We start from the raw sequence: 230,686 nt of genomic DNA on the forward strand, positions 1-230,686 counted from the left end.
TTTACGATTGATTCCGTGTTCTTCTTCTTTGTCATTTTAAGTGTTTTAAATGGTTAATGAATCCATCTTCAAGGCTAGCCTTGAAGATAACAAAACCATCACTTATCTTTAGACCAAGTTCAGTCCACTTTTAGTTGAAGATTTACACCATTGACCGACTTTAGATCTGACCAAATCAGTTTTACCTATCCAGACAGTATGGTTTCATTTCAATTTTATGACCAGCCAAAATTGGCAACGTATAGAAAGAATTGTAATGGACAGGTTTTTTTGTTAAGTGAGATCAGTGATCTGATCAATGCGTATGGACTTCCGACAGAAGAGAAATCCCAAACACACGAAAGTTTAAGATTCGATAAATACATAGAAGCTCAAGTGTGGGATGATGAAATAATAAATGAATATAAAAAACAAAGTAAACCAAACCGATAACTGAAGGTTATACGAGAGCGTTGTAAAACATTTAAACTAAACATTATGAAAAGACTTTTAATCATATTTTTTATTGTTCCTCTAATGTCCATGACAATTGAAAATGATAGAGCAAAATTTGTTGGTAAATGGATTGGAGAAGACAAAAAAGAAATTGGATATCTGAATTTTGATTCTGAAGGGTATGCTTTTTTTGAAATTCAAGGACAAGTTTTTGGAGGTAAGGAATTTATTTTTGATGGAAAAAAAGGAAAAATGACGTATGAAATTAATAGTGATACAAACCCAATTGAAGTGGATTTAATAGTAACTAAACTGGAGAGCGGAGAGCAAAAAAAGTTACTTTGTATTGCACAATTTATTGATAATGACACTATGAAATTTGCAATCAGTTTTGAGGAAAAAAGGGCGACTGAATTTGACACTGAAAACTCAATTATATTTAAACGTGAAAAATAGAAACGTTTTACAACAATGGCCGTAAGTAATTGCAAGTACACAAAAATTCATAGTCGAGAGCGTTGGTAAAGTTCAAATAAAAGATTCTCTTTAGGGTTCAGGGTATTTTAAATGACATGCAAAGAAAGAAATGAGTAGGGTAAAAAACTTTCTAGAGGGGTTGGATGATCATGAATTGGCCTATTTCGCAAAATTCAAGCTTCCTACATATATGAAAGTTACTCAATCGGAGATCAAGGAGTATTTGGTAGAAAGAAACCTGAACGAATCAAAGATTGACCGATTGATTTTGGAAAATCCAAAATCCAAATTAGGTGATGACCGAGAAAGGTGCCCAAGATGCTATTCGGACAAAATTAGAAAGGATAAGGTGGAGTGGACCAATACTGGCGGTGGAATAGGTATTGAAGATGAAGTTGCAACGTGGGACGGATTTGGAGGTAGGGCAACCTATAAAAATGAAGTAATATGCAATGTCTGTGGGTTTTGGTTGGAAGACCCCAATCAGGAAAGGCCATTGCCCACATCAAAGAAAGCATTATATGTAATCTGGGATTTTGTACTGGGAGTGTTACGGCATTAAAAGGCAGTACATTTTTAAAATCAATTTTAAATAAACGATAAAGACAAGTTAGGCGCAATTTTAAATTTAAATGAACAAATTAGACTACAGCATATCATTGAGGGCAAAAGGTCTTGGCGCGGAGGAGATAAAAAAGAAAATGGAAGAGAAGGGGTTTGATGATTCTGAAATACAGTACTATTTGAAAAAATCAGATGAAATATTTCTAGATCAGTCCATTCACTATAAAGGATTGAAGTCAAGAGGGACAAACAAAAACACTCTTAGAATGATATCTCTGGTCCTTACTCTTTTGCTCTTGTTCAGTGTGTTTTTTGGTTATGTAAGGATAGGTTTGCTGGGGCTGGTTATTTTATGGAGTATAGTTGGAATTGTTACACGCAGATCATAATGGAATTGTTCAATTAAACGATGAAGAGTATCATTAAAGTTCTATTAAGCATACCTTCCATTATCGGACTAGCTTATTTGTGGACCTTCATTGATCCTAAATCGATTGCTTGGTTTTCAAATAACTTGGTATCCTACGAGTATCAAAGTCCAATAGTAAATAGTTTGATATTGATTCAGCTAGTGTTTTTATTATATCGGTTATGGAGCTATAAAAACATTGAAAAGGAGAAAAAATCAACATGGACTTTCTTATTGATTGCATTCAATGTTGTTACCAGTCTTATTTATATCTGGCAAAAGGATGACCAATTTGAATCAATGAATCAAAAAACGATCCAAGGGTAATAAGTTCAACCAACGATAGATTTACAGGAGCTCCAACACCCGTTCCAAGGCCATGCCCCGTGATCCCTTGATCAGTAAGGTGCCCTTGGGTAGGGGGTTTTTGGCCAGATGCTGCTTTAGATTATCAAACGATCGGTAGGTGTTCAAAGTGGTCGTGGTGCCAAAGAAGTTTTCACCCACCAGATACACCGAGTTAAAATCCAACCCAGCGGCCAGATCGGCAATGGCTTGGTGTTCTTCCGTAGCCGTTTGGCCCAGTTCAAACATATCGCCAATGATCAGTACCTTGTTCGAGGCCTCCATCAGGTTAAAATTCTCCAAAGCGGCCCGCATGCTGGTGGGGTTGGCGTTGTAGGCATCCAAAATAATATGGTGGCCGTTCTTTTCCATGATCTGCGAGCGGTTGTTCTGCGGGGCGTAGGCTTCCAAGGCCGCCTTGATATCCTCCAATGGCACATTAAAATATTTGCCCATCACAATGGCGGCACAGCAATTGGGGAAGTTGTATTTTCCAATGAGTTGGGTCTCCATTCGGGTGCCTTCGGCCTCCAAGACCACATAGGGGTTGGCCCCCATATATTGGATGTTGTAGTACTGGTGGTCTTCCGTGCTAAAGCCCATCTTTTTTACGTAGCTGCCCAGTTTTTCCGCTTGTATGGGGTCATCGGCATTCATAAAAATGTACTTGTCGTGGGTCATCAGATGGTCGTACAGCTCACTTTTTCCCTCGATCACGCCTTCCACGCTGCCAAAACCCTCGAGGTGGGCCTTTCCAAAATTGGTGATGTAGCCAAAATCCGGCTGGGCAATATTGCTCAGAAAAGCGATCTCTTTTTTGTGGTTGGCCCCCATTTCCACAATGGCAATCTCTGTATCCTTCGTAATGGACAAAAGGGTGAGGGGCACGCCAATATGGTTGTTCAGGTTGCCCTGGGTGGCAATGGTTCTATACGTTTTGGAAAGCACGGCATTGATGAGCTCCTTGGTCGTGGTCTTGCCATTGCTCCCGGTAAGCCCAATGATGCGGGCCTTGCTTTGCTTTCGGTGGTACAGGGCCAGTTCTTGGAGGGTATCCAGTACGTTTTGGCAGAGGATATATTGGCCGGAGGCATTGTATTCCTCTTCATCGATCACGGCGTAGGCGGCTCCTTTTTCCAAGGCATCCTTGGCAAAGGCATTGCCGTTGAAGTTGGGTCCCTTGAGCGCGAAGAACAGGCAGTTTTTGGTGATCTTTCGCGTGTCCGTACAGATAACGGGATGCTCCAAAAAGAGCTCGTGAAGCTGTTTCATTGTCATAAATCGAAGATAAAAAAAAGCCCCAACTAAATGTCAGGGCCTTTTAAAAATACTCTAGCTATTATTATTTTGCTTTCTTGTGCCTCACACTCTTGTTCTTGGTCTTGGATTTAGACCCGACCCTGGACATGGCACATCTGAATCCGATGTCGTCCGTGGCCATATATTGAGGCAAATATCTTCGTTGTGCGGGATCCAACCAGAAGGCGCGGTCTCTCCACGAACCTCCTTTGTATACCCGTACCTCATCATTGATCAATGAAGTCCTGTAGTTGGAAGTGTCGTACTGACGGACAAGGTTTCCTGTGGAATCACGCTCTACCTTATGCTTTGGTGAATCGTACATTTTTCTGTTTTCGGATTCATCGCTGAACCTTTGGAAGAATCGTGAAGAACCTGGGTCGCCATCACGATAACCACGGTTGTCACTATGGTCAAAGTTGGTCCTTAGATAAGTTTCTTCATCGCCAACCGGTACTTCCTTGATCTCTCCGGGAAGGTTTACGGCTACGATTTTACCATTAGGTAAGGTGTCATATACGATTTGGTCCTCAAGGATCTCCACTTTTCCATCCTCGCCAATGGCCTTTTTCATGAACACGTTTCCACGGTAGTAGTTAAAGTCGCTGATCTCGTCATCCACAATGGGACGGTATACATCGGCAACCCACTCGCTCACGTTACCGGCCATGTCGTATAGACCAAAATCGTTGGGTTTGTATGATTTTACTTGGGCGGTGATATCGGCACCGTCATCGGACCATCCGGCAATACCGCCGTAATCCCCTTTACCTTGCTTAAAGTTGGCCAACTGGTCTCCACGACCTACACGCTGCCCGTTTCGGGTGTAGTCCCCTTCCCAAGGATATTTTTTTCTACCTCTGTAGTTATTGTACTCTCTGGTTCCAACAAGGGCCTGTGCCGCATATTCCCATTCTGTTTCGGTGGGAAGTCTGTATTCTGGCATGATCACCCCGCTACTTCTTTTGGCAAAAGCGTTGATGGAATCCTTCTTTTGTTTTCCTTGCAAGGAGTCTATTTGACCACCATACACGGATTCAGGATTGTTTAAGTAAGCCTCTGTGCTGAACGTACCACCTATTTCGCCATTCAATACCTTGTATTTGGCATCATCTGCCAAAAAGCCTTCTCTTTCCAACATTACCTCGTTGACCCTGTCGGTTCTCCACTCGGCATATTGGGAAGCTTGTACCCAGTTCACACCAACTACGGGATATTCCGCATAAGCCGGGTGTCTTAGGTAGTTGTTGGTCATGGTCTCATTAAAGCCCAATCGGTTTCTCCAGACCAAGGTATCGGGCAATGCCCCTTTATAGATATTGGCGTAGTTGGGATTGTCGGGCGGGTATACCGCTTTAAGGTAATCCAAGTACTCCAAGTACATTACGTTGGTCACCTCGGTTTCATCCATGTAGAACGATTGTACGTGCTGTTGTGTGGGCGTGTTGTTCCAATCGTGCATGATGTCGTCCTGTACCTTTCCTTTTGTAAAGGTTCCACCTTCCACAAAAACGGTTCCCGGAGGAGTTTCCTGCTCTTTGAAATCCGAATTGTATTGAAAACCTCCTTCCTTGGCATTTATTTTCCATCCCGTGGCTCTGGAGACGTTCTTAGAAGAGGATGAAGAGTTTTTACAACTTGAAAAACTTGCCATCACAATAACGGAAGAAAGTACAACTTTGATAAAGTGTTTTTTCATAATTTGGGCTTGAGTACTTTAAGACTTTGGGCATTTTGCCCTAAGCTACTTCAACTTGTTTTGATTTATTTTAATCCTTACAATGGCTTAAAACGGTGTTTTGTCCAGAATATTTTGCATTCATAAAATAATTGTGGCAAAATGGTTGCACATCTTTGCTACACTTTTGTAACGCAGATAGCACAAAAATAGTATGGGTTACCCGAGTTTTAACGGTTTTGAACGATCTGTTGAAGACAAATAATCATTTAATGTATACTTTTGTTCGAAACATTTAGGCAAAAAAAGCATGTATGATTACACGAATTTGCACAAAAAACCGTTTACATGTAATATGTTTAATTGTTAGAAATCTCGAATCTCTTCTAAACACTAAAAAATAAGAATGAAAAAGTTACTATTGGTGGTAGTGTTACTTGCTATGGCCCCACGATTGAGAGCACAACAAGAAAGGGTTATCACAACAGCAGTTCCATTTTTAACCATTGCCGCGGATGCAAGGGCATCGGGTATGGGAGATATGGGAGTGGCCACATCCGTTGACGCTTATTCACAACAATGGAACCCTGCCAAGTATGCATTTGCCACACAAAAGATTGGTGTTGGAGTCAGTTATACCCCTTATCTGGAGAGCATCGTCAATGATGTTTCGTTATTGAATGCCAATTTCTACAATAAAATCAATGATAGAAGTGCGTTTGCTGTTGGGTTGAGGTATTTTGGACTGGGTGAGATTGAGCTCAGACAAACCATTGATGAAGACCCAACCTTGGTAAAACCCAATGAGTTTGCCATAGATGGATCATATTCCCTTAAACTGAGCCAGACTTTTTCCATGGCAGTGGGAGGGCGTTTTATTAGCTCAAACCTTAGGTTTCAAGATGGTACACAAGACTCTAAGGCAGCCAATGCTTTTGCCGTTGACATAGCTGGTTTTTATCGTTCAAGAGAGGTTTTTTACAACAGCTTTGATGGACGCTGGAGGGCTGGTTTCAACATTTCCAATATTGGTGGTTCCTTGCAATATGATGAAGGGGGACAAGAAAACTTTTTACCTACCAACCTGAAGTTTGGTGGAGGATTCGATTTCATATTCGATCAAGATAATGTATTGGCGGTCAGCACCGAATTTAACAAGCTATTGGTGCCCACTCCTAGGGATTTTAATGGAGATGGTGTAATTACTTCGGAAGATAATGACGAATACCACAACATCAGTTTCTTTAGCGGTATTTTTGAGTCCTTTGGAGACGCACCGGATGGTTTTAGTGAAGAGCTTAAGGAGATTACATGGTCTTTAGGAGCAGAATATAAGTTTAGGGAAACCTTTATGCTGCGAGGAGGGTATTTTAATGAGAGCGAGGAAAAGGGTTCAAGGAAGTTCTTTACCTTGGGTGCAGGATTTAAGTTTAAGACCGCACAAATAGACTTGTCCTATCTGTTTTCAAATTCGCAGGTCAAGAACCCTCTCGAAAACACCTTGCGTTTTTCACTTACCTTTAATTTTGGGGAAGAGTTTTATAACGATTGATGATCAAATCGCATATCAGTATATAAGAAAAACCTGTCCATCGACAGGTTTTCTTATTTTTGGAAAACACGGATTACATCGCAATGGAAAGAAAACAGATTGGTTTTGAACTCTTGATTTTTGAGGATGCAAATGAATTGTCACAAAACGAGCAAAAATTGTTGCACACAGCTGAGCAGGCGCGCGAGAATGCATATGCTCCATATTCAAGATTTAAGGTAGGTGCCGCAGTTTTGCTGGAAAATGGGGAGGTGGTCATAGGAAACAATCAGGAGAATGCATCTTACCCTTCAGGCCTATGCGCAGAGCGGGTGGCCGTGTTTCAAGCGGGTGCCAAATATCCCGGAGTGGCTATTAAGGCAGTGGCCATCAGTGCTGCATCGCAAGACCATGTGCTCCAAATGCCGGCTGCTCCTTGTGGAAATTGCAGGCAATCCATCATGGAATATGAACAAAAGCAGAATGCACCTATCGTTCTTTTGTTAAAAGCGGAAAAGGGTCCAGTTTATAAATGTGCATCCATGGCCGATATATTGCCGTTGGCCTTCAACAGTGCATTTTTGAGCGATTCTTAAACCAATACTTTTTCCAAAGCAGATATATATGTATTTTTGCTCCTCCCCAGCACAGGGGAATTTCACATAATTGTATCGTTGATGAAAAAAATCACCAAAGAAGTTTACTTGAAATGGTATGAGGACATGTTGTTCTGGAGAAAATTCGAGGACAAATTGGCCGCAGTTTATATACAACAAAAGGTTAGAGGTTTTCTCCACCTGTACAATGGTCAAGAAGCTGTTTTGGCGGGATCTTTGCACGCCATGGACCTTACCAAAGACAGAATGATCACAGCGTATCGTAACCACGTTCAGCCTATAGGTATGGGAGTTGACCCAAGACGTGTTATGGCAGAATTGTATGGAAAAGTTACCGGAACCTCCAAAGGTATGGGTGGATCTATGCACATATTCTCCAAAGAGCACCGATTCTATGGTGGGCACGGAATTGTAGGAGGTCAGATTCCATTGGGAGCTGGACTTGCCTTTGGCGATAAATATTTCAAAAGAGATTCGGTTACCTTGTGTTATATGGGCGATGGAGCCGTACGCCAAGGTTCCTTGCACGAAGCGTTCAACTTGGCCATGCTATGGCAATTGCCTGTAGTTTTCATCTGTGAAAACAATGGCTATGCCATGGGAACTTCTGTAGCTAGAACCTCGTACTCAACTGAAATCTGGAAACTGGGATTGGGGTATGAGATGCCTTGTGGTCCCGTGGACGGTATGGATCCAGCTATTGTGGCCAAGGAAGTGGACAAAGCGGTGGAACGTGCCAGAACAGGAGGAGGTCCTACATTCTTGGAAATGAAAACGTATCGCTATCGTGGACATTCCATGTCGGATGCGCAGCACTATAGAACCAAGGAAGAGGTGGAAGAATACAAAAAGATTGATCCGATCACACAAGTAAAGGATATTATTCTTGAAAAAGGATATGCCACTGCAGATGAGATCAAGGCAATCGATAAAAGAGTGAAAGACTTGGTTTCGGAATGTGAGAAATTTGCGGAAGAATCAGATTTTCCACCAAAAGAACAATTGTACGATACAGTTTACGAACAAGAAGACTATCCATTTTTACAACATAAATTATAAGTAGATGGCAGAAGTAATCAACATGCCCAGATTGAGCGACACCATGGAGGAAGGTACTGTGGCAAAGTGGCTCAAGAAAGTAGGGGACAAAGTGGAAGAAGGCGATATTTTGGCCGAAATAGAAACTGATAAGGCCACCATGGAGTTTGAATCCTTTCATGAAGGGACCCTGCTCCACATTGGTATTGAAGAAGGAGACGGCGCACCGGTTGATTCACTTTTGGCCATTATTGGAGAAGAAGGAGAAGATATTTCTGCCTTGCTCAATGGCGGAGGTACTCCGCAAGAGGAAAAAGCAGCAACGCCAGAAGCAAAAACTGAGGCTCCTGCACCAGTTGAAACTCCAGCTGCACCAGCGGCCATACCAGAAGGTGTTGAAATCATTACTATGCCTAGGTTGAGCGACACAATGGAGGAAGGTACTGTGGCGAGTTGGTTGAAAAAGGTAGGAGATGCCATTGAAGAAGGCGATATCTTGGCAGAGATTGAAACCGACAAGGCTACCATGGAGTTTGAGTCTTTTTACTCAGGAACCTTGTTGCACATTGGTATCCAAGAAGGGGAAGGAGCTCCAGTAGATTCACTTTTGGCCATCATTGGCCCAGAAGGAACCGATATAGACGCGGTATTGAAAGCGCAATCCGGTGGAGGTGCCATTGCCAGTGCTCCAAAAGTAGAAGCTCCACAAGAAGCAAAAGCTGAGGAAGCTGTAAAAGAAGAAGTGGTTGCCACACCAAACGGACAACGCATTTTTGCATCTCCCTTGGCCAAGAAAATAGCAGGGGATAAAGGGATTGACCTAGCCAACGTAAAAGGCTCTGGTGATCATGGAAGAATTGTCAAGAAAGATGTAGAGAACTATCAGCCTTCAAAAACAGCCGCACCTGCTGCCGTTGAAAAAGTAGCGGAGGCATCTGCGCCAGTAGTGCCTGTAAGCTTGCCTGTTGGAGAGGAAAGTATGGAGGAAGTGAAGAATTCAACCATGCGTAAGGTTATTGCCAAGCGTTTGGGAGAATCTAAATTCTCTGCACCACACTATTATCTTACCATTGAAGTGGATATGGATAATGCCAAGGCTTCACGTGCTCAAATCAATGAGTTGCCAGATACCAAGGTGTCGTTCAACGATATGGTATTGAAAGCTTGTGCCATGGCGTTAAAAAAACATCCTCAGGTGAATACCTCATGGAATGGTGATACTACAATCTACAAACAGCATGTGCATATGGGAGTGGCCGTAGCTGTTGATGATGGTCTTGTAGTGCCTGTTATCAAGTTTGCCGACCAACTTTCATTGACCCAACTTGGGACTGCAGTAAAGGATTTGGCTGGTAGGGCTCGAAACAAAAAAATCAAACCCGATGAAATGGAAGGAAGCACGTTCACCGTCTCCAACTTGGGAATGTTCGGGATATTGGAATTTACCTCCATTATCAATCAGCCCAATTCGGCCATTCTATCCGTAGGGGCTATTGTGGATAAGCCAGTGGTAAAGAATGGAGCCATTGTGGCAGGTAGTACTATGAAAATTACTTTGGCTTGCGATCACAGAACCGTGGACGGAGCCACAGGGGCACAGTTCTTACAGACGCTTAGGGCTTATCTGGAAAACCCTGTGACCATGTTGGCATAGTGTATTAAAATCACACCTATATAAGAAGCATCCTTTTAAGGATGCTTTTTTTATCTTTAGAAAATTCAAAAAACGAAAACAATGAAATCCATTTTATACACTCTTTTATCTCTATTCGTATTGAGTTGTGGTTCAACCCGAGTACAGGAAACCACCACTTTGGTTTCTTCTGCTTCAAGAACAAGTGCGGCGGCATCTACGGAACAGATGACTGCTTCGTCCAAAAAAGGTTCGGATACCTTTTCCAATGCCGATAGGATTGGGTCGATCATGAACTACCTGGCCTCGGACGAGTTGAAAGGACGTGATTCTGGAAGCGAAGGCATTGAAATGGCTGCAAAATATATTGAAGATTACTTCAAATCCAATGGAGTGGCACCTTATTTTGAATCGTACCGAGATACCCTTACCAATTTTAAGGATCCTTCGTATAATATTGTGGGGATTGTGGAAGGTAACGACCCAAATTTGAAAGGAGAGTATATTCTGATTGGTGCCCATTACGATCATATCGGGACCATAGCCCCAGAGAATGGAGATTATATTGCCAATGGAGCTAATGATAATGCTTCGGGAACAACTTCCGTAATGGAATTGGCGCGATATTTCGGGACTAAGAAAAGTAACAAACGAAGCCTGATTTTCGCACTCTTCAGTGCAGAGGAAAAAGGATTATTGGGGTCTGAGCATCTGGCCAAGAAATTGAAGGAGCAGAATCTGAACCTGTATGCCATGCTCAATTTTGAAATGACCGGGGTGCCTTTGGTGGGGAAGGATTATTTCATGTATATCACGGGTTATGACAACTCTAATCTTGCCGAGGTGTGCAATACCTACGCTAAGGAAAATCTAGTGGGATTTTTGCCGACGGCCAAGGAATACAATCTCTTTCAGCGATCAGATAATTATCCATTCCACAAAGAGTTTGGAGTGCCTTCCCATACATTTTGCACGTTTGATTTTACCAACTTTGGCCATTATCATAAAGTAGGGGATGAAGTGGATATCATGGATTTTGAACACATGGCCACCTTGGTGAACAAGTCCATTCCCTTTCTGGAGGGAATTGCCAACGCACCAACACAAGAAATACAAGCAACCAAGTAATTTAAACGGTCACCTCGAGCGCAGTCGAGAGGTCTTGCTTATGGCAAACATTATCATTACAGGAACAAGTAGGGGAATTGGTTTTGAATTGGTCAAATTGTTTACCCAAGAAGGGCATCAGGTATTGGCACTGTCCAGAAATGCCCAACCTATTACCAATTTAAAACTACCCAATGTCCATGCCTTTTCCTTTGATTTGGGAAACCCATCGGATTTTGATAAAGTGGATGAGTTCCTAAAACAGTGGGAATCCGTGGACGTTCTTATCAACAATGCCGGACGTCTGTTGAACAAACCTTTTTTGGAAATCTCTTCAGACGAGTTTGAAGCCGTTTACAAAGTAAATGTGTTCGGTGTAGCCGAGATGACCAAAAGAGTGCTCCCCAAGATGGGTAAAACGGGTCATGTGGTCACGGTAAGTTCTATGGGTGGGGTGCAGGGCAGTGTGAAATTTCCCGGATTGTCTGCCTATAGCTCCAGTAAGGGGGCGGTCATTACCCTGACCGAACTTTGGGCCGAAGAGTTTAAAGAAACCGGGCCAAGCTTTAATGTGCTGGCCTTGGGTGCCGTGCAGACCGAGATGCTGGAAGAGGCATTTCCAGGTTACCAAGCTCCCGTGACCGCATTGGAAATGGCTATGTACATCAAGGATTTTTCCCTCAACGGACAAAAAATGTACAACGGAAAGTTGTTGCAGATAAGCAATAGCACACCTTAATGGGAAGGATTCTTTTAGATTTGTCTTTTGAGATATCTGAGGTCTCTGGCAAACCTGTAAATTTGTCTCAGTGGAAACCACCCTTCAAAAATACCTCCCAGAACGAGCTGTGACTCCTTGTTTTGAGTTGATCAAAACCCACGGGGTACATCTTAAAATTGTTAGCCATAGGGTTACCCGTCATGGAGATTATCGAAGAATGCCCAACGGACTCCACCAGATTACGGTCAATGCCTCGCTCAATAAATACCGGTTTCTGATTACGCTCGTCCACGAGATAGCGCATTTGGTCGCCTTTGAAACGTACGGTCGCCGAATAAAACCCCATGGCATGGAGTGGAAACGTACCTTTCAGCATTTAATGATTCCATTTATTAGACCAGAGGTGTTCCCATCGCAGTTGTTGCCCATTATTGCCCATCACTTTAAAAACCCAAAGGCCAGCAGTAGTACGGATGCCCGTTTGTCCGTTGCCCTCAAGACGTTTGATATAGAGGATCGGAAGCATAGTTATGTATATGAGTTGCCCTTGGGCAGTGTTTTTAGACTGTACAACGGCAAATTGTATAAAAAGGGAAAGAAAAAAGTAAAGCGGTACGAGTGCGTGGAAATAGCTACGGGCCGATTATATTTGTTTCAACCAAACGCAGAGGTCGAATTGGTAGAATAATTGTCACCTTGAGCGGAGTTGAGAGGTAAACAATAACTCCAAATTGAGTTTTTTATATAAAAGAAAGTAACGTCATTTCGAAATGAGCAAAGCGATTGAGAAATCTCGATCTGATTGTTTCTTAGATTTCTCACATACGTTCGAAATGACAACGCGAAATAAATTAAAATGAACAAGAACTATTATGCAGTTTTAATGGCCGGAGGTGTAGGGTCACGGTTTTGGCCTGTAAGCACAACAGCAAACCCCAAACAGTTTCATGATATGTTAGGTTCTGGAAAGACCTTGATTCAGAAAACATTTGATCGTTTGAATCGGTTTATACCTACCGAAAATATTCTAATCTTGACCAACGAGCGATACAATGACTTGGTTTTGGAGCAGTTGCCACAGGTAAAACCCGAACAGGTGGTATTGGAACCCGCCATGCGTAATACGGCTCCCTGTATACTGTATGCCTCCTTGAAAATCCAAAAAATGAACCCTAATGCGGTGATGATTGTGGCGCCAAGTGACCATTGGATTGAGGACGAGGAAGCTTTTGAGCAAGATGTCACTGCCTGTTTTGAAAAATGTGAAAAGGAGCAAGTGCTCTGCACTTTGGGAATTCAACCTACATTTCCAAACACAGGTTTTGGATATATCGAATTTGAAAAGGGTAGTGACCAAAAACTGAAAAAGGTGTCACAATTCAGGGAAAAACCTGATTATGAAACGGCCAAGGAGTTTTTGGCCCAGGGCAATTTTCTTTGGAATGCAGGCATTTTTATGTGGAGTGCCCAAACCATTGTGGATGCCTTTATGGAATATCAGCCTAGCCAATACAAGTTGTTTGCAGATGGGGTTTCTGTTTACAATACCAATTTAGAGCGGGATTTTATACAAGAAAATTATGCCAAGGCGGAAAACATATCCATAGATTATGCTATCTTGGAGCAATCCAAGTCCATATATACATTACCGGCCACTTTTGATTGGAACGACCTGGGTACCTGGGGGGCTCTCTATGATAAATTGGACAAAGACGAAGCTAATAATGCCGTGGTTAACGGGAAAGTACTTTTGGAAAATGCCAAGGGAAATATGATTCGTTCCCCAAAAGGGAAAATTGTTGTGGTTGATGGGTTGGAAGATTATATCATAGTGGATAAAGAAGAAGTGCTGCTGATTTATCCCAAAGAAAAACAACAGGATATCAAAAAAGTATTGGAGCAAGTCAAGGAAAAGTTTGGAGATCAGTTTACGTAATTTATGGAGGAAAATCAATTTGCCGGGGCTACACCCCCACAACATGATAGTGGAGAGGATGTAAAAAAGGATTTTAAAGGATTATTGGGAAGTGTCCGGAAGTTCCTGTCTGAACTTTTGGAGATTCGGACGAATACGGATGCTGTGGCCACCAAGGAGTCCATTATTGCAGATATTCCTTTTAAGGGGCACACCTCATGGATTTTAATCTGTTCCATTTTTATAGCTTCCATTGGGTTGAATGCCAACTCTACAGCTGTGGTAATCGGAGCCATGTTAATTTCTCCCTTGATGGGTCCCATTTTAGGGATGGGCATGTCCTTGGCCATCAATGATATTGATACCCTGCGAAGATCGTTGAAAAACTTTACCGTAATGGTGGTCTTGAGTGTGATCACGGCCTTCCTGTTTTTCTATCTTTTTCCGCTACGGGACGAGTCCTCTGAATTGTTGGCCCGTACCAAACCGGATATTCGAGATGTACTGATTGCCTTCTTTGGTGGATTGGCCTTGGTCATCGCGCGGGCCAAAAAAGGCACCATAGCTAGTGTAATATTTGGGGTGGCCATTGCAACAGCTCTTATGCCACCCTTATGTACCGTAGGTTTTGGTTTGGCCATAGGTAAGCCTTGGTATGCAGCAGGGGCCATGTACCTTTTTATCATCAATACCATATTTATAGGGCTGGCCACTTTTTTGGTAATCAAATTTTTACGCTTCCCTATGGTGCGCTATGCCAATTCCCAAAGACGGAGGTTTATTGCTAGAGTGGCTTCCATAACAGGTATTTTGGTGATGATTCCAGCAGGATTTACCTTTTATCAAGTATTTCAGGAGTCCCTTTTTACCAAACAGGCCCAAGAGTTTTTGCGGGAGACCATTGAGGTGTATCAATTTAATGGTGCAGGAAGGTATGTGGACAATTTAACCAAATTGGAATACAATGACGGGGAGGCGCCGTTGATAGAGTTGGTCTGTATGGGTGATGAGCTTATTCCAGAAAATGTGGTGAATACATGGAGAACCCAAAAAAGCCAATATTCCAGACTTAAGGATGCCGAGTTGCACATTATTCAGGGAGGAAAGGACGATTCCCAAGAAAAGTTCAACTATGTAAGTGAACTCTATGAAAAAAACAAGGCTGAGTTGTTGAACAAGGACGAGCAAATTAGATTGTTGGAGGAAGAAGTGGCCAGTTTGACCCGAAATGTAGGAAAGCAAATTCCCTTTAGGGAAATCAGCGCCGAGGCCAAAGCCAACTACGAAAACATAACAGGGCTTGGGTTCTCATATCAGATACGGACAGATTTCAACAAATTGGATACCATTCCCGTGTTTGAGGTACAATGGAAAAATGCAGTGGCAAATTCCCAAAAGGAGGCGGATACCAAAAAGATATTGACCTGGTTGAAACTTAGGCTTCAAGATTCGACTCTTGTAATCAAAGAGGTAGAGTGATTTTGTTACTTAGATGCTGCATGTCTGATGTCCGAACCTAGTTGCGTTCCTCCAAATACATTTGTCGCACTTTTTTAAAGAGTTCTGAAGAGTAGACAAAGTCGGTGACCGCCTTGTTGTCTGTCTTGAAGATTTCCTTGTTGGTGCCTTCCCACTCTTTGTAACCGTCCTTTAAAAAAAGGATTTTTTCCCCGATTTCCATCACGGAATTCATATCGTGGGTGTTTATGATGGTGGTAATATTGTATTCTTGAGTGATTTCCTGGATCAGATTGTCTATTAGGATGGCCGTTTTAGGGTCCAGTCCTGAGTTGGGTTCGTCGCAGAACAGGTACTTGGGGTTCATGACGATGGCCCTGGCAATGGCCACCCTTTTTTGCATCCCCCCAGAAATTTCGGAAGGGTACCTTTCGTGGGCATCAATGAGGTTTACCCGTTTTAATACAAAATCCACGCGCTCCTGCATCTCGGCCTTGGATTGTTTGGTGAACATTTCCAAAGGAAACATGACATTGCCTTCCACGGTCATGGAATCGAACAGGGCACTTCCTTGGAATACCATGCCCATTTCCTGTCGAAGGTCTCGTTTCTCATTCATGGTGAGGTCAGAGTATATGCGACCGTTGTAGCAAATTCTCCCTTCTTCAGGTTCAAAAAGGCCTAAAAGGCATTTTAGGAAAACTGTTTTTCCTGAACCACTCTGCCCGATGATCAAGTTGGTTTTGCCTTGTTCAAAACGGGTAGTTATCCCTTTTAAAACATGGTTGTCGCCAAACGATTTGTGGATATTGTCTACTTCGATCATCAGCCTAGGAGCAATTGTGTTAGAACATAATTCAAGATAATAATGACCACACTGGTCCAAACAAATGAGGTTGTACTGGCTTTGCCCACTTCCAAAGCACCGCCCTTCATGTAAAACCCATGGTACGAGGGCAAGGTGGCAATTACAAAGGAAAACACAACGGTCTTTATAAAGGCATACGTAACGTGGAACGAATCAAAATCCAGCTGCAACCCTTTTATAAACTCACCACTGGGGGCATATCCGCCGAAAACTGCGGCGACCCATCCACCCAAGATGCCAACAAACATAGAAATGGCAACCGCAAAGGGGTACATGAGCATGGCAATGATCTTGGGAAACACCAAATAGTTCAAAGAATTGACCCCCATGACATCCAGAGCATCTATCTGCTCCGTTACTCGCATGGTACCAATACTGGAGGTGATATATGAACCCACTTTACCGGCCATAATGATGGAGGTGAAGGTTGGGGCAAACTCCAAAAGCACAGATTGTCGTGTTGCAAATCCAATAAGACTTTTGGGTAAAAACGGACTGTTCAGATTCAAAGCAGTCTGGATGGTAACCACCCCACCAATAAAGAAGGAAATAAAAATGATGATGCCCATGGAGCCATAGATGAGTTCATCGATTTCCTTTAGGATCAGGGTCCTCATGATGGACCACTTGGTAGGCTTTTTAAACACTTCACGTATCATGATGAAGTATTTCCCGATCGCTTCAAGGTAGTTCATGTGCTAAAAAATAGACTTGCGGCCATAAAAATAAGAATATTGTTAAGCTTTTAACCTTGAATTAAAATTTTAAAGAATATAAATGAATAGTTTTGTATCCGTTTGAAACAAAATCCATGAAAAAAACCAACCTTGTTCTCGTACTGCTGATGCTATGCATTAGTGGGATATCCTTCGGTCAACGCAAAAAGAAAAACAATGATGAAATTATGGCTGCCGTGCAGCCAACGGCCATTGCGCAATCGCCAAAACTGGTAGTGGGAATCGTCGTGGACCAAATGCGGTACGACTATCTTACCCGATTTTGGGACCAATATGGTGAAGGGGGTTTTAAACGGTTGGTCAACCAAGGATTCAATTGCAAGAACCATCATTTTAACTATGCGCCTACCAGTACGGGCCCAGGACATGCTTCGGTATATACTGGGACCACTCCGGCTACCCATGGTATTATTGGTAATGCTTGGTACGATAAAACAACAGGCGAAGAGGTATATTGTGCAGGGGATAACAACTATCAATCGGTAGGTACTTCATCGGATGCCGGTCAAATGTCACCACACAGAATGCTTACCACTACGGTGACCGACCAATTGCGATTACATACGCAACAACGAGGCAAGGTCATTGCCGTAGCCTTAAAAGATAGGGGAGCGGTGCTTCCAGGAGGACACATGGCCAATGCTGCATATTGGTATGAAGGGGGAGAGCAAGGAAACTGGATTACAAGTTCATACTATATGGACGCTCTGCCCCAGTGGGTAAATGATTTTAATGCCTCGGATATAGTTGAATCCTACAAAAAACCATGGGAAACTTTGAAGCCCATTGACACCTATGTGCAAAGTGGAACCGATGATAACGTTTACGAAGGAAAGATTGATGGAGAGACCAATACAAAATTTCCCCACGATCTTCCGAAGCTTTGGGAAGACAATGGAAAGTTTGGGTTGCTCAGGGTAACGCCCTTTGGCAATAGCATTACAGCAGATTTTGCCCTGGCGGCTTTAGAAGGTGAAAACTTGGGTGCGGATGCCATTACGGATTTCTTGGCCATCAGTTTTTCCAGTACGGATTATGTAGGACATTTTTTTGGGGTGAATTCCAAGGAAATCCAAGACACCTACCTGAGATTGGACAGAGATTTGGCCCGTTTGTTTTCTACTTTGGATGAAAAGGTGGGAGCAGGCGAATACACCGTTTTCTTGACTGCGGACCATGCGGCCATCCATGTGCCAGCCTATTTGGAAGATCAAAAGATTCCTGCAGGTTATTTGGATATGGGCGGCATGCGCGAACAGCTCATGGAATTTTTAAAATATAGGTTTGGAACCACGGATGTGGTAAAGAACATCTCCAATTATCAATTGTTTTTGGACCATAAGGTGTTGAACAATCTGGATATTGATTTGGATGATGCGGAAGAGATCATTGCCCAAGAAGTATTGGGCTATGATGGTATTTTTAGGGTGTATACAGGCCACCAGATGTGGCAGGGCAATTACACCCAAGGTATTCCCTATATTTTACAGAACGGATATAACCAAAAACGTTCTGGAGATGTCCTTATGGTAACTAGACCTGGTTTTGCTTCCTATGGAAGAACAGGTTCTACCCATGGTTCACCACATATTTATGATACCCATGCACCTTTGTTGCTCTATGGAAAGGGTATTAAACAAGGCAGTACCGTAAACCGTACCGAAATACCGGATATTGCCCCTACCATTGCATCTCTTTTGGGCATTGCGTTCCCTAACGGGACCACGGGCAAGCCGATTGGGGAGGTTTTAAAGTAATTTTAGGGTTACCTTGACATAGATGCCATCACAGTCATAGTTTATTGAGGCAACTCAAAGGCATTTTCCAAAAGGTCGGGGGTAAGCACGTACTCATAAGTGCGTGTTTTGGTTTCTGTGAAAATGGTGCCTTCGGATATCGTGAAAAGTTTAAAATCATCTACAAAGCATAATTCTTCTACATCAGAAGCCAACCCAAAACATCGGTAACCTTTATTAGTCTCTGGAATACGAATTTCAAGCTCAAGTGAACAGAGACCACCGCTGTAATCATCTTCAACATCTATTTGGCACTGATAAGAATCGTTTGTAGAGACAAGTTCTGTGCGTCCAAAATCACTGGTTATAATTAATTCTATTCCGGTTTGATTGGTTAGAATATAAGTATAGGTGCGTGAGTTGGGGCCGTCATATTCTAAACCACTGCCGCACGAGTTAAGCAAGGTTGCTAAAGCTGTTAGTAATAGGTATTTCATTGCTCCAAGTTTTATTTGCAATTATTATACATATAGGAATTAAAAAGTTCTTCTACATACTTTTCAGATGGATTATAGTGTTGGCTTATTAGACGATTCTTCCATGTATGTGGTCCGCGTGATCGATTTAATGAGGCTTGTATTTGTTGTAACGTATAGTCTTGAACCCTATCAACTGGATACTTTGGATTGTTAAATTCTTTTCTTTGATTAAAATTGTCAATTAAGTCAATTACTATAGGGGTGTATTCGTATTTGCTTCCTTGTCTAATCTCCCGGTTCTGTTTCCCAGAGTTGTGCAGACTTAAAGGTTTTTTCGTTCCGATACTCCTTGTTGCTATGTAGTTTGCATAGAATTCTAAATATCTATCATTGGTAACTTCTGTTTCCACACCAGTGGCCCAACTCTCTGCCATGGTCTGTAGTGTGCATCCGGCTCCTCTAATATTGATAAAAAAGGTTCTGTCCATTCTATAATGGCTTGCATGGGTCATTTCATGGGTTACCAATGCATAAATTTCGTCACTTGCCATTGGTTTGCCATTGTCCATTCTTCCCACCCTTATTTCTGAATGTGGGACGAGACTATACCTGCCTCCCGGGTTTAGATCTAAATGGTCTCCAGACTCTTTGGTGTATTGGGCACTAATACGCAACCAACTTTGGTTGGGGTGGTGCAATCCAAACTTGCCTACGGCCCTATTATAAAAATCGTAGGCGGCGTTATGGACCAATGCATAAAACTTTGCCCTACCATAAGAGAAATGTTGGTGCCAGCCCTGTTTTTTATAGGTACGGGTGCCACGGTGCCGCGCATTCCAAAAAATGGTTCCTGCCTTAACAACAAATTTACGATGATTACTATTAAAATATACTGCATATTTTACCCGTTTGGTCTTGGTGCTACTGGTCCTAAACTCCCCTTTGGCATTGGTGCGTGCTCGTTTGATCACCACCAATCCCCATTTGCGTACCCGTACTTCGGCACCCACCACGCCCACATTTCGGCCAATGGCATCTTCATGAACGGTTAAACGGCCATAGGGGTTCCATTTTTTGCGCTTCCACCAACGGGCGGCAGTATCCATGTCTCCTTTTTGCTGTTGGGCCATAAGATGGGCATAGTCTATACGGAGCTGGGGCAGGGAATGCCCTAAAGCAAGGGCCTCGGTATGGGTGTAATGCTTGCCACTTGGGTCGTTGGGCAAAAAGAACCGCAGGGTTTCCAGTTCATCTTCTTCCAAGTTATTGGTGAGTTTTAGGGCCTCCAGTTCCAAAAACTCAAAAAGTTCCCCGTTCTCGTCCAGTTTGGCCAGTGCCTTGCTGGTTTTGGATTGGGGGTGTTGTACGGGTATTTCCCCTTTTTCCATGGTGCCGGTTTCTTCTTCCGGTGCAAAATACAGATTGTTCAGCTTTTGGTGGGCAATGTCCTGTGGAAATCCATAATCCGAGGGGAAAACAGTGTATTGGAAGCCAAAGCTATTGTCTTCCTCCGTGCCTTCATCATCAAAATAATCTCCATCAATGGTAATTTCGTAATCCAGTGGAGCATTGGAGGTGAGTAGTACAGTGTCTGTGGCCAAACGTTCGTACTCTGTGCTGTCCTTGGGCAAAAAACGATAGTAGTAATGTGAGGGTTGTATCTCAACCGTTTTTCCCGACTTGGCCAGTTTGGATTGGGGCAGTTGGTGCTTAAAGGAAGCCATGACCTCATTTAGTGCTTTTTGCATATTGCCCACGGTGTAGGGAATATCCAGCTTTTTTCCTAGCATCCCTTGGGCATTATCCGCCGCCTTGGTGGTTCGGGAAGATATTTTTGTAGGGATGGACTCTTCTTTTTGGCAGGATTGGAATACTATGGCTATAAGTAACCATAGGGATGTATTCCATGGAATTAATTTTTTCATGGTATAGTGTTTTAGGTTTTGGGGCCTGCTGCTTTTTTATGAGGTACAACCCTTAAGAGTTGTTGTAATTGTTTATGCTATAGGAAAGAAAATACGCTCAAAATTGATAAAAGAGTAGGATGAATTGACGGATACCCGTTTTGAATTGACGGATGCCGTTAATACTGCATTTTGGAAGAAAAGTATTGGGGATGAGACTTAGAGCTTAGACCAGATGCCTTGCCAACGATACTTTCGGATAAAGGAGCCTTCTTCTTTGGAAACATAGCGCTTTTGCCGTTGGAAGAATGCTTTTAAGTAGCCCAACAGCGTTTGAAGATACAGTTTAGGGCTTTTGGCCTGCCAAGCCATTTTAAGTGCAGCTAATTTGGCAAGTACAATACTATAACGCATTCTGTACAGGGCTTCACCCTTGGCCTGATAATTTTTAGTGCTGTACCCATGTCCGGTGGGGCGTAGGTGTTTTACTTGGAGTTCAGGAATAGTTTGGGTTTCAAAACCGTGGTATTGGGCCAAAAGCACATCAACAGTATCCCATCCCACACCAGGTCGGAGGCCGTCAATTTTATCAAAACAGGCCTTGTGGTATAGTTTTATGGGGCCACGGATGTGGGATTTGTCCGCAATGTTCTCATAGACCCACTTGCTCTCTTTTTTAATATAGAGTAAGCCAGAGCACATGCCCAATTTCCAGTTGGACTGGAATTGGTTTAAAATAGATTCAAAATAGGTGGGGGGCAAGATGATGTCGGCATCAAACTTGCCAATCAAGTTGTAATCTGAAGCATGTCGTAGTCCAAAGTTGAACGTGTCCACCACTTTTTTTCCAGGTATGTGCTCATTTGTTGATTTTCGCCGATGCACTTTTATCCATGGATGTTTTTTAGCATAATCGGAAGCAATGGCATGGGTATTGTCCGACGAATTATCATCAACAATGATAACCTCATCAGGAATATGGGTCTGTGCCACAAAAGAATCTAAACAACCTTCAAGATAAGCTGCTTCGTTATGGGCAGGAATGATAATGCTGATTCGCATTTGCTAAAATTCCAAAAAACAATCCATAAATCCCAGAAGAACTTGTTGAGATTCCAACTAGTCAATACCTATATGCAATAGCGTTGATGTTCATTCCAGCGCCTACGCTTGCAAATAGCACCACATCTCCTTTTTTTAGTTGATGATCGGATAGTTTTCCTTTCAAGACCAAGTCATAAAGTGTAGGGACCGTGGCTACAGAACTATTCCCTAATTTGTGAATGCTCATGGGCATAATGTCTATGGGGACCTCTTGACCATAGAGTCTGTAAAACCGTTTTATTATGGCTTCGTCCATTTTTTCATTGGCTTGATGGATGAAGATTTTTTTGACCTGATCTATATTAACCCCACTTTTGTCCAGACAATCCTTCATGGCTTGGGGAACATGGGAACAGGCAAATTCATATATTTTTCGGCCGTACATTTTTATGAATCGTGTATCCTTACAGCCTTTTGCTGAATTGGTTTTGTCAAAATAAAGATAGTAGGCTTCCTCATTGGCGTACGTGACAGAAGCATGGGACAGAATTTCCCCAGAAGTATCGGAAGCTTCAATAATAGTGGCACCTGCACCATCTGAAAAAATCATACTATCCCTATCGTGGGGGTCAATGACCCGGGAAAGGGTTTCTCCTCCAATCACCAAACACTTTTTGGCCATTCCGCTTTTGATGAAAGCTGTCGCCTGAATTACACCTTCAATCCAACCGGGGCAACCAAAAATTAGGTCATAGGCCACACATCTTGGATTGTTGATTTTAAGGAGATGTTTTACCCTGGTTGCCAAGCTTGGGAGTGTGTCACCTTGTATTTTTCCATAGGTCATATCACCGAAATTGTGGGCAAAAATGATATAATCCAGTGTTTCTTTGTCAATATTCGCATCCGTCAAGGCTTTCTCGGCGGCCAGAAAACCTAAATCGGAAGTTTTTAGATTAGGTTCGGCATACCTGCGTTCGCCAATTCCTGTAATGGCTTGAAACTTTTCAATGATGGTGCCATTGTCCTGATGGAACGATGAGCCATCCAACTCCAAAAATTCATGTTCCAAAAAATCTTCATTTTTGGTGATTAGGGATGGGATATAACTTCCTGTGCCGGTGATACCAATCTTCATGATGAGGTTTTAGTAGCATACAAATTAGGTATGATGTAACCGCAATGCTATGCACGCATAACAAAGAGTACGATGTCCAAGGCGTTCTTTTTAAGGGGAGTAGGTAAAAAAAAGCCCCGACTTACTTTGAGTGTCAGGGCTTTTTGTCAATGGATACAGTACTTTTTATACTTCGGCATAGGCCTCTATTGGTGCACAGGTACACATTAAATTACGATCCCCAAAAGCTTCATCGGTCCTTCGTATGCTTGGCCAAAACTTATTTTCAGCCACATAGGGCAATGGAAAAGCAGCTTGTTGCCTAGAGTAGGGGAACTCCCAAACATCATTGGTGATCATGCCCAAGGTGTGAGGGGCATTTTTCAAAACATTGTTAGGGTTATCCGCACTGGCTTCGTCAATTTCTTGGCGAATGGATAGCAAGGCATCACAAAACCTGTCCAATTCAGCGAGACTTTCACTCTCGGTAGGTTCAATCATCAGGGTTCCAGCCACCGGAAATGAAACTGTAGGGGCATGGAATCCATAATCAATCAATCTTTTGGCAATATCGGTTACTTCAATGCCATTGGCCTTGAAGGGTCTACAATCAATGATCATTTCGTGCGCAGCTCTTCCCCTCTCTCCGGTATACAAGACATCGAACTTGCCTTTTAGGCGGTCTTTGATGTAATTGGCATTGAGTATAGCAGCTTTGGTGGCATTGGTTAAACCTTCGGCTCCCAGCATTTTAATATATCCATAGGAAATTAAACAAGCCAAAGCACTGCCCCAAGGGGCAGCTGAAATGGCAGTTATGGGATTATTGCCACCAGTTTCAACCACAGGATTTGAAGGCAAAAAAGGTTTTAACTGCTCCGCAACACATATAGGGCCAACACCAGGACCTCCACCACCATGTGGAATGGCAAAAGTTTTATGCAGGTTAAGGTGGCAAACATCTGCACCAATGGTAGCTGGATTGGTAAGACCAACTTGAGCGTTCATGTTTGCACCGTCCATGTATACTTGCCCTCCATTTTCATGAATCAAATGGGTGATATGCTTTATGGACGATTCAAAAACACCATGGGTGGATGGGTAGGTAACCATCAAGGCAGCCAAGTTTTCGGAATGTTGTTGCACTTTTTCTTCAAGATCGGCAACATCTATATTTCCTTTTTCATCGGTTTTGGTAACCACTACCTTCATGCCGGCCATTACAGCCGAAGCGGGGTTGGTTCCGTGTGCAGATGCAGGGATAAGGCAAATATTTCGATGTCCTTCCCCTCGCGACTCGTGATAAGCACGAATCACCATAAGGCCCGCATATTCCCCTTGGGCTCCTGAGTTGGGTTGAAGTGACGTAGCGGCAAAGCCGGTAATCGTATTCAATTGGGATTCCAATGCCTTGAGCATTTCTTGATATCCTTGTGCTTGCTTTAAGGGTACAAATGGGTGAATATTGCCCCAATGAGCCCAACTTAGGGGAAGCATTTCGGAAGCGGCATTCAGCTTCATGGTACAACTTCCCAAGGAAATCATGGAATGGTTCAAAGCCAAATCCTTGCGTTCCAATTTTTTGATGTAGCGCATCAATTCGGTTTCTGAATGATAGCTATTGAATACCTCGTGCTCCAAAAAAGGCTTCTTACGTTTAAGAGTTTCCGGAATGATACCTTCTGTGGGAACCGGTTCGGCATTATGGGTTTTTATTCCGTGGGCATCCGCAAAACAAAGAGCCAAAGTTTTCAGGTCATCTTCGGAAACAGCTTCATTCAATGAAATGGAAACGGTATCGGTATCAATATAATTTAGGTTGATACCATGACCTTCTGTGATTTCCCTTAATGCAATGCTATTGCCCACTTTAACCTTTATGGTATCAAAATAACAGGAATTGAGTTGTTCAAATCCATACGATTCCAAAATCTTGGCCAGTTGCGCTGCTTGGGCATGAACCTTGGAAGCTATATATTTCAATCCGTTTGGTCCATGGTAAACGGCATACATTCCAGCCATAACGGCCAATAATACTTGAGCCGTGCAGATGTTGGATGTGGCCTTGTCTCTTTTAATATGCTGTTCCCTTGTTTGAAGGGCCATTCTGAGCGCAGGGTTGCCATCTGTATCCTTAGTGATTCCAATGATTCTACCAGGAATGTTTCTTTTGTATTCTTCCTTGGTGGCAAAAAAGGCTGCATGGGGGCCACCGTATCCTAGTGGAATACCAAAACGTTGGGTGGTGCCTACAACCACATCAACACCCCATTCACCGGGAGGAGTAAGGAGTACCAAACTCAAGATATCGGCAGCAACGGCAACTTTTATATCGTTATCCTTGGCATTTTGAACAAATCCCGCATAATCGTTCACTTGTCCGGACTTGCCCGGATATTGAAGAATGGCTCCATAAAAATCTTCGGAGAAACCAAAGGTTTCATGATTGCCAACCACTAATTCTATACCCAACGGAATAGCTCGCGTCTTGAGCAAGCTCAGGGTTTGCGGTAGAATCTCTTCAGAAACAAAAAACTTTACGGCCCCATCCTTTTTTTGTTGTCTGGAACGGAGTTCAAACAACATGGTCATGGCTTCCGCTGCCGCTGTACTTTCATCCAAAAGAGAGGCGTTGGCCAACTCCATTCCAGTAAGATCACTGACCATGGTCTGAAAGTTCAACAGAGCTTCCAATCGCCCTTGGGCTATCTCGGCCTGGTATGGGGTGTAAGCGGTGTACCATCCCGGGTTTTCCAAGATGTTCCTTTTGATTGCCGAAGGGGTAAGGGATTCATGATATCCCAACCCAATATAAGTTTTAAAAATTTGGTTCTTTTCAGACAGTCTTTGGATATGCCCCAAAAACTCATGTTCGCTGATTCCTTTGGGAAGATTTAGGGTTTCCTTCAGCTTAATGTCATCTGGAATGGTTTCATAAATTAACTGTTCCATATTATCGACCCCAATGGTTCCAAACATTTTGGAGAGGTCTTTTTCTGCTATGCCAATATGTCTGGCGGCAAATACTTCTGTATTCATGTTCAATCCAATAAAGTGCACAAAATTAGGGATTAATTCAATGAAAATAGGCAATTTTGAAAGTGGCCCTGCCAAAGTTGTTAACCATTGGTTAACGTTTGTTCCTGGGGCTATTATTTTATACAATGAGAGGCTTAAAACCAATCTTTGATTTTTATCTGGACGCCAGTATCCATGTAGCTCTTTCGGTGATTTCACTTATGGGAATCACATTTTATCTTTTAGGGATGTCCTGGGACGGTACGCTCATGGGGTTTACTTTTTTTAGCGTTATTGTTTGTTACAACTTTATAAAATACGGGGTAGAGGCCTACAAATACCTGATTGTTTCCAATGCTTATCACAGGGGTATTCAGGCCTTCAGCTTTGTGTCCTTTGGTTTTGCGATGTACTTTTTACTTCAATTGGATTCTAAAATATGGGAAACTACCTTGATTTTAGGGGTGATTTCTGCATTATATGCCGTGCCCTTACTTCCCAACATGAAAAATTTAAGGAGTTTGGGAGGGTTCAAGATTTTTATTGTGGCCTTGGTATGGGTAGGTTTTACAGTACTATTACCTGTTATGGATGCTAAAGTATCTTTGGATTGGGATATCTGGGTTTTGTTTCTGCAGCGTTTTATTTTAGTGGTGGTGTTGATTTTACCCTTTGAAATCAGGGATCTAAAATGGGACCATAAAGATTTAAGGACTTTACCACAGGTTTTAGGGGTGGAGAAAACCCAAAGACTGGGAGTGATCCTTGCCATTACTTTCTTTTTGCTGACCTTTTTAAGGGATGAAGTCAACCTTAAAGAGATAGGGTTAAGATTGGCAATGACCTTTGTTTTAATTTTTATCCTTGCCTCGCAAAGGAGAATCATGAAACGGTACTTTGCATCATTTTGGATAGAAGGTATTCCAGTGATGTGGTTGGCTCTTTTTTGGATAGTGGATATATTCCTTTAGAGTCGCTTTTCCAAATCCTTCTTCATGCACTCTTTATCCTCTTCAGAAAGAACATTTAGTTCGGCTTTATCGCATAAGGAAGTAAGCGTGCCGTTCTGTTTTGAATATTTTGCACAGGCCTTGCAATACAGAATATGTATGCGAAGCTTCAGGATTTCCCAAAAGCTAGCTTCCTTGTACTGCGATTTTGTACAGATATGTGACGCCTCTTCACATGAAATCTTCATAACTAAAACCAATTATCATTTAAACAACCCATAAGTGCCGTTCTTGCTCTGTGGATCATCACCCACAAGTTGGACGGATTAATGTCCAGTTCATTACAAATATCTTCTGTACTCATCCCTTGGATGGTTTTCATCTGAAAAACCTGGGCCTGTTTGCGAGGTAGTTTGGAAATACACTCTTGGATGGCAAATCCCAGTTCTTCGTTTTCCAGAACGTTATCGCCATCTTGGCTAAATGGGTCGGCCACTTGTTCTTCCAACCAGTCTCCCTCGGAATCAGAATCAGAACTATAGCTCACCCGTACCTCTGCCTTTCCTTTTTTTGAATTGATCTTGCGGTAATGGTCAATGACTTTGCGTTTCAAAATGGCAATCAACCAGGTGCGTTCTGCAGCATCACCTTTATAATTTTTAGCTGAGTTTAGTCCGGCAAAAAAAGTTTCCTGAACCAGATCCTTGGCAATTTCTGCATCGCTTACCCGCGCAACGGCGTAATTGAACAGATAATCTGCATAGTGGTCTACCCAATTCTCAGGATGAAGTCTGTGTTCGGCCATAGTTTGTTTGAAGTATCAAAAGTAATGGATTTTGTCCAATGATCTTACAGATAATCTATTGCAAAACATCCCAAAGAAAATTGTTGATGGTAATTGAGCCATCCCTTTAATCCAAGATGGACTAAAAACGATACTATGGGAAATTAACCAACCTTTTTTATCAAACCAGCTCTTTCCAGTAAAGCATCAATTTTTGGTTCGGATCCCCTAAAACGTTTGTACAGTTCCATGGGATTCTCTGTGCCTCCTTTAGAAAGCACATGTTCCTTGAAGCTATTGGCAATTTCTTTGTTGAAAATGCCTTTTTCCTTGAAATAAGCAAAGGCATCTGCATCCAAAACTTCAGCCCACTTGTAGCTGTAATACCCTGAAGAATATCCTCCTTGAAAAATATGGGAAAAAGAAGTGCTCATGCAGGTTTCAGGGGTATCGGGGAACAGGGCTGTACTTTCAAAAGCCTTTGTTTCGTAATCTTTTACGTCTTTGATGCTATATGGGTCCGAACCGTGCCATGCCATGTCCAAAAATCCAAAACTCAATTGGCGAATAGTGGCCATGCCCTCTTGAAAAGTGGCAGATTCCTTTATTTTTTCCACCAAATCCATGGGAATGAGCTCTCCTGTCTCATAATGAAAGGCAAAAAGCTCCAAGGCCTCTTTTTCATAGCACCAATTCTCCATTACCTGACTGGGGAGTTCCACAAAATCCCAATACACGGAAGTTCCCGAAAGGCCAGGATAGATCGTGTTGGCCAACATCCCATGAAGGGCATGTCCAAACTCATGGAACAAAGTGGTCACCTCATTGAAGGTAAGCAACGAAGGTTTTGAAGAAGTTGGCTTCGTAAAATTACATACGTTGGAGACATGGGGGCGGCTATTTTTGCCGTTGCGAGTGTACTGTGGCTTGTACGAGGTCATCCAAGCCCCACCTCTTTTCCCGGGACGGGGATGGAAATCGGCATAGAAAAGTGAAACAAAATTGCCTGAATCATCATAAACCTCATAGGTCTTTACCTCATCATGGTATTTGTCCACATTAAAAACCTCCTTGAAGGTTAGTCCGAAAAGTTTTTCAGCAACTTGAAAAACCCCACTGATTACATTCTCCAGCTTAAAATAGGGTTTCAATTTTTCATCATCCAAATTGAACAGTTTCTGCTTTAACTTTTCAGAGTAGTACGCGCTGTCCCATTTTTCCAAATGGTCAATACCATCCAATTCTTTGGCAAAGGCCTCCAATTCTTCAAATTCCCTTTCTGCCGCAGGCTTAGCCTTCTCCAAAAGTTCATTCAAGAACTCCAACACCTTTTCAGGAGTTTCGGCCATGCGTTCTTCCAGGACAAAATGGGCATGTGTGGTATAGCCCAACAGGTTGGCACGTTCATGACGGAGCGCTACAATTTGTAGCACATTTTCCTGATTGTCCAATGCATCATTATGGAAACCCTTGCTGCCAAAGGCTAAGGACAATTCTTTGCGCAACGTCCTATTTTCGGCATATTTCATAAAAGGAATATAACTGGGATAGTCCAAGGTGATCAGCCAACCTTCCTTGTCTTTGGATTGTGCCAATTGTGCGGCGGCTTCCTTTGCACCTTCAGGAAGACCTTTTAAATCTTCCTCATTGGATAGCAACATTTCATATTTGTTGGTTTCAGCAAGGACATTTTCACCGAATTTCAGTTTTAACTTGGAAAGTTCGGCATCAATTTCCCTAAGTCTCTTTTTATCCGCCTCATTGAGATTTGCTCCATTTCTGCTAAAACTTTTATAGCGTTTTTCCAGCAAGGTCTGTTGCTCAGGGGTAAGGGAGAGGTTCTCTCGTTGTCCATAAACCGTTTTGATGCGTTCAAAAAGTGCTTGGTTCAAAGTAATGTCATTGCTGAAATCTGACAATAAAGGAGACACCTCCTGCGCAATTTTTTGGATTTCATCATTGGTTTCTGCGGAGTTCAGATTGAAAAAAACACTGGAGACCCTGTCCAACTGCTGTCCTGAAAAATCCAAAGCCTCCAAAGTGTTTTCAAAGGTGGGCGCTTCAGGGTTTTCCACAATGGCGTCAATTTCTTTTTTGGCACTTTCAATGGCCTCCAAGAAGGCAGGCTTAAAATGTTCGTTCTTGATTTTTGAAAATGGAGCTTGATCAAAGGGCTCCAAGAGAGGATTATTATTGGGCATTTCTGCGTAGGTTTATTTTATGTTACGAACTTCTTCTGCTCCTTTGATTACTTTTTCTTTGAGGCCTTGTTTGTAGTCCACCATTTTCGATAAAATTTCTTGGTCTGAACTCCCAATGATCTGAGCGGCCAAAATCCCAGCATTTTTTGCGCCATTTAAGGCCACAGTGGCTACAGGAACGCCTCCGGGCATCTGTAAAATGGAGAGAACAGAGTCCCACCCGTCTATGGAGTTACTGCTTTTCACAGGGACTCCGATTACTGGCAAAGGGGACAAGGATGCCACCATTCCCGGAAGGTGCGCAGCTCCGCCAGCCCCGGCTATGATGACCGAATATCCATTTTTATGGGCGTTTTTGCCAAAATCAAAAAGTTTTTCGGGAGTTCTGTGTGCGGAGACAATGTCCACATCCACTTCAATATTGAACTCTTTCAAAATATCGATGGCGTCCTGCATAATGGGGAGGTCGCTTGTGCTTCCCATAATCACGGCTACTTTGCTCATACTTTTATTTGCTTATAACGTTGATGGTTTCTTTAACTTTTTGGGCTACTTCACGGGCTCTGGCCATATCTTCGTCTACGATGGTTACATGGCCCATCTTTCGAAACGGGCGGGTCTGTTTTTTTCCATAGATGTGAGGTGTTACCCCATCCATTTCCAAAATGGTGTCCATATTCTCATAGACCACATCCCCGGTATGGCCTTCGGCACCTACCAAGTTAACCATGATTCCTGCCACTTTACTATCCGTTTTTCCCAAAGGTAGGCCTAAAATGGCCCGGATGTGCTGTTCAAATTGATTGGTATAGCTGGCTTCAATACTATAATGTCCACTGTTATGAGGTCTTGGTGCTACTTCGTTGACTAAAATTTGGTCATCCTGCGTTTGAAACAGTTCCACGGCCAATAATCCTACAGGTTGTAAATGTTCGGCCACTTTGAGGGCAACCTCGGTGGCCTTTTGCGCCACGGAATCCTCAATTCTTGCCGGACAGATAACATATTCAACCTGATTGGCCTCTGGGTGAAACTCCATCTCTACCACGGGATATGTTTTTACTTCACCTTTGGTGTTTCGCGATACGATTACAGCCAATTCATTTTTAAAATTGACCATTTTTTCGGCAATGCACTCTACATTGGGAAGTCCGTTTAAATCTTCTATTTTCCGGACCACCTTCACACCTTGGCCATCGTATCCAAACTGGGCACTTTTCCAAACAAAAGGAAGTTGGAGGCCACCGTTGGAAATGCTGTCTTCTATCTCAGAAGTATAGGCGAAACGCGTGAACGGCGCAGTTGGGATATTGTGGTCCGTATAGAATAGTTTTTGTGTGGCTTTATTCTGGATGGTACGCAAGGCTTTGGTCGGAGGATAGACCTTTTTGCCTTCATGTTCCAATTTTTCAAGGGCGTCCACATTCACATTTTCAATTTCAATGGTGAGGACATCTACGTCCTTCCCGAAATTATAAACAGCATCAAAATCCATAAGGCTACCTTCCACAAACTCGTTGCAAGCAATTTTACAGGGCGCTTCGGGTGAAGCATCCATGACCTTGGTAAAGATGTCCCATTTTCGGGTTTCGTAGAGCATCATTTTGCCTAATTGCCCACCCCCTAAAATACCGAGTTTAAAATTGGAAGAGAAAAAATCCATGGATCATTAAATTGGAATGACTGCAAAAATACATGAATTCCTTGAAGGGATGAAAGATGCTGGGCATACCACCCCCAAAAAATGCTATCTTTGCCAACCTGACCAAAATACTGATACGTTGATCAAGCTAAACAACAAGTTGTTTAAACCTTACTTAAAGGAAGAACAAATCCTTGCGGCCATAGAAAAAATGGCGGCGGAAATCGCCAAGGACTACAAGGATGAGACACCCCTTTTTGTAGGTGTGCTCAACGGAGCCTTTATGTTTGTGGCCGATTTTTTAAAGGCGTATCAGCACCCTTGCCAAGTTTCTTTTGTACGGTTGAGCTCCTATCAAGGATTGACTTCCACCGGGATTGTGGAAACCTTGTTGGATGTTCAAGAAGACATGGAAGGAAAGAGTGTCATTATTTTGGAAGATGTGGTCGACACGGGAAGAACATTGAAGCAATTGGTGCACCTGTTTTCCCAGACCAATGTGAAGGAATTTAAAATTGCTGCCCTTTTTTACAAGTCCGAAATCTACAACGGTGAATATGCCATTGATTATGTAGGGTTGGAAATCCCGGATAATTTTATTGTGGGTTACGGTTTGGACTACAATGAAATGGGCAGAAATTTAAGGGAAGTATACCAATTAAACCAAGCAGATATGATCAACCTAGTGCTTTTTGGAAAGCCAGGAGCAGGAAAAGGAACCCAGGCTGGGTTCTTGAAAGAGAAGTACAATTTGAAACACATTTCCACAGGGGATGTGTTCCGATACAACATTAAAAATGGAACGGAATTGGGCAAGTTGGCCAAATCCTATATCGATAAGGGCGATTTGGTCCCTGATGAGGTAACCATTGACATGCTAAAAGACGAAGTGGAGAAAAATCCAGAGGCGTCAGGCTTTATTTTTGATGGTTTTCCACGAACCGCTGCACAGGCGGAAGCTTTGGACAACTTTTTGGAATCCAAGGATATGATGGTAAATGCCACTATTGCCCTAGAGGCCGATGATGAGGTGTTGATCGCCCGTTTATTGGAGCGCGGAAAGAGCAGTGGGCGTTCCGATGATCAAGATGAGAGCAAAATCCGCAATCGTTTTGAGGAATACAACGAAAAAACGGCCCCTTTGAAAGCGTATTATGAAAAACAGGGGAAATTCCATTCCGTAAACGGAATTGGGGACATTGTAGAAATCACCGAGCGTTTGGGCAAGGTAATAGATACTTTGGACTGAGACGGAGGTAACATTTTACCCTTCACCTTTCTGCTAAAAAAACCATTGACATGACCGAAGGCAATTTTGTGGATTATGTGAAAGTGCATGTATCTTCCGGGAACGGAGGCAAGGGTTCTGCGCATTTACATCGGGAAAAGTATGTTGCCAAGGGAGGCCCGGACGGTGGTGATGGTGGCCGTGGAGGCCACGTAATCGTGAAGGGGAACAAAAACCTATGGACGTTGGTCCATTATAAGTTCAAAAAACATTTTAAGGCAGGTCATGGGGAGCATGGCAGTAAAAATAGGAGTACCGGCGCCGATGGGGCCGATACTTATTTGGAAGTTCCCCTCGGGACGGTGATACGAGATACCGAGACCAATGCCGTTCTTTTTGAGATTACCGAGGACCAAGAAGAGAAGATTGTCTTGGAAGGTGGTATTGGAGGTCGTGGCAATTGGCATTTTAAAAGCCCGACGAACCAAACTCCAAGATATGCCCAACCTGGAATTCCAGGACAGGAGGCGCATTTGACCTTGGAACTTAAAGTTTTGGCCGATGTGGGCCTTGTGGGATTCCCCAATGCCGGGAAATCCACATTATTGTCCGTGATGACTTCGGCAAAGCCCAAGATTGCCAATTACGAGTTTACCACCTTAAAACCCAATTTGGGCATTGTGGAGCATCGGGATTTCCAGAGTTATGTCATGGCCGATATTCCCGGAATTATTGAAGGTGCGGCCGAAGGCAAAGGTCTAGGCCACTATTTTCTGCGTCATATTGAACGCAACGCCACCTTACTTTTTTTGATCCCGGCAGACAGCAAGGACATCAGTCAGGAATATGCCATTCTTTTGGATGAGCTGAGACGGTACAATCCAGAGTTGTTGGACAAACAGCGCATCGTGGCCATTTCCAAATGCGATATGTTGGATGAGGAGCTCATTGAGGAAATGCGAGAGGAAATGGAACCCGACTTTAAGGATGTTGATTATCTATTTATCTCATCAGTAAGCCAATTGGGCATTCAGAAGCTTAAGGATAAGCTCTGGGCGCTATTGAACGAATAAAGGCACCTGTTCTCCCACCTAAGCCAAATAATCCTTATTTTTAAGTAATCCAGATTTATCTGCCATGCGAAACCTATGGATTATTGTGCTGTGTTGCCTATTGGCCTCTTGTGTCTCCATTCGGGTCAATTACGATTACGATAGGGGAGCGGACTTTACGAGCTATACCACCTACAATTATTTTTCCGATTTGAATTCGGGCTTGACCCAATTGGACGAAAAGCGTCTCATTCGGATTTTGGATTCCACCTTGCAAATAAAAGGATATCGTTTGGCCGAGGAACCCGATTTTTTCATCAACATTCAAAGCAGTGAATTTCGTAGTCCTTCCAACAACGCCGTAGGTGTTGGTATTGGTGGCACGGGAAGAAATGTGGGTGGCGGAGTTTCCGTTGGATTGCCCATTGGAAATTCTGGAATACAGCGTCATATTCTGTTTGATTTTGTGGATGCACAACGTGATGCGCTGTTCTGGCAAGCCTCCACTGAAAGTGGCTATCGAGACAACGCTTCCCCCAGCGTTCGCGAAGAAAGATTGAGGGCCCTGGTCAAAAAAACATTGTCAAAGTTTCCCCCAGAAACAAAGTAAGGACAAGATTGCAGTCAACCTTGTAATTGGATGTTTCCGGTTGATTATCAGTTTTTTGTTGGTTTTTGTAACAAAGAAAGATACGGACAGTCTAATTTGTTATAACATCATTTTTTCAAAACAAACACTTAATTCAACACGTATGAAAACAACACAAAGGATCAAATGGGCCTGTGGGGTTTCCCTATTTATGTTTTTGGGAGTTGCCCTTCATGCCCAAGAAAAACCTGGCGATACCACTTTGGCCAGTTCCCATGACGAATTGGTTTCCTTGGCCGCATTGGACCAAGGAGATTATCGGTACACGGTAGAAGATTATTTTGGCAATCCCAAGGGGTTTACGTTTCGATTTTCCCCGGATGGAAAATACTTGTCCTACCGGGAAAGCGATGAGAATGGTAAACGCCACATTTACGTCAAAAATTTAGAAACCAATGAGGTAAAAAAAGCCATTGAGGAAAAGGAAGAACTTGTAAGGATTTATGGATGGTTAAACAATACTAGGCTATACTTTTCCATGGATAAGGGAGGCAATGAAAACTACCATATTTATGCAGTGGATTTGGATGGGGGCAACTTGAAGGACTTGACTCCCTTTGATGGTGTAAGGGCAGATTTCACGGAGTTGTTACGGGATGATAAAGAGCATATCATTGTTTCCATGAACAAGAACAATGCCCAGGTCTTTGAGCCCTTCAAGCTGAATGTGGTCACAGGGGAATTGACCCAACTATATACCAATGATGACCCGGCCAATCCTATTTTGGGATATGATTTTGATAGAAACGGAAAGCTCAAAGGGTTTACGCGCCTTCGGGATGGAGTGGAACAGGATACCTATTATGAGGATGGCAATGGCGGTTTCCAAGTCTTGAAACAGCTGAATTGGAAGGATAACTTTTTCATCACCAGCTTTAACTATGCAACAGAATATCCTCATGATGCTTACGTGGTTTCCAATCTAGACAATGATAAAGCGGAAGTACAGCTGTTTGATCTTAAGGAGAACAAAGCCATAAAGAAGGTCTTTTTTAATGATCATTACGATGTGCAGAATATGGGGCTGTCCAGAACCAGAAACTATGAAGTGGATTATTTTACGTACGAAGGAGAAAAAAGTGTGGTAGTCCCAGTAAGCGAGGTCTTTAAAAAACTGGATGCTCGCGTAAAGCAAGAACTTCCCGGAATGCAGTACAGTATATTGGACAGTACTGAGGACGAAAACCTGTATATGCTTTATGTGGACAGCGACCGGGTGTATGGCATGTACTATGCGTACAATGTGGCCAAGGATGAGCTTACCGAGTTGTACAATACCATGCCGCAGTTAAAAAAAGAGGATATGGCCGAAATGCGTCCCATAACCTTCACCAGCAGGGATGGTATTACCCTGCATGGATATATCACCTTGCCCAAAGCAGCTTTGGCAGGTCAAAAGGTACCTGTTATTGTCAACCCACATGGTGGACCGCAAGGCATCCGGGATTCTTGGGGCTTTAATCCGGAAGCACAATTGTTTGCCAGTAGGGGCTATGCCACATTACAGGTGAATTTTAGGATTTCTGGGGGGTACGGTAGGGAGTTCTTGGAATCTGGCTTTAAACAGATTGGAAGAAAAGCCATGGATGACGTGGAGGATGGATTGCAATATGTAGTGGACCAAGGTTGGGTAGACCCTAACAAGGCCGCAATTTATGGAGGTAGTCATGGAGGGTATGCCGTGTTAAGGGGTTTGACCAAGACACCGGATCTCTACGCTTGTGGTGTGGATTATGTAGGAGTATCCAATTTGTTCACTTTCATGAAGACTATTCCTCCGTATTGGAAACCGTACTTAAAAATCATTAAGGAAATATGGTATGATGAGGACGTTCCAGAAGAAAAGAAAATTATGGAAGAGGTTTCTCCAGTATATCAGATAGATAAAATGAAAAAACCTTTGTTCGTGGTGCAGGGGGCAAACGACCCTAGGGTCAATATAGATGAATCAGACCAAATTGTGAGTGCACTAAGAGGTAAGGGCTATGACGTACCCTATATGGTAAAATATGATGAAGGCCACGGATTTGGTAAGGAGGAGAACCGTATCGAACTCTATAAGGCCATGATGGGCTTTTATGCCAAACATTTGGGACAACAGGAGATACCTCAACCGTTGAAGGATTGATTTATAGGACTGATTCTCAATTAAAAAGGAGCTTTTTAAGCTCCTTTTTTGTTTGTTGGAACTTTATGGGAGTTAAGGTTGCCGTTCACTGTGTCTTTTTTACCACTGCCCATAATTCAGGTGTGCACTACTGGAAAGCCCTGTATTTTAGCCTTGTATAAAATCTCAAAAGCAGAAAGCAATGATAGCACTTGTACGATTGATGATGGACTTATTGGTAGACATCTTCCTGTAAAAAATAATCGTGAACCTTTTGAAAAATCAAACAATGAGAAAATTGAGTACAACGCAGAAAGCTATTTTGGTCATGGGAATCATTGGGACTTCAATAGGGCTTTATGGAAAATTCAATGGGTGGGAATATGATTCGTACTTTGTATTCTTTTATACAGGGATGACGTTAATGTGGGTGGCATTTTTAAATAGCGGCAAATCATGTTGTAGATCTTTCTGGAAAAAACAACCGCAAAATCAATAAATTGGACTCCATTGGGTTAAATTCCTTAAAGTATATTTATAATACCGTTGATAGCATTCATGGAATTGAGCAGTAAAAAACGCGAGTACGCTTTTTGGACCTTACAGATTTTGGGATGGGGTTTCATCAATCTGGTTTCTGTTTTTGTGGTGAAACAAATCAGCATATCCCTACTTGTATACTCGGTGGTCATGGGTACGATACTGGGTGTTTTTGCGACTGCTATGCTGCGTTTGTACCTAAAAAGAGCGGTACAGTTTGACGCATTTGGAGTTAAGGAGTTTGTGAAGATTTTGGTTTCCTATATGATAGCGGCCACATTGTTTGGTGGTTTAAACTTCGTTTTTGGGTATGTGTATGTTGAGTTTGGCCCAGCGTTGACCCCTTCAGAACTCCAAATGTTCAAGTATCATGACAATGTTGGGGTGCAAGTGCTCAATTCACTATTTCTTATTGGGGCATGGACGGTGACCTATTTGGTGATCAAGTTGCTCCTTAAACTTAATCGGGACCGAATAGAGCGTTTAGAACTGAACACGCATCTAAAACAAGCACAACTGAACACCCTGAAGGGCCAGATAAATCCTCACTTTATGTTCAATAGCCTCAACAATATAAGGGGATTGATGTTGGAAGATGTGGAAAAATCCCGGGAGATGCTCACCAAGCTTTCCGAAATTTTACGATTCTCACTTACGCAGAACAGTAGCAATGCCATTTCTGTACGGGAAGAATTGGAAATGGTGGATAATTATATCGACCTATCCAAAATCCAATTTGAAAACCGCTTGGAATTCTTTAAAAATTTGGGGGATGACACGTTGGATTTGCAGATTCCGCCCATGGTCATACAACTATTGGTGGAGAATGCCATCAAGCACGGTATTTCCAACCTTAAAAAAGGAGGGGTCATAATGTTGAATATCAAAAAAGAAAAAGAACATCTGGTGATAGAGGTCCGGAATACGGGCAAACTAAAAATTGCTGAAGATTCTACCCAACTGGGTTTAAAAAATATTCAACAGCGTTTAAATCTACTGTACGCCGATAGAGCTTCCTTTAATTTGAATGAAATTTCAAACGAGGTGGTGGCCACCATAAAAATACCATTGGCATGAAAATAAGGGCGGTTATTGTTGAAGATTCAAGATTGGCCCGAAATGAGTTGAAGGAGCTCATCAAAAAATACCATGACATAGAACTCCTTGGTGAAGCTGAAAATGTTGATGCAGGGTTTGATCTTATCCAAAGTACCTTACCCGACCTTTTGTTCTTGGACATCAACATGCCCGAAAAGGACGGTTTTGAACTTTTGGAGATGCTGGATGAAGTCCCCATTACCATTTTCACCACGGCTTTTGATGAATATGCCATAAAATCGTTTGAGTACAACGCCTTGGATTATTTACTGAAACCCGTGAGTGAAAAGCGCTTTGGTATGGCCATGGAGAAAGTAAGGGGAAAATTGGAGTCGGTTCAAGAAGGAATGGGAAATTCAAAAAAACTGACCAGAAACAGTCAGATTTTCATCAAGGATGGCGACTCATGTTGGTTGGTGAAGATTGGGGATATTTCCCATTTTGAGATTGTGGGGAATTATACCCGCGTTTTTTTTGAGGATAAAAAACCATTGCTATACAAATCGTTGAATCAAGTAGAGGAAAAGCTTCCCGAAGAGTCTTTTTTTAGAGCTAATCGGCAACAAATAGTAAATACCAATTTCATTAAAAATGTAGTGCCTTGGTTTAATGGTAAACTTAAACTTACCATGCAGAATGGAGACGAAGTGGAAGTTTCCCGAAGGCAATCCTATATTTTTAAAGACCGTATGAGTTTATAATCAGAAAGCGAGCAGGAATTCCATTTTTATGGAAGTGGTAGGGAATGTCATTTCAAGCGGAGCTGAGAGTCCTAGGAATCAGGGTTTGGGCAATGTGCCTCAACTCCGCTCGATATGACAAATTACGTATTAAGGCCGTAGAAGGTCTTTATACCTATCCTTATAGCCGATCAACACCAAAATATTCAAGATCAAAAGACCCAATGCAGGTCCTATGCCAGCAGGGGCCAAAGTAGCATGGAAGAGTACGGCATTGACAGATACGCTCATCAATATCACAGCCATAAGTGCTCCATATTTGTTAAGAATAAAGGCAAGGCCTGCCAAAATCTCAACGATGGCTACCAATTTAATGGTATGGGTTGATGAAACCGCACCAAAATAGTTCATTACAGCTTCGGGCATTTCACCTTGAGGCGGCATAAAATTGAGGAACTTGTTAAGTCCGAATACTAAGACGAAAAGCCCTAAAAGTATTCGAACTACCAAAAAAACTTTTGAATTCATAGGTTTGCTTTTTATTGGTTGAACAATAAAAGTAGCTAAAAATTACGCATATGATAATTTAACACGAAAAATATTTTGTTATAAATAAAAATTTTCTCATAGGGATTTTAAAAGACCACCATCAATAGGAATGTTGATCCCATTGATATAGGCAGCTTTGTCCGATGCCAAAAAGGTCACTAAAAAACCATACTCTTCTGGATTGCCAATTCGCCCTGCAGGAACCCTTGCTTCCATTTCTCCTCGAACGTCTTCCTGGGAAACTCCCATTTTTTCGGCTTTTTTGGCGTTCAATGAGGCAATCCTATCGGTGTCAAAATATCCGGTGAGCACATTGTTCACGGTTATATTGTCTTTCCCCACATCCACGGACAAGCTTTTGGCCCATGTTACCACAGCGGCCCTAATGGAATTGGAAAGGGCAAGGTAATTAAGAGGTTCCTTTACTGAAATGGAAGCCACATTGATGATTCTGCCCCATTGGTTTTCCTGCATATGTTGTAAAGCCAGTTCTGTGGTAAGAACCACAGATTTAAAGAGTAGGTCAAAGGCCTGTTGGTAATCGGTCACCTTTTTTTCCAAAGCTCCACCTCCTTCTGGCCCTTGGGTGTTATTGACCAAAACATCTATCGTATTTTCTTTGAAAAATTGGGTCAATACCTTATTCAAAGAGGTGAAATTTGAAAAATCCACCAGCAAATAACTGTGTTTTTGCCCTTGTGTTGTATCCATTTGGGAAACAACGGTTTTAAGATCATTTTCATTCCGGGCCATTACGGTTACACTTGCCCCACTGGCAGCCAACTGAAGTGCAATGGCCTTGCCAATTCCTTTACTGCTACCACCAACAAGGGCGGTTTTTCCTTTTAGTGTTATGTTCATTTTATTTGTATTCTTCCCGAACCGGGCTAAAGACATCCATTAATTTGCAAGAGGTGAGTGCTCTGCCACTGTGGGGTATATTGGACGGAATTACGACCACATCCCCAGGGTAATAGACCTTTGTATCCCCGTTAAGAGTGAATTCAAATTCTCCTTCCACTACATGCATGATCTGTTCATGTATATGTCGGTGTTCCGGAACAATGGCATCTTTTTCAACATTCCAAAAGGCCCATGATATGGCATTGCCATGCACTAATTTTCCATGGTATCCTGGCATAATCTCCTTGGATTGGATTTTGGATAGGTTCATCTTTTCAATTTTTCCTCAAGATAGAAATTAATAAGGTGACTTGATTGTTTGTATTGACTTTATCAATGGCTATTTTTGAATGTTAAATTGATTTGATGGAAATACACTTTATAGCTATTGGAGGTAGTGCCATGCACAATTTGGCCTTGGCGTTGAAGGAAACCGGGGATGTCATCACGGGAAGTGACGACATCATTTATGAACCCTCCAAAAGTAGGTTGAAGGCTCAGGATTTATTACCGGAAGAGTTTGGATGGTTTCCGGATAAAATCCATGGTCAATTGGATGCTGTTATTCTGGGAATGCATGCCAAAAAAGACAACCCCGAGCTGCTTAAAGCCCAAGAACTGGGATTGAAAATTTATTCCTATCCTGAGTATTTATACGAAAGGTCAAAATACAAGACTCGGGTTGTGATAGGGGGGAGTCATGGCAAGACCACGATTACTTCCATGATTTTGCATGTGCTCCAGTACCACGATATCGAAGTGGATTATATGGTTGGAGCTCAATTAGATGGTTTTGATCGTATGGTTCACCTAACCGAAACCAATGAGTTTATTGTTTTGGAAGGGGACGAATACCTTTCATCTGCTATAGATCGAAGACCAAAGTTTCATTTGTACAAACCAAATATTGCCCTTTTGAGTGGGATTGCATGGGATCATATCAACGTGTTTACCACTTTTGATACTTATGTGGAGCAATTCCAAATATTTGTGGATAGCATCGTGAACGGCGGAAGTATAACCTATAATATTGAAGATGAAACGCTTAAAGGAATAGTAGAAGCTTCAGAGAATACTATCCGTAAATTTCCGTACACTACTCCCGATCATACTATTTTAGAAGGTGTAACCATGCTCGAAACACCAGAGGGGGATATGCCTTTGGAAATATTTGGAGCACATAATTTGAACAATTTGGCAGGTGCCAAATGGATTTGCCAACAAATGGGCGTGGATGAGGCCGACTTTTATGAGGCCATAGCCTCTTTTAAGGGTGCTGCAAAGCGGTTACAAAAAATTGCGGAAGGAACCAATAGTCTTATTTTTAAGGATTTTGCCCATGCGCCCAGCAAGGTGAAGGCAACAACAATGGCGGTTAGGGAGCAGTACCCAAGACAAAGATTGATTGCTTGTTTGGAGTTGCATACCTATAGTAGTTTAAATGCCGAATTCCTTAAGGAGTATGATGGGGCTTTGGATGCAGCGGATGAAGCAGTGGTATTTTACGACCCAGAGACGGTTAAGATCAAAGGGCTGGAAGAAGTGACTGCTGAGCAAATAGGTAAGGCCCTAAATAGGAGTGATATCAACATTTTTACAGATTCCAATTCTTTTCAAGAGTACCTTTATGGTCAGAATTTTTCTGATTCAGTATTGCTTCTGATGAGTTCGGGGGATTACGGAGGATTGGATTTTGAAAAAATAAAACGAGCTGTTCAAAAAGATTAAACCCCAAATTGCCGTAAATGGTGGTCCAAATGTTTGTACTGCATTTGTCCCCATTGTTCATTCGTAAGGTCTCCAAAGGCAGGGTGTCTGCCCCATACTTCTTTTTCTCTTTCACCATAAAAATCATTGACTAGGCTTACCAGCTTTTCCTTTTCTTGAACAAATTCTTTTGGCTCAGTAACCACAAATCCAGGGGCGGTTGGTAAATTATGTTTCCAAAGTTTATCGCTGTACATGCTTTTTTTAAAACCGCTGTAAATTAATTTCATAAAAGGATTAGGTTTTTTTATTGTAAGTTTACCCAAAGCCACTTTTAGGGGAAACTGACAATGGTGCAACATTTGTCCAACCTCCATTTTGCCCCATTGCCTCTGGGTGGACTCGGAAAGTTGATTTATTCGAGATAAGATTTCAGCATGGACCTCAGTGTTGAACAAAGATTTCATAGTGTACTATTTACCTTGAAAATTACATAAATTTAATCTCCTATCTTTAGAGGATGCAAGAAAAAATGGTTTCCTTATCAATCAAAAATTGGGCGGATGATGACAAGCCCAGGGAAAAATTGAGGCACAAGGGCAGTTTTGTTTTGTCAGATGCAGAGTTGGTCGCCATTCTCATAGGTTCTGGAAACAGAAATGAGAGTGCGGTGGAATTATCTAAACGGATATTGGCCTCCGTTGACCATAATTTGAGTGAAATGGGAAAGCTTTCGGTAAACCAATTGATGAAGTTCAAAGGCATAGGCGAAGCCAAAGCTGTTACCATTGCAGCCGCTTTGGAAGTGGGTAGGCGAAGAAGAATGCAGGATACAACGAAGATTACCAAAATTTCGGGAAGTAGGGATGCTTTTGAACTACTTTACCCACTAATGGGAGAGTTGCAGCATGAGGAGTTCTGGATTGTGTACCTCAACAATTCAAACAAGGTCATTCAAAAGTCCCAATTGAGCAAAGGGGGTATAACCGGAACCTTGGTAGATGTACGGCTGGTACTAAAGCAAGCCTTGGAACTTGGGGCTGTAGGGATTATTTTGGCCCATAACCATCCGTCTGGAACATTAAAACCCAGTGCAGCGGACAAAGAGATTACACAAAAGTTAAGAAAGGCTTCAGAGGCCTTGGATATTAAGGTGTTGGATCATCTGGTTTTGGCACAACATCACTATTTTAGTTTTGCCGATCAAGGAATTTTGTAATCATTGCAATACATGTTATTGATATTCACCCATAAAGTTACCAACAGACTTACCTATACGGCAAGGCAGGTATTTGAAAAGATATTGGGGATAGATATCTCATTCACGACCAAAGTGGAAGATTTTATTAAACACTCTGGTCCCAAGATTACCTATTCCAAACAACCCTTACAGAACGAGTTTTTCATAAGAAGCAATGACCTTCTTTTTGAACAAGGAATCAATGACTTGGAAATCAAGGTTTCAGAATGGGATGGAGTGCCCTGTTTTTTTTCATCAGGGGAGAAAAGTTCAATCCCCTTCGATATTTTCTCGGCCAGTTTCTTTCTTTTGAGCAGGTATGAGGAATACTTACCCCATGTAAAGGATAGTGTGGGAAGGTTTCCGGTAAAGGAAAGCTTGGCCTATCAGAACAATTTTTTGGAACTCCCCGTGGTAGATTTATGGGCCTATAAGTTGCTTGATGCCCTAAAAGAAAGATTTCCAGATATTGGTGCAAGTGAGCGGTCATATAGTTTCACATCGATTATAAATGTGACCACTTCGCACTGTTATGCCATGCGTGGTTTTGTGAGGAGTCTTGGAGGTGTGTTTATAGATTTGGGCAGTTTTAGACTGAAAAACATTGTTAAACGCTTTTCGGTATTGCTTGGCTTTAGCAAAGATCCCTATGATAATTTTTATGAATTGGTGGAAATCCACAAGAAACTGCCCATCAAGACTATGTTCTTTTTTCAATTTGCCAAGCATTCTGCCCATGATAAAAACATATCTCCCAATAACAATAAGTTTAGATATCTGATAAAGTCGGTGGCAGATTATAGTGTGGTTTCATTGAGCACATCGTTTCTGTCCTCAACCAATAAATCTGTGTTAAAAGAGGAAAAGAAACAATTGGGAAATCTAATCAACAAACCCATCAACTATTCTAGGCTCCGCTATAATAGGGTAAGTGTGCCCACAACCTACAGAAATCTTGTTGAAACTGAGTTTACAGATGATTTTTCCATGGGATACACCCATGAGATTGGTTTTAGGGCGGGAACCTGTACTCCCTTTCACTTTTATGATATCAACATGGAAGTGCGTCAACCCTTAAAAGTACACCCGTTTACGGTACACGATTATGCCTTGATGAATTATGGCAACAAAGAGGAGGTTTTTGAAAAAATGGACAAGGTGTATCAATGGGTAAAGCAAGTGAATGGAAATTTGGTCATAGTTTTTTCCAATGAACTGTTAGGGTCCGATCATAAAATCGATTGGATGGAAATGTATCAATCCTTTTTGAGACGATATTATGTTTGAACACCCAATTACTGATGTTTTTTTTGATTTGGACCATACCTTATGGGACTTTGAAAAGAATTCGGCCCTTACTTTCGAAAAGATTTTCCAAGAAAACAATGTATCGGTGAAACTGGAAGATTTTTTAGAGGTTTATGTTCCCATCAACCTAGAGTATTGGAAGCTATATCGTGAAAATAGAATTGAAAAATCTGAGTTGCGTTTTCAAAGATTAAGACGAACATTTGATGCCGTTGGGACAACCGTTTCAGATGATCTCATCCATGACTTGTCGCTCGAATACATAGCCCACCTTCCTTCGTTTACTCATCTTATGCCCCATACAGTTACGATTTTGGAGTATTTATTGCCCAAGTATAGATTGCACATCATTACAAATGGTTTTCAGGAAGTTCAAGAGAAAAAACTTAAGGGAAGCAATATTCATCACTTTTTTGATCAAATTATTAATTCAGAAATGGCTGGGGTAAAGAAACCGCATCCCTATATTTTTGAGTTGGCACTGAACAAGGCCAATGTTGACCCCGTGCACACCCTAATGATTGGGGATAGTTTTGAGGCTGATATCCTTGGGGCGAAAACAGCAAGGATGCAGGTATTGCACTTTAATTCCAACAAAGAATCTGACCACGGCGAATGCCATACAATTAACAATCTCATTGAAATAAAAAACATTTTATAGAGTTATGGTAGGGTGCGGCAAGCCCCCATTGTTCTATATGAAAATGTTTTTGATCTATGAAAGGATTCCTTGGCCGTTTACTTTTGGCATTTATTTTAGTTCCACTGATATTTTGTTCTTGTACGGAGGAGCAGGATTTCAATCAGTTCAATGACCTTCAGATAACCCCTCTAGTAGCTTCAAGTCTTATTTATTTAGAGTCGGATGAAGCCACTATTAATGCAGTTGGTGGGCTAGGGAATTTTTACGTTCAAACTATCAATTTTGATGCTTTCAATGAGCAATTTGTATCTGAAAACCTTTTGGAGGGCACGCTTTTCTATGAAATTGACAACACCACTAGCAAGCAATTGGCCATTACCATTGAGTTTTTGGATGCAGCAAATAATGTGTTGGATGTGGAATCATTCGATGTTCAACCAAATCAACCAACAACTTTTATGCGGGAGGTAGATTATGGACCTACCGGAAAAAATCTAAATATCTTAAGGGAAACATCGAGCATTCGGGTTGCGGCAAGTAACTTAAGTGACTCCACAAGCATATCTTCCGACCCAGAACCTAAAGTAATCTTGCGGACCGCAGCAGAATTCTTATTCCAATTGAAATGAGGTTAAAGCGGTTGTTCTGTACTTTTATTTTGATGGGAGTTGGCTACCTGTATGGCCAAAACAAGCAAATACTTTACGATTTTTATGAGATTCCACAATCTTTGATGCTAAATCCCGGAGTGAAGACCAGTGAAAAATGGCATGCTGGGATTCCAGTGCTTTCCGGATTGTCTCTTCAGGCGGGAACAAGCGGTGTTACCGTTAACGATCTATTTGCAAACGATGGGATAGATTTTACCACTAAGGTAAGGGAGCGTGTGTTGGATGCCATGACGAGGAGGGATGATTTTAGCTCAACCGTCCAGATTGAATTGCTGAATATTGGTTTTAGGGGACGTAACAGACCGGATGATTACTACAGTTTTGGAATGTATTTGGAGAATGACGTTGTTGTGTATTGGCCCAAGGATTTGGCTTTGTTGGCCTTTGAGGGCAATGGTGGGAACAATATTGGAAGAAGTTTTGATTTGGGAGATTTGAGCTTGAGAGGGGAAATGGCCAGTGTCTTCCATTTTGGCATCAATAGGAAATTAAGCAATGTATTGACCGTGGGTGCTCGGGCCAAGTTGTACTCGGGCGTGTATCAGTTCCAATCCATACAAAATACCGGGTCTTTTATTACCACCCAAGGGCAAAACAATATTTATGTGAGTTCCATTGTGGCTGATATGCAATTGCAGACGGCAGGAATAGAACCTGTCTTCGATATTCTGGATGAGAATGAGTCTGGTGAAGGGAAAGAGTTGACCAGGCTTTTTTCAAAGAGAGCATTTTTGGGAGGTAATCTAGGTTTAGGAATGGATCTGGGCTTTAGCTATAATCCAGACCCACAACTGACCATTACCGGAAGTATGCTGGATATTGGCTTTATGAACAACTCAAAAGATGTTAAAAATTATACCCTTAGAGGGAACGCAAGTACTGAAGGTGTGACAGTTTTCTTGCCGGAAGACATCAATAATGTGGATAATGACCTTTGGCAAGAACTGGTGGACGATATAGAAGAATCCCTGCCTTATGAAGAAAATGAATCAACCTACATTTCCTTAAGGCCAGTGAAAGTTTACGGTTCAATTCGGTATGATTTCGGGGAGGGGGGAGAGTCTAGCTTTGAAAATTGTGGTTGTGCGGTCAACAAGCAAGGAAGAAGAACTGAAGGTTTTTATAGAAATAGTGTTGGAGGGCAACTTTTTATGATAAAAAGACCACGGGAAATTCAATATGCATTAACCGGATTTTACCAAAGGAGGTTCGGAAGGGTTTTGTCGCTTAAAGGTACCTACACAATTGACAAGTATTCATGGACAAATGTTGGCTTAGGCCTTAATCTTCAAGCAGGGTCTGTAAATTTTTACATCATGGGAGACAACCTGATGAGTTACCGGAACATTGCCGATAGTCACTATGCTTCTTTACAGTTTGGAATTAATATTATATCTTGGAACGATAATTGAGCATATACACTATATGAAACTAAAAGTCTTGTACATATTGGTGTTTGCCTTTGGGGCAAGCAATTTAATGAACGCACAACTGAACAACTATAAATACATTATTGTTCCCAAGAGCTTTAGCGCATTAAAGTCTGAAAACCAGTATCAGACCAGTACAGTCATGAAATACCTTTTAACCCAGAAAGGATTTACAGTGGTGTATAATGACGCATTGCCCGAGGACTTGGCAAATAACAGGTGCTTAGGGCTTAATGCAGACCTTCTTGACGAGTCTAGCTTGTTTTCAACAAAATTAGCGGTCGTATTTACAGATTGTCAATCCAAAGAAATATTCAGGACTGTAGAAGGGAGGAGTAAAATAAAAGAGTACGTTCCGGCCTACAGGGATGCCATGGAGAAGGCTCTTGTGTCATTTGATGGGATGGATTATCACTATGTTCCCAAAAAGGAAGCGAAAAAAGAAGTACGGGAAGAACCCATTACCGTAAGTTTTAAAAACGATATCCAGTCGGTAGACGAAGTTGAAGAGCCAGAGGTGTCAGAGTCGTCCAAGCTGGTTCAGCAAGAGGCCACGCCTGAAAACCAAAGCTATAAAAGTTTGGAGCCCAAGCCTTCCAATATGGTAAAGGCGCAGGAGCAGCAAAATGCACAGCTATTGCCTTCCGAAGTTTTGTATGCGCAACCCATTGAGAATGGCTACCAGTTGGTGGACAGTACCCCAAAAGTGGTGCTTAAATTGGAAGAAACTTCAATCCCAGATGTTTTTTTGGTGAACTACCAAGGAAGTAATGGAGTGGTCTTCAAAAAAGAAGGAAAATGGTTCTTGGAACATTCAGAGAATGGGGCCAAAAAACTTCAGGAACTCCAAATTAAATTTTAAAACCCATATTTATCTTTCCAGCGCTTCTTTAAAAATTCGCGCATGGCATTCTCTCTGGCATTATTGCCAGGTTGATAAAAAGAAGTTCCAGAAATTTCATCTGGAAGGAACTCAAGGTCAACAAAACTGTCTTTGTGGTCATGTGCATAACCGTATCCTTTTCCATACCCTAAATCCTTCATTAACTTGGTGGGCGCATTTCGTATGGCCATGGGAACAGATAGATCACCCGTCTCCCTTACCTTCTGTTGTGCAAGGTTGATGGCCATATAACTTGAATTACTTTTTGGAGAACTTGCCAAATAGGTAGCACATTGACTTAAAATGATTCGGGCTTCGGGATGGCCAATGGTATTCACTGCCTGAAATGTAGTATTGGCCATGACAAGAGCGGTCGGGTTGGCGTTTCCAATATCTTCTGATGCCAAAATAACCATACGCCGGGCAATAAACTTTACGTCTTCACCTCCTTCAATCATGCGGGCCAGCCAGTACACGGCAGCGTTGGGGTCACTTCCACGAATGGACTTGATAAATGCCGAAATGATATCATAGTGCTGTTCTCCTGTCTTGTCGTAGAGAACGGTATTTTTTTGAACCTTATTGAGTACCAATTCGTTGGTGATCACAACTTTTTCCTGCGCCTCCGAATTAACGATGAGTTCAAAAATGTTCAACAATTTTCTACCGTCTCCACCGGATAGGCGTAGTAAAGCCTCAGTTTCCTTGAGTTCTATCTTTTTCTTCTTTAGATTGGAGTCAGTAGTCATGGCCCTGTCCAAGAGTGCTTCCAAATCTTCTTTTCCAAAAGAATTCAGGACATAAACCTGGCAGCGTGATAAAAGAGCGGGAATTATCTCAAAACTCGGGTTTTCGGTAGTGGCACCAATAAGGGTGACCCAACCTTTTTCAACAGCTCCAAGCAAAGAATCTTGTTGCGATTTACTGAAACGATGTATTTCATCAATGAAAAGAATAGGGTTTTTGGATGTAAACAGCCCTCCGCTTTGCTTGGCTTTTTCAATAACCTCGCGTACATCCTTGACCCCGCTGCTAATTGCACTCAATGTGTAGAAAGGGCGTTGGCTTTCATGGGCAATAATATTGGCCAAAGTGGTTTTTCCTGTTCCTGGAGGTCCCCAAAAAATCAAGGAAGGGATTACCCCGTTTTTGATTTGATTGGTCAGGGAGCCGTTGGGGCCAATCAAGTGTTGCTGACTGATGTAGTCTTCCAAACTTTTTGGGCGTATCCGTTCTGCCAAGGGTTCGTTCATAACCGTAAAAATAAAACAAATTTATACGGAGATATAGGACTCTTTGGCATTGGGTTTATTTTAATAGCATGACAATTTGTGTAAATTGAGGGTATGGTTAGAAAATTGTGTTTTCTTTTTTATGAAAGGTGACGATCATTTTAGGTTTTCAGACGGAGTCCTTTTGGCTCCCTTAATGGCTGTGCTATCCATTTGGGCCGTATTTTGGGTTGAGGTTCAATTTGGGGTCAACTTTAATGAATTTGGTATTTACCCCAGAAGGCTTTCTGGTTTAAGAGGCGTTTTGTTCAGTCCATTTATACATGGTTCCGTGGAGCATTTGTACAATAACACCTTTCCCTTGGCTATTTTAACGGCCTTCCTTTTTTATTTTTATAGGGAGTCTGCCCTTAGAATTTTGATTTTTGGCACCCTCATGTCTGGGTTGATCACCTGGTTGATTGCAAGACCATCTTATCATATTGGTGCCAGTGGGCTTATTTATGTATTGGCAAGTTTCATTTTTTTTAAGGGTATTTTAGCCAAGCATTTTAGGTTGGTGGCCCTTTCGTTGGTGGTGGTATTCATCTACGGGAGTATGATTTGGTATATTTTTCCAGTAAAAGAGAATATTTCTTGGGAAGGACATTTGGCCGGATTTCTTACTGGATTTATCTTGGCATTGGCTATAAGGGTTCGGCTTCCCATTGAAAAAAAATACGATTGGGAAAAGGAAGATTATAAGGAAGCGGATGACCCTTTCCTAAGACACTTTGACGAGGACGGTAACTTTATTGAAATGGAACCGGAATCAGAGGAGCAAATCAATATTAAATATCACTACAAAAAGGACAGCGATGCTTAGATTTGGTTTATCCTTTGCCTGACCGCTTCGTAAAGGAACACGCCACATGCCACAGAGACATTTAAAGAGCCAATGTTGCCCATGAGGGGAAGCTTGGCCCTGTAGTCTACCATGTTGAGTATGGAAGGAGAAATACCCTTGTCTTCGGACCCCATGATAACGGCAGAGGGTTGGTTAAAATCCACGGCATAGATGTCATCTTCGGCTTTTTCTGTGGCTGCCACTACTTGAATACCTGAAGATTGTAAATAGAACAGAGCATCTTTTAGATGATCTACTTTAGCCATGGGTACAGTAAATGCTGCCCCAGCTGATGTTTTTACGGTGTCATCCGTTACTGGTGCCGCTCCATTTTTTGGGATAATGATACCGTGTACCCCACAACACTCCGCTGTTCTGATAATGGCACCAAAGTTTCGAACATCCGATACTTGGTCCAGAAGCAAAAAAAGAGGGTTTTTCTCGCTGGCCAGAACACTTTCTATCAACGTTTCAAAAACATGGAATTTTACCGGGGAAATCTGGGCCACAGCGCCTTGGTGATTATTTCGGGTAAGGCGATTTAGTTTTTCTATGGGTACGTAAGATACACTGATGCCATTTTTTCGAATGGCGCTTTCCAGCTCCATGAAAAGTTCTCCCTTAAGTCCTTTTTGAAGAAATATCTTGTTTATGGGCTGCTCAGCAATTATGGCTTCCAGTATGCTTCGTATTCCGTATATATGTGAAGAATTGTGTTTGTTCAAAATAGTATCAGTTTTGTCAGAAAAAATATAATCTTAAAGCCCAGTGATTTTTTTGCAATTGGGTTAAAATTAGTAAATTACTTACCTTAAATCAGTTAAAATATAGAAGCATGATAAAAAAAGAAATGGTAAAAATAATGGTTTTTATTTGCCCTTTTGTGTTTACAAGTTTTGTTTTTGCACAAAGGCCAGGAATGGGTTCGGCAGCGGTAAGTGGTCAACAGGGGCGCATTCGTGGATTGGATGAGTTTTATAGGAAGTTGGAGGATCATACCAAGAGAAATACCAACCATGATTCCTACAAAACCATTGAAGGGTCTGCTTATTTTGATGAGAGCTTTAAGCAAGGGGATATATACTATGATAATGGTTATATGGGGACTTCCTTTTTGAGGTACGACGGATTTGCAGATGAAATACAGATTAAAAAGACCTTGCTGGATGAGGAAGAATATGGAGCTTTATTAAAGAGTGAAAAGCTCTTTTGTATTGTAGATAGTAAGAAGGTTCTTTACCATAGATTAAAGAACGCAAATGGAGAGGTTAAGCAAGGGTATGTTACTAATTTGGTAAATAGTGGTAAATATTGGTTGTTTGTTAGAAAATCAAAACTCTTTTTGGAAGGAAAGATTGCGCCAACTTCACTGACATTGCCAACCAACTCTAAATTTATTACCCAGGTTGATTATTATTTTGGCAAGGAAGATGGAGATGTAGTAGTGGAAATTGATGGAAATGCCAAGGATGTGTTGGGCATGTTTGATGATGAAGATAGACCCAAAATAAAATCTTTTGTAAGGAAGAATAAAATTAATTTGGATGATAAGAGTGATTTGCAAACATTGTTCTATTACGCCAATACACTTTAAAAAATAAATAAAAAAGGGGCCTTTTAAGGCCCCTTTTTTATTTTTAATTAAGTTCTAAAAGTAAAACGCCAGGATGGTCTTTTGGATAAGAATATCCACGCCAGAAAAGTTTATTTCCCTCGAAAAGCCATACGACCTCACCAGATTCTGTAACTTCCCAATACCCGTACCTTCCCTCGGCAATCAATGTGTTTCCATTGGGAAGCCGAACTGCTCCAGAAACAATTGGAGAATATAGCTCCGCATCTGTAAATTCCCATTCAATTGTGGGTTCATTATCATTCTCGGGCAATAGTGTAAAACTGTCCGGAAGATTTAGCTCGTACACATGCGACTGTTGTTGTGAACCATTGTTTCCATTCATATAGATAAGCAGGTTGCCTGCTCCAATTTCATCACTATCAAGGTAATTGGGGAAGTGATTGTTATAGAAAAGGCGAGTGCCTGTTTCATTTTTATAGGCTAAAGGATTACCAAAACGATAAACCAAATCACCTCCTTTGTTGTAATTACCTCCTGAATTAGTGGCTGCTTCTTCTGTTGTTGTACTGTGGTCTATCACCCAGACTTCGCTATAAAAATTGACGCTTAGGTAAATCAAGTCATTTACAGGGTCATAATCCAGGCCATTGGCGTGCATAATATCCCCTCTGTCATCATCGTGAAAGTTAAGGTCTATGAGTTGGGGATTTTCGGCAATATCACCAAAACTATCTTTAGTGTCATCAAAGTCTTGGATTATATGATCCCAAGAATGCCATTCCCACACAATGTCATTATTTTCCGGATTAACTTCTATCAGACTTTCCAGAAGCAGGAGTTCATTGTCTGGAATTCCGTCATAACCAGCTTGCAGGGCATCTTCTTTGCTTCTTTTTTGCCATGCTAGAATAAGTACATTTCCATTGGGTAGCATTTCAATATCGTGATGGGAGATATAGTCTTCCGTGGAGTATAAGAAATCCCACTCAACGGATCTGTCAGGATTTATAATTTGAATGCGGCCACCAAATCCGCCAACATCGTAAAATGCATTTTCATCAGTTAGGGCTACCAAAAGTTTTCCATTTTCAAGAAGTTCAGCATCATTGCCGATGTTACTGGGTAGTTCCCATTCATAGCGTATTTTGCCTTCTTTGGTCATTAAATAAACCCTATTGTCGCTAGCATCATTAACCAATACATATCCATCAAATATCTTTTCTTCATCGTATACCAATACATTGCCAGTATCACCTTCAAAAATAGGTTTGTCGGTATCCGGGTCTGGATCCGGGTCTGGGTCTGGATTTGGGTCTGGATCCGGCTCTTCGTTTATAATATCATCGACCACTGTGTCATCTTGGTTACAAGAGGGGGCACATAGGAATAACATGCAAAGTAGTAGCAGTCTTAAAATGTATGTGTTCATAATGAAATTGTTAAAAAAAACCGCCAGCTTTGTTTAAAGCTGGCGGTCATATTATCTCATATGTGGAATATCTTATAGCTTCTGAGCTGCAAATCCAAAAGATCCAAAGCTTCCTAAATCCACAGTATACTGGAATACCGCAGAAATGGTTCCAGAACAAGAGAAGAAGAAACTTGGAGTAGCTGTTGTATTGATATTACCTCCAGAATAACCGAAGAAATCATCCGCCATTGGGGTACGGCCTATGGCGCCAATACCCGTATTTGGATTTACTTCCATTATCATGGAAAGACCAGGCTGAATTAGGTCATTGATTACAACTGAGTTTTCATCTGGTCCTGCAGTAACTTCAAAAGTCGCAGCTGCCAAACCAAATGCATCTACCGTAGTTTCATAGGTTCCAATAGCATCAGCTTGGTTAAAAGGACACGATAGGAATGTGTTGAAACGGAAAGCGTTAAACTGACCTGGTCCTACAGCATCACCATTTAGATTTGTGATATCGGCAACATCACCGCTTGTGCTTGTGGCCGTACCTACAAAGTTAAAACGGTCCCCGGCACTAAGATCGGCAACATCCAAACCTAGGGCAGAAGCCAAATCAGAGGCTGTGATGTCAAAATCAGCAGGGAAAGATGTTGCAGAGGTCAGAGGCAATGTGTCTGACGCAGCACCTCCACTTACTCTAGATACAGCCAGTTCGTAGCTTGCAATGTTGCTGGAAGGCGCATCGATTGAAAATGAAAATGATGATCCTGAATCTGTAAAATCTATTACAATGGTCTCCTTTGCAATGGTGACGAACGTTGCTAGATTCGCAGATTCTTCATGGATTGTCCATGGGTCTTTAGCGTCATCTTCACACGACATAAAGAACGCCGAGGAAAGAAGAGTTATAGTTAAGAAAACAATATTTTTCATTGTTATATTTTTTTTGAATTAGTCAATAAAGCTTGCAGGATTGTTATCCCAGAAAACTTGTGTGGAAATTGGATGTTGAGACACACTAGAGTTTTGGTTTACCAAATTGTCAGGGTAAGGGAATGTTCTCATGAACACACCTGGGTTAGGCTGCAACGTTGGTTGCATATTTGGGTAACCTGTTCTTCTGTAGGTGTTATAAGCTTCTACACCATTTCCAAATAAAGCTGTAAAATATTGCTCTATAATGATTTCCAGTTTTCCATCGTTGTCGGCAGCATCATAATCCGCAAGTACTTCATTTACAAAATCATCAACGTTAGCTGGTGTAGGAACGAATACTGAGGTTCCAGCCAAGCTTGCACCAAAATCCATTACGTACTCAATGGATTGACGCATACCACTTTCCAAATAAGTTCTTGCACTTCCGGTAGTACCTAAAGTCAAGGCAGATTCAGCCAACATGAAGTGTGTGAAATACGACATCATGATTGGGGAGATACCGGCTCCTTCAAGACCTACATCCCTGCTTAACTGTGGAGATGCAGAATTGTCATCAAAAGGTCCACCTACAGGATATGGTCCATGCAATGTAACTAAATCATCATCTGGTGGGATACCATCGTTATCTCCGTGATCCCTACCCCAGTAACCATCACCAACGGTACAGAAGACCTCACCAGCATCATAGTGTGCAGGAATAACTTCGTTCACACATTCCTTGGTTTGGTTATCAGCTTCAGAAAAGTCCAATTGCTGACGGTAGAAGTAGTATCTAATTCTAGGATCTGGAAGTGATCTATCCAAAGCCATAAAGCTCATAAACCAGTTACTTTGATAATCTGTTTTACCTTGATCAAAGTTGTCTGAGAATATTGGATGTCTACTATCTGGGTTGGCATCAACTGAAGAATATTGAAAGAAGAAACTGTCCTCTAAATCTGTCATTAGATTGCCACTAGCAATAAGAGAGTTTATTTTACCAGCAACGCTACCATCTACAAGACGGGTCTGAAGATAAAGCTTTAGCTTCAGTGTGTTGGCCAATTTTAACCAGCTAGATTCGTCCCCTCCAAAGAAAACATCATTGGCAGGCCCAGCAAGTGCATCACGATTTAGATTTGCTATTGCTTCTGTCAAAAGGGCATCCACAGCAGCATAAATTTCTTGACCGGAGTCAGCTGCAGGGTTTAGGTCCTCGGCTCCTTTAAGAGCTGTAAAGTAAGGAACATCCCCAAAATAATCTACCAAGGTCATGGCAATATAGGATTCCAAAATCTGGCCAATGGCAGCGTGGGTGTACAATCCTTGTTCTTCTGCCAAAGGAACCATAGTTCTGACATCAATAAGAACATCAGAATAGGCATCTTCCCATACTTCATTCATGTCCTGACCAACATAAACGTTTTCATATTGGTTACCAGCGGTCATCGCCAAAAGTCTTGAGACTTTTGCTCCAAGCTCACTTACACCGTTAAAGTTATCGGTATTGTCCGATTCGAAGAAAAATACAGTTCCCAATTGAATGTTGTTCAGGAACAAATCGATATCAGCCTGAGAGGGTTGTAATGCATTTGGGCTGTCCAAAATTTCCAACTGTGTTGATTCACAGGCAGCAAAGACAAGCACCGCGCCAAGTACAACCGAGGCTCTGCTGAAATGCTTTTTTAAAGATTTATATGCTTTTTTCATTTTTAATTTTTTTTGATTTAGAATGTTGCCTTTACGCTGAATCCATAACGTCTAACACTGGGCCCTGTGATGAAGTCGATACCTAAACCGTTACCAACCCCTGTACCCAACGAGTTGGTGTCAAAGCGAATGTCATCAGGGAAGTTAACCGCTTTGTACCATACGTTGAATCCTGATGCAGTGAAGGTTAAAGTTCCAAAGGGAGTTTTTTCCAATAACTTGGAAGGAACATCATATCCGATGGATACTTCATTTAACCTGATAGTTGAACCATCAAAAATCCAAAACTCATTTGCTCCAGAGATACCATAGACATCAAATCCTAGGTTAGTTCCTGTAATTTGAATGTCATTCGGAGAACCATCAGTATTTTTCACACCAGGTAGAACATAAGTTGATTCACGGTCTACAGGGTTGTCAAGATCAACAACACCCCTACCGGTCAAGGAAGCCACAGTGGTAGAGAATATGTCGCCACCATGTCGGTATTGCCAATCCATAAAGAATGACCATCCTTTATATTTGAACGTACTGTTCAAAGCTGTAGTCCAATCTGGGTTGGGATCACCTATTTCTACCAATGTCTCATCAGTTAGATATACACCATCTGTTCCAACAACACGTTCACCGGCATCGTTTCTTAGGACCGTACTTCCAAGGAAAGTTCCATAAGGTCTGCCTTCTACTGCATAGTTGGCAGCATATCCGTTAACTGCATCTGTAAGCAAGATTTGCTCAACACCTTCAGGAAGGTTGGTCACAGTAGATTCATCTGCGTAGAAGTTACCTCCAATGTTCCAAGAGAAAGCACCACTTACAGGTTTAAGGATGTCTATGTCGTAGTCGACCTCGATACCTTTAACTTCCAATTCACCGGCATTTATACGTGTAACGGTAAAACCTGTAGCGTCATCAAGACCTTGGTCAGTAATCAAATCTGTAGTTTGCTTTTTGAAGACACTCACATTCAAGTTAAGTCTGTTAAAAAACCTAGTGTCCATACCAACTTCAAATTCTTCCACTCGCTCAGGTACCAAGTTTGGATTACCCAATCTACCGGAAACTGAATTTCCAGACAATACACCTCTAGAACCTAGGTCAAATGCTCTAGATGAAAGAGCCAATGTGTTTCTTGTACTATATGTTGGAGGGAATCCAGCAGAAGAACCATATCCAAATCGCATTTTAAGATAGTTTAGGCCTTCTCCGGACAAACCATCAAATGCTGATGTTGGAATGAAAGAAACACTCGCACCAGGGTAGAATAGTGAGAAATTATCTGATTCCAAAGTGGAAGTCCAGTCATTCCTAGCTGCAACGTTCAAGTATAAGAAATCTTGATATCCCAATACAGCTTCACCATATAAACCTAGGGTGTTTTGCTCACTTTGGAATCCAATGTTGGCGTTGTTGAAACTGTTCACTGTAGAGTGATTCACAAAATTGAAGTGTTCCAAAACTCCAAAGGCCAACTGTTGGGTACTTTCAACACCTTCTCGTCTGAAAGTTTGTCTTCTTGATGTAGCACCAAGGTTAACCCCTAAGTTGAAATTGTCATTAAGATCTTTATTGGCAGTCAACAATACGGTATGGTCCCAAATGGTGCTGGTAACATCCTGGGTTCTGTAGATACCAGTTTGATTACCATCCACACCACCACGGTTTTGACCGTAAGCACTTGCTTCTGTATATTGATCCAGACCTAAACGATATGTTGCACTCAACCAATCGTTCAACTGATAAACTCCATTGATGTTACCAAAAACCCTTCTTACGTCTTGGGTAACCTTAGAGTTTTTAACTGTCCATCTTGGGTTTTGAATGTCGTTACCGGAACGATAGTAAATACTTCTACCATCGGCAGCTTCAAAAGGAAGACCATATAAGTTTACACTACGAGGTGTATACATCAAGTCACCAAAAGCAGAACCACCACCAAAACCAGTACCTGAACCAAAACTTGGTGCGATAGGAGGAGAGGAGTATCTGGTTACTGCATAGTTAAGGGCACTTGAGAAAGTGAACTTATTGCTTAACTGAGCCTTACCACCAACAGAAAAGTTGTTTCTTATCAATTTGTTTCCAGGAGTAACACCATTATCTTCCAAGTGAGTGTAACCAATGTTGTAGTTTACTTTCTCTGCACTACCAGTTACGTTAACAGAAGTGGTTGATGTTGTTCCTGTTCTAAAAAAGTCATCAACGCTATCATAAGCTTGATAACGATAAGGAATATTAGCTATGTCCTCAAATCCTGCAACCAATGTCTGATCGGCAATTCCCAAAAGAGGTCCATTTACCAATGTGGTACCATCGGCATCAAATCCTCTAAAGTTTGGGTTTTCCCTTAAATCAGCATCGAATCCTGGTCCCCAGTTACTGAAGAAGAATCCGTAATCTTGGTGGAAACCACCTCCATAATTGTCTTGATATTTAGGTAGGATGGCACTTGAGAAAAATGAAGATTGGGTTACGCTTACTTCAAACTTCTTGTTTGTTGATCCAGCGGCACCGCCTTTGGTAGTTATTAAGATTACACCGTTTCTACCAGCCTCACCATAAAGTACCGTAGCACTAAGTCCTTTAAGTACGTTCACGCTTTCAATGGAGTTTGGATCTAAATCCAAAAACCTACTGGACTCTGTCATGTTGTCCAAGAAGTTTCTTCCCCCAGCAGGGTCATCTCCGTTGGTTCCTCCATCAAAAGGCACGCCGTTTACAATAAATAAGGGCTGGTTGCTACCACTAATGGAAGTATAACCACGAATAATGATGTTGGTTCCAGAACCAGTAACACCATTTGTTGCCGTAATGTTAACACCTGCAGCCTTACCCGATAGGATACGACCTAAATCAGGTTGTGCATTTTGCTCGATGTCCTCGCCGTCAACCTCACTGACTGAGTAACCAAGGGATCGGGCCTCACGCTCAAGACCTTGTGCAGTCACAACAACCTCTTCAAGTGCTTGGGTGTCCTCTTCCATTTGGACATTGATCACGTTCCCGGCACCTACGGCCCTACTGGTTGGCCTTTGCCCTATATAGGTAAAGACCAATGTTTGACCCTGGCTTGCATTGATGGCATAATTCCCATCAAAATCTGTTTGGGTGCCATTCGTGGTCCCATCGACGACAATATTGACTCCAGGTAACGGAAGGCCGTCAGCATCCGTAACAGTACCTGTAATCGTCTTGTCTTGTGCAAAGGATATATGCACAACAAACGCCAATAATAGCGTTAACAATCCATTAAGTTTTGTTCTCATTTTAAAATTATTTGAATTAGCTAGGCGCTAAAATCATAATTTCATGTTAATAATCCAAACTAATTTTACTAAAATTTTAAGAAGCTGTTAGTAAATGAAAAACAGTTAAAGTGTATGCCCATATTTAATTGAGCTGTTAATTTTAACACTTCAAAATTGATTTATACGCAAAATAATGAGCAAGTATGGCGGAATAAGTTGTATTTATAACTTGTTGATTCTATAATCCATGTCAGGTTTACTTGTAATTTTTTGCCTTAGCTATACCTATTTATATATTAGCGCTTTTTTTGTTAAGATTTGTTAATGATTTAAGGGGATGAAGATTAATTTCGATGTTAATTCTTAATGATTTGGAATTGAATTCTGTAGCTCTTTGTTTTAAATTCACCTCTTTTATACTTTCTCAAGGGGTTGGCTTTGGCGTGTTGGATTCTGTTTGGTGTAAAACGTTGGGAGGTATTAGTGTAAGGGAGGTATTGGATTTTATTATCGCAAGTTGGAATGATTTTGGTGGAATTTCATCGGTCTTAAACCATCTTTTTTCGGTTGCATGGTAAAATAAGTTATTCTTCATTTGAATTATTCCGAAATATCACTACATTTGCAGCCCTCAAAATGGGGGTTATTTAGTTTTTAATAGGAATTTTAATGCCAACAATTTCACAATTAGTACGAAAAGGAAGGGCCACGATTACCAAGAAGAGTAAATCGGCTGCTTTGGATTCGTGTCCTCAAAGAAGAGGGGTTTGTACGCGGGTTTATACCACTACGCCAAAGAAACCAAACTCTGCAATGCGTAAAGTTGCAAGGGTAAGGTTGACGAACGGTAAAGAGGTGAACGCATACATCCCTGGAGAAGGTCACAACCTCCAAGAGCACTCGATAGTATTGGTTAGGGGCGGAAGAGTAAAGGATTTGCCTGGTGTGCGATACCACATCGTTCGAGGCGCTTTGGATACTGCCGGTGTGGCAGGAAGAACGCAGCGAAGATCAAAGTATGGTGCTAAGCGTCCCAAAAAGTAATCAACTTTAAGAAGAAGCAATGAGAAAAAAGCAGGCAAAGAAAAGACCACTTTTACCAGATCCAAGATTTAACGATCAGCTAGTTACACGTTTTGTGAACATGATGATGTGGGACGGTAAAAAGTCAATTGCATTCAAGATTTTCTACGATGCAATTGATATCGTTGATGAAAAGAACACAGACGAAGAAAAAACCGCTTTGGAGTTATGGAAAGATGCTCTTTCCAATGTTATGCCGCACGTTGAAGTAAGAAGTAGACGGGTAGGTGGTGCAACATTCCAGATTCCAATGCAGATTCGTCCAGATAGAAAAATATCCACTGCCATGAAATGGTTGATTCTATACGCAAGGAAGCGTAACGAAAAATCCATGGCCCAAAAATTGGCTTCTGAGATTTTGGCTGCCGCCAAAGAAGAAGGTGCCGCAGTGAAGAAAAGAGTAGATACACACAAAATGGCCGAGGCCAATAAAGCATTCTCGCACTTTAGATTCTAATCATTACAATGGGAAGAGATTTAAAATATACAAGGAATATAGGTATTGCAGCTCATATTGATGCTGGTAAAACAACTACTACAGAGCGTATTCTTTTTTATACAGGTGTGAGTCACAAGATTGGTGAGGTGCATGACGGTGCAGCTACCATGGACTGGATGGAGCAAGAGCAGGAGCGTGGTATTACCATTACTTCCGCCGCTACAACATGTACTTGGAAGTTCCCTATGGAGAACGCCCAGCCATTGCCTGAAACAAAAGATTACCACTTTAATATTATAGATACTCCCGGACACGTGGATTTTACCGTTGAGGTAAACAGGTCCCTTCGTGTTTTGGATGGTTTGGTATTCTTGTTCAGTGCTGTGGATGGTGTTGAGCCTCAATCCGAGACCAACTGGAGATTAGCTGACAACTACAAGGTGCCACGTATCGGATTCGTAAACAAAATGGATCGTCAAGGTTCCAATTTTTTGAACGTGTGTAAGCAGGTTCGTGAAATGTTGGGTTCCAATGCGGTGCCAATTGTATTGCCGATTGGTGATGAAGCTGATTTTAAAGGTATTGTTGACCTGGCCAAGAATAGGGCGATCGTATGGCACGATGATAACTTCGGTTCCACTTTTGATGTTGTGGATATTCCTGCGGATATGTTGGATGAGGTGAAGGAGTACAGAGCTGCCTTGATCGAAGCTGTTGCAGAATATGACGAAAATTTGATGGAGAAATTCTTCGAAGATGAAGATTCCATCACAGAAGAAGAAGTGCATGCTGCATTGCGTGCTGCGGTAATGGATAGGGCCATCATTCCTATGGTGTGTGGTTCTTCCTTTAAGAACAAAGGGGTTCAGTTCCTTTTGGATGCCGTTTGCCGTTACTTGCCTTCTCCTTTGGATAAAGATGATATTGTAGGAACTAATCCTGATACTGGTGCAGAAGTTACCAGAAAACCAGATCCTAAAGAGCCATTTGCTGCTCTTGCCTTTAAAATTGCCACTGATCCCTTCGTAGGTCGTTTGGCTTTCTTTAGAGCATATTCTGGTCGTTTGGATGCTGGTTCTTATATTTTGAATAACCGTTCCGGTAAAAAAGAGCGTATCTCCAGAATCTATCAGATGCACTCCAATAAACAAAATGCCATCGATTATATTGAGGCTGGTGATATTGGTGCTGCTGTAGGATTTAAAGATATCAAGACTGGTGACACCATGTCTGCTGAGAACGCTCCTATCGTTCTTGAGAGTATGAACTTCCCTGATCCCGTTATCGGTATCGCGGTTGAGCCAAAAACCAAGGCTGATGTGGATAAATTGGGTATGGCTTTGGCTAAATTGGCCGAGGAAGATCCTACTTTCCAAGTAAAAACTGATGAAGCTTCAGGGCAGACAATCATCTCAGGTATGGGTGAGCTTCACTTGGACATTATCGTGGATCGTTTGAGACGTGAGTTCAAAGTGGAAGTAAATCAAGGTCAGCCTCAGGTGGAGTACAAAGAAGCACTTACTGCTACTGCCGACCACAGAGAAACATACAAGAAACAAACTGGTGGTCGTGGTAAATTCGCTGATATCGTATTTACTATGGAACCTGCAAGTGAGGAGACAAAAGCTGGATTGGAGTTTGTTAACGAAATTAAAGGTGGTAACATTCCTAAAGAATATGTTCCATCTGTTGAGAAAGGTTTCAGGGAGGCCATGAAAAACGGTCCTTTGGCTGGTTTTGAAATGGACAGCATGAAGATTACCCTTAAGGATGGATCGTTCCACCCTGTGGATTCTGATTCCTTGTCCTTTGAATTGGCTGCTAAACTTGGTTACAAAGTAGCTGCCAAGAAAGCCCGTGCTGTATTGATGGAGCCTATCATGAAGTTGGAGGTATTGACTCCAGAAGAAAACATGGGTGATATTGTTGGTGACTTGAACCGAAGAAGGGGTCAGGTGAACAACATGGATGATAGGGCAGGTGCAAAAGTTGTAAAAGCTGTTGTGCCGTTATCGGAAATGTTTGGATATGTAACTTCCTTGAGGACACTGTCTTCAGGTAGGGCTACATCCACCATGGAATTTTCACACTATGCAGAAACTCCTTCCAATATTGCGGAAGAGGTGATTAAAGCAGCTAAAGGAGTAACCGCTTAATTTCAGCAAGATGAGTCAAAAAATTAGAATAAAATTGAAATCTTACGATCACAATTTGGTGGACAAATCTGCTGAAAAGATCGTGAAAACAGTAAAAACGACCGGTGCTGTGGTAACTGGACCCATTCCATTGCCTACGCACAAGAAGATATTCACGGTTTTGCGTTCACCCCACGTGAACAAAAAATCAAGAGAGCAGTTCCAATTAAGTTCTTACAAAAGACTATTGGATATTTACAGTTCTTCATCAAAAACCATCGATGCCCTTATGAAGCTTGAGCTTCCCAGTGGTGTTGAGGTTGAGATTAAGGTCTGATAAAAGTTATAAGTGTTGAGTTTTAAGTTTTGAATTTCGTTATCGATCATTTATAACTTTCAACTTAACACTTAGAACTAAAAAAGTACATGTCCTGAACGATGGTTTAGGAAAAACGGTGAAAGAAAAAAATCTGGGTCAGAGCAGAATGTTTTTCTTGACCCAATTTTTTTGCCAAGAAATTGGCGTAAATAAAAAAAGTAAACAATTAATAATTAGTTAAATATGTCTGGGTTAATAGGAAGAAAAATCGGTATGACCAGCATCTTCGACGAGAATGGAAAGAACGTTCCATGTACCGTTATCGAAGCTGGACCATGCGTGGTTACCCAAGTCAGAACCGAAGAGGTTGACGGGTACAGTGCCCTTCAGCTTGGTTTCGATGACAAGGCAGAAAAACGTGCTAACAAGGCCGAAACAGGTCACTTTAAGAAAGCAGGTACTTCTCCAAAGAAACAAGTCGTTGAATTCCAAGATTTTGAAGGTGAATACAAATTAGGGGACATCGTTGGTGCCGACCTATTTGTAGAAGGTGAATTTGTTGATGTGATTGGCACATCAAAAGGAAAAGGATTCCAAGGAGTTGTTAAGCGTCACGGCTTTGGTGGAGTTGGTCAAGCAACACATGGTCAGCACAACAGATTGAGGGCTCCTGGTTCCATTGGAGCTGCATCATACCCTGCCCGAGTTTTCAAAGGAATGAAAATGGCCGGTAGAATGGGTGGCGAAAGAGTAACAGTCCAAAACTTGAGAGTATTGAAAGTGGTTCCTGAGAAAAACCTTATCGTAGTGAAAGGTTGTGTTCCAGGTCACAAAAATGCTTACGTAACAATTGAGAAGTAATGAAGGTTGCAGTTTTAGATATTAAAGGAAAAGAAACCGGAAGAAAGGTAGACCTTTCTGACGATGTTTTCGCCATAGAGCCCAATGAGCATGCCATCTATTTGGATGTGAAGCAGTATTTGGCGCATCAAAGACAAGGAACCCACAAAGCTAAAGAAAGAGCTGAGATTGCCGGGAGTACCCGTAAGATCAAAAAACAAAAAGGAACTGGTACCGCAAGGGCCGGTAGCATTAAGTCTCCTGTGTTTAGGGGTGGAGGTAGAATTTTTGGTCCAAGACCAAAGGACTACACTCAAAAGTTGAACAAGAATCTAAAGCGATTGGCCCGTAAATCTGCCTTGAGTCTTAAGACCAAGGAGAAATCTGTGGTGGTTGTAGAGGATTTCAATTTTGAAACTCCCAAGACCAAAGATTTTGTGGCTTTCCTTACCTCTTTGGGTCTGGAAAATAAAAAGTCTCTTATTGTGTTGGGCGATACAAATAATAACGTATATTTGTCGTCGCGTAATTTGGAGCGCTCCGAAGTTGTAACTAACTCAGAATTAAACACTTACAAAATAGTTAACGCTAATAGTTTGGTTCTTATGGAAAGTGCTTTGGAAGGAATTGAATCGAACCTAAAGAAATAGAAGTATCATGAGTGTGTTGATAAGACCGATAATTACGGAAAAAATGACCGCTGATAGCGAGCTTTTCAATCGTTATGGTTTCTATGTTGACCCTAAGGCCAACAAATTGGAAATCAAAGAGGCAATTGAAGCTACTTATGGTGTTTCTGTGGAGAAGGTGAGAACCATGAACTACGGTCCAAATCGTAAGAGTCGCTATACAAAAACTGGAATCCAACATGGAAAAACAAATGCTTTGAAAAAAGCAATTGTTGATGTGGCCGAAGGTGATATTATTGATTTTTACAGTAATCTATAAAGACGAGAAATGTCAGTTAGAAAATTAAAACCGATAACCCCTGGGCAGCGTTTTAGAGTAGTGAACGGATTTGACGCGATCACTACTGATAAGCCGGAGAAAAGCTTGCTTGCTCCGTTAAAAAAGTCAGGTGGTAGGAACAGTCAAGGAAAAATGACCATGCGCCATAGAGGTGGAGGTCATAAAAGAAGATATCGAATTATCGATTTCAAAAGGGATAAGCAAGGTGTTGAGGCTACAGTGGTCTCTATCCAGTATGATCCCAATAGAACTGCATTTATCGCCTTGGTAGAATACAAGGATGGAGAAAAAAGATATGTGGTTGCCCAAAATGGTCTGCAGGTAGGACAGGCTATCCAATCTGGAACAGGTTCTGCTCCTGAAATTGGAAATGCCCTTCCGTTGAGTGAGATTCCATTGGGTACTATTATCTCTTGCATAGAATTGAGACCTGGTCAGGGAGCTATCATGGCTCGAAGCGCCGGTACGTTTGCCCAGTTGATGGCCAAGGATGGTAAGTTCGTTACCGTTAAATTGCCTTCTGGGGAAACCCGTATGATTTTAGCAACTTGTTTGGCTACAATCGGTGCGGTATCCAACTCCGATCATCAATTGTTGGTATCTGGTAAAGCAGGTAGAAGCAGATGGTTGGGTAGAAGACCAAGAACTAGGCCAGTGGCCATGAACCCTGTGGATCACCCAATGGGTGGTGGTGAAGGAAGGGCTTCCGGAGGTCACCCAAGATCTAAGAACGGTATTCCTGCAAAAGGATTCAGAACCCGTTCCAAGACCAAGGACACCAATAGATACATCATAGAACGTAGAAAGAAATAAAAGAAAAAGTAAATGGCACGTTCGTTAAAAAAAGGACCATTCGTTCATCATAGCCTGGAGAGAAAAGTCCAAGCTAATATAGAATCAGGAAAGAAAACGGTTATCAAGACTTGGTCTAGAGCCTCTATGATAACCCCCGATTTCGTGGGACAGACCATCGCGGTACACAATGGGAAGCAATTTGTTCCAGTGTATGTTACCGAGAATATGGTAGGCCACAAACTTGGAGAATTTTCGCCAACAAGATCTTTTAGAGGTCATGCTGGAGCTAAAAACAAAGGAAAAAAGTAAGTAAGCTATGGGAGTTCGTAAAAGACAAATGGCCGAAAGGTTAAAGGAAGAGAAAAAGCAACTTGCTATTGCAAAGCTTAACAACTGTCCAACATCTCCAAGAAAGATGCGTTTGGTGGCAGACTTGGTAAGAGGAAAGCAAATTGAAATGGCTTTGGCCATTCTACGGTTTAACTCAAAAGAGGCTTCCAGGAAGATGGAAAAGCTTTTGCTTTCCGCAATTGCCAACTGGGAAGCTAAAAATGAGGATTCCAGTATCGAGGAGGCTGATTTGTATATCAAGGAAATCCGTGTAGATGGTGGAACTATGTTGAAGCGTTTGCGACCTGCTCCTCAAGGAAGGGCACACAGAATTAGAAAGCGTTCCAACCACGTGACCATGATTTTGGAATCCAATAACAACGTTCAAAGCTAGAAAATAGAATATGGGACAGAAGACCAATCCAATAGGAAATCGCTTAGGAATTATCAGAGGATGGGAATCCAACTGGTACGGAGGAAACGATTACGGCGATAAGCTGGCTGAGGACGATAAAATCAGAAAATACGTCCATGCGCGTTTGGCAAAAGCTAGCGTGTCTAGGGTGATTATAGAAAGAACCTTGAAATTGATCACCATTACCATTACCACCGCAAGGCCAGGTATCATTATTGGTAAAGGAGGGCAAGAGGTAGATAAACTTAAGGAAGAGCTTAAGAAGATTACCAACAAAGAGGTTCAAATCAATATTCATGAAATCAAAAGACCTGAGCTTGATGCAAATTTGGTTGCTGCCAGCGTAGCAAGGCAGATTGAGAGCAGGATTTCATATCGTAGAGCCATTAAAATGGCCATTGCGGCTGCAATGCGTATGAACGCTGAAGGGATAAAGATTCAGATTTCTGGACGTTTGAACGGAGCTGAGATGGCGCGTTCAGAGTCTTATAAGGAAGGAAGGATTCCATTGTCCACTTTCCGTGCCGATGTTGACTATGCCTTGCATGAAGCGCACACTACCTACGGTAGGCTTGGGATCAAGGTTTGGATCATGAAGGGAGAAGTTTATGGTAAAAGAGAGCTTTCCCCATTGGTAGGATTGAGCAAGAGTCAAGGAGGAAAAGGCGGTAAACAAGATGGTGGTAAAAAGCCACGCCGTAGAAAGTAATAAGATAAAGTAAGGTAAGATGTTACAGCCAAAAAGAACAAAATTTCGTAAGGCCCAGAAGGGGCGTATGAAGGGTAACTCACAGAGAGGGCACCAACTTTCCAATGGAATGTTCGGTATCAAGTCCATGGATTCCCACTTCATTACTTCCCGTCAGATAGAGGCTGCGCGTATTGCTGCGACAAGGTACATGAAAAGACAAGGTCAGTTGTGGATCAAAATATTCCCGGACAAACCCATTACCAAAAAGCCTCTTGAGGTACGTATGGGTAAAGGTAAGGGTGCTCCAGAATATTGGGTAGCTGTTGTGAAACCTGGAAGAATCATGTTCGAAGTTGCCGGGGTACCAATGGATGTGGCCAAAGAAGCCCTTAGGCTAGCGGCCCAGAAATTGCCGGTCAAAACCAAGTTTATCGTAGCTAGGGATTATTCCGCTTAATTTTTAATTGAGAAGAAAGATGAGACAATCAGAAGTAAAAGAACTTTCAATTGAAGAGCTAAAGGAGAAGTTGGCCGAGTTCAAAAAACAGCATGCCGACCTTAAAATGGCCCATGCCGTTACTCCTTTGGAAAATCCTTTACAGATCAGAAAAGCAAGAAGGACGGTAGCACGACTTGCAACAGAATTAACTAAAAGGGAATTACAATAATTGGTTCTGCCTTATGGAAAACAGAAATTTAAGAAAAGAAAGAATAGGCGTTGTTACCAGCAACAAAATGGAGAAATCAATTGTGGTTTCTGAGGTGAAGCGAGTAAAGCACCCTATGTACGGTAAATTCGTTTTGAAGACCAAGAAATATGTTGCCCATGATGAAAAGAATGATTGCAACGAAGGCGATACCGTTAAAATAATGGAAACCAGGCCATTGAGCAAAACCAAATGCTGGAGGTTGGTAGAAATCCTTGAAAGAGCTAAATAATTATGGTACAGCAAGAATCACGATTAAAGGTTGCGGACAATACTGGAGCGAAAGAAGTTCTGACTATCCGCGTACTCGGAGGAACAAAAAGAAGGTATGCTTCGTTGGGTGACAAAATTGTTGTTACCGTAAAGGAAGCTACTCCAAACGGTACTGTAAAGAAAGGTTCTGTTTCCACTGCTGTGGTTGTTCGAACCAAAAAAGAGGTCAGAAGACCTGACGGTTCTTACATCCGTTTTGATGACAATGCTTGCGTATTGTTAAACCCTACTGGTGAGATGAGAGGAACCCGTGTCTTTGGACCGGTTGCAAGGGAGCTTAGGGACAAGCAGTTTATGAAGATTGTTTCATTGGCACCCGAAGTGCTGTAAAAGAAATACCAGAGAGATGAAGTTGAAAATAAAAACAGGGGATACGGTAAGAGTCATTGCGGGCGACCACAAAGGCAGCGAAGGAAAAGTGCTTCGTGTAGACCGTGAAAAGAACAAAGCTGTAGTGGAAGGCATCAATATGGTGTCCAAACACGAAAAGCCAAGTGCAAACAACCCTCAAGGAGGCATAACAAAAAAGGAAGCCCCCATGCATATTTCAAACCTTTCTTTGATCGATCCAAAATCTGGAGACACTGCCAGAGTTGGCTACGAAGTAAGGGATGGAAAGAAAGTAAGGTTTTCCAAAAAATCCAATGAAGTAATTTAGTCATGAGTTATATACCAAGATTAAAGCAGGAATATAAAGAGCGTGTAGTAAAGGCGCTTACCGAAGAATTCGGTTACAATAACGTAATGCAGGTTCCCAAGTTGGAAAAAATTGTTGTAAGCCGTGGGGTTGGAGCAGCTGTTTCCGATAAAAAGCTTATTGACCATGCTGTTGACGAGCTTACCAATATTACTGGCCAAAAGGCAGTCTCTACTCTATCAAAGAAAGACGTTGCCACGTTTAAATTGAGAAAGGGAATGCCAATCGGTGCCAAAGTGACATTGAGAGGGGAGCGCATGTACGAATTTTTGGATAGACTGATTACATCTGCCCTTCCTAGGGTAAGAGATTTCCAAGGTGTTAAAGCTACTGGTTTTGACGGTAGGGGAAATTACAATCTAGGAATCACAGAGCAGATTATTTTCCCAGAGATCAACATTGATAGAATCAATAGAATCAACGGGATGGATATTACATTTGTTACTTCGGCCCAAACCGATAAAGAAGCAAAATCATTGTTAACCGAACTGGGAGTACCCTTTAAAAAGAATTAATATGGCCAAGGAATCAATGAAAGCCCGCGAAAGAAAAAGGGCAAAGATGGTTGCAAAATATGCCGAGAAAAGAAAGGCGCTAAAGGAGGCTGGAGATTACGAAGCTCTTCAGAAGTTGCCTAAGAATGCATCTCCGGTACGTATGCGTAACCGTTGTAAATTGACAGGAAGACCAAGAGGTTATATGAGAACTTTTGGAATATCAAGGGTTACTTTCAGGGAGATGGCCAATCAAGGTTTGATACCAGGAGTTAAAAAGGCAAGTTGGTAATTTAGATAAAGAAAAGAAATGCTTACAGATCCAATTTCAGATTATTTGACCAGAATCAGAAATGCCAACATGGCAGGTCATAGGGTAGTGGACGTTCCCGCTTCCAATCTAAAGAAACAAATTACCAAAATATTGTTCGATCAAGGCTATATTTTGAGTTACAAGTTCGAGGATGACGGTGCACAAGGGAACATCAAGATAGCCCTTAAGTACGATAAGTTTACCAAGGAGCCAATTATTAAAAAACTGCAGAGGGTGAGTAAGCCGGGTCTGCGTAAATATGCAGGTTCAGGTGAATTGCCAAGGGTCTTGAACGGCTTGGGTATTGCCATTGTATCTACATCACACGGTGTAATGACCAGCAAGCAGGCCAAACAAGAGAATGTTGGTGGTGAGGTATTGTGCTACGTATATTAATAGAGAAAAGAGAAGAAAATGTCAAGAATAGGTAACAGTCCAGTTGCAATTCCAGAAGGGGTCACCGTAGAGGTGAAAGAAGCCTTGGTTACCGTTAAAGGTAAAATGGGAGAGCTTTCCCAAGATTTCGCTGGGGTTGACGTAAAGGTTGAGGATGGCAATGTTTTGGTAGAAAGACCCTCCGATTCCAAAGAACACAAAGCAAAGCATGGGTTATATCGTGCCCTTATTGCCAATATGGTAAAAGGAGTCTCTGAAGGATGGATCAAGGAATTGGAACTTGTAGGTGTTGGATACAGAGCCAGCAACCAAGGTCAAAAATTGGACTTGGCACTAGGATTCTCCCACAATATCATTTTGGACATTGCTCCAGAAGTGAAGGTAGAGACCATTTCTGAAAAAGGGAAAAACCCTATCGTAAAACTAACTTCCCATGATAAACAATTGGTAGGTCAGGTTGCCGCCAAGATACGATCCTTCCGTAAGCCAGAGCCTTACAAAGGAAAAGGTGTCAAGTTTGTGGGTGAACAATTGAGAAGAAAAGCAGGTAAATCAGCTTAATAATTAAGACTATGGGATTATCTAAGACTGAAAGAAAGTTACGCATCCGAAGAAGAATACGAAAAGTATCGTTCGGAACTGAGGCAAGACCAAGGTTGTCTGTCTTTAGAAGCAATAAAGAAATATATGCCCAGTTGATCGATGACAACAAAGGGGTTACCTTGGCAGCAGCCTCATCGAGAGATAAGGATGTTGATGCCAAAGGAACAAAAACCGAAGTTGCCAGCACAGTGGGTAAGGCCATAGCGGAAAAAGCCCTAAAATTGGGGATTGAGACCGTAGCTTTTGATAGAGGTGGAAACCTATATCACGGAAGAGTTAAATCATTGGCTGAAGGAGCTAGGGAAGCAGGACTAAAATTCTAATAAGACTATGTACCAGAATTACAAGAACGTAGAGATAGTAAAGCCAGGAGGACTTGAGTTGAAAGACCGTTTGGTTGGTGTACAACGGGTTACCAAAGTAACCAAGGGTGGTAGAGCTTTTGGTTTTTCAGCGATAGTTGTTGTTGGTGATGAAAACGGTGTTGTTGGACATGGTTTAGGGAAATCCAAAGAAGTTGCCACTGCAATTGCGAAGGCCATTGAGGATGCCAAAAAGAACTTGGTTCGTATTCCTTTGACCAAAGCTACGCTTCCCCACGAACAAAAAGGAAAATATGGCGGTGCAAGGGTTTTCATTAAGCCTGCATCACACGGTACCGGGGTAATCGCTGGTGGAGCCGTAAGGGCCGTATTGGAAGCTGTTGGGGTACATGACGTATTGTCCAAATCCCAAGGTTCATCCAACCCACACAATGTGGTAAAAGCTACCTTTGATGCCTTGTTGCAGTTGAGGAGTGCCGATACCGTGGCCAAGCAAAGAGGAGTTTCTTTGGAAAAAGTCTTTAAAGGATAAACACGAGGATATTATGTCAAAGATTAAGGTTACACAAGTAAAGAGCGCTATCAAAAGGACACAGGACCAAAAAAGGACTTTGGAGGCCCTAGGACTGCGCAAGATTGGGCATGTTGTTGAACACGAAGCAACACCCAGTATCCTTGGAATGGTAAATAAGGTAAAACACTTGGTTTCCACAGAGGAAGCTTAAAATATAACGGAACATGGATTTACACAATCTTAAACCAGCGGATGGCGCTGTTCACAAAGAGGGAAAACGCTTAGGTAGAGGAGAAGGCTCCGGTAAAGGAGGTACTGCTGCCCGTGGACACAAAGGTGCCAAGTCCAGATCAGGATATTCCAAAAAGATTGGTTTTGAAGGAGGTCAAATGCCTTTGCAAAGACGTGTCCCCAAGTTTGGGTTCAAAAACATCAACAGAAAGGAATATAGAGGAATCAATCTTGGAAAACTACAAGAATTGGTGGACAATGGTACTGTGAAAAAAGAAGTTACTTTGGACACTCTTGTAGAAAACGGATTGGCCCACAAAAATGACTTGGTTAAGATTTTGGGTGACGGTGAATTGAAAGCCGGCCTAAAAGTATCTGTACATAAATTTACGGCTTCCGCCAAAGCTGCCATAGAAGCTGCCGGAGGAGAAGCAATAAATTTATAAGCAATAGTATAGCATGAAGAAATTTATTGAGACCATATCGAATATCTGGAAAATCGATGAGCTGAGACAACGTATCATCCTTACCCTTGGGTTGTTGTTGGTATACCGTTTCGGTACCCGAATTGTACTTCCTGGTATTGATACAGCCCAATTGACCCAGTTGGCCTCGAGTACCGATTCAGGTATTTTGGGAATTCTTAATGCTTTTACTGGAGGTGCTTTTGCCAATGCATCCGTTTTTGCATTGGGGATTATGCCCTACATCTCCGCATCCATTGTGGTGCAGTTGATGGGGATTGCCATTCCTTACCTGCAAAAATTGCAGAAAGAAGGAGAAAGTGGTAGAAAGACCATCAACCAAATTACACGGTGGTTGACCATAGGTATATGTATCGTTCAAGCTCCGGCATACTTGTACGGACTTGGTGCTCTTGGGGTTCCAGATAGTGCCTTTGTATTGGGTAAAGGTTTGGACTTTATTGTTCCAGCTGTGATTATTTTGGTAACTGGATGTGTTTTTGCCATGTGGTTGGGTGAAAAAATCACTGATAAAGGTATCGGAAACGGTATCTCCCTATTGATTATGATTGGTATTATCGCTACCATGCCACAGTCCTTTGTTCAAGAATTTATTTCAAGGACTACCAATAACACAGGAGGTATCATGTTTATGTTGATCGAGGTAATTGTATGGTTCTTGGTCATCTTGGCGAGCGTCCTTTTGGTGATGGCGGTAAGACAGATTCCAGTACAATATGCAAGAAGAACAGCTTCAGGTGGATACGAGAAAAACGTAATGGGAGCACGCCAGTACATTCCTTTAAAATTGAATGCCTCTGGAGTAATGCCTATCATTTTTGCCCAAGCGATTATGTTTGCACCCAGTTTGTTGGGTAGAACATTTAACAATACAGCCGTGGGACAATGGATGGAGGTTCAGTTTGCTGATATTTTCGGTTTGGCCTACAACATCCTATTTGGAGTATTGATCATCATTTTCACATACTTCTATACAGCTATCACCGTGCCTACCAATAAAATGGCCGATGATTTGAAAAGAAGTGGTGGTTTCATTCCCGGTATAAGACCTGGAAAGGAAACAGGGGATTATTTAGACAAGATCATGTCTTTGATTACCCTTCCAGGATCTGTATTTTTGGCACTTTTGGCAGTGTTGCCAGCGGTTGTGGTAAAGTTGATGGATGTTCAGGCTGGATGGGCACTGTTCTACGGAGGAACATCGTTGTTGATCATGGTAGGTGTGGCAATAGATACCGTACAGCAAGTGAACTCGTATTTGTTGAATAGACATTACGACGGTTTGATGAAAACCGGAAAGAATAGAAAAGTAGCATAATTTATGGCAAAGCAGCCAGCAATAGAACAAGACGGATCTATCATTGAAGCATTGTCAAACGCAATGTTCAGGGTAGAATTGGAAAACGGGCACGTGGTAACGGCACACATCTCCGGAAAAATGAGAATGCACTACATCAAGTTGCTTCCCGGGGACAAGGTAAAGTTGGAAATGAGTCCATACGATTTAACGAAAGCAAGAATTACTTATAGATACTAATTACGATGAAAGTAAGAGCATCAATAAAGAAGAGGAGTGCCGAATGCAAGATAGTTCGCAGAAAAGGCAGATTGTACGTAATCAACAAAAAGAATCCTAGATTTAAACAAAGACAAGGGTAATTATGGCAAGAATTGCAGGTGTAGATATACCTAAACAAAAGCGTGGCGTTATTGCACTTACCTACATCTTCGGAGTAGGTAAAAGTAGGGCGCAAGAGATTTTGAAGACCGCCCAAGTAAGTGAGGATACAAAAGTTTCGGAATGGAACGATGATGAAATCGGTCGTATCAGGGAAGCTGTTTCCGCTTATACCATTGAAGGTGAACTTCGCTCAGAGACCCAATTGAACATCAAACGATTGATGGACATCGGTTGTTACCGTGGAATTCGCCACAGAGCCGGATTGCCGCTTAGGGGTCAACGTACCAAGAACAACTCTAGGACCAGAAAAGGAAAAAGAAAAACAGTTGCCAACAAGAAGAAAGCAACTAAATAATAAGCAGATATAGTCATTAGTTAGTATTTAGACGTTAGAAGAATCTGTTTGAAATGTAAAAGTCTAGGATTCCAATAACTAAGAGCTAACACTAGAAACTAAAAAATATGGCAAAGGCAAGTACCAAAACAACAAAAAAGCGTAAGGTTATCGTCGAATCTACCGGCGAAGCACACGTTGTTGCATCTTTCAATAACATCATCATATCGCTTACCAATAAAAAAGGTGATGTGATTTCATGGTCTTCCGCAGGAAAAATGGGATTCCGTGGTTCCAAAAAGAATACTCCATATGCTGCTCAGGTGGCTGCAGAGGATTGTTCCAAGATTGCCCATGAAGCAGGGTTGCGCAAAGTTAAGGTGTATGTAAAGGGACCAGGAAATGGTAGAGAGTCTGCCATCCGTTCCATCCACAATTCAGGTATTGAAGTTACCGAGATTGTAGATGTTACCCCACTTCCACACAACGGTTGTAGACCTCCTAAAAGAAGAAGAGTTTAATTTTAAGTATATTCAACGGCCCAATAGGGTCTTCACTGAAGGTGCAGTTAGATTATCGAAGGATAAGCCTTAATTCATAATCGCACTTTCCAATTTAAAGAAGATGGCAAGATACACAGGACCAAAAACAAAGATCGCTAGAAAATTTGGAGAAGCGATTTTCGGGGACGACAAGTCTTTTGAAAAGAAAAATTATCCTCCAGGACAACACGGTAACAACAGACGCCGTGGTAAAAAATCAGAATACGCCATTCAGTTGGCAGAAAAGCAAAAAGCCAAGTATACCTACGGCATTTTGGAACGTCAGTTCCGTAATCTGTTTACAGAGGCCAAAAGAAAAGAAGGGGTAACGGGTGAAATACTTTTACAACTATGTGAATCCCGTCTGGATAACGTTGTGTACAGATTGGGTATTGCCCCATCAAGAAGGGGAGCTCGCCAGTTGGTATCTCACCGTCATATTACCGTTAACGGTAATGTGGTAAATATTCCTTCCTACTCCCTTAAAGCAGGCGATGTAGTGGGAGTTAGGGAAAAATCAAAATCCGTTCAGGCTATCGAAGATTCTTTGGCCAACAACAGCAGTGTATACGAGTGGATGACTTGGAATTCCGAAAAGAAAGAAGGAACCTATGTTTCCATTCCGGAAAGAATCCAAATCCCTGAAAATATCAAGGAGCAATTGATCGTCGAATTGTACTCTAAATAAGAATTCAACATTAATCCAATTATGGCATTACTTAATTTTCAGAAGCCCGATAAAGTTATAATGATCGATTCAACAGATTTCGAAGGGAAATTTGAATTCCGCCCTTTGGAACCTGGCTATGGATTAACAGTTGGGAATGCGCTGAGAAGGGTATTGCTTTCCTCTTTGGAAGGTTTTGCCATCACTTCTGTGCGCATAGATGGAGTTGAACATGAGTTTTCTGTTATCCCAGGCGTTGTTGAAGACGTAACTGAAATCATTTTGAACCTTAAGCAGGTTCGTTTTAAAAGACAGATTGATGATGTTGAGAGCGAGACTGTTTCCATTTCCGTTAGCGGAAAGGAACAATTGACCGCCGGTGATTTCCAAAAATTCATCTCAGGATACCAAGTGCTCAACCCAGAGTTGGTGATCTGTAACATGGATCCCAAAGTGAGCATCAACCTTGAGATCGTTATAGAAAAAGGACGTGGTTACGTTCCTGCCGAGGAAAACAAAAAATCCAATGCACCTTTGGGAAGCATTGCCGTGGATTCCGTTTACACTCCGGTGAAAAACGTAAAATACAGCATTGAGAACTTCAGGGTAGAGCAAAAGACCGATTACGAAAAATTGGTTTTCGAGATTCTTACCGATGGTTCCATCCACCCAAAAGATGCTTTGACCGAAGCTGCCAAAGTTTTGATCCATCACTTTATGTTGTTCTCCGATGAGCGCATCACCCTTGAGGCTGATGAAATTGCACAAACAGAGACCTACGATGAGGAATCTTTGCACATGCGTCAGTTGTTGAAGACCAAATTGGTAGACATGGACCTTTCCGTAAGGGCCTTGAACTGCCTTAAAGCTGCCGAAGTGGATACTTTGGGAGACTTGGTTTCCTTCAACAAGAACGATTTGATGAAGTTCAGGAACTTTGGTAAAAAATCCTTGACCGAATTGGAGGAGTTGGTCATCAACAAAGGCCTACAATTTGGCATGGACCTTTCCAAATACAAATTAGATAAAGATTAATAATCATATTTTGCTCTCCCAATAACGTAGGGATTTGGTAGCAAGATGATAAATTGAAACAATGAGACACGGAAAGAAGTTTAATCACTTAGGAAGAAAATCGGCCCACAGAAAGGCCATGTTGGCCAATATGGCTTGCTCACTAATAGAGCACAAGAGAATCAACACCACAGTTGCCAAGGCCAAGGCTTTGAAACAGTTTGTTGAGCCCTTGATCACCAAGGCCAAGACAGAGAACAACCAAACTGCCGAAAAAGGCATGCACAACAGAAGGATTGTTTTCAGCAGCCTAAGAAACAAGGAGGCCATTACAGAACTTTTTGGAAGCGTAGCTGAAAAAGTTGCTGATAGACCAGGAGGATATACCCGAATCATCAAATTGGGTAACCGTCTAGGGGATAACGCCGATATGGCCATGATAGAGTTGGTAGATTTCAATGAGCTATACAACGCAGGTCAGCCTAAGAAGAAAACCACAAGAAGAAGTAGAAGGGGAGGAACTAAGAAAGCTGAGCCTGTTGCGCCAGTGGCCGAAACCAAAACCGACGATTCTGAAGAATAAGAAGAATGTTATTAACTATTGTATTAGTGGAAAAAGGATAAGTGAGAACTTATCCTTTTTTTATGTTTTTTTGTCAAAACTGAAATTAGAGCACACAAATGAAGTATCACGCGAAAAAAAGAGCATTACTATTGTTGGCCGATGGAACCATTTTTTATGGTAAGGCCGTGGGAGGAAAAGAAGGCACCGCTGTAGGAGAGGTATGTTTTAATACCGGGATGACCGGTTATCAGGAAATTTTCACAGACCCCTCTTATTTTGGGCAACTTATGGTGACCACCAATGCCCACATTGGAAACTATGGCACACATGCCGATGAGATCGAGTCTGACTCCGTAAAGATTGCCGGCCTTATCTGTAAAAATTTCAGTTATGAATACTCCAGGCCCAGCGCCAATATGAGTCTATTGGAGTTCTTGGACAAGAACAACCTTTTGGCCATTTCGGATGTGGATACCCGTGCTTTGGTAAGTTACATCAGGGACCATGGAGCCATGAACGCTTTGATATCTACCCGTGTGGATGAAATAGATGCCCTAAAGGAAGAGTTGAAGAGCGTTCCAAGTATGGAGGGTTTGGAACTTTCCTCCAAAGTCTCCACCAAAGAGCCGTATTACTATGGCGATGAGAATTCAACATACAAAATATCCGCTTTGGATATCGGGATCAAAAAGAACATATTGCGAAACTTGGCGAAAAGAGGAGCTTACATCAAAGTTTTTCCATACAACACCTCTTTTGAGGAAATGAAGGAATGGAACCCAGATGGGTATTTCATCTCCAACGGACCTGGTGATCCAGAACCGTTGACGGATGCCATTGCCGCAGCCAAGAAAATGATTAATTCAGATAAACCACTCTTTGGGATTTGTTTGGGGCACCAAGTATTGGCCTTGGCCAATGGGGTTTCCACCTATAAAATGTACAACGGGCACAGGGGTATCAACCATCCTATCCTTAATTTGGTGACTGGGAAAGGGGAAATCACTTCGCAAAACCACGGTTTTGCCATCAACAGGGAGGAGACCGAGGCCCATCCGGATTTGGAGATTACCCACACCCATTTGAACGACCAAACGGTGGCAGGGATTCGGATGAAGGACAAAGAGGTTTTCTCGGTACAATATCACCCAGAAGCCAGCCCAGGACCACATGATGCCGATTATCTTTTCGACCAGTTTTTTGATGCAATCAAGACTGGGAAAAACTAAAACGTTATAGTTTATTTTTAGGTTATTTAGTACGTTTTATGGGCCTTGAGATAGGGTTAAAGGGACTCCTTTTTGTATCTTAGCCCAATTAATAGAAACCACAAACATTTAGTTAAAAATGAGCATTATTATCAACATTCATGCAAGACAGATATTGGATTCACGAGGAAATCCAACGGTAGAGGTAGATGTAGTTACCGAAAATGGAATTTTGGGAAGGGCTGCGGTACCTTCAGGAGCCTCAACAGGAGAGCATGAAGCTGTTGAGCTTAGGGATGGAGGAAACTCATATATGGGTAAAGGTGTTGCCAAGGCCGTGGAGAATGTCAATTCAATCATTGCCGAAGAATTGGTGGGTGCCTCTGTGTTTGAGCAGAACCTTATAGACCAGACCATGATAGCGTTGGATGGAACAGCCAACAAATCCAAACTCGGCGCCAATGCCATTCTAGGGGTTTCCTTGGCCGTGGCCAAAGCTGCTGCCAATGAATTGGGGATGCCATTGTATCGTTACATAGGTGGCGTAAGTGCCAACACACTTCCTGTACCCATGATGAACATTATCAATGGTGGTTCGCATTCAGATGCTCCTATCGCATTTCAAGAATTTATGGTAATGCCGGTCAAGGCCAAAGATTTTAGCCATGCCATGCAAATGGGGACCGAGATTTTCCACAACCTGAAAAAAGTATTGCACGATCGTGGTTTGAGTACTGCTGTTGGTGATGAAGGTGGTTTTGCACCTACTTTGGAGGGAGGTACCGAAGATGCTTTGGATACCATTGCCAAAGCCGTTGAAAAAGCAGGATACAAATTGGGCGATAATGTCATGATCGCTTTGGACTGTGCTTCTGCGGAGTTTTATGTGGATGGTAAATACGATTATACCAAGTTTGAAGGAGATAAGGGTGTTGTAAGAACATCGGAAGAACAGGCGCAGTACCTTGCAGACCTTTGTGAAAAATATCCAATCATCTCCATTGAGGACGGAATGGATGAAAATGACTGGGATGGATGGAAAATGCTTACCGATAAAGTTGGAGACAAGGTACAGTTGGTTGGGGACGATTTGTTCGTGACCAATGTGGAGCGTTTGTCTAGAGGTATAGAGAACGGTATTGCCAATTCCATCTTGATCAAAGTGAACCAAATAGGTACGCTTACAGAGACCATCGCTGCCGTGAACATGGCTAAAAATGCCGGATATACTTCAGTAATGTCGCACCGTTCCGGGGAGACCGAGGACAATACCATTGCCGATTTGGCCGTGGCATTGAACACAGGACAGATCAAGACCGGTTCTGCCTCAAGAAGTGACCGTATGGCAAAATACAACCAATTGTTGCGTATTGAGGAAGAATTGGGAAGTGTTGCTTACTATCCTCAAGAAAAAGCCTTCAAGGTAAAGTAAATCATAATGTTTTTTTAGCATAAAAAAGCCTTTCTCGACAGAGAAAGGCTTTTTATTTGTAACAGTAGCAAACTTTCTATAAATTAATGTTTGAAACTAATCAAACTAAAATGGACCTATGAACAACTTCCTTTTTGTTGCAGCGGAAAATGATGGACTGGCCAATTGCAAGGCTGGCGGAATGGGCGATGTGGTACGGGATGTGCCACGGATGATTTCTGAACGTGGAGATAAGGTGCATGTTATCGTTCCTTCCTACGGGAGGCTACATCAAGGGGGATTGCTCAAGACAAACCTGAATTTCAGCTTACGGGGCTTGGGGTATATGGCAGAGCTGTATGAGGTGAAGCCAAAAAAGGAATATCCAAATATTGTGCACTATGTGTTGCACCACCCAGAGATTGAGGCTGGGGATATCGCCCATATTTACCACAACGATCCAGAAGAACCTTTTTACACCGATGCCATAAAGTACTTCATTTTCTGTACCGCAGTGGCCGAAGCCATTAAAAAAGGAGCTTTTGGGGATTTGGATGTGGTGCACTTGCACGATTGGCATTCCAGCCTTCTGTTGTTTTTAAGACAATATCACCCTGAGTACAAGAATCTAAAGGATATTCGGTTTGTGTATAGCATCCATAATCTGGCCATTCAGGGAATACGCCCCTTTGATGATAATTATTCTTCAGTTAAAAACTGGTTTCCCAATGTACCCATAGATTATAAAGGGCTCATGGATTATCGGTACAAGGACTGTATCAATCTTATGGCTGTAGGAATCCGTTTTGCCGATGCGGTGCATACGGTTTCTCCCTCGTACAAGGAAGATATTTTATTGCCAAGTTCGCCCCCAGAATTTATAGGAGGTGAAGGATTGGAAAGAGATTTGCAAAAGGCCGATGAGGAAGGAAGGCTGTTTGGAATCCTCAATGGATGCAATTACAAGAACATCAACCAAGAGTCAAAAGGGTTCATATACAGGAACACGGTAAAAGCCTTGTTTAAATGGCTACAAGAAGAGTCCAAAAAATACAAGGCAGATTTTCTGGCCCATACGGGGGAGAAAATCATGGAATATGTAGATAATAGACCCAAGTTCATTGCATCAAGTGTGGCCCGGTTAACGGAGCAAAAGTTCTATTTCTTTATGAGGTCTCCTGAAGCCTTTGTGGAAGTCCTTAAGAAACTGGAAAAAGTGGATGGCATTTTTATGTTGCTGGGGACTGGTGCACCGGAATATGAAGAACTCTTCAGAAAATTGAGCTACGAGCACAAAAACTTCATTTTTACCAATGGGCAATCTGAAAATTTGATTGACTCCATTTATTTGGAATCTGACCTTTATTTTATGCCCAGTCTTTTTGAGCCCTGTGGTATAAGCCAGATGTTGGCCATGCGCAACGGAAACCCCTGTTTGGTACACAATACAGGAGGGTTGAAGGATACGGTAAAACATATGAAGACAGGTTTCAGCTTTGATGGTGAAAACTATGATGAAAAAATAAAGAACATGTTGGATGTGCTAGATGAGGCACTGGATGTTTATGTAAACGATAAACCAACCTGGAAGAAAATCCAGGCTTCAGCCAAACGTATGCGATTTACTTGGAAGAAGTCGGTGGATGAGTATTATAAGGTCTTGTATCGATTAGATTCATAACAATTTTTTGGCAATTGATATTTTACTGTTAATACCAACACAAATGGTCATTGTAAATTGTTAATGATTCCGCTTTTTCGTATTTTTCCACTTCTATTTTTACTAATCTATTAAAACATAAAATGTCGGATACAGCTATACTCGAATATGGAGGGAAACGGTATGAATTTCCCGTGGTGAAAGGTACTGAAGATGAATTGGCAATTGATATAAAAAGCTTGAGGGCAGAAAGTGGGATAGTGACTCTGGACCCAGGGTACAAGAATACAGGATCCTGCGAAAGTGCCATCACCTTTTTGGACGGAGAAAAAGGGATTCTAAGGTATCGTGGGTACTCCATTGAAGAGCTGGCAGAAAAGGCCGACTTTTTGGAAGTGGCATATCTGTTAATTTTTGGCGAATTGCCCAATAAAGAACAGTTAGAAAAATTCCATAGTGATATCAAAGAGGAATCACAAGTGGATGAAGAGATGAAGAAAATCTTGGACGGCTTTCCAAAATCCGCCCATCCAATGGGGGTGCTATCATCACTTACCAGTGCCTTGGTAGCTTTTAATCCTAGCTCGGTGGATGTCTCTTCCGAAAGCGCCATGTACAACTCCATTGTACGTATTTTGGCAAAGTTTCCAGTGCTAGTGGCATGGACCCAGCGTAAGAAAAAGGGATTGCCATTGGACTATGGTGATGACACTTTGGGATATGTAGAGAATATTCACAAGATGATGTTCAAAAGACCCAATCAAGAGTATAAAAAAGACCTTATCGCCATTAATGCATTAGATAAGTTGTTGATTTTGCATGCAGACCATGAACAGAACTGTTCTACATCAACTGTTCGTATAGTTGGATCATCTCATGCAGGTCTCTTTGCGTCACTTTCAGCAGGGATTTCTGCCCTTTGGGGACCACTGCACGGTGGGGCCAATCAAGCTGTTTTGGAAATGTTGGAAGCCATTCAGGAAGATGGAGGTGATACTAAAAAATACATGGCCAAGGCCAAGGATAAGAACGACCCTTTCAGATTGATGGGTTTTGGGCACCGAGTGTACAAAAATTTTGATCCAAGAGCAAGGATCATCAAAAAAGCTGCGGACGAGGTGTTGGGCAACTTAGGGATAGATGATCCCATTTTGGACATTGCCAAAGGATTGGAAAAAGAAGCGTTGGAGGATAAATACTTTGTGGACCGCAAGTTATACCCCAATGTGGACTTTTACTCAGGAATCATTTATCGCGCTTTGGGAATCCCTACCGAAATGTTCACCGTTATGTTTGCCTTGGGTAGATTACCTGGTTGGATTGCACAATGGAGAGAAATGCGATTACGCAAGGAACCTATAGGAAGACCCCGACAGGTGTATATAGGCGAAAACTTGAGGTCTTTTGTGCCATTGGAGAAAAGATAAAAACAGAAGGATATCGAAAATAAAAAAGGCGATTGAATTATTTCAATCGCCTTTTTTCTTGGGACTTTTTTCAGGGGGCACCAATGTCGGAATCAAGGTTTAACAATCTATCATTCTCATAGCATAATCGCATAATTTCACGATGGTAGTGTTCTTGTATTTCAGATATTTCATGGTTCAAAATCAAATCCTTGGAGTGTTGAAATTGTTTGTGCAAAAAATCATGAGCATCTATATAGCTTAAATTTTTAAGTGTGGAATCCAAAGAGGAACCATACTTTTTAATGGATGCTTCAACCTTTTCCATATCCCGGCCGCTTTCCTTAAAAGCGTTGACAAACTTTGTAACTGCCTTTACGGGAAAATCCTCCTCGGCAATACATTCCTTAAATTTGGCGGAATATACCATAGGCTGTTGTTGTCCGGAGTTTGGACGACTTGTAAAAAGGTCTCCATAATGCGCTGCGTTGATCTGGCCAAGGACCGCGATCAAACCAGCAATCAAAACGGAAGAAAATACAATTCTTTTCATTTGTAAGAAAAATCTTAATACAAATGTAATAATAAAAAAGGTAATATCCACATTTATTCATTAAAAAAGAACATTAAGAGGTAGGTTTTAATGACATGATAATCAAAGTATTGTGATTTTTTAAGATTGTTGATCCCTATTGGGAAAAACATATAGAGTGGTTAGGCTTTTTTTCTTTTCCTACAAATGGGAAATAGGTAGTAAAACACTAGATTTGCCTTAAATTTTTTATGGAAAAACCCCATTTGCCTTGATGTATATGGAGGTAGAATAGTGAAAATCGGTATGATGCAATTGAACATTGTTGATGAAACCAGCCCATTAAAGGCAGTGATTTTAGGAACAGCTAAGAGCTGCGGACCTGTGCCCAGCCCAGATGAGGCATATGACCCAAAATCCTTGGAGCATATTTTAGCAGGAACATATCCTAAAGAAGCAGATATGGAAAAGGAGATGGATGCCTTTGCCAAGGTATTCCAAAAGTATGGTGTGGAGGTATATCGCCCAGAGATATTGCAGAACTGCAATCAGATTTTTGCCCGTGACATTGCTTTTGTGATTGAGGATAAGCTTTTTCACGCCAATATCCTTCCCGATCGCGAACGGGAGTTTGTGGCCATTCATGAGGTGTTGGACAAGATAGACCCCAACAAGGTCATTCGCCCTCCGGAAGAAGTCCATATTGAAGGAGGGGATGTAATGCCCTGGAACGATTATATCTTTATCGGAACTTATACCGGACCGGATTACCCGGATTATATCACTGCACGTACCAACAGGGAAGCCGTGGAGTACATCCGAAGGATGTTTCCCTACAAAACCGTAAAGTCTTTTGAACTACGAAAATCCAACACCGACCCAAAGGAAAATGCCCTGCATTTGGACTGCTGTTTTCAGCCTGTGGGAAAGGATAAGGCCATTTTGCACCGAAATGGATTTCTGTTGGAAGAGGAATACCAATGGTTGGTAGACCATTTTGGAAAGGACAATGTTTTTGAGATTAACAAAGACGAGATGTACCAAATGTTCAGCAACGTATTTTCCATTTCCCCCGAAGTGGTGGTATCCGAAAAAGGATTTACCCGACTCAACAACTGGTTACGGGAACAAGGTTTTACGGTAGAGGAAATCCCCTATGCCGAAATCGCCAAACAAGAGGGACTACTTCGGTGCAGTACCATGCCTTTGATTCGGGAATAATACCCACCTTTGTCTAGAAAACTTAACAAAACAAGCATTGAGAACACAGATTACCAATACCATTCTCATGATTCGTCCGGTGGCTTTCCGGATGAACGAACAAACGGCCGTCAACAATTATTTTCAGGAAGACCTTGACCTAAAGAACACAGAAATAAACCAGAAAGCTCAACAGGAGTTTGATGCTTTTGTGCAAGAACTTCGGAATCACGGGGTCCATGTCGTCGTGGTGGACGATATCAAGGAACAGGACACCCCGGATTCCATTTTTCCGAACAACTGGGTTTCCTTTCATGAAGACGGAACGGTTTGCGTATATCCCATGTTTGCTGAAAACCGAAGAAAGGAACGCCGGGAAGACATTTTGGACATTCTGGAGCAGCAAGGCTTTGCCATCAACAATGTCATGGACTATACCGAAGCGGAGGAAGAGGGCGTGTTTTTGGAGGGAACAGGGAGTATCCTTTTGGACCGTGTTAATCAAAAGGCGTATTGTGCGCTGTCCGAACGGGCCCATGAGGAACTTTTTATTGAGTTCTGTGAGGATTTTGACTGTTTCCCTGTCATTTTTACGGCTAATCAGACCGTGGACGGGCAGCGTTTGCCCATTTACCACACCAATGTGATGATGGCCATGGCCGAGACCTTTGCGGTGATTTGTTTGGCTACTATCGATGACAAAAAGGAACGCAAGAATGTAGTAGACCATCTTAAGATGGACGGTAAGGAAATCATCGACATTACCGAGGAACAGATGTACCACTTTGCTGGGAACATGCTCCAAGTAATAGGGGCCAATGACCAACGTTTTATGGTGATGAGTTCAGCCGCCTACAACAGTCTTCGTGATAATCAAATCAAGACCATTGAAAAGCATTGCGCCATCATTCACAGTCCGTTGGATACTATCGAGACCTGCGGTGGTGGCAGTGCCCGTTGCATGATGGCGGAGGTTTTTTTGCCAAAGAAGTAGCCGTCACCCTGAACTCGTTTCAGGGTCGCATCTCTTATGATGTTAGTTTTTATTTGTCATTCTGAGCAAAGCGAAGAATCTCTTCTGAGGTTTTGACACGAATGGCACCAATTTTCTCGAATGCTCTGGGTCATTTCGAACCAATGTGAGAAATCTCCTTTTGGGGTTTGACACGAATTACACGAATTTTCTCAAAAACCTTATGTCATTTCGAGCGCAGTCGAGAAATCTATTTTGGTTTGACAAGAATTGCACCAATTTCCTCGAATGCTCTTTGTCATTTCGAACCTTGTCCTGAGGGTGGCCGAAGGAGCTGTGGGAAATTATTTTGGTTTGACACGAATGACACGAATTATCTCTAATGCCCTATGTCATTCTGAGCCCTGTCCTGAGACTATGGCGAAGGAGCTGCGAAGAATCTCATCTTGGATGGGATTTCTCAATCAATGCTTTGCATCTCATATCGAAATGACGTTTTGCATGGTTTTGTCATTTCGAGTGCATGCGAGAAATCTATTTTGGGTTGACACGAATGGAACGAATTTTCACGAATCCCCAATGTCATTCTGAACCCTGCCCTGAACATAAGGCGAAGGAGCTGTGAGAAATCTGTTGGATGGGATTTCTCAATCGATGCGCTGCATCTCATTTCGAAATGACCAATGACTGGATTGGAGTTTATTTTCTTGAAGTTTTCAGCAGCTTCTTCAATTGAGGCCGCCAGCTCAAAAAGAACTCAGTAATCATCAAAGGGTATACCCAACAAATCCATTCGTAAATGGTATACCGCATGGTTTCGTCCTCAATAAAACTAAAGATTCCGGTAAAGTAATCAACCTCTGGCAGCAATCGGATAAAAACAAAGGCAAGCCCGCAAACATAACTACGGATCATAAATTCTTTATGCACCTTCACATTGCGTTTTCGGATGCTGATATAGGCCATGATTGTGGTAAAGATCCAGATAGTGGCCAATAAGGCCAAGGATGGAATGGCACCGGGTAAAGAATAGGTGGTCACCAAAAGCACATATACTGTTAGTGCGGAAACCAGCGACCCGATAATATAGATTTTGCCAGAAATCCTATGAAACTTTAAAAATCGGTTTCGGATGTAAGGTATAAATTGCAGGGGGCCGAGAAAAAGGGTAGTTGCAGCTGGAGCAAAATGTGCAACCAGCCACCATTTGTATTTTAATTTTACTTCGCTTACTTCAGACGGGTTATAGAAAATATAACTTTCAACATTGGTAAGGTAATAATAGGTCGATACAAGGAGTACAATGCCCCAGAAAAATAAGTTCCCCAACAGTATTTTACGCTTTCTCGTTAACATATTTAAAAGTATTAGGTTAACCTAGCGGGGAACTTCTTTAAATATACAATAATTAGTATGCCAGTTTATCCTTTCTTTCGAAACGAGCTCAAAAAAACTGTAGCCATAAACACCATAAAAAAAGCGAAGGGCAGGGAAGTGATGATGAGCAGTTTCTGAACGGCAGTAAGTACATCAATGTCTGGTTTGGCATTGCCTAGGAGAATGAGCGCCAAGGTCGCCAACAAAATAAAGATGGACCAGATAAGTCGATGTTTTTTCTGAGGATTGGGATTGCCCTTGTCCGTGAACATGCTCAATACAAATACGGCAGAATCCACGGAAGTGACCAAAAAGCTCACCAAAAGCAAAATGGTGATTCCGTTTAGCAGTCCCGAAAACGGATATTCCCCAAAAAAGATGAAGATGGACGAGAACACACTGCCAAACTCATTGTTGTAACTGCCCCAACTTTCAATAATTTCAAAGGCCGAAGTGCCAAAGACTGAAAACCAAAAGAAAGTTCCGAGCGAAGGGATGATCAACACCCCCAACAACATTTGCCGCAAGGTGCGCCCTCGTGAAATCCGGGCGATGAAAATACCGGTAAAGGGAGCCCAGGCCAACCAGAAGGCCCAATAGTAAAATGTCCAATCGGTGAGGAATTCAATGCCGGGGTTGTAGCGCCCCACCGCGATGCTCATCGGAACAAAATCCATGAGGTAGTACCAAGAGGCCTTTCCGAAGGAAAGCAGGATATCCCCCATATTGCTATTGACGAACACAAAGGCCAATAACAGCAGCGTTACCAAAATATTGAATTTGGAAATCCGTTTGATGCCCTTGTCCACCCCCAACCACACCGAGACAAACGCAATGGCGGAAATCAAAATGGCCAGCAGTAAAGTAATCGTTACCCCAAATTCAGGCTGAAACACATGGTTGAGACCTCCGGTAATTTGGGCGGTGCCCAGACCTATGGCGGCGATCAATCCAAAAACGGTGGTGATGATGGCCAGAATATCCACCGCATTGGCGCGTTTGGTACCCTTGAATTTTTGAGGGATGGAACTGCTCACCAGTACTTTTTGCTTTTTGGCAAAGAGCGCATGGCCAATGATCAGGGCAAACAATCCATAAAAGGCCCAAGCGGTAAAGCCCCACTGGTAAAAGGTGAACTCCAACGCCAAGATTTCTGGGGTGGTTTTGGAGGCAAAAGGTGGGTTTTGCTGCATAAAAATGGGTTCCTGCACCGCCCTGAGCAAAATTCCGGCCCCCATGCCCGTGCTGTAGAGCATACTGGCCCACGCCCAAGTGGAATGTTCTGGTTTTTCGTTGGGCTTACCCAATTTGAGCTTCCCCCATGGCGATACAGCAATGCCCAAGAGCAACAACACGCAACCGAGGCCCAGATACAGGTAAAAATACCCGAAGTGGCTCCGCACCCAGAGCGAGAGCATCTCAATGGATTGGTAGCTCCACTCCGTAAACAGGAACACCACTGCCGAGAACAGCAACAGCAGCCCGGTGGAGACGGCCAATAGTGGGTTGTTTTTTAGGAAGTTGTAAATGACTTTTGTTTTTCCCGAAGATAATAGGAAATCTGCACTTGTAATTTCTAGCCTTGTCCTGAGCATAAAGTGAAGGAGCTGCGAGAAATCTATTTTGGTTTGACACGAATGGCACAAATTTTCACGAATGCTCTAGGTCATTTAGAACGAATCTGAGAAATCTATGGGTGGGTTGAGATTTCTCAATCGTCCCAGGGGCTATTGGGACTCATGTCGAAATGACGTTTTGCATGGTTTTGTCATTTCGAGCGCCCGCCTGACCGGACGGGCAGGCATGTGAGAAATCTTTTATGGTTTGACACAAACTCCACGAATTATTTCGAATGCCTTATGTCATTTCGAACCTTGTCCTGAGAGTAGTCGAAGGAGCTGTGAGAAATCTGTTGGTGGATGGGATTTCTCAATCGATGCTTTGCATTTCATATCGAAATGACGTTTTGCCTGGTTCTGTCATTTCGAACGCCCGCCTGACCGGACGGGCAGGCATGTGAGAAATCTACTTTGGTTTGACACGAATAACACAAATTTTCTCGAATACTCTAGGTCATTTCGAACCTTGTCCTGAGAGTAGTCGAAGGAGCTGTGAGAAATCTATGGGCGGGTCGGGATTTCTCAATCGTCCCGCGGGCTATCGGGACTCATATCGAAATGACTACTGGCTGGCCTTGTCATCTTGAGCGGAGTCGAAAGGTAGACAGGGCATCTCGACTGTCCGTCCGAACGGACAGGCATGCGAGAAATCTCTTTTCGGAGTTTGACACGAATGGCACGGATTTTCTCGAAAGCACCGTCACCCTGAACCCGCCTAATCGGACGGGCAGGCTTGTTTCAGGGTCTTATGCTTTGGGATGGGATGCCGAAACGAGCCCGCCTGTACTATTCGGGCAGGTTCGGCATGACGCAGGATAGACATTGTTCATTGTAAATTGCTAATTGTACATTGTAATAAGCTTTCTCGCTATGCCTTGTAAGATATTTTGGTAAAAAATATTATATTGGGTTGATTTTTAGAAGTTTCCCTCCCCTTAATTTTACTTCAATAGGACTCTTTAATTATTAAATAAATCATCGGATGAGGTTAGAGAAAATACTAGATAAACTCGGCTCAATTGAAAAAAACTCTTTCATTAAAATCATAGATAGTATCATATCTAAGAATCCAAAAAACAAAAAGGAAATTAATGAGATTCTGATTACATCAGATAAGGGATTGAAATCTGTTGATAGTCAGAACATTGCTAATATTTTTACTCTGATTTCTAGTGAATTCAAAGAGCATATTAAATCTGAATTTCAAGAGATTACATCACAGTTGGACATCTTAATTGATATAATAATTAAAGATGGAAACTGCATAATGAAACAAGATTGGTTCTCGCGGCTATATGAAGCGGAAATCAAAAACTTAAATTCAAAAATTAAATCACTAAATGCTGACTTTGAGAACGAAAAATCTGATTTAAGTGAGATAAGAAAACGAGATTATCAAATATACAAGTCTTGTCTTTATACAGCATATAAGAATGATGTGGAAAGTAATAGAGACCCAAGAATAACATCAGATGAGCTATCAATATTACTAACCCTATCCAAGCAACTAGGGCTTTCTCAGGAGGAGATTAAATTGATTAATTACTCAATACTCCCAATTAAGAAAAAGGATATTCAAGACGTCATTAAAGAGTTAAAGAACATTGGAGTTATATTTTATTCTAACAAAGAGAATACGATTTATGTGGCGGATGAAATGGTTAGGATATTGAGAGAAGTTCGAGAAAAAGAAGTTGCAGAAAAGTTCTATCGTAGAACGCTCAAATTATTGAGAGAGCCCATAATAAATCAAATAGCAAGGGAGCATAACATTGATAGAAACCATACATTTTCTCAAAAAATTGAAGGAATAATAAAAGAGGGAGTTCCATTCACAAATTTATTGCTCTCAAAAATTTACAAATCAGATAGCACTCTAACCCAAAGGAAAAAGATACTTAATGAATTATGCGAAAAAGGATTAAATATTAAGAATCTAAAAGGAGCTACGTTAGATGAAAAAATTGAAAGCCTGATCAAGTACTTTGATAATGTTGAGCGTGATGAGAAAGTGGGAATTTCTTTGGATGGCTTTGACAAGCTCTTGTCTGAACTCAACGTAACTCTTCCAAAACTGAATATGCAGATAAGGGAACAATTCCAATTTCAAGAAGAACATGTTCTGAAAGCTGATTTTCTGCTTGACTATAACATAAAGCCTAGAGATATTCTTGATTTGATTTCCAAGGAGGACCTCAAAATGTTTATCAGGGAAAATGGAATTAAACAACGAGGGGATGACATACTTAATATTCTTGAATTTTATAAAGATGTAGAAAACCTTTACTTGGAGAATTATGAAAACGTGGCTTATCGTGATTTAAATCAACTGAAGGAAAATGGGATTGCAATTAAGGAAAGCGAACTTGGATTAAAATTTGAAGAACTGACTAAAGTTATTTTCAAAGGACTAGGTTTTAATGTGGATGATAAGTTTAGAAATCAACTAAATACAAAAAAGGATATGATGGATATTCTTTTGAACCTAGGTAACGATGAAATAATTATAGTTGAATGTAAATCGGTTAAAGAAAGAGGTTATAACAAATTTAGTACAGTATCTAGGCAGTTAAAGTCTTATCAAAATCTCGCTATCAAAAATAACCTGAGAATTGCTAAGATATTACTTGTATCACCTGAATTTAGCGATGACTTTATAGCGGACTGTGAACTGGATACTGAAATGAACCTATCACTTGTTCCAGCAGCATCACTTCGTAATATTTTTGAAGCATTTAAAGATTCCACATATCAAGAGTTTCCATATGTTTTGTTCAGAGATATTGTAATCAATGAGGAAAGGATTCTTAAAGCTCTTCGGAAGTAAGTGGTAAAAAAGCATTGGACTAAACCCTCAATTCAATCACAATCCCCTTCATTGCCTCCACTACATCTTGCACTTCCCTTCGGGAGAAGGTGTCTTCTTCCAAAAAGAACAACATAAAAATTCCCATCTCTAAAATTTGGGCCAATTTTTCTGGAGAGCCGTAGCCATCTTCAATCCATTCTTTAAAAGTCTCGTCTTTTTCCATAATAGGAGCAAGAAAAGCGTTTTTCGGCAACGGGTACATGTCATATATGACAAGAGGGGTAAAAGATGTTGGGTGAAAGGTGAACCTGAAAACTAAAAACTCAACCCTTACAACTATTCTTCCACAGTAAACTCCCGTATGGCTTGGTTGGGCTCCATAATGGTATGGCCCTGCCAAAATCCGGGGTCGTAGGTGGGCATATAGGTGGCGCGTGCGGTCTTGTCCTCTTTAAAGTTGGTAAACCGGGCTTCGGGCACCACTTCTTGGTCAAACACCACCAGTTCCCATTTTTGGGTGGGGCTCATCCTAAAATCTATGTTCAGGGAGAGTTCGTTCTGCTTGCGGCGGCCCTTTACGTGCTTGTTCTTTTCAATCACTTTTAGGGGGCGGTCCACGGCAAAATAGCGGCCAAAGGTAAAGTCCATAAAGCGGAGGTCGTACTTGCCATTGGGCAGTTGGGCAAAGCGCATGGTGCCCTTGTAGAGCACTTCGCGGTAGGTAATGCCCAGCAGCCTAAAATTGCGCAGGCGCTCGGTGTTCTGCACATCCAGCCGCATAATGGCAAAGTCGGAGATGTTTATATAGAGGCGGCCCTTGAACTCGGCACTGCCCCGCTTGGGCTCGTAGTCGATCACGTAGACCCCGGCATCGTCCATTTCGGCATAGCCGGCCAGGGTAAAGGCGTACTTTCGGGTCTTTCGGGTAAGGTCCAGCTTGCTGTCCTCTTGGTAGTAGAGTTCGTTCAGCAGTTCCTTGAACGCGCTTCGTTGGGCATCCACCAGACCGGAGATGGTGTCTTTTTCCACTTCGTCCTGTAGGTTTTGGGCCTCTTCCTCCGCCATTTCGCTGAGGATGGAATCTACCTGCACCTTTTGGCTAAAAATGCCCGATTTGATTTTCAGGTAGGAGTCCGGTTTTATGTTCTGCGTAAAAATGGTCTGCATGCGCTCGCCCAGTTCCTCAAAGGAGCCTACTTGGTTCTTGTCGTACAGGTCGGCCGCCTTGATGATGTCCAGTTTGTATGTGCCATTGTGTTTGTAGAGGTCGCCCAGACTTTCGGTATAGGTTTTGGCATTTTTGGGGATGCTTGCCGCAATGCTGTCCATGAGCCCCTTGTTGAGCTCCGGAATGCTGGATTCCTCAAACCCGAAGTCCACCTTGGTAATGGTGGCCAACTCGGACTGCCTCAAAAAGAAGCGCTGTTTCACGGGTTCCTTGTTGATGTTCTGCGGAAGGCGCTCCACCATTTTTTCGATGATCTCGTCCACGGTAAGCTCCTTATCGAACACGTACACGCCGCTAAGTTCTATGGCCTTGGGTTGAAGGAGCACCACACTGTCCTGCAATTGGGCAAGGGCAAAGCCCTGTTTGGCGTACCCCATGGAGGAGATGTAAATGGAATCGGGTGCGGAGGTGGCTTCCAAGGTAAAGCTGAAACGGCCTTCATCGTTGGTGATCGTACCTTGGTGTTCGCCGTACTGCACCGTGGCATACGGAATGCCTTTTTGGGTCTTGGCATCCACCAGTCGAGAGCTGATGGTCTGGGCGGTCATGGGCAGGGCCATGAGGAAAAGTAACACTGGGAAGATCTTGGTGTTGGACAAGGTCATCTGTTCGTTTTTGATGTGTTTTCTATAAAGACAGGGCAACTGCTAAAAGGTTGCACACGGGTTAGACGATTTAAGAGGGGATTTGTAACAAACATACCTAAGTCTTGTCACATCGAGCGCAGTCGAGATGTTTTGTCCACCTTTCGACTGCGCTCAAGATGACAAAACACGTAATGGTTTGACACGAATGCCACGAATTTACTTGAATCCTCTATGTCATTTCGAACGAATGTGAGAAATCTATGGGTGGTTTGGATTTCTCAATCGATGCTTTGCATCTTATGTCGAAATGATGTTTTTTTTTGTTGGACACGAATGATACGAATTTACTCGAATGTTCTATGTCATTTCGAACGAATGTGAGAAATCTATGGTTGGTTTGGATTTCTCAATCGATGCTTTGCATCTTATGTCGAAATGACTTTTTTTGGTTTGACACGAATGTCACGAATTTTCTCCAATGTCTTATGTCATTTCGAACGAATGTGAGAAATCTATGGGTGGTTGGGATTTCTCAATCGATGCTTTGCATCTCATATCGAAATGACGCTTTGCCTGTTGTTGTCATTTCGAGCGCCCGCCTGACCGGACGGGCAGGCATGTGAGAAATCTCTTTTGGTTTGACACGAATGCCACGGATTTTCTCCAATGTCTTATGTCATTTCGAACGAATGTGAGAAATCTATGGGTTGGTTGGGATTTCTCAATCGTCCCGACAGTTTTCGGGACTCATGTCGAAATGACGTTTTGCCTGTTGCTGTCATTTCAAGCGCAGTCGAGAAATCTCTTTTTGTTTGACACGAATGTCACGGATTTACTCGAATGCCCTATGCCCAAACTTTGAATTTAGACCTGCTCTCTTGCCACCACTACCATTTTGTAGACGTAGTATAGGGGTATAAGGCCATTGAGTACCCATAATCCAATAAGTAACTGAACATCTGCAGTATTGATCCAGCCTTTTATTTTTAAAAGAATGATTCCGGTGGTAATCAAAAAGGCCATTACAAAACAGAAGTTCATTACTGAAAGCATTCGCAATGCCAATGGGTATAGTTTGGGGGCATTTTCCTCGGTGACTTTTACGGGATAGTTCATGAGCCACGGTTTTAATTTGGTGGCAATTAGGCCCATGGCAAGGTACAGTCCAGCACTGAGCATGGGAATGGCCCACAAGGTAGATTTAGGTCCATAACCATCTACCCGCCCCTGAAAGTTGAAGTGCGTGGGGATGGTTTCGGGGAGATCAAAATAGACTCCCAGTACCAAAAAGACATTGAAGGCCACGACCATCCACCCCGCGCGATACAGTTTTTGATCTGTTGGGGAAGGTTTTACCTCAATTTTTGGTTGTTTTTTAAACAGGCTCATAGGTCTTCAATGGAGGTTGGTGTATTGTTCGCTTTCTGGTCCAATAATTTCTTGAAGAATTTCTGAACGGCCTTGGTGTCCGATATAACTTTGATATAGTGATGGTCCATATGGATGGAGTGCACGGCCATGTCTCCTTTGTACAGCGTTAATTTGTAATAGGGGATAACGAGTCCGTAGGTTTCCAATAGCGACCTAAACCGTACAATGATGCCCTTGGGCCTGAGTTCTATGTTGCAACTGTTCAGGTTGTTGTCCAAAATAAGCAGGTTCTGGATTTCCACACTGGTCTCGGTGATAAAGAGTTTTGGGGAGCCAATCCCGTCCATGGCGAATCTTTCCCTTAAGGGAAAAGGTTTTCCTACCGAAGCATCAATTTTTCGGGTAATGTCTTTATCGGAATAAGAGACGTTCAGAAGCATGCCTAAAAATACTCAAAATTGTGTGGATGTGTAATGCTGCGTGGCAGAAATAGTAAAACAAAAGCGCAAAAAAATGTGTAGTTTTGCGGGCTGAAATGCTTTTGAGATGAGTTTGCAGAACGATTTGAGCCTTAAGGTCATTGCGGCCGTAAAAGAACTGTACCAAGTAGAACTGCCTACGGTGGAATTTCAACCTACCCGTAAGGATTTTGAGGGAGATATTACCGTGGTGGTATTTCCTATGTTACGCTACGTGAAGGGGAATCCGGTACAGATCGGTAGCCAAATCGGTGATTATTTGCAGGAGCATGTAGATGAAGTGGCCAAATGCAATGTGGTACAAGGTTTTCTAAACATCGTTATTGAAGATAGTTACTATCTCAATTTTTTCAATGGCATTAAAAAGGAGACAAACTACGGGTATGTAAAAACACTTTTGGATGGTGCGGTAATGGTGGAATATTCTTCTCCCAATACCAACAAACCCTTGCACTTGGGACATATCCGAAACAACTTGTTGGGGTATTCCGTAGCTGAGATTTTAAAGGCATCGGGACGAAAAGTGTACAAAACCCAGATTATCAACGATCGTGGCATCCATATCTGCAAAAGCATGTTGGCTTGGCAGAAATTTGGGGAAGGTGAGACTCCAGAATCCACCGGATTAAAAGGCGATCATTTGGTGGGGAAATACTATGTGGCCTTTGACAAGGCTTACAAGGAGCAAATTGCAGCATTGGTTGCCAGTGGAATTGACAAGGACCAAGCTGAAAAGGAAGCACCCATTTTATTGGAAGCCCAAGAAATGCTCCGCAAATGGGAAGCGGGAGATGCTGAGGTAGTGTCCCTTTGGAAGAAAATGAACGCTTGGGTATATGCTGGTTTTGATACCACCTATAAAAACCTTGGAGTAGATTTTGATAAACTTTACTATGAGAGCGACACTTATCTGTTGGGTCGGGATGTAGTCAAGGAAGGTCTGGAGAAGGGGGTCTTCTTTAAAAAAGAAGATGGCAGCGTGTGGATCGATCTTACCGAAGAGGGACTGGATGAGAAAATTGTGTTGCGTTCCGATGGTACCGCCGTCTATATGACCCAAGATATTGGAACGGCCATTCAGAGGGTAACGGATTTCCCGGATATCAATGGGATGGTCTATACCGTTGGAAATGAGCAGGACTACCACTTTAAAGTGTTGTTCCTCATCCTAAAGAAATTGGGGTATACTTGGGCGGAACAATTGTACCATTTGAGTTACGGTATGGTGGACCTCCCCAGCGGAAAGATGAAGAGTAGGGAAGGTACCGTTGTAGATGCGGATGACCTCATCACCAACATGGAGGAGACTGCAGAGGCCATTTCGGTAGAATTGGGCAAACTGGAAGGCTATACCGAAGAAGAAAAGCAGCAACTGTACCGAACCATTGGGTTGGGGGCTCTAAAATATTACATCCTAAAAGTGGACCCCAAAAAACGGATTTTGTTCAATCCGGAGGAGTCCGTGGATTTTCAAGGGAACACGGGGCCTTTTATTCAATATACCTATGCTAGGATTCAATCCATTCTAAGAAAAGCCAATTTTGATGTCTCGACCGCGCTCGACATGACATTTTCCCTTCATGAAAAGGAGAAGGAGCTGTTAAAGGGTATTCAGCAGTTTCCAGAAACCATTCAATTGGCTGCTGAAAACTATAGTCCGGCCTTGATTGCCAATTACACCTATGATTTGGTGAAGGAATTCAATTCCTTTTATCAGCAGGTGTCCATTTTGGGCGAACCTGATGAAACCAAAAAGCAGTTCAGGGTACAACTATCCCAAAAAGTGGCGGAAGTGATTCAATCCGCTTTTAGATTATTGGGTATAGATGTTCCCGAGCGGATGTAGTTTTGGGAGTCACTGGGGTTGACATATTTGCCATAGCCTGTATTCTCTTTATACTTTCCTATTTGGTTTATATCGTCAACTATGCCATTGACCTCTATGAGCTAAATCCTTTTAATAGACCAAAAGCACTTACCTCAAAGGAGATTTTTATCATCAAGTCCAAAATTCCTTCCATCAATAGGTTGGATGTGGAGCAGCGTGAAATTTTATTCAAAAGGGTTTCTTGGTTCAGGACAAGAAAGCATTTTACTTTTAGAGGTCCTGTTGGTCATAAACAGGAATTAAAACTTTTGATCAGTACGGCAAGTTGTTTATTGACTCTGGGGATGAGAAACTATAAATTTCGAAGATCCGTGCACCGTATAGTGATTTATCCCTCGGAATATTATTCCTTGATCAATAGAAAGCATCATCTTGGGGAGTATAACGTTGGTCTTAAAACTATTGTTTTCGCTGCTGATAACCTAGAAAAAGGATTTGAGCAATCAGATGACAATGTTAACCTTGCAATTCATGAATTCTCACATGCACTGTACCATGAAACAAAAGGTAGGAATTCATGGGAGTCCTTGAAATTTCAGGCTGGATTCCGAAGGATGGAAAGAATGTTCTCAGATAAACATTTTACTTCAAGGATGGAGTCCACGGGTTACTTTAGGGACTATGCCAAGGCGAACATTCTGGAATTTTTTGCGGTGGCCTGTGAAAATTTTATGGAAACCCCGGAACTTTTTAAAAGGGATTTTCCAACACTTTTTGAAACACTCAAGAAGATGTTCAATCTCGATTTGGACAATCTGGCCTAGAAACTCACCCTAAAACTCACATTTGGGGTAATGCCCAAGGAAACACTTTCCACAGCTTCAATTTGGTCTTCATCATTAACACGGTAATACCGGTTTAAACTATTTTTACGGTTGGTCATATTGAGCAATGAAACTCCAGTGGTTGCCCGTATACTTCTACCCATATCAAAACTATAGACTGCAGAGGCATCTGCCCTAAAATACTCAGGTAAACGGCTGCTGTTGGGCGATTGATAGTTGATTCGGGCCGGGAAAAAAGAATTGTCCAAAGCCTCGTCCCCATCCAAGGGTTCGGTGTAGGGCTTTCCAGTACGGTAGTTTATGCCCAAACTCAGTTTTAGATCTTTATAGTTGTAGGTTCCCGCAAAGGTTATGGTGTGGTGTATGTCCAAATTGTTGGGAAATTTGCTGGGCACCACCGAGTTGAATGTATAATCGTTTTTGTTGTAGGCATAGCTCAACCAAGTGCTATAATTGTCCCCTCTTTTATTGATGAGGAATTCAACGCCTTTTACATCATAACTGCCTATTTCCCCGCTAAATTGGTTTTGGTTCTGAAACCCTTGGGTTCGGGTGCTGATGCCATCCACATTTTTGTAGAAACCTTCAAGGCCTAGATAAAAATTATTTCGTTCATAATTAATGCCTAAGGAGCCTTGTTTGCTCTGGGTGATGGGTAAGGTGTCGTCATCCGATAAGGTCCATCGGCGTTTTTCTATACCTAAAAAATTTTGTTCCAAATCTATGATCTGGTGGGTGGTCTGGCTTTTGAACTCCCCCAACAACTCTGCCCGAAGATAATTGGCCAGTTTGAAGTTGAGATTGATACGGGGTTCCACCAAATATTTGTTGAATGTACCCAGGTTTTCAATAAAATTGACCCGGGCCCCAACTCTCCCTATGAACTTGTTTTCAGAGGAGTGATATCCAATTTCGGTGTAGGGGGAATGAATACGGATAACACCCTTGATATTCGTGTCATAACTGGGTTGGGTAACAAAGGCCCTGTTGATAATGCCGGTTTCTATATATTGAAAACCATTGGTCCATTGTAGATGATCTGTTAATTTGTATTCGGTGTTCACTTTTACTGCTCTTTCATCCACAATGTTCTTTTGCTCCAGTTGCTGTATCTGATTGTCAAAAATGCTTTGTGCGTCTAAGTTGTATCTGGAATAATACACGTTGAGTTGGGAAGAAAAGTTGCCGGACCAATCACTCAACAGTTGACCCCCAATGGAGATATTGGTCTGCTCCAAGATGCTTTGGGTGGTCTCATCATTGGTTTGGTCGGTTTCAATATAATTTAAATTGTTGTTGATGTGGATCGCACTGAATCGCAGTTTATGAAAATCATTGATGTCGTACAGCAATTTTCCCGAAAAATCATAGAAATAGAAATCTTCATCCCTTGAAATGTTCTCATCAACGGTAACATTGTTCTCATCGGTCACCTTGCTATCTTGAAAGGCCCGGTCGAAAAACTTATTGTAGGTGGGCGTGTTCAGAAAATCGGTTGTGGAGCGCCTTGCCGAAAACTGAAATCCCAATTTGTTGCTCAAGGGAAACTGGCCAAAGATATCCCCACTGATGAAATTGAAACCTGCCCCACCTTGAAAGGTGTCGGCAATTTGGTTGCTTGTCTCCATTTGTATAACGCTGCTCACCCCATCACCAAAGGCAGCAGGGGTACCATTTTTAATAACAGAAACTTTATCTGTCAAATAAGGATTGAAAGCTGATATCAGCCCAAAAAAATGTCCAAACTGATACATTTTTATGCCGTTCCACAACACAAGGTTTTGATCGTTGGTGCCCCCTCTTACATTGATGTCAGATACGGTCTCGTCTATACTTTTTATCCCGGGTAATGCCTGAACGGTCTGTAGAATGTCGGGTTCTATAAGCCCTGGCAAAATTCCAAATTCTGCAGTGTTCAGTGTAATGCTGGCGTCCTTCTCTTTGATAAGCCCAGTGGTTAGGTATTTGTATACAATGACCTCGTCCAATTGTTCGTAATGTTGGGCCAATAAAATTTTGGGACATCCTCCTTGTTGGACAAGGCTTTCAATGGGAATGTACTTGGTAAGGTAGCCTAAATATCGAATTTTGAGCGATGCGCCTCTTGAGACGTTATGCAGCATGAAACCACCGTTGGAATCTGTGGTCTGCGCAATTTCGGTTCCCAAGACTTCCACTGTGGCCCCGGGAATGGTGTTCTCGGCAAAATTGTCCAACACAGTTCCGCAGAGGGTTATGCTCGTGCTTTTGGTCAGCGTATAATAGCGGTCATTGAGTTTTTCGGTTTGTAGTTGCAATCGTGACTCAATATAATCGAGTATATCATTTAGGGCCACCAAATTTTCTGGAATGCTTATGGTGAAATCATCCAAGTCCTCGTTGAGGTATGAAAACTTGATGTTAAAACGCTCTTCCAAGGTTTTTAGGTAGGGAATAAGACCTATGGAATTTTGCTGTTCTTGGGCATGAAAGGTATGGAAGAACAGCAAGAAGCCCAGAATAAGGCAGAAATGACTATGGCGTAGTGTTCCCAGCATAGAAAAGTACATTATCACCCTCAACTTTGTATTGGATTTGGGATGGGGTACTTATACTTTTTAACGCCATATTTAGGTCTGTGTTGTTGAAGCTGCCCGTAAAAAGCAACTCGGTGTTTATATTTTTTGTTGTCACACGGAGGTTAAACTGCCTTTCCAATTCAGCGAAGACAAATTGGAGGGGTATACTTTCAAAGCTACTTTCGTTGTTCATCCATGTGGGTTGATTGTCTTTGGGTTCCGCCGTTTTTACAAGTTTTCCATCAATGACCAAAAACGATGAACCCGCTGGCAATTTGGTTTCTTGGTCATTAAAAGTAACGCTTACCAAACCTTCGTAACAAGTTACTTCAAAAAAACCTTTTCTATTTTCTACATTGAATTGGGTTCCGAGCACTGCAACAGTTCCGTGGTCTGTTTGCACGGTGAATTTTTTTCCTTTGGCCACTTTAAAGAAAGCTTCTCCTTTCAGGGTTATATTTCGTTCTTGATCCCACTTTTTCTTGCTAAAGGAGACATGTGAATCTGCATTTAGGAATACTTCGGAATTGTCGGGAAGAATCACTTCGGAACGTTCTGCTAGCGAAGTGCCAACAGATTCATCCAGTGTGTTCAGGTAGAAATAAGAACCAGCCAGCATAATGGCTATGACGGCGGCAACACGAAGGAATTTCTTGAACGGATTCAGGGTGATCACCTTTGGTGCTTGGCCAAAATGTTGCTGTTTGATCAGTTCAAAAGCACTGTCCATATCAAATTCTGGAGACTTCAAAGTGCTTGAGATCTCTTTGAGCTTTTGATAGGAAGCATACTCTTCGGACTTTTTAAATTCCGCAAGCTCCTTTTCGGAAAGCTCTCCACTGAGCCATTTTGCCAAGTAATTTTCCTGCATGGTTTCTATGCTTTACCTTATTGTAACAACTATATTCTAAAAAACCCTACTTTATCAATTAACAATGTTCAATTAGCAATATTCAATAAATGGTTAACGGCAATTGATTATTGCTAATTATAAATTGTCCATTATACATTGTATCATAAGCCATCTATTTGTTCCCTCAGACTTTTTAGGGCCAAATGCATCCGTTTTTCAATGGCTTTTACACTAACACCTTCCATTTCGGCGATCTCGGCATATTTTTTTCCATCGATTCTGTTCAATAAAAAAGTGGTCCGTTGATTTTCGGGAAGCGCGTTAAGGGCATTTTCCAACTTTTCTTTGTACTGCTTTTCTTCCATCAAAAATTCTGGCGAAAGATTGGAAGATTGTTCATTTACGGAATTAGCGTACTTCAACCGTACCTTTTCAGCCTTTATTACATTTAAATAGAGGTTATTGGCAATGGTGTACACATAGGACTTTGCTTTCTCCGGGCTCACCTTTGCGCAGTTCTCCCAAAGCTTTACAAAAGCTTCCTGTACTGCATCATTTGCTTTTTCCGCGTTTCCAAATTTATAATAGATATAATTGAAAACCGTTTTGGAATTGGACTTGAATATGGAACTGAAGACTTGTTCTTCACAAACGTTGCTCATGGAAAAAGGTTTGTTTCCGTTTCAAAGATATTTTAAAAAAAATTAAGATTTGGTAGGGTTTTTTTTAACGCAGTTGTTTTAGGATTGAATTCTAACCCCAAAATTCAAATTGTTATGAAAAAGTTGATGCACAACTTCTTATACGTAGGCCTTTTACTTGCGGGCCTTAATTTTACTGCTTGCCAAGATGAGTTTGAGGAAATTGGCGGCGTTGAAGATCAGGAAACCATTATTGCCAACTCCAATACGGCACAACTGATCGAGAAAACATCTTCCCAAGATGGTTCTTATGACAATATTGTGGACAAAGCAAGCTGTTTTGCCGTTAAGTTTCCCTATACCGTTGAGGTGAATGGAATCCAAATCACAATAGATTCCAAAGAAGACTTGCACACCATAGAGGAAATCTTTGATGAAATAGATGACGATGACGACATTCTTGATATCATCTTCCCCATTACGATTACCCTTTCGGATTTTAGTGAAATCGTTATTGAAAACTTTGACCAATTGGAAGAAATGGCAAGAGATTGCCTAGAAGGAGGAGACGATGATGATATTGAATGTATCGATTTTGTATACCCCATTACCTTGTTCAATTTTGATGTGAACAACCAAGTATCAGGAGAGGTTAAGATTGAAAGCGATGAGCAAATGAGAAAGTTCTTTGCAGAACTTGAGGATGATGCCTTGGTGAGTATTGACTTTCCCATCACCCTAAAAAAATACGATGGTACCGAAATCGTAGTTGAAAACAATGCCTCACTTGCTGCTGCGTTGAGCAATGCCAAGGACGATTGTGACGAAGATGACGATGATGATTATAATGATGATGATTTTAGCAAAGAACGATTGGACGCTTATTTGGTGGAATGCCCATGGGAAGTAAGAGAAGTAATCCGCAATGAAGTGGACCAGACCGGTCAATATTTTGAATACTTGATGACTTTTTCCGAAGATGGTGCCGTAGTAGTAAAAGTTGCCAGCGGAAATACACTTAACGGTACTTGGAGTACAACTCAGTCTGACCATGGACCAGTTCTGGCCTTGGAGTTCGACACCTTGGTTGACTTTAATTTGGAATGGGTGGTATACGAAGTCGGAGAAGGTAAAATCAAGCTATATGCCGAAAGTGCCAACAGGATCATACTTAAGCAACGATGTGATATCAATCCTGGAGAAGAACCAGACCCTGATACGTTGAGAGCTATCCTTGGTGAATGCGAATGGATCATTAAAAAAGTGAAAAACCAAGGCGAAGAGATTGAAAGATTGTTGGGCTATGAATTCAAGTTTATGGCAGAGGGTGTGGTTACCTTGAGCAATGGTGTGTCAACTTCCGAAGGTACTTGGGAAATAGGCCTTAACAGCCAGTTGGTCATGTCACTTATGATTACCATGGGAGATGAACCCGGGGTTAACTTCGAATGGCCTTTAAGAGATCTTGCCAATGACAGACTTAAATTTGAAGTGGAAGATATTGGCTACGAACTAATCTTACAGCGTGTTTGTGATGATAATGCTGATGATGAAGATGTAGCGGAAATTAGGAATATTATGATGGGTGGACCATGGATGGTTGCGCAGTATACGGAAAACAATGAAGACCTTACCAGTGAATATGCTACTATGGAATTCAATTTCGATACCATGCACCAAGTAGGAGTATCTATAAATGATGATTCAATTGCAGAAGGACTGTGGAGGGTGTTGAGAAACCATGATGGAGTGCTGAAATTCTATTTGAATTTAGGTGCAGAAGGCTCTTTGGGAGAGCTTACCGAAGATTGGTATATCAACATGGTTGAGGCCAACAGAATTGAATTGGTACATGAACAAGAGAACTCAACGGAGATATTGGTCTTTGAAAAACCATAAAATTTCCCCAATCTGTTAGTTTGAAAAGGACGGCTCTCCCCAAAGCCGTCCTTTTCTTTTTAATTATTCTTAAATTTGTCCCTCTTTTAAACTGAAGTAAGAACATGTTCGACAATTTAAGCGATAAACTGGATAAGGCGCTCCACGTCCTCAAAGGACATGGACAGATTACGGAGATCAATGTGGCGGAAACCCTTAAGGAAGTTCGTAGGGCCCTATTGGATGCCGATGTCAACTTTAAGATAGCCAAGGAATTTACCAATACCGTAAAGGAAAAGGCATTGGGTCAGAACGTACTGACCACCCTTCAGCCCGGCCAACTTATGGTCAAGATTGTCAAGGACGAGCTTACGCAACTTATGGGAGGCGATGCCGAGGATATCGACCTGTCAGGAAACCCATCCGTGATTTTGATGTCCGGTCTACAAGGTTCCGGTAAGACCACCTTCTCCGGAAAATTGGCCAATTACCTTAAAAACAAGAAAACCAAAAAACCATTATTGGTGGCCTGTGATGTGTATCGTCCCGCGGCGATTGACCAGTTGCATGTGGTTGGCGAACAAATTGGGGTTGAGGTGTATTCCGATCGGGAGAACAATGATCCCGTGGCCATTGCCAAAGCTGGTATAAAACACGCCAAAAGTTTAGGTTGCAATGTGGTGATCGTGGATACCGCTGGTCGTTTGGCCGTGGATGAACAAATGATGACCGAGATTGCCAACATCCATAAAGCCATTGAGCCCCAGGAGACTCTTTTTGTGGTGGATTCCATGACGGGTCAGGATGCGGTGAATACGGCCAAGGCCTTCAACGATGTACTCAACTTTGATGGGGTTATCCTGACCAAATTGGATGGAGATACCCGTGGGGGTGCAGCCATTTCCATTAAATCTGTGGTGGACAAACCCATTAAGTTCATCGGTACCGGTGAAAAAATGGAAGCCATCGATGTTTTCCACCCTTCAAGGATGGCCGATCGTATTTTGGGGATGGGAGATGTGGTTTCCTTGGTAGAACGTGCCCAAGAGCAGTTCGACGAGGAGCAGGCCCGTAAAATCCAAAAGAAAATTGCCAAGAACAAGTTTGGTTTTGACGACTTCCTAAGCCAGATTCAACAAATCAAACGGATGGGGAACATGAAAGACCTTATGGGAATGATTCCCGGTGCGGGAAAGGCCCTTAAAGGCTTGGATATTGATGACGATGCCTTTAAGCATATTGAGGCCATTATCCACTCCATGACCCCTGATGAACGTTCTACACCATCCAAACTCAATGCCAGTAGAAAAAAGCGTATCGCAGCTGGTAGTGGCACTTCCATCCAAGAAGTGAATCAATTGCTAAAACAGTTTGACCAAATGAGCAAAATGATGAAGATGATGCAAGGTGGAGGTGGCAAAAAGATGATGCAGATGATGCAGAACATGCGATAATTTTGTCAGACAACAGACATCGGACACTAGACTTCAGAAATCAGATATCTGAAATCAGACAATAGATAACAGAACCACTATTTAATTACCAGAAAACCAAAGCCAGACCATGGAAATCCTTGACGGAAAAAAAATATCAAACCAAATCAAAGAAGAAATCGCCGTTGAGGTGGCGCAAATGAAAGAAAGAGGGGAAAAAGTACCCCATTTGGCCGCTGTTTTGGTGGGGAACGATGGTGCTAGCCTAACCTATGTGGGCAGTAAAGTACGTTCCTGTAAAAAAATAGGTTTCGAATCCACCTTGATCCATCTTCCTGAAGACACCACAGAGGATGCCCTGTTGAAGCAGGTAGCGGAGCTTAATGCCAATCCAGATATTGACGGATATATTGTTCAGTTGCCCCTGCCCAAGCATATTGATGAGGAAAAAGTGCTACTGGCTGTTGACCCAGATAAGGATGTTGATGGTTTTCATCCCACCAATTTTGGAAAAATGGCCCTTGACATGGAGTCGTTCATTCCTGCTACTCCCTTTGGTATTATGGAATTGCTGCGTAGATACAATGTTGAAACTTCAGGCAAGCACACTGTAGTGATCGGTAGAAGCCATATTGTGGGAAGGCCTATCAGTATTTTGATGAGCCAGAAAGGAAAAGCGGCCGATGCCACGGTTACCCTAACCCATAGTAGGACCAAGGATCTTAAATCACTTACCTTGCAAGCCGATATTGTGGTCTCGGCATTGGGAGTTCCCAATTTCCTTAAAGCCGATATGGTCAAGGATGGGGTGGTCATCATAGATGTGGGTATTACCCGCGTTCCCGATGAAACCAAGGAACGGGGATACTACATCACTGGGGACGTCGATTTTGAAAATGTGGGCAAAAAAGCCTCTTACATCACGCCAGTTCCTGGTGGCGTAGGTCCTATGACCATTGCCATGTTGCTAAAAAACACCTTGTTGGCTAGAGGAAGACACAAAAACAAGAAAAATTAGTTCACTTTTTCCTGCTCCATCCTATCTAAAAGGGCTTGTTGCTCCTCTTCAGGAGTAATGTGGTCAAACTCAGTCTCTCCTTCGTCATTGGTGCAACTTGTTACTGCCATTGATGAAAAAAATATGGTAATTAGGAGTAGAATTATTTTCATGATGATGCGATTTGGGAGGCTTAATGGCCGGTTCATCAACCTATATAACGATTAAGATTTTTGATTCTTGTTTTTTCACCCAAATATTCGATAACTTACCTATCTGAAAATCAAAGTATATGGCCGGTATGGTTAGAAACAGGGTAGCTTGGATTGTGTTCGCCTTTTTGGCCATGGCCATTGGAATATATCCCTTGGCTTATTTATTTTCCTCTGGTGATTTTGGTCTTCTGGCCGGAAAATCAAAGGAACTATTGGCCAATCAAGTTTGGCGTGCTGCTTTCTACGGACATATTTCCTTTGGAGGATTGGCCTTGTTATTGGGGTGGTCGCAGTTTAGTAAAAAGTTACGTTCCAAGTACTTAAAACTACACCGAAACCTTGGGAAAGTTTATGTAGGGGCAGCTTTCATCAGTGGAATCTTTGGAGTATATCTGGGATTTTTCGCAACAGGGGGTATTGTTCCGGCACTAGGATTTATAGGGTTGGGATTGATATGGTTATACACCACGGGATGGGCATATTGGGCTATCAGAAAAAAAGACCTGTCCTTGCATCAGGGAATGATGATCTACAGCTACGCGGCCTGTTTTGCAGCAGTTACACTTCGCATTTGGCTACCTTTGCTAACAATGGTTTTTGGCGAATTTTTAATTGCCTACAAGATTGTGGCATGGCTTTGTTGGGTGCCCAACATGGTATTTGCCCATTTGTGGGTAAGAAGAAAAGGGCTCACTTTGGAATGAGTTCTTACTCGTCAAGAATCTTTAACGCCACTTTCCTAAAATCTATGGCTTGACCTTCACTTTGAAGCGCAATGAATCCTTCTTTTAGAGGGGTCCCATCAATTTTAATGGATTCGTCATAGCGATTGGCCACCCCACCACCAATCTGGGGCTTGCTGTATTCCAGTACCTTTTTGCCATTGATGATATGGGTAATCAACGAATCGGTATGTACAATCAGCTCTGCACGTACCCATTCCCCAACAGGATAGGTGTCGCTGGAAGAACTAATGCAGTGTCTAGGGTCAATCTGTCCTTCATAAACCACATCTGTCCCTGGTGAACACATGTTTCCGGTTGGTCTGGATTCTCCTTTGTTTACTTCCGCAAGAAACTGCATCTCCACAGAAATGGGCCAATCTTGCTCCTTGGGCATGGTTCTGGGGTCTTGGGAGTGGAACATGACCCCACTGTTTAGCAATGTATAATCTGGTGCAGTCTCGTACCATCCCTCCACAAACCGATATTCCACAACCAAATGATAGTTGGAAAAAGGTTGGTCGTAATACAAATGACCATAGCGTTCATTGAAATGGCCTTCATAGTTATCGTACCTCACCTGGAGAATACTATCTTTTACTCTAAAAGTGTCCCCAAAATTATCCCCAACCTCATAGTGGTGAATTTTTACGGTCCAATTGTCCAAATTTGCCCCGTTGAACAGTTGAATCCATTCACTTTGGTCTTTTCCAGTTTCCTTGTTTTTTTGCTTGCAGCCGAGGGTGAATACTGTTATTGCCAGTGTAGAAGCTAGCAGAAAAATAGGCTTTACGTTTTTCATGGTTGACTTCTATTTGGCGAACAATTGGTCCATATCCTTAAAAGCTTTAAATTCAAGGGCGTTTCCGGCAGGGTCTAAAAAGAACATGGTGGCCTGTTCCCCAACTTCGCCTTTAAAACGGATATAGGGTTCGATGACAAATTCAACTCCTTTTTTCTTCAAGTTTTCAGAAAAAGACTCAAAAGTTTCCCAAGGTAGTACCACACCATAATGTGGCACGGGAACGTTTTTACCATCTACAGGATTGGTGTGGAGCGTTTCTTCAGATTTTGGTTTGTAATGAATCACCAATTGATGCCCGAATAGGTTAAAATCTACCCAATGATCACTACTGCGACCTTCTTCGCATTCTAGGATGTCCCTATAAAAAGTTCGGCATTCATCTAAATTGTGAACGGGAATGGCAACATGGAAGGGAGTAATCTGCTTCATGATGATTTTTTAGGAAATTTAAGATTTCTCCCCTAGGCATCCAAAAAATCTATGATTTGATTGTTTACGTCATCTTGATGCATGGAGTGTCCCAAGCCTTCAGTACTTACCAAAGTGCTGCCTGACCATTGGGCATGGACTTCTTTTGACGCTTTGTACGGAGCTATTGCATCGTGTACATCGTGGAACAATAATCCTTTTTTTGTGTTGGATTGGGCAAATTTGGATGTGGAAAATTCCCGTATTTGGAATCCAAACCGATCAAGGATGTAATTGTCCAAAGATTTCATGACACGGTCGTTGAATTTTAATATGTTTTGAAAATGACCCATGATTTCATGGAACTCGGAAGGGGACCCAATGGTGATAATCTTCTCAACCTTTGGATTTGGATTTTTGTATTCATTGTACATCAATGTCATACCGCCAACGGAATGCCCAATGAGGTGTTTAGGATTGTATTTGTTCACCATGTGGTGCACAGCCTGTTCGTAGAGAGGTACATAGAGCAACTTACCCGAAGAATATCCGTGGGAGGGGGCATCAAAAGCAATGATGTTAAAATTGGCTTCCCGGAGTTTTTTGATGAGATTTCTCCAGCGAAAGGTATTGCTCTCCCATCCATGGACCAACAATACGGTTTCTTTGTCACCGGGCCAATGATAGGATTGTAATTGATGTCCGGCTACTTCTTCAACCTCGTGTTTTGCATCTTTCAAATATTCTTCCTGCTGGGGTTGTACCCTTCCTTTCCGAACGGTGCAAAACAAACAGAAAGCTCTGTGCGCTGCTTTTTTTGGGGCTACCAGCGTATAGACGTTAAAATATTGTCCGTAGGCCAATGGAGCTATTTTATTCAACAGTTTTTTCATATCGGTTACTTTTTGTAACTTACTCTTATTTAGAAACTAAAATTACATATTCATTTTTAAAGAAAAAAGAAGTCACCAAACCCCAACTAAGTATGGAAACAGAAACTATTACTGAAAATCAGAAAGTTAGCATGGCAAAAAAGTTGGAAAAAATGTTCGGGCATATAGATTATAAAAACCCACCTGAACTATGCCCTGTCAGAGATGTTATGTCAGTAGCCTCGGACCAATGGAGTGCCCTGATTCTTCTTTGGTTGGGTTACTTTCCAGTTTTGCGATTTAACAAGCTTAAGAAGTTTGTTTATGGTATTTCCAATAAGGTACTGAGTCAACGGTTGAAAGTATTGGAGGCCGATGGGTACATTTCTCGAAATGCTTATGCTGAAGTCCCCATTAGGGTTGAATACAGCCTTACCGAGTTTGGGCAATCCTATGTTGAAAAATTACTGGAACTGACCGAATGGATGCAGACCAACAGTCCAAAAGTAATTGCCAATCGGGAACGCTATGGTCTAATCTAAAAAACCTAAGATTACTCCCAACCGAGCATCAAGTATTTTATTTTAGCCTCATGCGGAATCTGGACAGCTTCTATATCTGTCCTCGTGAATCGTAGATCAGCAGGCAATTCTTCCTTATCAATGGTAAAATACAGGTTGCTTTCTTTTGGAAAGATGACAATGCTGGACAGAGTCGTCACAATTTTTTTTATAGGATATTGCTTTTGAATATCCCCAAACGTGCTTTTTAGACTAATGCCTTTCTCGGTTTTGTAGCGGGAATCCATGATACGCACATTGGTTATCGTTGGGATGCTATCGGTATTTGGGGTGAGCGTTAACAAATGTTGTCCTCCCTTCTCAAAAATTTCCACTTTCGTATTGTTTGCCCCAATTTGAGCCATGGCAGTATCCCTTACAATGGAGTCTGCAGCAAAAAGGGCATCCAAATCAGAGGTTGGTGTGGACTTTGCCAATGGCCCCACACTATTTTCGGTGATAAGAAAAGTGGTTTCTTTTTCACAAGATAAAAATACCAAAGCACCAAGGATGCTCAAGGTGCACAACGCTTTTTTCATAAAATTTTATCGGATTACTTTTTTTAATACTCCCAGGACTCCCCTTATGAACGTGGCACTGGTAAGTACTTTTACCACTGGGTTCATCCTTGTACTTCGTCTGGTTGAAGAGGATTTTCTTGAAGTAGTTTTTTCTTCTTTTTCCTTTTCGGCCTCTTGTTCGGCCTTTTCAATTTTCTCGTTAAGGATTTCGTAGGCACTTTCCCTATCGATTTCCTCATTGTATTTTTTGATCAATCTGGATTTGCCTAAAACGTCTTTGAGCTCGGCATCCGTTAGAATATCCATTCGGCTCATGGGTGCGCGCATCATGGTGGCGGCCAAAGGGGTGGGCCGCCCCTTTTCGTCCAATGCAGAGACCAAGGCTTCCCCGGTTCCCAATGAGGTGAGGACTTCAGCCGTATCATAAAACTCCGAAATGGGATAGTTTTGTGCGGTGAGTTTTATGGCCTTTCTATCTTTGGCGGTAAATGCACGTAGGGCATGCTGTACTTTAAGGCCTAACTGGGCAAGTACATCATCGGGTACATCGGTGGGGTTTTGGGTTACAAAATAAAGCCCTATGCCCTTGGAGCGAATCAATTTTACAATACTTTCTATCTGGTCCAACAGTGCTTTGGAGGCATTATCAAATATTAAGTGGGCTTCATCAATAAAAAGGACCAACTCAGGTCTTTCGCTATCACCCTGTTCAGGAAAAGTGGAATATATTTCGGCCAATAGGCTCAACATAAATGTTGAAAACAATTTAGGTCGGTCTTGGATATCTGTTAGTCTGATGATGTTTACATAACCTCTGCCATTTTCATCAATGCGCACCAAATCTTCAACATCAAAGGATTTCTCACCAAAGAAAAGGTCGGCGCCCTGTTGCTCCAATTCTATGATTTTGCGAAGAATGGTTCCTGTGGAACTGGTAGAAATACGTCCGTAGGCTTTCTGGAACTCCTCTTTACCTTCTCCTGTAGCATATTGAAGGACTTTTTTAAAATCCTTTAGATCCAATAAGGGTAGTTTATTATCGTCGCAATATTTAAAGACCACGGCCACGATTCCTTCTTGTGTGACCGAAAGATCTAAGATTCTGGACAATAAAACGGGTCCAAACTCTGAGACAGTAGCCCGAAGACGAACTCCGTCCTGCTCAGAAAGTGACAATATTTCAACGGGAAATCCCTTTGCTTCAAATGGGAGTCCAATTTTTTCATGGCGCTCATCAATTTTTGGATGGCCAGGACTGGGTTGGGCAATTCCACTAAGGTCACCTTTAAGGTCCATAAGCAACACTGGGATGCCTTTATCCGATAGGTTTTCAGCAAGCACTTGTAGGGTTTTGGTCTTGCCCGTTCCTGTTGCCCCGGCAATAAGGCCATGGCGGTTAAGGGTTTTTAAGGGAATTTTGATATAGGCATTGGTAATGGTCTCGCCGCCCAACATACCTGCTCCAACGGTAATGTAATCCCCTTTGGTGGTGTAACCTTGTTCTATAAGGCCAAAGAATTTTTCTTTGTTGTCCATCGCGATGAATTTGCGATAAAAATAGGGGAATTTTAAGCAAAACAGAAAACCGCATTAAGAAACCTTCTTTACGGGAAGCTAGAGAGGCAGACATGCAGGGCCATCATACTTTGAAACGGTAAGCTCAGACTTCTTTTGGTTTTTCCTTGGCCCCAAAAATGACCAGCCAAAGGCAGGTTCCAATCTCCCCAATACTGGCGGGGATGGTCATGTACCCTGATAAAGCAAAATCCGAGTAATTGGGAAAAGCGATCTTTCCCAAAAAATCCAAGTAATATCCAAGACTGCCCACCATCAAAAAAATACCGAGCAACTTGGGAAGGTAACCTGATTTAAAAACTAAATATCCAAAAGGAAAAAGCCATAGGGCCCAAAAATTTTGACCTAAGAGGTTTCCGTCGCCATATTGTCCCAAATGGAACAGAATCTGTTCTGGAATGGGCCAAGATGGATTTTCAGGAGCATGAATCAATGACAGAACGGCAAATTTATGCAAAAGGATGCTAAAGAAAATAGGGACGGTAGGCAGGGCCAGGGCCACCATGGCCACAGAAAAAGTTTTGTTCACGGTATGAAAGAGCTTGTATAGCACCAATGGCAATAATAGAAAAGCAGTAAAACTGATGGTTTCCGCCACCATGCCAAGCCGAAACAAACTTTCGGAATTCTGAATGTTCTCCAAAGTTTGTTGGGCGTTCTTCCATTCAATAAGTTGAGAAGGGACATACAATAGGGAAAAAATTCCAGCAAGGACCACTATTAAATATAGAAATCCGGCCAAACGGGCAGTACTTTTATGGGTTTTCACGGTAAAGGTTTAGAGGTAAGACGATTAAAAAGAAAAGTTGTTACAGTTTCATATGATGTGTGTTAAGTCTATTTAACTGTATCTTTGCGCCATGGTAAAGAACAATGTTATGGATTTGGTGGACAAGGGTTTGATGCTTCCCTTGATGGAAGAGTTTTATACCATTCAGGGTGAAGGCTTCCATAAAGGAACCGCAGCATATTTTATAAGGGTAGGAGGCTGTGATGTTGGATGTCATTGGTGCGATGTTAAGGAAAGCTGGAATGCTGAGACCCATCCCCCCACGGCAATTGATCAAATTGTGGACAACGCCGAAAAATATTCCAATACCATTGTGGTTACAGGGGGTGAGCCTTTGACTTGGGATATGGGGCCGTTGACCACTGGCTTAAAGTCCAGAAATTTACAAACCCATATTGAAACTTCCGGTGCATATCCTTTGACAGGTGTTTGGGACTGGATTTGTCTATCACCAAAAAAGAACAAGCTGCCTGAGGACGAAATCTACAAAAGGGCAGATGAGCTTAAAATTATAGTGTACAACAAGCACGATTTTATCTTTGCCGAGGAGCAGGCCGCCAAGGTTAAGGGGGATTGTATCTTGTATTTACAGCCAGAATGGAGTGTCCGGGAAAAGATGGTTCCTCTTATTGTGGATTATGTGATGCAACATCCCAAATGGAAGGTTTCCTTGCAAACACACAAGTACTTAAACATCCCTTAAGGTAAGATATTATTATCGCCCCCCGTTAGATTGAAGGTCCAAGATGCACTCAGCATCCAATTGCGGGATTGCAGTCAAACCTTTGGAAACATTACTCCGCATCATTTTGGCCAAGGAACCTCCAAACTGTAGTTCGGCACGCATAAGACAACCTTCCCCATTGCAATGGTTGTTGCCTATTTCGCCCTCTTCCTCGTCAATTTCGGTATCCTCATGGTCTGCATTGACAGGGGTGGTGCCAAGATTTACAAGGCCCAATAAGTGTCCAAATTCGTGGTTTAGGGTAGCTGCCTCTACATCAGCAACAGAAATGAGTGTGCTGTTCCCCACCAGTTCACGTATAGTAGCCTCGTAGATGACCATGGACGTATTTCTATACACAGCTCCAAGGGTCACCAAACCTTCACTTTCATCATCATTTTCAGAAGGGGCATCCGCAAAATAAATATAGATGGCCAATGTGGTTCCATTGTTATAAGCTGTTCTATGTTCACTTTCCAATTTGGCTATCTCTTCGTTGGTAAGGGTCTCTTCATTGGGAGAGGTAAGTGCTTGATAACTGAACTCCACACTTTCCTTAAAGGTCCGCGCCCTTAAAAATTCCTCAAAAGTGGCTATGGCCTCTGCAGTAGGACGAAAACCCGAAACAAAGCCTATTTCAATCAAAAGTTTGTCATAGTTGGAATTGGACAATAGATCATTGGCCGATGCACCAGTAGCCAATAAATTTGAGGTTTTGTTTACTCCATTGGGACCAGTCTCATTGTTTTCAGCATCTTTGGAACAACCCAAGAATAAAAACAATACCGAGAAAAAATAATAGGTGATTCTCTTCTTCATAATGGTGAATATAAGATAAAACGTACTATATCAGGTTCTAGTATCATTTTTTGGTTAGCCTTGCCAGATAATCATAGTGTTCGCCAGAACTTACCAATTCACATACCAAACCATTGCTTAGACATGCATTGAACAACGTATTGTAGTCTAGGTAAAGCCACTCAAAAGGAATACTCTTTTGTTTTTTATATTCTAATGTAAAAGTGACTTCTCCATAATATTTGCCACTATCGGGAATCCAATATCCCCCATCCTCATCTTGGTCAAACATATAAATGATGTCACTTGAATCCAACAGTATCTGACCATTGGGCCGCAATAATGAGGCCAAATGCTGTAAAAAGGAACTCAAATTGTCCAAGGTCCCTGCCAGACCTATGCCGTTCATCAATAAAAGTAGTGTGTCAAAAGAGTCTCCCTTAAAATCTTCGATGGAACTATTTACTGTTGATTTTAACCCTCTTTCTTTACAAACTGTAATGACCCCCGCGGAGCTGTCCAGTCCAGTAACATCCATACCTTTCTTTTGAAGATATAGTGAATGTACTCCTGCACAACAACCAATATCCAAGACTCTGCCCTTGGCCAATGCAAGCGCCTTTCGCTCCAAAATGGGCATTTGGTCATAATCCCGGAACAAATACGGCAGTGGAATACTGTCTTTTTCATCCAAGGAAGAATAGGTGGTGATGTCCTCAGTATACTTTCCTTGATGATAATCCTGCAATGCTTTTCCAAAAACATCAGCCATATTGGGGTTTCTTTGGTGCAAAGGTGTGACAATAATTGCAGACTAAGGTTTAAAATGGATAAGTTTGTGTGTTATGATTGATGATCTTGAAGAACTTCCCCAAAAGGCTAGGGAAAAACATACGGAGAACAAAAAGTTTTTCGCAAAATTAAAGAAGAGAGTACCCAAGGATTTGGACTATGTTATGCAGCAATTGCATGTGGAGGAATTTGAGCGAACAGATTGCCTTACCTGTGCCAACTGCTGTAAAACTACAGGCCCTCTTTTCACCAATACGGACATAGAGCGCATTGCCAAGCATTTTAGAATGCGGCCTTCCCAGTTTATTGATCAATACCTTAGGGTCGATGAGGAAAATGATTATGTTTTGCAGGAAGTACCCTGTGCTTTTTTAGGAGCGGACAACTATTGCTCCATTTACGATGTCCGGCCCAAGGCATGCCGTGAATTTCCACACACGGACCGAAAAAAGTTTCAACAAATCAGTAATCTTACCTTGAAGAATGTGGCCATTTGTCCGGCTGCCTTCAATATTGTGGAAGAAATGAAAAGGCGTATCAAGCTTTGATGATTTTTCATATCTTGGGAATATGGAACAGTTAATGGCCTATTTTGAAACCATCCCTTCTTGGCATCGAAGCCTTATTTTGGTGGGTGGAATTACCTTTTTCTGGATTTTGGAGGGCATTATGCCCCTTTTTAGCGTACCGTATAAAAAATGGCGGCACTCCGTTCCCAATTTTTTCTTTACCATGACCACCATTTTGGTGAACTTTCCTTTGGCTTTTTTACTCCTGAAAACTTCGGATTGGGCCGTGACCAATAATTTTGGAATCATCAATTGGCTTCCGGAGATGCCCTTATGGCTCTATGTGGCACTTGGGGTCATGTTCATGGATTTGATCGGTGCCTACACCGCCCATTGGGTGGAGCATAAGGTAAAGCCACTTTGGATGGTCCATTTGGTGCACCATTCGGACCATAATGTAGATACCACTACGGCCAACAGACACCATCCTTTGGAAAGTTTGATTCGGTATACATTCACCTTAATCGGAGTTTTTGTTGTTGGCGCTCCCATTGGCATCATCATGTTGTACCAAAGCTTATCCGTGGTGCTTTCGCAGTTCAACCATGCCAATATTAGACTGCCCAAAAAAGTAGATTCAATCATTAGCTGGGTCATCGTGAGCCCGGATATGCACAAAGTGCACCATCACTACAAATTGCCTTACACCGATTCCAACTACGGAAATATTTTCTCCATTTGGGACCGTTTGTTCGGCACCTATATGACCATGGACACCGACCAAATTGTGTATGGCGTGGATACCTTCCCGAATGAAAAGGAGAACAGTAGTATTAAAGGATTGCTAAAGCAACCTTTTCATAAATACAGGCGACCTACTACTGAAGGTTAATCGTAAATCAAATATTTTTCCCGGATTTTTTTGAAAGCGGTAAGGTCATCTTGCCATGTGGCCTTGATTTCAGCTTCGGAGAGGCCTTGCTCAATTTGCTGTTGAAGTAAAGGTGTACCTGCATGTTTGGTAAACCCACTGGTAAGGAAAAACTTGGATTTGTCCAATGTATTGTTGTAAGCATCCATGACCCATTGCACGGAAACCTCGTTCATCCGTTCCATTTTGGAAAGGTCTTTTCCATAACAGGTTTTTCCATCTTCCTTAGGGGTTTTGGACCCAAAATTGGGGGCCGGAACATAGCTGAAATCATATTTGGTACTGTCCATAAAAGAAGCTCCATACCGTTGAAATTGGAATTCCGTTCCCCTGCCTGCATTGACGTTGGTGCCCTCAAAAAGTCCTAAACTGGGGTATAGGGTAATGGCCACATCGCTAGGAAGGTTGGGGGAAGGCCGTATAGGGAGGTGGTAATCGGACTCGTGGGTATAGTTTTCAAGGGTGATAACGGTTAAATCGGCCTTTCTTCCACCTTCCAGCCAATTTTCCCCGTTCAACATTTGAGCGTATTCCCCTATGGTCATTCCATATACTAGCGGAATGGGATTAAGGCCCAAATAGCTTTTGTGTTCTTTCATCAGGGTAGGCCCATCAACGTAATGTCCGTTGGGATTGGGTCTATCCAGTACAATGATGGGGGTGTTGTGTTCAGCGCAGGCTTCCATTACCAGTTGTAGGGTGGCAATATAGGTGTAGAACCTGACTCCCACATCCTGGATGTCAAAAACCATTACATCCAATTGGTCCAATTGCTCTTTGGAAGGCTTTCTGTTTTTGCCATACAGGGAAATAATGGGAAGCCCGGTCTTGGCATCGACCCCGTCCGTGACATGTTCACCGGCATCCGCCTCACCCCTAAATCCGTGTTCGGGGGCAAAGGCTTGTTTTACATCAACCCCAAGTGAAAGTAAGGAATCCACCAAATGGGTGTGCCCTTTATCATTGAAGACCACACTGGTTTGGTTGGCCACGACCCCTACCTTTTTGCCTTGGAGCAAAGGCAGGTAAACTTCCGTTCTATTGGCAGCTACCTTGATTTCCGGGACAGGCTCCGTTTGAACCGTTGCGACTTCGGAATTCTCTTTTTTTTGCTGTTCCCTACAGGAGGAAAGCACCAAAACCAACAATAAAACTGTACTTTTGAAAATGGATAAAATGGGCATTCGTTGAATTTAGAATTGTTTATTACTAAGCGCCTGATCACAGGGAAAGAAGATAAAATTAGCATTTCTGCCCCTATAATAAAAATTGCCATTGCCGCAATTGCCATTGGCGTGGTCATGATGCTCATTGCTTTGGCTACTGGCGTTGGATTGAAACGCAAGATACGGGAAAAGGTGGCGGCATTCAATGGTCATATCCAAATTTCCAATTACGACAACAATATTTCGGAGGTTTCCCTTTCACCCATACCACTCCAGCAGGATTTTTACCCCGAGTTCAAGAATGTGGAAGGGGTAAGGCATGTGCAGGCCGTGGCTACCAAAGGAGGTATCATCCGTACCGAGGATACCTTTGAGGGAATGTTGGCCAAGGGTGTGGGCAAGGATTACGATTGGTCGGTTTTTGCAGAATATATTGTAGATGGCAGGTTACCTAATTTTACTGGAAAGCTTAATGAGGAAGCCTTGGTCTCGAGGACCATGGCCAATCGCCTGCAACTGAAAGTGGGTGACTCCTTCTTTTCTTTTTTCTTGAAGGATGGGGATGCCAATCAAGTACCCAACAACAGAAAGTTTGAAGTTGTTGGAATTTATGACAGCGGTTTTGAAGAGTTCGATGCCACCTACGTTTTTGTGGATATCCGGCACATCCAACGCATGAACAAATGGGATGGGGATCAAATTGGCAATTTTGAGGTCTTTCTCGAAGATTTTGATCAACTAGAAGAAAAGAGTAACGAAATTTATGGAAAAACGCTTTCCAGTTTGGACACCCAAAACATAAAGGTCAAATACTATCGCATTTTTGAATGGATTGGACTTTTTGACTTTAACATCGCCCTAATCATAGGCATTATGATCATCGTGGGCGGAATAAACATGATCACGGCCCTTTTGGTACTGATTTTGGAGCGTACCCAAATGATCGGGATTCTAAAGGCATTGGGATCCGCCAACTGGAGCATCCGAAAAGTGTTTTTGTACAATGCCGCCTATTTAATCACCATTGGATTGTTATGGGGCAATGTGATCGGACTCGGTGTTTTGTTCCTTCAGAACAAATACCGCATGTTCAAGTTTCCCAATCCCGAAGAGTACTATATCGACTACATTCCTGTGTATATGGACGGATCTATGGTTGTATTGTTGAATTTGGGGGTTATGGCATTGTGTCTGCTGATGCTGTTGGTTCCCTCATACATCATCACCAAGATTACTCCAGTAAAAGCCATTAAGTTCGAGTAAGGCAGCCTATTTTTTTGCAACTAAAGGTGCAAAGTGCGAAGGACTATCCAAAAACCTATCTTTGTGTTGACTATGGATTATGCAAACAACATTCTTGAAACTATTGGAAATACCCCTTTGGTGAAACTGAACACGTTGGTGTCGGAATTGCCCTGTCTGGTCTTGGCCAAATACGAGACCTTTAATCCCGGAAATTCAGTCAAAGATCGTATGGCCCTCCAGATGGTGGAAGATGCCGAGGCTTCTGGAATCTTGAAACCTGGCGGGACCATCATTGAAGGTACTTCTGGGAATACGGGAATGGGGTTGGCCATGGCCGCAGTCATAAAAGGGTATAAAATGATCTGTGTGATCAGCGATAAGCAATCCAAGGAGAAGATAGATATCCTTAAGGCCATGGGTAGTGAAGTACACGTTTGCCCAACAGATGTGGCCCCCGAAGATCCTCGAAGCTATTATTCTACAGCAAAGCGCCTGTCCACCGAAATTCCTAATTCGTGGTATGTGAATCAGTATGACAACCCGAGTAATACAAAGGCTCATTATTTAACCACCGGACCTGAAATCTGGAAACAGACCAATGGCAAGATCACCCATTTTGTGGTGGGCGTGGGAACAGGAGGTACCATTTCAGGAGTGGGGAAATACCTCAAGGAACAAAACCCAGATATCAAGGTTTGGGGGGTGGATACCTATGGTTCGGTCTTTAAAAAATACCACGAGACCGGCATTTTTGATGAGAACGAAATCTATCCATACATTACCGAAGGGATAGGGGAGGATATCCTTCCCAAGAATGTGGATTTTGACATTATTGACGGTTTCACCAAGGTAACGGACAAGGACGCGGCCATATACACCCGTCGTTTAGCTCGCGAAGAAGGGATGTTTTTGGGCAATTCTGCCGGAGCAGCCATCAAAGGAGTACTGCAATTACAGGAACACTTTACCAAAGATGACGTGGTAGTGGTGCTCTTCCATGATCATGGAAGTAGGTATGTGGGCAAAATGTTCAATGACGATTGGATGCGCGAAAAAGGGTTTATCGAGTAAAAATTGATAAATTCGGGGCAAAACATCATATTATGTGGCTCAAGCATCTAATAACCTCAATTGCCCTTATCGTAACATGTTCAATCACTGCACAAAAACTTTCCCGAACCGAAAAGAAGATTGTTTCTTCCATAGAAAAGAATAATTCCGAGGCCATTCAGTTTTTAGAAAAGGTGGTAAACATTAACAGTGGTACTTTAAATGCCGAAGGGGTCAAGGAAGTAGGTATGGTTTTTAAGGATGCCTTTGATGCCATTGATTTTCAGACCCAATGGATAGAAATGCCCAATGATATGGACAGGGGCGGCCATCTATTTGCCGAAACCTCGGGCAAAAAGGGCAAAAAATTACTCCTTGTTGGGCATTTAGATACGGTTTTTGAGGAAGATAGCCCCTTTCAGACCTTTGAAATGGTAAACGATAGTATTGCTCATGCCCCCGGTGGCAACGATATGAAAGGAGGCGATGTCATAGTGCTGTATGCCCTCAAAGCCTTGCAGGAAAACGGTCTGTTGAAAGATGCCCAAATCATTGTTGCTTTTACAGGAGATGAAGAAAGTACTGGGAAACCCCTGTCCGTCAGTAGAAAGGATTTAGTGGAGGCAGCCAAGCGAAGCGATATCGCCCTTGGTTTTGAAACGTCCACAGGGTTTAACTATGCCACTGTGGCCAGAAGAGGTGCTTCGGGATGGGCTTTGGAAGTAGAGGGAAAGCGAGCCCATTCGTCCGGAATCTTCAATGAAGATGTGGGTGCTGGCGCCATTTTTGAAATCTCACGTATTCTACACCAATTTTATACCGATGTGAAAGGAGAGGACCTCCTTACTTTTAACCCTGGGACCCTTTTGGGTGGAACCTTTGTTAATTTTGATGCTTCCACAAGCAAAGGTGATGTTTTTGGAAAAACCAATGTAGTGGCTCAAAAGGCCATGGTGAGGGGTGGACTCCGATTCATTTCAGAAGAACAGAAAGAACGCGCCCGAAACAAAATGCGCGAAATTGTGGAGCAAAACCTGCCGCATACTTCGGCAACCATCAATTTTACAGATAGTTACCCCGCCATGAAACCCACTGAGGGCAATATGCAATTGCTAAATACACTGAACCAAGTAAGCTTGGATTTAAAACAAGGCGAAGTATTGGCCTATGACCCGGGAAGAAGGGGTGCAGCCGATGTGTCCTTCGTGGCCGAATATGTGGATTGTCTGGATGGTCTGGGTACCATGGGCACAGGAGCCCACACCCCCGAGGAAACCGTCAATCTTAACACCATTGAAGCCTTGACCAAGCGCACTGCCATCCTTATTTATCGATTGATAAACCAATAATCATGGTCCAGCTTAAAAGTAAAAGTGCCACCGTAGATATAGATGCAGGTGAATTGGTAAGTTTTTTGGTGGACGGCCATGAGCTCATCCATCAAAAGGGAAGCCCTGGTTGGCGTAATGCAGATACCGAAATGTTTCCCATAATTGGGCCGGTAAATGAAGCGGGCTATCATGTTCAGGTGCCGAGGGGAAATGCTGTTCAGGATCAGCATGGATTGCTTCGGGAATTGGAATACCAGCTGATTTCCCAAGCAGGGGATGCTGCGGTTTTTGTCAAAAAGTATCAAGCGGGTACCCCCGTAAACAATTCAAAATATCCAGAAAAATCCCCCAAACCCCGACTTATGTGGCCCTATGGATTTGGGTTTGAAAAATCCTTTTTATTGAAAGGGAACACTTTGGAGATATCCTTTATCATTTCCGGGGAAAGGGATATGCCGTTTATGTTGGGCTATCACCCTGCATTTAAACTGTACACAAAGACTCCTACGCTGGTTGCAAATGAAAGGGAGATTTCCTTGGATGAGGTATTGGATGTGGGAAGTAGGGCATATCAGGTAAAGGACTGTACCCGAATTACACTCAAAGATGAGCATGAGTTGACCATAGAGACGGAGGGCTTTGGCCAGTTCATGTGTTGGACGGAAGTAAGGAACATGATCTGCATTGAACCCATTTCGTTTTACCCGTATTCGGTAAATCAACGGGAACTTTACTTGGGGTTCCAACATTTAAAAGATACTGATGCAGTCTTTAAGGTCCGCATAACAGCTTGAGGTACTTTACCTATTAACTATGGTATCATTTCGAGGGAGCCTGCGACCGAGAAATCTCTTTTCCATCTTAGATTTCTCCCATGCGGTCGAAATGACCAAGGAAAACAAGCTGTCATTTCGAAATGAGTCCCGACAGAAAGCGAGACGATTGAGAAATCTCTTTTCCGTCTTCAGATTTCTCACTCCAGATTTCTCATGTGCACTCGAAATGAAGGTAAGAGCATACAGGCTTATTCGTGCAATCCGTGTCCACCTACTATACTGCGATGCTGAAACCCGTTCAGCATGACGGTTGAGACAATAACTTAAATCGTGTAGTCCTTGTTCCCATGTCATTTCGAGGGAGCTTGCGACCGAGAAATCTCTTCCCATCTTAGATTTCTCCCATACGGTCGAAATGACCAAGGAAAACAAGCCGTCATTCCGCACCTGATGCGGAATCCACCGCAATGCCTTTGTGAATATTCGTGAAATTCGTGTCAACTCCTTACAACACAAAAGACTCCAACTTGGGTAACAAAGCCTCCACAATACGTTGCGTTTCCAAAGTGTGTTTCTGTGGAATAATGTGTGCCTCAATATCTTCCAAAGAAGATACCTCCAGCTCTTGGTCAATAAAACCATACCCTTTATACACCCCTTCTGCAATGAGAACCACCGCGCTTTCCTCTGGATTTCTACCTTTCTCCTTGATGACCCTCACCTCAGATTCCAAGGATTTGGTTTCCAGAATGGCGTTTTTCACTTTTTGGTTGTAATCATCGATGGATTCCTCACCCCGACATATTCCCTCGCAACTGGTAATCTCATGATGGGAACAGGCTGATTGCGTTTGTTGCAGATGGCAATACTTGGGGCATAATGCAAAATTTTTGCACATTTCATGCAAATAGGCCCTACAATCGGTTTGGTTATAAAAAACTTTTATGGGGTTTGGTGCCCCTTTCAAGGAATTATAGGCTAAATGGGTAATCCCATTTCTATCCTCGTACTGAAAAATGGCGTATTGCCTAACCGTTCGTTTTTGGGCCCGGTTGTACAAGGGGAACAAACGTTTAATTTCCGCCGATTCCATAAGTAGTGCCACTAATTCACTGCCCGAAAGTTTAAAATCGATATCGGCCGTTTCACTACAGAGCTGGATTTCCTTGGCACTTTTATCATAAAAATGGCCGAGTACCCTTTTTTTCAAGTTGATGGCCTTTCCCACATAAATGATTTCCCCATTTTGGTTTTTAAAGTAGTAGATGCCCGGTTGGGCCGGGATCTTATTAAAAACCGATTTGGGCAAATGGGGTGGCAAAGTGGCCTCTTGGCTTCGAGCATTGAGAAATTTTTGGAACACAAGTTCCGAATTGGGGGTGTTCAATAGTTTTTGAAACAACAGGGTGGTAGCATGGGCATCGCCTCGTGCGCGGTGTCGGTCCGTTAACGGAATTTGAATCGCGGAGCAGAGTTTTCCCAAGCTGTAGGATCGCAATCCGGGAATGAGTTTTCGGGATAAGCGTACTGTGCACAGCTTTTTTCGGGTAAAGTCCATCCCTATGCTCCGAAACTCCTCTTTAATCACCCCGTAATCAAAATTCACGGCATGGGCCACAAAGATGCAGTCTTGCGTCAGGGCCAGAACCTTTTCTGCAATTTCAGGGAAAGTGGGAGCATTTTGCACCATCTGGTCATCAATTCCCGTAAGTCCGGTGATAAAATACGGAATGGGGCATTGCGGATTCACCAAGGAAGTGAATTCCTCCACAATCTGGGTACCATCAAACTTAAAAATGGCAATTTCGGTGATTTTGTTCCCCTTGATTCCGTTCCCAGTGGTCTCTATGTCGATGATGGTATACAACTTCGCAAAAGTTCGAGCATTAAAGTTAGAACTTTTTTAAAGTAAACCCCAAGCAGAAATTTCGGGCTATCCTTCGTTTTGTTGTCGTGCCCGGTCCATTTCCTGTTGGATTTCGGACTGCCTTCTACGAACCGGCTGTACCGACTGTTTTCCAAATCGCCAAGAAATGGAAAGGGTGGCATAACGGGTGTCCCGGTAGCTAGTGAAGGAATCGTCCAGATTGCCAAAAGCGGTTCTTCCAGTGGGGTATTGGTTCCAGAAAATATCATTGATGTTGAACCGTAGGGTCATGGCATCCTTGAACAAGTTTTTCTGGAGTCCCACGGAAAAGGACGAAATGGTCTCTGCCCTCGTAATGCTTCCATAGTGAGGGAAAAGATAAAAGGCCCCGGCCTGCAATCGGTAGCCGTTCCCCAATCCAAAACTGTGGTTGGTATTGAGACTTACCACGGGATTGCTGCGGTCAAAATTAAACCCATTGATGTCTCCATCAAAATCATTGATGGATGCGTTAATGTTCCAATTGCTCTGCCACCAATTGTTGAACTGTATCGGAAGACTGGCCACAAAGGAGTAGCTCTTCAGCCTATCTATGTTGATGGGACGCACGATGACCACCTCTTGGTCTCCATCACGAATAATGGCCATGGTCAAATGATCTTCAGTAATACCTACATTGAAGGCAAAGTAGTAACGCTGCTTAAAGGTATAATTGACCTCACTCACCCATGTGAACTGGGGTTGCAGATAGGGGTTCCCCTCACGGTAGGTGTTGGTGTTCACAAAGGTTCGGAAGGGATTGAGCTGGCCATAACCGGGACGGTCAATACGCCTACCCGCCGATATGCCCAAGGTATGCTTTTCGTTAAAAGTATAGTTGTAGGAAGCCGTGGGAAACAGGTTCAAATAATCCATTTTGTTGACCGTGTTAGTGGTAACCTGGTTGCCAATAACAGAGGTGTTTTCAGCGCGTAACCCTACTTGCGCATTCCATTTTTCACGGTTGATATTGTAGCTCACATAGCCCGCATATATATCTTCATCATAGATGAAATGGTTGCTGAGGTTGGTATTTGGGGTGGTGACCCCGTTGTTTTCATTCACATAGGCCAGGTCGTTATCCGATTTCACCCAAGTGTTTTTCCAACCGGCTTCAAATCGGTCCCCATTTTTTAATGGGAGCTCATAATCCACGGTAATCCCGGTAAGGTTAAGGAAACCGTCAACATCTCCCAAAAGAATGTCTTGGGCAGTAGTGTTGCTTTCAAAAAAGTCAAAATTGGAGACAAACTTCTGGTCGGACCAATTGCTGTAACGGGCATGGTCAAAATTAAAATTGAGGGCACTTTTGTTCGCAAAGTTGTGTCTGGCGTTAAGGTTGGCTGTAAACTGGTTCCATTCGGAGGCAATATCTGTGTCCGTGTTCTCCTCCGAAATAAGTTCCCAGTCCGTATTGTACCCTAATACATTGCTGGTAGAGATGTTCTCGGTTTTATTGTTGAGTCCAGTGAACAAGACCCCGAGCGTGGTCTTGTCACTTACCGTATAGTCAATTCCAAGTCTTCCGGTATGGGTTTTTAAGGGCAGTTCAAAATCGTTTTGAAGGTCATAATAGCCTTGAGGTTGGTCCCCGTCCAAGAATATCCTATCAATGACAATTTCTTGATATTGGTTGCGGTCGGTATATGAATACTGACCGTAGAGGTTCAATTTTTCAGTCCTATGGTTAAAGTCCATGGCACTGTTCCATCGGAAATAACGCCCGTATCCCGGACTCAAGGTAAGGCTTCCGTTGGTACCATAAAGTTTCCCTTTTTTGGTGACTATATTGATGATGCCCGCATTGCCCTGGGCCTCATAACGTACCGAGGGATTGGTGATGATCTCTATTTTCTCGATATTGGAAGAAGGCAGGCTACGCAGTAAATTGGCCAATTGTTCCCCTTGTAAACGGGTGTCCTTTCCATCCATATAGATTCGTACCCCGGTACGACCACTAAGGGATATGACATCATCTTGATCTATGATCACCCCTGGGGCCTTTTCCAACAACTCCATGGTGGAGTTTCCCGTGTTAACGATACTGTTCTCTACATTGAGCACCAGCTTGTCCTGTTCTTTTTGAATGAAGGGTTTTTGACCTACCACGGCAACTTCTTCAAGCGCTTGGGTCTGATCTTCCAAAGTTATGTTTCCCAAATTGGTATTGGACAGGTCGGTCACGGTTGTAGTCTGGAAACCTACAAATGAAATGGATAAATAACTGTTTTGAGGTTGTTTCACATCAACATTGAACAGTCCGTCCATATCGGTGATGGCACCTTTTATCAGGGTTGAATCAGACTTGCTCATGGCTACCACATTGGCAAAGGCAATGGCAGCACCATTGGAGTCCACTATTTTACCCTTGAACGAAGTTTGTGCAAACGTTTGACCTACGACTGCAAGAAATAGCAGTACCCCTATTTTTTTAACCATACCTTAGTAGCTATAAGAACTAAAGCCAACTTAAATAGTTGGCTTTAGCATAAATCATCAAACAAAACCATTGTTTTGAAAACAGTGCTAAACTCGTGTTTTCTATCCCTGTTCGTGCAAAATTGATTCCGATTTATCTTTATTTGATGTGAACTTATAAGAAAATGCATTAAATGCTTTGTATTTTGGGAATGGTAATCACGGTTTTAACCCCTTTGGGCATATTCTCAAAATGAAAATCTGATTTTCCGTGATACAATGCCTGCAATCGTTCCTTAATGTTGATGATTCCTATGCCACTATTGGAATAAATGGGATACTTGGGTATTCTTTTACCATTGTTTTCCACCGATAACAAAATGGAGTCTCCTTGGTCTTGGATGGACAGGTGTATATTCAGCTTTTTGTTTTCTTTTGAGAATCCATGTTTTATGGAGTTTTCAATAATGGGCTGTATCAACAATCGTGGAATCTGTTTGTACAGAGTGGACTCCTGTACTTCTCGTGTGATAACCAGATCTTCTTGAAAACGCTGCTTTAGGATGTTGGTATAGTAATCCAGAATTTCCAATTCTTCCCGAACGGTGATAAAGTTCTTGTCATCAATGCTTAAGAATTTTCGAAGCAAGAAACTAATATCTGCCACCATGTCTTGGGCGGCATCCGGATCGTTGGGGATAAGGCTGGAAATACTGTTCAGCGTGTTAAAAAGGAAGTGGGGATTGAGCTGACTTTCCAGGGTTTTCAGTTTAAACTTTATGAGACTGTTCTCCAACACCTTGTTCCGTATTTCTTGATTTTTTACCTGTTGAAGGTAGAAATAGGCATAGATGATCAAGATCATGGAGCTGTAGAGCAAGATGTTGGTGGTGACATTAAAGAAAAAGGTATGGGTGACCTTTTCAAAAAAGCCAAGTTCAATGGTTATCAGTTCGTAAGTGAGCAACAGAGGTGAGATAAATCCAACAAGATAGCTCTGCAAAATACTCAACACAATGTGCAATGGAATGATCTTTGTCCAGGATACCCGTTTCATCAGAAGGTATTTGGTGAGCAAGGAAACGGAGCACATAAAAAGGAGTACAAAGGCCCAATCAACAAGGCTCACCAAAACCAGCCCGGTAAAATCGTTCGTGACGCGCCTTGGACCACTGTACAGAAAGTAAAAGCTCCGCATAAAATCCACAAGGGCAATAAAAGTGTAAAAGACCACCAAATAGATGATCAAAGGTCTCTCCCCGTATTTCTTCAATAGCTTCTTCATGGTGCCAACCCCAATTTTTTTAGAAATTCCTTTTTATATGATTTACTGATTCGGAACAGTTCCTGATCATGCATCCGCACATCCATTTCGTTATAATCTGAATGAACAAGTTCCTGCATATGGTCCACATTGATGATGGTTGATCGGTGGATCCGTACAAAGTTGGTGGCGTTTAACTGTACCAAAAGATTTTTAAGGGATTCCCTAACGGTATAGGTTTTGTCTACACTGTGAACATCCGAATAATAGCTGGAAGCACAGATATACTTGATGCGTTCCTTGTTCAAAAAAACAGTTCGGTTGTTCTCTCGAATGGGAAACCGGGAAGCCATAGTGTTTGGAGAGCTTCCAATATTACCTTGAATATCCAATAAAAACTGCCTCATATCGGTTCCATAATTGTTGAGTTTCATCCGTTCCTCAATACGATCTAGAGTTTCAAAAAATCGGTGATTTTTGAAGGGTTTTAGTAGAAAATCCAAAGCATAATTGTTGAAGGCCTGGATGGCATAGCTGTCATAGGCTGTAATGAAGATGATCAAAGGCATTTTCTGTAGGTTCAGGTTTTGGAGCACATCAAAACCAGTTAAGTCTTTCAGTTCCACATCCAAAAAAAGCACATCGGGCCCAACGGTGTTGATTTGTTGGATGGCTTCTTCCCCATTGGCACATTGCGCTTCAATATGGAATTCCTTTCGTGTTTCCAATAACTCAACAATTCGCTGTCGCGCCAGCAATTCGTCATCTACAATGATTACTCTATAAGCCATCCATGCAATTTAGGCGAAAATAGGGAACATTTACCGCATTGATTGCGAAAACTAATTGCTCCATTTCATGATAAAGGTGTTTCAAATCAGATACTTGTGTGCCTGCATCAAAAAAAAGTGTCTTCAATTCTTTTTAAAAAGAGGGATGCTATCATCAGCTAAATTTAGCGGGAAATGTCAATCAAATCAATCAAAAAACGACAGTCATCACTTATATCAACAACAATCCATTGGGATTGGGGTCAATGCAGGCTGGTGCATAAAACTATTACATGGGAAAGATTTTTTTGTGGCTGGCTATTTTGCCGGCTTCTATTCAGGTCTTGGACGCCCAGATCATTGAAAAAAAGAAATATAACACCAATGCCATTCAAGATGGACGAACTCCCGTTATTGACGGAGCAATAGACGACCCAATATGGGATATTGTAGAATGGGGCGGTGATTTTATAGAGGTTCGCCCAGATGAAAACACGCCACCTACCTTTCAAACCAAGTTCAAGATCATTTACGATACCAAATATATCTATTTTGCCATAAGGGCCTTGGATGCTGAGCCGGATAGTATTGTTCGGCGGATGGGCCGTAGGGATACCTTTGATGGCGATTGGGTTGAGGTTAACATTGACAGTTACCACGATCTTCGGACCGCATTTTCCTTTACGGCAACTGTAGCTGGGGTTCGTGGGGATGAATTTGTTTCCAATAATGGGGACGATTGGGACAGTAGTTGGAACCCCATTTGGATGACCAAAACCCAGATAGATGATGAGGGTTGGACCGCCGAAATCAAAATTCCTTTAAGTCAGCTGCGGTTTAATGCGGATAAGGAGCAGGTCTGGGGGCTCCAGGTTTTAAGGCGTTATTTTAGAAATGAGGAACGCTCCGTTTGGCAGCGTATTCCCCAAGATGCCCCAGGCTGGGTCAGTGAGTTTGGGGAACTCCATGGATTAAAAAACCTGACTCCGCAAAACCAGCTGGAAATACAGCCTTTTACGGTAACGCAGCTAAAAACCTATGAAAAAGAGGAGGGAAATCCCTTTAGGGATGGCAATGATTTTAAGTTGAATGGGGGAGTGGATGCCAAGATTGGAGTGACCAATGACCTTACCTTAGATTTGACCGTGAACCCTGATTTTGGACAAGTGGAGGCCGACCCATCGGCTATTGCCTTGGATGGCTTCCAGATATTTTTTCAAGAGCGGCGTCCTTTCTTTGTGGAGAACAAGAACATTTTTGATTACAGATTTTCACATGCCTCGGACAATCTATTTTATTCGAGGCGCATAGGAAGGACCCCGCAAGGATACCCCAGTGTGTCTGGCGACCAATATGTGGACCGACCGGGAAACACTACCATTCTTGGTGCGGCCAAATTTTCGGGAAAGACCAAGAATGGGTGGTCCATAGGTGTTATGGAAAGTTTAACGGCCAAGGAATATGCCGAAATTGACACCAATGGGGAACGAAGCGAGGAATTGGTGGAACCGCTTACCAATTATTTTGTGGGGCGATTACAGAAAGACTTTAACAACAACAATTCATACGTAGGGGGTATCGTAACGGCCACCAATCGGTTTGATGTACCCGACCAACTCAATTTTTTGCATACCGACGCCTATTCGGGTGGGTTGGACTTTAAGCACCAATGGAGCAACCGGAACTACTACCTCATGGGCTATTCCATTTTTAGTAAGGTAAAGGGGAGTAGGGAGGCCATTGCCGCAACCCAAAATACCTTGACCCATTTGTTCCAACGCACCGATGCGGGCCACGTGGAAGTGGATTCCACCAGAACCTCCCTGGCGGGAACCGGAGGAAAATTGGAGTATGGAAAAGTGGGTGGTGGCAATTTGCGATACACCATTGGCGCTTTTTGGAAATCCCCAGAGCTCGAAATCAACGATATTGGATTTTTACGTCAGACTGATGAGTTTCGCCAATACAATACGGTGGCCTATGAGTCTACCCGTCAGATGGGAAAGTTTAGGAGAGTAGGAGCCAATTTTAATTACTTCAACAGTTTTGATTTTGAAGGGAACCGCAACCGAATGCAATATCAATTTGGGGCCGATGGCACTTTTTTGAATAACTGGAGCTTTGATGTGGGTGGGGGGCATATTCCCATTAATTATCGTACGGCGCACTTGCAGGGAGGTCCACGATTTAAGCTCTCACGGGAAAACTTTGTCTGGTTCATTGCCAATACCGATTTGCGGAAAAAATTACGGTTCAGTGCCGATTTGCTCTATTCGGAAGCCAAACAGGGTCACTTTACCATTTTTGAATTTACCGGCGGGGTTACCTATCAGCCCTCCAATGCACTGAGCATATCCTTTAGTCCACAATATGCCAGATATCCCCACAAGACCCAATATGTCACGGAGACCCAATTCAGTGGGATGCCCAGATACATTACTTCGGAAATAGATAACAAAACATTGAGTGCGGCCATTCGGGTAAACTACACCATAAATCCCAACCTCACCATTCAATACTATGGGCAGCCTTTTATTGCCAGGGGGCGGTATTCCCATTTCAATTACATAACCAATCCTACGGCGGAAAATCTTTTTGATCGTTATGAATTGCTGGAAGAGGGGCAGATAAACAAGCAGTTTGATACGGGAATGTATATGGTGGATGAAAATCTGGACGGCACTTTGGATTACAGTTTCGATGACCCTGATTTTTCCTTGGTGGAGTTTCGCTCCAACTTGGTGGTGCGTTGGGAGTATATCCCAGGGTCGGAGTTGTTCTTGGTCTGGTCGCAGGGGATATCCAATTTTATGGATCCAGCGGATAGTTTGACCCGCGGATTGGAATCGGGCATTTTTGGACAAAAACCGGAGAACATTTTCTTGATGAAACTCACCTATCGATTGGCTTTATGATTATATCAAACCAGAAACAAAGAATACAAATGAGAAAGGCAACAAACCTGATCTGGGCAGTACTGATGCTGTTGAGTTGTGGATTGAAAGTAACCGCACAGCACACCCAATATACCATGGGCATTGTGTTCCGGGAAACCCCTTTTGCCGATATCAGAGGAACCAAGAAGATGGAGAAGCATGATGTGGACAACAAAAAACATTTTGAATTGGATTATGATGAAAAGGGAAGGCTGGTGGAGTGCCGCTATGTGCTCAATGGTAAACTGGTTCCATTTTCGGACCGATTTGTACGAGCGCCTAAAATTAAGGTCAGCTATCAAGAAAATAAAGAAATACGCACATTTTATAATGAGTTTGGTCATCGAACCTTGGTTTCTGGGGATGTATACGAAGCACGATTTACCCTGAATGGGAAGAGAGAAAGAACAGGTTTGACCTTCCACAATATTGCAGGGAACATCATTGAAAATGATTTTGGCATCGCCAGATACGTTTGGGAGACAATGCCCAATGGCGATGTCATGGAATGGCGTTACAATACCGAAGATGAGCTTGTGAGAAATCGGCCGGAATTCCAATATTTTGCGACCCTTTTCTCCTATAATGTTCATGGTCTACTGGCCCAAATGACCAATTTGGGAAAAGAAGGCAAGACCCCCACGCCCGATGAAGCGAATGTGATCACCACCAAAGTTCGCTATAACGCCAACGGACAACTTACGGAATGGTCCAACTACGATGGGGATGGTAAGTTGACTCGGGGTATGACCAATATTGCCAAAATAGCCTATATCCCTTCTGATTTTTTTTCGGAACAGGAAGCCGCTTTCATTGATCAGAACAATGAGCCACAGCTCACCAATTGGGGGGTGCATAAAGTGGTATATCGTTTTGATGAACACGGCAATGAAGTAGAACGGACTTTTTTGGATACGGAAGATAGACCAAGTAATTCCAACAGCGGTATTGGCATCATCAAAACCACCTATGATGCTAATGGGAGGTTTTTGGCCACAAGGTCTTTTTTTGATAAGGAAGGAAACCCCATAGGACTCGGCGCGAATAAGATTCACGAATATAAGACCCAATTTGACGCAGAGGGGCGACCTATCCGCGGGTTTTATCATGATCAGGAAGGCAAGCTTGTCAATGGGTCGGGAGGTTATGCCATAGAAGAAAACCATTATGATGAAAGAGGAAGGTTGGCGGAGCGTAGCTATTTGGATGCTGATGAAAACCCGGTCAACAATACCCAAATAGGGGTTCATAGATTTGAATATCAATATAAAAATGGAACCGATTTGGAGGCGGTCAATACGTTTTCCGTAAATGGAAAAAAGACCCAGCCCAATTGGAACCCAAACCACTAAAAATTAAAGTCATGAAAATAATCAATGTATGTAGTGTACTGGCCATGGTACTCCTAATGGCATGTGGCCAGACCCAAGAACCGCTTCCCCAAGTTTTGGAGACGTGGAAACAACAAATTGCCGATTCCGAGGCCGCTTTTGCACAAATGGCCAAGGAAGAAGGGATGAACAAAGCCTTTCTGGCCTACGCTGCCGAAGATGCCGTTCTCATGAGGAACAATCAACTCATTGAGGGCAAGCAGGGTATTGCCGATTTTATGCAGAACCAAACCTCAAAAGGATTGGCTTGGAAACCGGAATTTATCGAAGTCTCCAAATCCGGGGACCTGGGCTACACCTATGGGTACTATACATTTTCCTATGAAGATGCAGAAGGCAATCCGGCGGAGGCCAAAGGCGTGTTCCATACCGTTTGGAAGCGCCAAGAGGATGGTTCATGGAAATTTGTTTGGGATTGATATCGAAAAAAAATATAGTAACAACTCAAAAAATGAACATATGAAAAACAGGATGATGGCAGTTTTAGCCCTAACGGCTACAACCATGGCCTTTGCACAGGGGAAACAACAGCTCCAAGACGATTTTTATACCTACGTGAACCACCAATGGTTGGACAGCACGGAAATTCCAGCAGCCTATGGCTCTTGGGGGAGTTTCCATGAGGTCTATTTTAAAAACCAGGACCGCATAAAGGGAATTTTTAAAGAGCTTACAGAGAGCAATACGTCCTATGAAAAGGGTTCAACCGAGCAAATGGTGACCGATTTCTATGCCAGTTGTATGGATACGGTACGATTGGAGAATCTGGGACTGAAGCCTTTAAAGGCATATTTGGATGAAGTGGACCAGATTAACACCAAAGAGGATTACTTGACACTGACCGCAAAATTATATGCCAAAGGCATTCAGGCACCCATTAGCACTTATACCGTTCTGGATGCCAAGAACAGTTCCATGTACGCCCTTTATCTGAGTCAGTCTGGCTTGAGTCTGGGCAATAGGGCCTACTACTTGGAAGACAATCAACAGTATCAAGAGTTCCGGGACAAATACCTTGAATTGATGACGGATATCTTCAAAATGCTGCAATTACACCAAGGCAAGGAGCGGGAAGCGGCCCAAAAAATCTTCGAAATGGAAACCCGGATGGCCCAAATCCATAGAAGTCCGGTCCAACTTCGGGATTCGGAAAGAAACTACAACAAGAGGACCATGGCCGAGCTCAACCAACTCACATTCAATGTAGATTGGCCCAAGTATTTTAAGGATTTGGGGTTGAAGAAGGAAGTGGATTATGTTATCGTGAACCAACCCGAGTTTTTGGCCATGTTTGACCGGATGTTGGATGATTTCTCCATTGCGGATTGGAAGACCTATATGCAATGGAAGGTGATTCGGGGAACAACCCCCATGTTGAACAATGCCATCCGAAGTCGAAGCTTTGCTTTTTACCAGACCACATTGAATGGGGTGGAAGAGGAATTTCCGCGTTGGCAGATTGCGCAGAATTCTACGGACATAAATTTAGGGCAACCCTTGGGAAAGCTCTTTGTGGAAAAATACTTTCCCAAGCGGAACAAGGACAAAATGATCGGACTCATCGATAATTTGAAGCAAGCATTCCATCAACGGATAAACCGATATACGTGGATGACCGAAGAGACCAAGATCCAAGCTCGCCATAAACTGGATAAAATGGGGGTGAAAATAGGATATCCCGATGAATGGTTGGATTATACTGCAGTGGACATCAAGGCCGATGATTACTTCGGAAATGTGATTCGGTTAAGGGAGCATGACTATTTGCGGCAATTGAACCGTTTGGGGGATGAGGTTGACCCCAATGCATGGGGCATGACCCCGCCCACGGTCAATGCATATTTTTCTGCCTATCGGAATGAAATTGTCTTTCCCGCAGGGATTCTTAATCCACCTTTTTTTGATTATGATGCAGATGATGCAACCAATTATGGTTCTGCAGGGGTAATCATTGGCCATGAGATCACCCATGGATTTGATGATAACGGTAGCCTATACGATGCCGATGGAAACCTGAAATCCTGGTGGACCCCGGAGGATAGGGAACGGTTTGAGGCGAGGGCCAAGAAGATAGAAGAGCAATACGATGCCTATGTGGTGTTGGATTCCATCCATGTGAATGGCAAGCTTACCCTGGGAGAAAATATTGGCGACTTGGGCGGCTTGGCCATTGCCTTTGAAGCCATGAAAATCAATCAGGCCGAAAAAGGTGCCCAAGTCATCAATGGACTAACGGATGAGCAGCGATTTTTTCTCGCCTATGCCAAAATGTGGCGAGGTAAATATAGGGACAAGGCCTTGGAGAACCTGGTAAAGACAGATACGCATTCCCCTAGTTTTTACCGGGCCAACGGTGCACTCTCCAATTTCGAGGAATTCATCAAAGCTTTTGATATCCCCAAGGGCAGCAAAATGCGGCGTGAGGAAATCATAACTATTTGGTAGGGTTGTTATTTATGTTCGTGGAAAGGACCCAGCCATTTTGGCTTGGGTCCTTTCCTATGGAAATTGGGTCCTGTATTGGGTGGGGGTACACCCTTTCAGTTCCTTGAATTTTCTATTGAAATTGGCCAAGTTGCCAAAACCACACTGCTCAGAAACCAAGGAAATGGGAAGTTCGGGCTGGCTGATGATACGTTTGCTGGCATTCTCTATCCGTATTTCAATCAAAAACTGAAAGAAAGTCTTGTTGGTACGCTTTTTAAAATACTTGCAAAAGGCATTCTTGCTCATGTGAGCCTTTTCCGAAATGTCTTGGAGGGTGATGTGCTCGTGATAGTGCTCCATGACGTGATCGAATACCTTGTTCATGCGTTTTCCCTCATCGTCCGAAAAAGCCTTGTTGTACACAAATGACGAAAGAGGTTGGGTATGGGACTTCGTTATCTGACTAATGATCATAAGTAGGGAAGCAATCCGTTCCATTTTGTTCTGTTGCCGTAGCTGCTTAAAAAGAGCGATGATGTTTTCCTTTGGGGTGACCACTTTCATTCCATATACCGATTGTTGAAAGAAAAGGTTACTGGCGGCAAGGTCCGGGAGGTCAAAAAAATCCTTTCCAAAGGAACCTCGGTTGAAAAACAGCGTGCGCATGACGGATTTATTCGTGGTATGGGTATCACTTCGAAAAACATGGGGTACATAACTTCCTATGACCAAAATGTCGTTGGTCTTATATTCATTGATGGAATCCCCAACAATGAGAGTGCCTTCTCCCTTTTCAATATAGCTTATCTGGATTTCGGCATGTTGATGCAGTTGATCATAGAACACCTTTTCCCGGTCCTCTTGGTACACCAAGGCTTCATCTTTGGGTTTGGGTATTTTAAAAGGAAGTACTTTCATAAGAATGATACAAAAATCATCATAAAATACATATAAAATATTTTATAGGATAATATAGTATTGGAATTGGATAATTTTCAGACCGAGGATTGGGCCTGTCTCTTCTAAATTTGTGATTAAAAAATATCGTCATGCTACAATGGAAAGGCGTAATGCCGGCAGTCACCACAAAGTTCACCGCCAATGACCAATTGGATCTTGACATGTTCGAAAAGAACATCAAGGCACAGATGGAGGCAGGTGTCCATGGAATTATCCTGGGAGGTACCTTAGGGGAAGCCAGTACCCTTGAACCAGATGAGAAAGAAATCCTGATCAAAGCCTCCTTGGCCATAGCGGATGGAAAAATACCTGTGGTCATGAACGTGGCGGAGCAAAGCACCAAGGATGCCATTGCCATGGCGCAACAAGCAGAAAAAGCCGGTGCAGACGGACTCATGGTATTGCCCCCCATGCGGTACAGGGCCACCGATTTTGAAACGGTGACCTATTTTAAGGCCATTGCCAACAACACTTCGCTGCCTATAATGCTCTACAACAACCCTGTGGATTATAAAATTGAGGTAACTTTGGATATGTTGGAAGATTTGCTGGAATGCAGCAATATCCAAGCGATAAAGGAATCAACAAGGGATATTACCAATATCATCCGATTGCAGAACCGTTTTGGGGACCGCGTAAAAGTGTTCACGGGTGTAGATACTTTGGGGCTGGAAAGTCTGGCCATAGGGGCCGATGGCTGGGTGGCCGGTCTGGTCTGTGCCTTTCCAGCCGAAACGGTGGCGATTTATGAATTGGTAAAGGCGGGAAGAATCAACGAGGCCCTTGAAATTTATAGATGGTTCATGCCCTTGTTGGAACTGGACATCAGCCCACAATTGGTGCAGAACATTAAATTGGCCGAAGTGGCCACGGGCATAGGTACGGAAAATGTGAGGCTACCCAGACTGCCTTTGCAGGGTGGGGAAAGGCAGCGGGTGTTGAAGATCATTGAAACAGGCCTAAAGAATAGACCGGTATTACCCGATTATAAAAATCTCCGCAGCAACGCATAATGATTACAGGCAAAAACTACATTGGAAACAACTTGAGTGGGAAAGGGGATGTGAAATTCACGACCTTGAACCCAAAATTGAACACGGAGAACCCTTCAACTTTTGTGGAAGCCACCACTGAAGAAGTGGATATGGCCGCTGAATTGGCATGGGATGCTTTCAAGACGTACAGGAAGATTCCAGGAAAGCAACGGGCGACATTCTTAAATGCCATTGCGGATCTTATTTTGGAGTTGGACGAGGAATTGGTGGAAAGATATATTTCCGAAACCGGACTTCCCGAAGGAAGGGCCAAGGGCGAGCGCGGACGCACCGTTTTTCAATTAAGGTCTTTTGCAGAGCTGGTTGCCCAGGACGATTGGCGGGAAAATACATTTGATGCGGCCGAACCGAACCGAAAGCCCATTCCCAAAGTCGATTTAAGAAAAGCCTTGATTCCCATGGGACCTGTGGCTGTATTTGGGGCGAGCAATTTTCCTATGGCCTATTCCACGGCAGGAGGGGATACGGCAAGTGCCTTGGCGGCAGGGTGCCCTGTAATCGTAAAGTCGCATCCCATGCATGCAGGTACCTCGGAATTGGTAGCTTCGGCCATTGTCAAGGCGGCCCAAGAGACTGGAATGCCCAATGGGGTATTTTCTTGTGTCAACGGCGGTGTGGACGTAGGTGTGGACTTGGTCAAACATCCCAAGGTAAAGGCGGTAGGGTTTACCGGAAGTATCACGGGCGGTCGAGCACTGTTCGATTTGGCCTCGCAACGGGAGGAACCTATTCCCGTTTTCGCGGAAATGGGGAGTATCAACCCCGTGGTCATCACCCCCAAGGCCATTTCCCGAAGGGCCGATGAAATTGCCCAAACCTATGCGGATTCCATTACATTGGGAACAGGACAGTTTTGTACCAATCCGGGATTATTGCTGACCATCAAGGACGCCAATACACAAAACTTTGTTGAAACATTGGCTGAAAAGACCGTGGCCATTTCACCACAGTGCATGTTGCACCCCAATATAAAAAGGGGGTACGAGAAAAATGGCGAGGAGGTGACATCGCAAAAAGGTGTGGAAAGTATGGCCAAAAGAAGTGAAGATGTGAAGGTCAATGATGCCCCAGCAGAAGTTGCCACAGTTTCAGGGACCGATTTTTTGAACAACCCCAAAATGCATAAAGAGGTTTTTGGACCTTTTTCATTGGTGGTACAGTGCAAGGATGAGGAAGAACTCCTTCAGGTCATTGAAAATTTGGAAGGCCAGTTGACCGGAACCTTGATTGCTGAAAAAGATGATAATTTAGATTTGGAAACCTTGGTCGATGTACTCCAAAACAGGGTAGGGCGTATCATTTACAATGGTGTTCCCACCGGGGTCGAGGTGTGTGCCTCCATGCAGCACGGCGGACCCTATCCGGCATCCACGGATTCAAGGTTCACTGCGGTGGGCATCCATTCCATCAAAAGATGGGCAAGGCCGATCAGTTACCAATCCTTTCCCGAAGAATTGTTGCCCAATTACTTGAGGTAAGGTTGTATTTTTAAACACGATATAATTTAGTTGAAGCGCTAGCCGTGGCAAGAAAGACGTTTTTTTGTGTGGATGCCCACACCTGTGGAAACCCTGTACGTTTGGTGGCAGGGGGAGGTCCTATCCTTTTGGGGCAGAATATGAGTGAAAAACGACAGCATTTCCTCAAGGAATTTGACTGGATTCGCAAAGGACTCATGTTTGAGCCAAGGGGTCACGATATGATGAGTGGCAGTATCCTCTTTCCGCCGCATGAGCCTGAAAATGACATTGCAATTCTTTTTATTGAAACTTCAGGCTGTCTGCCCATGTGCGGTCATGGAACCATTGGAACCATCACTATTGCTTTGGAGGAAGGATTGATTCAACCCAAAACCCCAGGAAAAATTAGAATGGAGGCCCCTGCGGGTTTAGTCGAAATCGAATACCAACAGACAGGCAAGAAAGTGGATTGGGTAAAATTGGTGAATGTAAAATCCTATTTGGCGGCCGAAAATCTTACGGTGGAATGCCCCGAGTTGGGAGAAATTACTTTTGATGTGGCCTATGGCGGGAACTATTATGCCATTGTTGATCCGCAGGATAACTTTAGCGGGGTGCATGATTTTACGGCATCCAAGATCATTCAATATTCCAAGGTGGTCCGGGAACGGATCAATGCAAAATATCCCGATAGGTTCATCCATCCTGAAAACACCACCATCAGGGATGTCAGCCACATGATGTGGACAGGAAATCCTTTGGATCCAACCTCCTCAGGGAGAAATGCCGTGTTTTATGGGGACAAGGCCATTGATCGTTCGCCCTGTGGCACGGGAACATCGGCCCGTTTGGCGCAGTTGCATGCCAAGGGCAAGTTGAAGGTAGGGGAGGATTTTATCCATGAAAGTTTTATCGGGAGTAAGTTTATTGGAAGGGTTGAAAAAGAAACCACCTTGGCCAATACGCATGCCATTGTTCCCAGCATCCAGGGTTGGGCCCAAATAACTGGGTATAATACCATCATCATAGATGATGACGACCCTTATGCCCATGGATTTCAGGTTTTGTAGGGCCTGTTGCGTTGATTAAGATTTTATTTTCTTGTCCAATAGTATCTGAAGCTCGCTTTTTTTCAATTGACTGTTGAAGTTTCTGACCTCTACGTTCATAAAGGTTTTGAATTTGTCATCAACGTCTTTGAGCCTTTTGTTGAAAATGGAGTAGACCTCCCCTTGTTGGTCAGTGGGTCTAAAGTCCACACCGTTTCCGGTGATATCGCTGGCAAGGGCACTTAAACGACCGTATAGTTTCATGGGTGACCGAAATGCGTCTTCCCGGGCACCGGTCAAATGGATGTCGTACAGGGAGCCTGCAATGACTTCGGCCATGGACCGGAGTTGTTCCGCCTTTTTAATGTCATTTTTATTTCGCAACTGTGGAATGATCTCATTCAGTTCGGCCCGAATGGATTCAATATCATTGATCATAGTCACCGCCACGTTTATGGCATCCCTGAGCTCTAGGGAAAAGGCTACTTGTTTTTGGATATCTTCCAAGGTTCCTTCAGTGGAAGGATCTTTCATCACTTCCACTTCCCGGACATATGCTGTTTCCCCAACAATCAATTTTACTTTATAAGTATCGGGAACTACTCTGGGGCCGTATTGTCCCCGCATCAAATCCAAGTCCCAAGTGACCAAGGGGCGCCAACCTTCACCGTTCAGTTGTACCCAAGGTCGACCAGGAGGAGTGGATTGTAATTTGGGTTTGTAAGTGGGTTCGTATCTAAGGTCCCACATCACCCGGTGTATACCCGCATCATTTTTTCCTTGTAGCGTACGCACAATCTCATCATTGGAGGTGAGAATCTGGATTTTCACTTTTTGGTCGGTACTGTCCTTTAGGAAGTAGTTGATGTCGGCCCCATAGGCTGGATTGGTCCCAGCACTGAGACTGGGGCCATCGGTCTTTATGCTCTGTTTTTCCTGAAACCGATAGGAGGGACGTATGCTGAACAGATGGGCATCCTTGTCTTGGGCATCCATATCGTATTCGCGTAAGGGCGAAATATTGTCCAGAATGTAATACCCTCGGCCGTAGGTTCCCACGACCAAATCATCAAACCGCTCCTGGATTTCCAACCAATATACCGGTGCTGGGGGGAGATTGTTTCGCAGGCGCATCCAACTTTGCCCATCATTGGTACTCACGTAGATGCCATTGTCCACACCCAAATAGAGCATGCCTTCCCTTTTGGGGTCTTCCTTGATCACATGGGCAAAGCTATGGACGGATTTAGGCACTGAGCCACTGATCAATTTCCAGCTTTGGCCATAATCGGAAGTTTTGTACACATACGGATTAAAATCACCCATTTGGTGAAGGTCCACAGTTATATATACCGTACCTTTTTTAAATCGAGAAACCTCAATATTGGCAATGGTGCCCCATTTGGGGAGGTTGGGAATGTTTTGGGTCACATTGGTCCAAGTTTCCCCGCCGTTTTGGGTCAAATGTACCTGTCCGTCATTGCTGCCGGTCCAGATGTGTCCCGGTTCCAATTTGGATTCCGCAATACTGAAGAGCGTAGCGCCATCAAAAGTCATTAGGTTATCAATGGCCACCCCGCCTGAATTTTGCTGGTGTGTTTTGTCGTTCAAGGTCAAATCGGGACTAATGACCTGCCAGCTTTGTCCGTCATCATCAGTTTTATGCACAAATTGGCTTCCTACATAAACCCGATGTGGGGTATGTGGCGAAAAAGCCAAAGGAAAGTTCCAATGCCATCGGTATTTTAATTTGCCGGGTTCCCATCCATATCCGGCTTCGGGCCAAACACGCACATCACGTGCATGGCCGGTTCGGGCATTATACCGTTGAAGTCCGCCATCATAGCAACCGGACCAAACAATATCATTGTCAAAAGGGTCGGGTTGGGCAAATCCACTTTCACAACCTCCCACACCTTTCCAAAGACCAAGGGGAATATAACCTTGAAGACTATTGCTGGGCCCTTTGTACGAATACCCATCTTGTCGATTGCCATAAACATTGTACGGGATATTATCGTCTACGGCCGCATGGTACATTTGGGCAATGGGCAACACTATACGTTGAAAACTTTTTCCGTGGTTAAGAGTAATACTCGCTCCACCGTCATGGGCGACCATCATACGGTCTGCATTGGTGGGGTCCAGCCAAATATCGTGATTGTCGCCACCTGCAGCGTACCCTCCAGTGATGTTTTTACCGGCATCCATAGAGGTGCTGAACTTTACACTGGCAAAATAGATTTCGTCCGGGTCTGCAGGTGAAACGGCCATACGGGTGTAGTACGGTGCCCTTTCGGCAATATCATGGTTTTGGGTTTGAAGGGTCCATGTGTTCCCAAAATCCTCTGAACGGTAGAGGGCGGGACTGTCAATTTCGAAAAGAGCGTAGACCACATCGGGTTGTGAAGGGGCAATGGCCACGGCCGTTTTTCCAACGGGCTGGTTTTTTCCTCCGGGCAAACCGTATTTGGATAGCGCTTCCCAAGACTTGCCGCCATTGGTGGTGCGGTACACACCTCCGCCTGGACCACCACTGTTCAGTCCCCACGTATTGATGTGAATAGACCACATACCTACTAGAAGTCGGTCTGGATTTTTTGGATCGATGGCCATTTCAGCTGCTCCCGTATGTTCATCAATGAACAAAATCTGTTTCCATGTTTTTCCACCATCAGTGGTTTTGTACACGCCACGTTCCTTTTGGGGGCCGTAGGTATGGCCTAGTGCAGCGACATAGACAATGTCCGGATTGGTAGGGTGTACAATTACCCGACCGATGCGCCCAGTTTTTTCAAGGCCCATTCTTTTCCAGGTTTTTCCAGCATCATCAGACTTGTAGATGCCGTCGCCCATGGCGTGTGCAGGACGTATGACAAAAGTCTCGCCCGTTCCTACCCATACGATGTTGGGGTTTGAAGGAGCCAAAGCCACCGACCCAATGGATGAAACCTCTTGGTCATCAAAAATGGGATTCCAGTTAATACCGCCATCCGTGGTTTTCCATAATCCGCCAGAAGCTGCACCAATATAATTAACCATGGGGTCTCCCGGTACTCCTGCTATGGCAATGGTTCGATTACCTTCTGGACCAATAAAACGGAAGTTGAGGTTCTCAAAAAGTTTGGGGTTCAATTGCGCAAATAAAGAAACTATATTTAATAGGGAAAAGGATAGCAGGACGAACAAAGTTCTCATAATCATCCGGTTTGATGGTACGGTGAACTAATATAGGTAAAAAAGAAGAGGTTGTAAGTGGCATGTTTGCCTCAAAAAAATAGGCAGCTCTTGGCAGATTTATTAGTTTAAAAATGCCAAAAAAATGCATGAATGAGTAAATTTTTTTTTAAAAACGCATAAAAAATGCAAAAAAATGAAATTTGTATGTGTATGAAAGTAATTTTTTGCTTAATTTGTGCATGTTGTTAATGTAAACAAAGAAGAATGGGGCATGACAAGGTGGGTGTAATAGGAGTTGACTTGGGAGGGACCAAAGTTGCAGGTGGTCTTTTTTTGCTTGATGGCACCCAATTAAAGAAAAAAGTGAATAAGCTTGATGGCAGGGTTGGTAATGATGTAGGGGTGTTGATAGTCAAGTTGGTCAACGAACTCATGGCTTTGGCCAAGAAGGAAGAATTCTTAATTAAGGCTGTGGGAATTTGCGTTCCCGGAATAAGTGATGAGATTACCCAAACCGTTTGGGCGCCGAACATTTCTGGATGGGAATCTTACCCTTTAAGAAAGGTGGTTGAAGAAGGAATAAATGAAGCAAATGTGCCTGTGTTTGTTGATAATGATCGCTCCTGTTCCATTCTTGCGGAAGTGTGGAAAGGAAAGGCGAAAAATTGTGATAACGCTTTGTTCATTACAGTAGGAACGGGGATTGGTGTTGGAATTTTGGCAGATGGCAAGGTGTTGAATGGGGCCAATGGTATTGCCGGTTCCATTGGATGGTTGGGGATGGATGTGAATTTCTCCAATAAAAGCCATCAAGGGGGTAATTTGGAACACTATGCTTCTGGTGGTGGGATTTCTGATCATGCCAAAACACTTTTAAAAGAAAGCCCCGAAATGGAGAGTACTTTAAGAAGCCTAGATCAAGAAACCTTATCAACAGAAGATGTGTTTGAAGCATATGGCATAGGTGATTCGGTTGCAGTTTTCGTGCTGGATACTGCGGTAAAATATTGGGGAATGTGTACAGGGAATTTGATCAGCATTTTTAATCCAGAGAAAATCATTTTTGGTGGTGGTGTGTTTGGCCCTGGCTCCCAGTTTTTGGAAGAAATCAAATTGGAATCAAAACGATGGGCCCAACCCATTAGTTTTGGAAACGTGACTGTGGATGTTTCTGGTTTGGGAGGAGATGCTGGACTTATAGGTGCTGGGTATTTGGCTCTTACATCCTTGAATAAATCAGAATAAGACCTGAATCATTTTCGATGAAGAAAGAGAAGAAATATAATTACAAAGTGGTTTTTGTGGCAGCTTGTTTGGGAATGTTGCTGTTTGGTGTTGTGATGATTTCTTTGGGGTCATTGCTGCCATCCATTTCAAAAAAGATATACCTAAGCAATGTTGAAACCGGCGCCACCCTATCCTTATTGCCTTTGGGCATTCTTTTAGGGTCCATTGTCTTTGGCCCTTTGGTGGATAGGTTTGGGTACAAAATTATATTGATCATAGGCGGATTGCTTTCATTTATTGGGTTTGAAGGTTTGGGCGCTGCCACGCAATCCGACTACTTGAAATGGACTATTTTGATCATTGGATTGGGAGGTGGAATCTTAAACGGGGCCACTAACGCTTTGGTGTCGGATATCAGTAAGGATAAGCACAGTGCCAATTTGAGTTTGTTGGGCGTTTTTTACGGAGTAGGTGCTTTGGGTGTGCCTGCGGTCGTTGGTTTCTTGCAAAAATATTTAGAGACAGATGTGCTCATTTTTTGGATGGGCATGGGAATGCTGCTACCCGTTGTTCTTTTTGGCATTACAATTTTTCCAAGTCCCAAGAAAGCACAAGGCTTTCCAGTTGCACAAGGATTGGGGATGTTAAAAGACCCTATTCTTCTGTTGTTGGGTTTTGTTTTGTTCTTTCAGAGCGGTTTGGAGGGAATAGCCAATAATTGGACCACCCTATTTTTGGAGACCGAAAGAGCTTTTGAACCTGCCGATGCATTATTTGTTCTGTCCCTTTTTGTGTGTGGTCTTTGCGCTGCCCGATTACTGTTGGGAAAAATCCTGCGTCAGATAAACCCGTATACCGTATTGCTTTTAAGCGTCTGCATCCTTTTGGGAAGTGCTACTATAATTTGGGCTTTTCAAGCACATTCCCTTTCAATTATGGGTCTTGTTGGCTTTGGGATTGGTCTTGCCGCGGGGTTTCCTGTGGTCTTGGGTTACGTGGGGAAAATGTACAAGGAACTAACGGGTACCGCCTTTAGTTTGGTGATTACCATTGCGCTTATCGGAAATGTGCTTAGCAATTACCTCATGGGCTGGGTTTCGCAATACTTTGGAATAGGATTATACCCCGTTCTTCTGGTGGTGTTGGTAATTGCCATGGCTGGGCTGATTCTCGGATTACAAAAAAGATTAAATCAAATTAAATATTAAATACATCTATAATGTTAGCAAAAGAGTGGCTTAACAATGCCAGGAATGTGATGTCCAAAATCGAGGACACTCAAATCGAGAATATTCAAAAAGCGGCCGAAATCATGGCAGATTCCATAGAGAAGGGAAAATGGGTGCATACCTTTGGATGTGGTCATGCCACCCTCCCTATTGAGGAGATGTACCCAAGAATTGGTGGTTTTGTGGGTTTTCATCCCATTGTGGAACTCCCCCTTACCTTTTTTACCAACATTGTTGGACAAATGGGTGTTGATCAGTTTATCTTTTTGGAGCGGGTGGAAGGCTATGGCCGCGAGATTATGAAAGGGCACAATTTTGACAAAGAAGATACCATGTGGCTGTTTTCGCATACGGGCGTAAATGCCGTAAACATTGATATTGCATTGGATGCCAAGGAAAAAGGCATGAAGGTCATAGTGTTTGGTTCGGCTGCGGAAGCTAAAAACAAGACCACTAAACATTCTTGTGGAAAAACATTGTTTGAGTTGGCCGATTTGGTAGTGGATACCTGTGCCCCTGCCGAGGATGCATCGGTTCCTCTAAAGAATCATGTGGACAAAGTGGGCCCAGTTTCTACAATGGCCTTTGTAACAGCTGTTTGGATGACCGTTACCACCGTTGCTGAGATATTGGCGGACAGAGGGGTGAAACTCCATATCCACCCATCTCACAATGTTCCTGGAGATTCAACTTCCAAACAAAGATTGGCAGAAGCGCTGAGTGAGTATAAGAGAAGAATAGCGGGAGTTTAAATAGGGACATGGCGTACTTGATAATCAATGCAGATGATTTTGGAATGAGCGATCATTTCAACGGGCATATTATTCAGCTTTTAGTGGAAAAGAAGATTACTTCCACGACCGTTATGGTTAACCGTATTTCGGATAATCAGGCCGCATCGGTGAAAGAACTCAAATATCTGAATGGATATAGTGACATTAGTGTAGGTCTACATGTAGAATTCACGTATGACAAGCATATGGAACAAGTAAAGGGACAGTACCAGAAATTCATTGATATTTTTGGTATTGCCCCAAGTCATTTGGACGTGCATAAGGAACATTTACATACCAAATACCACTCTATTGTGGCAAAATTTTGTCGTGAGAAGAGACTGTCGTTCCGAAATCACGGAAAGGTGTTTAGGGGTGTGGTAATGCCGGATAAAAAATATTTTTATGGCTCAGTAGAGCATTTCCCAGAAATAGATTCCTGGCTGAAAGGACTCGAAAAGGGGAAGGTTCATGAACTGGTGTTCCATCCGGGGAGCTATGACCCTAATTGCTCTTCCAGTCTTAATAAAGACAGACAATGGGACTTGGACCATATCAATAGAATACACAAGGAATATTTAAATTATAATTTTCATTTGATCAACTTCAACGACCTTAAAAGGGGTCTAGGTTGATTCACAAATTTGGTTGTTACATGAAAAATAGGATGTTGTTGGTATTTTTTCTTTTTGCCTTTGCCATTGGGTGGGCCAAAGAAGAATCTTGGATACGGATAAACAATTTGGGTTATTTACCACAATCCATTAAAGTGGCGGTTTTGGGATCCAAAGTAGAGGTGGAGGTAAAATCCTTTTCCTTGGTGGATGCGGTCACTGGCAAGAAAGTATATACGTCCAGAAGAGTAATGTCCAAAGGGGCTTATGGTCCTTTTGCATCATCGTACCGATTGGATTTCAGTGACTTTGAGGCAACGGGAAGGTATTTTATCCAAGCCAAGACCATTACCTCCCCAGAGTTCGAAATAAATGCCAATGTGTATGACAATACGGCTGATTTTCTTTTGAAGTACATGCGCCAACAACGCTGTGGGTACAACCCCTTTTTAACGGATTCCTGCCATATGGATGATGGATTTATTGTTTACAACCCCAAGCGGGAGGGAGAACGTATAGACGTTACTGGAGGATGGCATGATGCATCGGATTATTTGCAGTATACAGCAACATCTGCCAATGCTGTATATCAATTGTTGTTGGCTTACCGCGAAAACCCCGGAGCGTTTGGAGATATGTTCCAAGCAAACGGTCTTCCTGGAAAAAATGGTATTCCCGACATCATTGATGAAGCTAAGTTTGGAATGGATTGGCTAAAAAAAATGAATCCTTCCCCAGAAGAATACTATAACCAGATTGCAGATGATAGGGACCATGCAGGGTATAGGTTGCCTAACAAAGACAGTGTAATCTATGATGAAAACAGAAAAGGCAGACCGGTCTATTTGGCTTCTGCTGAAAAACAAGGGCTTAAAAAATACCAAAACCGTTCTACTGGGGCTGCCTCTACTGCAGGTAAGTTTGCTTCTGCTTTTGCCATTGGAGGTATGGTCTTAAAGGATTTTTATCCTGAGTACACGGAAGATCTTCTATCTAGGGCGCGCAATGCGTATGATTTTGGTAAGAAAAATCCAGGAGTCAGTCAGACGGCACCATGCAAGGCCCCGTATTTTTATGAGGAAGAAAACTGGCACGATGATATGGAATTGGCTGCCGGGGCCTTGTACAATCTTACTGGTGATGCTATATATAAAAACGAGGGAATGGATTTTGCCCAAAAGGAGCAGATTTCTCCATGGATAGGAAAGGATACCGTTAGGCACTATCAGTACTACCCTTTTTTGAATGCAGGGCATTTTGAACTGGCTGTTTCAGGAAAAAATGAAAAGGCAAAGAACTTGGCCAACTTGTATAAAAAAGGACTCAAAGCCATTCAAGAACGAGGTAAAGACAATGCGTTTCTTATAGGAACTCCCTTTGTGTGGTGTTCCAATAACTTTGTCACCGCTGCGGTGACACAATCCCACATGTATCGTGAACTCACTGGGGATGATACCTATTTGGAAATGGAGGCTGCACTCAGGGATTGGCTGTTTGGCTGCAACCCTTGGGGCACTAGTATGATCGTTGGACTACCTGGTCATGCCGATTCGCCTGTAAAACCCCATTCGTCCCTCACTGTACTGGAAGGATATGCAACCTATGGAGGATTGGTGGATGGACCGGTTTATGGTTCTATTTTCAACAGTCTAATTGGAATCAAGTTAGAAGAGGAGGATAGTTATGCAGAGTTTCAGTCCGATTTGGTGGTTTATCATGATGATATTGGGGATTATTCCACCAATGAACCCACTATGGATGGGACGGCCTCTTTGGTGTATTATTTATCTTCCATGGAATCCAAAAGTCAAAAAGCAGGGCATAAAAAAGCAGATTTCACCTATGATGACAGTGGTGCTCTAATACGTGGAAACACTTCCGAAAAGAAAATCAACCTAACCTTTACCGGAGATCAATATGCAGATGGACTGCCGTTAATTTTGGAGACCTTGGATAAACATCAAATAAAAGGGTCATTCTTTTTTACCGGAAACTTTTATAGGAATTCAAAGTATGCTACCGTGATTAAGAGATTAAAAGATGGGGGGCATTATTTGGGAGCGCATTCAGATAAGCATTTGTTGTACAACGACTGGTCTCCCCAAAAGAAGTTGTTGGTAACGCAGTACGGCTTTCAAAAAGATTTGTTGGACAATTATGAAATCATGGCGCAGCATGGGATACAAAAAGAGGATGCTCCCTTTTTTATGCCCCCTTACGAGTGGAACAGTAGCGAGATTACCCAATGGACCAATCAATTGGATTTAAGCTTGATCAATTACACGCCGGGAACCATTTCCCATGCAGATTACACCACTCCGGATATGGAAAATTACAGGAGCAGTGCTGAGATTATGGAATCCATTCTTTCGTATGAGGATAAAGAAGGATTACATGGTTTCTTGCTTTTAACTCATGTGGGAACCGACCCAAATCGTACTGATAAATTCTATATTCGATTGGAAGAGCTTATAACCACTTTGAACGGAAAGGGATATAAGTTTGTGTCCTTGGAAGAGCTGTTGGCAAAAAAGAACCCCTAAAATTAGTAATGGAGTAGGTTTGCTTGTTTACAGCAATTTAACCCCTGTTGCCCGATATTCATCCAGTAGAGGGTCGGCAGGGTCCAAGTCTGTAATCAAGGTGGAAATCTCATCGATGTCACATACGATATGGCTCTGCTTTTTGTTGAGCTTGTCTGAGGTTACCAAAGATATGGTTTGGTCTGCGGCGGTCACGAATTCGCGTTTAATGCTGGCTACCTCATAAGAACCTTCGGTTATTCCCGTTGGGGTAATGCTTCCAGTGCCCAAAAAAGCAAAATCGACCTTTAATCTGGAAATTTTTTGGATGACATCCAAACTAATGGTGACCAAAGAATTTTTGTTGATTTTTCCGCCCAAGAAAAAAAGTTCAATATTGGGGCGATTGGCCAGTTCCATGGCAATGGGAAGGCAGTAGGTGTATACTGTGGCGCGGATGTCGTTGGGCAGAAAACGCACCAAGGTAAGATTGGTGGTACCGTCACTAATGATCATAGAAGTGTCGTCTTCAATAAGGCTCACGGCTTTTTGGGCTATAAGTTCCTTTTTGTCATTATTGATGATAAGGTTGTGGTTATAGCTGTAATATTTTTGGGTTTTGCTTATAGCGCCACCATGTACTTTATTGATAAGCCCTTCGGCAGAAAGACTGTTTAAATCCCTTCTAATGGTGTCTTCGGAAACATTAAGCTCCAAGGCCAATTCATTGGAATATACTTTTCGTTTGGTATTGACCAAGTTCAGGATGAGGTTTTGTCTTTTGACTTTGTTCATAAATGAAGGAATAAAAATGCAAAACTAAGGATTTGCAGGACTATGTACACGGAATACGTGCAATTTAATGGGGTTTATAAGGTTGTTGCGTGCTGTTGTATGCAAAAAACACCATTATTGCATAAAAAATGCAGGTTTTAGGCGCTGTAACTTCGAATGTATCCATCAATATGAATTCTTTATGGTAAATAATGTATGCTGTGAATTATATACTTTAGTGATTCGGATTGGTTGAAATCACCCTGATATCATTATTTCTGGACTTTATGGATAACCGCACTTAGACTTGATTGAAGTGTACTAAAAACTTTTTATGAAAAGAAAAGATTCAAAACGCAGACAATTTATGAAGAATGCCATGCTTGGTGGAACGGCTTTATTTGCAGAGCCCTATTTAAATGCTTCTGAGCCTGAGTTTTTCTTTGAAGAATCAAATTTGATTGTCCCAAAACAGCAGGGGCTGCAGATTACGGGCACTTTCTTGGATGAAATATCCCATGATATTCCTCATCAGAATTGGGGTGAAAAGGAATGGGAACGTGATTTCCAGCATATGAAAGCAATTGGGATAGACACGGTGATCATGATCAGGTCTGGTTATAGAAAGTTTATCACCTATCCTTCGGAATACCTTCTTTCCAAAGGATGCTATAGACCTTCGGTAGATTTATTGGAGTTATTTCTTCGCCTTGCCGAGAAGTATAAAATGAAGTTTTATTTTGGTCTATACGATTCTGGTGAATATTGGGATACTGGAGATTTGACCAAAGAAATAGATTCCAATTTGTTTGTGATAGATGAGGTATGGAAGAATTATGGCAGTCGCTACAAAAGTTTTCAGGGGTGGTACTTGAGTGGTGAAATCAGCAGAAGGACTAAGGGTGCCATCACCTCCTTTCATAAATTGGGCAAGCACTGTAAAGATGTCTCTGGAGGATTGCCTACATTGATTTCCCCTTGGATTGATGGAAAAAAGGCCGTGGCCGCGGCTTCGGGAACGTTGACCAAATCCGAAGCTGTATCTGTTGTGGAGCATGAAAAGGAATGGGATGAAATATTTTCCGGAATCCATGAGGTGGTTGATGCCTGTGCCTTTCAAGATGGGCATATAGATTATGATGAATTGGATGCGTTCTTCGGGGTAAACAAAAAGTTGGCCGATCGGTATAGTATTGAGTGCTGGACCAATGCTGAATCTTTCAGTAGGGATATGCCCATAAAATTCTTCCCTATAAAGTTTGATAAGCTTAGAATGAAGCTGGAAGCGGCTCAACGAGCAAATTATCATAAAGCGATTACATTCGAATTTTCACATTTCATGAGTCCGCAATCAGCATATCTGCAAGCAGGGCATTTATACAACAGGTATAGGGAATATTTTGGGATATAAGATTTTATAACCCAGGCTAGGCTTGTCATTTACAAGACAATCATCCCTTTTTATAAGATCAAGGGTATCAACAGGACAAGGGTTAGTCCGTAATTTTCAATATTTTAAAAAAAATTATTAATAAATATAATTATAAAAATAAATATCAGTAAGTTGCAATTCATAAAGTATGCATTATGAATATTGATCAGATCGCCAAAGAAGGCAACCTAGGGTATGTGGTTTTTATTTCAGCTGTGGCGGCACTTGGGGGCTTTCTTTTTGGTTATGACACCGCTGTGATATCCGGAACCATAACCATGGTTACTTCACAGTTTGAACTGGATTCCGTTTTACAGGGGTGGTATGTCAGTTCGGCTTTGATCGGTTCCATTGGTGGAGTATTGGTGGCTGGTTATATCAGTGATTTGATCGGTAGAAAGAAGGCGATGTTGATTTCCTCTATATTCTTTCTGGTATCAGCGGTGGGTTGCGCACTGGCTATGGATATGTTTCAGCTTGTGTGCTATAGAATATGTGGTGGTGTGGGCATTGGGATGATATCTATTATTTCCCCAATGTATATATCCGAGATTGCTTTTGCCAAATATAGGGGAGCTATGGTGACCTTGTATCAATTGGCAATTACCTTGGGTTTTTTGGCGGCCTATCTGGTTAATTTTGAACTGCTTGACTTTTCGGAAAGTGTTGGTCGTCTTGAAGGGGATATGTGGAATAAATTGCTTGTGGATGAAGTTTGGAGGGGTATGCTGGGAATGGAGGCATTTCCTGCACTCATATTTTTATTGATGGTATTTCTACTACCAGAAAGTCCAAGATGGTTGTTCTTTAGGGGAGACGAAAAGAAATCCGCAATGGTGCTGGGCAAGATTTATAGATCTTCTGTGAAAATTCAAGAAGAAGTAAACGAGATGAAGGTTTCCCTAGGTGAAGTGGATAAAGGAAACTGGAAGTTGTTGTTGAAGCCTAATTTCTTAAAAGCCATATTGATTGGTGCCGCAGTGGCCATATTAGGCCAGTTCATGGGAGTCAACGCCGTGTTGTATTATGGTCCCACTATCTTTGAGCAGAGTGGAATGTCTGGCGGGGATGCCCTGTTTTATCAGGTATTTGTAGGGGGTGTCAATGTACTTACAACTATTCTTGCGCTTTATATTATTGACAAGGTCGGGAGGAAAAAGCTGGTATATTTTGGTGTAACCGGAATGATAATTACCTTATTGCTCATCTCAGGTTACTTTATCAAAGCTTCTGATTGGGGTATTCCTTCCCATATACTGTTGATCCTGTTCTTGGCATACGTTTTCTTTACCGCCATTTCCATCTCGGCAGTGATTTTTGTGCTACTTTCTGAGATGTACCCAACCAAGATAAGAGGGCTGGCCATGTCCATAGCTGGCTTTTCGCTTTGGATGGGGACCTTCATAGTGGGTCAATTGACACCATGGCTTTTAGAGGTGTTGAGTCCTCAGGGAACCTTTGTCTTATTTGCTATAATGTGCTTTCCTTACATGTACATTATATGGAAGTTGGTTCCAGAAACAACTGGTAAGACTTTGGAGGAGATAGAAAAGTTTTGGGAGGAATAAAATCAAGATAGGTTTGGATTCAAAACCTTGTGTTTTGCTAAATAGCAGGCCCCGAACACACCTGTTCCCTCGGTACCTTCTGACAGTTCCAATTGCGTATCGGCCCTTACAATGCTAAGGGAATATTTGTTGACGGTCATTTGGAGTGGTAGAAAAAAATGGTCTTTGGATTTGGTCAAAGCACCTCCGAAGATAATCAGTTCTGGATTATATAAGTGAATCAAGGTGGTGATGCCCTTTCCGAGCTTTTCGGCCATTGCTCCAATAAGTTCAATGGATAGTGTGTCGTCATTGTTGGCCGCTTTGATAATATCATCCATCTTGATGTTTTCAATGTTTGCGAAAGCATTTTGCAAGGATGAAGATTGCCCTCCTTTGAGCTTGTCTTTGAACTGTTTTTCAAGGGCCCTTCCTGAAACTTCTGTTTCTAGACATCCTTTCTTGCCGCATATGCAGATGATTTCGTTGTTGAAAAAGGGGATGTGTCCAAATTCTCCAGAATAACCTGATTTTCCATACAAAAGCTTCCCTTGCGCGAGCACGCCCAGTCCTAGTCCATAATCTGCGTTTACATAAAGTATGTTCTCGCTGTCTTTGGATTTTCTGCTATAAAACTCATAAAATGCCCTGGCTCTTGTGTCGTTCTCTATGAAACAAGGAATCCCTATTTTTTCTTGGAGGATGCTGCTCAAAGGAATCTTTGTGAAGTTGAAAAAATTATGACTGTATCCACTTAAATGGTTCACGCGACCGGAAAGGTTTACGCCGATTCGTATGATTTTGTTTCTCCATTTGGGATTTTTGTCTATAAAAAGGTTGATAATGTCACATAGTTGAAGAAGTGATTTTTCTGAGTTTTCCAAGTTGAATTCAATATCCTTGGAAAAAAGGATTGGGTTTTCATTGAAATCCATCAGTCCAATTTCTATGGAATTCCGCCCTAAATCAACCCCTATAAAATACATGGAATCGCCAATGAGTCCGTATAGGTGGGGACGCCTGCCTACATCAGTTTCTGCTTTGCCAAGGTCTTCAACAAGTCCTTCGTCAATCAGCTCTTGGATAAGCTTACTTACCTTGGGGGAACTGGAGTTGAATTTTTTTGAGATGTCGTTGATCGTTGCCGCTCCTTTTTTGTCCAATAGCCTAATGATTTTTTTCTTGAGCTGTAGGTTCTTGAAAATGACACCGCTTTTTTGCTCGTCCGGAATATCATTAAAAATATTATGCTTGTTTTTTTTCATTCTTTCTTTTTTGGAACGAGACGCGATTATAAAAATAATAAGAAAACCACAATGGCAATGAAAACAAAATATTGAAACCATGAAGCTGTATCTGTCAGCTTTTCGGATTGTTTCTAAAGCATTAAGGGGTAATGCCTTAAGCGAAGGTGCGAAACTGGTTTTATTATGTTCAATCTAATTAATAAAATAAATTAATAATTATTGGATATTTAATATTGAAAAAATTAATATTGTCAAGGCAGTTTTTGAACCCAAAGAAGAAGGGAAACTAAAAGTAATTCGTTTTGGCCATAGGAAAAGAAGATTTTGGAAAGTACAAGGAAATTTACAGGGAAAATTTATTGAGACATGTTCTGCCTTTTTGGGAAAAACATTCCATAGATAATGAAAATGGAGGGTTCTTTACCTGTTTGGGAGTCGATGGGAGTGTATATGATACAGATAAGTTTGTTTGGCTCCAATGCAGGCAAGTATGGATGTTCGCCAAGCTTTACAGTGAGGTTGAAGCAAATTCAAAATGGCTTGACATAGCAATCCATGGTGCTGATTTCTTACAGAAATACGGCAGAAGTGAATCCGGACGATGGTACTTTTCCTTGGATAAAAAGGGGAGTCCCTTGGTACAGCCATATAACATCTTTTCAGATTGTTTTGCGTCTATGGCTTTTGGTCAGCTTGGGAAAATCACCGGCAAAGCGGAATATAATGCAATAGCTACCCAAACTTTTTATAAAATCCTTGATGCACAGGATAATCCAAAAGGAAAATATGAAAAGACATATCCAAGTACCAGGGATCTGCAAAATTTAAGCTTGCCCATGATCCTAAGTAATTTGGTAATGGAACTCGACCATATTTTGGATGCCAAGGTGGTGGACGAACAACTCAATAGTGTTAAGGACAAGATCCTATCCTACTTTTATAAACCTGAGCATGGCCTGATCATGGAGAATGTTGGCATAGATGGCGGTTTCAGTGATACCTTTCAAGGTAGGCTTATTAATCCGGGGCATGGTTTGGAAACCCTATGGTTTTTAATGGACATTGCTGAGCGGCAAAATGATAAGGAACTCATCCAAAAGTGCACGGATGCTGTTGTATCTACCTTGGAATACGGTTGGGATTCGGAATATGGGGGGCTGTTTTATTTTATGGACCTCAGAGGTAATCCTCCTGAGCAACTTGAATGGAGCAATAAGCTTTGGTGGCCCCATATTGAAGCCATGATAGCATGTGCAAAAGGGTTTTATTTCACAGGCAATATCCGATGCTGGGAATGGTTGGTAAAACTACATAGTTATACATGGGGTCATTTTGTGGATGAAGATCATGGGGAATGGTTTGGCTATCTGTCACGGGAGGGTAAAATTACGCATCACATGAAGGGAGGCAAATGGAAAGGCTGTTTCCATGTACCAAGAGGGGTATTGTATTTGTGGGAGTTAATGGCCAAATTGGAAACAAACCGTGCGGTTCAATAGTCATATCGGTAAATTAATCAATTGTGTAATCGGTCAATATTTTGTCTTGGGCTTGGTTTGGATTATTTTTGGCACACTTGATTTATCATCTTTCACGGAATGGATTACAAACGAATTTTATACGACCGATTATTGGAGATCGGGCTTGCCGAAAATGTTGCATCATATTTGAATTTGTTGCTGCTTTTATTGGTTAGCCTAATCATAGCGGGTCTTTTAGACTTTATCATATGGAAACTGTTGCGACTTTTATCCGTTCGGTTGGCACGTAAATCCGCCACAAATTTTGATAACTATTTGGTTTCCCATAGGGTCCCCAGACATGTGGCCCGTATTTTTCCTTTGCTGTTTCTTTTTGAGGTTGTGCCTGTTGTTTTTTTGGACTTTGAATGGGCACGTGGTATTGCCATAAAACTGCTACAGACCCTGTTTGTAATCTCTATGTTGCTCATTGCGAAGAATATTTTGAGGAGCACCAAAGACTATCTTCGAAGTAAAGCACGATACAGGGACAAGCCTTTGGATAGTTACATTCAGGTTTTCATGATTTTTGCATGGGTTTTGGGTGGTCTTGCCATTTTTGCCATTCTTACAGAAACTACAATTTGGAAGTTTTTTACAGCACTGGGTGCGGCCTCGGCTATTATATTGTTGATATTCAAAGACTCCATATTGGGGCTGGTGGCGAGCATACAGGTAAGTATCAACGATATGGTCCGTATTGGGGATTGGATCACTTTTGATAAATACGGGGCCGACGGGGATGTTGTGGAAATTAGTCTTGCTACCGTGAAAGTGCAGAATTTTGACAAGACCATAACAACCATTCCTACCTATGCACTTATTTCCGATTCATTTAAAAATTGGAGAGGTATGCAGGAATCAGGGGGGAGAAGAATAAAGCGTCCCATACTCATAAGCCAAAAAAGCATACGTTTTTTAACCGATCTAGATGTTGATGAGCTTAAGAAGATTGAGCGCGTTAGACCCTATCTCATTGACCGCATGGATAAAATTAAAGCCCATAACGAGTCCCATGAAGTTGATAAGTCCCTGGCGATAAATGGTAGAAATCTGACTAATTTTGGGGTATACAGAAAATATATACAGGAATATTTGGAGCAACATACGGCAGTGCACAAAGGAATGACCTTGATGGTTCGCCAACTACAGCCTGAGCCCCATGGCATTCCGTTGGAAATCTATGTGTTTAGTTCGGATAAGCGTTGGGAAAACTATGAATATATCATGGCCGATATCTTTGATCATCTATTGGCAGCCCTTCCCTTTTTCGGGTTGGAGGTATTTGAATGGCCCACCAGTTTTAGTAAGGAGCAGACCAAACTTTCTTGATAAGGTTGTAGCTGATTCTTACGCTTGATTTTTGTGGTCATACAAATTATATCCTTAATGAGTTGTTATGGAATAGAACCATGTTTGAACCTGAATAGCGATAACTTTATTAATGCTGTTGCTAGAGATTAAAAAAATAAAACCTGTAAATTACTGATTTACAGGTTTTATGTTTTGTTTTGATGGTGTTTTGGTGGAGCCGGAGGGATTCGAACCCTCGTCCAAACAAGCAACAACTAGGCTTTCTACATGCTTAGTCCGAGTTCAATTTTCGATGCACGACCGACCAAGGACTGCCTATCGTACACTTAGCTTCTTAAGTTTAGGATCTTTGCCGAAGCCACAAAAATCCGGTGTTGACTTTTATGGTGCCCCAAAAAAGGTCGCCGTCAACAAGGGCTACCAAGGGACATTCAGCTTTCCCGCCTTGCGGGACTAGGCTTGGACTTACTATAATTCAGTCAATTAAGCAGCTAAAGCGTAGTTAGACTCGCCATTTAAAAAAGTTGAGACATTGAATTAACGAGCATCATTCCCATAGCTCGACATGCTTACATAGCCATTGGTCTCGCTGTCAAAACCAGTCGGCCCCATAATGAGATTTCATTCCTGCGTAGGCAGGAATCTTTCTCAATTTTTTCAAAGAACTATTAATTGCGTTTCCACCTTTCGCTTCGCTCTTGGCGGTCGGGCTATCGGCTATACTTGGTATTTGCCTCTATCCCTAACACGGTTGGCAAAGGTAACTTATATCTTCAAAAGATAAAAAGTTTGCTTACCCTATACAATACTCTTATTTTGGTCAACAATTATACCAAAGCGTTGTATGAAATTCGGAATTATACGTGAGCGGAAAAACCCGCCGGATCGCAGGGTGGTTTTGTCACCGGTGGAATGTCAAAAAGTCCTGACCAATTTTCTCGAGGCCCAAATAGAAGTGGAATCATCTCCCATAAGGGTTTTTACAGATGGGGAATATCTAAAAAGTAATATTCAGGTAGTTGATAATGTGGAAGGGTGCGATGTGTTGCTTGGCGTAAAGGAAGTGCCCATAGAATACCTTATTCCCAATAAAAAGTATTTTTTCTTTTCCCATACCATAAAAAAGCAGCCCTATAATCGGAAATTGTTGAAGACCATTTTGGAAAAAAACATTGAGCTTTATGATCATGAAGTGATTACCAATACCAAGGAACAACGTTTGGTGGCCTTTGGCAGGTATGCTGGAATTGTTGGAGCTTACAATGGAATAAGGACTTATGGCTTAAAGTTTGATCTTTTCAATTTACCCAAAGCGGAAACTTTGGAAGACCAACAGGCCTTGATAAGGGAACTTAAAAAAGTTAACCTGCCGGCCATAAAAATCTTGTTGACTGGCAAGGGAAGGGTAGGCAATGGGGCCAGAGAAATGTTGGATGCCATGGGAATAAAACGGGTAAATGTTTCTGACTACCTGAACAAAGCCCATCAAGAGGCGGTTTACTGCCAAATCGATGCATCCGAATACAACAAGCGAAAAGATGGGATGCGTGGCAATAAGGCCGATTTCTTTAAAAATCCGCAAGAGTACAAATCAAACTTCTTTCGATTTGCCAAAGAGACCGACTTTTATATTGCAGGCCATTTTTATGGCGATGGTGCCCCATACCTCTATACTAGGGAAGATGCAAAACAATCTGAATTTAAAATCAAGGTAGTGGCCGATATTAGCTGTGACATAGATGGTCCAGTGGCTTCCACCATACGACCATCCACCATTGCAGATCCCGTATATGGCTATGAACCCAGTTCCGAGTCGGAAACCGATTTTAAGAATACCAATGCCATAGCGGTCATGGCCGTGGATAATCTTCCGTGTGAGTTGCCCAGGGATGCCAGTAATGGTTTTGGGGAAGCCTTCTCAAAATATGTGATTCCTGCTTTTTTTAACGGAGACGAAGATGGTATTTTAGAACGGGCCCGAATGACCCAAAATGGGAAGTTGACCTCGCGGTATTCGTATTTGCAAGGGTATGTAGAAGGGGTGGAGTGATTCATTTCATCGATATAAGGAATGTGTTATGGTGTGTAGCACATTTTTTAGTATATTGACTCTCTTATATCGGCTAAAGTGAAATTCAAATGGATATTGTCCGGGAATCTGGACGCCTCAGCCAAAAGGGCCTGCATAGACCTAGAGTATAAGCTCAGGCCCAGAATTACAAAGTTCCTCCTATCCAAATTCGACGGGGACTGTTGTGCCGATTTTTCCTGTTTTCATTTTGATGTTGATATGGATAACCAATGGATTTGGATTTCCAACAAAACCCCAGCGGAGCACATCAAAAAAATTAGTGCGGATTTTGATGCAGAAATCAATGGCCGCGAACTCTTCTCGGTAGCTTAGTCCGCGTTTTCAACCTTTACTTCCCATTGAACGGTAGGATGTTGTTTTGGCGCAACATATGCTCCCAATGCTTTTAAATTTAAGGTTAGGGAATCCAATTTTTCCAATGTTTTAACCTGAATAACTTTTGTGCCTTCAGCAGGAACAGTAAACACGGCGGGGCTGGAATAAAAAGTATAGGGCATTTGATTTTCAAAGATCAAATCGCTGCTAGACTCATTCTTTAGCGTTATCTTTAAAATGGAAGTTTTTTTGATATAGGTAGCTTCTTCAATGGAAATACAGGCCTCCAATAGTGGAATTAGATTTTCTTCCTTCCCAACCAAAAGGGAGTTATAGACAGCTACGGTCCGCCCTGCAAACAAAGCTTCTCTAACCGATGCTGCAGTTTTTTCTTTTGCAAAGACCAAAGTAATGGGGCGATTATGGCCTTTTTCAGTATAGTCCCAATCAATAAGGCCATGGATATCGCTGGTACCCATAATGGTCAGGTTGTTTTCCAAGGCCAAGGCCAATGATTCTTCAGCATAATCCCCCATGTTAATGACTTCTATACCGTGCAATTCTCCTTTTTGGATACGTTCTTTTTGGAAATCACTTAAAATGGGATTTCCTTTTGGGGATTGGGGATACCATGCCGGATGGTTCCAAAATACAAAAGCGCCTTGTTTTTTGGCTTCCCCAAAAACAGTTTCCGCCTTGTCATGCAACAATTTATTGGCGTCTTGTATAAAAATGGCATTGTTGTGACCCATGGGGGCACCGCGGGTGATCTCAGAACCATTAATAATCAACAGTTCGTGGTCTTTGGCTTCGGCCATGGCCAATTCAAAAGAACGGTTTCTGTCAGGATGGGGAATATCTTCCTTATGCGGTTGATACTCCAAATGCTCGGTTAAGGAAATTACGTCCAAATTTTCCCGTAGGGCTTCCGATACCCTAATGGTGGGCCATACATTTCCATCCGAAAAAACCGTGTGCTGATGGAAATCTGTTTTTAGGGTTTTATAGTTGGGAACATCTGGGAATGTAATCGCTCTTGCGCTTGTGTGCGAATGCTCTTGGGCAAAAATCACGGCGGAGGCAAAAAAGGACAGAAAAAGAGGTTGAAGTTTCATGGTGGTCGGTTTTTTCCAAATGTATGAAACGTTCTTACATTATTGCTTTACAAGAAAAATAATTTGGATTAAGAAATGGTAAAATGGAATCAAATTCTGATTTTTGATACATGAACCCCGCCGAAGCATACATCCTAGATCAATCTGAACCGTTCAAAAGCATTCTTTTGCAATTGCAGGTCTTTGTGGAGAGCACAGTTCCTGATGTGGAATTAAAATATAAGTATCGTATTCCGTTTTATTATTTGGGAGGAAAACCGTTTTGTTATCTAAATGCGTCTGCCAAAAAGGGGTATGTAGATGTAGGTTTTTGGAGTTCCGCCCACTTAACCGTTCATCTGGATAAAATGGTCACCGAAGGTAGAAAGGTGATGAAATCCCTCAGATATCACCAACCCGAGGAAATTGATGCAGAGGTACTTGTGGCCATTCTTGAAGATGCCAGTTCTGTAAACCACAAAGGTTTTTGGAAATAGGGCTAGCTTTTGACCGTATTTTTATTGGGTATGGGCTCCTTGAGCTTGAAGAGTGCCACCCAAAGGGTAATCAATCCCAAAACCATCCAAAGCAAATCTATCAATAAGATATGGTGATGGCCGTTGTTGTAGCTGACCCACATCCAATTTCCAGAGGCAATGCCATTGGCAATGGGAACCATCAGCGCCAAAATACTACCTGATAGCAAAGTCCATTTGTTGGTGAAGCCAATATCCTTTTTGAAGATGAAAAAGAGGGTGGCAACCAACCAAATAGGGAAATAAGTTCGGTACAAGAAGGTTCGATTTACCTCTTCGGCAAATTTTACCACAATAAATTCCAGGGCGGTAACTGGATAAAGGGTCAAACAAATCGCCATGTAAATGTTGGCCACTTGATGGTTGAACTTACGTCGTTTCTCAGGAATGTTCTTTTTGTCTCGCGCCACCAACCATATCATAATCCCAGATAGAATTACAAAACAGGAGACCAATCCAAGGATAAAGGAGATGAGACGAAGGCCATTCCCTGCATAATCCCCAAAATGTAGTCGGAACATCATATTTTTCACTCCATCCAGATAGGAATTATTGGTTATCGGCATTTTTTCTTCCACGATGGAACCATCTGCAATTTTGTAGATGCGATGTCCCAATCCATTAAGCTTGGTGGAATATCCCATATGACCACTTAGGACTACATGCATGTTGGTATCCCCATAATTGAAAATATGGGCTTCGGTAACCTTGAAGTCTTGCCATTCTTCCTTCAGATTGGCAATCAAAGGGTCTAAACGAATGGATTGGTCCAATTTCTCATTCCGATAGCTGTATTCGGGATGGTTGTATTCCAAATCTTCAAACAGTTGGTTTTGGTCACCATCATACAACCCGGCTACAAGGGGAAGCATCAATATGCCTTTCAAAAGGAAAAAGGCTCCGGTAACGGCATATACAAATTGAAACGGAAACCCTATCACGCCCAAAGCGGTGTGGGCATCGGTCCACATTGCTTTTATTTTGGCCCAAGGGCGGAACACATAAAAGTTGGAGACAATTTTGTTCCAATGGACTAAAATACCGGTTAGGATGGCAAAAAGAAAGAAGAAAGCCACCAATCCGGCCAAATAGCGGCCATAGGGGTATGGAATCTGGTCCAAAAAGTGTAGTCGGTACAAGAATTCGCCTAAATGGTAGGACCCAACATAATCCCGTTTGGATTTATCCGAAGTGTCCAAATAGAAAAAACCACGGGTTTGATCTTCCTCGGATGCAAGGGAATCCTTGGAGGCTCCGAGGTTGACATTTACACTTCGCTCATTGTAATAATGGCTAATCTCCACATCACGCCCCAAAAGATTGTACTCTTTTGAAATATGAGTCAGAAGCGAATCCATGCTGGTTACAATGGCGTCTTCTTGGGATACATGGTGCCCCCGCTGCCAATTGGCAATCTCATCCCTAAAAAAGGAGAAAGAACCAGTAAAAAAGATAACATAGAGGGCCACACTGATTACTATACCGCTAACGGTATGGGTGTGAAAAAGAATGTTGTAAATTCGGTTTCCCATGGTTGGTCTATACGATTGGATGGTTTTGATGGCCAAAATAGATAAGCATGCCAAAGAGTAGCGAAACAGTCAAATAAATGCCCCAGATTTTCCATCCGTTCTTCCCTAAAAAGGCCAATACCATTAACACGGCCCAAAGGATGAAAGCGGAAAAGGTACTGGTGATGATAACGGCAACATGGTTGAACCAACTGGCCAAGGCCATGTGGAACAATACGGCTACCATTAACCCTCCCAAAATGGCAGCGGTTATTTTGGCGAAACGCTGTGTTGGGGAACTGGTCAGGTATTTTTTGTTGGCTGGCATATTAGAACAGTACTAGTTCACAAATCAAAAAGAAAACTACCGTGCCTCCCATAGTTGCATAGGAAATCAATCGCAATGGGGCCAGTAAGACAACCAAACTGGCCACTGTCATGAGGAGGACAAAGAAGGTAAATGCCCCAGAACCCAATCCCCATATACAACAGCTCAATAGTATGGAAATGGTCATAAGACCCAGACCCAGATATTGGGATGTGTTACGGTGATTATCTACCCATTTTTCGAAACCCAAGACCCCAACACCAGTCATTTTTTTGGAAGTGCTGTAGAGGAGGTAAAAGGCAATGAATAGGATGAGAGCGATTCCAGTGACCATGATCTATTTTAAAATTATTTGATACAGTAGGTGGCACAGTGCCAAATAAACTGATAGTCCTCTCCCTTGTACGAGCCTGGAACTTCTTCTTTGGTAGTGGTCTCCACAATGTACTTGGTGTTCCAGGGCAGGGCAAAGGACACCTCGCCATTATCATCAGTATGCAAGGTCTTGGACCAAAGGTCCGCCACATAGATTTGAAGTTCGTTTTTTGCCAAGGGTTGGCCTTTGTACAACACCTGGAGTTTTACTTCATTTCCGTTATGGGCCAGTTGCTTTACCACAATGCCATTGGGGTTGGCTGTTTTGGTGTCGGCATCTGTATTGCCAATCTGTACCTTGGCGGTAGAATGGTAATGCGTTTTGAAAATGCCAAAGTCATATTGGGTGTAATCGATCACATCTATCTCATTGTTGTTCATGACCACGGTGTATACACCATTCTCATTTGGTGTGAAATGGGCCAAGTAATATTCTTCTTCCGGAGTCGTTTTCAGCTCAATTTTTGAGCCATCGGGAGCAATTACCCAAAGGGTAAACTTGGATACAGATGGGAATGCTTCGCCCTGAACTTTTTCAATGACACCATAGGTGTATTCCCCAAAGTGTACACGTACTTCATGGGGTTGGCCCAAGGTTCCATTGCCTTCGGTCTCTATCCATAAGTAGTGGGCGTTGGCGGTAGCCATGCCAAAAAGCAAGAGCATTAATGCGATAAAATTCGTTTTCATGATGTAAGGTGTTAAAGGCCCATGTGAATGGGCCCGTTATAAAGGTTAGGTTAAAAAGTATAGGCTACGGTTACCCTGCCGTTGATTCCAGGTTCAGATTGCCAGTACAGATAGGTTCCGTAGTCTGATCCGGAATACAGGTATTCATCCAAAATGTTGTTGATGTTCAATTGAACCCTAAAATGGTCGTTTCTCCAAGAAAGTGCTCCATCCAATCTAAAATAGTTGGGTAGATTGGATTGGTTGTCTGCGGCCCAGGCCCATGTGGAACGGTCCACTTGGTATTGGTACCCCAAAGATGTTCCAAATCCACTTAGTGCCGAAGCCTCGGAAAAGTTGTAGTTCAACCATCCATTGGTCACATGTTTGGAATGTCCAGCTACAAGACTACCCGATTTATCTTTTACATTGGTATTGGCATAGTTAAGGATGATGTTCAGTTCAGGGGTAATTTGTCCCTGTGCATCAAATTCGATTCCCTTGGATTCTATTTCACCGGAATAGATGGAGAAGTTGTCATTGGGAAAAGCCGGGTCGCCCACCAAGATTTTATTCTTATTGATTTTGTAAACACCCAAGGAGGTTCGCAATCGGCCATCAAAGAAATTGGCCTTCACACCACCTTCAATGTCTTTTCCTTCAACGGGGTCATTGAGCAACTCGCCAGAACTGCTTACACCACTTTGTGGCAAAAATGATTGGTCGTATAGTGCATAAGCAGTTAAAGAAGGAATGATATCCACACTCAACCCAACACGAGGAGTAAATACATCATCTGTTTCTGTTTTACCAATGGTATACAGATTGGTGTATCTACCTGCCAAGGTCAACCGGACATGATTGTCTATAAACCCGATTTCATCTTGTGCATAATAGGCCCTTACGGTACTGGCACCATAAGGGGTGCCTCCATTTCTGTATTGAACGGAAGAAGAACGATTGAAAACAGGTTCAGGGCTATCCCCGTATACTGGATTGAAAATATTGAAAGGTGCAGTGGTATCCACTACGGAAGTTTCGAACCAATCAGCCCAATACTTTTTATCACTATAATCAAAACCACCCATTATTTTGTGCGAAACCCCACCTGTATTGAGATTCCCATAAAGGTATACTTGTGCATATTTACCTAGGGAAAGGGCATCCCATTTGGAAACATAACGGTATGCATCTCCATTTTCTTCCAAAGAAAGCAACCAGGTTGAATTACCTACTTGGTCATAGCGCAAATAACCCAACTGTCCTTCCACACTCCAATTATCGGAAAACTCATGCTTTAGGTTGGCAAAGAAGGTTACCTCTTGGATATCAGTTACTGGATAATCGTTGTTGGTGAATTTAAAGTCCCTGTCCAAGCTGGCGAACCCAGCACTGGAGGGTGCAAAAATATAGGCTGAACCGATATAGGATTCGGCTTGTTGCAGATTCATTTCTGCGGTAACGGATGTCCTGTCCGAAAATTTGTAGGTAAGCGAAGGTGCTATTCCATATCGGGTGACATCTTCATTGCCTCTATGGCTGTCACTGGTCTGTAGCATGGCGTTGAACCGGCCCAATAGCTTTCCGTTTTCGGAAAGTTTTCCGCTTACATCAACGGTGCCACGGTAAAAATCAAAACTACCTGCGCTAAAAGATGCATTGGCAATGAATTGCTCGGTGGGCTTTTTGGTCACTACATTATAGAAACCGCCAGGTTCTCCGGCAGACATCATAAATCCGGCAGGACCTTTTACAAATTCAATACGCTCCACGGTGTTCATATCCTCGGACAATGGTCCCCAGCTGTCTTGAACGTTGATTCCATTTCGGAACGCAGGCAAGCGAAAACCACGCATGTTGATACGGGCAAAATGCCCCCAGTGTTCCAGCATGGTAACCCCACTGACATTGCGGATAACGCCATCCATGATGCTGGTAGCCTGTTGGTCTTGGAGAATTTCGGCGCTGATTACCTGAACATTTTGGGGTAGTTCAACCAGCTTGGTCTTAAGTCTCAAAGACGTGGAGGGTTCATTTTCCACATATTTGTTCTGAAGGCCTTCAACAACCACCTCGTTCAATTGTTCGTTCTTTTCAATCAATGCTATCGTGGGTACAGAAGTTGTTCTATTGGCCACCACAGTAGCTGAAAAAGTTTGGGTTTCGTACCCGATCATGGAAAATGTCAGGGTATAGGAGCCTGGTGATAGATCCTGGATCAAGTAATTTCCTGAATCATCAGTTGGAGTTCCCAGACTGGTGTGGGAAATGGAGATGTTTACGTTGGGAAGTGCGCTGTTTCTTGAATCGATTACTTTGCCTTTAAGGCTTCCAGTTTGTGCATGCGAAGCAAAAAATACCGCAAAACTGAGGATGAGAAATATATTCTTCATAAGGTTATTTATAATTGGTCTAAATAAATTTTGAATGCAAATGTATATCTCACTGCGTATTCACGCAAGGAATATTTAGACTAATTAAAAATAAAATAGAAGTTTTTTGTTAAGCTACTGACAAAGAGGAGGTTACTTTTTTATAGGGAATTAATGGTTTGTCTGATAGCAGTCAAATCGGTCAGTAATTTTTCCAATAAGCTTAAATCCAGCATATTGGCTCCATCACTCTTGGCATTTGCTGGGTCAAAATGGGTTTCCATAAAAAGACCATCCACACCAGCTGCAATACCTGCGCGGGCCATAGTGCCGATCAAGGCCGGTCTGCCTCCGGTAACTCCAGAAGATTGATTGGGTTGTTGTAGGGAGTGGGTCACATCCAATACTACGGGCGCATATTGTTTCATGGTGGGAATACCTCTAAAATCAACAATCATGTCTTGATAGCCGAACATGGTACCTCGATCCGTTATAATGGCCTGCTCATTGCCCGTTTCCGTGACCTTGGTAACCGCATGTTTCATGCTTTCCGGGCTCATGAACTGTCCTTTTTTTAGATTGACCACCTTTCCGGTTTCTGCAGCGGCAACCACCAAATCGGTCTGGCGCACCAAAAATGCCGGTATTTGAAGCACATCCACATACTCGGCTGCCATTTTTGCATCAGAGATTTCATGGATGTCGGTTACCGTGGGCACCTTGAAAGTCTCGGAGACTTTTCTCAGGATTTTCAATGCCTTTTCGTCCCCAATTCCGGTAAAGGAATCAATGCGACTGCGATTGGCCTTCTTGAAACTCCCTTTGAACACATAGGGAATCTGCAATTTATCCGTGATGGCCACTACTTTTTCCGCTATACGCATGGCCATCTCTTCACCTTCAATGGCACAGGGACCAGCCAATAATAAAAAGTTGTTGTTATCTGTATGTTTTATCTGTGGAATGGCGTCTAATTGCATGGGATATCTTTTTCAGCAAAAATACTATTTTGAAAAAGTAAATGTTATATGATTACCAAATTAACCTACAATGCGTTGTATTCTTTTTATGGTGTTCTTGTTTTCCAGTATTTTCTCTCGTGCCCAATATGGTATGAATTGTGAGATACGGCAAATCAAGATCAATGTTTTTAATCCGGGTGTGGAGTATGAAATGGGTCTTGGAGTGAACAGTACCTTGGATATAAGAGTGGCTTGGCAGATGGCCTTGGAACCTGCCAGCACCGAACCTATGGAAAACCTGGATTTTTTCCCAGCGATTACAGTCCAGAACCGATATTACCACAATTTCAACGGAAGACAGCGGAGAAGAAAACCCATCTATGGTAATTCTGGGAATTATTTGGCACCATCAGCGGCGATATTCTCACCCGGTAGTCGCATAGTGGAAAATAGGGTGGTGGATGGCGTTCATGGGTATGGAGGCCTGGTGTATGGGGTACAGCGCAGCTACAATTCTGGAATAAGTTTCTCCATTGATGCCGGGGCAGGATACTATGTAGGGCCTTTTAAAGGGGGCATTTATCCCGTAGTAAATTTGAGCCTGGGCTGGATCGTGAGCGAAAAAAGATGGTGTGTGGGGCGTTGACTTCGGAACCTGCACAAAATCAATAAGATAAAAATAACACTTTAGCGTGTTGACAAGTAGAAAATAGCAGTATCTTTGCGGCCTTAAAAAAACAGGTTATGTCCAAAATCAAGAATATTGCAATCATTGCCCACGTAGACCACGGCAAGACCACTTTGGTTGATAAAATTATGTACCACTGCCAGTTGTTTCGGGATAACGAGAACAAGGGCGATTTAATTTTGGACAACAATGATCTGGAGCGTGAACGTGGAATTACCATTGTTTCCAAGAATGTATCCGTTCAATATAAAGACACCAAAATCAATATTATTGATACTCCTGGTCACGCCGATTTCGGTGGAGAGGTGGAACGTGTCCTAAATATGGCCGATGGGGTATTGTTGTTGGTCGATGCCTTTGAAGGCCCTATGCCACAGACCCGTTTTGTATTGCAAAAGGCCATTGACCTTGGATTGAAACCCTGTGTGGTCGTCAACAAGGTGGATAAGGAAAACTGTACGCCTGAGGAAGTACACGAAAAGGTATTTGACCTTATGTTTGAATTGGGTGCCGAAGAATGGCAATTGGATTTTCCAGTGGTATATGGTTCAGCCAAGAACAACTGGATGAGCACCGATTGGCAGAAACCTACAGATAGCATTGAACCACTTTTGGACATGGTGGTTGAACATATCCCGGAATTTAAACCAGAACAAGGCTCTACGCAATTGTTGATTACTTCTTTGGATTTTTCCTCCTTTACCGGACGAATCGCCATTGGTAGATTACAGCGTGGTACTTTAAAGGAAGGACAACAGATTTCTTTGGTGAAGCGGGATGGCAGTATTGTAAAGACCCGTATCAAGGAACTATTCACCTTTGAGGGTTTGGGCAGACAAAAAGTTTCGGAAGTAACTGCTGGCGATATTTGTGCCATTGTAGGTATGGAAGGTTTTGAAATAGGGGATACCGTAGCGGATTTCGAGAATCCTGAAAAGTTGAAGACCATCGCCATTGATGAACCTACCATGAGTATGTTGTTCACCATCAATGACAGTCCATTTTTTGGAAAGGATGGAAAATTTGTTACCTCAAGGCATATCAAGGAAAGATTGGAAAAGGAGTTGGAGAAAAACTTGGCCCTAAGGGTACAAGAAACCAACAGTGCTGATAAATTCATGGTATTTGGCCGTGGGGTATTGCACCTTTCCGTTTTGATCGAGACCATGCGTAGGGAAGGATATGAACTTCAAATTGGACAACCACAGGTAATCATCAAGGAAGTGGATGGGGTAAAATGTGAGCCTGTGGAGCACCTTACTATAGATTTGCCGGAAGAGGTTTCCGGAAAGGCCGTGGAAATGGTTTCCATTAGAAAAGGAGAAATGATCAGTATGGAGGCCAAAGGTTCCCGAATGATCTGTGAGTTCATGATTCCTTCTAGAGGGATTATTGGATTGCGAAACCAATTATTGACCGCCACTGCTGGTGAAGCCATTATGGCCCACCGATTTAAGGAATACCAACCCTTGAAAGGAGACATTGCACAGCGATTAAACGGTTCCTTGATTTCCATGGAAAATGGAACTGCTATTCCTTATTCCATTGATAAATTACAGGAAAGAGGTAAGTTTTTCATTGATCCGGGAGAGGAAATTTATGAAGGTCAGGTGATTGGTGAAAACTCTAGGGGAGACGATATGGCTATAAACGTAACCAAGACCAAGAAACTTTCCAATGTTCGTTCTGCTGGTGCAGATGATAAGGCCAAGATTGTACCCGCTATTAAATTTTCGTTGGAAGAGGCCTTGGAATACATCCAAAAAGATGAGTATGTTGAGGTAACTCCTAACCATATTAGACTTCGAAAGATTTATCTAAAGGAAGTAGATCGTAAGCGTAACAAGGTAGAATAGGAGCTGTTTAGGCTTTTGACTCCAAGTTTATTAAGCTAGGACGACTTATCTATTTTGGCATTTCGGTATCGCTATTTGTTGTTCTCGACTAGGCTTGAACTGACAATGGTCCTGTATCCAAAATTATTTTTGTGATTGGATTTGTTGTTGTGTTTAAAAATCAATGCAAATGCCCGTGATGTTGTTCCCGTAAACAACCTACGGCAGCCCCAATAATACCAGCATGGTTCATAAGTTCCGCTTTTACCACTTTGGTTTCAATATCGATGAGATGTTTAAACTGATCCCAGTCTTTTGATGTGCCTCCACCAACAATAATCAAGTCAGGATTAACAATCAATTCCACCAAATTCAGGAATTTGTTGAAACGCTTGCCCCATTTTTTATAGCTAAGGCCCTCACGTTCCTTAGCAGAGGCGGCAGCCCATTTTTCAATCTTCTTATATTTCTTATAAGGAATCTGCCCCAATTCAAAATTGGGAAGTAGAACGCCATTGTAGAAAGCACCGCTTCCCAATCCGGTACCAATGGTAATCATGATCACAAGGCCATCCTGTCCCTTTCCGGCACCGTAGTTCATGGAAGCATAACCAGCGGCATCTGCATCGTTCAATACGGTGACCTCATGTCCGGTGGCTTCGGTAAATAGTTCATCGATGTTAACACCAACCCAACTGGGGTCAAGATTTCCAGGAGAAATACAAACTCCGTTTTTTACAATGGTAGGGAAACCACATCCAACAGGGCCACTATAATTAAAGTGGTCCACAATTTCGGCCACTACCTTGGCCATTTCTTGTGGTTTTCGGGATTTAGGAGTGGGAATTCGATGTCGTTCGGTTAACATTTCGCCAGTTTCGGCATTGACCAAAGCTCCTTTAATGCCCGATCCACCGATGTCGATACCAAGAATTTCCATAAATGGAAGGAATTTTTGTTTAGGCAAAAGAAACAAAAAAACTTTTGGTGGTCAAAGTTTTGGTGGCAAACTATGCACAATGATCGTCATTTACCTCTTCTTTCTGACATTTTTTGGCGTTTATATGACAGCGGATATGTACTAAACTGCTTTTTGGATGACTTCAAAGACCTTGCTGCCATCACATTTTAAAGTTTTATGAGGGTATTTTAAAATTAAAGCATAGTCATGGGTTGCCATGATGATCGTACGTCCATTTTGATTGATTTCCTGAAGAACCTTCATTACTTCCACACTGGTCTGCGGATCCAGATTTCCCGTTGGCTCATCGGCAAGAATAAGCTCAGGGTCGTTCAAAAGGGCACGGGCAATGGCTATACGTTGTTGTTCTCCTCCAGAAAGTTCATGCGGATATTTAAAACCTTTGGTCTTCATGCCCACCTTGTCCAGAACTTCTTCTATTTTGGAATTCATTTTTGACGGGTCGGTCCAGCCGGTAGCCTTGAGTACAAAAAGAAGATTGTTGTTCACATTGCGATCGGGGAGCAGCTTAAAATCCTGAAAAACAATACCCAGTTTTCTTCGAAGAAAAGGGATTTCTTTTTCTTGAAGTTTTCTTAGGTCAAAATCTACTACATTGCCAGACCCTTGTTTTAGCGGAATATCGGCATATAGCGTTTTCATAAAACTACTTTTACCGCTACCGGTTTTTCCAATGACATATACAAATTCCCCCTTTTTTACTTCAAGATCAATATCCTTCAGTACAAGGTTCTCATTTTGGAATATGGCTACATCCTCTAATTTTACAATGGTTTCAGGCATAATATATCTTCAGGAAACAATACAAAAGTATTTGAATTTACTGTAATAGTATCAAAATAAATCGTTAATGCAAGTTTTGATGGGTCTACCGTATTATTGTTTCCAGATTTTGGTGTTCAGGTTTAAATCCTCGACAATGTCCATGGCTGCAGTAATATCTTCATAGAAAACCTCAATGGCATTTGAGGTGGTTAAGTTCTTGCTTTCGTTCAAACTAAAAAAGCCATATGGGTGTTTAACCCCCATGTACAGTCTGTTTCCCTTGAATGAAAGCATAATGGGTTTGTTTATTTTTCTTTTTAGCCTTGTGATTCGTTGCATCAAGGATGGGGTCAAAATGTAGCGCGCTTCCACCTGGTCGGTACTATAGACCACAAACTCTTTTTCAAACTCAGGGTCTTCAAGGTTGACCAACGGGTCTCGGTTGAGGTTTAATTGTTGAAAGGTCTTTGCGAGATATCCCACTCTTTTTTCAAAACGATCGGGAAGGACAACGGTGGTGCCATTGAATCTTTTGTTGAAGTCCATGATGGCAAACATGCCCAGGAAACTGCTTCCGGTCTGTTCAATGCTATGCTTTTTTGAAAGCCATGGTCTTAGATAAGTGGAGAACAACAAAAAATGTGTAAAAAAGGGAATGTACATAAGATAGGAACCGTAAAGGCTTTGATTGAGGATTTTTACATCACCCATCTTTATGGAAGTCTCCCGTATTTTTCCAGATAAGAGGCCAAAGTTGAGATTGTGGACCTTATGTTGTGTATGGCTTTTTGTGGTATCAACCTGTAGATAGTTGGGAATCAATTTACTAGCCTCTATCTCTTTGGAAGTGATCTGTAGGTTTTCATTGAATGCAAACTCAGGGGCTGTTTTCTTGAGAAGGGTTTTTAGAATTTCCCTTTCCGCCCCTTTGTACTTGTTTTTCAAGTTTTGTGATGCTGTCAAGAACACAAAAAATGGAATCCAGTACAGCACCATGAAGGTTTGAAAGGAAAACCATGAATTGGCCTCGGAAAGCTTGCTCATCCATTTGAGATAACTGGTACTGTTGGCATACATGAAGATGGGCAAGGAGGTAAATCCCAGAAGAATGATGACAATGAACAAAGCACTTCCGATTTTGAAGAATCGATAGCGCTTTCTCACTTTTTCTGCTTTTTTCAGCAAGGGGAGGAGTTCTCTTTTTAGGGTTGTAAGATCCATCATCCCAAACTATTGTTCAAAGGATATTATTGGGGGTTCCGCTTCCAATGGGTCAATGATGAAGAAGGTTTTTGAGGAATATCCCATGATTTTGCCCATAAAGTTGGAAGGGAACATTTCCAAGACATTATTAAAAGAATTTACGGCTGCGTTATAAGATCTTCTTGCGGCAGAGAGCTGTTCTTCCACTTCGTTCAGGCTGGATTGGAGCAACAGGAAATTTTCACTTGATTTTAGGTCAGGGTATGCTTCAACAGCAATGTGGAGCTTCCCTAGCATTTGGTTCAACTGGCTTTCCAGGTTAAATCGTTCTTCGTTGGTAAGATTTTGATTCATGATTTTTTCTCGCAGTTTGGTGATTTCGGAGAGGGTTTCACGCTCATGGACCATATAGCCCTTTACTGTTTTTACCAGTTGGGGAATCAAGTCCGTCCGTTTTTTCAACATAACATCTATACTGCTAAAAGCTTCATGGACCTTGTTCTTTTTGGCAATTAAATTGTTGAACAGGAAAATGATTAGAGAAAGAAATGCAATGAAAAGAATGATGGCATAGATCATGGCTTAGTGATTGAATTAAAAATTAATAATAAAAATGTGTCCGGTCAGGGCGATAGAGGTTGTTACCCATGATCAAAACGGTGAGATTGAAGTGTGAAATAAAAATGTCATGGATTGTCCTTGAATTTGGACAAGATGTTGATGACATTGTTATTTTTGAGGTTAGAAAAGCTCTAGAGGTAATCGAGCCTTAAAATCAAAAGTAGCAATTCTTGAAAAACAGCCAAGGAATACCAATGCAAATTCGACATATTACGGTCCCAACATACTTTGGCTCAAATTTTGACGTTATGGTAAAAGTTAGTCGAGAACAGCGTAGAACACTATGAATCGAAAAGACCTCCTTCTTATTCCCATGGTATTGGGAACTTTTTTTGTGCTTTCGGCACAGGAAACCAAAGTATATACCCACGAAAACAAAGCATACCAAGATGCTTTGGCACTCTACAACAACCAACAGTACCAAGCAGCACAGACCATTTTTGAAACGGTAAAGGCCAGTACCAAGGACCAAGAGACCGAGGCCAACAGCGCTTACTATGCTGCCAATGCCGCCATCCGGTTGAATCAACGCGGAGCCGATAAAATGATGGAGGATTTTGTGGAGCGATATCCAACTTCCACCAAAAGGAATTCCGCATTTTTAGATGTGGCCGATTATTATTTTGAGACCGGGAAATATCCCTACGCCCTAAAATGGTACAAGAAAGTGGATGAATCCGCCATGGCGTATTCGGATAAGGAACGGTTCAACTTCAATAACGGATATGCCCTCTATGCTTCCAAAAGACCACAAGAGGCCGAACGCTATTTGAACAAGGTGAGCACTTCCCAAAAATATGGGTCGCAGGCCAAATACTATTTAGGTTACATTGCCTATGAGCAAGATGACTATGATCAGGCCACCGCGCGCTTCGACCAGATTACCGACCAAGATGTACTAAACGAAAAACTATCGTATTACCAAGCGGACTTGAATTTTAAACTGGGCAAGTTCGAGGAGGCCATTGCCATGGCCAAAAAACAATTGCCCAAATCCAATAGACAAGAAGTTTCCGAACTCAACAAAATTATAGGAGAAAGCTATTTTAACTTGAAGCAATATGCCGAAGCTATTCCCTATTTGGAAGAATACAAAGGCAAACGAGGCAAATGGAGCAACACGGATTACTATCTGTTGGGTTACAGTCATTACAAGCAAGGAGACTATGAAAATGCCATCCAACAGTTCAATAAAATTATAGGAGGTAACAACAACGTGTCGCAGAATGCCTATTACCATTTAGCGGAATGCTACCTGAAGCTGGACAAAAAATCGGAGGCCCTCAATGCATTTCGGAATGCTTCCCAAATGGAATTCAGTCCAGAAATCCAAAAAGATGCTTTTCTCAACTACGCAAGGCTCAGTTATGAAGTTGGAAATGCCTACGAACCTGTTCCACAAGTATTGACCTCTTATCTTGAAAAATATCCAAAGGATAAGTACCAATTGGAAATTCAAGAGCTTTTGGTGGATTCGTACATCACATCCAAAAATTTTGAGGGAGCCATGCAGCTGTTGGAGGAAAATAAAAACTACGCGAGTAAGGAGACCTACCAAAAAGTGGCTTTCTATCGTGGGGTGGAACTCTTTATCGATGGAGATTATGAGGCCGCTTCGGAACGATTTTCCAAGTCGTTGAAGAGTGCGGAAAACAAGGGATTTGAAGCTAGGGCACTTTACTGGAAAGCGGAATCGGCCTATAGATTGGACCGTTTTGAGGAAGCCTTGGTGGATTTTGTTAAACTGCAAGGGTTGCCAGCGGCCAAATCCATGCCAGAATCTCAAGAACTCGATTACAATCTAGGATATTGTTATTTTAAGTTGAAGGATTACAACAATGCTATAGCCTATTTCAAAAATGTAGTCAATTCCACTACCCTTGATGACCAACGGAAGAACGACGGCTATTTGCGATTGGGGGACAGCTATTTTGTGACCAGCAAATACCAATTGGCTATGAGAGCCTATGATGAATCCTCTAAAATGAATGGCCCTGAACGGGATTATGCTGCTTTTCAGAAAACACTCAGCAGCGGATTTTTAGGAGACAATTCGGCCAAAATTGAAGGCTTGAACGAATTTTTGACCCGATATCCAACATCTACTTTGCGCGATGATGCCCTTTTTGAATTGGGGAATTCATACGTTAAAAATGGCCAGGAAAGCGAAGGGTTGAGAACCTATGACCGATTGGTGGCAGAATATTCACAGAGCAAGTTTGCTCCTCGGGGAATGTTGAGGCAGGGATTGGTACACTACAATGCCAGTAGGAACCAACAGGCATTGGACAAGCTCAAGGAAGTGGTCCAGAAGTATCCCAACACCCCAGAGGCCAAACAGGCGGTGGCCACGGCCAAATTGGTCTATGTGGATGAAGGAAGGGTAAGTGAGTATGCCGCTTGGGCCCGAAATCTGGATTTCGTGGAAGTTACCGATGCCGAACTGGACAATGCCAGTTTTGAATCGGCCGACCGAAAATATGTGGAAGGAAAGACGGATGCCGCAATTAGAGGGTATGAAGATTATCTAAAGGAATTTCCCAATGGTCTCCATGCCCAAAACGCCAATTTTTCATTGGCCCAATTGTACTTCTCCAAAGGAGAAAAGGATAAGGCCCTGTCCAAATATCAGGCGGTGGCCAGTAGTGGAAATGGCGAATATACAGAGCAGGCCCTTACCCGTGTATGTGAAATCTATGTAGAAAAACAGGATTACAAAAGCGCCATCCCCTATTTAAAACAGTTGGAAAGTAGTGCGGACATTGTGGAAAACCGAACCTTTGCACAATCCAATTTGATGAAAGGGTATTATGGACAAGAGGATTACCGTCAGACCATCGCCTACGCTGAGAAAGTACTGAAAGCACCCAAAATTGATGATCGCATCAAAAGCGATGCCCAAATCATGATAGCACGTTCAGCTATTGCAACAAACAATGAGGCCCTGGCCAAGACCGCTTATCAGGATGTGAAGAAAATTGCCACGGGCGAGTTGGCGGCCGAAGCTTGGTATTACGATGCCTACTTCAAAAACCAAGAGCAGGATTTTGAAGGGTCAAATGTAGCCGTTCAGAAATTGGCAAAGGATTATTCCGGATACAAGGAGTGGGGTGGAAAAGGGTTGGTGATCATGGCCAAAAACTTCTACAACTTGGGTGATGCCTTTCAAGCTACCTATATTCTGGAAAGTGTAATCTCCAACTTTGCCGAGTTTGATGACATCGTGGCCGAAGCCAAAGGGGAGCTCACCGTGATCAAGGCCAAACAGGCCGAAAGCAATTCTTCAGTAGATCCCAACGGAAACTAAATTGAGACACAACATGCAAAAGAGAACCTATATACTTTCACTACTATTTTTGAGCCTTTGCGGAATCGTTGTCGCCCAAGAAACCGATGACATTGGTACGGAAACGGTAACGGTGGTAAAACCGTATTCCCCTACCGTTTCGGATGCCTTCAAGATAAAATCGGCGCCCAACCTCAATGATTCCATAGTACTGCAAAAGAAAAAAATCGATTACAGTATTTTTTCGGTCCCTGTGGCCTCAACCTTTACCCCGGCAAAAGGAAAGGCTTCTGGAGTGGAAAGAACCCCTGCGCCTACTTTATACAATTCCTATGCCTCGGTGGGGTTGGGCAATTACAATAATGCCTTGGTGGATGTATATACCAGCAGGGAATTTAATCGGGGAGAGGATTTGTTGGATTTTGGGCTCTCACATCACTCATCTCGTGGGGATTTGGATTCAACCCCATTGGAAACCGATTTTTACAACACCAAACTGAATGCCTCTTACGCTAAAAAGGACCGGTATATGGATTGGGGTGCCAGCATTGGGCTGCAACATCAATTGTACAACTGGTATGGAATTGAAAACGGTGCGTTTGACGAAGCAACGGTGGCCGCCATGGACGAACAGCAAAACTATTTCAATGCCGAGGCTAAGGCGCATCTCAACATGGAGGATTCATTCTTCAAGACCGGAAATATCTTGTTGCGCCGCTTTTGGGATGCCACAGAGTCTGGTGAAAATCGTGTGGTCGTCAATCCTACTTTGGAATTGCCCATTACGGAAGAACTCGTGACCATTAGTGCCAAGTTGGACTATGTGAACGGGAATTTCAAGAATGCCTCCCTGAACAATACCGCCAATGATAGTGAAATCAACTATAGCCATTTTCAAGCTGGGGTCTCCCCAAGCCTTTTGATCTTGCGGGATGATTTGACCGTGAACCTTGGGGCCAATTTTGTGTATGGATTGGATACGGAGAACAGCGAAAGCAATTTCTACATTTATCCTGCGGTTACCGCTTCCTATAGACTATTGGATGAAACTGTGATTGCTTATGGTGGTATTGAAGGAGAGTTAAAACAGAATTCCTATCACGATTTTGTAATGGATAACCCCTATGTGTCACCCACATTGAATGTGATGCCCACCGATAGGCAATATGAAGGTTATCTGGGGCTCAAAGGACAGTTGACCTCTAATATCGGGTACAATATAAAAGGGTCTTACACTGCTGAAAATATGAGACCACTCTTTTTCTTAAACCCTGAGAATCTGTTTCGGGATGATGAGAAAAGCTATTACTACGGCAATTCCTTCCAGGTTTTTTATGATGATGTAAAAACCTTGGGTGTTTTCGGAGAATTGAACGTGGATGTCAACCGTAATTTTAGTTTGGGCGTCAATGCGGAATTTTACGATTATGATACCGAAACGGACAATCCCGCTTGGAACTTGCCCACCATTAAGGGATCATTGTTCATGGATTACCAAATTAATGATCAATGGTATTTTGGGGCCAATTTGTTCTATGTGGGCGAGCGTGATGATTTGGTGTCACAGGCTACGGTGGGAGCCGAGCCATTTGAGTTTCCCTCTACCGTTGTAACCTTGGATAGCTTTTTTGATGCCAATGCCCATGCGGGGTATCACATTAATGAACAACTTTCGGTTTTCGTAAAAGCATCCAATATTGCCAACAGTGATTACCAACGTTGGGCCAATTTTAGGGTACAAGGCTTTCAGGCTTTGGCAGGAGTATCCTATAAGTTTGACTTCTAATTTGTAAGTAAATACGCAATAATTTGTTAAAAATGGCGTTTAAAACCTTGCGCCAGTCCTAAAAGTATAAAAATGATTGGTTGCTCCAATTTAATTGGAAAACCATGTCACTGCGATTCATTCACATACTGTTGTTTGTAAGCTTTATGCTGATTTTTTCTTCGGCAAGAGCACAGAATTTGGTACGTAATGGGGGGTTTGAGGATTACTCGACCTGCCCCATCAAAATGAGTAACTTAAACAGGGATGCAGAGCATTGGAGCGCCCCTACCTTGGGCACCACGGATTATTTCAACGAATGTAGCCGGACCAAATTGGGCATTCCCATGAACTTCAAAGGAAAACAAGAAGCTTTTGAAGGCACGGCCTATGCAGGAATGTATCTTTATGCCCCAAAAGATTATAGGGAGTACATTCAAGTACCCCTGTTCGAAACTTTACAAAAAGGACACAGATACCGATTGCAATTGGTAATGAGTCTTTCCGAAAAATCCGATGGCGCTGTTAAGGATATGGGTGCTGTATTTTCAGAAAAACCTTTGTCGATTCACACTAAAAGACAGCTTTCCCATAAGGCGCTGACATCTCAGATTATTCAGACCACACACATTAAACAGTTTTCTTCAGACAGTTTTTATGATGACAAGCAAAGCTGGATAGAACTCAGTATGGATATCGTGGCCAAAGGATTTGAAACCCATCTCATCTTGGGAAATTTTATGAGCAATGCCGCTACACATTATCTGGATTTCAAAAACGACGACCCCAATGCAGAAGGCTATGCTTATTACTACTTGGACGATATTTCGCTAACGTATCTTGGCCCCGAATACCAACCCAATGAAGTCTATGTGTTGGACCATGTCAATTTTAATTTTGACCGTTTTGATTTACAGCCCAAGGCGAAACAGAGTCTTCAAGATGTATTTGAATACCTGAAAAAGCACCCTAACCTGAAAGTGTCAATCAGCGGGCATACAGACGATTTAGGCTCCGATTCTTATAACGATGTTCTTTCCAAGGAAAGGGCCAGCAGTGTGGCCAAATACCTTATGGGATTGGGTCTCAATAAGAACCGTATCTCCTACAAGGGGTATGGGGATAAGATCCCATTGGACACTTCCTTAACCGACAAGGCCCGGAGAAAAAATCGCAGGGTAGAATTTGTGATGACCGAGTTTGTGGATGAGTAACCCTTGAATATTCCCTACATTTTCTATTTTTGGAGGAAACCGTCCGTTCCATGAAAAAGTATACCCTCCTATTCTCAATAGGTTTCTTTTTGGCCTGTAACCCAAAAGAGGAAGTAGACCTGATTGTCCATAACGCCAATATTTATACCGTTGATGGTGATTTTTCCAAAGCCAGTTATATGGCCATCAAAGATGGAAAGTTTGTTGCCGTTACCGAAACAGAGGAAATCTATCAAAAATATACCGCCAAGGTAGAGCTGGATGCCAAAGGCAAGACCATTGTTCCCGGTTTTATAGATGCCCATTGCCATTTTTATGCATTAGGACTGAACCAACAGGTAGTGGATTTGGTGGGTACCACCAGTTTTGAAGAGATTTTGGATAAGGTTATGGCCTTTCAGAAAGAACGTCCTTCCGATTTTATTTTTGGAAGGGGGTGGGACCAAAATGATTGGGAGGTGAAGGAGTTTCCTACCAAGGACAAATTGGATGAAATGTTTCCGGATACGCCAGTTGTACTGCGCAGAATCGATGGACATGCGATTTTGGTCAACCAAAAAACATTGGATTTGGCCGGGATCACTTTGGAAACCAAGGCCGTAGGAGGCGATATCATTAAAAAGGATGGAAAACTGACAGGTATTTTGGTGGATGGCCCTATGGGAATGGTCGATGCCATTACGCCTCAACCTGATAGAAAAACCCAAATCCAAGCGTTAAAGGACGCCGAAAGATTATGCTTTGGGTATGGGCTTACCACGGTGGATGATGCTGGATTGGGTCGAGGAACTATTGAACTCATCGATAGTCTGCAACAAGTTGGGGATTTGTCCATTCGGGTATACGCCATGGTGAGCAGTTCTCCAGACAACTTAGATTATTTCCTAAACAAGGGAATCATTAAAACTGACAATTTAAATGTACGCTCCGTAAAAGTATACGGAGATGGTGCTTTGGGCTCAAGGGGCGCGGCGTTAAGGGAGCCCTATTCCGATCAACCCGGCCATTACGGCGCTATGGTTACGCCAGTAGATCAAATTGGAGCTCTGGCAGAGCGTATTGCCTTATCGGATTATCAAATGAATACCCATGCCATTGGGGATTCGGCCAATGTAGTTGTGTTGCGAGCCTATGAAAAAGCCTTGGAAGGAAAACCGAATCGCCGTTGGAAGGTAGAACATGCACAGGTCATTTCACCAGCAGATTTTGATTATTTTTCAAATGGAATCATTCCTTCTATTCAACCCACCCATGCTACCAGCGATATGTATTGGGCCGAAGACCGTTTGGGGTCAGATCGCGTAAAAGGGGCCTATGCCTTCAAAGAACTATTGGACAAGGCCGGGACTGTGGCATTGGGAACCGATTTTCCCGTGGAGCAAGTGAGTCCGTTCCTAACATTTTACGCTGCGGTGGCTCGTAAAGACGTAAATAACTATCCTGAAGGAGGCTATCAAATGGAAAATGCCCTGTCAAGGGAAGAAACCTTAAAAGGAATGACGATTTGGGCGGCCCATTCCAACTTTGAGGAGCAAGAAAAAGGCAGTATAGAACCTGGTAAGTTTGCCGATTTCGTGATTTTAAGTGAAGACATCATGAGCGTTCCCATAGAAAACGTTCCAAATATAGAAGCGGAACAGGTTTTTGTTGGAGGAGTTCAAGTAAAATAAAAAAGGAGGCGAGAAGCCTCCTTTTTCTTTTTCATAACAATAATTTCTTAGAAACTGATGGGCAAGAAAACACGAGTGGTTCCCCATCCCATGACCATGTCACCTTCATCTTCAAAAGCAATGGAAAAAGCGTCCAATTCTTCCTCATCACTACCCGCTTTGGCGGTAACCCTTGCAACATCAGCGGCACTATCATATGAATAAGCGCCCCATTGGTTCAAATTACTGTTCAGGATAACCGTCCATTCATTATCACCTGGAATGGTAAAAAGAGAATAGGTCCCAGCCTTAATCGTTTTTCCACCAACGTTGGCATCCTTGTAAAAAATGATTTCAGCACACTCATTGGCTCCAGTCCTCCATACCTTGCCGGCAGGGGCAAGCTCAGAAATACTACGTCCCTTTAGTTGGGGACGGCTGTAAATGACCTTTACGGCCTTGTCAGATTCCCTATAGCTAGCGGGGTAGGTGGCAATATCGGCAGGACTTTTATCCAGCCCGCTAAATTTTTGTGCAGTGGCTTCTGAAGTAAATACCAATGCCAAGGTTAAAAAAGTAAATAAGAATACATTTTTCATGATTGTGATTTTAGTTGTTTTCAAAACTAGGGTGTAAAAACATGGTGTTTTTATAAAGAGACGTTAAAATTTAGGAACCTTACAATGTGCTCAATATTTTAATCATATTTCTAGATATAGTTTCATTTGGTTATTTTTTATCGATATAATATTATTAATTGAAATTAAAATACATTTATTAGTTTTATTTAAGAACTTCAATGGTCATCTTTGCATAGAAATTGTTACTAATATTCGATTTATGTGTGGAATTGTATGCGCATTTGATGTGAAGGAAAGTACGGAAGTACTTAGACCCCAATTATTGGAGATGTCTAAAAAAGTAAGGCACAGAGGGCCGGATTGGAGCGGAATTTATGCCGATGATAAAGCAATTTTGGCTCATGAACGTTTGGCCATTGTAGACCCGGCTTCGGGGAAACAACCTCTATTCAGTGCCGATGGTAAATTGGTGTTAGCCGCCAACGGTGAAATATATAACCATAGGGAACTCAGAAAGCAGTTTGAAGGAGAGTATGAGTTCAAGACCCAATCCGACTGTGAGGTCATTTTGGCACTCTATCAGAAAAAAGGGGTAGACTTTATCGATGAAATGAACGGTATCTTTGGTTTTGCCATTTATGATAGCGAGAAAGATGAATATTTCATCGCTAGGGACCATATGGGGATTATCCCCCTGTATATTGGATGGGACAAGAACGGAACCTTTTACGTGGCCTCGGAATTGAAGGCCTTGGAAGGAACCTGTTCCAAAATAGAACTTTTTCCTCCTGGTCATTATCTGCACAGTTCTGATGGAGAATTTAAAAGATGGTACAAGCGGGATTGGATGGAGTACGAGGCCGTCAAGGAAAACGAGACCAGCATCGCAGAGGTGAAAAAGGCTTTGGAAGACGCTGTGCACCGTCAATTAATGTCCGATGTGCCCTACGGAGTTTTATTGTCCGGTGGATTGGATTCCTCGGTTACTTCGGCCATTGCCAAAAGATATTCCCAAAAACGTATTGAGTCTGGGGATACTGCCGATGCTTGGTGGCCGCAACTGCATTCTTTTTCGGTAGGATTGGAAGGTTCACCGGATTTGGCTGCAGCCCAAAAGGTGGCAGAACATATCGGGACCATTCACCACGAGATAAAGTTTACCATTCAGGAAGGATTGGATGCCATTAAGGATGTGATTTATAACTTGGAAACCTATGATATTACTACTATAAGGGCTTCCACACCCATGTATCTTATGGCTAGGGTAATCAAATCCATGGGAATAAAAATGGTTCTTTCAGGAGAGGGTGCCGATGAGCTTTTTGGAGGCTACTTGTACTTCCACAAGGCACCAAGTCCAAAAGATTTCCATGAGGAGACCGTACGAAAATTGGATAAGCTTCACATGTATGATTGTCTTCGTGCCAACAAATCCTTGGCGGCATGGGGCATAGAGGGCAGGGTTCCGTTTTTGGACAAGGAGTTTATGGATGTGGCTATGCGAATCAACCCAAAAGATAAGATGATCAATGGGGAACGTATGGAAAAATGGGTGGTCCGTAAGGCTTTTGAATCTTATTTGCCCGAAAGCGTGGTATGGAGACAAAAAGAGCAGTTTTCAGATGGTGTGGGATACAGCTGGATAGACACCTTGAAGAGTTTGGTACAGGAAGAGGTGAGCGATGAGCAATTGGCCAATGCCCACTTTAAGTTCCCTATCCAAACCCCAACGTCCAAGGAAGAATACTATTACCGTTCCATTTTTGAAAGTCACTTTCCTTCCGATGCAGCAGCGTTGAGCGTGCCACAAGAGCCATCAGTGGCCTGTAGTACCAAGATTGCACTGGAGTGGGACGAAGCCTTCAAAAACATGAACGACCCATCAGGCAGGGCCGTGGCTAACGTTCACACCGATGCCTATGTGAAATAAGATCTTTAAGATTATGTAGAAGGAAGATGTTGTTTTGTTTCATTTTCAATTAGTCGGAAAAGCCCCTTGCACAAGGGGCTTTTTGTTGTTATGTGCTGCGGATGCCTCTTCTTCGGCAGCTTGTTGTTTTCCACATTTCTTTGTTGATAACTTAGGGGGTACAATAGCCTTCAATGACCTAATTTATAAGGGTATTCCTTATATTTGTAGGATTTGAAAATTTCAAGGCAAACACAAAAAATATATGAGCGAAGAAGCGAAGAAAAACCAGTACTCGGCGGATAGTATCCAGGCCCTTGAGGGGATGGAACACGTACGTATGAGACCTTCCATGTATATTGGCGATGTAGGGGTCAGGGGATTGCACCATTTGGTATACGAAGTGGTAGACAACTCCATAGATGAGGCCATGGCCGGGTATTGCGATACGATTGATGTAGTCATCAATGAAGACAATTCCATAACCACAAAGGATAACGGTAGGGGTATCCCTGTGGGCTTGCACAAAAAAGAAGGTGTGTCCGCCCTAGAGGTGGTAATGACCAAAATTGGTGCAGGAGGTAAATTTGATAAAGATTCTTACAAAGTATCAGGAGGTCTTCACGGAGTAGGGGTTTCCTGTGTTAATGCGCTTTCAAGCCATTTAAAGGCAACCGTTTACCGTGAAGGTAAAATCTGGGAGCAGGAATACGAAAGGGGAAAAACCCTTTACCCGGTTAAAAGTGTTGGAGATAGTGATGAAACAGGTACCATTGTCACTTTTGTGCCAGATGACACCATCTTCACCCAGACCACAGAATATAGCTACGAAACGTTGTCCAATAGGATGCGTGAACTGGCCTATCTGAACAAGGGTATCACCATTACATTGACTGATAAACGTCATAAGGACGATAAAGGAGAGTTTATTTCCGAAACCTTCCATTCCGAAGAGGGATTGAAAGAATTTATCAAATTCTTGGATGGGAACCGCGAACCACTGATTCAAAGTGTCATTGCCATGGAAGGAGAGAAAAATGGCATTCCTGTTGAAGTGGCCATGGTCTACAATACAGGATATACTGAGAATCTACATTCCTACGTGAACAATATCAATACCCATGAAGGAGGTACCCACTTGTCCGGTTTTAGAAGGGGTCTTACCACTACACTAAAAAAATATGCCGATAACTCCGGTATGCTGGACAAGCTGAAATTTGAAATTTCCGGGGACGATTTTAGGGAAGGACTAACGGCCATTGTATCCGTAAAGGTGGCAGAGCCCCAATTTGAAGGGCAGACCAAGACCAAATTGGGGAACCGTGAAGTAACCAGTGCGGTAAGCCAAGCTGTTTCTGAGATGTTGACCGACTATTTGGAAGAGCACCCAGATGATGCCAAGCAAATTGTTGAAAAAGTAAAGCTGGCGGCCCAAGCAAGGCATGCGGCTGCCAAGGCCCGAGAAATGGTGCAGCGTAAAAACCCAATGAGTGTTGGAGGATTGCCTGGAAAGCTTTCGGATTGTTCAGAACAAGACCCTACCAAGTGCGAAGTGTTCTTGGTGGAGGGAGATTCTGCGGGAGGTACAGCCAAACAAGGTAGGGATAGAAACTTTCAGGCTATTCTGCCGCTTCGTGGTAAAATCCTGAACGTTGAGAAAGCCATGCAACACAAGGTCTTTGAAAATGAGGAGATCAAGAATATTTATACCGCTCTTGGGGTAACCATAGGTACCGAAGAGGACAGCAAGGCATTGAATTTGGATAAACTGCGCTATCATAAAGTTGTCATCATGTGTGATGCCGATGTGGATGGTAGCCATATTGAAACCTTGATTCTTACCTTCTTCTTCCGATACATGCGAGAGTTGATTGAGAGTGGACACGTATACATTGCTACACCGCCATTGTACTTGGTAAAGAAAGGTGCCAAAAGACGCTATGCGTGGAATGACAAGGAAAGGGATCAAATCATTGAGTCCATGAACGGAGGGGCTAGTATCCAACGTTATAAAGGTCTTGGTGAGATGAATGCCGAGCAATTATGGGATACTACCATGAATCCTGAGTTTAGAACCTTACGTCAAGTAAGCATAGACAATGCCACTGAATCTGACCGAATCTTCTCCATGTTGATGGGCGATGAGGTACCTCCAAGGAGGGAATTCATAGAGAAAAATGCCGTCTATGCCAACATAGACGCATAGATAACGACCATTTCACAACAAAAACTCGCCTCTGAAAGGCGAGTTTTTTAGTTTTAGGAAAAATTTTACAAAATGAAAAGAATAATTCTTTTGGTGACATTGTGCAATTTTTCCTTGGCAATGGCCCAATCCAACCTTAACGACATTCTGGCCGCAGGGCTCAACGATGCCGAACGCTTCACAACGGCTTGGTTAAATCCAGTTACCGAGGCTGGAGTTTACAGTATCTCCAACGGATGGTACAATTCGGCAGATGCAAAGCCCTTGGGCGGGTTTGAGATTTCCATAGTTGGAAACCTTACAGGGTTTAAGAACAAAGACGACAAAAAAGCGTTCACTTTGAATACGGCTGACTATGAAAACCTTCAGTTTGATGATGGTAGTACCTCAAAATTGGTGTCAACCGCCTTGGGGGACATTGAAGGGGTAAGGGTTTATGTGGAAGCTGAAATTGCCCCCGGTATAACTGAGCGGGTAGACTTTGAACTGCCATCAGGATTGGCTTCGGAAGATCTTAACTTTGTGCCTTCAGGATACATTCAGGCCAGCGTTGGACTTATTAAAGGAACCGAAGTCAAAGCCCGGTTCTTGCCTAAAATCAATACAGATGATGTAAAAATAGGTCTCTTTGGTTTAGGGATACAACATGACTTTACCAAGCACTTGCCAGCTGACAAGGTACTTCCCGTTGCTATTTCTGCAGTAATCGGATATACCAATTTAACAGGGGAGTACGATTTTACCGATACCGATGTTATTGATGGTGAGAACCAGCGTATAGATGCCAAGTTTAGCTCTTGGAATTTCAGCGCTGTTGCATCTACGCGCTTGCCTGTAATTAATTTCTATGGCGGATTGGGATACATTACCGGAAAATCCGACACGGATATTTTGGGGACTTATCAGGTGCAATCTGGACCGTTTCAGACCACTTATGAAGATCCGTTCAAAATCAGCAATAAAGTTAGCGGAGTGGTGGCCAATGTCGGCACTAAACTAAAACTAGGCTTTTTTAGACTCAATGCCGATTATAACATAGGGGAATTCAACACCTTTACTTTTGGTGTAAACTTCGGATTTAGATAATCAACATAACATACAACCAACCATTAAAAAGGCCCCAACAAAGTTGGGGCCTTTTATTCTCATATAGGTAGTCTTGCCAATTAATCCCTGGTGGCAAAGACCGAACCGTTTTCCAGGGTTAAAACCTCAGGGTCACTTGTATGTTCTAAACTGACCGTGATGTCGGTAACCTGTGGGTCGCCGTAGATTATGGTGTAGGTGCCATTTTCTTCGGACCATTTAAAATCGGTATAAAAAATCAGTTTGGAGTTGGAATAACTTTGATACCTTCCCAGGTAAACATCATTGAAAATCCATTCTTCACGGGCGGTGCTGGAACCTTTTCCCTCAATTGTTGAAGTTTGTGTTTTGGCCCAGATGCCCAAAATAGGGTCATTGTTCTCTGGGATTCGGCTACAGTTGCTTATGGCAACAATGCCTATTATGGACAGCAATGAAAAGAGCTTCTTCATAGGTCAAGTAGGTTAAAACAGATTTTGGGACTATTAGAACGTAGATCTGTAGGAAAGTATTGCATCAAGAGAAGCTGCAAAATTCATTTTAGGGTAAATCTTCGATGAACTGCATATTTTGTTAACAAGTATGCGAAATTTTACGTTTGTGTTACGAGTTGGAGTTTAAGACATTAAAACTGTGGAAAGTCAGTTTTTTTCTGACCTAAATGCCTTATTTTTGAGCGATTAAAATTTAAACCTATAAACATGAAAGTTACCGTAGTTGGAGCAGGCGCAGTGGGAGCAAGCTGTGCGGAGTATATTGCAATGAAGGATTTTGCATCTGAAGTTGTTTTGTTGGATATTAAAGAGGGGTATGCCGAAGGAAAAGCCATGGATTTGATGCAAACGGCGTCGTTGAACGGTTTTGACACAAAAATTACTGGAACCACCAATGATTATTCCAAAACAGCAGGTAGTGATATTGCGGTAATCACCTCTGGAATTCCACGTAAACCTGGAATGACCCGCGAAGAACTTATAGGAATCAATGCAGGAATCGTAAAGACTGTTGCCACAAGCCTTTTGGAGCATTCCCCAAATACCATCATCATTGTGGTAAGTAACCCAATGGATACCATGACCTATTTGGTACACAAGGCTACAGGCCTTCCAAAGAACAGGATTATTGGTATGGGAGGAGCTTTGGACAGTGCCCGTTTCAAGTATAGACTGGCCGAAGCTTTGGAAGCGCCAATTTCAGATGTGGATGGTATGGTCATCGGTGGACACAGTGATGTAGGTATGGTACCTTTAATTGGCCATGCTACCAGAAACAGTGTAAAAGTATCGGAGTTCCTTTCTGAAGACAAAATGCAATGGGTCGTGGAAGAAACCAAGGTTGGTGGTGCCACGTTGACCAAGTTGTTGGGAACCAGCGCATGGTATGCCCCGGGAGCCGCTGTTTCCGGATTGGTACAGGCCATAGCTTGCGATCAAAAGAAAATGTACCCATGCTCAACACTTTTGGAAGGAGAATACGGATTGGACGATATCTGTATTGGAGTTCCTGTGCTATTGGGTAAGAACGGAATAGAGAAAATCGTTGAGATAGAGCTCAGCGATGCCGAAAAAGCCAAGATGCAGGAAAGTGCGGAAGGTGTTAAAAAGACCAACGGACTGCTTCAGCTATAATTTAGATCAGGATACCATAAAAGTGTCATTTTGTGCCAAAAAAGTGGTGAATTTCCCAGAAATGATTCTAGGATTTCGCCTCCGGTTCAAAATGACATTTTTTGTTTTTATGGCGTAACGGTAAAGTAGAATTGCAATTCCATCAATTTCTATTGGCAAATCTTATCGGAAATGATATATTTGCACGCTGTTTAAGAAAACTTCTAAAAATTTAATAATCCATGCAGAATAAAGGACTTATAAGGCTTTTCGCGATCCTTTTTGGCTTGGTGAGTGTCTATCAGCTATCCTTTACTTTTATTACAAGTAAGTTGGAAAAGGATGCTGAGGCTTACGCCGTTAGCCAAATTTCGGAAGCTGAGGAAGATTATGTCGCCAAGCGTGAAGCTTTAGAGGCATCGTATTTGGATTCCATCAGTGACAACACTGTTTTGGGCTTTACCAGCTATGATGATGCCAAGAAAAAAGAGCTGAACAAGGGGTTGGACCTTAAAGGAGGGATCAACGTAACCCTGCAGATTTCCGTGAAGGACATCTTGAAAGGTTTGGCCAACAATACCAAAAACCCGGTTTTCAACAAAGCATTGGCAGATGCCGACAATGCCTCCAAAAATAGTGATGCCACCTATTTGGAGTTATTTTTTGATGCTTTTGATAATATCAAGGGAGACACCAAATTGGCCTCTCCAGATATTTTTGCCAATAAGGGTCTTAGCGAGGATGTCAATTTTCAAATGACCGATGATGAGGTAAAACCTATCATCAGGAGAAAGATTGATGAATCCATTGTTTCTGCATTTGAAGTACTACGTGAACGTATAGATGGTTTTGGTGTTACCCAGCCCAACATCCAAAGGGAAGGAAACTCTGGCCGTATTTTGGTGGAGTTGCCAGGTGCCAGGGATATAGCTCGCGCCCAAGAATTGCTTTCCAGTACCGCACAATTGGAGTTTTGGGAAACGTACTCACAGAGCAACCAGAGCTTGGGAGCCTTTTTGGTAAATGCCAATGAAAGGCTAAAAGAAATCTTGGAGCCAGAGCAAGTAGAAGAGGTAATTTCCAAACCAGAATCCGAAATAGATTCTTTGTTGTCCGATGTGGCACAGGACTCTTTGGATATGGCACCGGAAACCAACCCACTTTTGGGGAAACTTATTCCGGCCAATCCAGGTAGCCATGCCATAGCAAGAGCATTGGTCGCAGATACCGCAGAAATTGGAGGGTATCTGAGAATGCCCCAAATCAAGAGACTTGTACCGAACGATGTACAGTTTGTGAAATTTCTTTGGGAAAGACCGGCTCAAGACTCTGAAGTAGTTGAGTTGTATGCCCTAAAGTCTAACAGGGATGGTACACCTAGAATCAGTGGGGATGTGGTTTCTGATGCGCAAGATACATTTGATCAGTACAACAAGCCTGCGGTAACCATGACCATGAATACCAGAGGTGCCAAGGAATGGGAAAAACTAACAGGGGATGCCTATAGCAACCAAACAGGTATTGCCATTGTTCTGGATAATAAAGTATACACGGCTCCTGGGGTTTCAACTGGACCAATTTCAGGGGGACGTTCTGAGATAACAGGAACCTTCACCGTAAACGAAACAAAGGATATTGCCAATGTTTTACGGGCAGGGAAACTTCCTGCATCCGCAGAGATCATTCAATCTGAAGTGGTTGGACCATCTTTGGGGCAAGAAGCCATTGATAGCGGTTTTGCCTCTTTCATGATTGCCATGGCGTTTGTTTTGTTGTGGATGATATTCTACTACGGTAGAGCAGGTGTCTTTGCAGATATCGCCCTAATATTCAATATTCTTTTGATTTTTGGAGTGTTGACAAGCTTGGGAGCGGTACTTACGCTGCCTGGTATTGCGGGTATTGTATTGACCATAGGTATGTCGGTTGATGCGAACGTTCTTATTTTTGAAAGGATAAAAGAAGAATTGGCCAGAGGTAAAGGAAAAGCTCAGGCAATAGCCGATGGTTTTGGAAATGCCCTGTCTTCCATTTTGGATGCCAATATCACTACTGGATTGACAGCGATTATCCTTTTTGTTTTCGGTTCGGGACCCATTAAAGGATTTGCTACAACCTTATTGATAGGTATTGTAACATCATTGTTCACAGCCATTTTTGTAACTCGATTGATGATTGAGGCCTATACAGCCAAAAAGGGTCGACGTTTGGATTTCTCTACCGCCATGACCAAAAGTCTATTCAATAACCTGCACATCGATTTCTTGTCAAAAAGAAAGATTGCCTACGTGGTTTCAGGTATTATGTTGGTAATATGTGCGTTCTCCTTATTTACAACAGGATTGCAGCAAGGAGTGGATTTCATTGGAGGACGGTCATACCAAATCCGTTTCGAAAAAGCAGTCAATCCATCAGAAATTGCCTCTGAATTGAACGAGGTTTTCGGTAGTGGAACCAATGTAAAAACCTTTGGGGATGCCAACCAGATAAAGGTAACCACCCCTTACAAGGTTGATGAAGAAGGCGTGGAAATTGATAATGAAATTCAGGATAAATTATATACTACTCTACAGAAATATTTGCCAGACGGTACTTCGTTTCAAGATTTTACCGTTGGAGCTTCAGAAAAATCCATTGGAATCATGCAATCCGTAAAGGTTGGACCTACCATTGCCGATGATATCAAGAAAAATGCCTTTTTGGCTATTTTGGGATCGTTGGCCGTAGTTTTCCTTTATATCTTGTTCCGATTTAGAAAATGGCAGTTTTCATTGGGTGCCGTTGTTGCGGTTTTCCATGATGTAATGATTGTATTGGGAATTTTCTCCTTGACCGGCAGCATTATGCCTTTTAATATGGAGATAGACCAAGCATTCATTGCGGCCATTCTTACCGTAATTGGATACTCCTTGAATGACACCGTGGTAGTATTTGATAGAATCCGGGAGATTGTTGGACTGAAAGGCTGGAAGGCTGGAGAGAATATTAATGAGGCATTGAATAGCACCTTGAGCCGTACGTTGAATACGTCTTTGACAACCTTGATCGTACTATTGGCCATCTTCATTTTTGGTGGAGAAAGCCTTAGAGGGTTTATGTTTGCCATGATTGTGGGTGTAATTGTGGGTACATACTCATCTGTGTTCATAGCAACTCCAATTATGTTCGACGCCTTGAAGAAGAAAGTTGCCGCTGCTACGGCAGCCTAGTTAAATAGTTTTAGATTACACGAATAAAAGCCGCTCTCAAGAGCGGCTTTTATTTTTTATGATATGATGATGACGTATGGTGATTTTATTTTTGGATTACCGTTCCAACTGAACCGTTGGGTCTCATCTCCAAGACGTAATTAAATTGAGGATGCAAACCTGCTTCCATTCTGTGCGAAACAAAGATTATGGTGGTATGGCTTTCTTGGGCAATTTTATTCACTAAGGCAACAAACAGGGCTGCGCCGGCATCATCCAAGCCCGCTGTTGGTTCATCCAATATAAGCAAGGGAGGATGTTTGATCATGGCCCTTGCGGTCATGACCAACCGTTTGTCCCCAGCTGAAAGTTCTCTAAATAGATAATCTCGTTTATCATGCAAATTCAAAAGCTGCAACCACTCGCGTGCCAAAAGTTTTTCAGTTTGGGTGGGCAGTACGTACAAGCCAATTGAATCGTGAAGTCCAGAGATGACCATATGCTCCAGCGTGTGGTATCCACCAAATTTATCTGTCATGGCCGGGGTAAAATAGCCAATCTTTTTTTTAAGGTCCCATACACTTTCACCGCTTCCTTTTTTTGTGCCGAACAAGGAAAGGTTTTTACCGTATCCCTTATGACTATCTCCCGTGATCATGGATAATAGGGTTGTTTTTCCACTACCATTGGGGCCTACCAATTGCCAGAAATCCCCTTTTTTAACCCTCCAGCTAATACGGTCCAAAACTTGTTTCCCATCAAAACTGACTGAAACCCCTTCAAAACTCACCAATTCTGGGTGTTCAAGGTTGATGGGCTCCAATGGAGGTGGTATGACTCCCTTAAACTGTATGGAATTTTGTTGGTTGGCTTCCCAAAATGATGTTTCGGAAGGATATGGTATAAGGACATCGCCATCGAGTTTAAAAAATTCCGTCATCACGGGTAAAATATCTTCTACACGGCTTGCTAGTTGAATCAATGTTTTTGTTGCTCCAATAGCACAGAGTTCATCTTTTAATTGACTTTGCGTTGCGACATCCAAATTGTCAAAAGGATTCACCAGGACCAAAAAATCATTGTTTTCGGCCATTAAATGGCTGAGCAAGGCTTTTTTCTGTTCTCCACTGCTCATGGTTTTTAAGGACTGGTCTGTATTTCGGGTAAGGATTTTTATATCGTGGCGTTCCTCTTCATCCATGAACCGTTCAATTTCCGCTCGGGAAAACAATCCCCCTTTTTTTGAAGCAAGTTCTTCAAAACCTTTAATGGCATCTTGTTTCAACAATTGGTTGATGAAATTGCCGAAATAGGATGTGTTATTGATTAAAACGGCAAAATTTCTGGTTTTCTGCATGTTTTGAAGAGAAATCTAGATTCTGGCATTGAAATTAGAGATTATGCCTGATTTACCCTAAAAATATGGACTGGATTATCTTTATATGAAGTTGTTTTGTCCAATAACATGCCGTTCTTCAGAGCTACTTTTTGTGAGGGAACATTATCTACATGGATAATGGATATTAAGGAATTGGCATAGTTTTGTTCAAACGCATATTCCTTGCATTTTTGGGCAGCTTCAAAAGCAAATCCCTGCAACCAAAACTTTGGTAATACGGAATATCCTATTTCCAGTTCCTCGGTATTATCAACAGTTTGAACAAGAAGACCACAAATACCTACCAGTTGCCCGCTTTCTTTTAAAATCAAGGCGTTCATGCCGCCCAAATCGTTTTCATAGCGTTCAAAAATACGGTCAAATTGTGCTTGGCATGCTTCAATTGGATTTTCTGGCAACCCTTCCCAAAATTGAGTGGATTTTGGTTCGTGGTAAAAGGGCAGCCAATCATTAAAATCTGATGGTTGTATATTACGAAACAGTAATCGTTCCGTAGTTTGACCTTCTAGCAGATATTTGGACATTTAGTTTTTGGTAAAGGTAATGCTGTCTCCCACCTGCAACCCAAACTTATCTGAAAGACCAGCATTTATTTCCAAAACATATTTAATGGGTACTTTGGAAGAGAGACTGGTTTCATCATTAGGTTGGGCATTTTTTTGAAAACTGGCAATTTTTTGGTTATCCCCAATATAAATGATATCCAGAGGAATCAAGGTGTTCTTCATGTAAAAATAGTGCATGGACACATCTGGAAAGATAAAGAGCATCCCCTGATTTTTTTCCATGGATTCCCGATACATAAGACCTGTTTGGGTCTCGTAGTCGGTTTCGGCTATTTCTATGTCAAACTCCACCAGTAGCGAGTCTGTTTGTGATTGAAGAATATTTAGGCTCCCTTCCTTTTTGAATTTAATGGTCTCTGTCTTTATTTCCTTATTATTTTCTGTCTTGCATGAAGCCAAGATAAAAACCAAGAGGATTATGGATGATTTAAAATACATGGAATCAGTCTTTTTCTGGGAGGGGTTTGTACATAAAGAAAAGTCCAATTATGATCATAGGAATGCTTAACCACTGGCCCGTGGACAAAAGGCCAAGAGTATCCTCAAAACCTCCCTGACTTTTCTTAAAGAATTCCACAACAAACCGAACCACAAATAAAAGCACCATAAAGAGCCCAAAAAGATAACCAGGTTTATCCTTTTTGTCCGTTTTCCAATATAGTTGGTACAGTACCACGAACACAAAAATATAGCAGATGCCTTCATACAATTGTGCGGGGTGTCTAAACGGAATGGATTCTAGAAGGTTGGCAAAATCAGGATTGTGTTCAATGGCTTTATAAGCTGCATTTTCTGTCTTTTCATGGGTCAGTGCCATAGCTCTGTATGATGGCATATCATCTGAGTCTCGAATAAAACGAGTGGCTAAAAAATAGGATTTATCTACAATTTTCCCGTTGATTTCGGAGTTGAAAAAATTTCCAAACCGCACAAAACTCGCTCCAATGGCCGAAGGAATTACCAATCGGTCCAATAACCAAAGCATTTTTATGTCTTCCCATTTTCTACAGTAGAGCCATACTCCAATAACGGCGGCAATAGTGGCTCCATGGCTGGCCAATCCCGTGAAGCCGGTAAACTCATATCCATTGATGAATCCAAACAAAGAGCTATTGGCACTTTCACGAATGGGCAAAAGAATTTCAATCAAGTGATTTTTGTAGTAAGACCAATCATAAAAGAACACATGACCCAGACGGGCACCGAGCATAATGGAGACTACGGTGTATATAAAAAGGGAGTCCAATTTTTCCATGGACTTTTTTTCGTTCTGGAAAATCCGTTTCATGATAAACCAACCTGCGACAAAGGCAGCTATCCAAAGCAGATTATAATATTTTATTTGAACGAACCCTATTTTGAACAACGTTCCTTCAGGATTCCAATTAAAACCAAGAAAATACATTGAGTTAATTTTTGGACTAATATAACTACTTTGATTGGACAGGCGAGAGGATTATTACTTTTTTGATACTTGTAACTGCAATACCTGATAAAGGTTTACATGGTTTGGGAGCTTATAGTTGACAATTGGAATGTTCTATGGGACAGGGTCATAGCCCTTGCCACCCCAAGGATTACAGCTAGCTATACGTTTTAAGGAAAGCCAGCCACCTTTAAATAGGCCGTGTTTTTTAAGTGCCTCAAGCGTATATTGTGAACAGGTGGGGGAATAACGACATGTAGCTGGCAGATATGGTGAAATGAGCAATTGATAGGCTCGTACCAGCAGTACAAAGGGGGCAATTAGAATTCGCTTCATGTTTGGGATAAGAAACTACAAGGTATAAAAAAGCCCCGACTTAAGTCGGGGCTTTTTTACACTTCTTCTGAACCCAAATGAACTGGGGACAATTGTTCCCGTTCTTGGTCCGTGAACATTCGGGATTTGATTACGAAACGGATGCCCATGGGAATCTCCAAACTAAAGCTTGAACCACGACCCTTGGTCACATCAACCGTAAGTTGAGTGTGTTGCCAATAGTTAAACTGATCTTTGCTCATGAAAAAATCACAGCCGTGGATGGATCCCAACCACACATCGGTCTCATTGAGCATCAATTCTCCTTTTGGGAAGCACATGGGGGAGGAGCCATCACAACACCCACCGCTTTGGTGAAACATGAGTTCTCCATGCTCCACCCTCAGTTGATCTATAATTTTAATAGCATTTTCTGAAACCAAAACCCGTTCTGTCATCATCTGTGTTTTAGAAAAAGCCCAAAGCACTTTTGTCGTAGGAAATCAGCATGTTTTTGGTTTGTCGGTAATGATTGAGCATCATTTTGTGGGTTTCCCTACCGATACCTGATTTTTTATAGCCTCCAAATGGAGCGTGTGCTGGATAGGCATGGTAACAGTTTACCCAAACCCTACCGGCTTGTATTTCTCTTGAGATTTTATAGGCTTGGTGCATATCACGGGTCCATACCCCGGCACCCAATCCATAAAGGGTGTCATTGGCTATCTCCAAGGCTTCGGCTTCATCTTTAAAGGTGGTGACGCAGACCACGGGACCAAATATTTCCTCTTGGAAGACCCGCATTCTGTTATTTCCCTTTAAAATGGTGGGTTGAATGTAGTAGCCGCCTTCGAGTCCTTCGTTGTAGGCGGCATCACCGCCGGTAAGTACCTCACAGCCCTCTTCTTTTCCTATGTTGATGTAGTTGAGGATTTTCTCATACTGATCGTTGGAAGCCTGGGCACCCATCATGGTGTCTGGGTCTAGGGGATGCCCCAATTTTACCGCTTTGGTTCGCTCTACCACCCGTTCGATGAACTGGTCAAAAATACTTTCCTGGACCAGCATTCGGGATGGACAGGTGCAGACTTCGCCTTGATTCAAAGCGAACATCACGGCGCCTTCCAGACATTTGTCAAAGAATTCATCATCGGCATCCATAATACTTTCGAAGAACACGTTGGGGGATTTACCACCCAGCTCCAAAGTTACGGGGGTGATGTTTTTTGAAGCGTATTGCATGATCAATTGCCCTGTAGTGGTTTCCCCGGTAAAGGCCACTTTGTTGATACGTGGGCTGGAGGCCAAAGGCTTTCCGGCTTCAATCCCAAAACCGTTTACAATATTGAGTACGCCTGCGGGAAGGATATCCTCGATGAGTTCCATGAACACTAGAATACCCACAGGGGTCTGCTCCGCTGGCTTTAGTACCACGCAGTTCCCGGCGGCCAGTGCTGGGGCCACTTTCCATGCAGCCATAAGTAGTGGGAAATTCCAAGGAATGATCTGTCCCACCACGCCCAAAGGTTCCAAAATGTTCATGGAGACCGTATTAGAATCCAATTCGCTGACCGAACCTTCCTCGGCGCGGATCACTCCGGCGAAGTATCTGAAATGATCAATGGCCAATGGAAGGTCTGCGGCACGGGTTTCCCGTAGCGGTTTTCCATTGTCCCACGTTTCTGCCCGCGCCAATACCTCAAGATTCTTTTCCATGGCATCGGCAATCTTTAGCAACAGATTACTTCGATAGGTGGCCGATGAGCTGTTCCATTGTGGTGCGGCTTCCCAAGCGGCATCAATGGCTTTTTCGATATCCTCGGCGGTGGATCGTGCGATTTTTGTGAACGCTTGACCATCCACCGGTGAGATGTTTTCAAAATACTCGCCTTTCGTAGGTGGGGTCCACTTACCTCCGATATAATTTTCATACTGATTTTTGAACGCAGGTTTTTCCAAAACGCTACGCTCCGTAGTTTGTACATTGCTCATAATACTGGGTGTTTGTGTAATTAATTTTTGAAAGGGCCTAAGTCCCAATGTGTTGATTCTAAAAGTATTGAATTTGATACCTGGTCATCTGACGTATCCTATTATTTTAGTGCACAATCCTGTTTGCGGTTATATTTTTAACAATTATTGGGTCGTAATTTTTTATATTTAATAAGTATTAGGTTTAAATTTTACGAAGTAGGTATTGGTATGCAGCTTTCCGAACGATTTTATAAGGAACGAAAACTGGAGCATTTGGTGGAAAACCAAACCTCCTACACCTTGAACAATGCCGCCATGCATGTTTTTGAAACGCATCTGCAGGCGGAACGGGTATTGCTTCAATTTGACCAGCCCGTACTGGCTTCCATGCTTATTGGAAAGAAGGTGATGCATCTTCGCGATAAAAAGGCATTCGATTTTTTACCTGGAGAATCCCTGATTTTACCTTCCAATGAAATGATGTGCATAGATTTTCCAGAGGCCGATCAGGATAACCCTACCCGTTGTTTGGCCATGGCCATATCCGATGAGAAGATACGCAGGGTCATTGGACTCATGAACGAGACCATGCCCAAACATGATGGGTCTGAATGGGCCTTTGTGGACTACAATTTCCATTTTACCAATGATGCCAGTATCTATGGCATTATCCAAAGGTTGCTATACCTCTTTACCGAAAACCACCCCTCCAAGGATTTCTTTGTGGACAATATGTTGCAGGAGTTGATTATGCGGATTCTGCAGGGAAGTAGAAAAAAGACCATTGGGGAGAATGCTTCAAAATTGGCCGGCCATAACCGATTGGCCTATACCATAGACTATATCTCCACTCATTTGCATGAAAACCTATCGGTGGGTGAACTGAGTAAAAAAGCCTGCATGAGCGAATCCCATTTTCATAAGACCTTTAAAGAGGAATTGGGGGTAACACCCATCGAATACATCAACAGTGAACGGATTAAAATGGCCGTAAAGCTGTTGCAGGACCCCAACAAAAAGATAAAGGAAATTTATCTGGAATGTGGTTTTGAAAATCGTTCCTACTTCAATCGGTTGTTCAAGCGAAAAATCAAGGCATCTCCCGGAGAATACCAGTCCAAGTTTATGGGTTGATCCTATTAATTGATGCTGAACGTTGTGCCGTCCTTTCCGTCCTTTAGCTGAATGCCCAAAGCGGTCAATTCGTCCCTGATTTTGTCCGAAGTGGCAAAATCCTTGTTGGCCCTTGCTTCATTACGAAGTTCAATCAGCAATTCCATGACACCGTTCAAAGCGTTGGAATCATTTTGACCCATGGATTGGTTCTCGATACCCAGAACATCATAAACAAAACTGTTCATAGTAGATGCAAGCAAAGCTTTGTCCGCTTCAGTGATGGTTTCCTTATCTTCCTTGATCAGGTTGATGTGTTTTACCGCATCAAAAAGATGGGCAATAAGGATGGGCGTGTTGAAATCATCGTTCATGGCATCATAGCATTTTTGCTTCCATGCCTCGACATTGAAATCAGAGGATGCGCCAGTTTTTAATCCATCTAAACAATTGAGGGCATCCATCAATCGGTTGTATCCTTTTTCCGAAGCCTGGAGTGCATCATCACTAAGATCCAAGATACTGGTGTAGTGTGCCTGCATCATGAAAAAACGTACTGTGGCAGGGGAATAGGCCTTGCTCAAGATGTCGTTGTTACCACTTATGATTTCAGAGGGGTAAATATTGTTACCCGTGGATTTGGACATTTTTTTCCCATTGAGGGTGAGCATATTGGCATGGAGCCAATATTTTACTGGGGATTTTCCTGTACTGGCCTCGGCTTGTGCAATTTCGCATTCGTGATGGGGAAACTTTAGATCCATCCCCCCTCCGTGAATATCAAAGGTCTCTCCTAAATATTTGGTGCTCATGGCAGTACACTCCAAATGCCAGCCTGGGAAACCATCGCCCCATGGTGAAGGCCAGCGCATGATGTGCTGCGGTTCGGCTTTTTTCCAAAGTGCAAAATCCTGAGGATTTTGTTTTTCATCCTGGGCAGTGAGCTCACGGGTGTTGGCGATCATATCCTCCAACTTCCTTCCGCTCAGTTTTCCGTATTCATGATCTTTGTTGAACTTGACCACATCAAAATACACGCTACCATTGACCTCATAAGCAAATCCTTTTTCCAGAATATCCTTGATAATCTCTATCTGCTCAATAATGTGCCCTGTTGCCGTAGGCTCTATGCTTGGGGGCAATAGGTTGAATTGTTGCAGGGTGTTATGGAAATCCACGGTGTAGCGTTGTACCACTTCCATGGGTTCAATCTGCTCCAACTTGGCCTTTTTGGCAATTTTGTCCTCTCCATCATCGGCATCGTTTTCCAAATGTCCGGCATCGGTAATATTCCGTACATAGCGAACCTTATACCCCAAATGTTTGAAGTACCTGAAAATCATATCGAAGGACATAAAGGTGCGACAGTTGCCCAAATGTACATTGCTATACACCGTGGGGCCGCAGACATACATGCCCACATGGCCTTCGTTTATAGGTTGAAAAACCTCTTTTTTTCCAGAAAGTGAATTGTGTACTTTTAGATTTTGGTCTTTATAAAGTTGCATTTAAAAAAGTAGGATTAAAAGTCGGTATCCAGGTTGATGTAATCCAAAAATTCCCGTCTTACAGCTTCATCTTTAAATTTTCCGCCGTATTCAGAAGTTACCGTGCTGCTTTCAATATCACGGATTCCCCTTGAATTTACGCAAAGATGCTTTGCATCAATAACGCAAGCTACATCTTCGGTGCCTAGCACCTGTTGCATTTCCTTTACAATTTGGATGTTCAAGCGTTCCTGTACTTGAGGGCGCTTGGCGTAATAGTCAACAATACGGTTCATTTTGGAAAGCCCAACCACAGTACCGTTGGAAATATAGGCAATATGCGCCCGTCCCACTATGGGCAACAAGTGATGCTCACATGTAGAGTAAAGAACAATGTTCTTCTCTACCAACATTTCACCATACTTGTATTTGTTCTTGAATGTGGAGGATTCGGGTTTTCTCTTGGGATGCAGTCCGCCAAAAACTTCCTTTACGTACATCTTGGCCACTCTTTTAGGTGTTCCGGCCAGGCTGTCATCATCCAAATCAAGGCCGAGCGTCAACATAATTTCACGTACACTTTTCTGTATCCGTTCAATTTTTTCTTCATCGCTCAATACAAAAGCATCATCCCTCATAGGGGTTTCGGTTGAAGAGCCAACATGATCGTTGCCCCTGTCTTCATACTGTTCTTCCAATGCCTGCTCTATTTTCATTGCTGTTTCTTCAAGAAAGCAAAGATATACATTAATGGACTATTTAACATCTGATAGCGGGGGTTTGACAACATAAATTATTGTTAAGGAAGGGGACTTTCTACTTTTATAATGCCCAAACCTACAGTCTTTTATGGTGAAATCGGTTTTAAAAGCTTTATTATGTACCCTTGTTTGGCAGTTTGGTTATACCCAAGTATCACCAGATTGTGCCACTGTTGTTCCCATTTGTAACAACACGCCTATTAATGGGGGAACCAATGGTTTTGGTGTTGATGATTTCTACGGAGCTGCTTCCAGTGGTTGTTTGGAACAGACCACTTCCGGCACCATAGAATCCAACTCTGCATGGTATCGATTTCGCACTGGGGCATCAGGACAACTGGGATTCAATATTGGACACAATAGTTCCGAAGACTGGGATTTTGCACTGTACCAGGCTAGTGATTGCAATACGTTGGGTGAGCCTATTCGTTGCAATTTTTTTGATAACAGTGATTCCAAAAGGTTTATTGGCGTAGGGGAAGATCCTACAGGTGATGGGGAATCCGTTCATTATGAAGATTGGCTTCAGGTAGAGCCGGGACAGGATTATTACCTCTTTATCAATAATTTTAGCAATGTAAATTCCGGGTTTTCCATACAGTTTACAGGTGATATTTGGTTAACCAACCCCAATGATGCACTTGACTGTTCCATAATCAACAACCTTTTGGGGCCTCCAATTGCCGCATGTGAAGGTGATACCGTAGTTTTGGACGCTACGACTTCTGGAGCGGTAGGATATGAGTGGTATAGTGATACAGGCAGCGGATTTCAATTGATTTCAGGAGCCAATGCTTCAACCTATACCGCGCCAGATTCTGCACAATATCGTGTTGTGGTCGCTACTGGTACGGGCACTATCATAAGCGATGTACAAGTGGGATTCAATGCCAGCCCCGTCACTGGAACCCTGGCAGATGCAGTTTATTGCCATACACCAAATACCACTTTTGATTTATCAACAAAAGACATAGAGGCTTTGGGAAACCAAAATCCTAATGAATTTATAGTGAGCTACCATAGTTCGCAGTCCGATGCAGATACAGGAATAAGCCCATTGCCTAAGGAATATGAAAAAAGCCCGGGGCAAGAGACCATTTATGTGCGGACCACTTCATTGGCCAATCCAAATTGTTATGATGCATCTGAGAGTTTTCTATTGGATGCCATTGAGGTTCCTGAGCTGACCTTTTCGGAACAAATGGTAATTTGTGAAGGAACCGGTGCCATTTTCATTGGGGAAACCATGCCCAATCCTAATTACACCTATCAATGGAGTACGGGTGAGCAAAGTCCAAGTATTATGGTTTCCGAAGAAGGGGAATATACCGTTACTGTGACCCATGCCTCCAGTGGTTCGTCTTGCGAGGCAACAAGAACCATTACTGTGAACATTTCGGAATTACCAGTGATAACCGATGTTGAAATTGACGATTTTAAACCGAGAAATACGGTGAGAATCATCACTGAGAGCAATACCGAATTGGAATACCGATTGGATGATGGGGATTTTCAGTCCAGTAATACTTTTGAAGATGTGCTTCCGGGAAGTCATGAGGTTACCATGCGGGACATCCATGGCTGTGGAGAGGTCAGGGAAAATATTGTGGTTGTGGGCTATTTGGCCAGTTTTTCACCCAATGGGGATGTGCTCAATGAAAGATGGCAAATAGAAGGACTTTCAGAATTGAATTCTCCAGTGGTCACTATCTTTGACCGTTATGGTAAAATGATAAAGCAAATGACTGAATTGGATGCTGGCTGGGATGGAAATCTAAATGGAAAGCCACTTCCTTCCACAGATTATTGGTTTAAATTATCGTATGTTGATGCGAATGGCAATAGGGTAAATGCCAAATATCTCCAAAGTCATTTTTCCTTGAAGCGCTGACTTGAAAACGCATTTCATCGATTAACAGCATATTTTTTCGATGAATAAATACTAAAAGGGTGCCATATGGAGTTATAGAGGTTATATATAGAATAACCTTTAGCCCCAAAAAATTCTATGAGAGCTCTATTTAGCGCAATATGTTGCTTTTTTCTATTCTCCATAGCAGTATGCGCTCAAAACTCCCCAGATTGTAGAACGGCAATTCCTGTATGTGCAGATGCCCCTATTATGGGAACTACTGATGGCAGTGGTGATATTGACGATTTTGACCCCGAAGTGATTACCCAAACGGGTTGCTTGGAAAAGGGGAGCAATAGTTCGGCAAATATAGAGCACAATACAGGATGGTATGTTTTTCGTGCTGGAACAGATGGGCAGATTGGATTTGATATTGAAGCGCTTCCCAATCCGGGTGGAGTTCTTACCGCGGAATGGGATTTTGCAGTTTATGGTCCCTTTGATCAAACCACAGGTCAAAACTTTTGTACCATAGTGGGAGATGGGACCGCCCAGCCCATTCGTTGCAATTACGAAACCAACGATACCGGATTTACAGGAATTGGAGTAAATCCTGTGGATGGTAGGGAAGGAGCTCCTTTTGTAAAGCAGAGCCAGAACACGTATGATGAATGGTTGGATGTTACCGCAGGGGAAATCTACTACTTGTACATCAACAATTACAACACCAATTTTGATGATGACCCAGAGTCGTTCATCCTGACATTTACAGGCACATCGGTTGAGGATGATCAGAATACGGCCTTGGACTGTACCCTTAGGGATGAGTTTTTGGGTTTGGATATTGTGGCCTGTGAAGGGGATCCTGATATTGTGCTAAGTGCGCAAAACTCACCGGTTGGACCTAATATTACCAATGTAACCTGGGAATTGGATGCCGATGATGACGGAACTTACGAAACGGTTCTAGCTAGTGGTCCTAATGAGGTAGAGTATACAGTCACCAGTCCTAATTCAGGACGATATAGAGTAACGATTGAACATACTTTTGGAAATCCGATTACTGATGATATCCTTATCACATATTACGGAATTCCAAGCCTAACAGTGACCATATTGGATGATTTGGTGAACAGTGATCAAACCGACCCGTACAATGTGGAGTTTATTCCCGATGGCGATGGCAATTATGAATATGCCATCAATGGTGGGGAGTTTCAGGATGATCCTATTTTCTTGGATGTCCCTCCCGGATTAAACTCAGTGGTCATAAATGACAAGAATGGCTGCGGAACTTCAGACCCTGTTCCATTTTTGGTAGTGGGTTATCCCAAATTCTTTACGCCCAACGGGGACGGGGTGCACGACAGTTGGAATGTTTATGGTATTGATCAATTGTCCAACCCAACCGTATTTATCTTTGATCGTTATGGTAAGTTATTGAAGCAGTTGGATCCCAATCTAGGATGGGATGGAACCTTTAACGGAAGGGATTTGCCTTCTTCCGACTACTGGTTTAGACTGGATTATGATCGAGATGACAGCGGGGTTATGGTGGCCCGTTCGGTACGCAGGCACTTTTCCTTAGTACGTTAAAACAAAAAAAGGCCGGATTGCTCCGACCTTGCATTCTTCAAATATTCCCAAATTAGAATTTAAAACTATATCCCAAGGAAATATTGGTATTTATCCTATTGATCATAGCGGAACTATTAATACCGGAATCAAAAAGGAAGGTGTTTACATCCTGTTCGGTTCGGCTAACGGCCAAATCCAATCTGCTTCCTCCAAAACTATAGCCGATACCGCCAGAGAATCCAGTTAGTTCGCCCACAATGTCGTCATTTTCATAAGGACTGTCCTCGTATCTATACCCCGCCCTTAAACTAACTTGGTCTATTCGGAATTCCCCACCCAATCGATAGGTGTTCACAACGCCAAGTGTTTCATTTATAAAATCATTTTCCGATGCAAAATTAGGATCAGATGTGGGTCTAAGCTCTGCTTGTGACATGTCTTGGTATCCGTAGTCAAAACTCAACAAACCATCTTGGCCAAAGATTACGGCAACACTACCAGTAAGTTTGCCGGGAGTTTTTATGCGATAATCTTCGTACAGGTTAACAATGTTAAAATCAATGAAATCGATATCCGATACCGCCAAAGTGGAGTTGATGCGCTGTGAAGTGTCGTCCGTCAACTCGTACCACGTAGGGGACTGATAGCTACCTCCAACGCGCACACTTTCATTTAATTTGGCAATAGCTCCAAGGCTAAATGAAAACCCATAGCCTTCGGTATGCAATAAATTATCAAAAGTGGTGAATTGAATAGGGGAGTCTTGGTTATATCCATTCTCATCCATTAAAGTAACTCTGTCATACAGTACATTGTGAAAATTCAATGAAGCACCTACGTAAAGATTTTCCTGATATTGGCCGGCAAAATTTACCGTGAACTTGCTGTTGTATCCGGAAGTGGTCTGAAGGTATTCTTGGTTTACGCTGCTGTATTCGGCATTTGAAAAGTAAGAAGTGTTGTCATCATCATCTACCGTAGGTTCAATAAGGCCTGCTTGGAATCCTAGGAAAGCCTGTTGGGCGCCATATCCAAGGCTGGAGCCAATATCCAGATAGGCTTCTTCAATGAACTCCCCCTGCTGTACGCGGAGAGGGCCAAGTGGCTGGCCTTGGGCAAAGTTCAAAAAATAATTGTCTATACCTACAGATGTGTTTCCTCCTGCAAAAAAGCTATTGTCAAAATTTTGTACCATATCGTAGTTGAATGCCAAGGCAACTTTTTTCCAAGGACTTTCTGTGGATTTAAATACCAAAACACCTCCCACTTGGTTAAATTCCAAGGAATTGTCGGTGGTATTGCTTACGCTGTTTCCAAAGAACGCATCATTGTTTCGGTGATAATTGGACCCCGTGATGCTAATTTCACTGAAATTGAATACTGCAGAACCTGCAGGGTTAACATTTAAGGCTGATAAATCACCGCCAAGCGCTCCAAATGCGCCACCCATGGCCTGAAATCTTGCCGTTCCCTGAATATTTTCTGTACTGTATCGTAAAACGTCGTCTATGGTCTGTGCGGTTGCAAAAGTGCATGCCAATACCATTATGAAAGTTGAAATTTGTTTCATTTTCAATTTTTTTAATGAGTTGAGATGGATTTCTGGGATTTAATGTCTTCCGTTACTTCTTCCCGATGAGCGTGAAGAACCTCCTGATCTGCCGCCAGAACTTCTGGAGCTGCTTCCGGAACTTCTATAGCTTCCGCTACTTCTAGAGCTAGAGCCACTGCTTCTGTAGCTACTGCTTCGTGAGCTTGATCCCGAAGAAGACCTACTATAATTGCTTCGGCTTGGAGCCGTACTCCGTGAAGATTGATAACTTCTTGTACTTCTGCCCGAACTGCGATAACTGGGAGAAGATGAGCTTCTGTTCACTGTTCCGCTTCTTCTGTAAGTGCCACTACTTCTTGTGGAAGGTGTGGTGCCATAGGAACGGTATGTTCTTGAACTACCACTATTGTTATATCGAGGAGTGGTTCTTGTGCTTCTGCTGGTTCTATAGTCCCTGTTCCGAGCAGAGGCATCTGCACTAACGGTTCTTCTTGAACTTAGTCCACTATAAGTTCTGGAACTTCTTCCTGCTGTTGCAGTTCTGCTGCTCAAGTTGGAACGTCCACTATCTGTTCTGTATCGGGATGTATAACCGCTTGACCTTGATGCAAGATTTGAGCGTCCTCTTAATGTTGTGCCGGGAATTACGCTGTTATATCCTCTTCGGGTTCGGTTGTACGCATAATTTCTTCCGTAATATCTATTGTTGTAATAGGGTCTCCAGCCGTAGTTATAATAGCCGCCCCAACCGTAGTAGCCTGCGTATCCCCAACCGCCATAGTAAGGGTAGCCACCCCAGCCGTAGTATGCGCCCCAGCCCCAACGGTTAAATCTCCATGGTCTGTTCCAACCCCATCCCCAACCATAGTAAGGGTAGTTCCAACCAAAGTTCCAAAAAGGATCGTTCCATCCGTAATAGCCGCCCCATCCCCAATTGTCATATACATTGATGGTAAGGCTAGTGGGATTATCACCCCAACCAGGATTGCCGGTATAAGTATTGTTGTAAGCAAAATAATCGGTTTGTTCACCTAATGGAATGGTGTCGTTTTGCATTTGACTGGAATAGCTGTCAATGTCGGTAAAGATTTCGTCATCCAAAATCTCGGCATATTCATCCGCTTTTTGTCCAAAATAATCGCCGTATAAATTGTTTTCTTGTTCTTCAATGCGTACGGCTTCCGCAGACTTTTTTTCTACACGAACAACGCGATCACCGTTGGAATAGATACCATCTTCATAATACGAAGCTTGCTGATATGATCCACAAGAAGCTGCTAGGAAAGCTGCCATGAGGAGAAAGGCGAAAGCTTGAAATTTTCTGTGGGGTATAAACTTTATCATTGCGCAATTTTTATTGTTGAACATATTAAAAATAACTAGTTTTACCGAATTATTTTGCTAATAAAATCACAAGTTTTGTGCCAAACTATAGTAGATGGGTAAAAATTTAACGAGTAGAGCAGAAGATTATTCCAAATGGTATAATGAACTTGTCGTAAAATCGGATTTGGCTGAGAATTCGGGAGTTAGGGGATGTATGGTCATAAAACCCTATGGCTACGCTATTTGGGAAAAGATGCAGGCCCAATTGGATAAAATGTTCAAGGAAACAGGTCATGAGAATGCTTATTTTCCCTTGTTTATTCCAAAATCCTATCTGAGCAAGGAAGCAAGTCACGTTGAAGGTTTTGCCAAGGAATGTGCGGTGGTAACACACTATCGGTTGAAGAATGCGGAGGACGGTAGTGGGATCATAGTGGATGAGGATGCCAAGTTGGAAGAAGAACTTATTGTACGTCCTACTTCAGAAACCATTATTTGGGATACCTATAGAAGATGGGTGCAGTCCTATCGCGATTTGCCCATCATGGTGAACCAATGGGCCAATGTGGTGCGATGGGAAATGCGTACACGCCTCTTTTTGCGTACGGCCGAGTTTTTATGGCAAGAAGGACATACGGCACATGCCACAAGGGAAGAGGCTGTGGCTGAAGCGGAACAAATGATGAACGTGTATGCCGAATTTGTCGAGGAACACATGGGTGTTCCAGTGATGAAAGGCACCAAGACTGCCAGTGAACGTTTTGCAGGGGCAGAGGAAACGTATTGTATTGAGGCATTGATGCAGGATGGAAAAGCACTCCAAGCGGGAACCTCACACTTTTTAGGACAGAACTTTGCCAAGGCATTTGATGTGAAATTCGCCAATAAGGAAGGAAAACAAGAATATGTTTGGGCTACTTCTTGGGGAGTCTCAACCCGACTTATGGGAGCATTGGTGATGACCCATAGTGATGACAATGGTTTGGTGCTTCCGCCTAAATTGGCGCCCATTCAGGTGGTGATCGTGCCCATTTATAAAGGATTGGACCAATTGGATGCTATTTCTGAAAGAGTGGAACCCTTGGTAAAAGAGCTTCGTTCCAAAGGGCTTTCAGTAAAATATGATAAGAGAGATACCCATAAACCGGGATTCAAGTTCAATGAATATGAACTGAAAGGGGTTCCCGTACGTTTGGTCGTTGGGCAACGTGACCTTGAAAATGGAACCTATGAAGTGGCTCGAAGAGATACTTTACAAAAGGAATCCGTAAAGGCGGACGATGTCGTGGAAAAGGTGGTGTCGCTCATGGAAGAAATCCAAGAGAACATTTATAATAAGGCGCTGACGTATAGAAAGGAGCACATCACCCCAGTGGATACCTACGAAGAGTTTAAACGTGTAATTGAGGAAAAGGGTGGTTTTGTTACCGCACATTGGGATGGTACGGCCGAAACCGAAGAACGTATAAAGGAAGACACCAAGGCTACCATTCGCTGTATTCCGTTGAATGTTGATAAGGAAGAAGGGGTCTGTATGGTAACAGGAAAACCATCAGCCCAAAGGGTATTGTTTGCCAAGGCCTATTAAGTAGGTGCAAAAAATAATAATTACTGTTGCAAGACTTAAAAATAGTTGTATTTTTGCATCCGCAATTGTGCAACCTTATGGCCCGTTCGTCTAGGGGTTAGGACGCCAGGTTTTCATCCTGGTAACAGGGGTTCGATTCCCCTACGGGCTACAAAGTTCAATGGAATATTGGAAAACTTTGATTTTTAATCAGGTTTTCAAATTAATTAGGCCCGTTCGTCTAGGGGTTAGGACGCCAGGTTTTCATCCTGGTAACAGGGGTTCGATTCCCCTACGGGCTACAAAAAAAGGATTTAGAAAGTATAAATAAAGGCAATGGCAAACCATAAGTCAGCATTAAAGAGAATCAGAAGAAACGAAGCAGTACGCTTGCGCAACAGGTATCAGCACAAAACTGTGCGTAATGCCATCAAAAAATTGCGTAACGAGGAAGACAAGAAGGCTGCAGAGGCTTTGTTGCCTACTGTTGTTGGAATGATCGATAAATTGGCAAAGAAGAATATCATCCACACCAATAAGGCTTCCAATTTGAAAAGCAAATTGATGAGCAGAGTTGCAGGAATGTAATATTTGCTTGATGGAAATATATAAAAGCTCCCGAATTGGGAGCTTTTTTTATGACCAAACTTTTTAGATTGTATTTAACGGAAGGCTTTTCTTTTTCCAACTAAAAAGCCAATGATAAAACAGCTGTACATAACCAGAATGAGCAGGAGTAGTACGGTTCTTAGGTGTAGATAGAACCATAAGTTTGCGCTGGTGTTACCAATTAACAATATGTAAGGTACCAGCAGATAAAAGATAAAACTGCCCAAACTTATCCAAAACAATAAATTTTGTTTTTGGGGATATGGATTTTTCTCTTGTTTTTTTTCCTTAAAGTAAAAGATAATGCACATCAACAAAACCCAAGACCCAAAAATATCTGCATAATATAGACCTTCGTAGAACGGATTTTTAAAGATGATATTTATTATATAGCCCAAAAGCATCGCAATAACACCATAACGTATCCATTTTTTATACAATTTGGATTGGATGGTTTTGAGATATATCCTGCAAAAAAATAGAAAAGTAACAACTTGGTAAATGTTGTAAATGATGATATTGCGCCAAGAATATCGCTCATCGGAGAAGAATTGAAAATCTTCATGATACTTAATGAAATAGCCAAGCAACTCCGTAAAGAAGGTGTAGGCAATGAACATGGGGAAATATTTTAGTGCAGTATCAAAATACTTTCGGTAGGTAAATACTGAAACAATCCATGTCACTAGGTATAAAGGAAGATAGTATTGCTCCTTTAAAAACAAATAGATTTCTTGGACCATGCCCAATACAATTAATAGTCATCCCATGGTGGAGGAGATGAATTCCCCCTATTTAAGGTAAGGCTCTGGTCTCCATTGGCACTTGCAGCACTACTGAGACTAGGCACAAAACCAGCTTGCGATTTTTGTTTATTGTCTTGAACATTGCCAACCTCTGCCTGTCCTACGGCATTTTTTATGAGTTTAGCCTTGCCGTCGGCCCCTATGTAGAACCCATATTCACCGCCGTCAGCCTTCATGGCTGGAACAATGAAAATGGAATTTTGTCTGGGATGAACAATCTTTTTTCCATCAGGGAAGTCTTGCTTGTCAGGATAATTGGCAAAGTAGAACCGAAGTGATGAGATATCTACCTGTGCGTTTTGCGCCTCTTGCTCAATAAAGGCCATATACTGTTTAATTTCATCATAGCTGAATGCTGTGAAACGGGCGACTTCGAACTTTTCGTCTGGATTTCGTTCTGTTTCAAATTGTTGAATCATCTCCGCCCTGTTTTTGGTGTAGTTATCATACAGGGATTTTGATTCTTCCAAGGAAATTATTCCCCGGGGTGGGTCAACTTTTTCTTGGGTTTGCCCGGTAGTGTTGGATTCGGAGGGCTCTTCCTTCTTTGGACCCTGTTGGCATGCCCCGAGCATCAGTAAAAAAGCACCTAGACCAATAGCTGCTACTTTTTTGGTATTTTTCATAGTTTCAAAGTGTTAAAGTTCTGTTTTGAGGAAACGATTTAAAGATATGCTTTTTCTTTAGAATAGGTAAAGAAAAAACCCTGTGGAATTCTCCAAAGGGTTTTTAAATTGTTGTTATACAGATGCTTGAATAAAAAAACACTATTCATTCATTGTGAGCAAGAACTCTTCATTGTTTCGGGTTTGCTTAATGCGTTGTTCCATGAATTCCATGGCCTCCACAGGATTCATATCTGCTAAATACTTGCGCATGATCCACATCCGTTGAATGGTGTTTTCATCCAACAATAAATCATCCCTTCTGGTAGAAGAAGAAATAAGGTCAATGGCAGGGAAGATTCTACGGTTGGAAATTCGTCTATCCAACTGAAGTTCCATATTACCAGTACCCTTAAATTCTTCAAAGATTACTTCGTCCATTTTGGAACCAGTCTCGGTCAATGCTGTGGCAATGATGGAAAGCGAACCACCATTTTCAATGTTACGGGCAGCTCCAAAAAAGCGTTTAGGCTTATGTAGGGCGTTGGCATCCACACCACCACTCAATACCTTTCCGGATGCAGGTTGTACCGTATTATAAGCACGGGCCAAACGTGTGATGGAGTCCAAAAGAATCACTACATCATGACCGCATTCTACCAATCGCTTGGCTTTGTCGAGTACAATATTGGCTACACGAACGTGTTCAGAGGCTTCTTTGTCAAAAGTAGAAGCAACCACCTCGCCACGTACGTTACGTTGCATGTCGGTGACTTCTTCAGGACGCTCATCAATCAGTAAAATGATTTGATATACCTCAGGATGGTTGGCGGCAATGGCATTGGCAATATCCTTCAACAGCATGGTCTTACCGGTCTTGGGCTGCGATACGATCATACCACGTTGCCCTTTGCCAATGGGTGAGAACAAATCCATGATCCGTGTGGAAATGGTACTTTGTTTCTCGGCCAATTTAAATTTTTCTTTGGGGAACAATGGGGTCAAGTGTTCAAAAGACACTCGGTCGCGGACCACTTGGGGGTCCATACCGTTAATTTTGTTCACCTTGATCAAAGGGAAATATTTTTCACCTTCTTTGGGGGGTCTTATGTTCCCTAAGATGGTGTCTCCTGACTTTAGTCCAAACAGACGAATTTGAGACTGGGAAACATAAATATCATCAGGGGAAGAAAGATAGTTGTAATCCGAAGAGCGCAAGAACCCATACCCATCCTGCATGATATCTAGAACACCTTCGCTCTCTATGATACTGTCAAACTCAAATTCTGGCTCTTTGTACCTGTTTTTTAGGTCTTTATCAAAGTTGCTGTTCTTTTTATCGTGTGAACCGCTTTTTTGATGTTGGTTATTTCTTCGATTATTGTTCTGCCCTTTTTGGGTAGTATTACCTTGCTTGTGCTCCTTTTTTTGAGGCTGCACTTTGGGATCTTCCTTTTTTTCCTCGGAATTGGATTCCTTTACATTTTCTGTAGCTTCTTTTGGGACATTGTTGCGTTCAGAATCTGTTGAACGCGGGGTTCTGGCCCTTCTAGGTTTTGGAGCAGCAGGTTTTTTTTCTGGAGCGGCCGGACTTTCTGCCACCGCTTTGGGGTTCGATGCCTGTACATCGAGGATTTGATAAACCAAATCCAATTTTTTTAAGGACTTAAACTTGGGAACATTAAGACCTTTTGCAATTTCTTGCAACTCAGGAAGCTTTTTAGCTTTTAGATCTGAAATCTCGAACATTAAGTGTTGAATAAGTTAAACGTGTCTAATCTGAAATATTGAAGTAAAAAAGTTATTTGGGTGCTACTGGAGGAAAGATTTCCTGGGTAAGTACTTCGCTAATAACGACACAAGTATACAAATTATTTTTCAGGAATTAAGGCCCATTTATCAAAAAGACGTCTATTTTTGCATTTCGAAAGCAATTTGCACAATGATTCAACGGATTCAAACGTTTTTTTTACTGATCGTGGCCTTCTTGGCGGGAGTGCTTCCGTTCTTTTTGAATCTGTGGGTAACCGTTGATGGTGCAGAAGTCTATGCTCAAAACGAAGTATGGGTAAGCATTGCTTTTTATGTAGCTGCTATCTTGGCCGTAGTGTCCATTTTATTGTACAAAAACAGACAAAATCAATTTGTGGTAAACAGATTGAATATGATATTGAATCTTTTTTTACTAGGATTTTTCGTTTATCGATCGCTAAGCTTATCCGGAGAGGCTGTGGTTTCTGAGAAGGGTATTGGGATGCTGATTCCTGTATTTTCTATCGTTTTTCTGGTCCTGGCCAACAGGGCTATCAAAAAGGATGAAGATCTTGTAAAATCTGTTGATCGCTTACGTTAAACCTAACATCTTAGTAGTATTAGTGCGAAGAAAATCCCGGCCTAGGCTGGGATTTTTGTTTTAGGTTACCGTTGCCCCAATTCGATTACCTCCAAATCCGATATTGTATCCCCGTCTATCACAAACCTGAGCATGGTTCGTACTTGATGAAACCCATGTTTTCCGCATGCGCCAGGATTCATGTGAAGCAACCCCAATTTTTTGTCGTTCATCACCTTTAAGATGTGAGAGTGCCCACAGATGAAGAGTTTTGGGGGATTATTGCGAATCTCATCACGTACCCTCACATTGTATTTGTTCGGATAGCCCCCTATGTGCGTAATCCATACATCCACACCCTCGCACATAAACCGATTGTTTTCTGGAAATTCCTTTTGAATCACATAGTCGTCAATATTGCCATGTACCCCGCGAACAGGCTTTAAGGCCTCCAATTGGTCGGTCACCTCCAAACTTCCAATGTCTCCTGCATGCCAAATTTCATCGGCCTGTGCCGCATACTTTAAGATGGTGGAATCCATATGTCCGTGGGTGTCCGAGAGTAAAAGAATCTTGGTCATAACGCTAAAAATATGCTAAAAAATAGAGCTTGGGTTCGTGTTGGATGGGATTGGATTATCTTTAACAACTTAAAAGTAAGGGATCCCTTTGAGATATTTTATCCAATTTTCCTATTTCGGGAAAGCATACCACGGATGGCAGAACCAACTCAATGCCATTACCGTGCAGGAAGTGCTTGAGAAAGCCTTGTCCACCCTTTTGCGACAAAAATTGAGCGTCGTGGGAGCGGGCAGGACCGATACCGGTGTGCATGCCAAGGAGATGTTTGCCCATTTTGATTTTGATGACATCGAGGATAGGGAAGAATTGGTGTATCGTCTCAATGCTTTTTTGCCCGAAGATATTTCTATTCAACAGATATATGGCATGAAGCCCGAGGCCCATGCCCGGTTTGATGCGGTTGAACGCACCTATGAATATTGGTTGGTTCAGGAAAAGAACCCCTTTTATTTTGATTTTGCCCATTATGCAAAGCATCCCTTGGATTTGGAGGCGATGAACCAAGCCGCAACCCTTTTATTGGGGCGTAAGGATTTTGAGTGCTTTTCTAAATCCAACAGCGATGTAAAGACTTTTTTGTGCGATGTGAAAGAGGCTGCTTGGGAAAAGAAAGAAGACAGATGGGTGTTCACTATAACTGCTGATCGTTTTCTAAGAAACATGGTGCGTGCCATAGTGGGAACGTTGTTGGATGTAGGTATGGGTAAGATAAACCCTGAGGATGTCAACGCGATATTGGAGAGCAAGGATAGGGGAGAGGCAGGGGTATCCGTCCCGGCAAAAGGATTATATTTGACCAAGGTTTTATATCCAAAAGAACGATTTGATGAGCAAAAGTGACGAAATAGGAAAAGCATTTGATTTTGGTCTGTTCAAACGGATTTTTGCACACACCAAGCCCTACAGGGGTATTTTTTGGGTAGTGGCACTTGCGGCCATACTTTCGGCAGCTTTTGCGGTTGAAATTCCCATTTTGGTACGTGACATCGTCAACGAAGCCTTGGAGAACAAGGACAGTCAAAAACTGTTGACTACCATACTTTTTATGTTGGCCGTCTTGGTGGGGCAAGTGGTCACGCAACTTTTGTTCAGCTATTACGCCAACCTTTTGGGGGAATCTGTGATCAAGGATATCCGTATCCGTTTGTTTGAAAAAATGATGAGCTTTAAGATGACCTATTTTGACAACTCCTCCATTGGGGTTTTGGTCACAAGGGCCGTGGCGGATATGCAGCGTATCGGTGAAATTTTCAGTCAAGGATTTTTTATGATCGTGGCCGATGTGCTCAAAATGCTATTGGGTGCCGCCATTATGCTGTACACCAATTGGAAACTGGCCTTGATCGTTTTTGCCATATTACCGGTGATTTTGATTGCTACACGTTTGTTTCAGCAAGCCATGAAAGTGGCCTTTATTGAGGTTCGTTCACAAGTGGCCAATCTCAATTCCTTTGTACAGGAACGCATCGCCGGGATGAAGATTGTACAGCTTTTTAACCGGGAGGAAATCGAGAAGGAAAAGTTCAGGGTCATCAATGAGAAACATCAAAATGCATGGCTCAAGACAGTTTGGTACAACTCCATCTTCTTCCCAGTGGCAGAGATATCCTATTCCATAGGAATTGGTATGGTGGTATATTTTGGAGTGATACAGAATATTGAAAATGTGGCCCTTAACGATACAGGTTCCATTTTTGCCTTCTTTTTCCTGATGGATCTTTTGTTTCGTCCATTGCGGCAGATTGCGGATAAGTTCAACACCCTTCAAATGGGAATGGTAGCTGCCAACAGGGTGTTCAAGATTTTGGATACAGACAGCCATATTGCCGATGAAGGCGATGTGGAGAAAGCAGAAGTCAAAGGAGATATCGAATTCAAAGATGTACGGTTTGGTTATATTAAGGATGAAGAAGTGCTCCACGGTATTTCGTTCAAGGTAGACGCAGGTGAGACGGTGGCCATTGTTGGGGCAACGGGAGCTGGAAAATCCACCATCATTAATCTGCTCAACCGGTTTTATGAGATCAATTCAGGATTGATTTTGGTAGATGGAGTCAACATTCAGGACTATACCCTAAAATCGCTTAGGTCACATATAGCGATAGTACTTCAGGATGTGTTTTTGTTCGCGGACAGTATAGCCAATAATATCTCGCTTCGCGATAAATCCATAACATTGTCACAAATTGAAACTGCGGCCAAACAAATTGGAGTTCACGATTTTATCTCCAGCCTTCCCGGGGGATATCAATACAATGTAAAGGAAAGGGGGTCCATGCTTTCCAGTGGACAGCGCCAATTGATTGCCTTTCTGCGGGCCTATGTAAGCAATCCAAGCATTTTGATTTTGGATGAGGCTACATCTTCTGTGGATACCTATTCTGAACAATTAATACAGAAAGCAACAGATAAAATTACCGAGGGAAGAACGTCCATCATCATTGCCCACCGATTGGCCACCATTAAAAAGGCCAGTAAAATCATTGTGATGGATCAAGGTAAAATTGTTGAAATAGGCACCCATAAAGAGCTCTTGAAAAAAGGAGGATATTATAGTGACCTATATGAAGCACAGTTCTTGGCAGAAGAAGTTGCTTAGGAATTAAAGATTTATTCCAAATCCTTCTTGATAAGGGCTATGAGTTCTTCCACACTTTTAAAAGGAACGAATTCCCCATTTTTAATGTAAGAGATAGAACCGGTTTCCTCACTAACAACCAGACAAATGGCATCTGTCTTCTCAGTGATTCCTACAGCAGCCCTGTGCCTTAATCCAAAACGTAAGGGAATATTCCTGTCATTGGAAACAGGTAAAATTACCCTAGTGGCAGTAACATAGTTGTCTTGAATGATGATGGCTCCATCATGGAGGGGACTATTTTTAAAGAATATACTTTCCAAGATGGGTTGGGTGATCATAATGTTCATGGCGTCTCCGGTAGATTTTATAAAATCCAACGAATTATTACGTTCCATAACTATGATGGCCCCAGTTTTGGTGTCGGCCATGCGGTCACAGGCCCCAACAATGGCATCTACATCCGTGTCCGAGGGCATGGCCTCCTGTTTCAAAAACTTGAAATGACGGACAAAACTTCGCTTTGAGGCCAGATTGGTGGAACCTATCATCAATAAAAATTTCCGAATTTCTTGTTGGAAAACAATAATAAGGGCAATTAGTCCAATATTCATAAACCCGCCCACCATACTACTGATCATTTTCATTTGAAGCAGTTCCGTAAGCTTCCATAAGGCCCAAACAATGACGATTCCAATAAATATGTTGATGGCCACGGTGCCCCTTACCAATTTGTACACGTAGTAGAGTAGCGCGGCCACTAAGACGATGTCTATGATATCTGTGATTTTAAACTCGAGAAAATTTAGAAAATCCAACCGCGGTGTTTTTGTAAAATTAGCAAAAATAGAAGAACCAAAAACTAGAGGGCATTGGCTTTTAAGGCCGATACTAGTTTCACACATTCCATAGCCTCTTTTACATCATGTGCCCGGATAATATTTGCCCCTTTCAATAATGCAATGGTGTGAAGGGCGGTGGTGCCGTTCAACGCTTCCTTTGAGTTGGAATCCAATACTTTATAGATCATGGATTTTCGGCTCAATCCAATCAAAAGAGGCAAACCGAACGTCTTGAAAAGGTCCAAATGGTTCAACAGGGTATAGTTTTGTTCGGTGGTCTTGGCAAAGCCAAAGCCTGGGTCTATGATGATGTCGTTTATTTTTTGGGAAGTGGCTTCCTGCACTTTTTCGGAAAAGTAATGCCGAAGGTCCTTGATCAAATCGGTATAAGTGGCCTTTTTCTGCATGGATTGCGGGGTGCCTTTCAAATGCATCATGATATACGGTACTTGAAATTGGGCTACCGTGCGAAACATCTCCTGATCTAAATTTCCAGCGGAAATATCATTGATGATGGCCGCACCTCTTTCCAAACTTTCGGCAGCGACCCTGCTCCGGAAGGTGTCCACAGAAATCAAGGTGTCCGGGAATTTTTTAAGGATCAATTCAATGACCGGAAGCATGCGCTTCAGCTCCTCGTCCTCATCCACATGTTCCGCCCCTGGGCGTGAGCTGTAGGCTCCCATGTCTATAAAGGTGGCCCCATGGTCTAGCATGTATCCCACTTGATTCAATATAGAGGCTTCGTCCTTGTAGGCTCCCCCATCAAAAAAAGAATCTGGGGTAAGGTTAAGAATACCCATGACTTTGGGCACCGTAAGATCTATAAGTTCACCTTTACAGTTTATGGTCATAAAAAATATCTCCTTTGTTGGGTTTCACTATCTTTGGCAAAGTGCTCTGGGCACATTTATTTGGACGAAATTTACGCAAATTAGCAACAATACATGCAGCAGACTTCCCAACAGTACGATGCGGTGATCCATACCTGCCGGGAATTGTTTTTAAAAAAAGCACAGGACTACGGTACCGCTTGGCGGATTTTGCGCCTACCTTCCCTGACCGATCAGATTTTTATCAAAGCCCAACGCATCCGTAGCCTACAGCAGAACGATGTGCGAAAGGTGGATGAAGGTGAACAATCAGAATTCATTGGGATCATCAACTATGCGATTATGGCCTTGATCCAGATTAAAAAAGGAGTGGCGGAACAACCCGATCTGACCGCTGAGGAGGCCATTGCCCTATATGATGCCGAAGTGGCCATCACCAAAAAATTGATGGAAGACAAAAACCACGATTACGGTGAGGCCTGGCGCGATATGCGGGTGAGTTCGCTGACGGACCTTATCCTGCAGAAGTTGCTTCGTGTAAAGCAGATTGAGGATAATCAAGGTGCCACATTGGTAAGTGAAGGGGTGGATGCCAACTATCAGGATATGATCAACTACGCAGTTTTTGCACTGATTCATCTAAATTCCGAATAACAGATGATGACAAGGGAATTTGTGTTTAGGGGAAAAAGAGTCAAGAACCAAGACAAAGAAGATAGTTGAGTTTTTTACCAATCACATATCATATCTATAGCCATCAACCCATTGGTGAAAATTCGTGTGGTTTGTGTCAGATTAAGGTTTTTGATAAGTTGGAATTTATTTTGAAAAAAACATGAAATATTTAGTTTGGATTTCAAGGGTCTTTGTAGGGGTGCTTTTCATCATCAGTGGCCTCATTAAACTGAACGACCCCGTTGGGTTTTCGTTCAAATTGGAGGAATATTTTAGCCCTGGTGTGCTGGACTTGCCCTTTTTTCTGCCCATGGCTTTGGGTATTTCCATTTTTGTAGTGATTGTGGAGGTGATCTTGGGGGTATTGCTCCTTATTGGCTTTAAACCGAAGTTTACGGTTTGGAGTCTTTTGCTGATGATTGTATTTTTTACCTTCCTCACTTTTTACTCCGCCTATTTCAACAAAGTGACCGATTGTGGTTGCTTTGGTGATGCCGTAAAACTGACCCCTTGGGAATCCTTTACCAAGGATGTGATACTGTTGGTTTTCATTTTGATTTTATTTTATGGACGGAAATATATCACCCCACTTTTCAATACAAAAACCAACTGGATAGTGGGCGGAGTAGCCTTGTTGGCCTGTATGTTATTTGCCAACCATGTTCTCAACCATTTGCCATCCGTGGATTTCAGGCCTTATAAAATTGGCGCCAACATTCAGGAGGGGATGACAGTTCCGGATGACGCACCACAACCCCTGTACGAATACGCTTGGCGTTTCAAAGTGAACGGGGGCGAGCAAACCATAGTCACCAATGGGGAATACCCTAGTGTGGAAGGTGAGTTTATAGATGTGGAGACCACTCAAATTCAAGCAGGATACGAACCTCCCATCCATGATTTCACCATTGAAAAGGATGGTCAGGATTATGCTGCCGAACTTTTGGAGGAGGATAAGCTGATTATGGTGGTGGCCTATGATCTGGCCAAGAGTAACTACGATTTTTTCCCCGAAGTGGCCCAAGTGACCAATGAAGCAAAGAAAAAAGGGTATACGGTGATTGGCATGTCGGCCTCAAGCGACGATTTCGCTAATCAGGTAGAGGAAAAATATAAACTGGATTTTGACTTTTACTTTACGGATGAGACCACATTGAAGACCATTGTGCGCTCCAATCCCGCAATATTGGTTTTACGAAAGGGCACCATTCAGCAAAAGGTGCATTATAACGATTTTGATAAACTTACGCTTTAAACATAACCCACAAAACAACAAAACATGAGAACGAAGATAGTGGCAGGAAACTGGAAGATGAACAAGAATAGGGAAGAGACAGAGGCTTTGTTGGCCGAACTTTCCGCAAAACTGCCCGATACTAAAGCGGAGGTCATTGTGGCTCCAACTTTTGTGAACCTGGAAACGGCCCAACGAAGCTTGGAATCCTCCACAATCAAAGTGGCGGCCCAGAACATGCATTTTGCTGAAAATGGGGCGTACACTGGTGAAATCTCTGCGGATATGCTGTTGAACCTGGATGTGGACACGGTTATCTTGGGCCATTCTGAGCGACGCTCTTACTTTGGTGAAACCGATGAACTGTTGGCAAAGAAAATGGACACCGCTGTTGCCAAGGGATTAAAAGCTATTTTTTGTTTTGGTGAGGAATTGGAGGACAGGAAATCCGACAACCATTTTTCCGTTGTGGAAAGTCAATTGAAGAACGGATTGTTCCATTTGGAGGCCAGTGCTTGGAAAAACATAGTTTTGGCCTACGAGCCCGTTTGGGCCATAGGCACTGGAGAGACGGCTTCCCCAGAGCAGGCGCAAGAAATGCATGCCTTTATCCGAAAAACCATTGCGGAGGCCTATAATGCTTCCATTGCAGATGAAGTTTCCATTCTTTACGGAGGAAGTGTGAAACCGGGCAATGCGGAAGAAATTTTTTCCAAACCCGATGTGGACGGAGGATTGATTGGAGGAGCTTCCTTGGTAGCTTCGGACTTTGTGGCCATCATCAACGCCATTTGATCGTAAATTATGGGATTGGTATATCTCGAGTATGATTTTACGATAGAACCTGCCCAACCGGCAACGGATATTTTGATTGCCGAGCTGGGAGAGGTGGGGTTTGAAAGCTTCGTGGAGAACGAAACCGGACTTTTGGCCTATATCCTAAAATCGGATTGGCGGGAGGACATTTTGAACGGACTTTATATTTTGCAACAACCGGATTTTGAAATTTCATGGACCCAAAAAGAAATCCAACAACAAAACTGGAATGCCGAGTGGGAACGGAATTTCCATCCCATCATTGTTGGAAATAGGTGTATGGTGCGTGCCCCATTTCATCAAGCAGTTGATGTGGAATACGATATTGTAATTGAGCCGAAGATGAGTTTTGGGACAGGGCATCATGAGACCACCCATATGATGCTTCAGCATATTCTCGATATTGATGTCCAAAGGAAGTCGGTGTTGGACATGGGTTGCGGTACCGGAGTTCTGGCCATTTTGGCCAAAAAGAAGGGAGCAGGACCTGTAGATGCCATCGACATTGACGAATGGTGCTACCTGAACACCCAGGAAAACATAGAAAGGAATGATTGCGAGAGTATTGCAGCTTTTCAAGGAGATAGTAGCTTGTTGAAAGGGAAAAAATACGATGTGATCTTGGCCAACATCAACCGAAATATTCTACTGGAGGATATTCCCGTATATGCCGAGTGTCTTAATTCTGGGGGAATACTTTTGTTAAGTGGCTTTTATTTGGAGGATTTGAATGCAATTTCCTCAAAATGTGGTGAATATGGATTGAAATTTGAAAAAAATCTTGAAAAAAATAATTGGATTTCGGCAAAATATGTAAATTAGAAAGACATAACTCCGCAATTATGGGCACTAAGGAAAAAGAATCGGAAGACCTTCTACTGGAAGAGGAGATTGTAAATCAGAGCGAGATTGTTCTTTTTAATGATGATGTGAATACTTTTGATCATGTCATTGAAACCTTGATCAATGTTTGCGATCATACTCCTGAACAAGCGGAACAATGTTCTTTAATCGTGCATTACAATGGTAAATGCACCGTAAAGACAGGAGAGTATTCTTTTCTAAAGCCAAAGTGTTCCCAACTGCTACAGGCCGGGTTAAGCGCAGAAATTGTTTAGGCTTGCTGTCCCTTTTTAGTTAAATCACATAGATTGCATATTTTCTTTTGAAGGGAATAAAATCCTCTTATTACATTCAAGTTTTTCAGAACAAAAGATTCAACCAAAAATCACAAATTCTTTACTTAAGCCTAGACCACAAAACTAATAGACTGCTGTACCTTTACCCATGAAACCAATATATCAAATCGCTAATCACTGTATCTGAGAAATGGGTGAATTTTTTAAGGCCGAATTAAAAGACCGTTTTTTGGAATATGCCTTGGAGCGTAGTGATTATTTTGAGATTCAGACGTTGTATGATGAATTTTTAAGACCCAACTACAACCTACAATTTGTGGAACGGTTGGTAAGGGAAATTCAGGAGTATGACGCCAATTTATTGGATATAATGAGCGGTAACGGTCTGGAAATATTTATGTTGGCCTCTACACCCAGTACCCAAGATTTTTTGGATGAGGGAGGATTCATGGATATGTATGTACGGGAAGAGGAAAAGTGGGACGTCTTTTTGGATCAACTCTCCAGCAATCGTAAATTGAGCAAGGACGAAAAGCAGTTGCTAAAAAAGAACTCGCCCGGACTTAAAAAGGAAAAAGCAATGCTTTTTGGGCTCATTTCTGCAGTTGCCATTAGTTTTTTGTTTACCCTGTTCAGTATTTTGAAGGAAAGCCTGTTTGAACCTCAATATGTTCCAGCCGATGATTTTGAAAGGGAAATGGAACGGATACGCTTGGAATATCTCGAAGAAAACCAACGATTGCAACTAGAGTTGAAAGAGGCACACAGAAACTTGGATTCCTTGAAAAAATAGCTACAAATCCATAGGATTTTTTTGCTGGTCCCATGTAATCGGTTTATTTAGAAAGCGACGCTTTTTGATAGGCCCTCGGTGTCATATTGGTTTCCTTTTTAAAAGCACTATAAAAAGCAGAAGATGTGTTGAAGCCTACATCATAGGCTAAATTTTCAATTTTTTCATGGGCAAAATCAACATGGGATAGTTTTGAGGTAATCTCCCGAATTCTAAAACTATTGATGACGTCCTTGAAATTTTTTCCGTAAATGGATTTTATCCCATTGGATACCAGATATACAGGAGCATCTATCTTTTCAGAGAACTGGGCAATGGAAATTCCTTGTTGTACAAATATCCGTTCCACCTCTAGGGCATGGATTATTTTATCCTTCAACATATTCGGAATCGTCACTTGCTTATTTTTACTTCGGAACATAGGAGTTTTCAACGCTGTAAAAAACAGGATATAGATGATCAAAGAGGCCAATATGATACCCCAGATGTAAAATATCCTACTGGAGATATATAGTTGAAGGGAAAATAAGAGCCACAGACCAAGAATTCCATAAAACAATACGTTGTGCCATTTTGAAGCTATGCCCTCTGAACGCTTGGAAAATATATATTGATAGCCCACTACAATGAGATATCCCATTAAAAAATGTCCTGCCCACACATAGAGATCATAGGAGGGGACAAGCTCATTGATTGCAAGAATAAATGCTCCAAAAGGTATGATGAAGTGTAAAGCGTGGGACCATTGAAACTCTTTTTTTTCTGATAGTGAGTATTTAAAATATAGGAAAAGCAAAGGGCCCATAAGAACCGAACCCAGCAGTCCGAATGAGATGCCCATCATGGAAGACCCGTGAAAAACATAGGAGAACAATGACTTGGACAGTCTCATGACAAGGGCCAAAAACAAAAATCCCACGGTCATGTCTCCCCATTTATTTTCCTTGCGGACCAAAATAAAGTAAAGGGCCATCATTAGCCCACTGGAAATGGCAGCCCCGGAAAAAATGGTCAATGCTATAGAAGGTTCCATGTATTTCGGTTTGGGGTCAAGTTAACCTGTATGGCCTCCATTATATGTTAAAATTCATATAAATGGATATCCGCTTTTTTATAAACAGGAGAAAAAACCATCAAACTAGTTTCATATTTGGGCCATTAATCTGCCTAAAATCATTTGGCAATCTCTTTGAAATCCATACATCATGAAATCAACAAAAACAATGGTTTTGGTATTCGTGGCATTAGTATCCAATTTGGGTCATGCGCAACAGATAAAAGATGTCCATAGAAGTGAATATTATGCATTGTTGCCTTTTTGGGAATCGCCCTATCAACCTGTAAAAGGGGCCTATCCCATAACTGAAGAAGAGGCATTGGGCAGAATAAATCTGAAAGTGGATTACAACGCAAACAACCAGATTATTGCTACACATGTTCGCATTGGAGAGGAATATAAGGAGTTTGAAGGTCGCTTTGGGAATTTGAACATCAACGCTCCCCTTACAAAAATAGCGTATGTGCAAAATAAGGAGGTGCATAGTTTTTTTGACCGATTTGGAAACCAGATTTCAATTATGGGGAATGTCTATAACAAGACGTATGAAAAGGATGCTTTGGGGAGAAACATTGCTTTGGTTTTTGTTGATGCCAAGGGTGAGCCAACATCGGATTGGTTTGGTGTGATCCGTTACCAATGGATTCATCAGCCAGATGGAAGCCTTGTGGAAGAGCGGTTGGATAGCACTGGGAAAATAGTTCCTTTGCGGGGTGATTTTCAATTTTTGAGAACCCGTATGACCTTCAATGAGCAAGGGTATTTTGGAACCCTCGAAAATATTGATTCCAATGGAAACTTGGTCAGCACGGATAATGGGGCAGCTGTTTTTAAATACTATTATGACATTCATGGAAGATTTGATCGATGGGAGGTTTTTGATGTGCATTGGAATCCCGCCATTGGACCTTCCCATACTGCCGGAGAGCAGAACAGTTGGAACAAGTATGACCTAGAGGATATTGTATTCTTCGATAAGCACAAGAATCCTGCAACCCATTGGTCCGGTGCGGAACGTTGGCACTTTGAAACGGATGCATTTGGCAACAAAACAATGCTGGAATTTCAGGATGGTGAAGGAAATCCTAAAAATGCAAATAGCGGATATGCCAAATATGTTACGGAATGGACAGAGGATGGGAGGCATCTAATTTCTGAAACGTATTTGGATAAAGAAGGCGCCAATACAATCCATAAAGTCTCCGGAGTGCATCGTGTAGAGTATGTAAGAAATTCTTTGGGGCTAATCATGGAAAAGCAATATCTAGGTACCGATAAAAAATTGGTAAATAGAAAAGATAATGGGGTTGCTTTTGAAAAAATGAACTATGATGCCAATCATGTTTTGATTACAACCGAATTATTTGATGCCGATGGAGATCGTGTTCAAAACCCTTGACGCCAAGTTACATTTTCCCAACTTGAAAAAATGAAGTTCTGTAGCTAATTTCAAGCCTTTTGGTAAGACTTAATTGTAGATAAGGAGAACTTTGTTAGAATCACTTTAAATAGGTCCTCCCCTTCGCCTTGCATGCGTTTAATTCCGTACTTTGGAAAAGTTTTTGGCTGATAAGCTATTGGCATGCGGTAACGAAATTTTGAAATGAAGTAGGAGTGCATGAAAAGCAAACGCGCTCCAAAATAAGCCATTGGATACTATTTTTAATCCCATATCAAGAACACAATAAAGTTGATAATCACCATTCCTTATACATTCGAATTATTCTCTTCCTCACGGTTTTCGCTCTATCCCGCCTTTGCTTCTTCAGTATTAAGAGTCAATATGTATGAAACACAAAATAAGCGTCATAGTACCTGTCTACAATGTAGAGAGATACCTTAGGCGATGTTTGGACAGCATTCTTGGGCAACCGTATAGCAACCTAGAGGTTATTTTGATCAATGATGGGTCTACTGACGGTTCTCCGGAAATATGTGATGACTATTCATCTAAAGATGCTAGAATAAAAGTTCTGCATCAAAAAAATCAAGGGGTCTCTGTAGCTAGGAACAGGGGACTTGAAAAGTCGACGGGGGATTATATTTCATTTGTTGATGCGGATGACTGGATACATAAAGACATGTATCAACTACTGATGAATTATGTAGATGGTCAAAGCAATAAGATCTTCATTTTTGAAGCACTGGTCTCAAACCGCAAAAAAGAATTTCCCGAAACCTTTTCGTCATTAAAAGTTGAGACATGGGAAAAGGGGAAAATCCTTGAAGATTATTTGAAAAAGGGGTTTTACCTCTGGCGAAATCTATATCCGAAGGAACTGGCGAAAAAGATAAAGTTTAAGGAAGGTATACACATAACATCCGATGTCATCTTTGGTATTGATTTATTGGAACACGTCGAGTCTGCCTGTTATATAAATGCGCCCTTGTATATGTATTTTGTCGATAATAATGAATCCATTACAAGAAACAGTTATGACGCAAGAAAGTATATAGTTTTTGATGTGAACCTTTATTTGAAGAATAGAACACAAAATCTCTTTCCCAATGACAATGCATTAAACGAATTGGTTAGGAAAAGATTGATGGAAAATATTAAATACCATCTTCATAATACTCGAAAAGGTAAACGGACAGAACCTAAAAGTCAGGATACAATCAAGTTTAGAAGGCGGCTCAAAAAAGAGTTCGATAAAAATTATAAAAACGCAATTGATTTTTCATTTGAAGGGCTGACGATAAGATACATGCCTCTCTTCATTTCAGATATTATCTTCAACCTAAAGCATAAGTTGTTACAATAGAAAAGGGTTGATGCCAGTACATTGATTAATCCCTTTGCATGTCTTCCTGAAAATGTAAACCGGCAACCCAACGACACAACGATTTTGTCATTACCAGTATTTACAACGGTCTGCAACTTACGGTATTTCAATAAATAACAAAACCCTGCATTTTCATACAGGGTTTGTATTTTAAGTGACCGCGGCAGGATTCAAACCTGCAACCTTCTGAGCCGTAATCAGATGCGCTATTCAGTTGCGCCACGCGGCCTAATATGTAATTTTCTCCATCTTCTTCCAGCAGCCGATTTCAAGTATTTTTCTCTTTTCCGAGCCTCTGCTAAAGTTTCGAAACTTTCTTTGCGAATCAGCTTCCAAGGAACAAATGGTTTGGTCGATGTGGTTTTTCCTGTGTTGTGTTCCTTCAATCGTCTAGCGATATCCTTGGTGAAACCAACATAATATCGCTCAAATTTAGAACTGTACAGCACATAAACAAAGAACATCAAAATGTCATTTTCGCGCCCCGTCCGAACGTTCCCTTCGGAACGGGTGGGCACGCGGCCTTTTAATAGGGCTGCAAATATATTTCTTTTTACCTTTACTGCAAAACCTCATCTGTCAAAAAAATTATGGATTTTGCTTCCTACATTCGTGATATCGAAGACTTTCCGAAACCTGGTGTGAATTTCAAGGACATAACACCACTTTTAAACAATCCTGAAGCACTGAATAAAGCTTGTGATGTTCTTTGCGGTTTTGCAAGTCATATGCATGTTGATAAAGTGGTTGGGGTTGATAGTAGGGGGTTTATATTTGCGCCATTAATTGCCTCACGCATAGGAGCCGGGTTTGTGCCAGTGAGAAAGTCTGGAAAACTTCCCTATACTACCATTTCGGAATCCTATGAGCTGGAATATGGTTCGGAAACTTTGGAAATTCATACAGACGCCATAAGAAAAGGCGAAAAAGTGTTGGTGCATGATGATGTACTGGCCACAGGAGGAACGGCCAGCGCCGTCTGCAAGCTGGTTGAAAAACTTGGTGGGGAAGTGGTACAATGCAATTTCTTAATAGAGCTTACCTTCTTAAATGGAGCCAAAAAACTAAACGGTTACCAAATAGAGGCTCTTCTGCAATATTAATTCAAAGCGTTTTTGGTAACATAGTACCGCCAGCCTATAATGGCCAATTGTAATTTGGAAGCCTTGGAAAGGTCCAATCCCTTTTTGGTATAGGATGGAAGTATTGCCTTATTGATTTTTGCCAAAATTTTGAAAAGCATGGTGTTAGGTGTTGGTTAAAGCAAATATAACCAAGATATTGGGTTGCCCCTTGTAGAGGGATAAAAAGAAAAAAGGCCAACTAAGTTGGCCTTTTCATGAAATTCTTATTTGTTGGAAGTAATCCAACGGTCAATTTTATCCTCCAATAAAGCCAAGGGAACACAACCGGTCTCCAAAACTTGGTTGTGGAATTGCCCAATATTGAAGGTGTCCCCTAGAGCATCTTCGGCCTTTTTGCGAAGCTCCCTAATTTTCAATTGCCCTATTTTATAGGACAAAGCTTGACCTGGGTTGGCCATGTATCGTTCAATTTCCGAAATGATACTGGCCTCGGATTCAGCTTCATTGTCCAAGGAATATTGAATGGCCTCCTCACGGGTCCACCCTTTTGAATGTAGGCCCGTGTCTACCACAAGACGCACAGCTCGGTGCATTTCAGCTCCCAACATTCCAAAATATTGGTAGGGGTCGGTGTACAGTCCCAATTCTTTACCCAAAGACTCTGTATAAAGGGCCCATCCCTCGCCATATCCACTATACCAAAGTGTCTTTCTGAAATGGGGAAGCTCCTCATTCTCTTGAGTCAATGAAATTTGGTAATGATGACCTGGAATGGCTTCATGAAGGAAAAGGGACTCATCCGAATAGGTATTGTATTTACTGGCATCGGGGATGGGAACATAAAAAATACCAGGTCGGGTACCGTCCAAGGACCCTTGGTTGTACTCGGCACTTGCCGAATTCTCACGAAATGCCTCGGTGCGTCTTACTTCAAAAGGGGTTTTTGGTTTTTGGTCAAAAAGTTTTTCAATCTGTGGCTTCATGCGCTCATGAATGGCATTGAAGTTGTCAATTACCTGCTGGGGTTCAGTAAATGGCATAAGGTCCTTATGGTTTCGGACATAGTCGAAGAATGCTTTTAAATCCCCTTCAAAACCAACCTGGGCCTTTACTTTTTCCATTTCGGAACGTATACGGGCCACCTCGCTCAATCCCAATTCGTGGATTTCGGCTGCAGTCATGTTGGTGGTAGTGTATTTTTTAATTTGATGGGCATAATAGGCATCTCCATTGGGTTCACCTTGTATGCCGCTTGTTTCTCTACCGGCAGCTAAGTAGTCGGTACTCATAAAATTGTATAAGCTTTCGTAGGCTGGAATGATCTTGTTTGTGATCATGTCTTCATACGAAGCAGTTAGCGATGCCTTTTGTTCATCAGTAAAATCTGTTGGCATGTTCTTTATGGGTTGATAAAAAAGATGCTGATCAATATTTTTGATTGTTTGGGATTGAAGTTGGGGAAGTACCTTTACAATCAATGACTTTGGAAGCACATGACCCTTTTCCATACCTTCCTTCATCTTGGCTTCCGTACTGGATAGCCATTCCAAATAGTCATCTACTCGTTTCATCCAATTTTCGTAATCTTGGACCGTTTTGAAAGGCTGGGCGCTGGCTCCACTTGCCAACTGCCCCACAAATAAATTAAGGGACCACATTTGGTCAATAGGGGTAAGATCGGCGTTGAAATTAAATTCTTCCAGATTAATGTTGCACTCCCATAAGAGAATGGCCTTGCTCATTTGCTCACTTTCAGTAAGATTTTCATCCGGGAATTGAGACAGCATTTCTTTATACCCTTCATAATAGGATTTTGATTGTTCCTTGTAGGCATCAGAAAGCGGATTGGCAAATGAATCATCATATCTGTGGTCACCAGCCAAGGTGGCGGCCAATGGATTCAATTTGAGTCCATCCTCATAATAATTGTCCAATACTTTGGAGAACTCATCACTTTGGGAAGGGGCTTCCTCTTTTTTTGCTTCTTGTTTACAGGATGTCATGGCTAAAAATGCCATGGCTAGAATTGTTACTTTTTTCACTTTTTTTAAGTTGATTTGTTACAGGTGTAAAATAATCAAATCAGTAGAACATAAATGCTAAACTTTTAATAAAAGGGAAATTGTAAGTCAAAAAGATATATTTCATCATATGAAAATTGATTCAATGATGAGGATGAGGAGCATCACAAAAAGTTTCACAATAGTTATCATCGGTAGATGGATTTTGGGTTAAAAAATGGTTGTTTTCTGATTTTGTTTTTTCAATTTAAAATGATAGAAATCATGTCTCCAAGTTTTTGACCAAGAATCTATACAATTGCATACAGGATTGTAGTCTTTTAAATGAGATGGCCCTTCAATATTTTTAATGTGCCTTGGAACTAGTTACATATTTAAATACAAAAACCTTGAAGGAATTATAAAATGTAATAATTGTAGGGCTGTTTTTAAGTCTTTTTTGAAAACCAAGGGGAGTATGGTTTAAAAATGGGGCTTTTTTGGTCATTTCATTAATGGGGCCGATAGGATTTAATAAATTCTTTCGCCATTTTTCATAACAAAATTGCGCTTGGTTTAGATAGATTTTTGCTCAAGTTGGCAACACTTTTCTTGAAGCTCAACCATTAATAAATCTTCATATATATTTGCCACAAATTCGTACTCTTTGGAAAACATACTTTTTATTGTTCTGGGTCTTGTATTGTTAATTGCAGGAGGAAACTGGTTATTAAAATCCGCAGTGGCACTTTCCCTCAGATTGGCTATACCCAAAATTGTAATTGGGATGACGGTGGTTTCATTTGCCACATCGGCTCCGGAACTAATTGTAAGCATTAAAGCAGCTTTGGATGGATTTCCAGATTTGGCCTTGGGCAATGTGGTAGGTTCCAATATTGCAAACCTGGGCTTGGTATTGGCCGTTACCGTACTTATGGGAAGTATAGATGTCCGAAAGAATTTTTATACCACCGATTGGCCTGTAATGATGGTGGCTTCGTTACTTTTTTGTGGATTTATTTATTTTGATGGGGTACTGCAACAGTATGAAGGCATTATTCTGGTTGCTATGCTGTTCTTGTTCTTGGTTTATCTTCTTCGTTTTCAAAAAACGGCCGTTGTGGATGAAATGCCGGAAGATGACATACCTCTTCCTATGTACAAGACTACATTGTTTTTAGGTTTGGGTGGTACCGCACTTTGGGGTGGCTCAGAATTTTTGATTGA

General features: G+C 42.4%; 216 protein-coding genes, 3 tRNA genes and 1 other RNA gene (1 of these 220 cut by a window edge). 132 read left to right on the top strand and 88 right to left on the bottom strand.

The features are described 5' to 3' along the window. The first annotated feature begins 477 nt into the window (after nt 1-477). The 3 genes from EZV76_RS05220 (at nt 478) to EZV76_RS05230 (ending at nt 1,865) form a co-directional block, all read left to right on the top strand. Complete coding sequence (locus tag EZV76_RS05220; protein ID WP_136565560.1) at nt 478-891, top strand: hypothetical protein; 414 nt, start codon at nt 478-480, stop codon at nt 889-891. Nucleotides 892-1,021: 130 nt separating this feature from the next. Next, the gene (locus tag EZV76_RS05225) at nt 1,022-1,474 is read left to right on the top strand and encodes a hypothetical protein (protein ID WP_136565561.1); all 453 of its coding nucleotides are present in this window, start codon (nt 1,022-1,024) and stop codon (nt 1,472-1,474) included. 70 nt (nt 1,475-1,544) lie between these two features. Further along, entirely contained in the window at nt 1,545-1,865 is a 321-nt protein-coding gene (locus EZV76_RS05230) for a hypothetical protein (RefSeq protein ID WP_136565562.1), read from the top strand. Nucleotides 1,866-2,233: 368 nt separating this feature from the next. On the opposite strand, the gene EZV76_RS05235 is transcribed toward EZV76_RS05230, so the two are convergent. Together EZV76_RS05235 and gldJ are read right to left on the bottom strand one after the other, a co-directional pair. Next, the gene (locus tag EZV76_RS05235; protein WP_136565563.1) at nt 2,234-3,508 is read right to left on the bottom strand and encodes a UDP-N-acetylmuramoyl-tripeptide--D-alanyl-D-alanine ligase; all 1,275 of its coding nucleotides are present in this window, start codon (nt 3,506-3,508) and stop codon (nt 2,234-2,236) included. Between the two features lie 64 nt (nt 3,509-3,572). Next, nucleotides 3,573-5,228, bottom strand: coding sequence for a gliding motility lipoprotein GldJ (gene gldJ / locus EZV76_RS05240; RefSeq protein WP_136565564.1), 1,656 nt, complete (start codon nt 5,226-5,228; stop codon nt 3,573-3,575). Nucleotides 5,229-5,613: 385 nt separating this feature from the next. On the opposite strand from gldJ, the gene porV reads away from it, so the two are divergent. The 9 genes from porV to EZV76_RS05285 all read left to right on the top strand — a co-directional run bounded on the left by porV (nt 5,614) and on the right by EZV76_RS05285 (nt 15,248). After that, entirely contained in the window at nt 5,614-6,759 is a 1,146-nt protein-coding gene (gene porV, locus EZV76_RS05245) for a type IX secretion system outer membrane channel protein PorV (RefSeq protein WP_136565565.1), read from the top strand. Nucleotides 6,760-6,842: 83 nt separating this feature from the next. Continuing rightward, nucleotides 6,843-7,334 (top strand): cytidine deaminase, encoded by a 492-nt coding sequence (gene cdd, locus EZV76_RS05250; RefSeq protein ID WP_136565566.1) that lies wholly within the window; start codon nt 6,843-6,845, stop codon nt 7,332-7,334. Between the two features lie 81 nt (nt 7,335-7,415). Next, nucleotides 7,416-8,414 carry a pyruvate dehydrogenase (acetyl-transferring) E1 component subunit alpha gene (gene pdhA, locus EZV76_RS05255; protein WP_136565567.1) on the top strand — a complete coding sequence of 333 codons (999 nt, stop codon included), beginning with the start codon at nt 7,416-7,418 and terminating at the stop codon, nt 8,412-8,414. Between the two features lie 4 nt (nt 8,415-8,418). Continuing rightward, entirely contained in the window at nt 8,419-10,047 is a 1,629-nt protein-coding gene (locus EZV76_RS05260) for a dihydrolipoamide acetyltransferase family protein (protein WP_136565568.1), read from the top strand. Between the two features lie 81 nt (nt 10,048-10,128). Continuing rightward, a complete protein-coding gene (locus EZV76_RS05265; RefSeq protein WP_136565569.1) occupies nt 10,129-11,154 on the top strand; it encodes a M28 family metallopeptidase in 1,026 nt (341 codons plus the stop codon). Between the two features lie 40 nt (nt 11,155-11,194). After that, nucleotides 11,195-11,872, top strand: a complete 678-nt coding sequence (locus tag EZV76_RS05270) for an SDR family NAD(P)-dependent oxidoreductase (protein ID WP_136565570.1) — start codon at nt 11,195-11,197, stop codon at nt 11,870-11,872. A 70-nt stretch (nt 11,873-11,942) separates the two neighbouring features. After that, nucleotides 11,943-12,542, top strand: a complete 600-nt coding sequence (locus tag EZV76_RS05275) for a SprT-like domain-containing protein (RefSeq protein ID WP_136565571.1) — start codon at nt 11,943-11,945, stop codon at nt 12,540-12,542. A gap of 168 nt (nt 12,543-12,710) precedes the next feature. After that, nucleotides 12,711-13,790 (top strand): mannose-1-phosphate guanylyltransferase, encoded by a 1,080-nt coding sequence (locus EZV76_RS05280; RefSeq protein WP_136565572.1) that lies wholly within the window; start codon nt 12,711-12,713, stop codon nt 13,788-13,790. A 3-nt stretch (nt 13,791-13,793) separates the two neighbouring features. Beyond that, nucleotides 13,794-15,248 carry a DUF389 domain-containing protein gene (locus tag EZV76_RS05285; protein ID WP_136565573.1) on the top strand — a complete coding sequence of 485 codons (1,455 nt, stop codon included), beginning with the start codon at nt 13,794-13,796 and terminating at the stop codon, nt 15,246-15,248. 37 nt (nt 15,249-15,285) lie between these two features. Here the strand turns inward: EZV76_RS05285 and EZV76_RS05290 are convergent, their stop codons facing one another. Next, the gene (locus EZV76_RS05290) at nt 15,286-16,053 is read right to left on the bottom strand and encodes an ABC transporter ATP-binding protein (RefSeq protein WP_136565574.1); all 768 of its coding nucleotides are present in this window, start codon (nt 16,051-16,053) and stop codon (nt 15,286-15,288) included. Further along, the gene (locus EZV76_RS05295; RefSeq protein WP_136565575.1) at nt 16,053-16,790 is read right to left on the bottom strand and encodes an MlaE family ABC transporter permease; all 738 of its coding nucleotides are present in this window, start codon (nt 16,788-16,790) and stop codon (nt 16,053-16,055) included. The genes EZV76_RS05290 and EZV76_RS05295 overlap by 1 nt, the downstream gene beginning before the upstream one ends. A gap of 116 nt (nt 16,791-16,906) precedes the next feature. Between EZV76_RS05295 and pafA the strand changes: the two genes are divergently transcribed. Continuing rightward, complete coding sequence (gene pafA, locus EZV76_RS05300; protein ID WP_136565576.1) at nt 16,907-18,589, top strand: alkaline phosphatase PafA; 1,683 nt, start codon at nt 16,907-16,909, stop codon at nt 18,587-18,589. Between the two features lie 41 nt (nt 18,590-18,630). Here pafA and EZV76_RS05305 read toward each other — a convergent pair whose 3' ends face one another. From EZV76_RS05305 to gcvP, 5 genes are all read right to left on the bottom strand, one after another. Then, the gene (locus tag EZV76_RS05305) at nt 18,631-19,065 is read right to left on the bottom strand and encodes a hypothetical protein (protein ID WP_136565577.1); all 435 of its coding nucleotides are present in this window, start codon (nt 19,063-19,065) and stop codon (nt 18,631-18,633) included. Nucleotides 19,066-19,076: 11 nt separating this feature from the next. Continuing rightward, entirely contained in the window at nt 19,077-20,972 is a 1,896-nt protein-coding gene (locus EZV76_RS05310; RefSeq protein ID WP_136565578.1) for a hypothetical protein, read from the bottom strand. A gap of 198 nt (nt 20,973-21,170) precedes the next feature. Next, nucleotides 21,171-22,013: a glycosyltransferase family 2 protein gene (locus tag EZV76_RS05315; RefSeq protein ID WP_136565579.1), complete on the bottom strand. Its 843-nt coding sequence runs from the start codon at nt 22,011-22,013 to the stop codon at nt 21,171-21,173. A gap of 61 nt (nt 22,014-22,074) precedes the next feature. Next, a complete protein-coding gene (locus EZV76_RS05320) occupies nt 22,075-23,133 on the bottom strand; it encodes a 3-oxoacyl-ACP synthase III family protein (protein ID WP_136565580.1) in 1,059 nt (352 codons plus the stop codon). A gap of 165 nt (nt 23,134-23,298) precedes the next feature. Further along, nucleotides 23,299-26,151 (bottom strand): aminomethyl-transferring glycine dehydrogenase, encoded by a 2,853-nt coding sequence (gene gcvP / locus EZV76_RS05325; protein ID WP_136565581.1) that lies wholly within the window; start codon nt 26,149-26,151, stop codon nt 23,299-23,301. Nucleotides 26,152-26,276: 125 nt separating this feature from the next. On the opposite strand from gcvP, the gene EZV76_RS05330 reads away from it, so the two are divergent. Further along, nucleotides 26,277-27,101, top strand: coding sequence for a UbiA prenyltransferase family protein (locus tag EZV76_RS05330; RefSeq protein ID WP_136565582.1), 825 nt, complete (start codon nt 26,277-26,279; stop codon nt 27,099-27,101). Here the strand turns inward: EZV76_RS05330 and EZV76_RS05335 are convergent. The 5 genes from EZV76_RS05335 to EZV76_RS05355 form a co-directional block, all read right to left on the bottom strand. After that, entirely contained in the window at nt 27,098-27,328 is a 231-nt protein-coding gene (locus tag EZV76_RS05335) for a hypothetical protein (RefSeq protein WP_136565583.1), read from the bottom strand. The two genes, EZV76_RS05330 and EZV76_RS05335, sit on opposite strands and share 4 nt — an antisense overlap. Nucleotides 27,329-27,330: 2 nt before the next feature. After that, on the bottom strand, nt 27,331-27,885 hold the full coding sequence (locus tag EZV76_RS05340) for a sigma-70 family RNA polymerase sigma factor (RefSeq protein ID WP_136565584.1): 555 nt from the start codon (nt 27,883-27,885) through the stop codon (nt 27,331-27,333). A 143-nt stretch (nt 27,886-28,028) separates the two neighbouring features. After that, a complete protein-coding gene (locus tag EZV76_RS05345; RefSeq protein ID WP_136565585.1) occupies nt 28,029-30,065 on the bottom strand; it encodes a M3 family metallopeptidase in 2,037 nt (678 codons plus the stop codon). Nucleotides 30,066-30,077: 12 nt separating this feature from the next. Next, nucleotides 30,078-30,569: a 5-(carboxyamino)imidazole ribonucleotide mutase gene (purE, locus tag EZV76_RS05350; RefSeq protein ID WP_136565586.1), complete on the bottom strand. Its 492-nt coding sequence runs from the start codon at nt 30,567-30,569 to the stop codon at nt 30,078-30,080. Nucleotides 30,570-30,573: 4 nt separating this feature from the next. Further along, the gene (locus tag EZV76_RS05355) at nt 30,574-31,728 is read right to left on the bottom strand and encodes a 5-(carboxyamino)imidazole ribonucleotide synthase (RefSeq protein ID WP_136565587.1); all 1,155 of its coding nucleotides are present in this window, start codon (nt 31,726-31,728) and stop codon (nt 30,574-30,576) included. Between the two features lie 118 nt (nt 31,729-31,846). Here EZV76_RS05355 and EZV76_RS05360 point away from each other — a divergent pair, with 118 nt between their 5' ends. From EZV76_RS05360 to EZV76_RS05385, 6 genes are all read left to right on the top strand, one after another. Beyond that, the gene (locus tag EZV76_RS05360; protein WP_136565960.1) at nt 31,847-32,956 is read left to right on the top strand and encodes an adenylate kinase; all 1,110 of its coding nucleotides are present in this window, start codon (nt 31,847-31,849) and stop codon (nt 32,954-32,956) included. 50 nt (nt 32,957-33,006) lie between these two features. Next, nucleotides 33,007-34,008 carry a GTPase ObgE gene (gene obgE / locus EZV76_RS05365; protein WP_136565588.1) on the top strand — a complete coding sequence of 334 codons (1,002 nt, stop codon included), beginning with the start codon at nt 33,007-33,009 and terminating at the stop codon, nt 34,006-34,008. 64 nt (nt 34,009-34,072) lie between these two features. Beyond that, the gene (locus EZV76_RS05370) at nt 34,073-34,597 is read left to right on the top strand and encodes a DUF4136 domain-containing protein (RefSeq protein ID WP_136565589.1); all 525 of its coding nucleotides are present in this window, start codon (nt 34,073-34,075) and stop codon (nt 34,595-34,597) included. Nucleotides 34,598-34,739: 142 nt separating this feature from the next. Next, nucleotides 34,740-36,764: a S9 family peptidase gene (locus EZV76_RS05375; protein WP_136565590.1), complete on the top strand. Its 2,025-nt coding sequence runs from the start codon at nt 34,740-34,742 to the stop codon at nt 36,762-36,764. A gap of 537 nt (nt 36,765-37,301) precedes the next feature. After that, on the top strand, nt 37,302-38,360 hold the full coding sequence (locus EZV76_RS05380) for a sensor histidine kinase (protein ID WP_136565591.1): 1,059 nt from the start codon (nt 37,302-37,304) through the stop codon (nt 38,358-38,360). Then, complete coding sequence (locus EZV76_RS05385) at nt 38,357-39,082, top strand: LytR/AlgR family response regulator transcription factor (RefSeq protein WP_136565592.1); 726 nt, start codon at nt 38,357-38,359, stop codon at nt 39,080-39,082. Before EZV76_RS05380 ends, EZV76_RS05385 begins: the two co-directional genes overlap by 4 nt. 129 nt (nt 39,083-39,211) lie before the next feature. On the opposite strand, the gene EZV76_RS05390 is transcribed toward EZV76_RS05385, so the two are convergent. From EZV76_RS05390 to EZV76_RS05400, 3 genes are all read right to left on the bottom strand, one after another. Continuing rightward, on the bottom strand, nt 39,212-39,589 hold the full coding sequence (locus EZV76_RS05390) for a DoxX family membrane protein (protein ID WP_136565593.1): 378 nt from the start codon (nt 39,587-39,589) through the stop codon (nt 39,212-39,214). Nucleotides 39,590-39,685: 96 nt separating this feature from the next. Then, a complete protein-coding gene (locus EZV76_RS05395; protein WP_136565594.1) occupies nt 39,686-40,471 on the bottom strand; it encodes an SDR family oxidoreductase in 786 nt (261 codons plus the stop codon). A gap of 1 nt (nt 40,472) precedes the next feature. Beyond that, entirely contained in the window at nt 40,473-40,784 is a 312-nt protein-coding gene (locus EZV76_RS05400) for a cupin domain-containing protein (protein WP_136565595.1), read from the bottom strand. A gap of 95 nt (nt 40,785-40,879) precedes the next feature. Here EZV76_RS05400 and EZV76_RS05405 point away from each other — a divergent pair, with 95 nt between their 5' ends. Continuing rightward, nucleotides 40,880-42,241, top strand: a complete 1,362-nt coding sequence (locus EZV76_RS05405; RefSeq protein WP_136565596.1) for a UDP-N-acetylmuramate--L-alanine ligase — start codon at nt 40,880-40,882, stop codon at nt 42,239-42,241. Here the strand turns inward: EZV76_RS05405 and EZV76_RS05410 are convergent. Beyond that, on the bottom strand, nt 42,238-42,687 hold the full coding sequence (locus EZV76_RS05410) for a DUF1569 domain-containing protein (RefSeq protein ID WP_136565597.1): 450 nt from the start codon (nt 42,685-42,687) through the stop codon (nt 42,238-42,240). The two genes, EZV76_RS05405 and EZV76_RS05410, sit on opposite strands and share 4 nt — an antisense overlap. Nucleotides 42,688-42,740: 53 nt before the next feature. Here EZV76_RS05410 and radC point away from each other — a divergent pair, with 53 nt between their 5' ends. Genes radC through EZV76_RS05440 form a run of 6 tightly spaced genes read left to right on the top strand, consistent with a single transcriptional unit; the run spans nt 42,741 to nt 48,374 of the window. Next, the gene (radC, locus tag EZV76_RS05415) at nt 42,741-43,439 is read left to right on the top strand and encodes a RadC family protein (protein WP_136565598.1); all 699 of its coding nucleotides are present in this window, start codon (nt 42,741-42,743) and stop codon (nt 43,437-43,439) included. A gap of 12 nt (nt 43,440-43,451) precedes the next feature. Continuing rightward, complete coding sequence (locus EZV76_RS05420; RefSeq protein ID WP_136565599.1) at nt 43,452-44,747, top strand: polysaccharide deacetylase family protein; 1,296 nt, start codon at nt 43,452-43,454, stop codon at nt 44,745-44,747. Continuing rightward, entirely contained in the window at nt 44,740-45,429 is a 690-nt protein-coding gene (locus tag EZV76_RS05425) for a YjjG family noncanonical pyrimidine nucleotidase (protein ID WP_136565600.1), read from the top strand. The genes EZV76_RS05420 and EZV76_RS05425 overlap by 8 nt, the downstream gene beginning before the upstream one ends. Before the next feature lie 56 nt (nt 45,430-45,485). Next, nucleotides 45,486-46,040 carry a hypothetical protein gene (locus EZV76_RS05430; RefSeq protein ID WP_136565601.1) on the top strand — a complete coding sequence of 185 codons (555 nt, stop codon included), beginning with the start codon at nt 45,486-45,488 and terminating at the stop codon, nt 46,038-46,040. Next, entirely contained in the window at nt 46,037-47,494 is a 1,458-nt protein-coding gene (locus tag EZV76_RS05435; protein WP_136565602.1) for a DUF5723 family protein, read from the top strand. Before EZV76_RS05430 ends, EZV76_RS05435 begins: the two co-directional genes overlap by 4 nt. Before the next feature lie 13 nt (nt 47,495-47,507). Beyond that, a complete protein-coding gene (locus tag EZV76_RS05440; RefSeq protein WP_136565603.1) occupies nt 47,508-48,374 on the top strand; it encodes a hypothetical protein in 867 nt (288 codons plus the stop codon). Here EZV76_RS05440 and EZV76_RS05445 read toward each other — a convergent pair. Continuing rightward, a complete protein-coding gene (locus tag EZV76_RS05445) occupies nt 48,371-49,648 on the bottom strand; it encodes a replication-associated recombination protein A (protein ID WP_136565604.1) in 1,278 nt (425 codons plus the stop codon). The two genes, EZV76_RS05440 and EZV76_RS05445, sit on opposite strands and share 4 nt — an antisense overlap. 121 nt (nt 49,649-49,769) lie before the next feature. Between EZV76_RS05445 and EZV76_RS05450 the strand changes: the two genes are divergently transcribed. Next, entirely contained in the window at nt 49,770-50,492 is a 723-nt protein-coding gene (locus EZV76_RS05450; RefSeq protein ID WP_136565605.1) for a rhomboid family intramembrane serine protease, read from the top strand. Here EZV76_RS05450 and rlmB read toward each other — a convergent pair. Continuing rightward, on the bottom strand, nt 50,489-51,238 hold the full coding sequence (gene rlmB / locus EZV76_RS05455; protein ID WP_136565606.1) for a 23S rRNA (guanosine(2251)-2'-O)-methyltransferase RlmB: 750 nt from the start codon (nt 51,236-51,238) through the stop codon (nt 50,489-50,491). The two genes, EZV76_RS05450 and rlmB, sit on opposite strands and share 4 nt — an antisense overlap. Nucleotides 51,239-51,348: 110 nt before the next feature. Here rlmB and EZV76_RS05460 point away from each other — a divergent pair, with 110 nt between their 5' ends. After that, nucleotides 51,349-52,107, top strand: coding sequence for a hypothetical protein (locus tag EZV76_RS05460; RefSeq protein ID WP_136565607.1), 759 nt, complete (start codon nt 51,349-51,351; stop codon nt 52,105-52,107). Nucleotides 52,108-52,150: 43 nt separating this feature from the next. Here EZV76_RS05460 and EZV76_RS05465 read toward each other — a convergent pair whose 3' ends face one another. The 4 genes from EZV76_RS05465 to EZV76_RS05480 form a co-directional block, all read right to left on the bottom strand. Beyond that, the gene (locus EZV76_RS05465; RefSeq protein ID WP_136565608.1) at nt 52,151-53,518 is read right to left on the bottom strand and encodes an aryl-sulfate sulfotransferase; all 1,368 of its coding nucleotides are present in this window, start codon (nt 53,516-53,518) and stop codon (nt 52,151-52,153) included. Between the two features lie 72 nt (nt 53,519-53,590). Next, nucleotides 53,591-54,388 carry a hypothetical protein gene (locus tag EZV76_RS05470; protein WP_136565609.1) on the bottom strand — a complete coding sequence of 266 codons (798 nt, stop codon included), beginning with the start codon at nt 54,386-54,388 and terminating at the stop codon, nt 53,591-53,593. Between the two features lie 69 nt (nt 54,389-54,457). Beyond that, the gene (locus EZV76_RS05475; protein ID WP_136565610.1) at nt 54,458-56,131 is read right to left on the bottom strand and encodes a SusD/RagB family nutrient-binding outer membrane lipoprotein; all 1,674 of its coding nucleotides are present in this window, start codon (nt 56,129-56,131) and stop codon (nt 54,458-54,460) included. Between the two features lie 17 nt (nt 56,132-56,148). Continuing rightward, a complete protein-coding gene (locus tag EZV76_RS05480) occupies nt 56,149-59,397 on the bottom strand; it encodes a SusC/RagA family TonB-linked outer membrane protein (RefSeq protein WP_136565611.1) in 3,249 nt (1,082 codons plus the stop codon). 651 nt (nt 59,398-60,048) lie between these two features. Here EZV76_RS05480 and rpsL point away from each other — a divergent pair. From rpsL to EZV76_RS05660, 36 genes are all read left to right on the top strand, one after another. After that, entirely contained in the window at nt 60,049-60,423 is a 375-nt protein-coding gene (gene rpsL / locus EZV76_RS05485; RefSeq protein WP_013305196.1) for a 30S ribosomal protein S12, read from the top strand. A 19-nt stretch (nt 60,424-60,442) separates the two neighbouring features. Continuing rightward, nucleotides 60,443-60,919: a 30S ribosomal protein S7 gene (gene rpsG / locus EZV76_RS05490; RefSeq protein ID WP_116218595.1), complete on the top strand. Its 477-nt coding sequence runs from the start codon at nt 60,443-60,445 to the stop codon at nt 60,917-60,919. A gap of 8 nt (nt 60,920-60,927) precedes the next feature. After that, the gene (gene fusA / locus EZV76_RS05495) at nt 60,928-63,057 is read left to right on the top strand and encodes an elongation factor G (protein ID WP_136565612.1); all 2,130 of its coding nucleotides are present in this window, start codon (nt 60,928-60,930) and stop codon (nt 63,055-63,057) included. Between the two features lie 10 nt (nt 63,058-63,067). Next, complete coding sequence (gene rpsJ / locus EZV76_RS05500; RefSeq protein WP_007094989.1) at nt 63,068-63,373, top strand: 30S ribosomal protein S10; 306 nt, start codon at nt 63,068-63,070, stop codon at nt 63,371-63,373. Nucleotides 63,374-63,598: 225 nt separating this feature from the next. Next, nucleotides 63,599-64,216: a 50S ribosomal protein L3 gene (gene rplC, locus EZV76_RS05505; protein WP_136565613.1), complete on the top strand. Its 618-nt coding sequence runs from the start codon at nt 63,599-63,601 to the stop codon at nt 64,214-64,216. Next, nucleotides 64,216-64,845, top strand: a complete 630-nt coding sequence (gene rplD, locus EZV76_RS05510) for a 50S ribosomal protein L4 (RefSeq protein ID WP_136565614.1) — start codon at nt 64,216-64,218, stop codon at nt 64,843-64,845. The genes rplC and rplD overlap by 1 nt, the downstream gene beginning before the upstream one ends. 7 nt (nt 64,846-64,852) lie before the next feature. After that, nucleotides 64,853-65,143, top strand: coding sequence for a 50S ribosomal protein L23 (gene rplW / locus EZV76_RS05515; RefSeq protein WP_136565615.1), 291 nt, complete (start codon nt 64,853-64,855; stop codon nt 65,141-65,143). A 9-nt stretch (nt 65,144-65,152) separates the two neighbouring features. Beyond that, nucleotides 65,153-65,977, top strand: a complete 825-nt coding sequence (gene rplB / locus EZV76_RS05520; protein ID WP_136565616.1) for a 50S ribosomal protein L2 — start codon at nt 65,153-65,155, stop codon at nt 65,975-65,977. 12 nt (nt 65,978-65,989) lie between these two features. Next, the gene (gene rpsS, locus EZV76_RS05525; protein WP_136565617.1) at nt 65,990-66,268 is read left to right on the top strand and encodes a 30S ribosomal protein S19; all 279 of its coding nucleotides are present in this window, start codon (nt 65,990-65,992) and stop codon (nt 66,266-66,268) included. 7 nt (nt 66,269-66,275) lie between these two features. After that, nucleotides 66,276-66,683, top strand: a complete 408-nt coding sequence (gene rplV, locus EZV76_RS05530) for a 50S ribosomal protein L22 (RefSeq protein WP_136565618.1) — start codon at nt 66,276-66,278, stop codon at nt 66,681-66,683. A gap of 10 nt (nt 66,684-66,693) precedes the next feature. After that, on the top strand, nt 66,694-67,413 hold the full coding sequence (rpsC, locus tag EZV76_RS05535) for a 30S ribosomal protein S3 (RefSeq protein ID WP_136565619.1): 720 nt from the start codon (nt 66,694-66,696) through the stop codon (nt 67,411-67,413). Between the two features lie 19 nt (nt 67,414-67,432). Beyond that, nucleotides 67,433-67,852, top strand: coding sequence for a 50S ribosomal protein L16 (rplP, locus tag EZV76_RS05540; RefSeq protein ID WP_136565620.1), 420 nt, complete (start codon nt 67,433-67,435; stop codon nt 67,850-67,852). Between the two features lie 19 nt (nt 67,853-67,871). Further along, the gene (gene rpmC, locus EZV76_RS05545; RefSeq protein ID WP_116218585.1) at nt 67,872-68,063 is read left to right on the top strand and encodes a 50S ribosomal protein L29; all 192 of its coding nucleotides are present in this window, start codon (nt 67,872-67,874) and stop codon (nt 68,061-68,063) included. 13 nt (nt 68,064-68,076) lie between these two features. Next, nucleotides 68,077-68,334 (top strand): 30S ribosomal protein S17, encoded by a 258-nt coding sequence (gene rpsQ, locus EZV76_RS05550; RefSeq protein ID WP_014032003.1) that lies wholly within the window; start codon nt 68,077-68,079, stop codon nt 68,332-68,334. A gap of 2 nt (nt 68,335-68,336) precedes the next feature. Next, nucleotides 68,337-68,705 carry a 50S ribosomal protein L14 gene (gene rplN, locus EZV76_RS05555; RefSeq protein WP_106145060.1) on the top strand — a complete coding sequence of 123 codons (369 nt, stop codon included), beginning with the start codon at nt 68,337-68,339 and terminating at the stop codon, nt 68,703-68,705. A gap of 16 nt (nt 68,706-68,721) precedes the next feature. Continuing rightward, nucleotides 68,722-69,033: a 50S ribosomal protein L24 gene (gene rplX / locus EZV76_RS05560; RefSeq protein ID WP_136565621.1), complete on the top strand. Its 312-nt coding sequence runs from the start codon at nt 68,722-68,724 to the stop codon at nt 69,031-69,033. Nucleotides 69,034-69,035: 2 nt separating this feature from the next. Then, the gene (gene rplE / locus EZV76_RS05565; protein ID WP_136565622.1) at nt 69,036-69,587 is read left to right on the top strand and encodes a 50S ribosomal protein L5; all 552 of its coding nucleotides are present in this window, start codon (nt 69,036-69,038) and stop codon (nt 69,585-69,587) included. A 1-nt stretch (nt 69,588) separates the two neighbouring features. Continuing rightward, entirely contained in the window at nt 69,589-69,858 is a 270-nt protein-coding gene (gene rpsN / locus EZV76_RS05570; protein ID WP_116218582.1) for a 30S ribosomal protein S14, read from the top strand. Between the two features lie 18 nt (nt 69,859-69,876). After that, nucleotides 69,877-70,275, top strand: coding sequence for a 30S ribosomal protein S8 (rpsH, locus tag EZV76_RS05575; RefSeq protein WP_136565623.1), 399 nt, complete (start codon nt 69,877-69,879; stop codon nt 70,273-70,275). 18 nt (nt 70,276-70,293) lie between these two features. Continuing rightward, nucleotides 70,294-70,836, top strand: a complete 543-nt coding sequence (rplF, locus tag EZV76_RS05580) for a 50S ribosomal protein L6 (protein WP_136565624.1) — start codon at nt 70,294-70,296, stop codon at nt 70,834-70,836. Between the two features lie 11 nt (nt 70,837-70,847). Continuing rightward, nucleotides 70,848-71,201, top strand: coding sequence for a 50S ribosomal protein L18 (rplR, locus tag EZV76_RS05585; protein WP_136565625.1), 354 nt, complete (start codon nt 70,848-70,850; stop codon nt 71,199-71,201). Between the two features lie 7 nt (nt 71,202-71,208). Further along, nucleotides 71,209-71,733 (top strand): 30S ribosomal protein S5, encoded by a 525-nt coding sequence (gene rpsE, locus EZV76_RS05590; RefSeq protein ID WP_136565626.1) that lies wholly within the window; start codon nt 71,209-71,211, stop codon nt 71,731-71,733. A 13-nt stretch (nt 71,734-71,746) separates the two neighbouring features. Next, nucleotides 71,747-71,926, top strand: a complete 180-nt coding sequence (gene rpmD / locus EZV76_RS05595; protein WP_207211079.1) for a 50S ribosomal protein L30 — start codon at nt 71,747-71,749, stop codon at nt 71,924-71,926. 13 nt (nt 71,927-71,939) lie between these two features. After that, nucleotides 71,940-72,392: a 50S ribosomal protein L15 gene (rplO, locus tag EZV76_RS05600; RefSeq protein WP_136565627.1), complete on the top strand. Its 453-nt coding sequence runs from the start codon at nt 71,940-71,942 to the stop codon at nt 72,390-72,392. Nucleotides 72,393-72,405: 13 nt separating this feature from the next. Then, nucleotides 72,406-73,749, top strand: coding sequence for a preprotein translocase subunit SecY (secY, locus tag EZV76_RS05605; protein ID WP_136565628.1), 1,344 nt, complete (start codon nt 72,406-72,408; stop codon nt 73,747-73,749). A 3-nt stretch (nt 73,750-73,752) separates the two neighbouring features. Continuing rightward, nucleotides 73,753-73,968 (top strand): translation initiation factor IF-1, encoded by a 216-nt coding sequence (gene infA / locus EZV76_RS05610; RefSeq protein WP_008613577.1) that lies wholly within the window; start codon nt 73,753-73,755, stop codon nt 73,966-73,968. A gap of 5 nt (nt 73,969-73,973) precedes the next feature. Further along, nucleotides 73,974-74,090, top strand: coding sequence for a type B 50S ribosomal protein L36 (gene ykgO, locus EZV76_RS05615; RefSeq protein ID WP_013621733.1), 117 nt, complete (start codon nt 73,974-73,976; stop codon nt 74,088-74,090). 2 nt (nt 74,091-74,092) lie between these two features. Further along, complete coding sequence (gene rpsM / locus EZV76_RS05620) at nt 74,093-74,467, top strand: 30S ribosomal protein S13 (RefSeq protein ID WP_116218574.1); 375 nt, start codon at nt 74,093-74,095, stop codon at nt 74,465-74,467. A 107-nt stretch (nt 74,468-74,574) separates the two neighbouring features. Then, complete coding sequence (rpsK, locus tag EZV76_RS05625) at nt 74,575-74,967, top strand: 30S ribosomal protein S11 (RefSeq protein ID WP_136565629.1); 393 nt, start codon at nt 74,575-74,577, stop codon at nt 74,965-74,967. A 103-nt stretch (nt 74,968-75,070) separates the two neighbouring features. Then, a complete protein-coding gene (gene rpsD, locus EZV76_RS05630; RefSeq protein WP_136565630.1) occupies nt 75,071-75,676 on the top strand; it encodes a 30S ribosomal protein S4 in 606 nt (201 codons plus the stop codon). Nucleotides 75,677-75,697: 21 nt separating this feature from the next. Beyond that, nucleotides 75,698-76,690, top strand: a complete 993-nt coding sequence (locus tag EZV76_RS05635; protein WP_116218571.1) for a DNA-directed RNA polymerase subunit alpha — start codon at nt 75,698-75,700, stop codon at nt 76,688-76,690. Between the two features lie 61 nt (nt 76,691-76,751). Beyond that, a complete protein-coding gene (rplQ, locus tag EZV76_RS05640) occupies nt 76,752-77,252 on the top strand; it encodes a 50S ribosomal protein L17 (protein ID WP_129653234.1) in 501 nt (166 codons plus the stop codon). Between the two features lie 98 nt (nt 77,253-77,350). Next, a complete protein-coding gene (gene carA, locus EZV76_RS05645) occupies nt 77,351-78,463 on the top strand; it encodes a glutamine-hydrolyzing carbamoyl-phosphate synthase small subunit (RefSeq protein WP_136565631.1) in 1,113 nt (370 codons plus the stop codon). A gap of 118 nt (nt 78,464-78,581) precedes the next feature. Continuing rightward, a complete protein-coding gene (gene eno, locus EZV76_RS05650; RefSeq protein ID WP_136565632.1) occupies nt 78,582-79,874 on the top strand; it encodes a phosphopyruvate hydratase in 1,293 nt (430 codons plus the stop codon). 118 nt (nt 79,875-79,992) lie between these two features. Further along, nucleotides 79,993-81,534, top strand: a complete 1,542-nt coding sequence (locus EZV76_RS05655; protein WP_136565633.1) for a glycogen synthase — start codon at nt 79,993-79,995, stop codon at nt 81,532-81,534. 122 nt (nt 81,535-81,656) lie between these two features. Then, a complete protein-coding gene (locus EZV76_RS05660; protein WP_136565634.1) occupies nt 81,657-82,940 on the top strand; it encodes a citrate synthase in 1,284 nt (427 codons plus the stop codon). Between the two features lie 70 nt (nt 82,941-83,010). Here EZV76_RS05660 and EZV76_RS05665 read toward each other — a convergent pair whose 3' ends face one another. After that, entirely contained in the window at nt 83,011-83,472 is a 462-nt protein-coding gene (locus EZV76_RS05665; RefSeq protein WP_136565635.1) for a hypothetical protein, read from the bottom strand. Between the two features lie 285 nt (nt 83,473-83,757). Here EZV76_RS05665 and EZV76_RS05670 point away from each other — a divergent pair, with 285 nt between their 5' ends. After that, a complete protein-coding gene (locus EZV76_RS05670) occupies nt 83,758-84,672 on the top strand; it encodes a dimethylarginine dimethylaminohydrolase family protein (protein ID WP_136565636.1) in 915 nt (304 codons plus the stop codon). Nucleotides 84,673-84,739: 67 nt separating this feature from the next. Beyond that, on the top strand, nt 84,740-85,645 hold the full coding sequence (gene ctlX / locus EZV76_RS05675) for a citrulline utilization hydrolase CtlX (protein ID WP_136565961.1): 906 nt from the start codon (nt 84,740-84,742) through the stop codon (nt 85,643-85,645). A 678-nt stretch (nt 85,646-86,323) separates the two neighbouring features. Here ctlX and EZV76_RS05680 read toward each other — a convergent pair. Further along, nucleotides 86,324-86,980: a DUF2306 domain-containing protein gene (locus tag EZV76_RS05680; protein ID WP_136565637.1), complete on the bottom strand. Its 657-nt coding sequence runs from the start codon at nt 86,978-86,980 to the stop codon at nt 86,324-86,326. 65 nt (nt 86,981-87,045) lie between these two features. Further along, nucleotides 87,046-88,596, bottom strand: coding sequence for a BCCT family transporter (locus tag EZV76_RS05685; protein WP_136565638.1), 1,551 nt, complete (start codon nt 88,594-88,596; stop codon nt 87,046-87,048). 1,006 nt (nt 88,597-89,602) lie between these two features. On the opposite strand from EZV76_RS05685, the gene EZV76_RS05690 reads away from it, so the two are divergent. After that, nucleotides 89,603-91,447 (top strand): hypothetical protein, encoded by a 1,845-nt coding sequence (locus EZV76_RS05690; RefSeq protein WP_136565639.1) that lies wholly within the window; start codon nt 89,603-89,605, stop codon nt 91,445-91,447. 19 nt (nt 91,448-91,466) lie between these two features. On the opposite strand, the gene EZV76_RS05695 is transcribed toward EZV76_RS05690, so the two are convergent. The 4 genes from EZV76_RS05695 to EZV76_RS05710 all read right to left on the bottom strand — a co-directional run bounded on the left by EZV76_RS05695 (nt 91,467) and on the right by EZV76_RS05710 (nt 95,055). Beyond that, nucleotides 91,467-91,652 (bottom strand): hypothetical protein, encoded by a 186-nt coding sequence (locus EZV76_RS05695; protein WP_136565640.1) that lies wholly within the window; start codon nt 91,650-91,652, stop codon nt 91,467-91,469. A gap of 113 nt (nt 91,653-91,765) precedes the next feature. Then, complete coding sequence (locus EZV76_RS05700; RefSeq protein ID WP_136565641.1) at nt 91,766-93,262, bottom strand: carboxypeptidase-like regulatory domain-containing protein; 1,497 nt, start codon at nt 93,260-93,262, stop codon at nt 91,766-91,768. 846 nt (nt 93,263-94,108) lie between these two features. Beyond that, complete coding sequence (locus tag EZV76_RS05705; protein WP_136565642.1) at nt 94,109-94,633, bottom strand: DUF1648 domain-containing protein; 525 nt, start codon at nt 94,631-94,633, stop codon at nt 94,109-94,111. Further along, nucleotides 94,630-95,055, bottom strand: coding sequence for a hypothetical protein (locus EZV76_RS05710; protein WP_136565643.1), 426 nt, complete (start codon nt 95,053-95,055; stop codon nt 94,630-94,632). Before EZV76_RS05710 ends, EZV76_RS05705 begins: the two co-directional genes overlap by 4 nt. Nucleotides 95,056-95,161: 106 nt before the next feature. On the opposite strand from EZV76_RS05710, the gene argS reads away from it, so the two are divergent. Together argS and EZV76_RS05720 are read left to right on the top strand one after the other, a co-directional pair. Then, nucleotides 95,162-96,940, top strand: a complete 1,779-nt coding sequence (argS, locus tag EZV76_RS05715) for an arginine--tRNA ligase (protein WP_136565644.1) — start codon at nt 95,162-95,164, stop codon at nt 96,938-96,940. A gap of 2 nt (nt 96,941-96,942) precedes the next feature. Beyond that, complete coding sequence (locus EZV76_RS05720; protein WP_161594386.1) at nt 96,943-97,746, top strand: zinc-dependent peptidase; 804 nt, start codon at nt 96,943-96,945, stop codon at nt 97,744-97,746. Here the strand turns inward: EZV76_RS05720 and EZV76_RS05725 are convergent. The 3 genes from EZV76_RS05725 to EZV76_RS05735 all read right to left on the bottom strand — a co-directional run bounded on the left by EZV76_RS05725 (nt 97,743) and on the right by EZV76_RS05735 (nt 101,840). Further along, nucleotides 97,743-100,304, bottom strand: coding sequence for a TonB-dependent receptor (locus EZV76_RS05725; RefSeq protein WP_136565646.1), 2,562 nt, complete (start codon nt 100,302-100,304; stop codon nt 97,743-97,745). The genes EZV76_RS05720 and EZV76_RS05725 overlap by 4 nt on opposite strands. Continuing rightward, nucleotides 100,282-101,196, bottom strand: coding sequence for a FecR family protein (locus EZV76_RS05730; protein ID WP_136565647.1), 915 nt, complete (start codon nt 101,194-101,196; stop codon nt 100,282-100,284). The genes EZV76_RS05725 and EZV76_RS05730 overlap by 23 nt, the downstream gene beginning before the upstream one ends. Nucleotides 101,197-101,339: 143 nt before the next feature. Then, nucleotides 101,340-101,840 carry an RNA polymerase sigma factor gene (locus EZV76_RS05735; RefSeq protein WP_136565648.1) on the bottom strand — a complete coding sequence of 167 codons (501 nt, stop codon included), beginning with the start codon at nt 101,838-101,840 and terminating at the stop codon, nt 101,340-101,342. 114 nt (nt 101,841-101,954) lie between these two features. On the opposite strand from EZV76_RS05735, the gene EZV76_RS05740 reads away from it, so the two are divergent. From EZV76_RS05740 to folD, 3 genes are all read left to right on the top strand, one after another. After that, complete coding sequence (locus tag EZV76_RS05740; protein ID WP_136565649.1) at nt 101,955-103,718, top strand: hypothetical protein; 1,764 nt, start codon at nt 101,955-101,957, stop codon at nt 103,716-103,718. A gap of 104 nt (nt 103,719-103,822) precedes the next feature. Then, entirely contained in the window at nt 103,823-105,151 is a 1,329-nt protein-coding gene (ffh, locus tag EZV76_RS05745) for a signal recognition particle protein (protein ID WP_116218551.1), read from the top strand. Between the two features lie 109 nt (nt 105,152-105,260). Further along, on the top strand, nt 105,261-106,148 hold the full coding sequence (folD, locus tag EZV76_RS05750; RefSeq protein WP_136565650.1) for a bifunctional methylenetetrahydrofolate dehydrogenase/methenyltetrahydrofolate cyclohydrolase FolD: 888 nt from the start codon (nt 105,261-105,263) through the stop codon (nt 106,146-106,148). On the opposite strand, the gene EZV76_RS17050 is transcribed toward folD, so the two are convergent. After that, nucleotides 106,145-106,300 (bottom strand): hypothetical protein, encoded by a 156-nt coding sequence (locus EZV76_RS17050; RefSeq protein ID WP_161594387.1) that lies wholly within the window; start codon nt 106,298-106,300, stop codon nt 106,145-106,147. The genes folD and EZV76_RS17050 overlap by 4 nt on opposite strands. Before the next feature lie 119 nt (nt 106,301-106,419). Here EZV76_RS17050 and EZV76_RS05755 point away from each other — a divergent pair, with 119 nt between their 5' ends. Beyond that, nucleotides 106,420-107,046: a DUF2306 domain-containing protein gene (locus EZV76_RS05755; protein WP_136565651.1), complete on the top strand. Its 627-nt coding sequence runs from the start codon at nt 106,420-106,422 to the stop codon at nt 107,044-107,046. 4 nt (nt 107,047-107,050) lie between these two features. On the opposite strand, the gene EZV76_RS05760 is transcribed toward EZV76_RS05755, so the two are convergent. The 3 genes from EZV76_RS05760 to EZV76_RS05770 are packed head-to-tail and all read right to left on the bottom strand — an operon-like array spanning nt 107,051 to nt 109,170. Further along, a complete protein-coding gene (locus EZV76_RS05760; protein ID WP_136565652.1) occupies nt 107,051-107,866 on the bottom strand; it encodes a 3-keto-disaccharide hydrolase in 816 nt (271 codons plus the stop codon). Nucleotides 107,867-107,875: 9 nt separating this feature from the next. Next, nucleotides 107,876-108,298: a VOC family protein gene (locus tag EZV76_RS05765; protein ID WP_136565653.1), complete on the bottom strand. Its 423-nt coding sequence runs from the start codon at nt 108,296-108,298 to the stop codon at nt 107,876-107,878. 32 nt (nt 108,299-108,330) lie between these two features. Next, on the bottom strand, nt 108,331-109,170 hold the full coding sequence (locus tag EZV76_RS05770) for an alpha/beta hydrolase (RefSeq protein ID WP_136565654.1): 840 nt from the start codon (nt 109,168-109,170) through the stop codon (nt 108,331-108,333). Nucleotides 109,171-109,262: 92 nt separating this feature from the next. Between EZV76_RS05770 and EZV76_RS05775 the strand changes: the two genes are divergently transcribed. Then, complete coding sequence (locus tag EZV76_RS05775) at nt 109,263-109,691, top strand: winged helix-turn-helix transcriptional regulator (RefSeq protein WP_136565655.1); 429 nt, start codon at nt 109,263-109,265, stop codon at nt 109,689-109,691. Nucleotides 109,692-109,702: 11 nt separating this feature from the next. Here EZV76_RS05775 and EZV76_RS05780 read toward each other — a convergent pair whose 3' ends face one another. From EZV76_RS05780 to EZV76_RS05790, 3 genes are all read right to left on the bottom strand, one after another. Then, nucleotides 109,703-110,248, bottom strand: a complete 546-nt coding sequence (locus tag EZV76_RS05780; RefSeq protein WP_136565656.1) for a hypothetical protein — start codon at nt 110,246-110,248, stop codon at nt 109,703-109,705. A 6-nt stretch (nt 110,249-110,254) separates the two neighbouring features. After that, the gene (locus EZV76_RS05785; protein ID WP_136565657.1) at nt 110,255-111,766 is read right to left on the bottom strand and encodes a helicase HerA-like domain-containing protein; all 1,512 of its coding nucleotides are present in this window, start codon (nt 111,764-111,766) and stop codon (nt 110,255-110,257) included. A 124-nt stretch (nt 111,767-111,890) separates the two neighbouring features. Beyond that, nucleotides 111,891-112,574 carry a DUF4386 domain-containing protein gene (locus EZV76_RS05790; protein ID WP_136565658.1) on the bottom strand — a complete coding sequence of 228 codons (684 nt, stop codon included), beginning with the start codon at nt 112,572-112,574 and terminating at the stop codon, nt 111,891-111,893. 91 nt (nt 112,575-112,665) lie between these two features. Between EZV76_RS05790 and EZV76_RS05795 the strand changes: the two genes are divergently transcribed. Next, nucleotides 112,666-113,298 carry a 7-carboxy-7-deazaguanine synthase QueE gene (locus EZV76_RS05795; protein WP_136565659.1) on the top strand — a complete coding sequence of 211 codons (633 nt, stop codon included), beginning with the start codon at nt 112,666-112,668 and terminating at the stop codon, nt 113,296-113,298. A 12-nt stretch (nt 113,299-113,310) separates the two neighbouring features. On the opposite strand, the gene EZV76_RS05800 is transcribed toward EZV76_RS05795, so the two are convergent. Both EZV76_RS05800 and EZV76_RS05805 read right to left on the bottom strand, forming a co-directional pair. After that, the gene (locus EZV76_RS05800) at nt 113,311-114,138 is read right to left on the bottom strand and encodes a hypothetical protein (RefSeq protein ID WP_136565660.1); all 828 of its coding nucleotides are present in this window, start codon (nt 114,136-114,138) and stop codon (nt 113,311-113,313) included. Nucleotides 114,139-114,181: 43 nt separating this feature from the next. After that, complete coding sequence (locus EZV76_RS05805; RefSeq protein ID WP_136565661.1) at nt 114,182-114,889, bottom strand: class I SAM-dependent methyltransferase; 708 nt, start codon at nt 114,887-114,889, stop codon at nt 114,182-114,184. Nucleotides 114,890-114,962: 73 nt separating this feature from the next. On the opposite strand from EZV76_RS05805, the gene EZV76_RS05810 reads away from it, so the two are divergent. Further along, nucleotides 114,963-115,457, top strand: a complete 495-nt coding sequence (locus tag EZV76_RS05810; RefSeq protein ID WP_136565662.1) for a YkgJ family cysteine cluster protein — start codon at nt 114,963-114,965, stop codon at nt 115,455-115,457. A gap of 22 nt (nt 115,458-115,479) precedes the next feature. Beyond that, entirely contained in the window at nt 115,480-116,310 is an 831-nt protein-coding gene (locus EZV76_RS05815; protein ID WP_136565663.1) for a sterol desaturase family protein, read from the top strand. On the opposite strand, the gene EZV76_RS05820 is transcribed toward EZV76_RS05815, so the two are convergent. After that, nucleotides 116,307-117,533, bottom strand: a complete 1,227-nt coding sequence (locus EZV76_RS05820; RefSeq protein ID WP_136565664.1) for an exo-beta-N-acetylmuramidase NamZ family protein — start codon at nt 117,531-117,533, stop codon at nt 116,307-116,309. The two genes, EZV76_RS05815 and EZV76_RS05820, sit on opposite strands and share 4 nt — an antisense overlap. Nucleotides 117,534-117,536: 3 nt before the next feature. Here EZV76_RS05820 and EZV76_RS05825 point away from each other — a divergent pair, with 3 nt between their 5' ends. From EZV76_RS05825 to EZV76_RS05840, 4 genes are all read left to right on the top strand, one after another. Then, nucleotides 117,537-118,778, top strand: a complete 1,242-nt coding sequence (locus EZV76_RS05825) for an ABC transporter permease (protein ID WP_136565665.1) — start codon at nt 117,537-117,539, stop codon at nt 118,776-118,778. A gap of 72 nt (nt 118,779-118,850) precedes the next feature. Next, nucleotides 118,851-119,831 carry a PLP-dependent cysteine synthase family protein gene (locus EZV76_RS05830; RefSeq protein ID WP_136565962.1) on the top strand — a complete coding sequence of 327 codons (981 nt, stop codon included), beginning with the start codon at nt 118,851-118,853 and terminating at the stop codon, nt 119,829-119,831. Nucleotides 119,832-119,863: 32 nt separating this feature from the next. Further along, nucleotides 119,864-121,159, top strand: coding sequence for a M20/M25/M40 family metallo-hydrolase (locus EZV76_RS05835; RefSeq protein WP_136565666.1), 1,296 nt, complete (start codon nt 119,864-119,866; stop codon nt 121,157-121,159). Between the two features lie 2 nt (nt 121,160-121,161). After that, nucleotides 121,162-121,935, top strand: coding sequence for an aldose epimerase family protein (locus tag EZV76_RS05840; RefSeq protein ID WP_136565667.1), 774 nt, complete (start codon nt 121,162-121,164; stop codon nt 121,933-121,935). Nucleotides 121,936-122,422: 487 nt separating this feature from the next. On the opposite strand, the gene EZV76_RS05845 is transcribed toward EZV76_RS05840, so the two are convergent. The 4 genes from EZV76_RS05845 to EZV76_RS05860 all read right to left on the bottom strand — a co-directional run bounded on the left by EZV76_RS05845 (nt 122,423) and on the right by EZV76_RS05860 (nt 128,296). After that, nucleotides 122,423-123,784 carry an exonuclease domain-containing protein gene (locus EZV76_RS05845; protein ID WP_136565668.1) on the bottom strand — a complete coding sequence of 454 codons (1,362 nt, stop codon included), beginning with the start codon at nt 123,782-123,784 and terminating at the stop codon, nt 122,423-122,425. 66 nt (nt 123,785-123,850) lie between these two features. Further along, the gene (locus EZV76_RS05850) at nt 123,851-126,262 is read right to left on the bottom strand and encodes an outer membrane beta-barrel protein (RefSeq protein ID WP_136565669.1); all 2,412 of its coding nucleotides are present in this window, start codon (nt 126,260-126,262) and stop codon (nt 123,851-123,853) included. A 169-nt stretch (nt 126,263-126,431) separates the two neighbouring features. Further along, on the bottom strand, nt 126,432-127,526 hold the full coding sequence (locus EZV76_RS05855) for a sensor histidine kinase (RefSeq protein ID WP_136565670.1): 1,095 nt from the start codon (nt 127,524-127,526) through the stop codon (nt 126,432-126,434). Continuing rightward, nucleotides 127,523-128,296: a LytR/AlgR family response regulator transcription factor gene (locus EZV76_RS05860; protein ID WP_136565671.1), complete on the bottom strand. Its 774-nt coding sequence runs from the start codon at nt 128,294-128,296 to the stop codon at nt 127,523-127,525. Before EZV76_RS05860 ends, EZV76_RS05855 begins: the two co-directional genes overlap by 4 nt. A 272-nt stretch (nt 128,297-128,568) precedes the next feature. Here EZV76_RS05860 and EZV76_RS05865 point away from each other — a divergent pair, with 272 nt between their 5' ends. From EZV76_RS05865 to EZV76_RS05880, 4 genes are read left to right on the top strand one after another with little or no spacing between them, the layout of a single operon-like run. Continuing rightward, nucleotides 128,569-131,190: a DUF5916 domain-containing protein gene (locus EZV76_RS05865; RefSeq protein ID WP_136565672.1), complete on the top strand. Its 2,622-nt coding sequence runs from the start codon at nt 128,569-128,571 to the stop codon at nt 131,188-131,190. Nucleotides 131,191-131,219: 29 nt separating this feature from the next. After that, the gene (locus EZV76_RS05870) at nt 131,220-132,563 is read left to right on the top strand and encodes an RHS repeat domain-containing protein (RefSeq protein WP_136565673.1); all 1,344 of its coding nucleotides are present in this window, start codon (nt 131,220-131,222) and stop codon (nt 132,561-132,563) included. A gap of 11 nt (nt 132,564-132,574) precedes the next feature. Continuing rightward, complete coding sequence (locus EZV76_RS05875; RefSeq protein WP_136565674.1) at nt 132,575-133,021, top strand: YybH family protein; 447 nt, start codon at nt 132,575-132,577, stop codon at nt 133,019-133,021. 40 nt (nt 133,022-133,061) lie between these two features. Continuing rightward, on the top strand, nt 133,062-135,047 hold the full coding sequence (locus EZV76_RS05880; RefSeq protein ID WP_161594388.1) for a M13 family metallopeptidase: 1,986 nt from the start codon (nt 133,062-133,064) through the stop codon (nt 135,045-135,047). A 54-nt stretch (nt 135,048-135,101) separates the two neighbouring features. Here EZV76_RS05880 and EZV76_RS05885 read toward each other — a convergent pair whose 3' ends face one another. Beyond that, nucleotides 135,102-135,947: an AraC family transcriptional regulator gene (locus EZV76_RS05885; protein ID WP_136565676.1), complete on the bottom strand. Its 846-nt coding sequence runs from the start codon at nt 135,945-135,947 to the stop codon at nt 135,102-135,104. A gap of 131 nt (nt 135,948-136,078) precedes the next feature. Between EZV76_RS05885 and EZV76_RS05890 the strand changes: the two genes are divergently transcribed. From EZV76_RS05890 to EZV76_RS05900, 3 genes are read left to right on the top strand one after another with little or no spacing between them, the layout of a single operon-like run. After that, complete coding sequence (locus EZV76_RS05890) at nt 136,079-137,002, top strand: dihydrodipicolinate synthase family protein (RefSeq protein ID WP_136565677.1); 924 nt, start codon at nt 136,079-136,081, stop codon at nt 137,000-137,002. Beyond that, a complete protein-coding gene (locus EZV76_RS05895) occupies nt 137,002-138,522 on the top strand; it encodes an aldehyde dehydrogenase (NADP(+)) (protein WP_136565678.1) in 1,521 nt (506 codons plus the stop codon). The genes EZV76_RS05890 and EZV76_RS05895 overlap by 1 nt, the downstream gene beginning before the upstream one ends. Before the next feature lie 44 nt (nt 138,523-138,566). Beyond that, entirely contained in the window at nt 138,567-139,574 is a 1,008-nt protein-coding gene (locus EZV76_RS05900) for a 4-hydroxyproline epimerase (protein WP_136565679.1), read from the top strand. Nucleotides 139,575-139,589: 15 nt separating this feature from the next. Here the strand turns inward: EZV76_RS05900 and EZV76_RS05905 are convergent, their stop codons facing one another. Beyond that, on the bottom strand, nt 139,590-142,751 hold the full coding sequence (locus tag EZV76_RS05905) for a VPS10 domain-containing protein (RefSeq protein WP_136565680.1): 3,162 nt from the start codon (nt 142,749-142,751) through the stop codon (nt 139,590-139,592). A gap of 246 nt (nt 142,752-142,997) precedes the next feature. Between EZV76_RS05905 and EZV76_RS05910 the strand changes: the two genes are divergently transcribed. Genes EZV76_RS05910 through EZV76_RS05930 form a run of 5 tightly spaced genes read left to right on the top strand, consistent with a single transcriptional unit; the run spans nt 142,998 to nt 149,119 of the window. Next, entirely contained in the window at nt 142,998-143,978 is a 981-nt protein-coding gene (locus EZV76_RS05910) for an ROK family protein (protein WP_136565681.1), read from the top strand. 17 nt (nt 143,979-143,995) lie between these two features. Continuing rightward, nucleotides 143,996-145,168 (top strand): MFS transporter, encoded by a 1,173-nt coding sequence (locus EZV76_RS05915; RefSeq protein ID WP_136565682.1) that lies wholly within the window; start codon nt 143,996-143,998, stop codon nt 145,166-145,168. Nucleotides 145,169-145,179: 11 nt separating this feature from the next. After that, entirely contained in the window at nt 145,180-145,941 is a 762-nt protein-coding gene (locus EZV76_RS05920; RefSeq protein ID WP_136565683.1) for a sugar isomerase domain-containing protein, read from the top strand. An 8-nt stretch (nt 145,942-145,949) separates the two neighbouring features. Then, nucleotides 145,950-146,597, top strand: coding sequence for a ChbG/HpnK family deacetylase (locus EZV76_RS05925; protein ID WP_136565684.1), 648 nt, complete (start codon nt 145,950-145,952; stop codon nt 146,595-146,597). Nucleotides 146,598-146,617: 20 nt separating this feature from the next. After that, nucleotides 146,618-149,119 (top strand): bifunctional glycoside hydrolase family 9 protein/polysaccharide deacetylase, encoded by a 2,502-nt coding sequence (locus tag EZV76_RS05930; RefSeq protein WP_136565685.1) that lies wholly within the window; start codon nt 146,618-146,620, stop codon nt 149,117-149,119. A gap of 27 nt (nt 149,120-149,146) precedes the next feature. Here the strand turns inward: EZV76_RS05930 and EZV76_RS05935 are convergent, their stop codons facing one another. Then, nucleotides 149,147-149,893: a DeoR/GlpR family DNA-binding transcription regulator gene (locus EZV76_RS05935; protein ID WP_136565686.1), complete on the bottom strand. Its 747-nt coding sequence runs from the start codon at nt 149,891-149,893 to the stop codon at nt 149,147-149,149. 313 nt (nt 149,894-150,206) lie between these two features. Between EZV76_RS05935 and EZV76_RS05940 the strand changes: the two genes are divergently transcribed. Continuing rightward, nucleotides 150,207-151,283: a DUF4434 domain-containing protein gene (locus EZV76_RS05940; RefSeq protein WP_136565687.1), complete on the top strand. Its 1,077-nt coding sequence runs from the start codon at nt 150,207-150,209 to the stop codon at nt 151,281-151,283. A gap of 176 nt (nt 151,284-151,459) precedes the next feature. Then, nucleotides 151,460-152,872, top strand: a complete 1,413-nt coding sequence (locus EZV76_RS05945) for a sugar porter family MFS transporter (protein ID WP_136565688.1) — start codon at nt 151,460-151,462, stop codon at nt 152,870-152,872. 2 nt (nt 152,873-152,874) lie between these two features. Here the strand turns inward: EZV76_RS05945 and EZV76_RS05950 are convergent, their stop codons facing one another. Further along, nucleotides 152,875-154,116, bottom strand: coding sequence for an ROK family transcriptional regulator (locus tag EZV76_RS05950; protein ID WP_136565689.1), 1,242 nt, complete (start codon nt 154,114-154,116; stop codon nt 152,875-152,877). A 284-nt stretch (nt 154,117-154,400) separates the two neighbouring features. On the opposite strand from EZV76_RS05950, the gene EZV76_RS05955 reads away from it, so the two are divergent. Both EZV76_RS05955 and EZV76_RS05960 read left to right on the top strand, forming a co-directional pair. Next, nucleotides 154,401-155,597, top strand: coding sequence for a n-acyl-d-glucosamine 2-epimerase (locus EZV76_RS05955; RefSeq protein WP_236640868.1), 1,197 nt, complete (start codon nt 154,401-154,403; stop codon nt 155,595-155,597). A 99-nt stretch (nt 155,598-155,696) separates the two neighbouring features. Next, a complete protein-coding gene (locus EZV76_RS05960) occupies nt 155,697-156,950 on the top strand; it encodes a mechanosensitive ion channel family protein (protein WP_136565690.1) in 1,254 nt (417 codons plus the stop codon). A gap of 191 nt (nt 156,951-157,141) precedes the next feature. On the opposite strand, the gene ssrA is transcribed toward EZV76_RS05960, so the two are convergent. After that, nucleotides 157,142-157,542, bottom strand: a transfer-messenger RNA (tmRNA) gene (gene ssrA / locus EZV76_RS05965). Nucleotides 157,543-157,776: 234 nt separating this feature from the next. Here ssrA and EZV76_RS05970 point away from each other — a divergent pair. Both EZV76_RS05970 and EZV76_RS05975 read left to right on the top strand, forming a co-directional pair. After that, the gene (locus EZV76_RS05970) at nt 157,777-158,982 is read left to right on the top strand and encodes an NAD(P)-dependent oxidoreductase (protein WP_136565691.1); all 1,206 of its coding nucleotides are present in this window, start codon (nt 157,777-157,779) and stop codon (nt 158,980-158,982) included. A gap of 78 nt (nt 158,983-159,060) precedes the next feature. Next, the gene (locus EZV76_RS05975) at nt 159,061-159,336 is read left to right on the top strand and encodes a hypothetical protein (RefSeq protein WP_136565692.1); all 276 of its coding nucleotides are present in this window, start codon (nt 159,061-159,063) and stop codon (nt 159,334-159,336) included. Here the strand turns inward: EZV76_RS05975 and EZV76_RS05980 are convergent. Beyond that, entirely contained in the window at nt 159,333-160,454 is a 1,122-nt protein-coding gene (locus EZV76_RS05980) for an Sb-PDE family phosphodiesterase (protein ID WP_136565693.1), read from the bottom strand. The genes EZV76_RS05975 and EZV76_RS05980 overlap by 4 nt on opposite strands. Before the next feature lie 110 nt (nt 160,455-160,564). On the opposite strand from EZV76_RS05980, the gene EZV76_RS05985 reads away from it, so the two are divergent. Beyond that, the gene (locus EZV76_RS05985) at nt 160,565-160,930 is read left to right on the top strand and encodes a DUF1801 domain-containing protein (protein ID WP_136565694.1); all 366 of its coding nucleotides are present in this window, start codon (nt 160,565-160,567) and stop codon (nt 160,928-160,930) included. Between the two features lie 2 nt (nt 160,931-160,932). Here EZV76_RS05985 and EZV76_RS05990 read toward each other — a convergent pair whose 3' ends face one another. The 6 genes from EZV76_RS05990 to kdsA all read right to left on the bottom strand — a co-directional run bounded on the left by EZV76_RS05990 (nt 160,933) and on the right by kdsA (nt 167,204). Then, a complete protein-coding gene (locus EZV76_RS05990) occupies nt 160,933-162,501 on the bottom strand; it encodes a PepSY-associated TM helix domain-containing protein (protein WP_136565695.1) in 1,569 nt (522 codons plus the stop codon). A gap of 7 nt (nt 162,502-162,508) precedes the next feature. Next, nucleotides 162,509-162,808: a hypothetical protein gene (locus EZV76_RS05995; protein WP_136565696.1), complete on the bottom strand. Its 300-nt coding sequence runs from the start codon at nt 162,806-162,808 to the stop codon at nt 162,509-162,511. 1 nt (nt 162,809) lies between these two features. After that, nucleotides 162,810-163,142 (bottom strand): hypothetical protein, encoded by a 333-nt coding sequence (locus tag EZV76_RS06000; protein WP_136565697.1) that lies wholly within the window; start codon nt 163,140-163,142, stop codon nt 162,810-162,812. 14 nt (nt 163,143-163,156) lie between these two features. Further along, the gene (locus tag EZV76_RS06005; protein ID WP_136565698.1) at nt 163,157-163,873 is read right to left on the bottom strand and encodes a DUF4198 domain-containing protein; all 717 of its coding nucleotides are present in this window, start codon (nt 163,871-163,873) and stop codon (nt 163,157-163,159) included. Between the two features lie 50 nt (nt 163,874-163,923). Beyond that, the gene (locus EZV76_RS06010) at nt 163,924-166,245 is read right to left on the bottom strand and encodes a TonB-dependent siderophore receptor (RefSeq protein ID WP_136565699.1); all 2,322 of its coding nucleotides are present in this window, start codon (nt 166,243-166,245) and stop codon (nt 163,924-163,926) included. Between the two features lie 140 nt (nt 166,246-166,385). Next, nucleotides 166,386-167,204: a 3-deoxy-8-phosphooctulonate synthase gene (gene kdsA / locus EZV76_RS06015; RefSeq protein WP_136565700.1), complete on the bottom strand. Its 819-nt coding sequence runs from the start codon at nt 167,202-167,204 to the stop codon at nt 166,386-166,388. Between the two features lie 70 nt (nt 167,205-167,274). Between kdsA and EZV76_RS06020 the strand changes: the two genes are divergently transcribed. Together EZV76_RS06020 and typA are read left to right on the top strand one after the other, a co-directional pair. Continuing rightward, on the top strand, nt 167,275-167,832 hold the full coding sequence (locus tag EZV76_RS06020; protein ID WP_136565701.1) for a hypothetical protein: 558 nt from the start codon (nt 167,275-167,277) through the stop codon (nt 167,830-167,832). A 98-nt stretch (nt 167,833-167,930) separates the two neighbouring features. Beyond that, nucleotides 167,931-169,730: a translational GTPase TypA gene (gene typA / locus EZV76_RS06025; protein WP_136565702.1), complete on the top strand. Its 1,800-nt coding sequence runs from the start codon at nt 167,931-167,933 to the stop codon at nt 169,728-169,730. A gap of 160 nt (nt 169,731-169,890) precedes the next feature. On the opposite strand, the gene ppgK is transcribed toward typA, so the two are convergent. The 4 genes from ppgK to EZV76_RS06045 form a co-directional block, all read right to left on the bottom strand. Continuing rightward, nucleotides 169,891-170,649, bottom strand: a complete 759-nt coding sequence (ppgK, locus tag EZV76_RS06030) for a polyphosphate--glucose phosphotransferase (RefSeq protein WP_136565703.1) — start codon at nt 170,647-170,649, stop codon at nt 169,891-169,893. Between the two features lie 141 nt (nt 170,650-170,790). Next, nucleotides 170,791-171,474, bottom strand: a complete 684-nt coding sequence (locus EZV76_RS06035) for a cell division ATP-binding protein FtsE (protein ID WP_136565704.1) — start codon at nt 171,472-171,474, stop codon at nt 170,791-170,793. A 93-nt stretch (nt 171,475-171,567) separates the two neighbouring features. Next, nucleotides 171,568-172,680, bottom strand: a complete 1,113-nt coding sequence (locus tag EZV76_RS06040; protein ID WP_136565705.1) for a DUF3137 domain-containing protein — start codon at nt 172,678-172,680, stop codon at nt 171,568-171,570. A 6-nt stretch (nt 172,681-172,686) separates the two neighbouring features. Further along, on the bottom strand, nt 172,687-173,238 hold the full coding sequence (locus tag EZV76_RS06045; protein WP_136565706.1) for a LemA family protein: 552 nt from the start codon (nt 173,236-173,238) through the stop codon (nt 172,687-172,689). A gap of 325 nt (nt 173,239-173,563) precedes the next feature. Here EZV76_RS06045 and EZV76_RS06050 point away from each other — a divergent pair, with 325 nt between their 5' ends. The 4 genes from EZV76_RS06050 (at nt 173,564) to EZV76_RS06065 (ending at nt 181,215) form a co-directional block, all read left to right on the top strand. Next, nucleotides 173,564-176,587 (top strand): tetratricopeptide repeat protein, encoded by a 3,024-nt coding sequence (locus EZV76_RS06050; protein WP_136565707.1) that lies wholly within the window; start codon nt 173,564-173,566, stop codon nt 176,585-176,587. Between the two features lie 13 nt (nt 176,588-176,600). Further along, nucleotides 176,601-178,352 carry a TonB-dependent receptor gene (locus EZV76_RS06055; RefSeq protein WP_136565708.1) on the top strand — a complete coding sequence of 584 codons (1,752 nt, stop codon included), beginning with the start codon at nt 176,601-176,603 and terminating at the stop codon, nt 178,350-178,352. 104 nt (nt 178,353-178,456) lie between these two features. Then, complete coding sequence (locus tag EZV76_RS06060) at nt 178,457-179,545, top strand: OmpA family protein (protein ID WP_136565709.1); 1,089 nt, start codon at nt 178,457-178,459, stop codon at nt 179,543-179,545. A gap of 50 nt (nt 179,546-179,595) precedes the next feature. Further along, nucleotides 179,596-181,215, top strand: coding sequence for an amidohydrolase (locus EZV76_RS06065; protein WP_136565710.1), 1,620 nt, complete (start codon nt 179,596-179,598; stop codon nt 181,213-181,215). Nucleotides 181,216-181,262: 47 nt separating this feature from the next. Here the strand turns inward: EZV76_RS06065 and EZV76_RS06070 are convergent, their stop codons facing one another. Continuing rightward, nucleotides 181,263-181,793, bottom strand: coding sequence for a DUF2911 domain-containing protein (locus EZV76_RS06070; RefSeq protein ID WP_136565711.1), 531 nt, complete (start codon nt 181,791-181,793; stop codon nt 181,263-181,265). A gap of 241 nt (nt 181,794-182,034) precedes the next feature. Here EZV76_RS06070 and asnB point away from each other — a divergent pair, with 241 nt between their 5' ends. The 3 genes from asnB (at nt 182,035) to EZV76_RS06085 (ending at nt 186,976) form a co-directional block, all read left to right on the top strand. Next, the gene (gene asnB / locus EZV76_RS06075; protein ID WP_136565712.1) at nt 182,035-183,705 is read left to right on the top strand and encodes an asparagine synthase B; all 1,671 of its coding nucleotides are present in this window, start codon (nt 182,035-182,037) and stop codon (nt 183,703-183,705) included. A gap of 244 nt (nt 183,706-183,949) precedes the next feature. Further along, a complete protein-coding gene (gene gyrB / locus EZV76_RS06080; RefSeq protein ID WP_136565713.1) occupies nt 183,950-185,890 on the top strand; it encodes a DNA topoisomerase (ATP-hydrolyzing) subunit B in 1,941 nt (646 codons plus the stop codon). A 72-nt stretch (nt 185,891-185,962) separates the two neighbouring features. After that, the gene (locus EZV76_RS06085) at nt 185,963-186,976 is read left to right on the top strand and encodes a DUF6588 family protein (protein WP_136565714.1); all 1,014 of its coding nucleotides are present in this window, start codon (nt 185,963-185,965) and stop codon (nt 186,974-186,976) included. An 80-nt stretch (nt 186,977-187,056) separates the two neighbouring features. Here the strand turns inward: EZV76_RS06085 and EZV76_RS06090 are convergent, their stop codons facing one another. Beyond that, nucleotides 187,057-187,428, bottom strand: a complete 372-nt coding sequence (locus tag EZV76_RS06090; RefSeq protein WP_136565715.1) for a hypothetical protein — start codon at nt 187,426-187,428, stop codon at nt 187,057-187,059. Nucleotides 187,429-187,677: 249 nt separating this feature from the next. Here EZV76_RS06090 and mdh point away from each other — a divergent pair, with 249 nt between their 5' ends. Next, nucleotides 187,678-188,604, top strand: a complete 927-nt coding sequence (gene mdh / locus EZV76_RS06095; RefSeq protein ID WP_136565716.1) for a malate dehydrogenase — start codon at nt 187,678-187,680, stop codon at nt 188,602-188,604. Nucleotides 188,605-188,825: 221 nt separating this feature from the next. Continuing rightward, nucleotides 188,826-191,792: a protein translocase subunit SecDF gene (gene secDF, locus EZV76_RS06100; RefSeq protein WP_136565717.1), complete on the top strand. Its 2,967-nt coding sequence runs from the start codon at nt 188,826-188,828 to the stop codon at nt 191,790-191,792. Nucleotides 191,793-191,877: 85 nt separating this feature from the next. Here the strand turns inward: secDF and EZV76_RS06105 are convergent, their stop codons facing one another. The 7 genes from EZV76_RS06105 to exaC all read right to left on the bottom strand — a co-directional run bounded on the left by EZV76_RS06105 (nt 191,878) and on the right by exaC (nt 197,469). Then, nucleotides 191,878-193,128: an ATP-binding cassette domain-containing protein gene (locus tag EZV76_RS06105; protein ID WP_136565718.1), complete on the bottom strand. Its 1,251-nt coding sequence runs from the start codon at nt 193,126-193,128 to the stop codon at nt 191,878-191,880. A gap of 41 nt (nt 193,129-193,169) precedes the next feature. Next, entirely contained in the window at nt 193,170-193,694 is a 525-nt protein-coding gene (locus EZV76_RS06110; protein ID WP_136565719.1) for a GNAT family N-acetyltransferase, read from the bottom strand. Then, nucleotides 193,695-194,174 carry a DUF192 domain-containing protein gene (locus EZV76_RS06115; RefSeq protein WP_136565720.1) on the bottom strand — a complete coding sequence of 160 codons (480 nt, stop codon included), beginning with the start codon at nt 194,172-194,174 and terminating at the stop codon, nt 193,695-193,697. A gap of 4 nt (nt 194,175-194,178) precedes the next feature. Next, nucleotides 194,179-195,141 carry a prolipoprotein diacylglyceryl transferase gene (gene lgt, locus EZV76_RS06120; RefSeq protein WP_136565721.1) on the bottom strand — a complete coding sequence of 321 codons (963 nt, stop codon included), beginning with the start codon at nt 195,139-195,141 and terminating at the stop codon, nt 194,179-194,181. Between the two features lie 135 nt (nt 195,142-195,276). Further along, entirely contained in the window at nt 195,277-195,498 is a 222-nt protein-coding gene (gene yidD, locus EZV76_RS06125; protein WP_116218370.1) for a membrane protein insertion efficiency factor YidD, read from the bottom strand. A 56-nt stretch (nt 195,499-195,554) separates the two neighbouring features. Further along, nucleotides 195,555-195,935, bottom strand: a complete 381-nt coding sequence (locus tag EZV76_RS06130) for a DUF779 domain-containing protein (RefSeq protein ID WP_136565964.1) — start codon at nt 195,933-195,935, stop codon at nt 195,555-195,557. A gap of 10 nt (nt 195,936-195,945) precedes the next feature. After that, on the bottom strand, nt 195,946-197,469 hold the full coding sequence (exaC, locus tag EZV76_RS06135; RefSeq protein ID WP_136565722.1) for an acetaldehyde dehydrogenase ExaC: 1,524 nt from the start codon (nt 197,467-197,469) through the stop codon (nt 195,946-195,948). 210 nt (nt 197,470-197,679) lie between these two features. On the opposite strand from exaC, the gene EZV76_RS06140 reads away from it, so the two are divergent. After that, nucleotides 197,680-198,585 (top strand): AraC family transcriptional regulator, encoded by a 906-nt coding sequence (locus tag EZV76_RS06140; protein ID WP_136565723.1) that lies wholly within the window; start codon nt 197,680-197,682, stop codon nt 198,583-198,585. Nucleotides 198,586-198,590: 5 nt separating this feature from the next. Here the strand turns inward: EZV76_RS06140 and cysS are convergent, their stop codons facing one another. Next, nucleotides 198,591-200,072, bottom strand: coding sequence for a cysteine--tRNA ligase (cysS, locus tag EZV76_RS06145; RefSeq protein ID WP_136565724.1), 1,482 nt, complete (start codon nt 200,070-200,072; stop codon nt 198,591-198,593). A 14-nt stretch (nt 200,073-200,086) separates the two neighbouring features. Then, nucleotides 200,087-200,767, bottom strand: a complete 681-nt coding sequence (folE, locus tag EZV76_RS06150) for a GTP cyclohydrolase I FolE (RefSeq protein WP_136565725.1) — start codon at nt 200,765-200,767, stop codon at nt 200,087-200,089. Nucleotides 200,768-200,900: 133 nt separating this feature from the next. Between folE and EZV76_RS06155 the strand changes: the two genes are divergently transcribed. Together EZV76_RS06155 and EZV76_RS06160 are read left to right on the top strand one after the other, a co-directional pair. Beyond that, nucleotides 200,901-202,703 carry a T9SS type B sorting domain-containing protein gene (locus EZV76_RS06155; RefSeq protein ID WP_136565726.1) on the top strand — a complete coding sequence of 601 codons (1,803 nt, stop codon included), beginning with the start codon at nt 200,901-200,903 and terminating at the stop codon, nt 202,701-202,703. A 117-nt stretch (nt 202,704-202,820) separates the two neighbouring features. Next, nucleotides 202,821-204,260, top strand: coding sequence for a T9SS type B sorting domain-containing protein (locus tag EZV76_RS06160; RefSeq protein ID WP_136565727.1), 1,440 nt, complete (start codon nt 202,821-202,823; stop codon nt 204,258-204,260). A gap of 52 nt (nt 204,261-204,312) precedes the next feature. Here EZV76_RS06160 and EZV76_RS06165 read toward each other — a convergent pair whose 3' ends face one another. Then, nucleotides 204,313-205,812: an OmpP1/FadL family transporter gene (locus EZV76_RS06165; protein ID WP_136565728.1), complete on the bottom strand. Its 1,500-nt coding sequence runs from the start codon at nt 205,810-205,812 to the stop codon at nt 204,313-204,315. Between the two features lie 39 nt (nt 205,813-205,851). Further along, on the bottom strand, nt 205,852-207,138 hold the full coding sequence (locus tag EZV76_RS06170; protein ID WP_136565729.1) for a hypothetical protein: 1,287 nt from the start codon (nt 207,136-207,138) through the stop codon (nt 205,852-205,854). Nucleotides 207,139-207,232: 94 nt separating this feature from the next. Here EZV76_RS06170 and proS point away from each other — a divergent pair, with 94 nt between their 5' ends. The 4 genes from proS (at nt 207,233) to rpsT (ending at nt 209,275) form a co-directional block, all read left to right on the top strand. Next, complete coding sequence (gene proS, locus EZV76_RS06175) at nt 207,233-208,708, top strand: proline--tRNA ligase (RefSeq protein WP_136565730.1); 1,476 nt, start codon at nt 207,233-207,235, stop codon at nt 208,706-208,708. A gap of 79 nt (nt 208,709-208,787) precedes the next feature. Continuing rightward, nucleotides 208,788-208,859 (top strand) — tRNA-Glu (locus EZV76_RS06180). A 58-nt stretch (nt 208,860-208,917) separates the two neighbouring features. Then, a tRNA-Glu gene (locus EZV76_RS06185) sits at nt 208,918-208,989 on the top strand. A gap of 34 nt (nt 208,990-209,023) precedes the next feature. Then, complete coding sequence (gene rpsT / locus EZV76_RS06190) at nt 209,024-209,275, top strand: 30S ribosomal protein S20 (protein ID WP_129653071.1); 252 nt, start codon at nt 209,024-209,026, stop codon at nt 209,273-209,275. Nucleotides 209,276-209,349: 74 nt separating this feature from the next. Here the strand turns inward: rpsT and EZV76_RS06195 are convergent, their stop codons facing one another. The 3 genes from EZV76_RS06195 to rho all read right to left on the bottom strand — a co-directional run bounded on the left by EZV76_RS06195 (nt 209,350) and on the right by rho (nt 212,456). Then, a complete protein-coding gene (locus EZV76_RS06195) occupies nt 209,350-210,039 on the bottom strand; it encodes a hypothetical protein (RefSeq protein ID WP_136565731.1) in 690 nt (229 codons plus the stop codon). 11 nt (nt 210,040-210,050) lie between these two features. Continuing rightward, complete coding sequence (locus tag EZV76_RS06200; protein WP_136565732.1) at nt 210,051-210,728, bottom strand: hypothetical protein; 678 nt, start codon at nt 210,726-210,728, stop codon at nt 210,051-210,053. Between the two features lie 141 nt (nt 210,729-210,869). Next, nucleotides 210,870-212,456 (bottom strand): transcription termination factor Rho, encoded by a 1,587-nt coding sequence (gene rho, locus EZV76_RS06205; protein ID WP_136565733.1) that lies wholly within the window; start codon nt 212,454-212,456, stop codon nt 210,870-210,872. A 193-nt stretch (nt 212,457-212,649) separates the two neighbouring features. Here rho and EZV76_RS06210 point away from each other — a divergent pair, with 193 nt between their 5' ends. Beyond that, the gene (locus EZV76_RS06210) at nt 212,650-213,060 is read left to right on the top strand and encodes a DUF4293 domain-containing protein (RefSeq protein ID WP_136565734.1); all 411 of its coding nucleotides are present in this window, start codon (nt 212,650-212,652) and stop codon (nt 213,058-213,060) included. A 65-nt stretch (nt 213,061-213,125) separates the two neighbouring features. Here the strand turns inward: EZV76_RS06210 and EZV76_RS06215 are convergent, their stop codons facing one another. Further along, nucleotides 213,126-213,620, bottom strand: a complete 495-nt coding sequence (locus EZV76_RS06215) for a metallophosphoesterase family protein (RefSeq protein ID WP_136565735.1) — start codon at nt 213,618-213,620, stop codon at nt 213,126-213,128. 88 nt (nt 213,621-213,708) lie between these two features. Between EZV76_RS06215 and truA the strand changes: the two genes are divergently transcribed. Together truA and EZV76_RS06225 are read left to right on the top strand one after the other, a co-directional pair. After that, complete coding sequence (gene truA / locus EZV76_RS06220; protein ID WP_136565736.1) at nt 213,709-214,461, top strand: tRNA pseudouridine(38-40) synthase TruA; 753 nt, start codon at nt 213,709-213,711, stop codon at nt 214,459-214,461. Continuing rightward, nucleotides 214,448-216,220, top strand: a complete 1,773-nt coding sequence (locus tag EZV76_RS06225; protein WP_136565737.1) for an ABC transporter ATP-binding protein — start codon at nt 214,448-214,450, stop codon at nt 216,218-216,220. Before truA ends, EZV76_RS06225 begins: the two co-directional genes overlap by 14 nt. A gap of 11 nt (nt 216,221-216,231) precedes the next feature. Here EZV76_RS06225 and cdaA read toward each other — a convergent pair whose 3' ends face one another. Together cdaA and folP are read right to left on the bottom strand one after the other, a co-directional pair. Continuing rightward, entirely contained in the window at nt 216,232-217,017 is a 786-nt protein-coding gene (cdaA, locus tag EZV76_RS06230) for a diadenylate cyclase CdaA (RefSeq protein WP_136565738.1), read from the bottom strand. A gap of 44 nt (nt 217,018-217,061) precedes the next feature. After that, on the bottom strand, nt 217,062-217,895 hold the full coding sequence (folP, locus tag EZV76_RS06235; protein WP_136565739.1) for a dihydropteroate synthase: 834 nt from the start codon (nt 217,893-217,895) through the stop codon (nt 217,062-217,064). Between the two features lie 93 nt (nt 217,896-217,988). On the opposite strand from folP, the gene EZV76_RS06240 reads away from it, so the two are divergent. From EZV76_RS06240 to EZV76_RS06265, 6 genes are all read left to right on the top strand, one after another. Continuing rightward, nucleotides 217,989-218,528 (top strand): DUF1599 domain-containing protein, encoded by a 540-nt coding sequence (locus EZV76_RS06240; RefSeq protein ID WP_136565740.1) that lies wholly within the window; start codon nt 217,989-217,991, stop codon nt 218,526-218,528. A 181-nt stretch (nt 218,529-218,709) separates the two neighbouring features. Further along, nucleotides 218,710-219,804, top strand: coding sequence for a BT_3928 family protein (locus EZV76_RS06245; RefSeq protein WP_136565741.1), 1,095 nt, complete (start codon nt 218,710-218,712; stop codon nt 219,802-219,804). A 24-nt stretch (nt 219,805-219,828) separates the two neighbouring features. Further along, entirely contained in the window at nt 219,829-220,578 is a 750-nt protein-coding gene (gene tpiA / locus EZV76_RS06250) for a triose-phosphate isomerase (RefSeq protein ID WP_136565742.1), read from the top strand. 9 nt (nt 220,579-220,587) lie between these two features. Beyond that, nucleotides 220,588-221,421: a 50S ribosomal protein L11 methyltransferase gene (prmA, locus tag EZV76_RS06255; RefSeq protein WP_136565743.1), complete on the top strand. Its 834-nt coding sequence runs from the start codon at nt 220,588-220,590 to the stop codon at nt 221,419-221,421. A 20-nt stretch (nt 221,422-221,441) separates the two neighbouring features. Then, nucleotides 221,442-221,717, top strand: coding sequence for an ATP-dependent Clp protease adaptor ClpS (locus EZV76_RS06260; RefSeq protein ID WP_136565744.1), 276 nt, complete (start codon nt 221,442-221,444; stop codon nt 221,715-221,717). 211 nt (nt 221,718-221,928) lie between these two features. Beyond that, nucleotides 221,929-222,531, top strand: a complete 603-nt coding sequence (locus EZV76_RS06265) for a hypothetical protein (protein ID WP_136565745.1) — start codon at nt 221,929-221,931, stop codon at nt 222,529-222,531. Nucleotides 222,532-222,574: 43 nt separating this feature from the next. Here EZV76_RS06265 and EZV76_RS06270 read toward each other — a convergent pair whose 3' ends face one another. After that, entirely contained in the window at nt 222,575-223,564 is a 990-nt protein-coding gene (locus tag EZV76_RS06270; RefSeq protein WP_136565746.1) for a helix-turn-helix domain-containing protein, read from the bottom strand. A 172-nt stretch (nt 223,565-223,736) separates the two neighbouring features. Between EZV76_RS06270 and EZV76_RS06275 the strand changes: the two genes are divergently transcribed. Both EZV76_RS06275 and EZV76_RS06280 read left to right on the top strand, forming a co-directional pair. Continuing rightward, on the top strand, nt 223,737-224,987 hold the full coding sequence (locus EZV76_RS06275; RefSeq protein WP_136565747.1) for a hypothetical protein: 1,251 nt from the start codon (nt 223,737-223,739) through the stop codon (nt 224,985-224,987). Nucleotides 224,988-225,375: 388 nt separating this feature from the next. Further along, nucleotides 225,376-226,353, top strand: coding sequence for a glycosyltransferase (locus tag EZV76_RS06280; protein WP_136565748.1), 978 nt, complete (start codon nt 225,376-225,378; stop codon nt 226,351-226,353). 176 nt (nt 226,354-226,529) lie between these two features. On the opposite strand, the gene EZV76_RS06285 is transcribed toward EZV76_RS06280, so the two are convergent. Together EZV76_RS06285 and EZV76_RS06290 are read right to left on the bottom strand one after the other, a co-directional pair. Further along, a tRNA-Arg gene (locus EZV76_RS06285) sits at nt 226,530-226,603 on the bottom strand. Beyond that, nucleotides 226,581-226,838 (bottom strand): GIY-YIG nuclease family protein, encoded by a 258-nt coding sequence (locus tag EZV76_RS06290; RefSeq protein WP_136565965.1) that lies wholly within the window; start codon nt 226,836-226,838, stop codon nt 226,581-226,583. The genes EZV76_RS06285 and EZV76_RS06290 overlap by 23 nt, the downstream gene beginning before the upstream one ends. Nucleotides 226,839-226,964: 126 nt before the next feature. Here EZV76_RS06290 and EZV76_RS06295 point away from each other — a divergent pair, with 126 nt between their 5' ends. Beyond that, complete coding sequence (locus EZV76_RS06295) at nt 226,965-227,477, top strand: adenine phosphoribosyltransferase (RefSeq protein ID WP_136565749.1); 513 nt, start codon at nt 226,965-226,967, stop codon at nt 227,475-227,477. Here the strand turns inward: EZV76_RS06295 and EZV76_RS06300 are convergent. Both EZV76_RS06300 and EZV76_RS06305 read right to left on the bottom strand, forming a co-directional pair. Further along, a complete protein-coding gene (locus tag EZV76_RS06300) occupies nt 227,474-227,617 on the bottom strand; it encodes an SsrA-binding protein (protein WP_136565750.1) in 144 nt (47 codons plus the stop codon). The genes EZV76_RS06295 and EZV76_RS06300 overlap by 4 nt on opposite strands. Nucleotides 227,618-227,722: 105 nt before the next feature. Further along, nucleotides 227,723-229,501 (bottom strand): DUF885 domain-containing protein, encoded by a 1,779-nt coding sequence (locus EZV76_RS06305; protein ID WP_439107622.1) that lies wholly within the window; start codon nt 229,499-229,501, stop codon nt 227,723-227,725. A gap of 625 nt (nt 229,502-230,126) precedes the next feature. On the opposite strand from EZV76_RS06305, the gene EZV76_RS06310 reads away from it, so the two are divergent. Beyond that, on the top strand, nt 230,127-230,686 hold the 5' portion of the coding sequence (locus EZV76_RS06310; protein WP_136565751.1) for a calcium/sodium antiporter. The gene runs 379 nt beyond the window's last position; only the first 560 of its 939 coding nucleotides appear in the window; it begins with the start codon at nt 230,127-230,129; its stop codon lies off the right edge, out of view.

Source organism: Flagellimonas alvinocaridis (assembly GCF_004916895.1).
GTDB classification, from domain to species: domain Bacteria; phylum Bacteroidota; class Bacteroidia; order Flavobacteriales; family Flavobacteriaceae; genus Flagellimonas; species Flagellimonas alvinocaridis.

What these genes read in the sequence shown, in the direction of transcription:
- EZV76_RS05220 (WP_136565560.1), top strand. Translation starts at nt 478, where the DNA reads ATGAAAAGACTTTTAATCATATTTTTTATTGTTCCTCTAATGTCCATG.
- EZV76_RS05225 (WP_136565561.1), top strand. Translation starts at nt 1,022, where the DNA reads ATGAGTAGGGTAAAAAACTTTCTAGAGGGGTTGGATGATCATGAATTG.
- EZV76_RS05230 (WP_136565562.1), top strand. Translation starts at nt 1,545, where the DNA reads ATGAACAAATTAGACTACAGCATATCATTGAGGGCAAAAGGTCTTGGC.
- EZV76_RS05235 (WP_136565563.1), bottom strand. Translation starts at nt 3,508, where the DNA reads ATGACAATGAAACAGCTTCACGAGCTCTTTTTGGAGCATCCCGTTATC.
- gldJ (WP_136565564.1), bottom strand. Translation starts at nt 5,228, where the DNA reads ATGAAAAAACACTTTATCAAAGTTGTACTTTCTTCCGTTATTGTGATG.
- porV (WP_136565565.1), top strand. Translation starts at nt 5,614, where the DNA reads ATGAAAAAGTTACTATTGGTGGTAGTGTTACTTGCTATGGCCCCACGA.
- cdd (WP_136565566.1), top strand. Translation starts at nt 6,843, where the DNA reads ATGGAAAGAAAACAGATTGGTTTTGAACTCTTGATTTTTGAGGATGCA.
- pdhA (WP_136565567.1), top strand. Translation starts at nt 7,416, where the DNA reads ATGAAAAAAATCACCAAAGAAGTTTACTTGAAATGGTATGAGGACATG.
- EZV76_RS05260 (WP_136565568.1), top strand. Translation starts at nt 8,419, where the DNA reads ATGGCAGAAGTAATCAACATGCCCAGATTGAGCGACACCATGGAGGAA.
- EZV76_RS05265 (WP_136565569.1), top strand. Translation starts at nt 10,129, where the DNA reads ATGAAATCCATTTTATACACTCTTTTATCTCTATTCGTATTGAGTTGT.
- EZV76_RS05270 (WP_136565570.1), top strand. Translation starts at nt 11,195, where the DNA reads ATGGCAAACATTATCATTACAGGAACAAGTAGGGGAATTGGTTTTGAA.
- EZV76_RS05280 (WP_136565572.1), top strand. Translation starts at nt 12,711, where the DNA reads ATGAACAAGAACTATTATGCAGTTTTAATGGCCGGAGGTGTAGGGTCA.
- EZV76_RS05285 (WP_136565573.1), top strand. Translation starts at nt 13,794, where the DNA reads ATGGAGGAAAATCAATTTGCCGGGGCTACACCCCCACAACATGATAGT.
- EZV76_RS05290 (WP_136565574.1), bottom strand. Translation starts at nt 16,053, where the DNA reads ATGATCGAAGTAGACAATATCCACAAATCGTTTGGCGACAACCATGTT.
- EZV76_RS05295 (WP_136565575.1), bottom strand. Translation starts at nt 16,790, where the DNA reads ATGAACTACCTTGAAGCGATCGGGAAATACTTCATCATGATACGTGAA.
- pafA (WP_136565576.1), top strand. Translation starts at nt 16,907, where the DNA reads ATGAAAAAAACCAACCTTGTTCTCGTACTGCTGATGCTATGCATTAGT.
- EZV76_RS05305 (WP_136565577.1), bottom strand. Translation starts at nt 19,065, where the DNA reads ATGAAATACCTATTACTAACAGCTTTAGCAACCTTGCTTAACTCGTGC.
- EZV76_RS05310 (WP_136565578.1), bottom strand. Translation starts at nt 20,972, where the DNA reads ATGAAAAAATTAATTCCATGGAATACATCCCTATGGTTACTTATAGCC.
- EZV76_RS05315 (WP_136565579.1), bottom strand. Translation starts at nt 22,013, where the DNA reads ATGCGAATCAGCATTATCATTCCTGCCCATAACGAAGCAGCTTATCTT.
- EZV76_RS05320 (WP_136565580.1), bottom strand. Translation starts at nt 23,133, where the DNA reads ATGAAGATTGGTATCACCGGCACAGGAAGTTATATCCCATCCCTAATC.
- gcvP (WP_136565581.1), bottom strand. Translation starts at nt 26,151, where the DNA reads ATGAATACAGAAGTATTTGCCGCCAGACATATTGGCATAGCAGAAAAA.
- EZV76_RS05330 (WP_136565582.1), top strand. Translation starts at nt 26,277, where the DNA reads ATGAGAGGCTTAAAACCAATCTTTGATTTTTATCTGGACGCCAGTATC.
- EZV76_RS05335 (WP_136565583.1), bottom strand. Translation starts at nt 27,328, where the DNA reads ATGAAGATTTCATGTGAAGAGGCGTCACATATCTGTACAAAATCGCAG.
- EZV76_RS05340 (WP_136565584.1), bottom strand. Translation starts at nt 27,885, where the DNA reads ATGGCCGAACACAGACTTCATCCTGAGAATTGGGTAGACCACTATGCA.
- EZV76_RS05345 (WP_136565585.1), bottom strand. Translation starts at nt 30,065, where the DNA reads ATGCCCAATAATAATCCTCTCTTGGAGCCCTTTGATCAAGCTCCATTT.
- purE (WP_136565586.1), bottom strand. Translation starts at nt 30,569, where the DNA reads ATGAGCAAAGTAGCCGTGATTATGGGAAGCACAAGCGACCTCCCCATT.
- EZV76_RS05355 (WP_136565587.1), bottom strand. Translation starts at nt 31,728, where the DNA reads ATGGATTTTTTCTCTTCCAATTTTAAACTCGGTATTTTAGGGGGTGGG.
- obgE (WP_136565588.1), top strand. Translation starts at nt 33,007, where the DNA reads ATGACCGAAGGCAATTTTGTGGATTATGTGAAAGTGCATGTATCTTCC.
- EZV76_RS05370 (WP_136565589.1), top strand. Translation starts at nt 34,073, where the DNA reads ATGCGAAACCTATGGATTATTGTGCTGTGTTGCCTATTGGCCTCTTGT.
- EZV76_RS05375 (WP_136565590.1), top strand. Translation starts at nt 34,740, where the DNA reads ATGAAAACAACACAAAGGATCAAATGGGCCTGTGGGGTTTCCCTATTT.
- EZV76_RS05380 (WP_136565591.1), top strand. Translation starts at nt 37,302, where the DNA reads ATGGAATTGAGCAGTAAAAAACGCGAGTACGCTTTTTGGACCTTACAG.
- EZV76_RS05385 (WP_136565592.1), top strand. Translation starts at nt 38,357, where the DNA reads ATGAAAATAAGGGCGGTTATTGTTGAAGATTCAAGATTGGCCCGAAAT.
- EZV76_RS05390 (WP_136565593.1), bottom strand. Translation starts at nt 39,589, where the DNA reads ATGAATTCAAAAGTTTTTTTGGTAGTTCGAATACTTTTAGGGCTTTTC.
- EZV76_RS05395 (WP_136565594.1), bottom strand. Translation starts at nt 40,471, where the DNA reads ATGAACATAACACTAAAAGGAAAAACCGCCCTTGTTGGTGGTAGCAGT.
- EZV76_RS05400 (WP_136565595.1), bottom strand. Translation starts at nt 40,784, where the DNA reads ATGAACCTATCCAAAATCCAATCCAAGGAGATTATGCCAGGATACCAT.
- EZV76_RS05405 (WP_136565596.1), top strand. Translation starts at nt 40,880, where the DNA reads ATGGAAATACACTTTATAGCTATTGGAGGTAGTGCCATGCACAATTTG.
- EZV76_RS05410 (WP_136565597.1), bottom strand. Translation starts at nt 42,687, where the DNA reads ATGAAATCTTTGTTCAACACTGAGGTCCATGCTGAAATCTTATCTCGA.
- radC (WP_136565598.1), top strand. Translation starts at nt 42,741, where the DNA reads ATGCAAGAAAAAATGGTTTCCTTATCAATCAAAAATTGGGCGGATGAT.
- EZV76_RS05420 (WP_136565599.1), top strand. Translation starts at nt 43,452, where the DNA reads ATGTTATTGATATTCACCCATAAAGTTACCAACAGACTTACCTATACG.
- EZV76_RS05425 (WP_136565600.1), top strand. Translation starts at nt 44,740, where the DNA reads ATGTTTGAACACCCAATTACTGATGTTTTTTTTGATTTGGACCATACC.
- EZV76_RS05430 (WP_136565601.1), top strand. Translation starts at nt 45,486, where the DNA reads ATGAAAGGATTCCTTGGCCGTTTACTTTTGGCATTTATTTTAGTTCCA.
- EZV76_RS05435 (WP_136565602.1), top strand. Translation starts at nt 46,037, where the DNA reads ATGAGGTTAAAGCGGTTGTTCTGTACTTTTATTTTGATGGGAGTTGGC.
- EZV76_RS05440 (WP_136565603.1), top strand. Translation starts at nt 47,508, where the DNA reads ATGAAACTAAAAGTCTTGTACATATTGGTGTTTGCCTTTGGGGCAAGC.
- EZV76_RS05445 (WP_136565604.1), bottom strand. Translation starts at nt 49,648, where the DNA reads ATGAACGAACCCTTGGCAGAACGGATACGCCCAAAAAGTTTGGAAGAC.
- EZV76_RS05450 (WP_136565605.1), top strand. Translation starts at nt 49,770, where the DNA reads ATGAAAGGTGACGATCATTTTAGGTTTTCAGACGGAGTCCTTTTGGCT.
- EZV76_RS05460 (WP_136565607.1), top strand. Translation starts at nt 51,349, where the DNA reads ATGATAAAAAAAGAAATGGTAAAAATAATGGTTTTTATTTGCCCTTTT.
- EZV76_RS05465 (WP_136565608.1), bottom strand. Translation starts at nt 53,518, where the DNA reads ATGAACACATACATTTTAAGACTGCTACTACTTTGCATGTTATTCCTA.
- EZV76_RS05470 (WP_136565609.1), bottom strand. Translation starts at nt 54,388, where the DNA reads ATGTCGTGTGAAGATGACGCTAAAGACCCATGGACAATCCATGAAGAA.
- EZV76_RS05475 (WP_136565610.1), bottom strand. Translation starts at nt 56,131, where the DNA reads ATGAAAAAAGCATATAAATCTTTAAAAAAGCATTTCAGCAGAGCCTCG.
- EZV76_RS05480 (WP_136565611.1), bottom strand. Translation starts at nt 59,397, where the DNA reads ATGAGAACAAAACTTAATGGATTGTTAACGCTATTATTGGCGTTTGTT.
- rpsL (WP_013305196.1), top strand. Translation starts at nt 60,049, where the DNA reads ATGCCAACAATTTCACAATTAGTACGAAAAGGAAGGGCCACGATTACC.
- rpsG (WP_116218595.1), top strand. Translation starts at nt 60,443, where the DNA reads ATGAGAAAAAAGCAGGCAAAGAAAAGACCACTTTTACCAGATCCAAGA.
- fusA (WP_136565612.1), top strand. Translation starts at nt 60,928, where the DNA reads ATGGGAAGAGATTTAAAATATACAAGGAATATAGGTATTGCAGCTCAT.
- rpsJ (WP_007094989.1), top strand. Translation starts at nt 63,068, where the DNA reads ATGAGTCAAAAAATTAGAATAAAATTGAAATCTTACGATCACAATTTG.
- rplC (WP_136565613.1), top strand. Translation starts at nt 63,599, where the DNA reads ATGTCTGGGTTAATAGGAAGAAAAATCGGTATGACCAGCATCTTCGAC.
- rplD (WP_136565614.1), top strand. Translation starts at nt 64,216, where the DNA reads ATGAAGGTTGCAGTTTTAGATATTAAAGGAAAAGAAACCGGAAGAAAG.
- rplW (WP_136565615.1), top strand. Translation starts at nt 64,853, where the DNA reads ATGAGTGTGTTGATAAGACCGATAATTACGGAAAAAATGACCGCTGAT.
- rplB (WP_136565616.1), top strand. Translation starts at nt 65,153, where the DNA reads ATGTCAGTTAGAAAATTAAAACCGATAACCCCTGGGCAGCGTTTTAGA.
- rpsS (WP_136565617.1), top strand. Translation starts at nt 65,990, where the DNA reads ATGGCACGTTCGTTAAAAAAAGGACCATTCGTTCATCATAGCCTGGAG.
- rplV (WP_136565618.1), top strand. Translation starts at nt 66,276, where the DNA reads ATGGGAGTTCGTAAAAGACAAATGGCCGAAAGGTTAAAGGAAGAGAAA.
- rpsC (WP_136565619.1), top strand. Translation starts at nt 66,694, where the DNA reads ATGGGACAGAAGACCAATCCAATAGGAAATCGCTTAGGAATTATCAGA.
- rplP (WP_136565620.1), top strand. Translation starts at nt 67,433, where the DNA reads ATGTTACAGCCAAAAAGAACAAAATTTCGTAAGGCCCAGAAGGGGCGT.
- rpmC (WP_116218585.1), top strand. Translation starts at nt 67,872, where the DNA reads ATGAGACAATCAGAAGTAAAAGAACTTTCAATTGAAGAGCTAAAGGAG.
- rpsQ (WP_014032003.1), top strand. Translation starts at nt 68,077, where the DNA reads ATGGAAAACAGAAATTTAAGAAAAGAAAGAATAGGCGTTGTTACCAGC.
- rplN (WP_106145060.1), top strand. Translation starts at nt 68,337, where the DNA reads ATGGTACAGCAAGAATCACGATTAAAGGTTGCGGACAATACTGGAGCG.
- rplX (WP_136565621.1), top strand. Translation starts at nt 68,722, where the DNA reads ATGAAGTTGAAAATAAAAACAGGGGATACGGTAAGAGTCATTGCGGGC.
- rplE (WP_136565622.1), top strand. Translation starts at nt 69,036, where the DNA reads ATGAGTTATATACCAAGATTAAAGCAGGAATATAAAGAGCGTGTAGTA.
- rpsN (WP_116218582.1), top strand. Translation starts at nt 69,589, where the DNA reads ATGGCCAAGGAATCAATGAAAGCCCGCGAAAGAAAAAGGGCAAAGATG.
- rpsH (WP_136565623.1), top strand. Translation starts at nt 69,877, where the DNA reads ATGCTTACAGATCCAATTTCAGATTATTTGACCAGAATCAGAAATGCC.
- rplF (WP_136565624.1), top strand. Translation starts at nt 70,294, where the DNA reads ATGTCAAGAATAGGTAACAGTCCAGTTGCAATTCCAGAAGGGGTCACC.
- rplR (WP_136565625.1), top strand. Translation starts at nt 70,848, where the DNA reads ATGGGATTATCTAAGACTGAAAGAAAGTTACGCATCCGAAGAAGAATA.
- rpsE (WP_136565626.1), top strand. Translation starts at nt 71,209, where the DNA reads ATGTACCAGAATTACAAGAACGTAGAGATAGTAAAGCCAGGAGGACTT.
- rpmD (WP_207211079.1), top strand. Translation starts at nt 71,747, where the DNA reads ATGTCAAAGATTAAGGTTACACAAGTAAAGAGCGCTATCAAAAGGACA.
- rplO (WP_136565627.1), top strand. Translation starts at nt 71,940, where the DNA reads ATGGATTTACACAATCTTAAACCAGCGGATGGCGCTGTTCACAAAGAG.
- secY (WP_136565628.1), top strand. Translation starts at nt 72,406, where the DNA reads ATGAAGAAATTTATTGAGACCATATCGAATATCTGGAAAATCGATGAG.
- infA (WP_008613577.1), top strand. Translation starts at nt 73,753, where the DNA reads ATGGCAAAGCAGCCAGCAATAGAACAAGACGGATCTATCATTGAAGCA.
- ykgO (WP_013621733.1), top strand. Translation starts at nt 73,974, where the DNA reads ATGAAAGTAAGAGCATCAATAAAGAAGAGGAGTGCCGAATGCAAGATA.
- rpsM (WP_116218574.1), top strand. Translation starts at nt 74,093, where the DNA reads ATGGCAAGAATTGCAGGTGTAGATATACCTAAACAAAAGCGTGGCGTT.
- rpsK (WP_136565629.1), top strand. Translation starts at nt 74,575, where the DNA reads ATGGCAAAGGCAAGTACCAAAACAACAAAAAAGCGTAAGGTTATCGTC.
- rpsD (WP_136565630.1), top strand. Translation starts at nt 75,071, where the DNA reads ATGGCAAGATACACAGGACCAAAAACAAAGATCGCTAGAAAATTTGGA.
- EZV76_RS05635 (WP_116218571.1), top strand. Translation starts at nt 75,698, where the DNA reads ATGGCATTACTTAATTTTCAGAAGCCCGATAAAGTTATAATGATCGAT.
- rplQ (WP_129653234.1), top strand. Translation starts at nt 76,752, where the DNA reads ATGAGACACGGAAAGAAGTTTAATCACTTAGGAAGAAAATCGGCCCAC.
- carA (WP_136565631.1), top strand. Translation starts at nt 77,351, where the DNA reads ATGAAGTATCACGCGAAAAAAAGAGCATTACTATTGTTGGCCGATGGA.
- eno (WP_136565632.1), top strand. Translation starts at nt 78,582, where the DNA reads ATGAGCATTATTATCAACATTCATGCAAGACAGATATTGGATTCACGA.
- EZV76_RS05655 (WP_136565633.1), top strand. Translation starts at nt 79,993, where the DNA reads ATGAACAACTTCCTTTTTGTTGCAGCGGAAAATGATGGACTGGCCAAT.
- EZV76_RS05660 (WP_136565634.1), top strand. Translation starts at nt 81,657, where the DNA reads ATGTCGGATACAGCTATACTCGAATATGGAGGGAAACGGTATGAATTT.
- EZV76_RS05665 (WP_136565635.1), bottom strand. Translation starts at nt 83,472, where the DNA reads ATGAAAAGAATTGTATTTTCTTCCGTTTTGATTGCTGGTTTGATCGCG.
- EZV76_RS05670 (WP_136565636.1), top strand. Translation starts at nt 83,758, where the DNA reads ATGATGCAATTGAACATTGTTGATGAAACCAGCCCATTAAAGGCAGTG.
- ctlX (WP_136565961.1), top strand. Translation starts at nt 84,740, where the DNA reads ATGATTCGTCCGGTGGCTTTCCGGATGAACGAACAAACGGCCGTCAAC.
- EZV76_RS05680 (WP_136565637.1), bottom strand. Translation starts at nt 86,980, where the DNA reads ATGTTAACGAGAAAGCGTAAAATACTGTTGGGGAACTTATTTTTCTGG.
- EZV76_RS05685 (WP_136565638.1), bottom strand. Translation starts at nt 88,596, where the DNA reads ATGCTCAGGACAAGGCTAGAAATTACAAGTGCAGATTTCCTATTATCT.
- EZV76_RS05690 (WP_136565639.1), top strand. Translation starts at nt 89,603, where the DNA reads ATGAGGTTAGAGAAAATACTAGATAAACTCGGCTCAATTGAAAAAAAC.
- EZV76_RS05695 (WP_136565640.1), bottom strand. Translation starts at nt 91,652, where the DNA reads ATGGAAAAAGACGAGACTTTTAAAGAATGGATTGAAGATGGCTACGGC.
- EZV76_RS05700 (WP_136565641.1), bottom strand. Translation starts at nt 93,262, where the DNA reads ATGACCTTGTCCAACACCAAGATCTTCCCAGTGTTACTTTTCCTCATG.
- EZV76_RS05705 (WP_136565642.1), bottom strand. Translation starts at nt 94,633, where the DNA reads ATGAGCCTGTTTAAAAAACAACCAAAAATTGAGGTAAAACCTTCCCCA.
- EZV76_RS05710 (WP_136565643.1), bottom strand. Translation starts at nt 95,055, where the DNA reads ATGCTTCTGAACGTCTCTTATTCCGATAAAGACATTACCCGAAAAATT.
- argS (WP_136565644.1), top strand. Translation starts at nt 95,162, where the DNA reads ATGAGTTTGCAGAACGATTTGAGCCTTAAGGTCATTGCGGCCGTAAAA.
- EZV76_RS05725 (WP_136565646.1), bottom strand. Translation starts at nt 100,304, where the DNA reads ATGCTGGGAACACTACGCCATAGTCATTTCTGCCTTATTCTGGGCTTC.
- EZV76_RS05730 (WP_136565647.1), bottom strand. Translation starts at nt 101,196, where the DNA reads ATGCAGGAAAATTACTTGGCAAAATGGCTCAGTGGAGAGCTTTCCGAA.
- EZV76_RS05735 (WP_136565648.1), bottom strand. Translation starts at nt 101,840, where the DNA reads ATGAGCAACGTTTGTGAAGAACAAGTCTTCAGTTCCATATTCAAGTCC.
- EZV76_RS05740 (WP_136565649.1), top strand. Translation starts at nt 101,955, where the DNA reads ATGAAAAAGTTGATGCACAACTTCTTATACGTAGGCCTTTTACTTGCG.
- ffh (WP_116218551.1), top strand. Translation starts at nt 103,823, where the DNA reads ATGTTCGACAATTTAAGCGATAAACTGGATAAGGCGCTCCACGTCCTC.
- folD (WP_136565650.1), top strand. Translation starts at nt 105,261, where the DNA reads ATGGAAATCCTTGACGGAAAAAAAATATCAAACCAAATCAAAGAAGAA.
- EZV76_RS17050 (WP_161594387.1), bottom strand. Translation starts at nt 106,300, where the DNA reads ATGAAAATAATTCTACTCCTAATTACCATATTTTTTTCATCAATGGCA.
- EZV76_RS05755 (WP_136565651.1), top strand. Translation starts at nt 106,420, where the DNA reads ATGGCCGGTATGGTTAGAAACAGGGTAGCTTGGATTGTGTTCGCCTTT.
- EZV76_RS05760 (WP_136565652.1), bottom strand. Translation starts at nt 107,866, where the DNA reads ATGAAAAACGTAAAGCCTATTTTTCTGCTAGCTTCTACACTGGCAATA.
- EZV76_RS05765 (WP_136565653.1), bottom strand. Translation starts at nt 108,298, where the DNA reads ATGAAGCAGATTACTCCCTTCCATGTTGCCATTCCCGTTCACAATTTA.
- EZV76_RS05770 (WP_136565654.1), bottom strand. Translation starts at nt 109,170, where the DNA reads ATGAAAAAACTGTTGAATAAAATAGCTCCATTGGCCTACGGACAATAT.
- EZV76_RS05775 (WP_136565655.1), top strand. Translation starts at nt 109,263, where the DNA reads ATGGAAACAGAAACTATTACTGAAAATCAGAAAGTTAGCATGGCAAAA.
- EZV76_RS05780 (WP_136565656.1), bottom strand. Translation starts at nt 110,248, where the DNA reads ATGAAAAAAGCGTTGTGCACCTTGAGCATCCTTGGTGCTTTGGTATTT.
- EZV76_RS05785 (WP_136565657.1), bottom strand. Translation starts at nt 111,766, where the DNA reads ATGGACAACAAAGAAAAATTCTTTGGCCTTATAGAACAAGGTTACACC.
- EZV76_RS05795 (WP_136565659.1), top strand. Translation starts at nt 112,666, where the DNA reads ATGGTAAAGAACAATGTTATGGATTTGGTGGACAAGGGTTTGATGCTT.
- EZV76_RS05800 (WP_136565660.1), bottom strand. Translation starts at nt 114,138, where the DNA reads ATGAAGAAGAGAATCACCTATTATTTTTTCTCGGTATTGTTTTTATTC.
- EZV76_RS05805 (WP_136565661.1), bottom strand. Translation starts at nt 114,889, where the DNA reads ATGGCTGATGTTTTTGGAAAAGCATTGCAGGATTATCATCAAGGAAAG.
- EZV76_RS05810 (WP_136565662.1), top strand. Translation starts at nt 114,963, where the DNA reads ATGATTGATGATCTTGAAGAACTTCCCCAAAAGGCTAGGGAAAAACAT.
- EZV76_RS05815 (WP_136565663.1), top strand. Translation starts at nt 115,480, where the DNA reads ATGGAACAGTTAATGGCCTATTTTGAAACCATCCCTTCTTGGCATCGA.
- EZV76_RS05820 (WP_136565664.1), bottom strand. Translation starts at nt 117,533, where the DNA reads ATGCCCATTTTATCCATTTTCAAAAGTACAGTTTTATTGTTGGTTTTG.
- EZV76_RS05830 (WP_136565962.1), top strand. Translation starts at nt 118,851, where the DNA reads ATGGATTATGCAAACAACATTCTTGAAACTATTGGAAATACCCCTTTG.
- EZV76_RS05835 (WP_136565666.1), top strand. Translation starts at nt 119,864, where the DNA reads ATGTGGCTCAAGCATCTAATAACCTCAATTGCCCTTATCGTAACATGT.
- EZV76_RS05840 (WP_136565667.1), top strand. Translation starts at nt 121,162, where the DNA reads ATGGTCCAGCTTAAAAGTAAAAGTGCCACCGTAGATATAGATGCAGGT.
- EZV76_RS05850 (WP_136565669.1), bottom strand. Translation starts at nt 126,262, where the DNA reads ATGGTTAAAAAAATAGGGGTACTGCTATTTCTTGCAGTCGTAGGTCAA.
- EZV76_RS05855 (WP_136565670.1), bottom strand. Translation starts at nt 127,526, where the DNA reads ATGAAGAAGCTATTGAAGAAATACGGGGAGAGACCTTTGATCATCTAT.
- EZV76_RS05860 (WP_136565671.1), bottom strand. Translation starts at nt 128,296, where the DNA reads ATGGCTTATAGAGTAATCATTGTAGATGACGAATTGCTGGCGCGACAG.
- EZV76_RS05865 (WP_136565672.1), top strand. Translation starts at nt 128,569, where the DNA reads ATGGGAAAGATTTTTTTGTGGCTGGCTATTTTGCCGGCTTCTATTCAG.
- EZV76_RS05870 (WP_136565673.1), top strand. Translation starts at nt 131,220, where the DNA reads ATGAGAAAGGCAACAAACCTGATCTGGGCAGTACTGATGCTGTTGAGT.
- EZV76_RS05875 (WP_136565674.1), top strand. Translation starts at nt 132,575, where the DNA reads ATGAAAATAATCAATGTATGTAGTGTACTGGCCATGGTACTCCTAATG.
- EZV76_RS05880 (WP_161594388.1), top strand. Translation starts at nt 133,062, where the DNA reads ATGAAAAACAGGATGATGGCAGTTTTAGCCCTAACGGCTACAACCATG.
- EZV76_RS05885 (WP_136565676.1), bottom strand. Translation starts at nt 135,947, where the DNA reads ATGAAAGTACTTCCTTTTAAAATACCCAAACCCAAAGATGAAGCCTTG.
- EZV76_RS05890 (WP_136565677.1), top strand. Translation starts at nt 136,079, where the DNA reads ATGCTACAATGGAAAGGCGTAATGCCGGCAGTCACCACAAAGTTCACC.
- EZV76_RS05895 (WP_136565678.1), top strand. Translation starts at nt 137,002, where the DNA reads ATGATTACAGGCAAAAACTACATTGGAAACAACTTGAGTGGGAAAGGG.
- EZV76_RS05905 (WP_136565680.1), bottom strand. Translation starts at nt 142,751, where the DNA reads ATGAGAACTTTGTTCGTCCTGCTATCCTTTTCCCTATTAAATATAGTT.
- EZV76_RS05910 (WP_136565681.1), top strand. Translation starts at nt 142,998, where the DNA reads ATGGGGCATGACAAGGTGGGTGTAATAGGAGTTGACTTGGGAGGGACC.
- EZV76_RS05915 (WP_136565682.1), top strand. Translation starts at nt 143,996, where the DNA reads ATGAAGAAAGAGAAGAAATATAATTACAAAGTGGTTTTTGTGGCAGCT.
- EZV76_RS05920 (WP_136565683.1), top strand. Translation starts at nt 145,180, where the DNA reads ATGTTAGCAAAAGAGTGGCTTAACAATGCCAGGAATGTGATGTCCAAA.
- EZV76_RS05925 (WP_136565684.1), top strand. Translation starts at nt 145,950, where the DNA reads ATGGCGTACTTGATAATCAATGCAGATGATTTTGGAATGAGCGATCAT.
- EZV76_RS05930 (WP_136565685.1), top strand. Translation starts at nt 146,618, where the DNA reads ATGAAAAATAGGATGTTGTTGGTATTTTTTCTTTTTGCCTTTGCCATT.
- EZV76_RS05935 (WP_136565686.1), bottom strand. Translation starts at nt 149,893, where the DNA reads ATGAACAAAGTCAAAAGACAAAACCTCATCCTGAACTTGGTCAATACC.
- EZV76_RS05940 (WP_136565687.1), top strand. Translation starts at nt 150,207, where the DNA reads ATGAAAAGAAAAGATTCAAAACGCAGACAATTTATGAAGAATGCCATG.
- EZV76_RS05945 (WP_136565688.1), top strand. Translation starts at nt 151,460, where the DNA reads ATGAATATTGATCAGATCGCCAAAGAAGGCAACCTAGGGTATGTGGTT.
- EZV76_RS05950 (WP_136565689.1), bottom strand. Translation starts at nt 154,116, where the DNA reads ATGAAAAAAAACAAGCATAATATTTTTAATGATATTCCGGACGAGCAA.
- EZV76_RS05960 (WP_136565690.1), top strand. Translation starts at nt 155,697, where the DNA reads ATGGATTACAAACGAATTTTATACGACCGATTATTGGAGATCGGGCTT.
- EZV76_RS05970 (WP_136565691.1), top strand. Translation starts at nt 157,777, where the DNA reads ATGAAATTCGGAATTATACGTGAGCGGAAAAACCCGCCGGATCGCAGG.
- EZV76_RS05980 (WP_136565693.1), bottom strand. Translation starts at nt 160,454, where the DNA reads ATGAAACTTCAACCTCTTTTTCTGTCCTTTTTTGCCTCCGCCGTGATT.
- EZV76_RS05985 (WP_136565694.1), top strand. Translation starts at nt 160,565, where the DNA reads ATGAACCCCGCCGAAGCATACATCCTAGATCAATCTGAACCGTTCAAA.
- EZV76_RS05990 (WP_136565695.1), bottom strand. Translation starts at nt 162,501, where the DNA reads ATGGGAAACCGAATTTACAACATTCTTTTTCACACCCATACCGTTAGC.
- EZV76_RS05995 (WP_136565696.1), bottom strand. Translation starts at nt 162,808, where the DNA reads ATGCCAGCCAACAAAAAATACCTGACCAGTTCCCCAACACAGCGTTTC.
- EZV76_RS06000 (WP_136565697.1), bottom strand. Translation starts at nt 163,142, where the DNA reads ATGGTCACTGGAATCGCTCTCATCCTATTCATTGCCTTTTACCTCCTC.
- EZV76_RS06005 (WP_136565698.1), bottom strand. Translation starts at nt 163,873, where the DNA reads ATGAAAACGAATTTTATCGCATTAATGCTCTTGCTTTTTGGCATGGCT.
- EZV76_RS06010 (WP_136565699.1), bottom strand. Translation starts at nt 166,245, where the DNA reads ATGAAGAATATATTTCTCATCCTCAGTTTTGCGGTATTTTTTGCTTCG.
- kdsA (WP_136565700.1), bottom strand. Translation starts at nt 167,204, where the DNA reads ATGCAATTAGACGCCATTCCACAGATAAAACATACAGATAACAACAAC.
- EZV76_RS06020 (WP_136565701.1), top strand. Translation starts at nt 167,275, where the DNA reads ATGCGTTGTATTCTTTTTATGGTGTTCTTGTTTTCCAGTATTTTCTCT.
- typA (WP_136565702.1), top strand. Translation starts at nt 167,931, where the DNA reads ATGTCCAAAATCAAGAATATTGCAATCATTGCCCACGTAGACCACGGC.
- ppgK (WP_136565703.1), bottom strand. Translation starts at nt 170,649, where the DNA reads ATGGAAATTCTTGGTATCGACATCGGTGGATCGGGCATTAAAGGAGCT.
- EZV76_RS06035 (WP_136565704.1), bottom strand. Translation starts at nt 171,474, where the DNA reads ATGCCTGAAACCATTGTAAAATTAGAGGATGTAGCCATATTCCAAAAT.
- EZV76_RS06040 (WP_136565705.1), bottom strand. Translation starts at nt 172,680, where the DNA reads ATGATGGATCTTACAACCCTAAAAAGAGAACTCCTCCCCTTGCTGAAA.
- EZV76_RS06045 (WP_136565706.1), bottom strand. Translation starts at nt 173,238, where the DNA reads ATGATCTATGCCATCATTCTTTTCATTGCATTTCTTTCTCTAATCATT.
- EZV76_RS06050 (WP_136565707.1), top strand. Translation starts at nt 173,564, where the DNA reads ATGAATCGAAAAGACCTCCTTCTTATTCCCATGGTATTGGGAACTTTT.
- EZV76_RS06055 (WP_136565708.1), top strand. Translation starts at nt 176,601, where the DNA reads ATGCAAAAGAGAACCTATATACTTTCACTACTATTTTTGAGCCTTTGC.
- EZV76_RS06060 (WP_136565709.1), top strand. Translation starts at nt 178,457, where the DNA reads ATGTCACTGCGATTCATTCACATACTGTTGTTTGTAAGCTTTATGCTG.
- EZV76_RS06065 (WP_136565710.1), top strand. Translation starts at nt 179,596, where the DNA reads ATGAAAAAGTATACCCTCCTATTCTCAATAGGTTTCTTTTTGGCCTGT.
- EZV76_RS06070 (WP_136565711.1), bottom strand. Translation starts at nt 181,793, where the DNA reads ATGAAAAATGTATTCTTATTTACTTTTTTAACCTTGGCATTGGTATTT.
- asnB (WP_136565712.1), top strand. Translation starts at nt 182,035, where the DNA reads ATGTGTGGAATTGTATGCGCATTTGATGTGAAGGAAAGTACGGAAGTA.
- gyrB (WP_136565713.1), top strand. Translation starts at nt 183,950, where the DNA reads ATGAGCGAAGAAGCGAAGAAAAACCAGTACTCGGCGGATAGTATCCAG.
- EZV76_RS06085 (WP_136565714.1), top strand. Translation starts at nt 185,963, where the DNA reads ATGAAAAGAATAATTCTTTTGGTGACATTGTGCAATTTTTCCTTGGCA.
- EZV76_RS06090 (WP_136565715.1), bottom strand. Translation starts at nt 187,428, where the DNA reads ATGAAGAAGCTCTTTTCATTGCTGTCCATAATAGGCATTGTTGCCATA.
- mdh (WP_136565716.1), top strand. Translation starts at nt 187,678, where the DNA reads ATGAAAGTTACCGTAGTTGGAGCAGGCGCAGTGGGAGCAAGCTGTGCG.
- secDF (WP_136565717.1), top strand. Translation starts at nt 188,826, where the DNA reads ATGCAGAATAAAGGACTTATAAGGCTTTTCGCGATCCTTTTTGGCTTG.
- EZV76_RS06105 (WP_136565718.1), bottom strand. Translation starts at nt 193,128, where the DNA reads ATGCAGAAAACCAGAAATTTTGCCGTTTTAATCAATAACACATCCTAT.
- EZV76_RS06110 (WP_136565719.1), bottom strand. Translation starts at nt 193,694, where the DNA reads ATGTCCAAATATCTGCTAGAAGGTCAAACTACGGAACGATTACTGTTT.
- EZV76_RS06115 (WP_136565720.1), bottom strand. Translation starts at nt 194,174, where the DNA reads ATGTATTTTAAATCATCCATAATCCTCTTGGTTTTTATCTTGGCTTCA.
- lgt (WP_136565721.1), bottom strand. Translation starts at nt 195,141, where the DNA reads ATGTATTTTCTTGGTTTTAATTGGAATCCTGAAGGAACGTTGTTCAAA.
- yidD (WP_116218370.1), bottom strand. Translation starts at nt 195,498, where the DNA reads ATGAAGCGAATTCTAATTGCCCCCTTTGTACTGCTGGTACGAGCCTAT.
- EZV76_RS06130 (WP_136565964.1), bottom strand. Translation starts at nt 195,935, where the DNA reads ATGACAGAACGGGTTTTGGTTTCAGAAAATGCTATTAAAATTATAGAT.
- exaC (WP_136565722.1), bottom strand. Translation starts at nt 197,469, where the DNA reads ATGAGCAATGTACAAACTACGGAGCGTAGCGTTTTGGAAAAACCTGCG.
- EZV76_RS06140 (WP_136565723.1), top strand. Translation starts at nt 197,680, where the DNA reads ATGCAGCTTTCCGAACGATTTTATAAGGAACGAAAACTGGAGCATTTG.
- cysS (WP_136565724.1), bottom strand. Translation starts at nt 200,072, where the DNA reads ATGCAACTTTATAAAGACCAAAATCTAAAAGTACACAATTCACTTTCT.
- folE (WP_136565725.1), bottom strand. Translation starts at nt 200,767, where the DNA reads ATGAAAATAGAGCAGGCATTGGAAGAACAGTATGAAGACAGGGGCAAC.
- EZV76_RS06155 (WP_136565726.1), top strand. Translation starts at nt 200,901, where the DNA reads ATGGTGAAATCGGTTTTAAAAGCTTTATTATGTACCCTTGTTTGGCAG.
- EZV76_RS06160 (WP_136565727.1), top strand. Translation starts at nt 202,821, where the DNA reads ATGAGAGCTCTATTTAGCGCAATATGTTGCTTTTTTCTATTCTCCATA.
- EZV76_RS06165 (WP_136565728.1), bottom strand. Translation starts at nt 205,812, where the DNA reads ATGAAACAAATTTCAACTTTCATAATGGTATTGGCATGCACTTTTGCA.
- EZV76_RS06170 (WP_136565729.1), bottom strand. Translation starts at nt 207,138, where the DNA reads ATGATAAAGTTTATACCCCACAGAAAATTTCAAGCTTTCGCCTTTCTC.
- proS (WP_136565730.1), top strand. Translation starts at nt 207,233, where the DNA reads ATGGGTAAAAATTTAACGAGTAGAGCAGAAGATTATTCCAAATGGTAT.
- rpsT (WP_129653071.1), top strand. Translation starts at nt 209,024, where the DNA reads ATGGCAAACCATAAGTCAGCATTAAAGAGAATCAGAAGAAACGAAGCA.
- EZV76_RS06195 (WP_136565731.1), bottom strand. Translation starts at nt 210,039, where the DNA reads ATGGTCCAAGAAATCTATTTGTTTTTAAAGGAGCAATACTATCTTCCT.
- EZV76_RS06200 (WP_136565732.1), bottom strand. Translation starts at nt 210,728, where the DNA reads ATGAAAAATACCAAAAAAGTAGCAGCTATTGGTCTAGGTGCTTTTTTA.
- rho (WP_136565733.1), bottom strand. Translation starts at nt 212,456, where the DNA reads ATGTTCGAGATTTCAGATCTAAAAGCTAAAAAGCTTCCTGAGTTGCAA.
- EZV76_RS06210 (WP_136565734.1), top strand. Translation starts at nt 212,650, where the DNA reads ATGATTCAACGGATTCAAACGTTTTTTTTACTGATCGTGGCCTTCTTG.
- EZV76_RS06215 (WP_136565735.1), bottom strand. Translation starts at nt 213,620, where the DNA reads ATGACCAAGATTCTTTTACTCTCGGACACCCACGGACATATGGATTCC.
- EZV76_RS06225 (WP_136565737.1), top strand. Translation starts at nt 214,448, where the DNA reads ATGAGCAAAAGTGACGAAATAGGAAAAGCATTTGATTTTGGTCTGTTC.
- folP (WP_136565739.1), bottom strand. Translation starts at nt 217,895, where the DNA reads ATGACCATAAACTGTAAAGGTGAACTTATAGATCTTACGGTGCCCAAA.
- EZV76_RS06240 (WP_136565740.1), top strand. Translation starts at nt 217,989, where the DNA reads ATGCAGCAGACTTCCCAACAGTACGATGCGGTGATCCATACCTGCCGG.
- EZV76_RS06245 (WP_136565741.1), top strand. Translation starts at nt 218,710, where the DNA reads ATGAAATATTTAGTTTGGATTTCAAGGGTCTTTGTAGGGGTGCTTTTC.
- tpiA (WP_136565742.1), top strand. Translation starts at nt 219,829, where the DNA reads ATGAGAACGAAGATAGTGGCAGGAAACTGGAAGATGAACAAGAATAGG.
- prmA (WP_136565743.1), top strand. Translation starts at nt 220,588, where the DNA reads ATGGGATTGGTATATCTCGAGTATGATTTTACGATAGAACCTGCCCAA.
- EZV76_RS06260 (WP_136565744.1), top strand. Translation starts at nt 221,442, where the DNA reads ATGGGCACTAAGGAAAAAGAATCGGAAGACCTTCTACTGGAAGAGGAG.
- EZV76_RS06265 (WP_136565745.1), top strand. Translation starts at nt 221,929, where the DNA reads ATGGGTGAATTTTTTAAGGCCGAATTAAAAGACCGTTTTTTGGAATAT.
- EZV76_RS06270 (WP_136565746.1), bottom strand. Translation starts at nt 223,564, where the DNA reads ATGGAACCTTCTATAGCATTGACCATTTTTTCCGGGGCTGCCATTTCC.
- EZV76_RS06275 (WP_136565747.1), top strand. Translation starts at nt 223,737, where the DNA reads ATGAAATCAACAAAAACAATGGTTTTGGTATTCGTGGCATTAGTATCC.
- EZV76_RS06280 (WP_136565748.1), top strand. Translation starts at nt 225,376, where the DNA reads ATGAAACACAAAATAAGCGTCATAGTACCTGTCTACAATGTAGAGAGA.
- EZV76_RS06290 (WP_136565965.1), bottom strand. Translation starts at nt 226,838, where the DNA reads ATGTTCTTTGTTTATGTGCTGTACAGTTCTAAATTTGAGCGATATTAT.
- EZV76_RS06295 (WP_136565749.1), top strand. Translation starts at nt 226,965, where the DNA reads ATGGATTTTGCTTCCTACATTCGTGATATCGAAGACTTTCCGAAACCT.
- EZV76_RS06300 (WP_136565750.1), bottom strand. Translation starts at nt 227,617, where the DNA reads ATGCTTTTCAAAATTTTGGCAAAAATCAATAAGGCAATACTTCCATCC.